Annotated in this window: 220 protein-coding genes, 2 tRNA genes and 1 riboswitch (2 of these 223 running past the window's edge); of the genes, 93 read left to right on the top strand and 129 right to left on the bottom strand. The window is 67.6% G+C overall.

The window, feature by feature from the left end; genetic code table 11:
* The 4 genes from AB0J62_RS03530 to AB0J62_RS03545 all read left to right on the top strand — a co-directional run.
* A protein-coding gene (locus AB0J62_RS03530) for a hypothetical protein (RefSeq protein ID WP_363863982.1) crosses the window boundary here: on the top strand, position 1 shows a 1-nt sliver of it. It extends 773 nt beyond the left edge of the window; a 1-nt sliver of its 774-nt coding sequence is all that appears in the window; its start codon lies off the left edge, out of view; its stop codon straddles the left edge of the window (only 1 of its three bases is visible, at position 1).
* Between the two features lie 19 nt (positions 2-20).
* A complete protein-coding gene (locus AB0J62_RS03535; RefSeq protein ID WP_363863984.1) occupies positions 21-854 on the top strand; it encodes an ROK family protein in 834 nt (277 codons plus the stop codon).
* Positions 851-1,513: a pentapeptide repeat-containing protein gene (locus tag AB0J62_RS03540; RefSeq protein ID WP_363863986.1), complete on the top strand. Its 663-nt coding sequence runs from the start codon at positions 851-853 to the stop codon at positions 1,511-1,513. Before AB0J62_RS03535 ends, AB0J62_RS03540 begins: the two co-directional genes overlap by 4 nt.
* 87 nt (positions 1,514-1,600) lie before the next feature.
* Positions 1,601-3,817: an NADP-dependent isocitrate dehydrogenase gene (locus AB0J62_RS03545; protein ID WP_363863988.1), complete on the top strand. Its 2,217-nt coding sequence runs from the start codon at positions 1,601-1,603 to the stop codon at positions 3,815-3,817.
* Positions 3,818-3,891: 74 nt separating this feature from the next.
* Here AB0J62_RS03545 and AB0J62_RS03550 read toward each other — a convergent pair whose 3' ends face one another.
* Positions 3,892-4,905 carry a metallophosphoesterase gene (locus AB0J62_RS03550; protein ID WP_363863990.1) on the bottom strand — a complete coding sequence of 338 codons (1,014 nt, stop codon included), beginning with the start codon at positions 4,903-4,905 and terminating at the stop codon, positions 3,892-3,894.
* Between the two features lie 156 nt (positions 4,906-5,061).
* Between AB0J62_RS03550 and proS the strand changes: the two genes are divergently transcribed.
* Entirely contained in the window at positions 5,062-6,474 is a 1,413-nt protein-coding gene (proS, locus tag AB0J62_RS03555; protein ID WP_363863992.1) for a proline--tRNA ligase, read from the top strand.
* A gap of 15 nt (positions 6,475-6,489) precedes the next feature.
* Here proS and AB0J62_RS03560 read toward each other — a convergent pair whose 3' ends face one another.
* The 8 genes from AB0J62_RS03560 to AB0J62_RS03595 all read right to left on the bottom strand — a co-directional run bounded on the left by AB0J62_RS03560 (position 6,490) and on the right by AB0J62_RS03595 (position 15,868).
* Positions 6,490-7,473 carry a LuxR C-terminal-related transcriptional regulator gene (locus AB0J62_RS03560; protein WP_363863994.1) on the bottom strand — a complete coding sequence of 328 codons (984 nt, stop codon included), beginning with the start codon at positions 7,471-7,473 and terminating at the stop codon, positions 6,490-6,492.
* 397 nt (positions 7,474-7,870) lie between these two features.
* Positions 7,871-9,313, bottom strand: coding sequence for a GuaB1 family IMP dehydrogenase-related protein (locus AB0J62_RS03565; protein ID WP_363863996.1), 1,443 nt, complete (start codon positions 9,311-9,313; stop codon positions 7,871-7,873).
* Between the two features lie 58 nt (positions 9,314-9,371).
* Positions 9,372-10,055: a hypothetical protein gene (locus AB0J62_RS03570; protein ID WP_363863998.1), complete on the bottom strand. Its 684-nt coding sequence runs from the start codon at positions 10,053-10,055 to the stop codon at positions 9,372-9,374.
* A complete protein-coding gene (locus tag AB0J62_RS03575) occupies positions 10,052-10,471 on the bottom strand; it encodes a hypothetical protein (protein WP_363864000.1) in 420 nt (139 codons plus the stop codon). Before AB0J62_RS03575 ends, AB0J62_RS03570 begins: the two co-directional genes overlap by 4 nt.
* Positions 10,472-10,503: 32 nt before the next feature.
* A complete protein-coding gene (locus AB0J62_RS03580; RefSeq protein WP_363864002.1) occupies positions 10,504-12,036 on the bottom strand; it encodes a radical SAM protein in 1,533 nt (510 codons plus the stop codon).
* 191 nt (positions 12,037-12,227) lie between these two features.
* Positions 12,228-14,453 carry a catalase/peroxidase HPI gene (gene katG, locus AB0J62_RS03585; RefSeq protein ID WP_363864004.1) on the bottom strand — a complete coding sequence of 742 codons (2,226 nt, stop codon included), beginning with the start codon at positions 14,451-14,453 and terminating at the stop codon, positions 12,228-12,230.
* Between the two features lie 38 nt (positions 14,454-14,491).
* Complete coding sequence (locus tag AB0J62_RS03590; RefSeq protein ID WP_134107921.1) at positions 14,492-14,917, bottom strand: Fur family transcriptional regulator; 426 nt, start codon at positions 14,915-14,917, stop codon at positions 14,492-14,494.
* A gap of 69 nt (positions 14,918-14,986) precedes the next feature.
* A complete protein-coding gene (locus AB0J62_RS03595; protein WP_363864007.1) occupies positions 14,987-15,868 on the bottom strand; it encodes an SDR family oxidoreductase in 882 nt (293 codons plus the stop codon).
* A gap of 83 nt (positions 15,869-15,951) precedes the next feature.
* On the opposite strand from AB0J62_RS03595, the gene AB0J62_RS03600 reads away from it, so the two are divergent.
* Positions 15,952-16,527 carry a helix-turn-helix domain-containing protein gene (locus tag AB0J62_RS03600; protein WP_363864009.1) on the top strand — a complete coding sequence of 192 codons (576 nt, stop codon included), beginning with the start codon at positions 15,952-15,954 and terminating at the stop codon, positions 16,525-16,527.
* 49 nt (positions 16,528-16,576) lie between these two features.
* On the opposite strand, the gene AB0J62_RS03605 is transcribed toward AB0J62_RS03600, so the two are convergent.
* The gene (locus AB0J62_RS03605; protein ID WP_363864011.1) at positions 16,577-17,263 is read right to left on the bottom strand and encodes a hypothetical protein; all 687 of its coding nucleotides are present in this window, start codon (positions 17,261-17,263) and stop codon (positions 16,577-16,579) included.
* A gap of 110 nt (positions 17,264-17,373) precedes the next feature.
* Here AB0J62_RS03605 and AB0J62_RS03610 point away from each other — a divergent pair, with 110 nt between their 5' ends.
* Positions 17,374-17,979, top strand: coding sequence for a TetR/AcrR family transcriptional regulator (locus tag AB0J62_RS03610; RefSeq protein WP_363864013.1), 606 nt, complete (start codon positions 17,374-17,376; stop codon positions 17,977-17,979).
* 236 nt (positions 17,980-18,215) lie between these two features.
* Here the strand turns inward: AB0J62_RS03610 and AB0J62_RS03615 are convergent.
* The 8 genes from AB0J62_RS03615 to AB0J62_RS03650 all read right to left on the bottom strand — a co-directional run bounded on the left by AB0J62_RS03615 (position 18,216) and on the right by AB0J62_RS03650 (position 23,931).
* A tRNA-Ala gene (locus tag AB0J62_RS03615) sits at positions 18,216-18,288 on the bottom strand.
* A 73-nt stretch (positions 18,289-18,361) separates the two neighbouring features.
* A complete protein-coding gene (locus tag AB0J62_RS03620; protein WP_363864015.1) occupies positions 18,362-19,138 on the bottom strand; it encodes a hypothetical protein in 777 nt (258 codons plus the stop codon).
* 97 nt (positions 19,139-19,235) lie between these two features.
* A complete protein-coding gene (locus AB0J62_RS03625; RefSeq protein ID WP_134107909.1) occupies positions 19,236-19,853 on the bottom strand; it encodes a GNAT family protein in 618 nt (205 codons plus the stop codon).
* On the bottom strand, positions 19,853-20,341 hold the full coding sequence (locus tag AB0J62_RS03630) for a MogA/MoaB family molybdenum cofactor biosynthesis protein (RefSeq protein ID WP_363864018.1): 489 nt from the start codon (positions 20,339-20,341) through the stop codon (positions 19,853-19,855). The genes AB0J62_RS03625 and AB0J62_RS03630 overlap by 1 nt, the downstream gene beginning before the upstream one ends.
* On the bottom strand, positions 20,338-20,820 hold the full coding sequence (gene moaC / locus AB0J62_RS03635) for a cyclic pyranopterin monophosphate synthase MoaC (protein ID WP_134107905.1): 483 nt from the start codon (positions 20,818-20,820) through the stop codon (positions 20,338-20,340). The genes AB0J62_RS03630 and moaC overlap by 4 nt, the downstream gene beginning before the upstream one ends.
* Positions 20,817-22,043 carry a gephyrin-like molybdotransferase Glp gene (gene glp / locus AB0J62_RS03640; protein ID WP_363864021.1) on the bottom strand — a complete coding sequence of 409 codons (1,227 nt, stop codon included), beginning with the start codon at positions 22,041-22,043 and terminating at the stop codon, positions 20,817-20,819. Before glp ends, moaC begins: the two co-directional genes overlap by 4 nt.
* A 10-nt stretch (positions 22,044-22,053) precedes the next feature.
* Complete coding sequence (locus AB0J62_RS03645; protein WP_363864023.1) at positions 22,054-22,524, bottom strand: GNAT family N-acetyltransferase; 471 nt, start codon at positions 22,522-22,524, stop codon at positions 22,054-22,056.
* Positions 22,525-22,542: 18 nt separating this feature from the next.
* Positions 22,543-23,931, bottom strand: coding sequence for a UTP--glucose-1-phosphate uridylyltransferase (locus tag AB0J62_RS03650; protein WP_363864025.1), 1,389 nt, complete (start codon positions 23,929-23,931; stop codon positions 22,543-22,545).
* Positions 23,932-23,996: 65 nt separating this feature from the next.
* Between AB0J62_RS03650 and AB0J62_RS03655 the strand changes: the two genes are divergently transcribed.
* Genes AB0J62_RS03655 through AB0J62_RS03665 form a run of 3 tightly spaced genes read left to right on the top strand, consistent with a single transcriptional unit; the run spans position 23,997 to position 26,516 of the window.
* Complete coding sequence (locus AB0J62_RS03655) at positions 23,997-24,557, top strand: 5-formyltetrahydrofolate cyclo-ligase (protein ID WP_363864027.1); 561 nt, start codon at positions 23,997-23,999, stop codon at positions 24,555-24,557.
* A complete protein-coding gene (locus AB0J62_RS03660; protein ID WP_363864029.1) occupies positions 24,550-25,458 on the top strand; it encodes a phosphotransferase in 909 nt (302 codons plus the stop codon). The genes AB0J62_RS03655 and AB0J62_RS03660 overlap by 8 nt, the downstream gene beginning before the upstream one ends.
* Positions 25,458-26,516, top strand: a complete 1,059-nt coding sequence (locus tag AB0J62_RS03665) for a serine hydrolase domain-containing protein (RefSeq protein WP_363864031.1) — start codon at positions 25,458-25,460, stop codon at positions 26,514-26,516. Before AB0J62_RS03660 ends, AB0J62_RS03665 begins: the two co-directional genes overlap by 1 nt.
* Positions 26,517-26,519: 3 nt before the next feature.
* Here AB0J62_RS03665 and AB0J62_RS03670 read toward each other — a convergent pair whose 3' ends face one another.
* Positions 26,520-29,060 carry a penicillin acylase family protein gene (locus AB0J62_RS03670; RefSeq protein WP_363864033.1) on the bottom strand — a complete coding sequence of 847 codons (2,541 nt, stop codon included), beginning with the start codon at positions 29,058-29,060 and terminating at the stop codon, positions 26,520-26,522.
* Positions 29,061-29,138: 78 nt separating this feature from the next.
* Between AB0J62_RS03670 and AB0J62_RS03675 the strand changes: the two genes are divergently transcribed.
* The 4 genes from AB0J62_RS03675 (at position 29,139) to mscL (ending at position 31,198) form a co-directional block, all read left to right on the top strand.
* Positions 29,139-29,600 carry a DUF1203 domain-containing protein gene (locus AB0J62_RS03675; RefSeq protein ID WP_363864035.1) on the top strand — a complete coding sequence of 154 codons (462 nt, stop codon included), beginning with the start codon at positions 29,139-29,141 and terminating at the stop codon, positions 29,598-29,600.
* 77 nt (positions 29,601-29,677) lie between these two features.
* Positions 29,678-30,016 carry an FmdB family zinc ribbon protein gene (locus AB0J62_RS03680; RefSeq protein WP_363864037.1) on the top strand — a complete coding sequence of 113 codons (339 nt, stop codon included), beginning with the start codon at positions 29,678-29,680 and terminating at the stop codon, positions 30,014-30,016.
* Positions 30,017-30,070: 54 nt separating this feature from the next.
* The gene (locus AB0J62_RS03685; protein WP_363864039.1) at positions 30,071-30,688 is read left to right on the top strand and encodes an SAF domain-containing protein; all 618 of its coding nucleotides are present in this window, start codon (positions 30,071-30,073) and stop codon (positions 30,686-30,688) included.
* Between the two features lie 105 nt (positions 30,689-30,793).
* Complete coding sequence (mscL, locus tag AB0J62_RS03690; protein ID WP_363864041.1) at positions 30,794-31,198, top strand: large conductance mechanosensitive channel protein MscL; 405 nt, start codon at positions 30,794-30,796, stop codon at positions 31,196-31,198.
* Between the two features lie 62 nt (positions 31,199-31,260).
* Here the strand turns inward: mscL and AB0J62_RS03695 are convergent, their stop codons facing one another.
* From AB0J62_RS03695 to AB0J62_RS03705, 3 genes are read right to left on the bottom strand one after another with little or no spacing between them, the layout of a single operon-like run.
* Positions 31,261-31,767 (bottom strand): GNAT family N-acetyltransferase, encoded by a 507-nt coding sequence (locus AB0J62_RS03695; protein WP_363864043.1) that lies wholly within the window; start codon positions 31,765-31,767, stop codon positions 31,261-31,263.
* 10 nt (positions 31,768-31,777) lie between these two features.
* Positions 31,778-32,404 carry an alpha/beta hydrolase gene (locus tag AB0J62_RS03700; RefSeq protein ID WP_363864045.1) on the bottom strand — a complete coding sequence of 209 codons (627 nt, stop codon included), beginning with the start codon at positions 32,402-32,404 and terminating at the stop codon, positions 31,778-31,780.
* Positions 32,401-32,541 carry a hypothetical protein gene (locus AB0J62_RS03705; RefSeq protein ID WP_166679625.1) on the bottom strand — a complete coding sequence of 47 codons (141 nt, stop codon included), beginning with the start codon at positions 32,539-32,541 and terminating at the stop codon, positions 32,401-32,403. Before AB0J62_RS03705 ends, AB0J62_RS03700 begins: the two co-directional genes overlap by 4 nt.
* Positions 32,542-32,770: 229 nt before the next feature.
* On the opposite strand from AB0J62_RS03705, the gene AB0J62_RS03710 reads away from it, so the two are divergent.
* A complete protein-coding gene (locus AB0J62_RS03710) occupies positions 32,771-33,376 on the top strand; it encodes a hypothetical protein (RefSeq protein ID WP_363864047.1) in 606 nt (201 codons plus the stop codon).
* Between the two features lie 208 nt (positions 33,377-33,584).
* Here the strand turns inward: AB0J62_RS03710 and AB0J62_RS03715 are convergent, their stop codons facing one another.
* Positions 33,585-33,770 (bottom strand): hypothetical protein, encoded by a 186-nt coding sequence (locus AB0J62_RS03715; protein ID WP_363865161.1) that lies wholly within the window; start codon positions 33,768-33,770, stop codon positions 33,585-33,587.
* Between AB0J62_RS03715 and AB0J62_RS03720 the strand changes: the two genes are divergently transcribed.
* From AB0J62_RS03720 to AB0J62_RS03775, 12 genes are all read left to right on the top strand, one after another.
* Positions 33,702-34,805, top strand: a complete 1,104-nt coding sequence (locus AB0J62_RS03720) for an alpha/beta hydrolase (RefSeq protein ID WP_363865139.1) — start codon at positions 33,702-33,704, stop codon at positions 34,803-34,805. The two genes, AB0J62_RS03715 and AB0J62_RS03720, sit on opposite strands and share 69 nt — an antisense overlap.
* Before the next feature lie 94 nt (positions 34,806-34,899).
* Positions 34,900-35,394, top strand: coding sequence for a SigE family RNA polymerase sigma factor (locus AB0J62_RS03725; protein ID WP_134107880.1), 495 nt, complete (start codon positions 34,900-34,902; stop codon positions 35,392-35,394).
* Complete coding sequence (locus AB0J62_RS03730; RefSeq protein WP_363864050.1) at positions 35,391-35,996, top strand: META domain-containing protein; 606 nt, start codon at positions 35,391-35,393, stop codon at positions 35,994-35,996. Before AB0J62_RS03725 ends, AB0J62_RS03730 begins: the two co-directional genes overlap by 4 nt.
* A 92-nt stretch (positions 35,997-36,088) precedes the next feature.
* Positions 36,089-37,378, top strand: a complete 1,290-nt coding sequence (locus AB0J62_RS03735) for a hypothetical protein (RefSeq protein ID WP_363864052.1) — start codon at positions 36,089-36,091, stop codon at positions 37,376-37,378.
* 24 nt (positions 37,379-37,402) lie between these two features.
* Positions 37,403-37,478, top strand: a tRNA-Arg gene (locus AB0J62_RS03740).
* A 237-nt stretch (positions 37,479-37,715) separates the two neighbouring features.
* On the top strand, positions 37,716-39,662 hold the full coding sequence (locus AB0J62_RS03745) for an AAA family ATPase (RefSeq protein WP_363864054.1): 1,947 nt from the start codon (positions 37,716-37,718) through the stop codon (positions 39,660-39,662).
* A complete protein-coding gene (locus AB0J62_RS03750; RefSeq protein WP_363864056.1) occupies positions 39,659-41,560 on the top strand; it encodes an ATP-dependent helicase in 1,902 nt (633 codons plus the stop codon). The genes AB0J62_RS03745 and AB0J62_RS03750 overlap by 4 nt, the downstream gene beginning before the upstream one ends.
* Positions 41,561-42,108: 548 nt before the next feature.
* Positions 42,109-43,578 carry a pentapeptide repeat-containing protein gene (locus AB0J62_RS03755; RefSeq protein WP_363864058.1) on the top strand — a complete coding sequence of 490 codons (1,470 nt, stop codon included), beginning with the start codon at positions 42,109-42,111 and terminating at the stop codon, positions 43,576-43,578.
* Positions 43,579-43,787: 209 nt separating this feature from the next.
* Positions 43,788-44,015: a hypothetical protein gene (locus AB0J62_RS03760; protein WP_363864060.1), complete on the top strand. Its 228-nt coding sequence runs from the start codon at positions 43,788-43,790 to the stop codon at positions 44,013-44,015.
* Positions 44,016-44,187: 172 nt separating this feature from the next.
* Complete coding sequence (locus AB0J62_RS03765; RefSeq protein WP_363864062.1) at positions 44,188-45,495, top strand: hypothetical protein; 1,308 nt, start codon at positions 44,188-44,190, stop codon at positions 45,493-45,495.
* Positions 45,492-46,064: an NUDIX hydrolase gene (locus AB0J62_RS03770; RefSeq protein WP_363864064.1), complete on the top strand. Its 573-nt coding sequence runs from the start codon at positions 45,492-45,494 to the stop codon at positions 46,062-46,064. The genes AB0J62_RS03765 and AB0J62_RS03770 overlap by 4 nt, the downstream gene beginning before the upstream one ends.
* 316 nt (positions 46,065-46,380) lie before the next feature.
* Positions 46,381-46,944 carry an SAF domain-containing protein gene (locus tag AB0J62_RS03775; RefSeq protein WP_363864066.1) on the top strand — a complete coding sequence of 188 codons (564 nt, stop codon included), beginning with the start codon at positions 46,381-46,383 and terminating at the stop codon, positions 46,942-46,944.
* Here AB0J62_RS03775 and AB0J62_RS03780 read toward each other — a convergent pair whose 3' ends face one another.
* Positions 46,945-47,865: a hypothetical protein gene (locus AB0J62_RS03780; RefSeq protein WP_363864068.1), complete on the bottom strand. Its 921-nt coding sequence runs from the start codon at positions 47,863-47,865 to the stop codon at positions 46,945-46,947.
* A gap of 459 nt (positions 47,866-48,324) precedes the next feature.
* Between AB0J62_RS03780 and AB0J62_RS03785 the strand changes: the two genes are divergently transcribed.
* From AB0J62_RS03785 to AB0J62_RS03820, 8 genes are all read left to right on the top strand, one after another.
* Positions 48,325-49,602, top strand: coding sequence for an ATP-binding protein (locus tag AB0J62_RS03785; RefSeq protein ID WP_363864070.1), 1,278 nt, complete (start codon positions 48,325-48,327; stop codon positions 49,600-49,602).
* 8 nt (positions 49,603-49,610) lie between these two features.
* Positions 49,611-50,171, top strand: a complete 561-nt coding sequence (locus tag AB0J62_RS03790; RefSeq protein ID WP_363864072.1) for a hypothetical protein — start codon at positions 49,611-49,613, stop codon at positions 50,169-50,171.
* A gap of 677 nt (positions 50,172-50,848) precedes the next feature.
* Entirely contained in the window at positions 50,849-51,175 is a 327-nt protein-coding gene (locus tag AB0J62_RS03795) for a hypothetical protein (RefSeq protein WP_363864074.1), read from the top strand.
* A gap of 33 nt (positions 51,176-51,208) precedes the next feature.
* Complete coding sequence (locus AB0J62_RS03800) at positions 51,209-51,928, top strand: hypothetical protein (RefSeq protein WP_363864076.1); 720 nt, start codon at positions 51,209-51,211, stop codon at positions 51,926-51,928.
* A gap of 321 nt (positions 51,929-52,249) precedes the next feature.
* Positions 52,250-53,980: a radical SAM protein gene (locus AB0J62_RS03805; protein ID WP_363864078.1), complete on the top strand. Its 1,731-nt coding sequence runs from the start codon at positions 52,250-52,252 to the stop codon at positions 53,978-53,980.
* A gap of 282 nt (positions 53,981-54,262) precedes the next feature.
* Positions 54,263-55,039, top strand: a complete 777-nt coding sequence (locus tag AB0J62_RS03810; RefSeq protein ID WP_363864080.1) for a hypothetical protein — start codon at positions 54,263-54,265, stop codon at positions 55,037-55,039.
* Complete coding sequence (locus tag AB0J62_RS03815) at positions 55,036-55,728, top strand: hypothetical protein (protein ID WP_363864082.1); 693 nt, start codon at positions 55,036-55,038, stop codon at positions 55,726-55,728. The genes AB0J62_RS03810 and AB0J62_RS03815 overlap by 4 nt, the downstream gene beginning before the upstream one ends.
* 204 nt (positions 55,729-55,932) lie before the next feature.
* On the top strand, positions 55,933-57,240 hold the full coding sequence (locus AB0J62_RS03820; protein WP_363864084.1) for an ATP-binding protein: 1,308 nt from the start codon (positions 55,933-55,935) through the stop codon (positions 57,238-57,240).
* A gap of 451 nt (positions 57,241-57,691) precedes the next feature.
* Here AB0J62_RS03820 and AB0J62_RS03825 read toward each other — a convergent pair whose 3' ends face one another.
* Both AB0J62_RS03825 and AB0J62_RS03830 read right to left on the bottom strand, forming a co-directional pair.
* A complete protein-coding gene (locus AB0J62_RS03825) occupies positions 57,692-58,069 on the bottom strand; it encodes a hypothetical protein (RefSeq protein ID WP_363864086.1) in 378 nt (125 codons plus the stop codon).
* A gap of 57 nt (positions 58,070-58,126) precedes the next feature.
* Entirely contained in the window at positions 58,127-59,164 is a 1,038-nt protein-coding gene (locus AB0J62_RS03830) for an ATP-dependent DNA ligase (protein WP_363864088.1), read from the bottom strand.
* 536 nt (positions 59,165-59,700) lie between these two features.
* Here AB0J62_RS03830 and AB0J62_RS03835 point away from each other — a divergent pair.
* A complete protein-coding gene (locus AB0J62_RS03835; protein ID WP_363864090.1) occupies positions 59,701-60,135 on the top strand; it encodes a hypothetical protein in 435 nt (144 codons plus the stop codon).
* Between the two features lie 64 nt (positions 60,136-60,199).
* Here the strand turns inward: AB0J62_RS03835 and AB0J62_RS03840 are convergent, their stop codons facing one another.
* The 12 genes from AB0J62_RS03840 to AB0J62_RS03895 form a co-directional block, all read right to left on the bottom strand.
* Positions 60,200-61,108, bottom strand: coding sequence for a bifunctional DNA primase/polymerase (locus AB0J62_RS03840; RefSeq protein ID WP_363864092.1), 909 nt, complete (start codon positions 61,106-61,108; stop codon positions 60,200-60,202).
* Positions 61,105-61,338 carry a hypothetical protein gene (locus AB0J62_RS03845; protein ID WP_363864094.1) on the bottom strand — a complete coding sequence of 78 codons (234 nt, stop codon included), beginning with the start codon at positions 61,336-61,338 and terminating at the stop codon, positions 61,105-61,107. The genes AB0J62_RS03840 and AB0J62_RS03845 overlap by 4 nt, the downstream gene beginning before the upstream one ends.
* Positions 61,339-61,520: 182 nt before the next feature.
* Positions 61,521-63,239 (bottom strand): DNA cytosine methyltransferase, encoded by a 1,719-nt coding sequence (locus AB0J62_RS03850; protein ID WP_363864096.1) that lies wholly within the window; start codon positions 63,237-63,239, stop codon positions 61,521-61,523.
* Positions 63,240-63,693: 454 nt separating this feature from the next.
* On the bottom strand, positions 63,694-68,358 hold the full coding sequence (gene mobF / locus AB0J62_RS03855; protein WP_363864098.1) for a MobF family relaxase: 4,665 nt from the start codon (positions 68,356-68,358) through the stop codon (positions 63,694-63,696).
* Positions 68,349-68,627, bottom strand: a complete 279-nt coding sequence (locus AB0J62_RS03860) for a hypothetical protein (protein ID WP_363864100.1) — start codon at positions 68,625-68,627, stop codon at positions 68,349-68,351. The genes mobF and AB0J62_RS03860 overlap by 10 nt, the downstream gene beginning before the upstream one ends.
* Positions 68,624-70,126 (bottom strand): DUF2637 domain-containing protein, encoded by a 1,503-nt coding sequence (locus AB0J62_RS03865; protein ID WP_363864102.1) that lies wholly within the window; start codon positions 70,124-70,126, stop codon positions 68,624-68,626. The genes AB0J62_RS03860 and AB0J62_RS03865 overlap by 4 nt, the downstream gene beginning before the upstream one ends.
* Positions 70,123-70,893, bottom strand: a complete 771-nt coding sequence (locus AB0J62_RS03870) for a hypothetical protein (protein WP_363864104.1) — start codon at positions 70,891-70,893, stop codon at positions 70,123-70,125. Before AB0J62_RS03870 ends, AB0J62_RS03865 begins: the two co-directional genes overlap by 4 nt.
* Positions 70,893-71,099 carry a hypothetical protein gene (locus AB0J62_RS03875; RefSeq protein ID WP_363864106.1) on the bottom strand — a complete coding sequence of 69 codons (207 nt, stop codon included), beginning with the start codon at positions 71,097-71,099 and terminating at the stop codon, positions 70,893-70,895. The genes AB0J62_RS03870 and AB0J62_RS03875 overlap by 1 nt, the downstream gene beginning before the upstream one ends.
* Positions 71,096-73,318, bottom strand: a complete 2,223-nt coding sequence (locus AB0J62_RS03880; protein WP_363864108.1) for a type IV secretory system conjugative DNA transfer family protein — start codon at positions 73,316-73,318, stop codon at positions 71,096-71,098. The genes AB0J62_RS03875 and AB0J62_RS03880 overlap by 4 nt, the downstream gene beginning before the upstream one ends.
* A 29-nt stretch (positions 73,319-73,347) precedes the next feature.
* Positions 73,348-73,863 (bottom strand): Pycsar system effector family protein, encoded by a 516-nt coding sequence (locus tag AB0J62_RS03885; protein ID WP_363864110.1) that lies wholly within the window; start codon positions 73,861-73,863, stop codon positions 73,348-73,350.
* A complete protein-coding gene (locus AB0J62_RS03890; RefSeq protein WP_363864112.1) occupies positions 73,860-74,249 on the bottom strand; it encodes a hypothetical protein in 390 nt (129 codons plus the stop codon). Before AB0J62_RS03890 ends, AB0J62_RS03885 begins: the two co-directional genes overlap by 4 nt.
* A gap of 122 nt (positions 74,250-74,371) precedes the next feature.
* Positions 74,372-74,605, bottom strand: a complete 234-nt coding sequence (locus AB0J62_RS03895; RefSeq protein WP_363864114.1) for a helix-turn-helix domain-containing protein — start codon at positions 74,603-74,605, stop codon at positions 74,372-74,374.
* Between the two features lie 112 nt (positions 74,606-74,717).
* Between AB0J62_RS03895 and AB0J62_RS03900 the strand changes: the two genes are divergently transcribed.
* From AB0J62_RS03900 to AB0J62_RS03935, 8 genes are all read left to right on the top strand, one after another.
* Complete coding sequence (locus AB0J62_RS03900; RefSeq protein ID WP_363864116.1) at positions 74,718-75,065, top strand: GntR family transcriptional regulator; 348 nt, start codon at positions 74,718-74,720, stop codon at positions 75,063-75,065.
* Positions 75,066-75,216: 151 nt separating this feature from the next.
* On the top strand, positions 75,217-76,305 hold the full coding sequence (locus AB0J62_RS03905) for a helix-turn-helix transcriptional regulator (RefSeq protein WP_363864118.1): 1,089 nt from the start codon (positions 75,217-75,219) through the stop codon (positions 76,303-76,305).
* Between the two features lie 17 nt (positions 76,306-76,322).
* On the top strand, positions 76,323-76,895 hold the full coding sequence (locus AB0J62_RS03910; protein ID WP_363864120.1) for an HD domain-containing protein: 573 nt from the start codon (positions 76,323-76,325) through the stop codon (positions 76,893-76,895).
* Positions 76,896-77,624: 729 nt separating this feature from the next.
* Positions 77,625-78,524, top strand: coding sequence for a hypothetical protein (locus AB0J62_RS03915; protein WP_363864122.1), 900 nt, complete (start codon positions 77,625-77,627; stop codon positions 78,522-78,524).
* Positions 78,525-78,563: 39 nt separating this feature from the next.
* Positions 78,564-79,412: a hypothetical protein gene (locus tag AB0J62_RS03920; protein WP_363864124.1), complete on the top strand. Its 849-nt coding sequence runs from the start codon at positions 78,564-78,566 to the stop codon at positions 79,410-79,412.
* Between the two features lie 294 nt (positions 79,413-79,706).
* Complete coding sequence (locus AB0J62_RS03925; RefSeq protein WP_363864126.1) at positions 79,707-80,282, top strand: hypothetical protein; 576 nt, start codon at positions 79,707-79,709, stop codon at positions 80,280-80,282.
* Positions 80,283-80,589: 307 nt separating this feature from the next.
* Positions 80,590-83,238, top strand: a complete 2,649-nt coding sequence (locus tag AB0J62_RS03930) for an adenylate/guanylate cyclase domain-containing protein (protein ID WP_363864127.1) — start codon at positions 80,590-80,592, stop codon at positions 83,236-83,238.
* Positions 83,239-84,376: 1,138 nt separating this feature from the next.
* On the top strand, positions 84,377-84,928 hold the full coding sequence (locus tag AB0J62_RS03935; RefSeq protein WP_363864128.1) for a DUF4231 domain-containing protein: 552 nt from the start codon (positions 84,377-84,379) through the stop codon (positions 84,926-84,928).
* A gap of 423 nt (positions 84,929-85,351) precedes the next feature.
* On the opposite strand, the gene AB0J62_RS03940 is transcribed toward AB0J62_RS03935, so the two are convergent.
* The 5 genes from AB0J62_RS03940 to AB0J62_RS03960 form a co-directional block, all read right to left on the bottom strand.
* On the bottom strand, positions 85,352-86,053 hold the full coding sequence (locus AB0J62_RS03940) for an NPCBM/NEW2 domain-containing protein (protein ID WP_363865141.1): 702 nt from the start codon (positions 86,051-86,053) through the stop codon (positions 85,352-85,354).
* A 1,190-nt stretch (positions 86,054-87,243) separates the two neighbouring features.
* Positions 87,244-88,923 carry a GntR family transcriptional regulator gene (locus tag AB0J62_RS03945; protein WP_363864130.1) on the bottom strand — a complete coding sequence of 560 codons (1,680 nt, stop codon included), beginning with the start codon at positions 88,921-88,923 and terminating at the stop codon, positions 87,244-87,246.
* Positions 88,924-89,299: 376 nt separating this feature from the next.
* A complete protein-coding gene (locus tag AB0J62_RS03950) occupies positions 89,300-90,610 on the bottom strand; it encodes a site-2 protease family protein (protein WP_363864133.1) in 1,311 nt (436 codons plus the stop codon).
* A 236-nt stretch (positions 90,611-90,846) separates the two neighbouring features.
* Positions 90,847-91,425: an MFS transporter gene (locus tag AB0J62_RS03955; protein ID WP_363865143.1), complete on the bottom strand. Its 579-nt coding sequence runs from the start codon at positions 91,423-91,425 to the stop codon at positions 90,847-90,849.
* A gap of 24 nt (positions 91,426-91,449) precedes the next feature.
* A complete protein-coding gene (locus AB0J62_RS03960; protein WP_363864135.1) occupies positions 91,450-92,091 on the bottom strand; it encodes an MFS transporter in 642 nt (213 codons plus the stop codon).
* Between the two features lie 139 nt (positions 92,092-92,230).
* Here AB0J62_RS03960 and AB0J62_RS03965 point away from each other — a divergent pair, with 139 nt between their 5' ends.
* On the top strand, positions 92,231-92,821 hold the full coding sequence (locus tag AB0J62_RS03965) for a TetR/AcrR family transcriptional regulator (protein WP_363864137.1): 591 nt from the start codon (positions 92,231-92,233) through the stop codon (positions 92,819-92,821).
* A 120-nt stretch (positions 92,822-92,941) separates the two neighbouring features.
* Here AB0J62_RS03965 and AB0J62_RS03970 read toward each other — a convergent pair whose 3' ends face one another.
* The gene (locus AB0J62_RS03970) at positions 92,942-95,308 is read right to left on the bottom strand and encodes an arylsulfatase (protein ID WP_363864139.1); all 2,367 of its coding nucleotides are present in this window, start codon (positions 95,306-95,308) and stop codon (positions 92,942-92,944) included.
* 419 nt (positions 95,309-95,727) lie between these two features.
* On the opposite strand from AB0J62_RS03970, the gene AB0J62_RS03975 reads away from it, so the two are divergent.
* Positions 95,728-96,201: a DUF6325 family protein gene (locus AB0J62_RS03975; RefSeq protein WP_363864141.1), complete on the top strand. Its 474-nt coding sequence runs from the start codon at positions 95,728-95,730 to the stop codon at positions 96,199-96,201.
* A 332-nt stretch (positions 96,202-96,533) separates the two neighbouring features.
* Here the strand turns inward: AB0J62_RS03975 and AB0J62_RS03980 are convergent, their stop codons facing one another.
* Positions 96,534-96,896, bottom strand: a complete 363-nt coding sequence (locus tag AB0J62_RS03980) for a plastocyanin/azurin family copper-binding protein (protein ID WP_363864143.1) — start codon at positions 96,894-96,896, stop codon at positions 96,534-96,536.
* 283 nt (positions 96,897-97,179) lie between these two features.
* Here AB0J62_RS03980 and AB0J62_RS03985 point away from each other — a divergent pair, with 283 nt between their 5' ends.
* Both AB0J62_RS03985 and AB0J62_RS03990 read left to right on the top strand, forming a co-directional pair.
* Positions 97,180-97,698 (top strand): hypothetical protein, encoded by a 519-nt coding sequence (locus tag AB0J62_RS03985; protein ID WP_363864145.1) that lies wholly within the window; start codon positions 97,180-97,182, stop codon positions 97,696-97,698.
* The gene (locus AB0J62_RS03990) at positions 97,691-98,356 is read left to right on the top strand and encodes a hypothetical protein (protein ID WP_363864147.1); all 666 of its coding nucleotides are present in this window, start codon (positions 97,691-97,693) and stop codon (positions 98,354-98,356) included. Before AB0J62_RS03985 ends, AB0J62_RS03990 begins: the two co-directional genes overlap by 8 nt.
* Before the next feature lie 37 nt (positions 98,357-98,393).
* On the opposite strand, the gene AB0J62_RS03995 is transcribed toward AB0J62_RS03990, so the two are convergent.
* From AB0J62_RS03995 to AB0J62_RS04010, 4 genes are all read right to left on the bottom strand, one after another.
* The gene (locus tag AB0J62_RS03995) at positions 98,394-99,059 is read right to left on the bottom strand and encodes a phosphatase PAP2 family protein (protein WP_363864149.1); all 666 of its coding nucleotides are present in this window, start codon (positions 99,057-99,059) and stop codon (positions 98,394-98,396) included.
* Positions 98,996-99,703, bottom strand: coding sequence for a phosphatase PAP2 family protein (locus AB0J62_RS04000; protein ID WP_363864151.1), 708 nt, complete (start codon positions 99,701-99,703; stop codon positions 98,996-98,998). The genes AB0J62_RS03995 and AB0J62_RS04000 overlap by 64 nt, the downstream gene beginning before the upstream one ends.
* Before the next feature lie 66 nt (positions 99,704-99,769).
* Positions 99,770-100,729 (bottom strand): hypothetical protein, encoded by a 960-nt coding sequence (locus AB0J62_RS04005; protein WP_363864153.1) that lies wholly within the window; start codon positions 100,727-100,729, stop codon positions 99,770-99,772.
* A gap of 46 nt (positions 100,730-100,775) precedes the next feature.
* Positions 100,776-101,729 (bottom strand): hypothetical protein, encoded by a 954-nt coding sequence (locus tag AB0J62_RS04010; RefSeq protein ID WP_363864155.1) that lies wholly within the window; start codon positions 101,727-101,729, stop codon positions 100,776-100,778.
* 245 nt (positions 101,730-101,974) lie between these two features.
* Here AB0J62_RS04010 and AB0J62_RS04015 point away from each other — a divergent pair, with 245 nt between their 5' ends.
* From AB0J62_RS04015 to AB0J62_RS04035, 5 genes are all read left to right on the top strand, one after another.
* On the top strand, positions 101,975-102,715 hold the full coding sequence (locus AB0J62_RS04015) for a helix-turn-helix domain-containing protein (protein ID WP_363864157.1): 741 nt from the start codon (positions 101,975-101,977) through the stop codon (positions 102,713-102,715).
* A 25-nt stretch (positions 102,716-102,740) separates the two neighbouring features.
* Positions 102,741-102,980, top strand: coding sequence for a hypothetical protein (locus AB0J62_RS04020; RefSeq protein WP_363864159.1), 240 nt, complete (start codon positions 102,741-102,743; stop codon positions 102,978-102,980).
* Complete coding sequence (locus tag AB0J62_RS04025; RefSeq protein WP_363864161.1) at positions 102,980-103,699, top strand: DUF2993 domain-containing protein; 720 nt, start codon at positions 102,980-102,982, stop codon at positions 103,697-103,699. Before AB0J62_RS04020 ends, AB0J62_RS04025 begins: the two co-directional genes overlap by 1 nt.
* Before the next feature lie 74 nt (positions 103,700-103,773).
* Positions 103,774-104,469, top strand: a complete 696-nt coding sequence (locus AB0J62_RS04030; RefSeq protein WP_363864163.1) for a PadR family transcriptional regulator — start codon at positions 103,774-103,776, stop codon at positions 104,467-104,469.
* Positions 104,466-105,071, top strand: a complete 606-nt coding sequence (locus AB0J62_RS04035) for a DUF1707 domain-containing protein (protein WP_363864165.1) — start codon at positions 104,466-104,468, stop codon at positions 105,069-105,071. Before AB0J62_RS04030 ends, AB0J62_RS04035 begins: the two co-directional genes overlap by 4 nt.
* On the opposite strand, the gene AB0J62_RS04040 is transcribed toward AB0J62_RS04035, so the two are convergent.
* On the bottom strand, positions 105,059-105,442 hold the full coding sequence (locus AB0J62_RS04040; RefSeq protein ID WP_363864167.1) for a VOC family protein: 384 nt from the start codon (positions 105,440-105,442) through the stop codon (positions 105,059-105,061). The two genes, AB0J62_RS04035 and AB0J62_RS04040, sit on opposite strands and share 13 nt — an antisense overlap.
* A gap of 74 nt (positions 105,443-105,516) precedes the next feature.
* On the opposite strand from AB0J62_RS04040, the gene AB0J62_RS04045 reads away from it, so the two are divergent.
* From AB0J62_RS04045 to AB0J62_RS04060, 4 genes are all read left to right on the top strand, one after another.
* Positions 105,517-106,083 carry a helix-turn-helix transcriptional regulator gene (locus AB0J62_RS04045; RefSeq protein WP_363864169.1) on the top strand — a complete coding sequence of 189 codons (567 nt, stop codon included), beginning with the start codon at positions 105,517-105,519 and terminating at the stop codon, positions 106,081-106,083.
* Between the two features lie 211 nt (positions 106,084-106,294).
* Positions 106,295-106,654 (top strand): hypothetical protein, encoded by a 360-nt coding sequence (locus AB0J62_RS04050; protein WP_363864171.1) that lies wholly within the window; start codon positions 106,295-106,297, stop codon positions 106,652-106,654.
* Between the two features lie 20 nt (positions 106,655-106,674).
* Entirely contained in the window at positions 106,675-107,304 is a 630-nt protein-coding gene (locus AB0J62_RS04055; RefSeq protein ID WP_363864173.1) for a dihydrofolate reductase family protein, read from the top strand.
* A complete protein-coding gene (locus AB0J62_RS04060; RefSeq protein ID WP_363864175.1) occupies positions 107,301-108,110 on the top strand; it encodes a PhzF family phenazine biosynthesis isomerase in 810 nt (269 codons plus the stop codon). The genes AB0J62_RS04055 and AB0J62_RS04060 overlap by 4 nt, the downstream gene beginning before the upstream one ends.
* On the opposite strand, the gene AB0J62_RS04065 is transcribed toward AB0J62_RS04060, so the two are convergent.
* Both AB0J62_RS04065 and AB0J62_RS04070 read right to left on the bottom strand, forming a co-directional pair.
* The gene (locus AB0J62_RS04065) at positions 108,094-109,143 is read right to left on the bottom strand and encodes a biotin/lipoate A/B protein ligase family protein (protein ID WP_363864177.1); all 1,050 of its coding nucleotides are present in this window, start codon (positions 109,141-109,143) and stop codon (positions 108,094-108,096) included. The two genes, AB0J62_RS04060 and AB0J62_RS04065, sit on opposite strands and share 17 nt — an antisense overlap.
* Before the next feature lie 7 nt (positions 109,144-109,150).
* Entirely contained in the window at positions 109,151-109,447 is a 297-nt protein-coding gene (locus tag AB0J62_RS04070) for a DUF1905 domain-containing protein (RefSeq protein WP_363864179.1), read from the bottom strand.
* A 44-nt stretch (positions 109,448-109,491) separates the two neighbouring features.
* Between AB0J62_RS04070 and AB0J62_RS04075 the strand changes: the two genes are divergently transcribed.
* Positions 109,492-110,124, top strand: coding sequence for a hemerythrin domain-containing protein (locus AB0J62_RS04075; protein ID WP_363864181.1), 633 nt, complete (start codon positions 109,492-109,494; stop codon positions 110,122-110,124).
* A 24-nt stretch (positions 110,125-110,148) separates the two neighbouring features.
* Here AB0J62_RS04075 and AB0J62_RS04080 read toward each other — a convergent pair whose 3' ends face one another.
* Together AB0J62_RS04080 and AB0J62_RS04085 are read right to left on the bottom strand one after the other, a co-directional pair.
* The gene (locus AB0J62_RS04080; protein WP_363864183.1) at positions 110,149-110,730 is read right to left on the bottom strand and encodes an adenylate kinase; all 582 of its coding nucleotides are present in this window, start codon (positions 110,728-110,730) and stop codon (positions 110,149-110,151) included.
* Positions 110,731-111,022: 292 nt separating this feature from the next.
* Positions 111,023-111,403, bottom strand: a complete 381-nt coding sequence (locus tag AB0J62_RS04085) for a YciI family protein (protein WP_363864185.1) — start codon at positions 111,401-111,403, stop codon at positions 111,023-111,025.
* A gap of 166 nt (positions 111,404-111,569) precedes the next feature.
* On the opposite strand from AB0J62_RS04085, the gene AB0J62_RS04090 reads away from it, so the two are divergent.
* On the top strand, positions 111,570-112,325 hold the full coding sequence (locus AB0J62_RS04090) for an NAD(P)H-binding protein (protein WP_363864187.1): 756 nt from the start codon (positions 111,570-111,572) through the stop codon (positions 112,323-112,325).
* Here AB0J62_RS04090 and AB0J62_RS04095 read toward each other — a convergent pair.
* Entirely contained in the window at positions 112,289-113,170 is an 882-nt protein-coding gene (locus AB0J62_RS04095) for a DUF3800 domain-containing protein (protein ID WP_363864189.1), read from the bottom strand. The genes AB0J62_RS04090 and AB0J62_RS04095 overlap by 37 nt on opposite strands.
* A gap of 171 nt (positions 113,171-113,341) precedes the next feature.
* Positions 113,342-114,157 carry an SAM-dependent methyltransferase gene (locus AB0J62_RS04100; RefSeq protein ID WP_363864191.1) on the bottom strand — a complete coding sequence of 272 codons (816 nt, stop codon included), beginning with the start codon at positions 114,155-114,157 and terminating at the stop codon, positions 113,342-113,344.
* 218 nt (positions 114,158-114,375) lie between these two features.
* Between AB0J62_RS04100 and AB0J62_RS04105 the strand changes: the two genes are divergently transcribed.
* Together AB0J62_RS04105 and AB0J62_RS04110 are read left to right on the top strand one after the other, a co-directional pair.
* The gene (locus AB0J62_RS04105) at positions 114,376-115,818 is read left to right on the top strand and encodes a polysaccharide lyase 6 family protein (RefSeq protein ID WP_363864193.1); all 1,443 of its coding nucleotides are present in this window, start codon (positions 114,376-114,378) and stop codon (positions 115,816-115,818) included.
* Positions 115,819-115,872: 54 nt separating this feature from the next.
* Positions 115,873-116,412, top strand: coding sequence for a dihydrofolate reductase family protein (locus tag AB0J62_RS04110; protein ID WP_363864196.1), 540 nt, complete (start codon positions 115,873-115,875; stop codon positions 116,410-116,412).
* Here AB0J62_RS04110 and AB0J62_RS04115 read toward each other — a convergent pair.
* On the bottom strand, positions 116,409-116,702 hold the full coding sequence (locus AB0J62_RS04115) for a hypothetical protein (RefSeq protein WP_363864198.1): 294 nt from the start codon (positions 116,700-116,702) through the stop codon (positions 116,409-116,411). The two genes, AB0J62_RS04110 and AB0J62_RS04115, sit on opposite strands and share 4 nt — an antisense overlap.
* A 60-nt stretch (positions 116,703-116,762) precedes the next feature.
* On the opposite strand from AB0J62_RS04115, the gene AB0J62_RS04120 reads away from it, so the two are divergent.
* A complete protein-coding gene (locus AB0J62_RS04120) occupies positions 116,763-117,320 on the top strand; it encodes a GNAT family N-acetyltransferase (RefSeq protein ID WP_363864200.1) in 558 nt (185 codons plus the stop codon).
* Here the strand turns inward: AB0J62_RS04120 and AB0J62_RS04125 are convergent.
* Together AB0J62_RS04125 and AB0J62_RS04130 are read right to left on the bottom strand one after the other, a co-directional pair.
* Complete coding sequence (locus AB0J62_RS04125; RefSeq protein ID WP_363864202.1) at positions 117,283-118,044, bottom strand: class I SAM-dependent methyltransferase; 762 nt, start codon at positions 118,042-118,044, stop codon at positions 117,283-117,285. The genes AB0J62_RS04120 and AB0J62_RS04125 overlap by 38 nt on opposite strands.
* The gene (locus AB0J62_RS04130) at positions 118,041-118,973 is read right to left on the bottom strand and encodes an SDR family oxidoreductase (protein ID WP_363864204.1); all 933 of its coding nucleotides are present in this window, start codon (positions 118,971-118,973) and stop codon (positions 118,041-118,043) included. The genes AB0J62_RS04125 and AB0J62_RS04130 overlap by 4 nt, the downstream gene beginning before the upstream one ends.
* Before the next feature lie 97 nt (positions 118,974-119,070).
* Here AB0J62_RS04130 and AB0J62_RS04135 point away from each other — a divergent pair, with 97 nt between their 5' ends.
* Positions 119,071-119,745 (top strand): TetR family transcriptional regulator, encoded by a 675-nt coding sequence (locus AB0J62_RS04135; RefSeq protein WP_363864206.1) that lies wholly within the window; start codon positions 119,071-119,073, stop codon positions 119,743-119,745.
* A 28-nt stretch (positions 119,746-119,773) separates the two neighbouring features.
* Here the strand turns inward: AB0J62_RS04135 and AB0J62_RS04140 are convergent, their stop codons facing one another.
* The 5 genes from AB0J62_RS04140 to AB0J62_RS04160 all read right to left on the bottom strand — a co-directional run bounded on the left by AB0J62_RS04140 (position 119,774) and on the right by AB0J62_RS04160 (position 127,124).
* A complete protein-coding gene (locus AB0J62_RS04140) occupies positions 119,774-120,625 on the bottom strand; it encodes an HAD family acid phosphatase (RefSeq protein WP_363864208.1) in 852 nt (283 codons plus the stop codon).
* Positions 120,626-120,729: 104 nt separating this feature from the next.
* Positions 120,730-121,206: a GNAT family N-acetyltransferase gene (locus AB0J62_RS04145; RefSeq protein WP_363864210.1), complete on the bottom strand. Its 477-nt coding sequence runs from the start codon at positions 121,204-121,206 to the stop codon at positions 120,730-120,732.
* A gap of 156 nt (positions 121,207-121,362) precedes the next feature.
* On the bottom strand, positions 121,363-124,977 hold the full coding sequence (metH, locus tag AB0J62_RS04150; RefSeq protein ID WP_363864212.1) for a methionine synthase: 3,615 nt from the start codon (positions 124,975-124,977) through the stop codon (positions 121,363-121,365).
* A 22-nt stretch (positions 124,978-124,999) separates the two neighbouring features.
* Positions 125,000-125,079, bottom strand: a riboswitch (S-adenosyl-L-homocysteine riboswitch).
* A 66-nt stretch (positions 125,080-125,145) separates the two neighbouring features.
* The gene (locus AB0J62_RS04155; protein WP_363864214.1) at positions 125,146-125,682 is read right to left on the bottom strand and encodes a TetR family transcriptional regulator; all 537 of its coding nucleotides are present in this window, start codon (positions 125,680-125,682) and stop codon (positions 125,146-125,148) included.
* Positions 125,679-127,124, bottom strand: a complete 1,446-nt coding sequence (locus AB0J62_RS04160) for an MFS transporter (RefSeq protein WP_363864216.1) — start codon at positions 127,122-127,124, stop codon at positions 125,679-125,681. Before AB0J62_RS04160 ends, AB0J62_RS04155 begins: the two co-directional genes overlap by 4 nt.
* Before the next feature lie 135 nt (positions 127,125-127,259).
* Here AB0J62_RS04160 and AB0J62_RS04165 point away from each other — a divergent pair, with 135 nt between their 5' ends.
* A complete protein-coding gene (locus tag AB0J62_RS04165) occupies positions 127,260-128,096 on the top strand; it encodes an NAD-dependent epimerase/dehydratase family protein (protein ID WP_363864218.1) in 837 nt (278 codons plus the stop codon).
* Positions 128,097-128,225: 129 nt separating this feature from the next.
* On the opposite strand, the gene AB0J62_RS04170 is transcribed toward AB0J62_RS04165, so the two are convergent.
* Positions 128,226-129,752: a trypsin-like peptidase domain-containing protein gene (locus tag AB0J62_RS04170; protein WP_363864220.1), complete on the bottom strand. Its 1,527-nt coding sequence runs from the start codon at positions 129,750-129,752 to the stop codon at positions 128,226-128,228.
* Positions 129,753-129,835: 83 nt separating this feature from the next.
* Complete coding sequence (locus tag AB0J62_RS04175) at positions 129,836-130,393, bottom strand: TetR family transcriptional regulator (RefSeq protein WP_363864222.1); 558 nt, start codon at positions 130,391-130,393, stop codon at positions 129,836-129,838.
* Positions 130,394-130,483: 90 nt separating this feature from the next.
* On the opposite strand from AB0J62_RS04175, the gene AB0J62_RS04180 reads away from it, so the two are divergent.
* Entirely contained in the window at positions 130,484-131,320 is an 837-nt protein-coding gene (locus tag AB0J62_RS04180; protein ID WP_363864224.1) for an oxidoreductase, read from the top strand.
* Here AB0J62_RS04180 and AB0J62_RS04185 read toward each other — a convergent pair.
* A complete protein-coding gene (locus AB0J62_RS04185) occupies positions 131,309-132,451 on the bottom strand; it encodes an epoxide hydrolase family protein (protein ID WP_363864226.1) in 1,143 nt (380 codons plus the stop codon). The genes AB0J62_RS04180 and AB0J62_RS04185 overlap by 12 nt on opposite strands.
* 63 nt (positions 132,452-132,514) lie before the next feature.
* Between AB0J62_RS04185 and AB0J62_RS04190 the strand changes: the two genes are divergently transcribed.
* Together AB0J62_RS04190 and AB0J62_RS04195 are read left to right on the top strand one after the other, a co-directional pair.
* Positions 132,515-133,492: a YafY family protein gene (locus AB0J62_RS04190; RefSeq protein ID WP_363864228.1), complete on the top strand. Its 978-nt coding sequence runs from the start codon at positions 132,515-132,517 to the stop codon at positions 133,490-133,492.
* A 16-nt stretch (positions 133,493-133,508) separates the two neighbouring features.
* A complete protein-coding gene (locus AB0J62_RS04195) occupies positions 133,509-134,327 on the top strand; it encodes an alpha/beta hydrolase (protein WP_363864230.1) in 819 nt (272 codons plus the stop codon).
* Positions 134,328-134,360: 33 nt separating this feature from the next.
* Here AB0J62_RS04195 and AB0J62_RS04200 read toward each other — a convergent pair whose 3' ends face one another.
* The 15 genes from AB0J62_RS04200 to AB0J62_RS04270 all read right to left on the bottom strand — a co-directional run bounded on the left by AB0J62_RS04200 (position 134,361) and on the right by AB0J62_RS04270 (position 152,050).
* Positions 134,361-136,028 carry an alkaline phosphatase family protein gene (locus AB0J62_RS04200; RefSeq protein WP_363864232.1) on the bottom strand — a complete coding sequence of 556 codons (1,668 nt, stop codon included), beginning with the start codon at positions 136,026-136,028 and terminating at the stop codon, positions 134,361-134,363.
* A gap of 20 nt (positions 136,029-136,048) precedes the next feature.
* Positions 136,049-137,269 carry an iron uptake transporter deferrochelatase/peroxidase subunit gene (efeB, locus tag AB0J62_RS04205; RefSeq protein WP_363864234.1) on the bottom strand — a complete coding sequence of 407 codons (1,221 nt, stop codon included), beginning with the start codon at positions 137,267-137,269 and terminating at the stop codon, positions 136,049-136,051.
* Positions 137,266-138,390: an EfeM/EfeO family lipoprotein gene (locus AB0J62_RS04210; RefSeq protein ID WP_363864236.1), complete on the bottom strand. Its 1,125-nt coding sequence runs from the start codon at positions 138,388-138,390 to the stop codon at positions 137,266-137,268. Before AB0J62_RS04210 ends, efeB begins: the two co-directional genes overlap by 4 nt.
* Positions 138,391-138,494: 104 nt before the next feature.
* Complete coding sequence (locus AB0J62_RS04215; protein ID WP_363864238.1) at positions 138,495-139,403, bottom strand: ribonuclease Z; 909 nt, start codon at positions 139,401-139,403, stop codon at positions 138,495-138,497.
* 14 nt (positions 139,404-139,417) lie between these two features.
* A complete protein-coding gene (locus AB0J62_RS04220) occupies positions 139,418-141,682 on the bottom strand; it encodes an aminotransferase class III-fold pyridoxal phosphate-dependent enzyme (protein ID WP_363864240.1) in 2,265 nt (754 codons plus the stop codon).
* 87 nt (positions 141,683-141,769) lie between these two features.
* On the bottom strand, positions 141,770-143,107 hold the full coding sequence (locus AB0J62_RS04225; protein WP_363864242.1) for a metallopeptidase TldD-related protein: 1,338 nt from the start codon (positions 143,105-143,107) through the stop codon (positions 141,770-141,772).
* Positions 143,104-144,555, bottom strand: a complete 1,452-nt coding sequence (locus AB0J62_RS04230; RefSeq protein WP_363864245.1) for a TldD/PmbA family protein — start codon at positions 144,553-144,555, stop codon at positions 143,104-143,106. Before AB0J62_RS04230 ends, AB0J62_RS04225 begins: the two co-directional genes overlap by 4 nt.
* A gap of 163 nt (positions 144,556-144,718) precedes the next feature.
* Positions 144,719-144,937, bottom strand: a complete 219-nt coding sequence (locus AB0J62_RS04235; protein WP_363864247.1) for a hypothetical protein — start codon at positions 144,935-144,937, stop codon at positions 144,719-144,721.
* Complete coding sequence (locus AB0J62_RS04240) at positions 144,934-145,734, bottom strand: hypothetical protein (protein WP_363864249.1); 801 nt, start codon at positions 145,732-145,734, stop codon at positions 144,934-144,936. The genes AB0J62_RS04235 and AB0J62_RS04240 overlap by 4 nt, the downstream gene beginning before the upstream one ends.
* A 164-nt stretch (positions 145,735-145,898) precedes the next feature.
* Positions 145,899-146,873 (bottom strand): pyridoxal-phosphate dependent enzyme, encoded by a 975-nt coding sequence (locus AB0J62_RS04245; protein WP_363864251.1) that lies wholly within the window; start codon positions 146,871-146,873, stop codon positions 145,899-145,901.
* Between the two features lie 9 nt (positions 146,874-146,882).
* A complete protein-coding gene (locus tag AB0J62_RS04250; protein ID WP_363864253.1) occupies positions 146,883-147,692 on the bottom strand; it encodes an ABC transporter ATP-binding protein in 810 nt (269 codons plus the stop codon).
* 10 nt (positions 147,693-147,702) lie between these two features.
* Positions 147,703-148,731, bottom strand: a complete 1,029-nt coding sequence (locus AB0J62_RS04255) for an iron ABC transporter permease (RefSeq protein ID WP_134107746.1) — start codon at positions 148,729-148,731, stop codon at positions 147,703-147,705.
* Positions 148,728-149,789 (bottom strand): iron ABC transporter permease, encoded by a 1,062-nt coding sequence (locus tag AB0J62_RS04260; RefSeq protein WP_363864256.1) that lies wholly within the window; start codon positions 149,787-149,789, stop codon positions 148,728-148,730. The genes AB0J62_RS04255 and AB0J62_RS04260 overlap by 4 nt, the downstream gene beginning before the upstream one ends.
* Before the next feature lies 1 nt (position 149,790).
* The gene (locus AB0J62_RS04265) at positions 149,791-150,813 is read right to left on the bottom strand and encodes a Fe(3+) dicitrate ABC transporter substrate-binding protein (protein WP_134107743.1); all 1,023 of its coding nucleotides are present in this window, start codon (positions 150,811-150,813) and stop codon (positions 149,791-149,793) included.
* Between the two features lie 43 nt (positions 150,814-150,856).
* On the bottom strand, positions 150,857-152,050 hold the full coding sequence (locus tag AB0J62_RS04270; RefSeq protein WP_363864258.1) for a C45 family peptidase: 1,194 nt from the start codon (positions 152,048-152,050) through the stop codon (positions 150,857-150,859).
* Between the two features lie 195 nt (positions 152,051-152,245).
* Here AB0J62_RS04270 and AB0J62_RS04275 point away from each other — a divergent pair, with 195 nt between their 5' ends.
* Positions 152,246-153,166, top strand: coding sequence for a MurR/RpiR family transcriptional regulator (locus AB0J62_RS04275; RefSeq protein ID WP_363864260.1), 921 nt, complete (start codon positions 152,246-152,248; stop codon positions 153,164-153,166).
* On the opposite strand, the gene AB0J62_RS04280 is transcribed toward AB0J62_RS04275, so the two are convergent.
* The 6 genes from AB0J62_RS04280 to AB0J62_RS04305 form a co-directional block, all read right to left on the bottom strand.
* Positions 153,163-153,732, bottom strand: a complete 570-nt coding sequence (locus AB0J62_RS04280; protein ID WP_363864262.1) for a Chromate resistance protein ChrB — start codon at positions 153,730-153,732, stop codon at positions 153,163-153,165. The genes AB0J62_RS04275 and AB0J62_RS04280 overlap by 4 nt on opposite strands.
* Positions 153,733-153,742: 10 nt before the next feature.
* A complete protein-coding gene (locus AB0J62_RS04285) occupies positions 153,743-155,773 on the bottom strand; it encodes an FAD-binding protein (RefSeq protein WP_363864264.1) in 2,031 nt (676 codons plus the stop codon).
* Positions 155,770-156,492 carry a VIT1/CCC1 transporter family protein gene (locus tag AB0J62_RS04290; RefSeq protein WP_363864266.1) on the bottom strand — a complete coding sequence of 241 codons (723 nt, stop codon included), beginning with the start codon at positions 156,490-156,492 and terminating at the stop codon, positions 155,770-155,772. The genes AB0J62_RS04285 and AB0J62_RS04290 overlap by 4 nt, the downstream gene beginning before the upstream one ends.
* Positions 156,493-156,588: 96 nt before the next feature.
* Positions 156,589-158,361, bottom strand: a complete 1,773-nt coding sequence (locus AB0J62_RS04295; protein ID WP_363864268.1) for an aldehyde dehydrogenase family protein — start codon at positions 158,359-158,361, stop codon at positions 156,589-156,591.
* A complete protein-coding gene (gene acnA, locus AB0J62_RS04300) occupies positions 158,358-160,814 on the bottom strand; it encodes an aconitate hydratase AcnA (protein ID WP_363864270.1) in 2,457 nt (818 codons plus the stop codon). The genes AB0J62_RS04295 and acnA overlap by 4 nt, the downstream gene beginning before the upstream one ends.
* Positions 160,811-161,854 carry an isocitrate/isopropylmalate dehydrogenase family protein gene (locus AB0J62_RS04305; protein ID WP_363864272.1) on the bottom strand — a complete coding sequence of 348 codons (1,044 nt, stop codon included), beginning with the start codon at positions 161,852-161,854 and terminating at the stop codon, positions 160,811-160,813. The genes acnA and AB0J62_RS04305 overlap by 4 nt, the downstream gene beginning before the upstream one ends.
* Positions 161,855-161,961: 107 nt before the next feature.
* Here AB0J62_RS04305 and AB0J62_RS04310 point away from each other — a divergent pair, with 107 nt between their 5' ends.
* Both AB0J62_RS04310 and AB0J62_RS04315 read left to right on the top strand, forming a co-directional pair.
* Positions 161,962-162,657 carry a GntR family transcriptional regulator gene (locus AB0J62_RS04310; RefSeq protein WP_363864274.1) on the top strand — a complete coding sequence of 232 codons (696 nt, stop codon included), beginning with the start codon at positions 161,962-161,964 and terminating at the stop codon, positions 162,655-162,657.
* Entirely contained in the window at positions 162,654-163,640 is a 987-nt protein-coding gene (locus AB0J62_RS04315) for a GDSL-type esterase/lipase family protein (RefSeq protein ID WP_363864276.1), read from the top strand. The genes AB0J62_RS04310 and AB0J62_RS04315 overlap by 4 nt, the downstream gene beginning before the upstream one ends.
* 1 nt (position 163,641) lies before the next feature.
* Here AB0J62_RS04315 and AB0J62_RS04320 read toward each other — a convergent pair whose 3' ends face one another.
* Together AB0J62_RS04320 and AB0J62_RS04325 are read right to left on the bottom strand one after the other, a co-directional pair.
* Positions 163,642-166,629 carry a glycine--tRNA ligase gene (locus tag AB0J62_RS04320; protein ID WP_363865145.1) on the bottom strand — a complete coding sequence of 996 codons (2,988 nt, stop codon included), beginning with the start codon at positions 166,627-166,629 and terminating at the stop codon, positions 163,642-163,644.
* A 220-nt stretch (positions 166,630-166,849) separates the two neighbouring features.
* Positions 166,850-167,383, bottom strand: coding sequence for a helix-turn-helix domain-containing protein (locus tag AB0J62_RS04325; RefSeq protein WP_363864278.1), 534 nt, complete (start codon positions 167,381-167,383; stop codon positions 166,850-166,852).
* Positions 167,384-167,476: 93 nt separating this feature from the next.
* On the opposite strand from AB0J62_RS04325, the gene AB0J62_RS04330 reads away from it, so the two are divergent.
* Together AB0J62_RS04330 and AB0J62_RS04335 are read left to right on the top strand one after the other, a co-directional pair.
* On the top strand, positions 167,477-168,373 hold the full coding sequence (locus tag AB0J62_RS04330) for a TIGR03564 family F420-dependent LLM class oxidoreductase (RefSeq protein ID WP_363864281.1): 897 nt from the start codon (positions 167,477-167,479) through the stop codon (positions 168,371-168,373).
* Positions 168,370-169,626, top strand: coding sequence for an RNA polymerase sigma factor (locus AB0J62_RS04335; RefSeq protein WP_363864283.1), 1,257 nt, complete (start codon positions 168,370-168,372; stop codon positions 169,624-169,626). Before AB0J62_RS04330 ends, AB0J62_RS04335 begins: the two co-directional genes overlap by 4 nt.
* A 16-nt stretch (positions 169,627-169,642) precedes the next feature.
* Here the strand turns inward: AB0J62_RS04335 and AB0J62_RS04340 are convergent, their stop codons facing one another.
* Both AB0J62_RS04340 and AB0J62_RS04345 read right to left on the bottom strand, forming a co-directional pair.
* Complete coding sequence (locus AB0J62_RS04340) at positions 169,643-169,963, bottom strand: DUF3618 domain-containing protein (protein ID WP_363864285.1); 321 nt, start codon at positions 169,961-169,963, stop codon at positions 169,643-169,645.
* Complete coding sequence (locus tag AB0J62_RS04345) at positions 169,960-170,424, bottom strand: phage holin family protein (RefSeq protein WP_363864287.1); 465 nt, start codon at positions 170,422-170,424, stop codon at positions 169,960-169,962. Before AB0J62_RS04345 ends, AB0J62_RS04340 begins: the two co-directional genes overlap by 4 nt.
* Before the next feature lie 188 nt (positions 170,425-170,612).
* Here AB0J62_RS04345 and AB0J62_RS04350 point away from each other — a divergent pair, with 188 nt between their 5' ends.
* Positions 170,613-171,395, top strand: a complete 783-nt coding sequence (locus AB0J62_RS04350) for an alpha/beta hydrolase (protein ID WP_363864289.1) — start codon at positions 170,613-170,615, stop codon at positions 171,393-171,395.
* Positions 171,396-171,452: 57 nt separating this feature from the next.
* Here AB0J62_RS04350 and AB0J62_RS04355 read toward each other — a convergent pair whose 3' ends face one another.
* The 5 genes from AB0J62_RS04355 to AB0J62_RS04375 all read right to left on the bottom strand — a co-directional run bounded on the left by AB0J62_RS04355 (position 171,453) and on the right by AB0J62_RS04375 (position 175,437).
* Positions 171,453-172,079 carry a superoxide dismutase gene (locus AB0J62_RS04355; RefSeq protein ID WP_363864292.1) on the bottom strand — a complete coding sequence of 209 codons (627 nt, stop codon included), beginning with the start codon at positions 172,077-172,079 and terminating at the stop codon, positions 171,453-171,455.
* 206 nt (positions 172,080-172,285) lie between these two features.
* Positions 172,286-173,095 (bottom strand): alpha/beta hydrolase, encoded by an 810-nt coding sequence (locus tag AB0J62_RS04360; protein ID WP_363864294.1) that lies wholly within the window; start codon positions 173,093-173,095, stop codon positions 172,286-172,288.
* 36 nt (positions 173,096-173,131) lie between these two features.
* Complete coding sequence (locus tag AB0J62_RS04365) at positions 173,132-173,509, bottom strand: YciI family protein (RefSeq protein ID WP_363864296.1); 378 nt, start codon at positions 173,507-173,509, stop codon at positions 173,132-173,134.
* Positions 173,510-173,593: 84 nt separating this feature from the next.
* On the bottom strand, positions 173,594-173,950 hold the full coding sequence (locus AB0J62_RS04370; RefSeq protein WP_363864298.1) for a YciI family protein: 357 nt from the start codon (positions 173,948-173,950) through the stop codon (positions 173,594-173,596).
* Positions 173,951-173,976: 26 nt separating this feature from the next.
* On the bottom strand, positions 173,977-175,437 hold the full coding sequence (locus AB0J62_RS04375; protein WP_363864300.1) for an LCP family protein: 1,461 nt from the start codon (positions 175,435-175,437) through the stop codon (positions 173,977-173,979).
* 166 nt (positions 175,438-175,603) lie between these two features.
* On the opposite strand from AB0J62_RS04375, the gene AB0J62_RS04380 reads away from it, so the two are divergent.
* The gene (locus AB0J62_RS04380) at positions 175,604-176,551 is read left to right on the top strand and encodes an NAD-dependent epimerase/dehydratase family protein (RefSeq protein WP_363864302.1); all 948 of its coding nucleotides are present in this window, start codon (positions 175,604-175,606) and stop codon (positions 176,549-176,551) included.
* Between the two features lie 3 nt (positions 176,552-176,554).
* Here AB0J62_RS04380 and AB0J62_RS04385 read toward each other — a convergent pair whose 3' ends face one another.
* Together AB0J62_RS04385 and AB0J62_RS04390 are read right to left on the bottom strand one after the other, a co-directional pair.
* On the bottom strand, positions 176,555-177,430 hold the full coding sequence (locus AB0J62_RS04385; RefSeq protein ID WP_363864304.1) for a hypothetical protein: 876 nt from the start codon (positions 177,428-177,430) through the stop codon (positions 176,555-176,557).
* A 28-nt stretch (positions 177,431-177,458) separates the two neighbouring features.
* Positions 177,459-178,352, bottom strand: coding sequence for a GntR family transcriptional regulator (locus AB0J62_RS04390; protein ID WP_363864306.1), 894 nt, complete (start codon positions 178,350-178,352; stop codon positions 177,459-177,461).
* 98 nt (positions 178,353-178,450) lie between these two features.
* Here AB0J62_RS04390 and AB0J62_RS04395 point away from each other — a divergent pair, with 98 nt between their 5' ends.
* The 5 genes from AB0J62_RS04395 to AB0J62_RS04415 all read left to right on the top strand — a co-directional run bounded on the left by AB0J62_RS04395 (position 178,451) and on the right by AB0J62_RS04415 (position 183,719).
* Positions 178,451-179,266, top strand: a complete 816-nt coding sequence (locus AB0J62_RS04395) for an ABC transporter ATP-binding protein (protein ID WP_363864308.1) — start codon at positions 178,451-178,453, stop codon at positions 179,264-179,266.
* Between the two features lie 10 nt (positions 179,267-179,276).
* Positions 179,277-180,251 (top strand): iron-siderophore ABC transporter substrate-binding protein, encoded by a 975-nt coding sequence (locus tag AB0J62_RS04400; protein WP_363864310.1) that lies wholly within the window; start codon positions 179,277-179,279, stop codon positions 180,249-180,251.
* 50 nt (positions 180,252-180,301) lie between these two features.
* A complete protein-coding gene (locus AB0J62_RS04405; RefSeq protein ID WP_363865147.1) occupies positions 180,302-182,332 on the top strand; it encodes an iron ABC transporter permease in 2,031 nt (676 codons plus the stop codon).
* 21 nt (positions 182,333-182,353) lie between these two features.
* Entirely contained in the window at positions 182,354-182,944 is a 591-nt protein-coding gene (locus AB0J62_RS04410; protein ID WP_134107696.1) for an HhH-GPD-type base excision DNA repair protein, read from the top strand.
* A 184-nt stretch (positions 182,945-183,128) separates the two neighbouring features.
* A complete protein-coding gene (locus AB0J62_RS04415) occupies positions 183,129-183,719 on the top strand; it encodes a TIGR03086 family metal-binding protein (RefSeq protein ID WP_363864313.1) in 591 nt (196 codons plus the stop codon).
* On the opposite strand, the gene AB0J62_RS04420 is transcribed toward AB0J62_RS04415, so the two are convergent.
* From AB0J62_RS04420 to AB0J62_RS04430, 3 genes are all read right to left on the bottom strand, one after another.
* Positions 183,669-184,901 carry an FAD-dependent monooxygenase gene (locus tag AB0J62_RS04420; RefSeq protein ID WP_363864315.1) on the bottom strand — a complete coding sequence of 411 codons (1,233 nt, stop codon included), beginning with the start codon at positions 184,899-184,901 and terminating at the stop codon, positions 183,669-183,671. The two genes, AB0J62_RS04415 and AB0J62_RS04420, sit on opposite strands and share 51 nt — an antisense overlap.
* An 85-nt stretch (positions 184,902-184,986) precedes the next feature.
* The gene (locus AB0J62_RS04425; RefSeq protein ID WP_363864317.1) at positions 184,987-187,008 is read right to left on the bottom strand and encodes an NADPH-dependent 2,4-dienoyl-CoA reductase; all 2,022 of its coding nucleotides are present in this window, start codon (positions 187,006-187,008) and stop codon (positions 184,987-184,989) included.
* Positions 187,005-187,547, bottom strand: coding sequence for a PadR family transcriptional regulator (locus tag AB0J62_RS04430; RefSeq protein ID WP_363864319.1), 543 nt, complete (start codon positions 187,545-187,547; stop codon positions 187,005-187,007). The genes AB0J62_RS04425 and AB0J62_RS04430 overlap by 4 nt, the downstream gene beginning before the upstream one ends.
* Positions 187,548-187,674: 127 nt before the next feature.
* On the opposite strand from AB0J62_RS04430, the gene AB0J62_RS04435 reads away from it, so the two are divergent.
* On the top strand, positions 187,675-188,151 hold the full coding sequence (locus AB0J62_RS04435; RefSeq protein ID WP_363864321.1) for a TrkA C-terminal domain-containing protein: 477 nt from the start codon (positions 187,675-187,677) through the stop codon (positions 188,149-188,151).
* A gap of 1 nt (position 188,152) precedes the next feature.
* Complete coding sequence (locus AB0J62_RS04440; protein ID WP_363864323.1) at positions 188,153-189,355, top strand: cation:proton antiporter; 1,203 nt, start codon at positions 188,153-188,155, stop codon at positions 189,353-189,355.
* On the opposite strand, the gene AB0J62_RS04445 is transcribed toward AB0J62_RS04440, so the two are convergent.
* Genes AB0J62_RS04445 through AB0J62_RS04455 form a run of 3 tightly spaced genes read right to left on the bottom strand, consistent with a single transcriptional unit; the run spans position 189,352 to position 191,884 of the window.
* Positions 189,352-189,852, bottom strand: coding sequence for a methylated-DNA--[protein]-cysteine S-methyltransferase (locus AB0J62_RS04445; RefSeq protein WP_363864325.1), 501 nt, complete (start codon positions 189,850-189,852; stop codon positions 189,352-189,354). The two genes, AB0J62_RS04440 and AB0J62_RS04445, sit on opposite strands and share 4 nt — an antisense overlap.
* On the bottom strand, positions 189,834-190,388 hold the full coding sequence (locus AB0J62_RS04450; protein WP_363864327.1) for a GNAT family N-acetyltransferase: 555 nt from the start codon (positions 190,386-190,388) through the stop codon (positions 189,834-189,836). Before AB0J62_RS04450 ends, AB0J62_RS04445 begins: the two co-directional genes overlap by 19 nt.
* A 2-nt stretch (positions 190,389-190,390) precedes the next feature.
* On the bottom strand, positions 190,391-191,884 hold the full coding sequence (locus AB0J62_RS04455; protein WP_363864329.1) for an AlkA N-terminal domain-containing protein: 1,494 nt from the start codon (positions 191,882-191,884) through the stop codon (positions 190,391-190,393).
* 118 nt (positions 191,885-192,002) lie between these two features.
* Here AB0J62_RS04455 and AB0J62_RS04460 point away from each other — a divergent pair, with 118 nt between their 5' ends.
* From AB0J62_RS04460 to AB0J62_RS04475, 4 genes are all read left to right on the top strand, one after another.
* Positions 192,003-192,743, top strand: a complete 741-nt coding sequence (locus tag AB0J62_RS04460) for an SDR family oxidoreductase (RefSeq protein ID WP_363864331.1) — start codon at positions 192,003-192,005, stop codon at positions 192,741-192,743.
* A 32-nt stretch (positions 192,744-192,775) separates the two neighbouring features.
* Complete coding sequence (locus AB0J62_RS04465; protein WP_363864333.1) at positions 192,776-193,552, top strand: LLM class flavin-dependent oxidoreductase; 777 nt, start codon at positions 192,776-192,778, stop codon at positions 193,550-193,552.
* A 74-nt stretch (positions 193,553-193,626) separates the two neighbouring features.
* Positions 193,627-194,631, top strand: a complete 1,005-nt coding sequence (locus AB0J62_RS04470; RefSeq protein ID WP_363864335.1) for a LacI family DNA-binding transcriptional regulator — start codon at positions 193,627-193,629, stop codon at positions 194,629-194,631.
* 41 nt (positions 194,632-194,672) lie between these two features.
* Positions 194,673-197,318, top strand: coding sequence for a glycogen debranching protein (locus tag AB0J62_RS04475; RefSeq protein ID WP_363864337.1), 2,646 nt, complete (start codon positions 194,673-194,675; stop codon positions 197,316-197,318).
* Positions 197,319-197,717: 399 nt separating this feature from the next.
* Here AB0J62_RS04475 and AB0J62_RS04480 read toward each other — a convergent pair whose 3' ends face one another.
* The 10 genes from AB0J62_RS04480 to AB0J62_RS04525 form a co-directional block, all read right to left on the bottom strand.
* Positions 197,718-198,479, bottom strand: a complete 762-nt coding sequence (locus tag AB0J62_RS04480) for a hypothetical protein (protein WP_363864339.1) — start codon at positions 198,477-198,479, stop codon at positions 197,718-197,720.
* The gene (locus tag AB0J62_RS04485; protein ID WP_363864341.1) at positions 198,479-199,372 is read right to left on the bottom strand and encodes an ABC transporter ATP-binding protein; all 894 of its coding nucleotides are present in this window, start codon (positions 199,370-199,372) and stop codon (positions 198,479-198,481) included. The genes AB0J62_RS04480 and AB0J62_RS04485 overlap by 1 nt, the downstream gene beginning before the upstream one ends.
* Positions 199,373-199,538: 166 nt before the next feature.
* Entirely contained in the window at positions 199,539-199,898 is a 360-nt protein-coding gene (locus AB0J62_RS04490) for a GntR family transcriptional regulator (RefSeq protein ID WP_363864343.1), read from the bottom strand.
* Positions 199,899-199,956: 58 nt separating this feature from the next.
* Positions 199,957-200,559, bottom strand: coding sequence for a GPP34 family phosphoprotein (locus AB0J62_RS04495; RefSeq protein ID WP_363864345.1), 603 nt, complete (start codon positions 200,557-200,559; stop codon positions 199,957-199,959).
* 345 nt (positions 200,560-200,904) lie between these two features.
* Positions 200,905-201,114 (bottom strand): hypothetical protein, encoded by a 210-nt coding sequence (locus tag AB0J62_RS04500; protein ID WP_363864347.1) that lies wholly within the window; start codon positions 201,112-201,114, stop codon positions 200,905-200,907.
* A gap of 13 nt (positions 201,115-201,127) precedes the next feature.
* The gene (locus tag AB0J62_RS04505; RefSeq protein ID WP_363864349.1) at positions 201,128-202,033 is read right to left on the bottom strand and encodes an SPFH domain-containing protein; all 906 of its coding nucleotides are present in this window, start codon (positions 202,031-202,033) and stop codon (positions 201,128-201,130) included.
* A 384-nt stretch (positions 202,034-202,417) separates the two neighbouring features.
* Entirely contained in the window at positions 202,418-203,116 is a 699-nt protein-coding gene (locus AB0J62_RS04510) for an aminotransferase class IV (protein WP_363864351.1), read from the bottom strand.
* Positions 203,117-203,128: 12 nt separating this feature from the next.
* Positions 203,129-204,481 carry an aminodeoxychorismate synthase component I gene (pabB, locus tag AB0J62_RS04515; protein WP_363864353.1) on the bottom strand — a complete coding sequence of 451 codons (1,353 nt, stop codon included), beginning with the start codon at positions 204,479-204,481 and terminating at the stop codon, positions 203,129-203,131.
* A gap of 44 nt (positions 204,482-204,525) precedes the next feature.
* Complete coding sequence (locus AB0J62_RS04520; protein WP_363864355.1) at positions 204,526-205,305, bottom strand: class I SAM-dependent methyltransferase; 780 nt, start codon at positions 205,303-205,305, stop codon at positions 204,526-204,528.
* 91 nt (positions 205,306-205,396) lie between these two features.
* On the bottom strand, positions 205,397-206,101 hold the full coding sequence (locus AB0J62_RS04525) for a metal-dependent transcriptional regulator (protein WP_238160532.1): 705 nt from the start codon (positions 206,099-206,101) through the stop codon (positions 205,397-205,399).
* Between the two features lie 61 nt (positions 206,102-206,162).
* Here AB0J62_RS04525 and AB0J62_RS04530 point away from each other — a divergent pair, with 61 nt between their 5' ends.
* From AB0J62_RS04530 to AB0J62_RS04545, 4 genes are all read left to right on the top strand, one after another.
* Positions 206,163-207,470: a deoxyribodipyrimidine photo-lyase gene (locus AB0J62_RS04530; RefSeq protein ID WP_363864357.1), complete on the top strand. Its 1,308-nt coding sequence runs from the start codon at positions 206,163-206,165 to the stop codon at positions 207,468-207,470.
* A 73-nt stretch (positions 207,471-207,543) separates the two neighbouring features.
* Positions 207,544-207,936 carry a GntR family transcriptional regulator gene (locus tag AB0J62_RS04535; protein ID WP_165549724.1) on the top strand — a complete coding sequence of 131 codons (393 nt, stop codon included), beginning with the start codon at positions 207,544-207,546 and terminating at the stop codon, positions 207,934-207,936.
* A complete protein-coding gene (locus AB0J62_RS04540; RefSeq protein WP_363864359.1) occupies positions 207,933-208,811 on the top strand; it encodes an ABC transporter ATP-binding protein in 879 nt (292 codons plus the stop codon). Before AB0J62_RS04535 ends, AB0J62_RS04540 begins: the two co-directional genes overlap by 4 nt.
* Positions 208,808-209,860 (top strand): ABC transporter permease subunit, encoded by a 1,053-nt coding sequence (locus AB0J62_RS04545; protein ID WP_363864361.1) that lies wholly within the window; start codon positions 208,808-208,810, stop codon positions 209,858-209,860. The genes AB0J62_RS04540 and AB0J62_RS04545 overlap by 4 nt, the downstream gene beginning before the upstream one ends.
* Here AB0J62_RS04545 and AB0J62_RS04550 read toward each other — a convergent pair.
* The 3 genes from AB0J62_RS04550 to AB0J62_RS04560 all read right to left on the bottom strand — a co-directional run bounded on the left by AB0J62_RS04550 (position 209,826) and on the right by AB0J62_RS04560 (position 212,262).
* Positions 209,826-211,088, bottom strand: coding sequence for an APC family permease (locus AB0J62_RS04550; RefSeq protein ID WP_363864363.1), 1,263 nt, complete (start codon positions 211,086-211,088; stop codon positions 209,826-209,828). The genes AB0J62_RS04545 and AB0J62_RS04550 overlap by 35 nt on opposite strands.
* Position 211,089: 1 nt before the next feature.
* On the bottom strand, positions 211,090-211,629 hold the full coding sequence (locus AB0J62_RS04555; RefSeq protein ID WP_363864365.1) for a hypothetical protein: 540 nt from the start codon (positions 211,627-211,629) through the stop codon (positions 211,090-211,092).
* Between the two features lie 75 nt (positions 211,630-211,704).
* Positions 211,705-212,262, bottom strand: a complete 558-nt coding sequence (locus tag AB0J62_RS04560; protein ID WP_363864367.1) for a hypothetical protein — start codon at positions 212,260-212,262, stop codon at positions 211,705-211,707.
* Between the two features lie 74 nt (positions 212,263-212,336).
* Between AB0J62_RS04560 and AB0J62_RS04565 the strand changes: the two genes are divergently transcribed.
* Positions 212,337-212,591: a hypothetical protein gene (locus tag AB0J62_RS04565; RefSeq protein ID WP_363864369.1), complete on the top strand. Its 255-nt coding sequence runs from the start codon at positions 212,337-212,339 to the stop codon at positions 212,589-212,591.
* Here the strand turns inward: AB0J62_RS04565 and AB0J62_RS04570 are convergent.
* The 5 genes from AB0J62_RS04570 to AB0J62_RS04590 all read right to left on the bottom strand — a co-directional run bounded on the left by AB0J62_RS04570 (position 212,588) and on the right by AB0J62_RS04590 (position 217,198).
* Positions 212,588-213,427, bottom strand: coding sequence for a class II fructose-bisphosphate aldolase (locus tag AB0J62_RS04570; protein ID WP_363864371.1), 840 nt, complete (start codon positions 213,425-213,427; stop codon positions 212,588-212,590). The two genes, AB0J62_RS04565 and AB0J62_RS04570, sit on opposite strands and share 4 nt — an antisense overlap.
* Before the next feature lie 11 nt (positions 213,428-213,438).
* On the bottom strand, positions 213,439-214,353 hold the full coding sequence (locus AB0J62_RS04575) for a hexose kinase (RefSeq protein WP_363864373.1): 915 nt from the start codon (positions 214,351-214,353) through the stop codon (positions 213,439-213,441).
* Positions 214,341-215,471 carry an N-acetylglucosamine-6-phosphate deacetylase gene (nagA, locus tag AB0J62_RS04580; protein WP_363864375.1) on the bottom strand — a complete coding sequence of 377 codons (1,131 nt, stop codon included), beginning with the start codon at positions 215,469-215,471 and terminating at the stop codon, positions 214,341-214,343. The genes AB0J62_RS04575 and nagA overlap by 13 nt, the downstream gene beginning before the upstream one ends.
* Positions 215,468-216,415, bottom strand: a complete 948-nt coding sequence (locus tag AB0J62_RS04585; protein ID WP_363864377.1) for an ROK family protein — start codon at positions 216,413-216,415, stop codon at positions 215,468-215,470. Before AB0J62_RS04585 ends, nagA begins: the two co-directional genes overlap by 4 nt.
* 171 nt (positions 216,416-216,586) lie before the next feature.
* A complete protein-coding gene (locus tag AB0J62_RS04590; protein ID WP_363864379.1) occupies positions 216,587-217,198 on the bottom strand; it encodes a TetR family transcriptional regulator in 612 nt (203 codons plus the stop codon).
* Positions 217,199-217,477: 279 nt separating this feature from the next.
* On the opposite strand from AB0J62_RS04590, the gene AB0J62_RS04595 reads away from it, so the two are divergent.
* Positions 217,478-218,200, top strand: coding sequence for a hypothetical protein (locus AB0J62_RS04595; protein ID WP_363864381.1), 723 nt, complete (start codon positions 217,478-217,480; stop codon positions 218,198-218,200).
* Between the two features lie 12 nt (positions 218,201-218,212).
* On the opposite strand, the gene AB0J62_RS04600 is transcribed toward AB0J62_RS04595, so the two are convergent.
* From AB0J62_RS04600 to AB0J62_RS04615, 4 genes are all read right to left on the bottom strand, one after another.
* On the bottom strand, positions 218,213-218,818 hold the full coding sequence (locus AB0J62_RS04600; RefSeq protein WP_363864383.1) for a CGNR zinc finger domain-containing protein: 606 nt from the start codon (positions 218,816-218,818) through the stop codon (positions 218,213-218,215).
* Positions 218,819-218,822: 4 nt separating this feature from the next.
* Positions 218,823-219,806: an SPFH domain-containing protein gene (locus tag AB0J62_RS04605; RefSeq protein WP_363864385.1), complete on the bottom strand. Its 984-nt coding sequence runs from the start codon at positions 219,804-219,806 to the stop codon at positions 218,823-218,825.
* Positions 219,806-220,096, bottom strand: coding sequence for a hypothetical protein (locus AB0J62_RS04610; protein WP_363864387.1), 291 nt, complete (start codon positions 220,094-220,096; stop codon positions 219,806-219,808). Before AB0J62_RS04610 ends, AB0J62_RS04605 begins: the two co-directional genes overlap by 1 nt.
* Before the next feature lie 300 nt (positions 220,097-220,396).
* Complete coding sequence (locus AB0J62_RS04615; protein WP_363864389.1) at positions 220,397-221,104, bottom strand: TetR/AcrR family transcriptional regulator; 708 nt, start codon at positions 221,102-221,104, stop codon at positions 220,397-220,399.
* 115 nt (positions 221,105-221,219) lie between these two features.
* On the opposite strand from AB0J62_RS04615, the gene AB0J62_RS04620 reads away from it, so the two are divergent.
* Positions 221,220-223,394 carry an MMPL family transporter gene (locus AB0J62_RS04620; RefSeq protein ID WP_363864391.1) on the top strand — a complete coding sequence of 725 codons (2,175 nt, stop codon included), beginning with the start codon at positions 221,220-221,222 and terminating at the stop codon, positions 223,392-223,394.
* Here AB0J62_RS04620 and pdxH read toward each other — a convergent pair.
* Together pdxH and AB0J62_RS04630 are read right to left on the bottom strand one after the other, a co-directional pair.
* Positions 223,343-223,984, bottom strand: a complete 642-nt coding sequence (gene pdxH / locus AB0J62_RS04625) for a pyridoxamine 5'-phosphate oxidase (protein ID WP_363864393.1) — start codon at positions 223,982-223,984, stop codon at positions 223,343-223,345. The genes AB0J62_RS04620 and pdxH overlap by 52 nt on opposite strands.
* A 9-nt stretch (positions 223,985-223,993) precedes the next feature.
* The gene (locus AB0J62_RS04630; protein ID WP_363864395.1) at positions 223,994-225,859 is read right to left on the bottom strand and encodes a hypothetical protein; all 1,866 of its coding nucleotides are present in this window, start codon (positions 225,857-225,859) and stop codon (positions 223,994-223,996) included.
* Between the two features lie 139 nt (positions 225,860-225,998).
* Between AB0J62_RS04630 and AB0J62_RS04635 the strand changes: the two genes are divergently transcribed.
* Positions 225,999-226,625, top strand: the 5' portion of a protein-coding gene (locus AB0J62_RS04635; protein ID WP_130440992.1) for a citrate synthase 2. 486 nt of this gene lie beyond the right edge of the window; only the first 627 of its 1,113 coding nucleotides appear in the window; its start codon is at positions 225,999-226,001; its stop codon lies beyond the right edge, outside the window.

Here is a 226,625-nt window from a genome sequence, read left to right on the forward strand (position 1 = left end):
ACCTTTGCGATGATGTCCGGATGGACGTAGCGGTGCTGGAGATCGGGGGAAGCCACGTCACGGCGGCCATGGTGACGCCGGCGACGTGGGACGTCACCGAGGTGGACCGGGCCAAGCTCGAGTCCCAGGAGGCCGCGGAAGTCGTGGTCGGGCAGCTCGCGGACGCGGCGCGGAAGTTGCCGCTGGCAAACGGTCTGGCGATCGCGCTGCCCGGTCCGTTCGACTTCGGTACGGGCGTGGCGTGGTACCGCGGGCAGGGCAAGTTCGACCAGCTGTACGGGTTCAACCTCGGCGCGGCGTTGAGCGCCGAGCTCGGGACCGACCGGCTCCTGTTCGTGAACGACGCGGAGGCGTTCACGGTCGGTGAGTGGACGGCGGGCGAGGTCCGCGGCGTCGAGCGTTGCCTCGGCGTCACGATCGGCACCGGCATCGGTACGGCGTTCCTCGCCGACGGCCGGGTGGTCCGCGAGGGCGAAACCGTCCCACCGGGCGGCGAGCTCTACAAGACGACGTACGCGGGGAAGCCGCTCGAGGACTCGATCTCCGCCCGCGCAATCCTCCGCGCGTACGCCGACCGCACCGGCCTCGAGGCCCCCGGCGTGAAGGAGATCGCCGACCTGGCCCGCGCCGGCGACCCGACCGCGCAGGAAGTCCTGGTCACTGCCTTCGCCCACCTTTCCGCGGCCCTGATCCCGTGGCTCGAGCGCTTCGGGGTGACCCACACCGTCCTGGGCGGCTCGATCTCAGGAGCCTTCGACCTCGTGCATTCGTCTCTTGCTTTCCCGGCCTCGGCCACACAGGACACCGAACATTCCGCGCTGATCGGCGCCGCGGCCCACTACCTCCGCTCATGAAGATCGCCGTACCCCGCCTCCGGCCCAACCTCGACGCGGCTGAGCCGACCGAGCTGGACGATGAGGAGCGGCTGCTCGACCTGGCGCTGGACGACGTCGACCTCAGCGACCAGGAGGCTGAGCATGTCGAGCTCAGCGGCTGCCGGCTGACGCGGTGCAAACTGGCCGGTTCCGACCTGGAGAAGCTGATCCTGGTCGACGCCGAGCTGGCCCAGTGCGATATCGCGAACGCCCGCTGGTCCGACGCCGCGCTGACCCGGGTCGCGATCTCGGCGTCCCGCATGATCGGGTTCGCCGGCCCCGGAGCCAGCCTCCAGCACGTCACGATCCGCGACAGCGTGCTCGACTTCGCGTCGTTCCGGTTCTCGAGGTTCCAGAAGGTCGAGCTGACCGACTGCCGGCTGCAGAACGCCGACTTCGTCTCCGCGGACCTGACCGGGGCGGTGTTCCGGAACTGCGACCTGTCCGGCGTGGAGTTCTCCCAGGTCAAGGCCGCCAAGGCGGTTTTCGTGGACTGCACTTGGGAGGGCGCGAAGGGCCTGGCCTCGCTGGCCGGTGCGACGGTCGCGGCGGCATCCCCGATCGACACGCTGGCGTTCACCAGCGCAGTGACCGCGGCGAGCGGTATCACACTTGCCCACCCCGACGAGCTCGACTGACTGATCTCCGCAGACGAGCCCTGCACGGGGCGTGAGCCTGCCCACGCCGGGGACGGTCCGGCCGGACGGCCCATTAGGGTGGGGCCTGTGACTGACTCGACGATCATCTACACCCACACCGACGAGGCTCCGGCGCTCGCCACGTACTCGTTCCTCCCTGTCGTCCAGGCGTACGCCGGCCAGGCCGGTGTCGGAGTGGAGACCCGGGACATCTCACTGGCAGGCCGGATCCTGGCCGTCTTCCCGGAGTACCTCAAGGACGACCAGCGGATCGCGGACGCGCTGACCGAGCTCGGCGAGCTGGCCAAGACGCCCGAGGCGAACATCATCAAACTGCCGAACGTCTCGGCCTCGATCCCGCAGCTGAAGGCCGCGATCGCCGAGCTGCAGTCCCAGGGCTACGCCCTGCCGGAGTACCCGGACGAGCCGAAGACCGACGAGGAGCGGGAGATCCAGGCCCGCTACGACAAGATCAAGGGCTCCGCGGTGAACCCGGTCCTGCGCGAGGGCAACTCGGACCGCCGTGCGCCCGCCTCGGTGAAGAACTACGCCAAGACCCACCCGCACCGGATGGGCGCCTGGTCGCCGGAGTCGAAGACCAACGTCGCGACGATGGACACCGACGACTTCCGCTCGACCGAGAAGTCCGCCGTCATCGAGGCCGACGACGTACTGCGGATCGAGCTGGTCGGCGACGACGGGACGACCACCGTGCTGCGCGAGTCGATCCCGGTCCTGGCCGGTGAGGTCGTCGACGCGTCGGTCCTGCACGTGGCCGCGTTGCGCGAGTTCCTGACCGCGCAGGTCGCCCAGGCGAAGGCCGACGACGTGCTGTTCTCGGTCCACCTGAAGGCCACGATGATGAAGGTCTCCGACCCGATCATCTTCGGTCACGTCGTCCGGGCCTTCTTCCCGAAGACGTTCGCGCAGTACGGCGACGTGCTGGCGAAGGCCGGCCTGACGCCGAACGACGGCCTCGGCGGCATCCTGCACGGCATCGCGACGCTGCCCGAGGGCGCCGAGATCAAGGCCTCCTTCGACGCCGAGCTCGCCGACGGCCCGAAGCTCGCGATGGTCGACTCGGACAAGGGCATCACCAACCTGCACGTCCCGTCGGACGTGATCGTCGACGCGTCGATGCCGGCCATGATCCGTACGTCGGGGCACATGTGGGGCCCGGACGGCGAGGAGCACGACACCCTCGCCGTGCTGCCGGACCACAGTTACTCCGGGATCTACCAGGCGGTCCTCGACGACTGCCGCGCGAACGGCGCATTCGACCCGGCCACGATGGGCTCGGTGCCGAACGTCGGCCTGATGGCGCAGAAGGCCGAGGAGTACGGCTCGCACGACAAGACGTTCGAGATCCAGACCACCGGGACCGTCCGGCTGGTGAACCAGGCCGGCGACGTCGTCCTCGAGCAGGCCGCCTCGGCCGGCGACATCTTCCGCGCCTGCCAGACCAAGGACGCGCCGATCCAGGACTGGGTCAAGCTGGCCGTCAACCGGGCGCGCGCGACCGGCGACCCGGCGGTGTTCTGGCTGGACGAGACCCGGGCCCACGACGCGCAGATCATCACCAAGGTGCAGAAGTACCTGTTCGACCACGACACCGAGGGCCTGGACCTCCGCATCCTGGCTCCGGTGGAGGCGATCAAGTTCTCGCTGGAGCGGATCCGCCGCGGCGAGAACACGATCTCGGTGACGGGCAACGTACTGCGTGACTACCTGACCGACCTGTTCCCGATCCTCGAGCTGGGGACGTCGGCGAAGATGCTGTCGATCGTGCCGCTGATGGCCGGCGGCGGCCTGTTCGAGACCGGTGCCGGCGGTTCGGCGCCGAAGCACGTACAGCAGCTGGTCAAGGAGAACTACCTGCGCTGGGACAGCCTCGGCGAGTTCTTCGCGCTGGCCGCGAGCTTCGAGCACCTGGCCCAGGCAACCGGCAACGCCCGCGCCCAGGTCCTGGCCGACACCCTCGACCGCGCGACGGCGACGTTCCTCAACGAGGACAAGTCCCCCACCCGCAGGGTCGGCGGCATCGACAACCGCGGCAGCCACTTCTACCTGTCCCTCTACTGGGCCCAGGAGCTGGCCAAGCAGACCGACGACGCCGCCCTGGCCAAGGCTTTCGCCCCGTTGGCCGAGTCTCTGTCCGCCAACGAGCAGACGATCGTCGGCGAACTCCTGGCAGTGCAGGGCAACCCGGTAGACCTCGGCGGCTACTACCAGCCCGACCCGGCGAAGGCGGCCGCAGTCATGCGCCCGTCGAAAACCTGGAACGACGCGCTCGCGTCACTCTGACCCGGCAGAACCGAAGCGCCCGGTGCCCCACGTGGGCACCGGGCGCTTCGGCGTTCAGGAGCTTTCAGGAGCTTTCACGAGGTGAACGGGACCCGCGTCCAGGTCAGTACGGCGGGGTTGCGCGAGTCGATCGTGACACGGAGGTAGTCGTTGTCCCCGGTCGATCCGTCCACGGTGATACGCGACAAGTTCTCCGCCGGGGTAGTGACGCCGTAGAACTTGGTCCACGGCGAGCTCGCGGCGAGCGGCTTGTCGCTGTTGTAGACGTGGCTGTCGCCGTTGAACAGGTAGACCGGGCCGCGGAAGTTCGCCGCCTCGCGGGCGATCTCCTGCACGATCGGCTGGAACGCGTAGTAGTCCGCGAAGGCCGGGTTCGTCACGGTCGGATCGAACATGTCGGCCTGGGTCAGCAGCACCACTGCCTTGTTGTGCTCGTCGCGAGCCTGGGCGAACGTGTCGTGGATGCTCTGCATCACGGCCGACGTCCGGTTCAGCACCTCGGCGGCCTGCTCGGGCGTCGGCGCGGTCTTGCCGGTCCACGGCGCCATACTGTTGTTGCTGCCAACGATGTGCAGCGCCGCGAACGCGACGCCGTCCCGGGTGAACCGGACGTCTTCCGGGATGCCCTGCGCCACCTGGGTCTCGACCTTCGCCGGGTGCTCTCCGAGCGTCCTGCCAGGCCGCGGAAAGAACACCTGCCGGACCTTCGCGAGCCGCTCCAACGGGTTGTAGCTGCCGTTGTTGGCCCGGTGGCAGTCGGTCCATTCGTTGTCGCCGACGGTGTAGACCAACGGGTCGGCGAACCGGTCGAACTGCGTCTTCACCTGCGCGAAGTACTCGTCGCTGCAGACCGACGAGCCGTCCTTGATGTCGCCGAGGTGGGTGACCAGCTTGACCGGCTTGTCCGCGTTGATCTGGTCGACCACCTTCGGGAACCTGGCGATCTGCGCCGGGCCGTAGGGAATGTCGCCGATCACGGCGAACGAGTAGGTCTGTGGTCCCCGGTCCGCGGCAGCGGACGGGATTCCGACCGCCAGCCCGACGAGAGCCAAACAGGCAGAGATCACAGGCGCACGACGTACTCTCACAGCGTTCCTCCAGGTACGAGCGGATACGGGCCAACTTTTGGATCCGGTGATGAACGCCGGTGCACAGCCGTATGAACATCAGTGCCTGAGAGCCCGCTGAACGCGCCGCAGGAAATGCGTGGCCGGACCATCGACCGCGTTCCTAGACTGACGGTTATGACAACGACCCGTTCCGTGCTTGCCTCGCAAGCAGCGGACTACCCCCGATGGTTCCAGGATGTGATTGCCAAAGCCGAGCTCGCCGACAACGGGCCGGTGCGGGGGACCATGGTCGTACGACCGTACGGGTACGGGATCTGGGAACTGTTGCAGGAGGCAATGAACCGTCGGATCAAGGCAACCGGCGCCGCGAACGCCTACTTCCCGCTCCTGATCCCCGAGAGCTACCTCCAACGCGAAGCCGAGCACGTCGAAGGCTTCAGCCCCGAGCTCGCCGTGGTGACGCATGCCGGCGGCAAGCAACTCGAGGAACCGGCAGTCATCCGCCCCACCTCGGAAACCGTCATCGGCGAGTACATGGCGAAGTGGATCCAGAGCTACCGCGACCTCCCGCTCCTGCTCAACCAATGGGCCAACGCGGTCCGCTGGGAGCTGCGCCCACGCCTGTTCCTCCGCACCACCGAGTTCCTGTGGCAGGAGGGCCACACCGCCCACGCCACCTTCGAGGACGCCCGCGCGTACGCCACCAAGATCCTGAACGACGTCTATCGCGACGTCATGGTCAACGTCCTCGCGATCCCGGTCACCGTCGGCCGCAAGACCCGCCGCGAACGCTTCGCCGGCGCCATCAACACCATGACGCTCGAGGCGATGACCGGCGACGGCAAAGCCCTGCAGATGTGCACGTCCCACGAACTCGGCCAGAACTTCGCCCGCGCCTTCGACATCGACTACCTGTCGAGCGACGGCCGACGCGAGCTCGCCTGGACCACCTCCTGGGGCAGCACCACCCGCATGGTCGGCGGCCTGATCATGGTGCACGGCGACGACGACGGCCTCCGCATCCCGCCGGCAGTCGCCCCGATCCAGGTCGTCGTACTCGCGGTAAGAGACGAAACGATCGAGGCTGCTCAACGCATCGCCAAGGACCTCGCAGCCGCCGGTGTGCGGGTCACGGTCGACGATCGCACCGACCAGCCGTTCGGCCGCCGCGCGGTCAACTGGGAGCTCAAGGGCGTCCCGATCCGCATCGAGCTCGGCCCGCGCGATCTGGCCGCAGACGTGGCAACCGTCGTACGCCGTCTCCGCGACTCGACCAAGACCGCCGTCATCCTCTCCGAGCTCAAGTCAACCGTCGTCCACGCGATCGACACCGACCAGGCGCACTTACTGGAGGAAGCAACGGCTCGCCACACCGCACGAACCACCGCGGTGTCGACTGTCGACGAGGCAGTGGAAGCAGCCGCGTCGGGTTGGGCCAGCCTGCCGTACGACGCAATCGGCGAAGAGGGCGAGGACCGCCTGGCCGAGTCCGGTGTCACGGTCCGTTGCCTCCAACGCCCGGACGGCACCCTGCCCCTGGACGACGCCGAACCCGGCCTGATCGCGTATGTCGCCCGCTCCTACTAGTTGTTGAAGGTCCCGTCAGCGCGCCAGGTACTTCCGCACATCGTCGGCCACCTGGGCGCGGCTCCGCAGACCGTATTTGCGGAGAATCGCGCTCAGGTGGGTCTTCACCGTGTTGAGGCTGATGCCGAGCTCAGCGGCCAGCTGGTCGTTGTCGAGACCGTCGGCGAGGAGAACGGCGACCGTCTGCTGCGCCTTGGTCAGACTGGTGAACCGACGCTCAGGCCCCTCGTCGGTCTCCATCAGCATCTCGATCAACTCGGACTGGATGTGCTCGGTCGCGTCGATGATCCGGTCGAGATACGTCCGTACGGCGGCAGTCAGGTCGGGCTCGTTCTCCGCCTCGGCCGCGATCTCGCGGATCGACGCGACCCGGTGCGTCAGGTACTCCATCACGTGGTCGGACGTCAGCAGGTTCGGCCCGACGTCACCCGCGGGCAGCCGGCGCAAGGCGTCCCGGTCCTCGCCTTCGCGGGTGAGCACGCGCTCCACGACGGCACACAACCACTCGAACGCTCGTACTGCGTTGTCGTCGTACGACTTGGGCTCGTAGCTCTGCATCGACAGCAGGCCGAACAGTTGGTCGGGGCCGTCCTTCGACGGACGGAAGATCGGCACGGTGACCGCATCCTCGGACCGCCGCGTCAGGTCCCCCACCGGTATGCCGGCATGCAGCGCGAACCCGTTGTCGTAGGCGAACCGGTACGTCTGCCGGTGCTTGACGACCCACGCGGTCTGCCCGTTCGGCCCGAAAATGTGGGTATCCGGGTTCACGTAATGACCCTTGTCGTAGCCGTACGGGTACCGCACCCGGCTGCTGCCCTGCAGGAATCCGACGAAGAACGCGTCGACGCGCGCGACCTTCCCGGCTACGACCCGGACGTAGTCGTACAGGCCGTAGTGGTCGGAGCGGAACAGCGCTTCGATCTTGTGGTAGGCCTCGCGCAGGATGATCGCGGTCTCCGCGTCAACCCGCAGCGGGGCGCCCTTGTCTGACTCCACAACGTCGGCTCCCCACCCAGCACGGCAGCATCGATCCCTTGACTATGCCGCTGTACCCGCGACTTGCCAAGCGATGCACGTGATCCGGTGGCCGGACGGTGTGACGGGACGGCGGTCGCGGGCGGTGAGTGTGAGCTCCCGAGTCGCCCTCCCAAGCCTCGGCCGAGCCCTCCTGCACCACCCGCGACCACGAGCGGAACACCGGTGACTGTTGAGCCCCCGCGTCGATCGATCCCACGCCCCCTGCGAGATCGGCGACCCCCCGACGGTTGTTCGGTGTCCCTTCCTCCCCCCGCTGACTACACGGTGCCACCGAACGCCGACGGTGACCATCGCCCGCCGCATGATCTTGTTGTGCCCTCAATCTCATCCCGGGGGTGAGATCGGATGTATACGATTACAGCTGCCAGCTCGTGTCGAGCGGCTTCCCCTCGGCGTATCCGGCAGCGGTCTGCAGTCCGACCACGGCGCGCTCGTGGAACTCGGCGAGGTTCGCGGCACCGACGTACGTGCAGGAACTGCGGACGCCGGAGACGATCGAGTCCAGCACGTCCTCGACGCTCGGGCTCTCCGGGTCCAGGTACATCCGGGCCGTCGAGATGCCCTCCTCGAAGATGCTCTTCCGGGCCCGCTGGAACGGCGTGTCGTCGGCCGTCCGGGACCGCACCGCCCGCGCGGACGCCATCCCGAAGCTCTCCTTGTAGATCCGGCCCTGGCTGTCGCGGTGCGGGTCGCCGGGCGACTCGTACGTGCCGGCGAACCACGAGCCGATCATCACGCTCGACGCCCCGGCCGCCAGGGCGAGCGCGACATCGCGCGGATACCGTACGCCGCCGTCCGCCCAGACGTGCTTGCCGAGCTCACGGGCCCGCGTCGCACATTCGAGTACGGCGGAGAACTGCGGACGACCGACGGCCGTCTGCATCCGCGTCGTACACATCGCACCCGGCCCGACGCCGACCTTCACGATGTCAGCACCGGCGTTGACGAGATCCGTGACGCCCTCGGCGGTGACCACGTTGCCGGCGACGATCGGCACCGTCGGACCGAGCGCCCGAACCCGCTCGACGACCTCGAGCATCCGCTCCTGATGCCCGTGTGCGGTGTCGATCACGAGTACGTCGACGCCGACGTCGAGCAACGCCTTCGCCTTCTGCTCGGCGTCCCCGTTGATCCCGATCGCGGCGGCGATCCGCAGCTTGCCGTTCGCATCCAGCGCCGGCTCGTACAGCGTGGCGCGCAGCGCGCGCTGCCGCGTCAGGATGCCGACGATCTGGTCGTTCGCATCCACCACCGGCGCAAGCCGGTGCCGCCCGTCGTGCAGCTGGTTGAACGCGGCCTCCGGATCGATGCCCTGCGGCAACGTCAGCAACTCCCGGGACATGATCCCTTCAAGCTGCGTGAACCGGTCCACGCCCACACAGTCCGCCTCGGTCACAACCCCGACCGGCCGCCCGTGATCGACGACCACGACCGCGCCGTGGTTCCGCTTCGGCAACAGGTTCAACGCCTCGCCGACGGTCCCGGTCGGCGGCAGCGTCAACGCCGTGTCATGCACCGGATCCCGGCTCTTCACCCAACCGACCACGTCAGCGACGACATCGACCGGAATGTCCTGCGGAATAACGGCCAACCCGCCACCCCGGGCCATGGTCTCCGCCATCCGCCGCCCCGACACAGCAGTCATATTCGCGGCGACCACCGGGATCGAAGCCCCGCTCCCGTCCCCCGTCGAAAGATCCACATCCAGCCGCGACGCGACCCCGGACCGATTCGGCACGAGAAACACATCACTGAAGGTGAGATCGCCCGCAGCCTCCCGCTCATGATGAAACCGCATGACAATCCCCTTCCGCCCAGCTTCCAAACCAAGCCAGCCTGCCACGGGGATCAATCCCTCACAAGGCAGACCACCGGCGGAAGAGATAGGACTCGAGGGCTGCGACAGCTGCATAGAAGGCGTGCGTACGCCGGGCAACCCGCGGATCCATCCACTTCCAGCCGGCGGCATGCCCGTAGGCCGCCACGGCGTCCGCGACCGTGAAGAGGACCAAGCCGGCGGACAGTCGACCGGGACGGGAACCGCTGGTCGACACGATGCCTCGACTGGCGATGTGGGACACCATCGCAACGGTTCGCTCGATCAGCACGAATTGATCGACGATCAACGACTGTTGCCGGCCTGCACGCCACTGTTCGAGGCCCTGCGCGTCAGCGGGGTGCGCGATCCCGAGCGCCAGAACGTACAGTGCCTCAGCTCCGCCCGCTCCGGCTCCGAACGCCACAGCCTGCTTGCCTCCTGGCGGTTGACGTACGGCGAACACGAGTGCGCTACACCCCAACTCAGTTACCGCTGAGATCGCTCCACGACGTACGGCCTCGATCAGCGCCGGACGTCGGGCCGTACCTGCGGCTGCTCTCTTCAGCAGCAACGCCAGTGCCCAACTCGCCGCCCCGGCCAGTGGCCAGCCGACAGAGACGTCAGACGAACGCGCCGCCGCAACAGGCACGCCTGCCAACGAGACGATCCCCAGCGTTCCGATCGCCCCGGATACCGACTCCGACGTCTTGGCTACCGTCACTCCTCTTCTGCCGGTGCGGAACGGAAACGCTCCTGCTCGGCGGGAACGACCTCGATCTCGGGAAGCTTGGACTCCTCAACCGCGATCACGGTCCTGACCCCGACCTGGACGGCCGGCTGCGTGCCCTTCGTGATCACACTCACGGCAGGTTTCGTGCCCTTGGTAATGATCCGGACCAGCGGCTTGGTCAACGGAAAGGCGAGCTGATCGTCGCCCAGCGCTTCGGGCTGCTCGAACCGCTCACTCGACCGGATGGCCTCGACCTGCTGGTCGTCGAGCTCGTAGCCGGCCTCGGCGAGCGCCTGCACCGGGTCGCTGTCCATCGCCTCCGCGAAGGACGGCTCGGTGAGCACTCGCTCCAGCAGGGCCGCGAACTGCTGCTCGCTCTCTGATACCGGGATGTACCTGTCCGGCATGGGTCCTCCTTACAGCTGTTCCACCGGCCCGATCAGGCAGGCAGGTGTCGTAGCGGCCGGCGCGCGACGTCCGCGCGTCGATTCCCGGTGTTCCGGTCCCGCGCGTGCGCGACGATGCGCAGATTGGGCAATGCGTGACTCGTGCGCCGGATCAGGTCTTCGGGGAAGTACAGACTGATCGGCTCGGGATGCCCGTACTCGATCATGAGGCGTTCGGGATTCCGGGCGCGGGACAGGTACACCAGCGCCCGCACCTCGCGGCTGACGTCCCAGATCTCCTCGGGCGACAGGTGCACCCCGCTCCGGAACAGGTACAGGTTGCGGAAGAATCCGAACTCGTCGTACATCACTTCGCTCACGTCCAGCCGGTCCCGCTGCTCCTGCCACAGCCTCGAGCCGGGGATCTGGCAGTACCACTGCAGCAGCAAGCGGACGCCGTACGACGCGTAGAGTTTCGCCGCGAAAGCGATGGTCCGGCGTACTTCGGTGACGGTTTCCCACGGCAGCCCGAGAATGAACGAGAAATCCGCGCGATCCGCGATTCCGTGCTCCACAAGCTTCTGCGCCGCACGCTCCAAAATATCGGTCGTCGTCCCTTTCCCGATCTTTTCGAGCCCCTCGTCGTACCCGCATTCTGCGCCGACCAGGAACTGCCCGGTGAATTCGGCGATCGATTCGACGTACCCCGGGAACAGCAGGTCGGTGGCCCGCGAGTCATAGACCAGGCTCGGAGTCATCCCGCGGCGCCGGATCGACTCCGCGATCTGGATCGCACGGCGTGGATTCATCGAGAACTCGTCGTCGATGATGTGCACGAACCCGGTCCGGGTACGGTCCGTGTACGCCGACAGCGCCTCGAGGCGGTCCACGAACACCTCGGGTTCGAGACCGCGATAGCTCCGGCGGTACGACGTGCTGCAGAACGAGCAGTCGAACGCGCAACCGCGGGACGACTCGATCGAAAGGCCCTGGAACAGGCCGGGCCGCAACTGACTGTAGTCCGGCAACGGTGCGGCGCCGAGCTCCTCCGGAGAAAGCTGCCGGGCGACAGGATTCCGCACCAGCTCACCCTTGTCCATCCAGCTCAGATTGGCGACGCCGGCCACGTCACCGCCGTGCTCGATCGCATCGGCCAGCTCGACGATCGCCCGCTCCCCCTCGCCGCGAACGACGTACTGCACCGGGAAGGTCCGCAGCAGATACCCGTCGAACATTGTCGGATGAATGCCACCGAGAACGATCGGCACCTCCGGCCGCACCGCCCGGACCTGCAGAATCACCGACAGCGCGGTCGGCCAGGACATCGAGGTCGCCCCGATGCCGACCAGGCCGGCCTCGGCCACCTGCGGCAGATAGTCGTCGATCCGGTCCGACCCGTCCGAGATCAGATCCACCAGCGCCGCGTCGTGCCCACTCTCTTTGAGCACCGCCTGCAGCAGGTACATCCCGTACGCCGGACATTCCCGGACCGCATCCATCGCGATCGGCTTCGCCTCACCGGCGAAATCATCCATGATCGGCGGCGAGATCAGCAGCACCTTCATCGCGCCCCCATTCCCCACCATGCGACGAAGAATCAATTAATTGATTAACAACGCCCCGACCCCCCTTCAAATCCAGCCTGCTCCGCCCCATCCGGAGTGTCAAGCACTCCGACGGTGCCGGTCGATCGCGGCCGTGACCCTGGCGTAAAACTGACGCCGTACAACAAGCGAAGCCGGCTCCCCGCAAGGCAGGGAGCCGGCTTCGGGGTGGTTCAGCGAAGGTCGAAGCGGTCCAGTTCCATGACCTTGTGCCAGGCGGCTACGAAGTCCGTGACGAACTTCTGCTTGGCGTCGTCGCTCGCGTAGACCTCCGCGACCGCGCGGAGTTCGGAGTTCGAGCCGAAGACCAGGTCGGCGCGGGTGCCGGTCCACTTGACCTTGCCGTCGACGGTGCCTTCGAACGTCTCCTGGCTGTCGTCGGCGGCGTGCCATTCGGTGCCGAGGTCGAGCAGGTTCACGAAGAAGTCGTTCGTGAGCGTGCCCGGGTTGTCGGTCAGTACGCCGTACTTCGAGCCGTCGTAGTTCGTGCCGAGGACCCGCAGGCCGCCGACCAGGACGGTCATCTCCGGCGCGCTCAGCGTGAGCAGGTTCGCCCGGTCGAGCAGCAGGTACTCCGCCGGGAGGCGGTTGCCCTTGCCGTAGTAGTTCCGGAACCCGTCCGCGACCGGCTCGAGCGCGGCGAACGAGTCGACATCCGTCTGCTCGGCCGAGGCGTCGGTCCGGCCCGGCGTGAACGGTACGACGACGTCGTATCCGGCGTTCTTCGCAGCGACCTCCACACCGACACCGCCGGCGAGGACGATCAGGTCGGCCAGCGAGACCGGCTTGCCGAAGGACTGCTGGATGCCCTCGAGCGTCCGCAGTACCTGGGCCAACTCGTCGGGGTTGTTGACCTCCCAGCCGGCCTGCGGCTGCAGGCGGATGCGCGCACCGTTGGCGCCACCACGCTTGTCACTGCCACGGAACGTCGACGCCGACGCCCACGCGGTCGAGACCAGCTGCGACACCGACAGGCCGGACGCAGCGATGGCCGCCTTCAGCGCGGTCACATCGGCGTCGTTGACCAGCTCGTGGTCGACGGCCGGCAGCGGGTCCTGCCAGATCAGCACCTCGCTCGGGACCTCCGGACCGAGGTACCGGACGACCGGACCCATGTCGCGGTGGGTCAGCTTGAACCAGGCCCGTGCGAACGCGTCCGCGAACTCGTCCGGGTTGTCCTTGAACCGGCGCGAGATCGGCTCGTAGATCGGGTCGAAGCGCAGCGCCAGGTCCGTCGTCAGCATGGTCGGCTTCTGCTTCTTGGCCGGGTCGAACGCGTTCGGGATGATCTCCTCGGCGTCCTTGGCCACCCACTGGTTCGCACCGGCAGGGCTCTTCGTCAGCTCCCACTCGTAGCCGAACAGGATATTGAAGAAGTCGTTGCCCCACTTGGCCGGCGTGGTGGTCCAGGTGACCTCCAGACCGCTGGTGATCGCGTCCGGGCCGTGGCCGCTCTTGTACGTGTTGCGCCAGCCGAGACCCTGGTGGTCCATCGGCGCACCCTCCGGCTCGGCGCCGACGTACTTCTCCGGGTCGGCCGCACCGTGCGTCTTGCCGAAGGTGTGGCCGCCGGCGATCAGCGCGACGGTCTCCTCGTCGTTCATCGCCATCCGGCCGAAGGTCTCGCGGATGTCGCGGGCCGAGGCGATCGGGTCCGGGTTGCCGTTCGGGCCTTCCGGGTTCACGTAGATGAGGCCCATCTGGACCGCACCGAGCGGCTTCTCCAGCTCCCGGTCGCCGGTGTAGCGCTCGTCGCCGAGCCACGTGGTCTCGGGGCCCCAGTAGACGTCGTCCTCCGGCTCCCACACGTCCACGCGGCCACCGGCGTACCCGAAGGTCTTGAAGCCCATCGTCTCGAGCGCGACGTTGCCGGTCAGGATCAGCAGGTCGGCCCAGGAGATCTTCTGGCCGTACTTCTTCTTCACCGGCCAGAGCAGGCGGCGCGCCTTGTCCAGGTTCGCGTTGTCCGGCCAGCTGTTCAGCGGGGCGAACCGCTGCTGCCCCGCACCGGCGCCGCCGCGGCCGTCGCTGATCCGGTAGGTGCCGGCGCTGTGCCAGGCCATCCGGATCATCAGCGGGCCGTAGTTCCCGAAGTCGGCCGGCCACCAGTCCTGCGAGGTGGTCAGCACCTCGGCGATATCGGCCTTCACCGCGGCCAGGTCGAGGCTCTGGAACGCGGCGGCGTAGTCGAACTCCTCGCCGAGCGGGTTCGCCACCGCGGGGTTCTTGGCCAGGATCTTCAGGTTCAGCTGGTTCGGCCACCAGGCGCGGTTCGCGTTCCCGGTGGTCGGGTGCACGCCCTGACCGTGGGCGACGGGGCAGCCTTGGCCCTTGCCTTCCTCGGCGCCGCGACTCTCCTCGGTGCCTTCACCGGGCAGTGGCTCATGGATCTCGGACATCAGATTCCTTCCAGGAATGGACGTTTTCGGACGGAAGATCAGGTACGGCGTGAGCAGTCGGCGCACAGCCCCCAATAGATGACCTCGGCCTCGTCGATGACGAACCCGTGGTCCTCGGACGCGGTCAGGCAGGGCGCATGCCCGACCGCACAGTCGACGTCGGCGATGGCACCGCAGGACCGGCAGACCGCGTGGTGATGGTTGTCACCCACGCGCGACTCGTACCGCGCCACCGACCCCAACGGCTGGATCCGCCGCACCAGGCCCGCCGCCGTCAACGTGTGCAGCGAGTCGTACACGGCCTGGTGCGACGCCTGCGGCAATTCGTTGCGCACGGCACCTATAATCGAGTCCGTGTCCGCATGCGGATGCTCGTACACCGCGGCCAGCACCGCCACCCGCGGCCGGGTCACCCGCAACGAGACCCCACGCAACAACCCCTGGAGCTCATCCACCGTCGGCACGTGCCAGAGTCTTCCCCGTTTTCTGGAACGAGTCAAGATTAGCTGCCGCGATTCTCAACCTGAGACAACTCAGGCCTGAAGATTCTCCAAGTCCGCCAGCAGATTCGGGTGCTCGGGCTTCCAGCCGAGCGCATCCCGGGTGTGGGCGCTCGACGAAGGCTGGTCGGTCGCGAAGATCGGGCCGAGCGGGCCGTACGTCTCCTCCGGCACCGCCTCGACCGGCAGGCCGAGCCGCCGGCCGATGACCGCAGCGATGTCGCGTACGGCGTCGCCCTCGTCGTCCACCGCATGCCACGCCGTCCCGGCGGGCGCATTCTCCAGCACCAACCGAAACAGCACGGCCGCATCCAGCGCATGCACCGCCGGCCACCGCTGCGTGCCATCTCCGGGATACCCGGACACCCCGGTGCGCCGAGCGATCTCGGTCAGCAAGCCGGCGAACCCACCAGTCCCCTGATTGTGAACAGTCCGAGGCATCCGTACGGCGGCACTCCGCACCCCACGCTCCGCCAGACCCAGCACGCCCATCACTGAGCGGCCGCGCCCACCCACCGGTCCGTCAAGAGGCAGCGGATCCGCCTCCGTGGACGGCCGCCCCGGCACCCACGGCGTACCCGACACCGTCACGAACGGACGACCGCTCCCCACCAACGCCTCACCCAACACCGCAAGCGCAGCCCCCTCCTCGGCGACCCCCGACGCCAGCGCCTCCGGGCTGCTGAAATCGTTGCTAAAGGCAAGGTGAATCACCCCGTCAGACTCACTAGCGCCGCTCCGGAGAACATCCAGATCGGCGAGACCGCCGCGGACGACCGCCGCACCAGCCTCCTGCAGCGCCGACGCACTCGCGTCGGACCGTGCGAGCGCCAGCACGGAATGCCCATTGCCGAGCAACTCCCGAACAACCGCCGAGCCGATCAGCCCGCTTCCACCAGTGATGAATACCTGCATCAGACGCTCCTCAGCGTGATGGGACCTTTGTCCCATCACAGTAGCACTGACGGGACAAAGGTCCCATCACCTACAATCGGTCCATGGCCCGATGGCAGCCCGGCGCACGCGAACGACTGATCCTCGCGGCAGTGGACCTCTTCGCCGACCAGGGCTACGACGCGACCACGGTCGCCCAGATCGCCGACAAGGCCGGCGTCACCAAGAGCACGTTCTTCCGGCACTTCCCCGACAAGCGCGAACTCCTCGTCGCCGGCCAGGAGACCCTCTGCCGCCTCCTGACCGAGGGGATCGCCGAGACCCCCGAGGACGCCGGCCCACTCGATGCGATCGCGGCGGGGCTCGAGCGCGCCTCGAGCGCGATGGGACCGATGAACCGCGAGCTCGGCCCCCGCCTCAAAGCAGCCATCGCCGCCAGCACCGAACTGCAGGAACGCGATGCCCTGAAGAGCGTCGGCCTCGCCAAGGCCATGACCGATGCGTTGCTCGCGCGCGGCGTACCGGACCCGCTCGCGCAACTCGCCGCCGAGCTGGGCGTGCTCGCTTTCAAGCGCGGGTACGCCGCCTGGATGGAGCTCGACCACGACGAGGACGGGCTGGCGCCGCACGTGCTGACCGCCCTCGCGGATCTCCGCGCGGCCAGCGCCTCACTCGGGTGAGCGGGCGCCTGAGACAGATCCTTGCCTCAGGCACCTACCCGCCTTGCTATCAGCCGGCCGGGACAGGAACCGGCGTGGGCCGGGCGACGACCGCAGTACGGCGCGAACTGCGGAGGACACTGATGCTCACGGCAAGGGTCCACAAGCTCCACAGTGCGCCCATGCTGGCCGTCGTACCCCAGCCCTGGGCGCTGTAGAAGTTCGCCGGGTCGTCTCCGAAGTACAGCGCCGGGACGAAGGCGAGGTTAATCGCCGCGAGCACGAACGCGGACCACCCGACCCACTTCGGCAGCAGCCGCAACCGGTAGACAACGATCCCGAGCGCGATCAGGAACAACCCCATCAACAGCCGCGAGATCAGGCCCTGCATCAGGTACTGCGCTCCCGCGAACGGGCCTTCCTTCGTCGTGTCGATGTCGTGGTCGGTGACGATCGCGGCGCCCGCCTCCATCGACTGCGGCACGAACACCATCGCGACCCAGAGCAGACCGGCCGACTGGATCACGCCCGCGATCCAGTCCGACGCGACGTCGACCTGATGGATCAACTGGCGCAGGCCGGTGAAGAACAGGATGTAGAAGACGCAGCCCACGATCCCGATCAGGCTGCGAGTCAGGATGTTCCAGTCCGGCGGGGCGCCGGAGTAGAGGAAGTACAGCGGCACCTGGACGACGATCAATGCGCTCGCGACGACCCCGAACAGCCCCGCATACCTGCGAATCACGACTTCGGACATGGCGGTTCCTCCCTAAGATGACGAGACGTCTCGTCTCATGACGAGACGCTAAGTCTCGCCGGAGATCACTGTCAAGACACTACGTCTCGTCTCGTGTAAGCTGCGGACGTATGGCGACACCCTCGACCCCCGCGCCCCGCTCGGCGCCCAACCCCGACCGCCGCAGCGAGCGCGCCCGCCAGGCGATCCTGGACGCAGCCCTCGAGCTGTGCGGCGAGCAGCTCTATGCCGGCCTCACCATGGAGGGCATCGCCAAACGCGCAGGCGTCGGCAAGCAGACGATCTACCGCTGGTGGCCCTCGAAGGCCGCCATCCTCCTGGAAGCGATCGAGGAACGCGGCCGCAGCACCCTGGACTTCCCCGACACCGGCAACCTTGAAGCCGACCTGCGCACCCAGATGACCCAGGTAGCCCAAGCCTTCGCCAGCCCCCTCTTCGCCGCCTACAGCAAGGGCCTGATAGCAGCCGCCCAAAGCGACCCCGACATCGCCAAGGCAGTAGTCGACTCCATCATCAAGCCCCGAGTAGACCTCTGCGTAGAACGCCTAACCAGGGCCCAATCAGCAGGCGAACTCCGCCAAGACATTGACTTGGCAGACCTAGTAGAACTCCTCTACGCCCCCCTCTACTACCGCCTACTCCTCCACACCCGCCCCGTAACCGAAGCCCAGGTAGACACCATCCTGAACCTGGCTCTAAACGGCGCCACCAAATAGCCAGCCCCAGCCGGTGAGCACCCGCCCAACCCAACCCCAAACAGGTGAGCGGCCGCCCAACCCAGCCCAAACAGGTGAGCTGATTGCCCAGGCCAACCACGGAGCCGAGCGAAGCGAAGGCGCAAGGGGTGCGGGTGGCGAAGCCGCCGCCCGCGGCAAGCGAAGCGCAGCCGCACAACACGACGAAGGCGAGCCGGCCGACGCTTTCCGTCGGCACGACTCGCCCATCGCCTTCGTGGAGCTGAGGGGATTCGAACCCCTGGCCTCTTCGTTGCGAACGAAGCGCGCTACCAACTGCGCCACAGCCCCGAGCTGGTCGCCTTTGTTTCCCTGGCGACCGCGAAACTCTAACACGTAGAGGCCCGGACTCTAAAACCGGATATCAGTCGCCGACGGCGCGTTTCACCTCGGGTTCTTCGGGTGTGGCAGGCTCGGCGACGACGGGCTTCTCGGCGGGGTCGGTCGTCCGTGCACTGGAGAAGACTTCGTCGTCGGTGAGGGAGATCGTGCGCACCGTCCGGTCGGGTGCTTTCTCTTTCAGGACGTACGTCGGCAGCGTCACCGGCACCGGGTCCCAGAGGCCTTCGGCAGCAGGCTTCTCGACGGGCTTGGCGGGCGTCGGTGCGTCGGGGAGCTTGACCTCGATGGTCATCTCTTCGTCGGGTGACGGCGCCGGCTTCCCGGCAGGCCCGCGGTCGTGCTGGGCCTGGATGCGCGCACGTCGCTGGGCAGCGATCCGCGCACGCGTCCGCGCCTGCCGCCGCAGCTGCACCCGGGTGAGTACGACGAACCCGAGGATCGCGGCGCCGGGGATGGAGACCGACCACCACGGCACCATCGCGAGGCCGGCCAGTGCGACGACCGACAGCAGGGAGAGGGTCAGGATCGACAGCACCCGCCGACGGCGCATCGCGGCCACCCGGCGGGCTCGGTTGGGGACGTACCGCTTGGGCGGCGACGGGTCGTCGGCGGCGGTGGTGCCGGCCGGGCGTACGACGTACCGCGGCCGCGACGGGTCGCGGGAAAGGACCCGCGCTTCGGCGGATGACGGCACGACTGGTTGCCGCCGCGCCTCGTCGCCTCGCTTCAGCCACATCGGGACGAGGTAGGCGGCCCACGCGGCGACGATCGCCACATAGATCAGCCCTGTCGTCCCCATGCGACGACGCTAAAGGGCGGCGGGGGCCAGATGAGGTACGTGAGTCGGTGTGTCGCAAGAAGACTCGTGTGACTGATGTGAATAGCACGCACGGTAATCATTGCAATCGCGCTACGAGACCGGGCCCGACCTCCTCGACGTTGAGCGCGAAGATGCGGTGGTCGCGCCAGTCGCCGTCGATGTGCAGGAACCGCGGCCGCTCGCCTTCGTACCGGAAGCCGAGCTTCTCGACCACGCGCAGACTTGCCTTGTTCTCCGGGCGGATCGCGACTTCGATCCGGTGCAGGCCGAGGGTGAACCAGCAGTGGTCGGCGGCCATGGCGACAGCGGTCGGCACGATCCCGCGACCGGCGTACTGCTCGTCGACCCAGTAGCCGAGGTTCGCCCAGCGCGCCGATCCGTACGTGATGCCGGACACTGTCAGCTGTCCGACCAGGGGCCACTTCGATCGCGCGCCGGCGCCGGCCGCACCGCCGTACGTGATGACGAACGGGAGCATGCGTCCGTACCGCGCCTGCCGGTTCCAGTCACGTGCCATGGCGCGGAACGTGCGCGCACCGTCCTCCGCACCGGGTGGCTGTGTCGCGTCCCACGGCCGCAACCAGCTGACGTTCCGCTGACGCGCAGCAGCCCACTCTCCCCCGTCGCCTGCCCGTAGCGGCCGCAGCCCGACCTGTCCGTGCTGCAGCTCGACAGGCCAGTGCACGATCGCCATCAGTCGGTGTCCGTCCGCACATGGTCCCCGCCGTGTACTTGCTCGACCGCATGTCGCAGCAGCGGCTCCAGTACGGCGAGACCGTCCTTCACCCCGCCACGCGATCCGGGCAGGTTGACGATGACCGTAGTACCCGCGACTCCGGCCAGTCCACGCGACAGTGCGGCTGTCGGTACGCCGTTGGCAACGCCGTACGCCCGGATCGCTTCAGCAATCCCAGGCACGACCTTGGACAGCACAGCGGCTGTCTGCTCAGGTGTCTCGTCGGTCGGCGAGATCCCGGTGCCACCGGTTGTCAGCACAACGTCGTACGACGCCTCGACAGCAGCACGCAATGCATCGCCGACCGGCGGGCCATCGGGAACGACAGACGGGCCGGACACCTCGAAGCCCCATTCGGCCAGCCGTGAGGCTATGAGCGGACCCGTGGTGTCGGTGTAGATCCCAGCGGCCGCGCGGTTGGACACGCTGACGACAAGAGCTCTCACGGCCGCTCCCAGTGCCCGGTCTTGCCGCCCTCTTTCAACTCCACCCGTACGTCGGACAGCACTGCCGCCGGATCCAAAGCCTTCACCATGTCGATGACAGCGAGCCCAGCGACTGCAACAGCAGTCAGCGCTTCCATCTCGACACCGGTGCGGTCGGTCGTCTTAACCTGCGCCCGGATCAGTACGGCGTCGTCCGCCACCTCGAGGTCGACCTTGGCGCCGGTGATCGCGATCGGATGGCACAGCGGCACCAGGTCCGGCGTCCGCTTCGCGCCCATGATCCCGGCAATCCGGGCGACACCGAGCGCATCACCCTTCGGTACGCCGTCACCGCGCAGCGCCGTCACGACCTCGGCCGACACCAGAACCTTGCCGCTGGCAACGGCCCGGCGGACGGAAGTGTCCTTCGCCGACACGTCGACCATCCGCGCGGCCCCGGTCTCGTCGACGTGCGTCAGCCCGGCAGGCGGCTCGGTCATCCGGTCTCCTCATCCAGCAGCATCAGCTCTACTTGGTCGCCGGCCCGGACCGAGGTGACGTCCTCGGGCACGATGATCAGTGCGTTCGCGCGGCTCAACCCGCCGAGCAGGTGCGAGCCGTGCCCGCCGACTGTACTGGCCATCCAGCCCTCGTCGCCGGAGGTGGCCGTGGCGCGGACGAACTGCCGCCGCCCGGGGGGTGAGCTGATCCCGTCCAGCGTCACTCCCGGGACCAGTGCGCGCCGGTACGGCATCTGCCCCATCATCTTGCGCAGTGCGGGCCGGACGAACACCTCGAACGACACGTACGCCGACACCGGGTTGCCCGGCAGCGTGAAGATCGGCACCTCGTCCTCACCGATCACACCGAACCCCTGCGGCTTCCCCGGCTGCATCGCGACCTGCGGGAAGTCGACAGTGCCGAGCTTGGACAGCTCCTCCTTCACAACGTCGTACGCACCCATGCTGACGCCACCTGTGGTGATGACCAGGTCAGCACGCACCAGCTGATCGGACAGGGTGTCCATGATCCGCTTGGGGTCGTCGTCGACGATGCCGACGCGGTACACCACCGCTCCGGCGTCCCGCGCGCACGCCGCCATCGTGTAGCTGTTCGAGTCGTAGATCTGCCCTTCGCCCAGCCGGCTACCCGGCTCGCGCAGCTCCGCGCCCGTGGAGATCACCACGACCCGCGGTCGCGGACGGGCCTTCACCCGAGCCCGGCCGACAGCAGCGAGTACGGCGATCTGACGCGGCCCAAGGATCGTGTCGCGGTCCAGCACCTGCACTCCGGCCGTCACGTCCTCGCCCGCGTGCCGCACCGAACCACCGACCGGCGGCTGCTGAGTGATGCGGACGTTGACCGTCCCACCGTCGGTCCATTCGACCGGTACGACGCTGTCAGCGCCCCTCGGCATCGGCGCGCCGGTCATGATCCGCACGCAGGTACCAGGGGTCACGACGATCGGCTGGCTCCGACCGGCGCGGAACTCTCCTACCACTGGCAGGGCGATCGGGTTCTCGTCGGAGGCGCCGGCCAGGTCACGGGCCTGGACGGCGTACCCGTCCATGGCCGAGTTGTCGAACCCGGGCAGGCTCACCCCCGAGACGATGTCCTCACACAGCACCAACCCGACCGCGTCCATCAGCGGCTGGTCGAACGCGGGCAGAGGCGTCACTCGCCCGAGCACAGCCTCCAGATGCTCATCCACACTCCGTCTCACGAGCCTGACCCTAATCCACACCCTCCGGGTGGTTGCCCCAGGTCATCCGGACGTCGGGCTCGCGTTCCTCGTTGGCACTACCATCGGTACGGCGTACCTCGACGAAGCCGTGGGCTTTGTAGAAGGACTGGGCGCGGGTGTTGGTCTGGAACGTCCAGAGCGCCAGACCGCCCGGCCGGAGGTCCTTGGCGAGGTCCACGAGGGTCGATCCGATGCCCTGGCCGGCCGCTTCGGGTACGACGTACAGCTGGTCGAGGTCGTCGCCGTCGAGGGTGAGCACCGCCACGATCCGGTCGTCGTCGAGCGCCACCCAGGTCTGCGCGTCCGGCAGCAGCACGTCGGCGAACCAGGTCGCCACCTCCGCGGCCGTGTGGATCGCCGGCGGCAGCTGCGAGCCGTCAGCGTGCCGCGAGCGCCACCACACCGCGGCGGCCTCGTCCGTGTCGGACGGCTCCAACGGCCTGATCAGCAGGTCGTCCATCGCACTCCCCCGGCGTGTTCAGCCGCTGAGTTCGGTCCCGTCCGGGATGACCCGGCGCTCGCCGGGCGGCGCCTCCACCTCTACGTCCCCGACCACCACGACCTCCTTGCCGAAGGCAACATCGCCGCGGACCTCCAGCCGGTCGGCGCGGACCAGCGACGGCGGCCCGGCGGGGAACCGGGTGTCGAAGTCGGCGAGGATCTTGAAGTACTCCGGGTCCAGGTCCACGTACGGCTCGTCGCCCTCGTGCGTCGTGGTCAGGTCGCCGGCCTCGTCCAGCTCGTACACGTCGGAGCGCAGTACGAGCAGGTCGTTCGTGGTCTTCACCGGCTTGAACCGGGTGCGGTCCACGATCACCGCCTGCGAGCCCTCGAAGGTCTCGATCGCGGTGCCCATCGCGGTCTCGAGCTGGATCACCTTCGGCGAGGACGGGTCGGCCGGGTCGACGGTCTTGCGGTTCACGATGATCGGCAGGCCGAGGATCCCGTCGTGCCCGTCCATCAGCTCGGCGAGCCGGTCCAGGTCGATCCACAGGTTGTTGGTGTTGAACGTCTTGTGCCGGGTGATGTCCTGGAAGTACTGCGTGTCCTCCTCGGCGACCTGGGCGCTGTCCCGCAGGATCAGCCGGCCGTCGGACTTGCGCACCGCGACGTGGCCGCCCTTGCGGTCGGAGCGGGTGCGGCGGCAGACCTCCATACCAAACGGTACGGTATGTTCCGCCATCCACGCGGCGATCCGGGGATCCGGCGTCGCGCCCAGGTTGTCGGCGTTCGAGATGAACGCGTGCCGGAAGCCGTGCTCGCGCAGCGCGTCGAGGGTGCCGGAGGCAACCAACGCGGTGAACAGGTCGCCGTGCCCGGGCGGGCACCAGGCCAGCTCCGGGTCCGGCTCCCACTCGGCCGGTGTCAGGTCGTCGGCCAGCAGCTTCGGCTCCATGTTCTGCATGAAGTCGAGCGGCAGCCCGTCGATCGCGAGGCCGTCGTACTCGCTCAGGATCTGCAGCGACTCGGTCTTGGTGCGGAACGAGTTCATCAGCACCAGCGGCAGCGGTACGTCGTACTTGCGCCGGGTGCTCAGGATCTGGCGGGCGATGATGTCGAGGAAGCTCAGCCCGTCCTTGACCTGGAGTGCGGACTTCGGGCCGGTGACGCCCATCGACGTGCCGAGGCCGCCGTTGAGCTTGATGACGACCGTCTCGGCGAGCGCGGCGCGCATGGCCTCCGGATCGGTGTCCAGGTGGTCGAGGTGCGGCAGCTCGCCGACCGGTTCGATGTCGGCCTCGTGGATCTTTCCCTGCTGCCCCGATTCGAGCAGCCGGTAGTAGTGCGTGAAGACGCGTATTGCAACGTCGGCAGCACCGGCTGCACGCATCTTCTCCTGCGCTTGTCTGAGACCGACCTCACTCATGCACCAACCCTAGGGGAAAGCCACCAATCCGAGTGTTGCCGGTGTCACCCTCATACGATCAGACCGTGTTTCAGTCGAAGGCCACGGCGCGGCAACATTTCCTCGGTACCCGGGAACAGCGCCCCCATGCGGAAGGGCTGCTGACCTGCGCGAAGCAGGTGCTGCCCGACGTCCACCGGGTCGCCCTGTACGTGTCGAGGGGCCCGGAGCCGCAGACCGGTGGGCTGATCGACTGGCTGCTCGCCAGCGACCGCGAGGTACTCCTGCCGATTCTCTACGCCGACAACGACCTCGGCTGGGGCATTGCGCCCGGTGCGGCCGACCTGGTGCCCGGTCGTCTCGGTCTGTCGGAGCCGCCGACCGATCTGGGCTCGGACGCCATCGCCACCGCCGATCTGATCATCTGCCCCGCCGTGGCCGTCGCCCGTGACGGCGTACGTCTGGGCCGCGGCGGCGGCTCGTACGACCGCGCACTCGCGCGCATCCGCCCTGGTACGCCGGTCTGGGCCGCCGTGTACGACGCCGAGATCGTGGAGGCCCTCCCGTCCGACACGCACGACCACCCGGTGGATGCAGCGCTTACACCAACTCGCTTGATCCCCTTGCGAAGATCAGGAGATGACTGAGACCGCGGTCGAAGCCGCAGCCACAGCCGCACGCTCCCTCAGCCTGACGGTCACCGACCCGCTGGTGCTCTACACCGCCTTCTCCACGGTCGTTCACCTACGGCCGTCGCCAGTGGTCGCACGGGTACCGATGAACCTCCCCGCCGGCATGAAAGAGCCAGAGCCCGCCGTACGCCGGCAGCAGCGCGAGTTGGACATCGTCGCCTGGCTGGCTGAGCAAGGCGCACCCGTGGTGCAGCCGACTGCCCTGGTGCCGCTCAGGCCGGTGGAGCAGGACGGCCTGTCCATGACCTTCTGGACTTACGTGGAAGTGGATCAGACCGTCGAGCCCGACTACTTCGGCGCCACCGCTGCCGTGCCGGAGCTGCATGCCCAACTGGCGAGCTATCCCGGTGAACTGGCCTGGATGACTCCGCTGCGGCTGATCGGCCCAGGTCTGGAGGTGGCCGAGGCTGTGCCCGGTCTGCTCGAGCAGGACGACGTCGACCGGGCACGGGCCGAGTGGAAGGTGCTGGAGCCCGTCCTTGCCAGCAGGGCAGGTTTCGAGGCGATGTTCCCGTCGGCGACCGTGCAGCCGATCCACGGCGACGCCCCGTCGTGGAACCGGATCACAACCGTCCATGGGCCGCTGTGGGCCGACTTCGAGGACGCGACGCTCGGACCGATCGAGTGGGATGTCGCCGGCTTCGGCCCCGATCTCTGCCGGGCGTACGACGAGTCTGCGCGGACACGCGGCCTCCCGACGCTCGACCCGAAGATCCAGCAGGTGATGGACCTGGCCCGCGCACTACAGGTCCTCGTCTGCGCCCCACTGATCCCGCAGCTGCCGGAGCTGGCCGACGGGATTCGGATGTTCGCAACGCAGTGGCGCGCGATGCAGTTCGCTGGTGGACTGGGCTGATGTTTCAGACGTACGTCGACAACGGCCTGGTTCCCGGACTCATCAGTCTCGTCAGCCGCGGCGACGAAACCCGGGTCGAGGTGCTCGGCAAGATGGCGTACGACGGGCCCGAGCTGCAGCGGGACAGTCTGTTCCGGGTCTCGTCGTTCACCAAGCCGATCATCGCCGCCGCGACCATGATCCTGGTCGACGAGCTCAGGCTGTCCATGGACGCACCGGTTGCCGATGTCCTGCCGGAGCTGGCGAATCCCGTCGTACTGCGGCAACCGGATGGACCTCTGGACGACACTGTGCCGGCTGAGCGGCCGATCACGGCCCGGGACCTGCTGACCTTCCGGCTCGGGCTGGGTGAGTCGGACAATCCGGCGCTGCGACAGCGCGAGGAGGAGCTGGACCTCCACACGTTCGGACCGCCTGTACCGCGGACTGCGTTGGAGCCGGACGAGTGGATGCGGCGTCTAGGCACGCTGCCGCTGCAGTACCAGCCGGGTGAGCAGTGGTTGTACTCGACCGGCTCGCACGTGCTCGGCGTACTGATCGCTCGAGTTGCCGGCCAGCCGCTGGAGGAGTTCCTGCGTGAGCGGATCTTCGAACCGCTCGGGATGCGCGACACCGGGTTCACGGCAGTAGATCCGGGGCGGCTGACAACGGCGTACGTCGGGGACGACGTACTGGATCCGGCCGCGGGGAGCCAATGGCTGACGCCGCCCTCGTTCCCGGATGCGAGTGGTGGGCTCATCTCGACCGTCGACGACTTCCACGCGTTCACACGGGCGCTGCTGTACGGCGGCCTGCTGTCTCCGGCCGCAGTCGCGGAGATGACTACGGATCAGCTCACGCCGGCGCAGCGAGAGGCAGCCAGCGGGTTCCTCGGTCCGGACACTGGCTGGGGGTACGGCATGTCCGTCGGCGGTGGACGCTACGGCTGGGCGGGCGGTCTGGGCTCGCTGTGGTCGACCACTCCTGCGGACGGGACGATCTCGATCCTGCTGACCCAGCGGGCGCTCTGGACCTGGCCGGAGGAACTGTTCGCCGAGGCCAGCGCGCCCGCTTGGTGACAGCTAGCGATCCGGTTTGGTGAAGGTCAGTGAGTGCTTGCGGGTCGCCTCGACGGCGCCCTTCGTGAAGGCCCACTGCAGCGTTTGGCCCTTGACCCACAGCTTGGTCTGATCGACGTAGTTGGACGAGAACGCGTGTCCGGACACTCCGGTCAGGTTCACCCAGCGGGACTGGTCGAAGTCCGACAGGTCGACGACCATCCGCATCGACGGCGTCGCGGTCACGTCGTACCCCTCGGCGGCGTCCCAGGCTGTCGCGTCGACGATCGACGTACCGCCGCCGAGCTCGTAGGGGCCGCGGTTGAAGATCTTCTCGACCAGCCCGATCCCGGACTTGCCGAGTGTCTGGTTGGTCAGCGTGAGCTTGTGCAGCTTGCCCCACTGCCAGTTGACGGGCTCGCGGGCCATCTTCTGGGTGATCTCGGTCCGCGCGTTGACCAGGGCCTCGCGCAGGATGTCGTCGCGGCTCTCCTTCTGCGGCGTGCCGATGTTGTCCCACCAGCCGCTGTTGGGCTGGCCGAGCAGCGTGTGGACCACCTCGAACCAGCGCGAGCCGCCGTCCGGCCAGGTGCCCTCCGGGAGCTGGTCGTGGAAGGTCAGCGCGAGCAGGTTGCGCCAGACCACGTTGAAGTACGCGGCCGCGGCGGAGTCCGGCGGCTGGGTGAAGTCCCAGTTCCGCAGGGTGTCCTGGCCCTGCTTGTCGAACGAGTCGTCGATGCTGATCCGGAGCAGGTACGGCACGAGCATCTCGGCGACCTTGCTCTTGGTGTCCAGCTGGATCGACGCCATCGCGTTCGCGTCCAGCTTGCTGGCGGCCTGGATCCGCTCGAGGATCTGCTGACTTCGGTAGCCGTAGTCCCAGGTGTTCGTCAGGTAGTAGGTGTACGTGTTCGGCACCACTGCCTGGTTGGCGGTGACGATGATCCCGCTCGGTGGATCGAACTCGGTCGGCAACGCATCGAAGGGTATATAGCCCTTCCAGTAGTACTTCGGGTCCCAGCCGGGCACGGGCCAGTCACCGCGACCTGTGGCCCGGATCGGGATCAGTCCGGGTGACTGGTAGCCGATGTGGCCGTCGGTGTCGGCGTACACCAGATTCTGCGAGGGGACCTGGAACTGCTGCGCTGCGGCGCGGAACTCGGTCCAGTTCTGCGCGGTGTTGATCGCGAACAGCGCATCGGCGGTCTTGCCCGGGTTGAGCGCGGTCCACTGCAGCGCAACGCCGTACGCCGTCGGGTACTTCGCCTGCGACGCCGCCTGCTCGCCGACCTTGCGCTCGTCCTCGCCGACGTCGGAGATGAGCGGGCCGTGCCGCGTCTCGCGGACGGTGATCTTCACCGGCTTGTCCTCGCCGGCCACCTTGAACGTCTCCTCACGCGTGGCCATCGCGCGCCACTTGTTGTTGTAGAGGACGTTGTTGCCGTCGATGCGCTCCAGGTACAGGTCCTGGACGTCCGGGTCGAGGTTGGTGAAGCCCCAGGAGATCGCGTTGTTGTGGCCGATCACCACACCCGGCAGACCGGAGAAGCTGAAGCCGGAGACGTCGAACGGGCAGGCCTTGCCGACGTTGTTGCAGTGCAGGCCGACCTGCGTCCAGATGCCCGGCATGGTCGCGCCCAGGTGCGGGTCGTTGGCCAGCAGCGGCTTGCCGGTAGTGGTGTGGTCACCGGAGACGACCCAGGAGTTCGAACCGACGCCGTCGCCCTGACCGAGCAGCTCAGGCAGGCCCTTGGCGACACTCTGCACAGAGTCGAGTGACTTGAGCAGGTCCTGGGTCAGCATGCCGCGGCGCAGCTCGGGGCTCACCGCCGCAGTGGTGAACTTGCCGTCCTTGCCGATCGAGCCGCTCGACATGATCGGCTGGTTCCGGTCGTACGGGTACGCCGGGTACAGGCTCTCGATGTTGCGGGCCGGGAACGCGGCCAGCAGCTTCGTCCGGGTGATCTCCTCGTCCAGGTTGCCGCCGAGGTCCCACGCCATCGCCTTGAGCCAGGCCAGCGAGTCCGCCGCGGTCCACGGCTCCGGGGTGTAGTTCTTCGGGCCACCGGGCTGCAGGGACAGTACGCCGTACTCCAGGCTCAGGCCGGAGCCGCTGTGCGTCGACAGGTACGAGTTGACGCCGCGGGCGTAGTCGTCGAGGTACTCCCGGGTGCTCGGGCTGAGCAGCGGCAGCTCCTGCTCGGCGACCCGCCGCCAGCCGAGGGTCCGGACGAACTTGTCGGTCTCGAGCGCGTCCTTGCCGAACAGCTCGCTCAGCCGGCCGGCGGTGACATGCCGGCGGAAGTCCATCTCGAAGAACCGGTCCTGCGCGGCCACATACCCCTGTGCGGCGAACAGGTCGGCCGGGGTGTCGGCGTAGATCTGCGGGATCCCGTTCGCGTCCCGGACCACGTTGACGTCGCCGTCGAGACCGTTCAGCTCGATCGATCCGTCGTACGTCGGGAACGAGTGGCGGACGACGAAGATCACGGTCCCGGCGATCACCACGAGGACCGTGGCGAGGGCGATTCCGCTGATGACGACGAGTCGAAGCAGGCGAGGCACGGACCAACCGTAGAGAATCCCCCCGCACACCCCAAATGGGGTCCCTCACAACTTTGCGTTGCTCTGCGTTCCCTCGACATGAACGCAGAGTTGAGGTATGAGGGCGTACCGGATTCCGAGCTGGACCGCATTCGCTGCAACGGCCACGACGATTTCGGAAACGCCGTCGTTTCGCGGACGTCGGAGGGCGGCGAGCCACTGCGCTGCTGCCTGACGCTCGCGGGCGCCGGCGAGCGGATCGCACTGGTCGCGCACCGGCCGATGGAAGCCGGCGGGCCGTACGCCGAGATCGGGCCGGTCTTCGTGCACGTGACGGGCTGCCCGGGGCCGGCCGAGGGCTTCCCGCTCGACTTCCGGGACCGGCGGGCGGTACTGCGGCCGTACGACGTCGCGGGTCAGATGCTGGACGGTGTCGTCGCAGAGCCTGGGACGAGTGAAACCGAGCTCAAACGACTGTTCGAGGACCCGGCCGTGGATACCGTCCAGGTGCGGAACGTGGTGGCCGGTTGCTGGAACTTCACGGTGCGCCGACAGGGCTGAGTTGGAATACTTCGGGCCGCTGGCGCATTATTAGCAGTCGGGTAGTAGGAGTGCCAGCGGCTTGAAGGGAACCGACCGTGCCGACGTACCAGTACCAGTGCACCGACTGTGGTGAAGCGCTCGAGGTGCGCCAAAGCTTCACGGACGATGCTTTGACCGTGTGCCCGAACTGCCAGGGCAACCTGCGCAAGGTCTTCAACGCCGTGGGCGTCGTGTTCAAGGGCTCCGGCTTCTACCGGACCGACAGCCGCTCGAACGGCAAGGGTTCGGTGCCGGCGAAGTCCGAGTCGTCGTCCTCGTCGGGCTCCAGCTCGTCGACCGCGTCGTCCTCGTCGTCGGAGTCTTCGAAGTCCTCGTCGACCTCGAAGGACTCGTCGTCGGGCAGCTCGTCGTCCTCGAGCACCAGCGCCGCCTGATCTTTTCTGTGGATAACCGGTAGGGATGCCGGAGAAGTTCGTATCTTCTCCGGCATGAAAATCCCTTCCCTGCTTCGTGATCTGCTCCGGGCCGCCCGCTGGCACCGTCGGCTGTTGGCCGGCGTCGCCGCCGCGGCCGCGGTGTATTTCGGCCTTCTCGCCCTCTCCCCTTCTCCACCGCCGACCGTCGCGGTGCTGGCCGCCGCGCGCGACCTGACCGGCGGAGCTGTGCCCACGCCCGACGATCTGCGTACCGTCGACCTGCCGCCCGGCGCGGTGCCTTCCGGGGCCCTCAGACCCGGCGCCGACCTGACCGCGCGACTGCTGAGCGGACCGGTCAGAGCCGGCGAGCCACTCACCGACGCCAGATTCCTCGCGCCACCAGCCGTGCCGCCCGCCTCGCTCGCGTATCCGTTCCGCGTCGACGACGCGGACATCAGCGCTCTCCTGCGTGTCGGCGATCACATCAATCTGTACGCCGCATCGAGCACGACCGCCGACACCGCGAGCCTGCTCGGCCGAAGTGTCCGAGTGGTCGCCCTGCCGGCGCCGCGTTCGGCAACGGCCGGCGCGCTGATCGTGGTCGCGACAACGCCGGAGATCGCGACCCGACTGGCCCAGGCGAGTACGAATTCACGCATCACCGTCGCTCTGACACCCGACACGAGCTGATTACCCAGCGAACATGTGGCCGCACGATGAGTTGCCTGATCGGCGCGGTCGCTCGCTCTCGGAAGCCCGCGGCCCTACGTTTCTCGGGTACAAATCACCCGCTTCGTGGAGGCAACCCACATGCTCAAGGGCTTCAAGGAATTCGTCATGCGCGGGAACGTCGTCGACCTCGCAGTCGCGGTCGTCATCGGCGGAGCGTTCGGCAAGATCGTCGGTGCGATCGTGGACGGTTTCATCAACCCGCTGGTTGCGGCGATCTTCGGCAAGACCGACATCAGCCACGTCTGGACCTTCAAGATCAACGGCGCGGAGTTCTCGATCGGTCTGATCCTGCAGGCAGCGCTGAACTTCCTGTTCGTCGCGGCGGCGGTCTACTTCTTCATCGTGATGCCGCTGAACAAGCTCGCCGAGCGCCGTGCGCGCGGCCAGGAGCCGGAGCCCGACCCGCTGACCACTGAGCAGGAGCTGCTGACCGAGATCCGCGACCTGCTCCGCACCCGCCAGCCGTAAAACCGCCAGCAGCAGGCCGGCGGGCAGTAAGCCGAGGCCATCAAGCAGGTGGGCGCAAAACCTCAGCCCCTGAGCTCGCCGACGTCCACCTGCTCACCGGCATAGCGCATCCAGCGGTACGGGACCGGCTGACCGTCGTTCCACTCCTCCATCAAGGCGGCGGGCACGTCGACGAAGCCGCTGCCGTGGTAGGCGCGGATCGCCGGCACGTTCTCCGGCCGGACCCTGATGAACACCTCCGAGTACCCGGCGTCCAGCGCCGGCCCGAGCAGCGCCCGGACGAGCTCGCCGCCGACCCCACGACCGCGGAGCTTCGGGTCCACGATGATCCGGGCGAGCTCGACCTCGTCCTCCTCGTCGTCCAGCCAGATCTCGCCGTAGCCCACCGGCTGATCACCGTCGAACAACAGATAGGAGTGGATGTCCTTCTCGACCGTCCGCCAGTTCGTCAGCAGATCCTCCGGGAACGGGTACTCCATCCGCCCGGACAGCAACGCCACTTCCTTCGCGTCCAAGGCCCAACTCGCGACCTGGACGCCGTGCTCGTCGGAAAACACCCGAAGTTCCACGCTCTCCCCCTCAGTTGACGAACTCCACGATCGTTCGCACCAGCTGATCCAGGTACTGCGGGCTGTTCCGGAAGGCGGGCGTCGGCGGTTCGGGACACCCGGCCAGCTCACGACTCCCCCGGATCGACTGCAGCAGCGAGTCGACCGTCTTCCGCTGATGCGACGGATTCTCCGGTACCGACGGAAGGACCGCCACCCGAATACGTGCCAGCGCCGCAAGCTCCTGGCCCGTCACACCACGCAGAATGCCGCCGGTCAGCAGGCGTTCCGCTGCGTCGGGCGGGCAGCCGCGGCTCACTAAACCGGCCCGGGCGCGTTCGTTCGCGGCGGCGTCGTCACCGGTCGCGGGCCAGGCCAGGAGGAGGCGATCGACCAGCTCAGGAAACTTCAGCGCCAGCAGCACGGCGACGGTACACCCATTGGAGGCGCCAACGATTCTGACCGGATCGGCATGTTTCGCCAACTGTTCACCGAGGGCCTCGACCTCGACGTCCCACCCGCTTGCACGCTGCGGCCGGTCAGGCGCGAGTACCTCCACGCCATACGACGTGAGTCCCGGGTGGATTCCCGTCGTACCCCAGAATGTCGCTGCGTCCATGGCTTCCCAGAGGCCGCCGTGGACCAGGAGCACGGTCATCCGTGGTGCGGGGGGACCTCGTTCAGGATGCGATCGTCGTCGTCGCTGCCGAAGTCGTTGTCACCCCAGGTCCGCGGGTCGTCGTCGCGGGTCTGTTCCGGCAGCAGCGGCTCGTCGTCTTCGTACGGGCTCGTCATGTCTCCAGGTTACCGAGTCGCCGGGGCGGTCCGGGAGTGAGTTCTCCGGGAAGTGAGCTGTCCCGGGAGTGATACGTGCGACCAGCGCGTGGACGTTACAGGTCTGCCTCGGTTGCCGAACGATCCGGCGGCGTGACCGGAACGACGCGCCGCCGTGATGTTCTGGCACGCACGACGTGACCCCCTTCCAGCATGATGGGTGACCTTGCCAACCCGGAAGGACCGAGTCGTGAGTGCATTACGGACACGGGGCCTGATCGGTGCGACGCTCGTCGTGGCTGTTCTCGGTATCACCGCCGCCTGCGGTAACGAGAACGCCACCTCTCCGCCCGCCGCCCAGCCCACCGACACGCCGACCACCCCCGGCACCCCCACGCCGTCACCCACCCCCAGCGGCACACCCAGCACCGACTGCCCGGACACCATCGCGGCCGTCCGCAGTGCCACCGACAAGGTGGTCTGGGGCCAAGGTGCCGCCACCTCCACCTTCAACCCGGTCAGCGTGACGATCTGCCAGTACGACGCCGCGGCATCCGGGCAGGACTACGCGACCGTGACGACGAAGCGCACCGGCAAGCAGGCGACCGACCTGTTCGCCCTGGTCAACGCGGCGAAACCCGTCGCGAAGAAGCCGGCCATCTGCACCAAGGAACTCGGCCCGACCTACGTGATGCGGTTCACCGACAACGACCGCGGCGTGCTGTCGATCACGGCCGAAGCCTTCGGCTGCCGCCGCCTGGTGCCAACCTCTTTGGAGGGCCAGGGCAAACCAGGCACGCTGCCGGCGCCGCGCCAGGTGACCGCAGAACTGGTCAAGTCGCTCGGCCTCCGCTGACCCCCGCGCCGGACGCGCACCCCGAAGCCGTCCGGAGCGGGGTTACCCGCGCCTGCCTTGCGGGTCCCTCCAGAGGTCGACCCGCGAGGCAGGTTGCGGCGGCCGGCGCGTTGCCGCACGCTGATGCATGCGAACGATCCGGCTGCTGTGTGCGCTGGTCCTCGCCTGCACTGCCTGCTCGGCTCCAGCGGCCAACAGGCCCTGCCTGTCAGGCTTTACGTGTACGACGTTGCACGTCCCGCTCGACCGCCAACGACCAAGCGGCCAGTCGCTTGATCTCGCAGTCATTGCGGCGGACAACGTCGACGCCCCACGCGGCGTTCTGCTGCTCCTCACCGGCGGCCCGGGACAGCCCGGCGTACCGCTCCTCCCCAGCCTCAAGCGGAACGTCCATCCTGACGTGCTGCGCGAGTACCGCCTCGTCATGCTCGACCAACGCGGCACAGGTCCGAGCGGCATCAATTGCCCTTCATTACAAGAGACTGTGGGCGGCTCGGACTTCCTGACACCGCCTCCGGCCGCCGTCGACGAATGCGCGCAACGGATCGGCACAGGTCTCGGGTACTACGGCACGCCCGACACCGTTGACGACATCGAGCAGCTGCGCCAATACCTCAAGGTAGACAGCCTGACGCTGGACGGTACGTCGTACGGGAGCTTCACCGCGGCGCAGTACGGCTTGAGGTATCCGGACCGTGTGCAGTCGCTCGTGCTGGATTCCGTCGTACCGCACAAGGGTTTCGACCCGATGGGTGTCGATCTGATGGCTGCAACCGGGCCGGTGCTCAAGGCCGCGTGCCGTCAAGATCCAACATGTACGACGGACCCGGTGGCGGACCTGGCCTGGTTGGTGCAGCACGGTGTCAGCGGGACGGACCTGATGGAGTCGTTGTCGGTCGCCAGCCTCAACTCGGTAAACCCAATGCTCAAAGGGATCCCGGCCACCCTGCACGCCGCACGCAGTGGCGACGACACCGGTCTGAAGGAGCTCTTCCAACAAACGACGAGCAAAGGTCTCGCGTACGGCACCCTCTCTGCCGGCCTGCACATGGCCACCCTCTGCTCGGACCTCCGCTTCCCATGGTCAGGCAAACCCAAGCGCGAGACCGCTCTCCACGACGCCTTGCGACGATTGGACCCGAAGCGGCTGTACCCGTACGACGTGGCGACCGCGCGCAGCCAGCTGATGATCCAGGGCTGCCTGCGCTGGCCGGCCGCCCGCGTGTCGACGTACCCGGCCGCACAGGAACTCCTCCCGCGCACGCTGATCCTGCACGGGAGCAACGACCTGTTCTGCCCACTGGACTGGTCCAGATGGGAGCAGGCGCACGCACGCGACGCCAACCTGGTCGTCATACCCGGCAGCGGCCACAGCGTGCAGCGCGATCCCCGGGGGCAGGAAGCCGTCCGGGGATTCCTGCTCGACTAGCGAGATCGAACTGTGCGCGAATGGTTGCAGCACGTCGGCGGCTCGATGCGTCTAATAGGTGTGAGGAGTTGTACGCCCAGCCAGGGAGCGGCGAGTGGAGTTCGAGGAGTACGTATCCGCCCGTGGGCAAGAACTGGTGCGGCTCGGGTTCACCGTCTCCGGCGACTATCAGCGGGCGGAGGATCTTGCGCAGATCGCGTTGATGCAGGCGTTCCGCTCGTGGCGGAAGGTGCGCAACGCGGACGATCCACACCACTATGTCCGGCGCATCCTGGTGAACGAGTTCCTGTCGATGACCCGGCGGCGTTCGTACAGCGAGGCGCCGACGGCCGAGATCGACCCGCAGGGCGCGGTGCCCGATCACGCCACGGACATCGCGAACTCCGACGACCTCTGGCGAGCGCTCGCCACCTTGTCCGCCCGGGAACGGGTCGTGCTCGTCCTGCGCTACTACCAGGACCTGGACGACCAGACGATCGCCGACGTGCTCGGCATCAAACCGTCCTCCGTGCGTGCGACCGCGAGCCGAGCGCTCGCCTCGCTACGGGACGCAAAGAAGACCAACCGTGTTGATGAGAGGTTGTCGTGAGCAACACCGATCTCGAGGATGACCTGCGGGGTACCTTCGAACGCGCCGCCGCCTCGGTGCCAGAGTCCATCGACCTGACCGAGCGCGCCACCATGGGCGCGCAGCGGGCGCAACGGCGTACGTGGATCATCTCCGGCGCGGCCGCCGTCGCGGTCGCGGCGATCGCCGCCTTCGGCTCCGGACTGGCCGGCTCGAACGACAGGCCCAGCCAGCCGCCGGTCGCGGGTGGGCAGGCGCCGGTCTCGGCGACCCCGACGCCGCAGCCGCCGACGGCTCAGACGGTGTCCGGCACGTGGCGACCGCTCCAGATGGCCGGATTCAAGGCGCTGAAGGCCGCGCGGCCGGACGATCCGGTGCTGGTCTTCCGCGCTGACGGGACGTGGACGGGTTCGGACGGTTGCAACGGACTGCAAGGTACATACAGCATCGGCCAGCGCGGCGCGTTCACCGCGACGTCTGGACCGCAGCACCTGATGGGCTGCGACAACGTGCCGCATACCGGCGTACTGAAGGCAGCGAAGCGGGTTGCCATCGACGCCGACACGCTGCAGTTCTTCGACGCCGACGGGCGTCAACTTGCGAGTTACGCTCGCGCACGGTAGTCGCAATTGCTCGCGGACGGTGATCGCCTCTTGACGGAACGGAGCCTCTGACCGGACCATCTAGTGGCCGGTCCACCGATCTTGGGAGCTTTGTGCGACTCTCTGTTACCGTCCCGCTGCTCACCCTCGGCTCAGTTTCACTCTTCGCAGTTGCCCTCACTGTGCCCTCGTCGGGTGCGGTCGCGGGTGCTGCGGCGTGTGCCCACGCACAACCGAGTGCGAGCTCGACCGACGCGAAGCGGCTGGCGCAACCGACATCCGCATCCGACGCCCGGCCGCTCGGCGAGTCGCTCGGCGACGGCATCTCTGCCGCCATCAGTTCGCTCGAGCCGCTCGATGCGACCGGCCGGCCCACGTCCGGCCTGCCGTACGGGCTGAGCCAGGGCGTCATCGGCGTGGTCGGCTCAGCCACAGCTGGCTACAAGGTCGTCGTCGACTCCGCGCGGCTGGACGCGAAGAAGTACCAGTCCGCGATGGACCGCAACCTGCCGGCGGCCGGCAAGCAGATGGTCCGGGTGGAACGCAGTTGTCGCTCGGCCCAGTCGATCGCCGACGCCTGGAACGCCGTCGGCGCCCGTGACTGGTCGCCAGACGCGGGCAGTACGACGTTCGCCGCGGACCTCGACCCGGTGACAGAGAACGTCGTGGTCGAGTACGACCAGGCGACCACCTCCCCCGCGTCCCAGGCCGGACTCCGCAAGCTGTCCGGCGTACAGGTCGTTGCCAGCTCGCTCGCACGGACGACCCGGTTGAGCGACACCCCGAAGGGCGGCCACTGGGGCGGTGCGCGAATCACGTCGGCGTTGAAGAACTGCACCGCCGGCTTCTCCGTCGTACGACGCTCCAATGGCCAACGTGGCACGGTCACTGCCGGCCACTGTGGTGCTGCAGGCACGGTGTGGAAGTCGGGCACCAACTACTACGGCACCACGACGCTGCGGACGAACTACCCGGACTACGACCAGTCGCTGGTCACCGGCAGCGCATACGGCGCGAAGATCTGGACCGACGGCCCCGGCGACACCGTCAACACCCGCACCGTCACAGGCGGCGGCGACCCCGGCGTCGGCACAGTGGTCTGCCAATCCGGCAGCTTCAGTACGTCGCTGTGCGGCCTCACGGTCCGTTCCAATTCGGCGAAGTACTGCGACTCCGACGGCTGCACGACGTACGTCATGCGCGCCACCCGCGGCGGCCTGGTCGCCATCATCGGCGGCGACTCCGGCGGCCCCGTCTACACCCGCCGCGGCACCAGCTCCGCCACCGTCCGCGGCATAGCCTTCGCCGGCGCCGGCTGCGCCGCTTCCCGCTGCACCACCCTCTACGCCGAACGCTACAAATCCATCACCGGCCACCTAGGCGTCACCGCCCTGACCGGCTGACCGCTAAGCTGTCCCCGCACGTGCGCCCCCGTAGCTCAGGGGATAGAGCGTCGGTTTCCTAAACCGTGCGTCGCAGGTTCGAATCCTGCCGGGGGCACCATGTAAATGCGCAGGTCAGGCGCATCTCGCGGGGTCAACAAGCAAAGGAAGTCGTTCGGCGTGGGGCTATGCATGGTGCGAAAGCAAGTTTAAGGGGGTTGTCTGGAGTGGCTCGAACTGACCACGCGAGCGTTGGTGCGAACGCACGGCCAGCATCGAGCGCTGAGAAACGCCGAGGCTGGCAGGAAGCCGGCTGCCGCCTTGGAGCGACCCGGCTTGAGGTGGAGCGAGACACTGAATGTTCCTTGAGCGCCTAACTCTGACGAACTTCCAGTGCTTCGGGCCCGAGCCGACCACGATCCGCTTCGACACTCAGCTGACTGCGATGCTTGGCGCGAACGCGGCTGGAAAGACTGCCGCCTGCGAAGCTCTCTCGCGACTGTTCAGCGTTGTAGGTGATCAGCGGCAGATACGCGTGGAGGACTTCCATGTCCCCGACGACGAGGATGAAGCGCCCTCGACGAGGGCTCTCAGCATCGAAGCAGTCTTCGCGTTCCCCGAACTCGCCGACGATGATGCCGACGCCTCAGGCAGCGTGCCGGAATTCTTCGCACAGATGACGGCCGACGACGATGGACAGCTCAAGCTTCGCATCGTCCTCGATGCGTCCTGGTCAGCCGAAGGTCCTGTGAACGGGACCATCGAAGACAGTCGCCGGGTCGTCCACACGTTCGAAGAGGAGTACGGCGAAAAGTGGCTTGAGCTTAGCGCCCCGGATCGCAATCGCATTCAGATGGTCTACGTGCCTGCGACCCGGGATGGAGCACGCCAAGTCAACGCCTTCCTCCGCGGGCGGGTTTGGCGCGCGAGCCAGTGGTCCGACCCGTTCCGAGAGCACGTCGGCGGTGCGGCTGACGAGCTTTCGAAGAAGTTCAAGAGCGAGGCGGTCGTTGAGACCGTGACCAAGGCGATCTCGACAAGGTGGCAAGAGCTCCATCACCTGACCTCCGAGCAGAACCCGATGTTCGAGCCCATCAACCGTGACGTGAGCGTCCTCGTCACGAACGCAGAGATGCTGTTCGAGCCTTCGCCGACCGGACGAACCCGGTCTGCCAGAGAGTTGAGTGACGGGCAGCAGTCCCTGCTCCACATCGCTCTGACTGCGGCCACCTTGGACCTTGAGGGCGCAATCGCTGCTGGCGAGCACGACGACAAGTTCGAACTCACCGCGACGGCATTGCCAACCCTCACCCTCCTTGCGCTCGAGGAGCCAGAGAACAACTTGGCGCCCTTCTTCCTTTCCCGTGTGGTTCAGCAACTGCTTGACGTGACCCAAGGCGGCCGCGCCCAGTCCCTCATCTCAAGCCATTCCGCCAGCGTTCTGTCCCGCATCTCACCCGAGCAGGTCCGGCACTTCCGACTCGACGAGGCAACGAAGACGACCCGAGTGCGCGAGATCGTCCTCCCGGACGAGGCATCCGAGGCAGGCAAGTACATCCGCGAGGCGATTCATGCCCATCCGGAGCTGTACTTCGCCCGTTTCGTGGTCCTCGGCGAAGGCGATTCCGAAGCACTCGTTCTGCCAAAACTCGCCGCAGCTAGGGGCCTGCACATCGACCAATCGTTCGTTGCCGTCGTACCACTAGGTGGGCGGCACACCAATCACTTCTGGCGCCTCCTCTCACAGCTCGGGATCCCGTACGCAACGCTTCTCGATCTCGACTGGGGCCGGAGCGGAGGAGGCGAAGGACGCATCCGTGACGCCTGCACCCGCCTGCTTCAGCTGGGACTGAATCCGTTCGACCGGTCCGATGAGATCGTCGGCTTCAATTCGATCGACGACATCGGCGCACTCGACCGCACCCAGTTGGTGGCTTGGATGAACCACCTCGAGAAGTGGGACATCTACTTCTCTGCTCCGCTCGACCTCGACATGCTCTTGCTGACGACGTTCAAGTCGGCGTACACCGACCACCTTGAGGTCGGAAAGAAGGGACCAAGTAGTTTGGGAGATCCGCGCGACGCGGCGCTCGGTGAGGCAGATGTGCGACCTGATGTGGAGTACTGGACGGACGAAGACAGGACCGACGACCTGCGCTGGTACCGCTACCTGTTCCTCAGCCAGTCCAAGCCCAGTACCCACCTGCGCGCCCTGTCCTATGTCTCCCAGGCTGACCTAGCGAAGGTTAAAGGTCGGCTCTCACGTCTTGTCGACCGGATCGCCAAGGCGGTCACCCCAACATGAGGACTGACCCCGCTGACTGGCGTCCGCGCGACATCGAGGAGCTGGAACCCGCGGCCTGGGATGCCTTGCGCGCCGGCACTCTTTCCCTCACTGCAGGACCAGGCGCTGGAAAGTCCGAGTTCTTGGCACAGCGCGCCAGCTATCTCCTCGAGACCGGCCTATGCCGTCCGCCCCAGCAGATCCTCGCAATCTCGTTCAAGCGGGATGCGGCAGCGAACCTTCGGCGAAGGGTACAGACACGGTTACCTGAGCACGCCGAACGGTTCACCTCGATGACGTTCGACTCGTTCACCAAGTCGGTTGTCGATCGTTTTGGGGATCTACTCCCGCCCGCCTGGGCGATTGCAGGCAGCTACCGGATCGGCTTTTCCAGCCAGATCGAGGTTCGCGACTTCCTTGCCAGCCTAGCGGCAACAGCGCCAGAGAAGTTCCGTAGCGACCTCTACGCCATCCCGGCGACCGGGTTCATCACGAACCTTGTCGGTTCCTATCGTCTGGAGCCCGAGCCGCAGGAACCCGTGACTGCGCGAGAATACGCGGTCCAGCAGTGGTGGGCCCAGAAGTTCCAAGCCCATGCACTCCCCTCGGTCGACTTCGTGATGCTGAACCGACTGGCCGAGCTTGTCATCCGTTCGAGTGCGCAACTGCAACGCGCGCTCATCGCCACCTACCCACATGTGTTCGTCGACGAGTTCCAGGACACCACTTATGCCCAATATTCCTTCCTGAGGTCCGTGTTTGCGCACGAGGGCACGACCGTCACGGTCGTCGGCGACCGCAAGCAACGGATCATGGGCTGGGCTGGCGCTCTGATCGACGCATTCACCCAGTTCGAACACGACTTCAACGCACAGTCGTTCGAGCTCACATGGAACTTCCGGTCCACCCAAGAGCTCGTCGACCTGCAACATCGTTTCGCGACACGGCTCGACCCAGACAGCCAACAGCAGGTCTCGCAGGTCGTCCGCCATGTCGGAGAGTCCCCAATTCAGGTCTGGTCGTTCTCCAACGCAAGGCTCGAGGCCGAGTCACTCGCAGCGTGGATCGCCGCCGACATCGAGCAATCCGGACGCCCGCCGGCGGAGTACGCCCTGATTGCGCGCCAACGAGTGGCCGACCTCGAACCGGAGTTCGCGCAGGCGCTCGCAGCGCAAGGACTCAAGCTGCGCAACGACGACGCCCAGGTCGGCGAACTCCGACTCCAGGACCTGCTCAAAGACGAGCTCGCGCGCCTGCTCATCGGTCTGGTGCGTCTCGGCGCCGCTCGCGGCGGCGAGGCGCAGACTTGGCGCGAGGTCATCGCCATCCTGACCAGGCTCGCTCCAACCGACCGGAACCGCGAAGTGGGGTCGAGCGTCGACGACGCACTCTCCGACTTTCTGGCACAACTGCGCAGCTGGTTCAGAGCTACGCCTTTGGGCGATCAAGCGACCACTGGTCCGGTCAGCGAGCTCACCGAGGTCCTCACCGACAAGCTCATCGCATTCGTGGAGTACGACAAGGTCGCGCAGAAGCGCATTCTCGCTGACCGGCCAGAAGACCTCGCGCTGACTCTCAACGCGTTCAAGACCCGGCTAGGTGACGTTCTCGGACGGGTCGACAAGTGGGACGAAGTAGCGACTGCGTTCACCGACGAAGAAGCAGTGCCGCTGCTGACCATCCACCGCAGCAAAGGCCTGGAGTACCACACGGTCTTCTTCGTCGGCCTCGACGACCAGCAATGGTGGGCACACGCCCGCGACACGATCGAATCCACAATGGCATTCTTCGTCGGTGTGTCCCGCGCGGCCGAGCGGCTCATCTTCACTCAGTGCGATGAGCGCGGCGCGACGGGCGGGATCGCCGACCTGTACGAGGTGTTGAACCAAGCAGGCATTCCGTTCGTGCGAATGGGCTGATGCGGGAAGGACCAGAAGATTCCACAACATCCGGCCATCTGCGCGATCTCCCGCCGCCAATATAGGGACGAGCGATGTGGCCATCCGAGCCCCGGCCACCGCTTTACAAGTGTGCGGATCGCCCGCAGAGAGGTGCATCACGCGGAAATCGTGTCGGTATCGCTGTCTCTGCTGTCACATCTCGCCCAAGCTGACTGAACTTCATTGACAGGACCATTGACAGGACGAACGCGCCGGCCGACAGGCTCCGCCCTACCCGGAATCGCCGATCCAACTGCCGGTTCGACGGTTCCCCCGCATCCTGCAAAAGGAGCCTGGCACGATCGATGAGGACATGCCGCGAGGCTCTCCCCCTTCCAATCTGAGCACCCCACAACCAGTCGAGTCCCATCAGGACGAAGGTTGTCGAAGGTTGGATGTCAACGGGCTGCGGATGATGACAGAGCGCGCGGTCGGGCTCAACCTCGCCTGGTGGTAGACACTCCGCCGTCAGCTCGGGCACTGTGTCTGGGGGCAGCTTTGCTGCCGGGTGGATGGGGGAACGAACCGTGACGAGTCTCGACCGCGACCGGGCACAGACGCCGGCAATGAGGCCATTGCGCTGGTACGCACTCGGAGCTGTGGTCTTGGCGGCGGTCGGCGCGATCGGGCTCTACGTCCTCCTGGCTGAGCTGGTTCACATCAAGCCGTGGCCCAAAGCCCCGACGGCAGCCCAGCAGCAACTGCTCATCGACATGGTGAAGATCGCTCTCGGGCTGACTGCGGGCGTCGGCGCCGCCGTCGCGCTCATCGTCGGCTACCGGCGCGCACGAGTCGACGAGTCCGCGAGCCACCGTGACGATCAGCGGCTGTTCAGCAGCAGATACCAGGACGCCGCCGATCTGATCGGCAGCGACAAGGCTGCCGTTCGGCTCGCCGGGATCTACGCTATGGCCCGCCTCGCCGACGACTGGGAAAGTCAGCGCCAGCAGTGCATCGACGTGCTTTGCGCGTATCTGCGGCTGCCCTATCCCTCCTCCGCGCCGCCAGAGGTCAAGCCGATCCGGACGAAGCTCGCTGGTTACCGATCGTCGCCTGGCATCGATCCTGACGGTCCGACCAGGGAACCAGGAGAACGCGAGGTTCGCCGCACCGTCCTCCGCCTCATCACCGCACACCTGCATCCCTCAGCTCCTGAGTCGAGGCGGTGGCATGGGTACGACCTCGACTTCACCGACGCCGTCTTTGACGGCGCCGACTTCCGCGGCGTCCACTTCTCCTCCGGCGCCCTCGTTCTCTTCCGGCGCGCGTTGTTCGCTAGCGGCTTCGTCGACTTCGGCGAGGCGACGTTCGCCGGCGGCGTCGACTTCACCGAAGCGTCGTTCGCCGGCGGCACTGTCGACTTCGGCAAAGCGACGTTTTCCGGCGGCGACGTCAGTTTCATCGGCGCGACATTCGCCAACAGCAGTGACGACCGCGCTGTGGTCTCATTCCGCCGCGCGAAGTTCGCTGGCGGCACCATCCACTTCGACGCCGCGGAGTTCGCCGGCAGCGTCGACTTCCACGAAGCGATGTTCTCGGGGAGCACCGTCAATTTCAGTACCGCGAGATTCTCCACCGGCACCGCCAGCTTCGGCGGCGCGAGGTTCTTTGGTGGCACCGTCAACTTCAGCTACGCCTTACTCTCCGGCGGAACCATCGATTTCGGCCACGCCAACCCCGCGTCCCCTACCGAGATCCACGGAGGCAACGTCAGCTTCGTCGGCGCAAGACTCGACGCCGGCACCGTCGATTTCGCCGACACGATCTTCTCCAGGGGAACCGTCGACCTCGGCGCAGTGGAGTTCCTCGGCGGCACAATGGACCTCTCCGACGTACGCATTGAGCCCGGATACCCGCTCGAGACCTTTCCCGACCCCACGGCAGGGCTGGAGCTGCCGAGCAGGCCGACACCGGACGCCTCCAGTGCCAGCGCCGCGTCCCCCGCAGTCAGCCCGCCAAGGAGAGCGTCCACATCGAGACGTGGACCTGCGGATTAAAAGGGGCAATGATGTCCTAGTAACCAGCCTCTCTAAGCGTCAGAAGTCCGCGTTCGAAGGGTTTCTAGCCCCGTGAGCTGACTCTGTTTAACGCGCCTTCGCACCACGAATGATCCCACGGTGCCAGGTGCGCGCGCGGTCATGTGGCCGAGCGCGTCCATCGCCCGCGGAGACCGACCAGATTCCTATCTTCGGAGTGGACCGGTGAGGTGGGGGCGACGTTTCCGGCCCTCATCAAGAAGGTGGTCCCCAAGACCGCCACGAACGTCGACAAGAGCTGGATCGGGATCGGCGTCGACAAGGTCTTCACCGACATCGCCCACTGCGACGTTCTCAACGACATCGGAGTTGCCGGCATCGCAGAGGATCGCTTCGGCGCGGCCAACACTGTGGAGGAGCGTCCCGACGACGGGACATCCGAACGCGGGGTGGCATGACGTGGCCGGACGAGCGTCCCGAAGCCCTGGCCGCCGACATTCTCTAAAAGTGAGCCGAACACGCTGCGTGGCACCGCCGGCCCTGCATGCGTGAGACAGAGTGATCAGGAACCTCAGGGCATGAAGCTGCGTCAAAGCTGGCCAGTGGAGTCAAGGAGGGTGGAAGTTTTCGATGCTGACCTACTACACAGCGATGGACAGCGTTCTGGTTGCTAGCTCGGACCAGATCGAGAAGCAAGAGAGAAGTGCGGTCAATACCGCGCTGGCGACAGGAGCCCTCATGGAGGGTTTGCTCTTCCATGACCGTATCCCGGTCCTCTCACAGACCCAGGCATTTGACAACGCAGCGCTCCTTAGCAGCCTGGTCAGCGAGGACCGCAATGCCCTGGCCCTGCTCAAGCTCTTTGAGCGAAGCCGCCTCCAGGTCCGCCTGCTGGCCGACCCAGCGGGCCGCGGGCAGGCAACGCTTCTGCGCGCCTTCGAGAGCAAGGTGCGCGACGACGCCTTCACGTTCTCCGCTTGGCCGGAATTGAACAGCAAGGACATGCGCGAGCGAGTACTTGCGCAGCTCGCGGGCGACAAGAACGTGACACCCGAGGCAGTCAGCGCACGCCTTGACGCGTTGCGCAACCTGGACAATGTCCTGCGCAGGAGCCAGGCGGTGGAGGAGATCGCAGGTCCGCCGAGCGGTGCCACGCTCGGGGTGCTCAGCCGGCAGCAGATCGATCTGCTGTCAACCCCGGACGAGGAGACAGCCGCCGCGCGTCGACGGTTGTACGCCGACATCAATGCTCAGCCGACCGGCCACGAGAACAAGCGAGCGGTCTGGTACGCCGCCATCGACCGTGGCCGGCGGGAACATCCCGAGTTGGACCTCTTCCACGACAAGGTCAAACTGGTTGTCGACCTGGCGTACAACGAGGTGATCTTTGCGTCGCTAGGCGTACCTGACATGATCCTCGCCACGGAGGCCTCCGCGGCGGTTGCCAGGGACGTATCCGATGATTCCCCGCAACTGGATTTCAGCGTCACCGAACGGCATGCGGTGGTGGTCAAGCCCTCGGATATCGACGGATGGCTCAACTGGCAGCAAGTTGGGCAAATGCTGTCTGACCTCGACATGATCGTCGGGGTCGACCAGAAGGTGCGGTTCTACCGCCGGGAGCGCGTGAACGCGCTGGTCAAAACCGAGCAGGACGGCAGTCTTTACCTGCAGATAGTGACCAGCGTCCCTCCGGACGTCGCCACCGCTCTGGCCTCCGCTGGAGCCGGCACCGCAGTCGGGACCGCTGCGGGTAGCTTGATCAGCGGCGTGGTCACGGCGGTTGTCGGAGCGGCGGCGAGCGCGCCAATCTCACGCCGTCTGCCTGGTTGGATACTGGCCCGCGACGCTGTCCTCCGCCGGCGGCGGATCGAAGGACGGCAAACTATTCTGACCTCCGGCAAGAGGTCGTGGCGCGACAGATTGAGGAACAGGTGACTTCTCCCCAGCGACCCATTGAGATGCTCGAGGAACGCGAGGTCTACCGCAACCGTTTCATCACCGTCTACGACGACGAGGTCCAGTTTGCTTCTGGCGCGCGGGGCGACTACCTGCGCATCGTCGAGGCGGAGGGCGCGCGAGGCGTCGTGGCCTTACCGCTCTTCGCGGATCTCGTCGGGCTCGTCAAGACATACCGCTACGCCCTCGGCGCCTTCGAGTGGAGCCTGCCGCGCGGGTTCGCACACTCCGTCGACACCTCCCTCACCGTTCTGACCGAGCTCAACGAGGAACTCGGCGCTGACCCGGTCGACCTGCAGCGTCTCGGTGAACTAAATCCGAACAGCGGCCTGCTGGCGTCGACGGTCGACGTCTTCGTCGCGCGGTACGCCGCCGCCGAAGCGACCCCGACCGACACGGACGAGATCGCGGAGGTCAGGTGGATCCCGGTGACGCAACTCTTCGACGAAATCCGAGATGGCCAGATATCCGACGCTTTCACTCTATCCGCACTCTGCCTGGCACAGGTCTCCGACGTACTCCCAACACCTCCATGCAAACACCCCTGAGTCTAGAGGCGCTCGCACGGCTTGGTTGGGCCTTGGCGTAAGCCGCGGCACCACCCGCGCGGCTCTGACTGTGTAGGAACCGCGTAGGTACAGATAGCGCGCACCCGAGACCCGTACGACCGCGATCGATCGAGCGGCCCCGGCCTACCCGAGGGGATGCCGCAGTCACAAGGATCCGACCGCAACGTCCACCGAGGGAGCCGGCCTCAGTCGCGGGCGTGTCAGCGTGCGGCCTGCGAGCCCCGGCGACTACGTTCCAATGGTGACCACCGCAGGATCCTCGCCAAGTCAACCGCCAAGACTTCGAGGTCTCCGAATGTCCTGGCTGGTCTGGGTCGCCGTCGTACTGGTCGCTGTCGCGGGTGGGCTCTACCTAAGCCTCACGAGCGGCACTACCCAGATCTATGTTGCGGACGTCGACCTGCCTGCGTATCACCAGTTGACTCAAGACGACCTCGAGCTGAGAGCGGTAGAGCGCCGTCGGCTCCCGCCCGACGCTGTTCCGGAATCCGCACGCGAAGGATTGCTCGGCCGCTACACGACACGTGCAGTGAAGCAGGGCCAGCCGCTCCGAACTGACTCGTGCGGACCGCAGCTGCGCACTGGCGCTATTGCGTCGGCGATCGTTGCCATGCCGTGGACTGCGGAAACAAGTCTCGGCGGACAGTTGGCCAGGGGGGATCAGGTCAAGGTCCTGTTCTCACCGAATGAAGAGTCCACTCCGGAGGCTCACCACATCGTCGACGCCCTGGTCGTCGACCTGATCAGCGGATCCTCAGTTGTGCTTTCCGTTCGGCCAGCCGAAATCGCACTTTTCGCTGCCCAGCGGGGCAGCAGCACCGTGTCCATCGTGCGTGTCGGCGCCTACCACGGGTCCTGACTACTGGCGCCGCTTCGAGTACCTACGATGCGGCTCAGCCCACTCGGGCTGCTTGTTCCAGAGAATGAAGAGCTTGATGTCCGAGAATGCTGCTCGCTCATCCATGACATCGGCCACTGAAGGCCAGGACAGAAGGAGTCGGTCGCGGTACAGATCGAAAGCCGCGCGCTGCTGCTCGGCTACCTCGATCGCACTCGACAACGAGGCCTTATACGCAACTGACGCAACCAGGCTGCCACCAACGACGACCGCCACGAACGTCCACGCAGAAGAATGGGCGAATAGCAGAGCGAGCGCGCAGACTACCGTCGACACCCCTGCTTGGAAGGCGACGACGAGTGGGAACTGGTATTGAATTACCGCCGCCTCATAATCCCGCTGGAAGGCTTCGGGGAGAAGCGGGTAGATCCGGGGCCAGAAATAGATCGTTTCGATCTGATACCGGCTGTTCGCGTAGCGCTCGCCGGCTAGCAGGATATTTCCGAGCCTGGTCGAAAGCACTTGGTCCCGATAATCTTCCATTGGATAGAGGTAGTACGCCGACGCCGGATCGCCATACTCCTCCGATTGGAGTCGATCCATCATGGTGCGATGCCTTGTCTGCCCGTTGAAATAGGCGAGCCGAGCGGAGTTAGGTTTGGCGATGAAGGGATACCCCTCGAACAGCCTGACAATGCCACGCCATTGGCTGGCGACTCCGGCTGCCAGGAAGTAGATCACTGCGAAATAGATAAAGATTCCGATCAGCTTGGTGAGCAGATCCACGTGTGCCCACGACGCTACAGAAAGGTTTGTCGGCCACCAAGCGATAACGAAGATGAGCGATGTGACGGTAGTGAAGACGAAGGTGGGAAGCAGAGCGTTGAAGAAAAATCGGCGGGAGAACAATCCAGCGAGTTGCTGCAGCGCCGTGGTGATCATTGAGATCCGCCGGGCCGAGGCACTGTCTTCAGACTCTCAGGACCGCCGTCGCAATCGGGCTGAGGGCAGCCCTTGTGCCAGGCGCCTCGCTTCATGCTGATCCGATTGCACTTCTTACAGAGCACCCAGACGCCGTCACTGTTGCCAGGTGGTCTCTCCCCGCCGGGTCCCATTGAATGATGGTCACGCTGATGCTCGGGCAACACAAGGTCCAGGTACCGACGGTTGCTGCGGCGATCATTGACAAGATTGCCCAGGCTGTCCACGGAGACAATCCGCCAGGCATCGGCCCCGGGAGTCGCTCGCAGCGCCGGTGCTGGCTGGCGCAGCCTATCTCGGCGGAGCGGAGAGCTGAACGTGCGCCACCCGGTCCCAGTTATCCACAGGGCGCCCGGCGTACGCAGGCAAAATGCAAATAGAGTTGGCCGAAGTGGCTTGAGTCGAGGCGCGGGGGCGTAGATGGCACATGGAAGTCCGTTCACACCTCGCCCTGGTGTGGCGCCGCGTGCGCCGCTGGGGCGAGAGGCTGAGCGGGCGTTAGCGCGCGCCTTCGCGAGCGACGTGGCTCACGCGCAGGTGGAGACGAACGGGTTGTTGTTCTCGGGGTCGCGCGGGATGGGCAAGTCCACCTTGCTTCTCCAGGTTGCTGAGGAGTTGCGCTCGCGGGGCTGGCGGGTGGCCGAGGTGAAGGTTGGTGCGGGCCAGCCGGTGAACGAAGCTCTCCAGAGTAGTCTCGACAGCGAACGCATGCGCGGCGGCGCTCGGGTGCTCGATCGGCTGCGGAGCCTGTCTCGATCGGTCCGGGGTGGGAGCTTGTCGGTTGGCGTGGGAGGACCAAGCGCATCGGTGAACATCGAGCGCCCAACTGGCGGGCCCCAGATCGCAAAGCTACTCACTGACGCCGGCGAGCAGGCGCGTCGATCGGGGCAACCTGCGATGGTCGTTATCGACAACCTCCAGCGCTGGTCTCCATCACAACTGGAGCAACTGTGCGACGGCCTCAACGAGTGTTCTCGGGCAGGGCACCCCGTCGGTGTTGTCACCGCGGGATCTGGTGCAGCCGAGGCGGCCCTCACCACGGCGGACCGGGGTCAGGTCTTCGACGTCGGCCGCATCGACGTCCTGACACCGCCCGAGGCAAACGCGGTGGTCCGCCACACTGCCAGCCTCGCCGGCGTCACGTTCAGCCAAGATGCCCTGAACACCGTCGTGCAGTTCTCGCAAGGGCACCCGCTGCGGCTGCAGCTCGCAGCCTTCGAAGCGTGGCGGGCGGCGCCCAACGGGACGCGCGAGATTACGAACCACTCGGCGCTGGCCGGAGTCGAACGTGCCCGTCACAAGCTCGACAGGCAGATTCACGGCCCAGCCTGGAACCGCCTCCAGTCAACCGAGCAGGCGATCGCGCAAACCTTGGCCGCCGGGCCCCCGATCCAGGACCGCGCCTCAGTCGAAGCGCGGCTGCCACCGTCATCGCGGTCAGCGAACGTCGATGCGGCGTTCTACAGCCTCATTCGCAAGGACGTGATCAAGGAGATCCGCAAGGGCGGCCTAGCCTTCACCGACCCGGGAACCTCCGAATGGATCCTGCGCTTCCGGCCACCCGCCGGATCGGCCAACCACGTACTTCAGGCCTCACCCTCACCCCGACAGATAGGCTCGACCAAGCCCGCCATCGCACCCCAGGCGAGCCGTCCCGGGCGAGGTCCGAGCCCGAACAGCCCGACCCACGAACGATAGGTGGACACATGACGGCGAACGTTCCCGCTCACCGCTCGCGTCTAATCCCAGGTCTTGACCTGGAACTCGACGACGTGATCGACGCCCCCGCGACGGTTCGCGACATCGCCACCGACACCCTCGATCCCGAGGTCGCTGTCGCGATCCACTGCACCGAGGGCCTGATCACCTACGTCGAAGAGCTCCACGGCCGGCGACTCGACGAATTCCTCAGCGGCGACGAGCGCGCGCGAGTCGCGCAGTTCATCGACTCCCTCGGCAACAACCCCGCTCGAGCCGACGAGTACTACGTCAGCTCGTCGCTGCTCGGCTACCCCCGCCGTGACCCAGGCGACGGCTGGAACCTCGAAGACACCCGGGAAGCCAACCGGCTGGCATCGAGGCATCAGAACGACCCCACTCTCCCCGACTACGCCCGCGAGAGCCTTCTGCTTCTCACCGCCCTTGTCGACTATCTCGACGCCCTCCATGGCAGCACCGGCTTCCGCGAGATCCTCACCCCCGCCGAACGCGATCGCGTAGCCGAGATCGTCAGCGCGATTCTCGATGGCCCAACCCACGTCCGCTGAAGTTCGCACCATCGGGCGCAGGTCTCGAACGGTCGAACGGCGGATTAAAAGGCTGCTCGATGGCGTCAACCTTGCCATCTTCAGGCGACAGGAGTGTCGCCGTCCGCCTCTGTGGGTGCCTCAGCCAGCAGCAGTTGATTCCAGTTCGCGTCACGAACCGTGTCACGCGCTCGGAGTTGCTCCAATCGACACGTCGCCCGTCACGCAGCCTAGGCAAGCGGCAGACGGCGGCTGATCACAAGCGGTTCATCCGCTGGTTCGTCCGCAATGTCCCACCGCTGCCCGCTCGCTCCCGCGAGCGGACGCCCCACTGGGGTGAGGGCGCGCGGCGAGGACCGGTCGGTCTCAGCGACGGAACGGCCGTCGCGCCCACGACCTTCTCCACCGGCAGATTTACCTAGCAAAACAGGACCTATCTGCGTGACGTGCGATGTTTCCCGAGGCAACTGACATTCCAATATGTATGCGGCGGACTGCGGGAGGACATCGGCGTCGGGGTCAACCACCAGGCGCCAACCCAAATCAAGCGATTGCTACTGAATCAGATTGCGAAGCGGCGAGAGGTGTACTTGTCGGCGTGGCTGTCCCACCATGGCCCTAGGGACTGGGGCTCAAATCAGGTCCGTCGGCACCTCATCGACTCGGGCCGACGGCAGTCAGAGAATGGGGAGGCTTACATGTTCGCAACTTTTGAGGGTCGAGTTGTAAGTGGTCGACTCGTAATCGGCGAGCTCGGTGAGCGGATCAGGGTACTCGAGGGAAAGAGCGTCGCTGTCACCTCAATGGCGACTAACGAGTCTGGACAGCTTGCCACAGGTGAACTGGTGGCTGGTGAGTTGAGAGACGGCGATCTAATTCCCAATGGGGAGCGGGGTCTGCGGGATCTCGAGGGTCAAGAGGTTCTTGTTGTCGTACGTCACGAACTGCTTCCTCGTCAGACTCAAGGCGATCCGTTTGACATGAAATACCAGCTCGGACAGAAGATGGGCGACGTCGACAAGTAGCGGACGGCGACTCAGAACTTGGTGGGTCCTCCGATGACCGCAGACGCCCCAATGGTCGACGTTCTAATGGCGGCCAGTCGCGACCTGAACGCCCATGTTGCCGAGAACCTTGGGGCTCGATTCGCACTCAGCCGCGAAGACGGCGGCGAGCGCCTTATTCTCGATCCGTCTGGGTCGCCGCGTCTCGCGGTCTATCGCGTCGCAATTTGGAAAGCAGGTGATGGAAGAACGCTCGTGGCTTTTTCACTCGAGAGCGAGATCCCCCACATGTCGTCTATCATCGCCTGGCTCGGAGAGCCTTCGGTCGACTCTGCCTATCCATACCTTGTGGTCAACCTGAACCTTAAAAGTAGCCTAGGTTCGCTAGGGGTTATTGTTGGACTGCGGGGCGGATCGGTAACTCAACTCGATGCTGTTGTGACAGAGCAGCGACACAAAATGCCTCAACCGCTGATGACCAAAGACTGGCCGCGAGGATTCCGCGGGATTCGCGAGATCCACCTTGCCACCGAGCAAACAATCGTCGCCTCACTGACGGCCGGCCAGGATGCCCTCGCCGCCTGGATCGCTGGTTCTGAGGCAATGGTGAGTGAACCGGCATCATCATCTGATTTGGAATATTCGCGTTCCTACAGAGAGCAGATGAAGAACCTTCATCGACAGGGCGGCGTCTTTGACTCCGTCTTCGGCCATGGGTGGGTTGCCGATATGTTCCGTGACAACGTGCTGTCAGGTGTACACCAGCATCCATAAGGTTTCGAGTAATTAGTGACGGAGGCACCGATGCGAGTTCTCCTATTCTTCCCACCGCAATGTCGACCGCTGCACCCGTATCTATCGCTGCCGCTGGTGAAGGGTGAACTCATACGCCGGGGACACGAATGTAGAGTCGTTGATCTCAATCTCCGCTTCTACACGCATATACTTCGACAGGAGACCTTGTCGAGTGTCGTGCCGGCATTGAGCGACAGGGTCCGCGAGTTGGACGCATGTGAGGCTCTGGACGCGGCAGAAGCAATAGAACTGTATCGGAAGGCGTGTGCCGTGATCCGCTCGCCATACATTCTCGAGCATGTGGCGGAGGCGATCGACGTCTTTCGCTCGGAGGATTTCTACGACTACGGCAGATTTCTCTGGGCGCGCAAGATCCTGGAAGATGCACTCGATCTTTACAGTTGTTCCTTCGGGGACACTGATCTGGGGCTATCCCAGCTGCGGACGCGCTACAGTACAGCCAAACCTTCGGATATTTGGGCAGCTACCGCAGATTCCGGAGAAAACCCATTCCGCGACCTTCTGCCTGAGTGGGTTGATGGGGAGATCCGGGACTTCGCACCAGATGTGGTGGGCCTTTCGTTTGCTTTCGATGAACAGTTGATCCCAGGAATGACCGTGGCGCGCCACGTGAAGGCACATTGGGATCTCCCGGTATATGCCGGCGGCAGCATGGTCACAAGACTGAAGGACGATCTGCCATCGCAGGAGCCGTTCGATTCACTCATTGACGACTACTTGCCGTACGAATCCGAAGCTCAATTCGGGGACATCATCGATCGCCTTGAAGGCAAAGCAACAGGCGATCAGGGAGCATTGCTCGAAGTATGTCCAGATTTCGACGACCTACCACTTGATGAGTACTTCCTTCCGACGCTAATTCTTCCTTATATCACCTCGCGTGGATGCAGCTTTGGCAAGTGCCTGTATTGCGTGCATTACAAGACCTACGAGAGATTCGTCTACGGCGACGCCGTGACGACTGTGCGGCACCTTCGGTCACTTGCTGATCGGTATCATTGTCAGCACTTTCATTTTGTGGATGAGGCATTGGAGCCACGTTTCGGGCGTGAGCTTGCCAAGGAGCTCGAGTCACATGGATGTGACTACCGATGGATGGTGTTTGGGCGCATCCACCGGGCCTGGACGCTTGAAGTTGTCCAGACGATTGCTCGTAGCGGTTGCAGGCGGCTGATATTTGGCTTGGACGCTGCGACGGACCGCCTTCAGCAGATCATGAAAAAGAATACCGATCTTAAGCATGCAGAGAATGTGCTCGCGTGGTGCGCACAGGAACGGATCGCCGCGCAGGTAAACTTCATAACGGGCTATCCGACGGAGACCAAGGAAGAAGCGCTCGAAGCGTTGCGATTTATCGAACGCAACCGCACCTCACTCCGAACCGTTGGTGTAAGCGTCGCGGTGTCGAACTTCGCGATGGTTCGCGGAGCGGGCCTGGACCAGATGTCTGCCAAGATTAGCAAGGATTCAGATAAGCCCTTCCAGATCTATTACGACTACCATCCTCACAGCGGCCTAAACATGAAGGAGGCCGCCACACTCGGTCAGTTCGTCCAAACATCCGCGGACCGCATTTTGGGATCTTCTAAACGCTTTCCACTGTTACGTGAGATGGCGTTTCTGTATAACGATCGCTTTGGAAGGGATCAGGTGGTTCCGAGAACTGATATAGCGCCGCCTACGGACTCCTCAATTCAGTGGTTTAGTCACGACCTGCGTGCACTAGGCGCGCTTATTGCGACATCAAGAGCAGGCCTCGAGGAACGCGCAGAGGAGTATCTTTCGGTCTGGTGGAGACTAGCTTGCGAAGCAGACGTTCGCTCAATCTCCAGGGGAGGAGATATACATGGTTACCAACTGAGCGGAATTTTCACCGACAATGCGTTCGAGCTGTGTATAGTGGATAGTTTTTCGATTGCGGGTGGAGACGCCGATCCGGCGTTTCCCGCACCCAACGGAGGCTCCGGTGACGAAGCACTAGCAGTCATTGCCGCGAGTGCCCCCATGTAGGCGGCCCGCCCGCGGAGCAGATGGAATCGAACCGACGACCTTCTCATTACGAGGAGGAACGTCACCGCCTCATCCAGCCTCTACCAGCGACTTTGGTTGCGGTAGCACTCGCACCACGCCTCGCTAGCCCCCTGATTTGACACCACTACGCACCACCACCTGCACCACGAGCCCGACCGGGACGCCGTCGTGTCATGAGTCTGCCCGGGCTGACCGTCGCCGGCGCCGCTCGTAAGCTGCGAATGCCTCCCCCTTCTCGGCCGGCTGCCGTAGTTTCGTGCCATGGACACTTACGGTCGCGCGTCGATCCGGTTCATCCTTAACGGTCACCACTACGACCTGTCCCGCGAGGACGTCGCGAACCGGCTGACCGGCGTTGCGCCTGACACGATCCGCAAGCATGCCGTGAGGGTCAACGGCACATGGTTCCCCGTTACCCAGGCATTCGAGGTCGCCACCGGCGTCCCTCGATCGGAATTCATGTCCAACACCGCTCGCAGGCACCTGTCCGCACTCGGTTACGAGGTCGCCGGCGACCTCGTACCGCGAACAGCGCCACCCATCGCCCGCGCCCCTTACACTCCTCCTGCCACGCGGACTGAGGCGCCGCCCCGCGAAGCGCCTGAGACGTCGGCCGAGTGGCACACGGAGGCCAACATCCAGGCATCCCTCGTGACGGCGCTCGCAACCGACGGATGGCGGATCCTGTCGGTGGCCAACACTGCCACTAAGGAACACGGCATCGACGTGATCGCGGCGCGCGACAACCAGACAATTGGGGTCGAGGTCAAGGGATTCCCCAGCCGCGGCTACGCGGACCCGAACCGTGCCAGCGAGGTTAAGCGCACCAGCCCAAGCACCCAGGCTGGCCACTGGTACTCCCAGGCCGTGCTGGCCGCAATGCGACTGCGGGGCAAGGAGCCGAGCTGGCGCAGCGTCATCGCGTTGCCGGACTTTCCGCGCTACCGCGACCTGCATGCCGAGACGGCCGGATCACTTGCTGCGGCGCAAATCGAGGTCTGGTGGGTCGACCAGACCGGTACGGTACATCGGTCGTGACCGTGACACGTTGGTACGCCCGGCCACAAGGCCAAGTTCTGAACCTCAGGAAACGCCCACGTCTGGCCAGCTGGAACAAGGCGACAGACCCCGACCAGCTGCGGCTCCGGGAGTACCTCAACGACACCGCCGAACTGCTGGCGCCCTCCATGGTGGTCACCGGCCCCTGGGCGCTTCTGCTCGAGGTCGGCCTACCCGCCGGGCGCGACCTGCTCGACGCTGCCGACCTCGATAACTATGCCTTCCCCCTGGCCGCTCGGCTGCGCAATGCCGAGCTGGTCTCGGTCTGGTGCGCCAAGCGGCACGTCGAGACATCGTGTGTTCTCGTCGCACCCGCGCACGAGACGCCCGGACCCGGCACGACCTATACGGTTCGCACCACAGCCTCGGCCCAAAGCAAGGCCTACAAAGAGCAGGTGCGAGCTGCGGTGAGGCACGCGGCGCAGATCCCAGACGGGGCCGTGCATCTGCAACTCTCCTTCGTCGTCGGCCCACACCGCAACTGGCTTACCCTCTGGAAGCCCACCATCGACGCCCTCGAGCCACTCCTTGGCCGCACCCGGCCAGACCGGGAATGGCACCCTAGAGACGGTCGGATCACGGACCTTGGCCTTCACGTCGCCGGCGACCCCTCGCTCGGCCACGACGTTGTGGTCAGCATCGCCGCGGAACCAGCCCGCTCCACCTGAAGAGCCGAACCCCAAAGCATGTCGTGCCATCGCGGCGTCCCAGCGTGCGACCGGCAGCACGGACGATGCCCGTCGACGACAGAGTGCATGAGGCGAACCCAGATCGCCGCAACAGCGCTCGCTCGGCGGCCGTCAGACAGCATGCCTGCAGGGTCCGCTGGAAGAGGAAACGGCGGGCCTGGCAGCCTCATCTAGAGTTCGGCTGTGGCATCTACAACGCTCTACGACTTGCCTGCCGACGACGTCGACTACGACGCTGTACGCCGTTTTGTCCTTGAGGCCGAGGCAGCCAATCTCTTGACCGAGTCCCTGACGTTTGAGATCAAGGAGAAGCGCCACGGTAACAACGTCGTGGAGGCGGTGGCGGCGCTGAGCAACACTGACGGTGGACTCGTCCTCGTCGGCGTTAGGGAGGATGCTCAAGGCGAAGACAGACTCGCCGGTGTCCCCCGTTCTGAGCATGACACTCTGGTCACGCAGATGCGGGATACCATCCCTGGGGCGCTGCCCGAAGTGATCGCAGTTGCAAAGCCGGACACCGACCGGCTAATCGTCGTACTTCGAGTCAACGCTGATCGCGTACTGCACCCGGTGCTCGTCAAGGGAAAGGCTCTATACCGGATCCCTGGCGCGTCAGTCGCCGCCGACCGCCAGCGGCTGCTCGACCTTGTCGCCCGAGACCACTCTGGTAACGCGGAGAACGTATCCGCAGACTATGCCTTGACGGCGCCGTCAGAGCTCCCCCTCTGGCCAGACGCGGACGGTGCTGTGGCTACAGTGCGTGTAGCAGGCGGACTGAGGTTGCCGCGCCGCATCCTGGACCGTCAATGGCTAACGTCATCCGCAAGAGCGGCGGCCCTCGATGCACTGCAGGAATCTTCGTTGCCGGACACCGTCTGGGGGATCGCGCCGGCTCTCCGGAGCATGAGCTTGCCCACGCAATGGCACATCACGGAAGCCCGCTCGAGAACTGTCAAACTCCAGGCACCGGAAGTAGATCAAGTACTCGGCAAACCAGCGACGGTCTTGACCGCCGGCGATACGCCGGTGCAGGCTTCGGCATTCATCCAGCTCGCCGGACGCAACTTGTCAGCTCTCGTCGGGCTGCGTTGGCTCCCCCGCGGCCCGGCAGTTCCCCAGATGGCGATTGAGAACTTGCGCTCCGCATTGCTCGCTGGCCTCTTGGCCGTGTCCTCGACATGTCAGGCGGTCGCGCACGCTCTGGACGCGGAAGAGCCAACCGAGCTCGCCCCGTGGGAGGCCTGGCTCCAACCGCGCCAGGAACTTCGGGTGTCAAGCGTACTCAGCACCGATCCTTTCCCGAAGGACGGTGACCAGCAATTGCACGGGGGCTACTTCGCACGATCACGAACGCTCGACAACTCGGTTGAGCATCTCGACGCCTTGGCTCGGAGTTGGGTCACGGTCCTCCTTCTAGACATGGGTGTAAGGGACTTCGAGCCGTGGCTCGATGCGCTTCCGCTACCGGAGTGGGCAGAACTCGAGGGCTAAGTTGGGGCGGCGGTCGCCGCCCAGCTTCATTGGTGCACCCGGAGTCATGCCACCGGGCTGTGGATAACTCCCGAGCCGGCCAGGTAATCCCTGCGAAACTGTTGAGGGTCGCCAGTCCCCGGCCCGGAGCCACCGGCGGGTGGAGCCGCCGCCCGCATGGCGTCGAGGCGGGAGGCCCCGTCGGCAGGCAGGCCCGGGACTGGCGACACTCAGTCGACGGCCGCGGGTGGAGGCGTTTTCCTCGGCCAGTCGTGCCTGGCGGTCCAGATCCATCGACTGCTGCCGGGAGTCTCCTGCCGGTACGCGAGCGGCCAGCCACAGAACTCGTAGGGTGTTCGCCCCATATTCTCCGCGGCGCGCCGGGTGTCTTCCCAGTCGGAGGCGTAGTAGACCATCCGGTCCCAGGGCCCACCGACCAGGGTGATGACGGACTCGCGCTGCGCCCCGGGCATCAGTCGCTGTTGTTCGCGTGGTTGGTCGCGACACCGTCGCGGCCGGGGGCTGGGCGGATGTCGTTCTGATCGATGAATGACACTCGGCCGTCGGCGCGCCGGACACGGCCGAGCCAGCGGCCCCCTTCATTGACCCAGGCGTCCAGCTGGCCGGCGCCCGGCGTCCAGGCATCGACTGTGATCGGTGGGTCGACGCGGCGAACATTCGCCGGGTCGCGCGGTCCGTGGACGGTGTACTGCAGCTCCAGGTCCGCGGCGAGCGCGTTGGCCTCGACCTCGGTCGCGCAGCGCCCGCGGTGACCGTTCACCGCGTTGTCCCACACCAGCCAGTCGTCGTCCCCGTTGTCCCCGGGCCGGACATTGAAGCGTCCCACCATGACCTCATCATGACATTAATCGAACTCATGTTCTAGTCGGGCTGCCTGCGGCAGCCTTCAGCCAACGGTCGGAAGATCTTCCGGGCGGAGATCGGCCCGTACCCGGACGAACCGCATGCCGTGACGGACCTGGCCGCCCTGCGTCGCGGCGTCGGCGCTGACCTCGGCGACGACGGTCGGCTGGACCTTCACGAGAGGCTTCTTGCTGTCTCGGCCGCCCCAGCGCTGCGAGCTGATCTCGTCGGGCCACGGGTGGCCGCGCTTGGCGGGTTTCAGAACCGCGGCGAGTTGGGCCGACTGTTCCGGCTTCAGTGGAACGGTGCGGCCGATCACGGTCAGCATGCCGTCGGCGTCGTACGCGCCGGCGATCACGACTTCCGGGCGGGTGATCGAGCCGAGTACGCCGCCCACGATGACTTCGCGGGTCTCGCGGTGCTTGACCTTGATCCAGGCGTCTCTGCGGCCGGGGGTGTAGCGAGTGGCGGCGCCTTTGATCACGAGGCCTTCGACACCCATCGCGTCGGGCAGGACCTCGAACCATTCTCGGGCCTCGTCCAGGTCGTCGGTGACGGGTGTCAGCTGCATCGGAGGTACCCAGGAGCCTGCGAGCTGCTCGAGTCGCTGCCTGCGGACCGTCCAGCGCTGGGTGCGCAGATCCACTCCCCCGCTCGCGAGCAGATCGAAGGCCGCATACGCGGCAGGCACCTCAGCGGCGCGGTTGCGCGCTTTCGCCGGGCTGGTCACGAGACGCTGCTGGAGGGCGTCGAAGCTCAGGCGACCATCCGCGCCGAGGACGACCAGCTCGCCATCCAGAACGATGCCGGCGGCCAGCTGCCGCGTAGCGGCGGTGACGATGTCAGGGAAGCGGTCGCTGATGTCGTTGCGGTTGCGGGTCCACAACCGCGCGCCGACACCGTCACGGACGATCGCGACGCGGTAGCCGTCCCATTTCACTTCGTAGCGTGAACCACCGGGTAGGGCATGCGTGCCGGGGATTTCATTCGCGGACTTCGCCAGGGCGACCTCGACGGGCCCGGCCAGATCGGCCGGGACATGCGGAGGCGGCGCCTCACGGCGTGGCTTGGCCGGTGTCACTGTCTCGTCTGTTCTCGCGCCGGCGGAAGGGCGGCCAGACCACGATGATCACTCGCCGTACCGTGAGCCGGGTGTCACGCTGTGGGCAGAACCGGTGGTGCTCCGGAACGTTCGCCCCGTCGCACTTCCCGCACCGCCACACGCCGCCCACGGCACCAGCATGCGCTTGGCTATCAGCTCATGTCGCCGTACGGCGATCGGTTCGGTGGCGAGAGGATGATTCCCTCGGCCTGCGCCTTGGACCGGATCGCGTCCTCGGAGCGGCCAAGCTTGACGCTCATCACTCCAACGGGCGTGTTTGCACCGGCCAGTTCACGCAACTGCCGGTGCTGGTGCTCAGTCCACTCTTCGCCGCTGTGACGGCTCGACTTCGCCTCAGCCACTGTGCGTCCCTTCTCCCGTCCGGAGTAGTTGCTTCTGGCATCCAGTACCCAGCCCGACACTCCGCCCCAGGCGATCACCCCGCTCTCCGGACGCCCGCGTCTCGACCTGACAAGGGTGGAAACTGTCGGCGGCTGGTGGGATCGTGTTGTGGTATGGAGCTGACTGCCCGGGATTTCGAGCGGATACCGCGGGGGAACTTGCACGTTCCGGTGCGCGAGTTCGCGCGGCTGTGGTGGACAGCAGAGAGGCGCGGTGATGCGGAGGAGGCTGCGGGACTTCCCGAGGACTCCTTCCTGACCGGTGTGCAGGTGACTTGCCGCTGGCTCGCGAATGCGATCGTCACGGTCCAGCGCCCGGGCGGGTCGGTGCGTCAGTGGGCCCATGCTCCGATCACTGATACGTCTGAGAACGCGTACGAAGAGTTGGTCGAGGTAGAGACTCAGGCCGCAGAGCGTGCAGTCGCCGTCAGCGCCCCCGGACAGCCGGGCTTCGAGGACGGCGCACTCGCGACGCTGGCGTGGGCCTGGCGTCGATCCGGTGTTCCCCCGATCGAGGTGGAACAGACTTCTGCCAAGCAAACTGGCTAGATGTGTCCGTGCCGGGATGGGCCTCAGGGAAGCGCTGAACGGCTTCCCTGAGAGCCCTTCGCCGTTAGGCGCTTCGTTGGCGTGGGTGGCGGGCGCCGGCGGTGAGTCCTGAGGTGATCGTGCGCTCGGCTTCGGCGTGCGGTAGACCGATACGGGCAGCTGCCGAGAGAAGTTCGTCGCGTGCCGTGTGCTGGTCGAGCAGTAACGCGCCGGCGAGTTGGCCGAGTGCGAAGGCGGCGCGGTTGAGGGTGTCGTTGCGGTGGCCTGGCGTGGCGGCCAGAACGTTCTCGAGTTCCCCGGCGAGCGCTGCGAGGGTGTAGGCGCTGGCGTTCCTCAGTGCACAGGTTTCGGTGGGTGCCTTGCTGGTTGGCGGTGGGGTGTCGAGGGCGTCGATGATCCAACCGGGCAAGGACTGCGGTGCGATGGTGACGGCTGCGAGGTAGCGGCCGTCGGAGGTGATCGATCCGGCGGCGACGACGTAGCCGCCGTGTCCGCGGGTGTCGATCTTCCATCCGATGCGGCCGGCGCTGTTGCCGAGTTGCTCGCCTTCGGGCTGGCGGTAGTAGAGGTGTTGTCCTCCCGACGGCGTGGCGACGGTGTACGTCGGGCGCACGGATTCATCGTCATGGTCGGCGGCCACGAGTGCGAGTACGTCGGCTCCGCTTGCCGCACCGCGCTCTCGCCACCGTGCGGGTACCTCGTCACTCGGGTCCTTGGGCTGGTCCAGGTCCACGACAAGTAGCCTTGACGGTCCGGCTGCGACGCCGATGTTGTACGGCGCTTTGCGCCACGTGCGGGCGATCGAGACGTGGTCGGTGGTGGCAGCGGCTTCCCAGTCAGCCACGGCCGGGGTCTTGCGTCCGGGCGCCAGCGGAAAGACCGAGAAGCCTTGGTCGGCGTGCCAGTGCGCGGCGCGGCTGAGCGCCTGGTGGCCGGCATCGGTAACTTGTCGCTGTGGCCGGGCAGTGCTCACGGTTCGACCTCTCTTCGGCGGGGGTGGACTCGTTCGCTGCGGATCTGTTGCGGTGCGCTCCGGTCGTCGTGTGCGGTGTTCTCGCGCAGTTCGAGGTAGACGCGGACGCCGAAGGAGCCGCGGTTGGGGTAGGCGCGGTCGCTGCCGGCGACCTCGAAGTGGCCGCGGAGATGGTCCACGAGGCGGGCGATTTCGTCGGGCTCTCCGGACATCCGGACCTTGATGGTCACCGGACCTCGACGGCGAGGTGGAAGTCGTTCGGCTGGTTGTAACCGGCCCCTGACGGATCGGCCGGGGTGGGTTGGTGTACCTGTGTCGCCATGGGTGTTCTCCTTACAAGGTTGAGTTTTGGCTGCTGGGAGGTGCCCGCCGGCGTGGCCTGCTCCTCGCGGCACCCCCGGGTTGTCCGGTGTCAGGCGTGGTCCTCGCGGTGGAGGACAGCGCGGAGACGGGATCCGATCCATTCGCCGACCGGTGGGCTGACGGCGTTGCCGTAGCCGTCGACCTGGTCGCGGGCCGATCCCCACACGATGTACGTGCCGCGGTGGTTGCCGAAGGTGACGTCGAAGCCGCAGCCACGGCCGATCTCATGGGCGGCCATCATGCGGAAGTAGCAGTCCTCGAGCCGCAGGTCGCGCAGGGTCTCGCGCCACTCGGCGGCCAGAAGCGCGGTGGTGTCGCGGGAGGTGAGGGTGCCGAACGGGTCAGTCGCCGGATGCGGCGCGGTCTCGGTGCCGGTCGAGCCGTTCTGCTTGTACCAGCCGGTGAACAGCAGTCCGGGAATCTGCTCGGCCGTGACGGTCGGCATGGCTTCTGCGTGAACCGTCGGCGTGGTGTTCTTCCGGAACGGCAGGACCCCGGTCGATACCAGGCCCATGGTCTCTGAGCCGCCCTGTGTCGGGAGCGGTTCGTCGACTCCTCGTCCGGTGCCTTGGTAGTTGTCGACGGCAAGCAGTACGGCTTTTTCGTGGGTAGCGGTGACCGTGTCCATGGGGAGGGTGATGTGCTGCCCGTCGCCGTTGTGGCGGTGAGCAACCATGACCTGGCCAGTGAAGGTGCCGGTGGACAGGATCGCGGTCTCCTGTTGGCTGGTCTGTGTGGACATCGGCTGCAATGGGTGGCGCTCGGAGCCGTGCGCGGACTTGGCCGGCATCAGCACCGCGGGGAACTCCGCGAACCGCTGACGGCACCGCTCCGCTCGCGCCATCGTGGCGGCGGCGAGAGGCTTTTCCCGGTCGCCGATGCGGGTGCCGAGGTTCGACAGGTCGAGCGCGTCCAGGCTCGGTGTGTAGTGCGGCACAACTGGCTTGCGGCACCGCTCGCAGCGGTACTCGTACTGCTTGCCGTAACGAACCGAGCCGGTGGCTGGGATGCCGGTTTTCCACGCCTGAAAGGACTTCTCGACGGTCTCGCAGTGCTTACACCACGCCAGCGGTCGGTGGTCCAGATCAGGCGCGGGGAGTGTCTTGTCCCAGAACACCCCGTACCAGCGGTCGCGGGACTGCCCGACCCCGAAGAACATCGAGTTCAGGAACAGGATCTTGTGGTTGTAGCCCTCGATGTCGAACTGCTTGAGCCACCACCGGTAGGTGGAGCCGTCACCGACCTTCTTCTTCCCGGGCACGAGCGGACCCCATGATTGGAGTTCGGTGGTGCACTCGACCAGGATCAGACGCGGGTGGTGCTTCTGGGCGTAGTGCAGAACGCAGTTGGCCGTCGCGCGGTCGCGCTCGGACCGTGTCACCCGCGCCTCGTAGTCCGGGTCGTCGAAGTTGAACAGGGTCAGGCCCTGCTCATAGGCCTTCTGCGTGTTGGCCTGCGAATGGTTCACACACGAAACGCCGGCGGCGAGGAGATCGCCGGGCGGCAGGTCCCGGGCATCGTGGTAATCGGCCGACTCCGGGTCGACGAGGTCGGCGATCCAGTGCTCGGTGCCAGGGTGGTTCGCCTCGTGCACCTCGACTTTGTACGGGTTGTGGTTCGCGGCGGTGATCACATCGAACCCAGCTCGCTCGATCCCCTGGCTCAGGCCACCGAAGCCGGAGAACAGGTCGACGGCGACGAGGGTGTCGTGCCGGAATCGCCGCCGTACCGGCGCTGGACGATGCGTAGCAACACGGGCCTTGCTCATCGCTTGGTCCCCTTACGGATCAGGCTGTTGCGCGGGTTCTGGACGGTGTAGACCTCAGGGCAGCAGTACGGCGAGCCGCACTTGTGTGACGTGGTGCACCAGGGCTGGCATGCAGTCTTGGACACGCCCTTGATTCGTTTGGTCCTCTTGGTCTTCATGGGATCTGTCGCCTCCAGCTGGTGGGCTTGTGTGACGGCAGCCCCGTCCTTTGGGGCCTGCCGGCAGCTGCCGTCTGCCAGGCCGCTAGAGGCTCCGAAGTCAAGGGGTTCTCGGTTGGTGGACAAGGAAATAAGCGAGCGCAGCGAGCGCCGCCGTCCTCCAGGCGAGAACCCCTTGAATTCGGAGGGGGCGGTCTGGCACCGCCCGCCAAACCCAGCCACAGAAGGCCTTTCGCCCGACCGAAGGTCGGGTTGCTCTCCCGCCCGCCAAGGGCGGGAGAGCCTGGACTGCGCTGTTAGTCGTCGTAGCTGCCGAGTTCCATGACTGGCTCGCTGTCCTCGGCTGTCTGTGCCTCCGTGGCGCCGCGGCTGATGTCGGCGTGCGGCGCGTAGTCGGCGGTGTGGTCGTCGTGATGCCACCGGGCGAGTTCTTCCTCGCGCGCGGCTTCGTCGTCGGACTGACGTTGTTCGGCTTCGCGGCGGTGCTGAATCTCGATCAGTGCCCGCTGCGCGCGGCGTACCGCCTCGGCGGTCTCATCCGCCGTTGGGACGCGTGGAACATCGGATTCCGCGACCTGTTCCTCGTCGGCGGCGACTTCGCGGATGTCGAGCGGGGCCAGGGCTTCGCGTGCGGCCTCCGACGCGACTTCATCGGGCTCCGCGGACGCGCGGATCTGCTCGCCGTCAACATGGTCGACGACGATCTCGGCGTCTGGGATCTCGTCCAGCGCCACGTTCTCGACGCTGCTCGGCAGCTGATCGTTGACGAGTTCAGCCTCTACGAACTCGTCGCCCGGTCGGGCGGTGGCGAAGTCCCGGGCACGGGCCTCGGCAACCTCGGTCAAGTCGTGCTCATCGACTACAGCCAGATCGCTGTGCGTTTCGTCGGCGTCGAGCCATTCCTCCGGTGTGGGTCCGTCGTCGGTGTTGTCGACGCCGCGGCTCTCCAACTCGAAGGCGGCGCGTTCGGCGGCGGCGCGGGTCTCGGCGGTGTGGGCGAGCCAAACGGCGCGCGCGTCGTCGGCGACCTGGAGTTCGGCGGCGCGGGCGTCGAGCGCCTCGGCCAGCGCTCTGGCCTGCTCGGCTTCGGTGCGCAGCTGCTCTCTGGCTGTCTCGTCGTCGCTGGCGTCGGCTTCGGCGATTCGGAGTGCAGCGGTGCGGCGCTCGCGCTCGGCGGCCTGCCGGGTGCCGGCGAGTTCCTCACCGACGTACGGCGGTGCCCATGCCTTCTCGCGCTCGTAGGCTCGGACCCGGACCCGCAGTTGGCCGTTCGACATCTCGGCCTCCGCGCGGTCGGCTTCCGGTTTGCCGAGCGCTCGCCACGCGGCGCGCCACGAGGCGTACTGCTCGACTTGGCCGGGTTTCGGCGGTTTGCCGAGTGCGTCATCGCTGGTCTCGTGGCCCATCACCTCGCGGTGCGCGGCCACGATGCCGGCGCGCACGGTCCAGGCGCTGCGCTCGTCCACGTCGGCGGCGGTTGGCGGTTCGCCGAACGCTTCGATTGCCCACTGGGGTCGCTCGTCGGCGACTTGCTCGCCGAGCTGCTTGCCGCGACGGTCGGCCTCGGTGGCGAGGCTGGACAGGTACGCCGACCACTTCGGGTCATCGACGTGTGGAAGCCGATCCGCGAAGCTGTCGCCGACCGGATCGAGGTTGCCGGTGACGTTCTTGATCCGGTCTTGGATGACATGGCTGATCTTGCGGGCGTCGTGCAGTGAACGCTGCTGGATCGCGTCCGTCAGGACCTGGCGCGGGTCGTGCCCGGCGAGCTCGACCCGGCGCAGGAGCGTCTGGAGCGTTCCGGCGCCGTCCTCGACCGCCAGCTTCGTGCGCTGATCGGGCGTGAGCACCCCGGCGTCGGTCAGTTCGTCCAGCCAACTGGCAGTCCGGCCAGCGGTAGCAAGTGCGATCCCGTCGGCCAGCAGTTCCGCGGGTGTGCGGAGCCGGTTGGCTTCGGCGGCGTCCTCGGCGGCAGTCTGCAACGCCGACAGCTGCGGGTCGTCCATGTCGAATGCGCCTCGCAGCACCGACAGGGCCGTCCGCTTCTCTGCGGTGCTGGTTTCGCCGTACTCAGCTTCCTTGGCCAGCGACTGGGTGACGACGTGCGCGGTGTTCGCGACCCGGCCCCGGGTCATCGCGACGTACAGCGCGTACACGGATGTGTTCTGGGTGGCGACCAGGTGGCTGGAGTCCACGGTCAGGCCTTGGGAGGAGTGGACGGTGGCGGCGTAGGCCAGCGACACCCAGTCCTGGACGTACTGCGCGGGCAACACCATGGTTTCGCCGGGCACGGGTTGACGGGTGCCGCGGATCAGCGGCGCGACCCGCAGGCTGCCGTCGTCCAGCACCTCGACCACTTTGAACTCGTCGCGGTTGAACGCGGCCCGCTTGTTGCCGTGGTAGCCGTTGAGGTGCCACGCGTTGAGCCGGGTCTGGATCAGGTCGCCGGCGCCGACCCGGTTGCCGGTCGAAGACAGCCAGGCGGTGCGCTCGTCGTCCACCTGGCCGTACCCGACCAGCCGGGCACGTAGCTGCGCGGACAGCTCGGCGGCCTGGGCGTTGGTGTCCACGATCAGCAGGGCGTGGCGCCCGTTGAGATGGTCGGCCAGCCACGCGTCGGCCGCGGACCGTTGCGCGGCTTCGAGGTGGCCGCCGTCGAGGATGCGGCCCTGCTTGTGGTACTCGCCCAGCACCGATTCGTCGCCCTCGCGCAGCCGCAGCGACGCGGGGCCTTCCCATCCGGCGGTGAAGCGGCGGGTCTCGCTGAGCTCGTGGTGCAGCGCGTTGGCGGTGACCAGCCGCATGCCGCCGCCGGCGCCGACCGCGGCGAGCTGACGGTGGTCACCGACCAACAGCAGCTTGGCGCCGGCGGCGTCACAGTACGTCTGGATCTGGGCCAGGTCAGTGGTGTTGGCCATCGCGGACTCGTCCACGACTACCAGGTCGCCGTCGCGCAGCGCCCACGCCTGGTCCTCGGTGGCGGCCGAGCCGTCGGCGAGCCCCTGCTGGGTCATCAGCCACCGGGTGATGTTCTTCGCGGTGACGCCGTCGGCGGCCAGCACTTCGGTCGCGACCTGGGACGCCGCCAGCCCGACCAACCGGCGCTGCTGTCCGCCCCACAGGCTCGGGTCTTCCCACGCTTTCGCGAGCGCGCCGACGACGCGGGACTTGCCGGTGCCGGCCGGGCCGACGAGCGTCTCGACCCTCGCCCCGGAGGTGAGAACGCCGCGCACCGCGGCCTCCTGATCGGCGCCAAGCTGGAGACCATCGGCAGGCAGCCGCTCCACGAACGCCTGAGCGCACGGCGGGCTCATCGCGGCAGCGCCACGGGCGTAACCGGACGCGGCGAGCTGCCGTTCGGCCTTGACGTGATCCGGGGTCACGTACCGGGTCGCGCCCGGTGCGGCGTATGCCGACGAGCCATCGCCGCGGCGGAGCTCGTCCGGCAGCGCCGCGAGCTCGTCGGGACTCTGGCCGGGCCGATCCGCGTCCACCTGCTGCGCGAGCTTGAGGCCGCGCTCGGTCAGCCGGTCCAGCAGCCGCTCGATCCTGGCCGGGCGCATGTTGCCGAGATTGTCGGGCAATGCGTCGCTGATCGCCCGGGTCAGGTCCGCAGCGCGCCAGGTCGCCTGCTTGGACTGCACCTCGGCCAAGGCCGTCTCAAGCACCTTGGCCGGGTTGATCCGGCCGGGCAGCCACTGACGCTGCTGCAACGCGAGCACATCGCGGGCGACCTTGCCGAGTCCCCCGCGGACCTCGGCGCGCAGCTGACGGTCCCACCGCTCCAGGCGCTGCTCGACGGTCTCACCGGTGTGCGACTTGGCCTTGCGGGTCGCCAGCGACGCCTGCTGCTGGATGTAGGCCAGCTCCAGGTTGTTCGGCTCGCGACCCTTCTTGGCCTCGAACGCAGCCACCATCGGCGCGGTCTTCTTCGTGATCGCCTTGCGGCGCGAGGAGAACAGGTCCATCACGGCCTGGTCGATTCCGACGATCTCGCGGGCCTTGCCATCGGGGCGGGTCTTGAACTGCACGCCGAGTGCCCTGATCAGGTGCTGTTCCATGACCCGCTCGCCGACGGCCGCAGCCGCGGGCTGAACCCGGTGCAGCGCCTTGGAGTCGACCGTGCGCCACTTGCCGTCCGGTCCCTGCACGCGGTTGAGGATCGCGTTGTGGATGTGCAGCTGTGGGTCGTGCTCGCGGCTGTCGTGCTGGAAGAAGGATGCGATCGTCCAGCCGTGCGCGTCGGCCCAGCGGCCGGACGCTCCCCCGAAGTGACCGACGCGAGTGTAGCCGGCTTTGTCCTGCAGGTAGTTCAGCGCAGCGCGGTTGCCTGCCCAGATCGCGTCCTCGACCGCCTGGCGGTGCTTGCCCCAGTGCACCGCTTCCCGCTCCGCGCGCTGCACCGCAGTGCGGTGCAGGTGCACCGCTGCCCGGTTGCCGGCGCGCTCGGCGTCGGCCAGTGCACCGCGCGCTCGCTCCGCTTCGGTGCGGGCCTGCACCTCCTGCGCCTCGAACGCGGTGTGCAGGACGGTCACCGACTTCTGCGGACTGAACGTGGCGTCGTGGAACGACACGTTCTTGCGCACCGCTTTGCCCGCCAGTGCACGCAGTTCGGCGCGGCGCTCCGGTGATGCACCGGGCTCCTTGGCCAGTGCATCGGCGTACACCTGCTCCTCGGACTTGTAGTTGCGGCCGGTGTGGCCGAGGGTCTCGGCCTCGTCCCACCGCGCCGGGTCCCGGAAGGCATCGCTGCGCGGGTCGATGAACCGCTCGTACAGCGCGGTCATGTCCTGCGCATCGACCTCGCCGGTCAGTCCGAGCGCTTCAGCGCCCTTGCCGAACCAGCGCCCGGGCGGCTCGCCGGCCGCGACTGCGCCGGTGTAGTAGTTCTCCCGGCCGGACGCGACCGCGCCGGTCAGGTAGTCGGCCCGGTGACCACTGCGGACACTCACTACAGCCATGCCGCACCCCCGAACTCAACCGGCGCGAGAGCGCCAGCCGCAGCAGGCGGCAAGCCGATACGACGACGCGAAGCGGAGTCGAGGCTCCATTTGATCGTGATGCCTAGGTGTGATCTGAGTTCTTCGTTCTTGCGCTTGGTCTCGCTGCTGCCTGCTGGCTGCTGCTGAATCGTCAGATCGCTCATCGGCTGGGTCGGCTTCATGGCGATCGCTGCGCGTCGATTGCTGAACTGATTGCTGGTCGCTGACTTCGTGCTGTGGATGCTCATCGGCTGCTGCTCGATTCGAGTTCGCGGCTGGAGTTTTCGTCGGCGGAGTTGTTGTCGGGTTCGTTTTCGCCGGTCTCGTTGACGAGTTGGCGTTGTCCACGGACCTGTGGAGCAGGTGAGGGCACAGTGGCGGTCTCAGCGGCGGTGTCTGTGGCGGCGGGCTCGGCCCATCCCGCCAGCTCCTGGAGGCGCTTGGCGCGGCCAAAGCCGACCGGCCGCCCGAAGGCTTCCTCGGTGGCGCGGCGGATCTCGCGCTGTCCGAGGGGCGCACCGCCGTGCTCTGCTGCGTGGCGCACCACTGCGTCGAGTAGCTCGGCGTCCGATGGTGAATCTGTCTTGCGCGGTGCGGTGTCGGCGGTCTCTGTGGGCTGGTCGGTGCGGTGCGGTGCGTGCACCGGTGCGGGTGCACCGTTCGGGGCGTCGTTGTGCGCCGGTGCAGTCGGTGCGGTCGGTGCGGTGCGGGCCGGGTGGTGCACCGGTGCACTAGTCGGTGCAGTTGTCGATGCGGTGCGGAGTGCACCGATCAGGTAGGCCAACAGCCACACAGGTGCGTTCGGCTGCTCGATGCGCTCGGTGCTGCCGGACACGTCAGTGGCGGTGGTCTCATGCGGTGTGCTTGGGCCGGTGAGTCTGAGCGCGGCCGAATCGACCAGCGCGAGCAATTCGCCCGGCGTGAGCCGTCCGCCGGCCGGAAGTAGACCTGCCAGTTCGCTGGCCGTCAGCAGCCCGTCGCGGATCGTCTGCAGTGCGGCCGTCCGGGCGGACCGGGCGGCGTCGAATGGCCACAGGCGGTGGCTCGGGCACAGCGTCGCCAGCCGGGACGCCATACGGACAACCTGCTGGACCAGTGCCCTGGCACCGGCCGGGTCGTCACCTCCGGTCCGCGACAGGTGCAGCCAGACGCGGGTCGTGATCACCGGCGAGGTGAGCCAGGTCAGCGCCGACAGCCGCGGTTTGGCGGGCTGCGCGAGCCGCAGGTGCAGCCGCAGCAGGTGTGCCAGCATCTCGACCAGTACGGCGTAGGCCAGCGGGGCGAGCGCATGCGCGAGCGCGTCGGCGATGCCGTGGGCGGTGTCGATGTTCAGCCAGACGGTGCCGCCGATGAACACGTATGTGGTGACGAGCGCGCCCGGGATGCGCCATCCGCGGGTGAGCGCGGCCAGCCGCAGGGCGGTGCAGGCCACGATCATGCCGTCGGCAACCAACGGCACCAGCGGGCTGTCGAACTTGGCCGACACGGCGCCGAACGAGCGGGCGCCGCCGACGCCGGCGACTCCGAGTGCCGCGAGGATCGCCACCGTGATCAGCACCCGCCGGGTCGTCAGCCGCCCGGCCTCGATCGCGGCAGCGACGGGACGGACCGCGCGCCGAGCTCCCCAGATCGAGCCGGTGAGGACTGCGGCGAGAAGCAGCAGTCCGGCGCCGCCGGCGGCGATCATCGGCCAGGTAACCGTGCCTGCGTCGAACACGCCGGGCAGGTTGAGAGACAGGGTGGTCATCGCTGGCCTCCAGCGGTGTTCGGTACGGCGGCCAAGCCGCGGTCGCCGCGGCGACCGCGCTTGATCTGCTCCGGAGTCGGGGCCGGGCCGTTGTCGTCGCGGGCCGTGGCCCACCAGGTCACGAACTGGTCGGCGTCGGCCGCCAGCGGAACGGTGATCGCGCGCTGCCCGGCGGGGTCCCGGTGGGCTAGCACGTCACACGCCGGGACGTACTCGCCGATACGGCGGGTCACGCCAGGCCGTTGCCGGTCGTGCCAGTCACCGACGAGCTTGTTCGACGCCTCCTCGCCCTCGTAGGCGGCAGTCCAGGCGTCCATCAGCCACAGCAGTTCCTCGACGATCTCGGGGTGCCACAGCCAGCACGGCGGAAGCGTCTCCTGCGCGGTCGCGTAGCGCAGATAGGTCGATTCCATCCACGGCAGCAGTTCGCTCAGCACGGTCTGCAGTGCGGCCTCGTCCTGCTCCGGCAAGCGGAGCCACGACCGCACCGGCTCCGCGTCGGGGCCGGCGTCGGCGCCTGTTCCCAGGCCGCGGGCGGTACTGGGCTTGGCCGCGAGCCGCGTCAGCAGATCCTCGAACGAGGCAACGGTGTTGCCGAGCGAGGCAACGGTGTCGTTCAGCCGTGCGACGGCGGTCTTGGAAGCGGTCTGCTTCAGACCCGCCTTCATCGCGGATACGTCCCTGGTCAGGGCCTCGACCGAGCGGGCGAGCCCGGCCACCGCGGCGAGCGCGGCGGTCCCGGGGTCCTTCTCGTCGTCGTACTGCATCAGTCATCTCCCTGGAACAGCTCGTTCATGTAGTCGTCCAGCCAGTCGCAGAACTCATCAGCATCGATCGCAACCAGCCCGGTCGGGCGGCCGCGCTCGTCATAGGCAGGCACGGCGCTCAGGCCGCGTCCCTCGACCTCGGCGCAGCCGTAGTAGGCGCGCAGTTCCGCGGCCGGTGATCCGTTGGTTGCCGTTGGCCACTTCATCGACGGACCTGCCGATCCACCGTGCGCCCAGTGCGAGCGGCGAGCCCGGCGCGAGCCTTGCGCATCGCGCCGGCCAGGCGCAGTCGGGCGACCACCTCACGAGCGGGGTCGTTGACCTCGAGCCACGTCAGCGCGGCATCGAGCCGGGCGACAGTGCGGCGGGCAACAGGCCCGGTGACGCGGCGCCGGGTCAGGCTTGCGCTGTCGAGTGTCGCGATGACCTGGTCACGTAGCCAGGCGGCATCGGTGAGCAGCCGGGCACCGGCCCAGTTCTCGAGTGCCGCCACCTGGCGGGCCGTCCACTGGACGCTGCGACGGTTGTGGAACCGCTCCATGCGCAGGTCGAGCCGGTTCCACGCCATCTTGACGCGCCCGATGGCGGGCGGCATGCCGCGGGTGATGATCAGCGCCTGCCCGGCGCGCAACTGCGCGACCTGCCCCGGAGTGAGGACCGGGACGCGGCGGTCGCTGATCGACACCCCGCCGGTGGTTCGGTCGCGGGTCGCGACCTGCTCCAGCCGCTCGCCGCACAGTGTCGACCAAAACTGCAGATCGTCGTCGTCGGACGTGCCGGCCAGGACGACCTTCGTGGTGACGTTGGTCAGAAGCGCGCCTGTGGCGGCCTCGCCGAACCGGTCCCGCAGCTGGGAGCGGGACTGCGCGGAGATGTGCAGCGTGATCCCCCGGGACCCGAAGTCACCTGTCCAGCGGTCCAGCGGGATCAGGCAGATCAGCGCGGCCTCGTCGAGCACCATCGTCAGCTGCGGGTCCAATCGGCGACCCGGCGTCCGGACGGCGAGCGTTTTGGCCTGGCGGGCGATGTGCGCTGTCAGGGCTGTGACCAGCGGCGCGGTCTTCTTGTCCTCTGCGCCGAGCAGGTAGACGGTGCCGTTTTCGGCCAGCAGTCGCTCCACATCGAACGGCACGCCACCCGGCGCCGCCGCAGCGGCAGCGGTCGGCACGGACAACCAGCTCAGCGCGGGCATGATCGTGGTGGAGATGCTGGAGCGGGTGCGCTCGTTGTTGGTGAAGAACTGCATCGCCTGCTGCTCGAACCCCGTCGCGTTCGCCACGCGCAGCTCCCACAGCGCGTCGGACTTGGCCTGGTCGTCGGGGTGCGCGATCCAGCGCTGAACGTCAGCCATCGTGTAGCCGCCGAGCGCGGCGGCGTGCATCAACGCGGTCAGCGCCTGCCGCGCGAGGTTGAGCCAGTGCTCGGCGTCGTCGGACTTCGCGCCGACCCCGTCGAGCAGGTCCGATGCGCGGTCCATCACCACGCCCGGATCGGTGCAGCCGGTCAGTGGGTCGAACGTGATCGTGGACCCGTCGCCGGTGAGACCGTCGGGGTCGAACACCCACACCGGTCCCCGCTTGGCGCGCTGGGTGCGGGTGATGTCGAGAATGTCGGTCTTGGTGGAGGTCGCGATCACCGCGCCCGGCGCGTCCAACAAGTGGTTCATCATCAGGCCGGTCTTGCCAGCGCGCGGCCCCGCGACGGTCAGCGTGTGATCCTCGGCCGAGGACCGGACCTTGACCCAGCCGACCGTGGCCACGGTCGCGCCGATCTGCGTGAGCGGCACGAACCGCCGCTTCCACGCCGGCACGTCAGCCAGCGACGGGCGCACGATCTTGGCCTTCTTGCGCAGCATCCGCGCCGACGACACCCGCCGCACATCCCACCCCGACGCCAGCCCGTCCGTGACCCGGCCGGCGCGGCCCAGGCGCCGCAGCAGGCCGCGCGAGCTGGACCGCGACCGCAACGTGAACCCCGCCGTGGTGAGCAGCACCACGGCCGCGGCCAGCAGCAGCTGCCACCACCGCTGCGACGCCTGCACAGTCGACGGCAGCGCCCGCAGCGCCAGCGCGGCGTAGCCCAGCCATAGCGCGAACGCGAGACCGCCGCCGACCGGGCGGTTCACCGCCACCACGCCCAGCGTGATCAGCAGCAAGACACCGCCGCCGATCACCCACCCGGCGACGCCGCCCGGCGTTCCGAGCCGCAGTCCGATCGCCCCGGCCAGCAGCACCCACAACGGGCCAGCGATCAGCGCGCCGTGCAGCAACCGCCAAAACAACAGCCCCGCCGTCACCAGCCCAACCGCGCCCGTCGCGGCGACCCAGTACCCCAACTCGGTCAGCGCCGGCGTCTTGCCCCACACGACCGCAGCCACACCCGCGGCCAGCACCACGCCCATGACGAGGGTGAACTGCGGAACCATCGCCCCCTCAGTCCGCGTCGGCCGCCGCATCATCGCGCACCACCGATCAACACACCGGCCACCGCGAACACCGCACCCACAACCACCGCGACAACCGACACCCGCAGCCACCGGTGCTTCGCCCACGCAATATCGGCCAGCCGCTTGGCCTGATGAGCCACCGCTACCAACGGGTCGGCCACCTTGTCCCGGATCATCTGCGGGTCGATATGGCGCTCGAGCAACTGCTCAACCGAGCGACGACGCACCGCGCCGAAGTACAAGAACTCCCCCGGCACCAACGCATCAGCCGGGCGGTACAGCCGCGGCACCACCACCAGCAACGCCGAACCCAACGCCACCGCCAACGCCACCAGCGCCAGACCGAACGCCACCCGCTCGACCAGCGGCGCGCCGTGCGACTGCGACACCAAGGTCAGCACGACCGCGGCGAGCGCGGTCTCGACGGTCGCGGCGAATCCGGCCTTCGTGTCCGCCTTGTCAATCGCCTGCGCAGCCGAGTCGTGCATCCTCCACGCGAGATCCATCGGCGTGTGATCGCTCATCGCGCACCACCCGCCGCGGGGTCGGGCTGCACGTTGGCCGCGTACGACATGTGCGCATGGAAGGCAGCCATTTCCTGGCAGGTGATCGCGGTGCTGTAGAACTCGATCGGCCCGAAGGCCTTGTGCACGGTGTAGCGGCCGTCGTCTTCGACCGGAACCTCTCCCAGGGCCTCGGCGACCTGGTCGACGACCCGGCATTTCGCCGGCCAGTCACCGTCGCCCGTGTAGACACGACCGGTCACGATCGGCAGCGACAGCTCCGGGTGATCCGCCACCCACGCCGCCAGCTCGAACAACCCACGGATCAGCTCCGCACGGTCGCACGGAACTTCCAACATCCCGAACCGCGGCACCCACTCCATGCCGGCCCGTACTGCGTCAGTCATGCTGTAGACCTCTCGAACTCGTTGCTGAGTGATGGGAGAACCGGCCCTGTTCTGGTTGGCGCCTGTGCGGGGCCGGTCTTGGTTTGTTCGCTGGACAGTCGGGTCTTGCTCGATGAGCGGTCTCAAGACGCCTCGACGCGAAACTCGCTGGCGGACACGACCCGACCGGTCGTCACCGCGGCCTCCGCCATCTGATCGAGGACCCTCGCCGGGATGATGAGGCGACGGCCGATGCGTACGGCCGGGAACGCGCCTGCCGCAATCGCTCGATAGAGAGTCATCTCGGCCATCCCTAGCTCCGTCGCAACCTCGGCGATCGTCAGCCACTGCCGCTTGAAGTCCGTTGCGTTCTGCATTGCTGCTCCTTTGAGAAGACTAGTCTGGACTAGTCTAGGCTAGTTAACTATTACCGACAACAGTTCGCCGCTAGACATGACTAGCTGACCTAGCGCGAACTACCGTTCAGCTATGAAGTTGGACAAGACCTCAACCAGCGCCCCCTATCTCCAAGTCGCGCAGGCGATTCGCGATTCGATCGTGTCCGGCGAGCTCAGACCGGGCGACAGGCTTCCGACGGGACCCAAACTCGCGAAGGAGCTAGGTGTGGCCACGATGACGGTGCGCCGAGCGATCGAACTTCTTCGTCGCGAAGGTCTACTTCGGAGCACCCAGGGAGTCGGAGTCTTCGTTGCCACTTCAGACATCAACGTTTCGGAACCACCAGATCTGGAGCAGCAAGTCAGAGAGCTGCGGGAACGCGTGATTCGGCTCGAACAGTTGGCAGCGGGAAAGGGCAGTTCGTCGGAACCTGAGTGATCCGCCGGGGCTGTTGTCGCTCTCGTTTCCACACGAACTAGTGAATACTGGTGGTGACCAGCGAGGAACTGACTGCTAGTGCGGGTTTCCCGACCCCGCGCGCGATGCGGAGGCGGCTGACGCGGTGGTGAGATCGCGAACCCTGACCGGCATGCAGGGTTTCCCGGACGGCCCGGAAATCGGGGTTGTTGCTGGGTTCCTGCTGAAGCTACTTCGAGGCTCGCTCGGGCTTACCCAGGTTGAGCTGGCCGAGGAGCTCGCCGTCGATGACAGCACAATTCAGGGCTGGGAAAGCGGACGCCGGCCGCTGTGCGCGCTGAGGGGCTCCGAGCTGCTCCGGCTCGGACGCGCCGTGGCTGCGCTCGGTGCACCGGTAAGCGCTGTCTCGATGTTGCCGCTTGCGGTCGAGGCTGACGAACTGCTTGCTACTTGCATCAACGCCGGCGGCGCGCCGATGTCCACTCGTGATAACCCACTCGGCCACGCCGTACACCGCCGAGACTTCGTCGCGTTCGCCACATGGCCCTTCACCGGAGTCGTGCCGTCCGCTGTCCGCGACCTTCCGCTGCCAAAGTCCCGCGGCCCGGCTGCGGACAAACCTCAGTTGACCGCTGTGCAGCGACAGTCGTTCTTCGACCAGATGTTGGTGTCTGCCGAGGCGGCAGACGAGCGAACACAGCTGATCCGTCGGCAAGCGACCTACATGCTGGGATTCGATACCCGGCCGTCGTCGGCCATCTGGCTGGCGGACCAGCACCGGCGCATCGCAGTCCGAGCGCTCGACATTCGCGACGTACCAGGAGGTATCGCGACACGATCCGCGAGCTTGGCTCTTGCTAGACAAGGAGACGTGGAACCAGTCCGACACTTCATCCAGGGCACCCTCTCGGAGAGCAACCAACTGTTGGGCGCGCTCACATACTGGGCGTACTGGTTAGGCGAGATTCCGGAGACGTACCCCAATGACGAGACGATGTTGACCTCAGGCTCGCCCCTTTGGTCGGGCCGTCGCCTGATTGAGCATCTGATGAGCCATCTCACAGATGCTAAGAACGCCGAGATGAATATTCACAGCCTCCTGGGCCTCGTCATGGCTCGACGCGACCTCTTGGAATCCAACTCGGCCCTCCGCGAGCGCATATTCGAGGTCGTCGACCGGGCCGACACCCCGGCCCTCAGCCGTCACGCTCGTACGGAACTGGCAAACTTACGATTCGCGGCTCAGTTGGCTGGCCGCTAGCGACGAAGGGCGATCACATGAGCGAGTCGTACGACGAGGAAGCGGCAGGCACCGCGGCGTTCGCCTACGAGATGGGCGTTCTCAAGCGGCTGCGGCGCTCGGGATGGTGGCACGCCGGCATCCGCGACCCCGAGTCGGTCGCCGAGCACAGCCTCCGGGTCGCGCAACTCGCCGCCCTGATCGCCGCAGAGGAAGGCGGCGACCCCGCTCGAGCGGCATATCTCGGACTGTGGCATGACTCCCAGGAGACGAGAATCGGGGATATACCTCATAGCGCGAAGCCATACGTGACTGCCCAGCCAAACGAAGCGATCACAGCCGACCAAGTCGCTGGGCTGCCGAACCGCGCGGCTCAGTCCGTCAGTGAAGCGGTAGCCGAGTACGAGGCCCAGGGCACAATCGAAGCGATCTGCGCGAAGGACGCCGACAAGCTGGAGTGCCTGATCCAAGCCGTCGAATACGGCGAAATCGGCGCGAAGAAGATCCAGGACTGGATCGACTCATCCCGCGCAGCGCTGAAGACGGAGTTCGCTATGCGCGTTGCCGACGCGGCCCTACGCACGTCGACGTTGGCTTGGCGGGAGTCGTAGAGAAACGCCTTAGCGCCACGGTCGTGGTTCGCGCAGTCGCAGTTGAGTGGCCGCACTGAGCCAGCCTCTCAAGTCTTGATCGGCTCAGTGCGCAGGCATGGGAGACACGATGGGGCGAAGCGATCCGCAGTCGGCGGACGTCGCTGCGCAAATGACTGTTCTCAGCGCATGTGGGCACCTGACCCTGGAGCCGACTGGTGGAGCGCGCGAACTGTTCGCTGCCTTAGGGCGGGTCGGCAGACCCGAGCGCCTCGAGGCCGCGGATCGCCGTTCGGTTCGCAAGTGGAGCCTAAGCGGCACCTTCGGTCGGGGGCGCTTCCCGTGGCACACGGACGGTGCAATCTCCTCAGCACCGCCGAGATGGCTGCTACTGCGGCCCCTGGAGCTTTCGGAGCCGACCTGGACCGAGCTACTCGATCCAGGTCCGGCATTGCTCCATACCCTCGCCCGAGCAGTTCTAGTCGCACGGGATCACGCGGGCCGCGCGCGATACCTCCCCGCCAGAGTGCCCACTGAGACTGGATACCGTCTCCGATGGGACCCACGGGCTTGCCCCCCACGAAGTCACGCAATCATGGACGAGGTGGACGCGACACCGCCGACCAACATCGTCGAGTGGCAGCTCGGGCGATGCCTGATTGTAGACAATCACCGTCTGTTACACCGCAGGCCGGCTGTCGGTTCGGCAATGACACGAGTACTGGAACGAACGTACATTTGGAGTCTGTGATGTGGGATTACGACGGCCTGATCGGTAAGGCCCGCGTATATTTTGAGCGCGCCGAGGCTGTTGGCAAGGCGGATGATGACGCCTTTGCGATCTGGCTCCTCCTCGGTCTTGAGTTCCTTCTTCGTGCGCCGTTGTCGAGAGTGCATCCGGCGCTGCTCGCGGATCCGAATGGCGACGCCATCCTGCATGCCGTGGGCTATCCAGGGGGCTCCGAAGGAAGAGACCCGAAGTCAATCCAAGTCACGACAGTGATCACGCGACTCCGGCGGATCGTTGAGGATTTCACCAGTGACCGCGAGAACGACGCAACACTCCTCGCTGCGTTGCGCAACCGTGAACTGCACAGCAGCGAGGCAGCGCTAGCGAGTATCGAGGTAGCTCTTTGGCTGCCGCGCTTTACGAGAGTCGCAGAGGTCATCTGCAGCCATCTTGGCCTGGACCCGACAGATGTCGTCGGCGAGCAGGTGATGAAGCATGGCAGAGCCCTCGTTGACGCAGAGGACAAAAAGCTCGCCAATGAGGTGCGGGTCCGGATCGCTCAGGCCACGGCGTTCGCCTCCGGGTTGACCGCAGAGGAGAAGGCTGACCGTCACACACGTTCCCCATTCGCACCCCCATGGAGCACAGCCAAGGTCGCTTGCCCGGGCTGCGCTTTTGATGTTGCACTCGAACTGGAGACAATCCGGCGAACCAACGAACGTCTGGAGGACGGCGATATCCTGACTGATGTAATTTCCGTCGCCCGCAAGCTGCGTTGTCCCGTTTGCGGCTTGAACCTAGACAGCACTGCGGAGATCAGCGCTGCAGGCCTGCCACAGCAACACACAAGCACGGAGTCTGAGAGTCTTGCGGATCGCTACCTCTCCGACTTTGAGCCTGACGACTACGGCAATGATTAGAAGACATGCCGGCCTCGGCGACGGCGATAGGGGGATTCCATGACCGCCGCTCCGCCGTCCACGCCGGAACCTTCCGGTTCACCTCTGCTCGAGAGCGCATACGACTTCGTTGAGCATTCCCTGGAGGAAGCGCAGTTTGCTTCAGACGCGGAGCCGCGCCGATGGAAATTTGCAATTATCGATATTGCGACCGCAGTCGAACTTTTCCTGAAGGAACGACTTCGACGAGAGCACCCCATCCTGATCTATACTAAGGTCGATGACGGCACGGGTCATACAGTTAGTCTTGAGACAGCACTAAAGCGCCTACAGGTCTGCAAAGTTTCATTCGCCGCCGATGATGTTGTGCGCCTTCGAAGGGCGCGCGACATCAGAAATTCAATCGTGCATTTCAGCAGTCAAGCGACCAGTCAACAGCTTAGAGCTGCCTATATTGACCTCTTTGAATTCGCACACGTTCTTCATGAGCGCGAGTTGGGCGAAGAGCTTCACAATAAGCTTGACGAATCGTACTGGGCCACCGAAGCACTACTCATCAGTGAGTTTAGGCGCGAATACCTCGCCTATCAGGGCGAAATCGCTCACCGCGACTGGCCGAGCGAATTGGTCAACGCGCAATATTTCACTCACGTCGTTATCGACGGTACGCCCTATCTGCGCATCCCGTACGGGGATGAGCGAGAAGGCTGGGCTGCGCCGCCCAGCGAGCCATGCCATGATTGCTATGCCCTCGCCGGCCAGCTGCATGGGCCCGATTGTGATACTGAGCGCTGCCCAAAATGTGGGGGGCAGGCGCTGATGGAGGAATGTGCCGCAGAATACGGGTGGGGGTCGTGGCCCGATGAAACAGCGGTAGGCCCCGCTAACGGGACGCCGTCGACTCCGTAGGGGTTGTGCTTCTTCGGCCACTCGAGCATGCGAGAGTCGCGCCCTCGGCGCGCAGTTGGCGTGGGAGCGCTAATTGTTACCGGCGGTGCAACGCCGACGCCCGGTCCCTTATGGAACCGGGCGGGCGATGAGGACGGGCGGAGTCGCTCGCGTCTGCGCCCAGCGACCGCGGTGGGTGAAGGACCGGCGGGATGGCAAGCTGAGACCGTGAGCCGAGAGGACCGCGAGCCGCCAAGCGTCCAGGACATCCTCGCCAGGGCAGCCATCCAGCTCAGCCCGTTCGGAGCAGAGGCGATGCTGACCGTCTACGAGGGATTCAGAGACCGTCGCGCGCAACGCGCTCGGGAGACCCTGAACGCCATCACCGAGCGGGTCACGCCGGAGCACCTGGCAGCGCGACTCGAGAGATCTGAGGAGCTTGATGCGGTCTTCGGACTCGCACTGTCCGCGGCCGCCAACTCAGCCTCCGCAGCGAAACGGCGAACGCTCGGTGCTGTGGTAGCCAGAGCAGTCTTGGACGATGCGATGATTGATGAGGCCGCACTCCGTACGACAGCGTTGTCGCAGATTGATGCGCCGCACGTGCGATGCCTGGAGGACATTCACCGGATACAGAAGGCCGTGGAGGATGCGGGCGAACGTCCCCGTGCGGCGGCCGGCGCCGAACGTGAGAACAATCAGCGCATCCTGGACGTTGCTCGCAGGTACCCGACGCCGGTCCTGCTTGCGCTCACAAATGTCGGCCTGCTGGACGCCACGCCGTCCTGGGATGGTCAGGCTGACCGTGTGCGCGGCCTGACTGTGTTTGGCGAGGCGGTGCTGAGCGACCTCCACCAGTACGCCACCGAACTCGGTCCGGACGCTACGTGACGCGTAGCTCACCTGGGAACACCGTGGGAACGAAGTGCCGCCGACCCAAGTCAATGGAGTCGAAATGGCACGAACTGGTGTCGGTTGGTTACGCCTGAAGCGGCGGATGTCGATGAGGCGCGTCGGTTTCCTAAACCGAGCATCAAACGCCTGAAATGCATACCGACCACAGGGGCCGCGTAGCCGCACCTCAGGTCCATCGGGGCGATCGAGCGGCCGGCGGTCGAGGCCAGCCGGCTGCGATCTCCGGCCCACTTGGGCCTCGAGAGATGTGTTGCGCTTACGAGCACAGCGTGATGATGGGGGTGTGGCCAAGCTTCCGTCTGGGACGGTCTCAATGTTGTTCTCCGACGTCGAGCAGTCGACGCGTCTGTTGATGCGGCTGGGCCGTGCGTATGAGCAGGCTCTTGACAGTTGCCAACTGGCCCAGCGGTCGGCGTGGGTGCGGTTCAGCGGTGTGGAGATGGGTACCGAGGGCGACAGCTTCTTCGTGGTGTTCTCGACTGCGGAGGACGCAGTTGGCGCGGCCGTGCAGGCACAGGTCGCTCTCGGTGAGCTTGCGTGGCGAAACGATGAGCAGGTTCGGGTCCGGATGGGCATCCACACCGGCACGCCGCGAATCCATGGTGGGAACTACGTGGGACTCGACGTCCACCGGGCTGCGCGGATCGCGGCGGCCGCGCATGGCGGTCAGGTCTTGGTCTCCGATGCGACCGCGAAGCTGGTCGCTGGGCGGCTGCCGCAGGGGGTATCGCTGCGAGACCTCGGCGCGCATCGATTGAAGGACCTCGCCGAACCGGAGCACCTGCACCAACTCGCGATCCCGGGTTTACCGGTCGACTTCCCACCACTGAAATCACTTGGCGCCAGCGCGAGCCTGCCAGTGACGACCACTCCATTGCTGGGGCGCCGCACCGCGGCGACCGATCTGGTGAGGCTATTGGTCGACCCTCAGGTTCGCCTGGTGACGCTCACTGGGCCGGGTGGGTCGGGAAAGACCCGGCTATCAATCGCGGCCGCACGTGAGGTTGCCGAGCACTTTCCGGACGGCGTGTGCTTTGCATCTTTGGCCGCCTTCACGAGCCCCAGGCGCATCTGGAGCAGCATCGGGGAGGTCCTCGGTTTACCCTCCGACCGGCGCGCCCCGCCGGGCTTCTTCGAAGCCGTGGCGCCGCTGTCGGCGGTGTTCGTACTCGACAACCTGGAGCAAATGGACGGTGCAGCAGCGGCCGTCGACCAACTGCTGCACGCAACCACAGACATCGTGGTGCTCGCGACCTCACGACGCGCCCTTAACTTGACTAGTGAACGCCAATACCCGGTGTTGCCGCTCGCGCTCCCGACTGAGGACACGCTGGCATCGGCGAAAGCATCAGCGGCGGTTCGGCTGTTCGTCGAGCGGGCCCGCGCCGTGCACCCTTCGTTCGTCCTGACCCCCTCGAACGCCGCTGACGTGTCGCAGATCTGTCGACACCTCGACGGCCTGCCACTGGCCATTGAGCTCGCTGCCGCCCGAACCAACGTGCTCGGGCCCCGGGCTCTACGGCTGCGACTTGAGCGGGCTCTCGACCTGCGCGGTTCCGTCGTGGACCGACCGGCCCGACACAGCTCGCTCCGGGCCACCATCGACTGGTCCTACCGCCTGCTCACCACTCAACAGCGTCTGCTGTTCCGACATCTCGGCGTGTTCGCTGGCGGCGCGAACCTCGGCGCTTTGGCGGCAGTCCATCCCGCCGACACCGGCAGCGACACTCAGTTGCTCGACCTGGCCGCCGACTTGGTCGACGCCAACCTGGTGACCATCACCGACGACGACGGCGAGCCGAGGTTCGCGATGCTGGAGACCATCCGGTCCTTCGCGATCGACGAGCTCGCCCAGGCCGGCGAACTCGCCGACGTGCGTCGCAGGCACGCCGAACACTTCCTGAAGGTTGCCGAGCGGCTGGACAGGCGCCGGGTTCTGACGACTCCCTCCAAGCAGGCAGGGCACCTGTTCGGTGCGGAACGGAACAACTTACGGGCGGCATTGGTGTGGGCCAGTGCCATGGCCGGTGAAGGAGAGACAGAGGCCGGGTCGCGTCAGAGTCTCGGGCTGGCCTTGCTGTCGAGCGTGGCGTGGATGTGGAAACACGAGGACCTCGCCGAAGTTCGCCAGTGGTTAGAGGCCTTCCTCAAGAATCCGCCCATAGAGGAGACCGCAGCAGTGGGCCGCTGCCTTGCCGACTACGCCGAGACCCTGGAGCTACTTGGGATGCCTGTCGATGGCCGAGAGGCAGCCCGTCGAAGCGTTGAGATCCTGCAGAGGCTCGGTGACTCAGAACTGCCCTACGCCTTGGCAATCCTGGGCAGTCTGGAGGTTGAGCTCGGGGACCGAATCGCCGGCCGACACGACTTGGAGGCTTCCGTGCTGCACGCGCGAGAATCGGCCGACAGATTCAATCTCGGAGCCATGCTGACGCACTTGGCCTTCCTGGACATGGAAGAGGAGAACTGGGGACAGGCCCTGGAGCTGCTTCGCGAGGCGGTCGATCTGTCCCGCGGTGACGGTGTGGACTACTGGGCAACACGTGCCAACAACTACATCGCGATCATCCTGGGCAGAACTGGCCGCGCTGCTGAGGCACTTGAGCTGATGTCCACCCAACTGCAGCACTCGCTGCGCCTGGAAAGCACTCTCAACCTCGCCATCCTCGCCAACGACTACAGCGGGGTACTCGCTGCGGCAGGACTCCCAAGTTGGACGCCGGTTCTGCTAGGGGCCGCTGACGCCGAACTTGAACGCAGAGGAATCGCGCGCAATCGCCAGGAACGAGCCGACATTACAGAAACCTGTGCAGCGGCGCGCACAGCTATGTCGCCCACGGAGTGGACCGACGCCTACCAGCGCGGCCACAACATGACGATCACGGAGGCGCTCGAGAAGGCCATCGCCGCAGCCACCAGCCCCGACGACTGACGCACCTTGTTCATCCAAGCCGGGTCCGCGTCGAGGACGAGGACAGGGCCGCCAGCTGGCCACATGTGGAGCTCAGCTGACGACCTTCTCATTACGAGTCCGTCACCACGAGCGCATGCATCCGAGCGACTCGCGATCCTGAGCCCTGAACGTGCTCACCGGTCGCGGGTCGTTGACGGCTGTTCGGGGCAGTCCGGGGGCACCTCGGGGGCACCACTCTTCGACGGATTATCGGCCCGAGTGGACGTTAACTGGTCGTTCCCCAGACGCTGTCGAGGACGCGCGTCCTACCACAGTGGTAGGACCGGAAAGGCGGTGATCATGAATCCCCGAACCCGGATCGACCCAGACCAGCCCTGCCCAGCCTGCGGAGCACCTGCGGAAATTGAGATGGTGCCCATCCGCTCTCACCAGTCCAGCGGACCGACGAGATGGACTGACGGTGACGCCCATTGCTCGGTGCACTGCGATCAGGGCTTGACTAAGGCCTACCAGCGCGATTGGTGAGGCAGACACCCACACCTGCCCCGTCCCCCTGATAGCTGCCAACCAAGGTCAGCGCCGCGCGGGTCAAGAGTCGGCTTGCCGATCCCGTAGAGACGCCGTGGGCGCTCTTGATGCGTGTCGTGGTGGCCGTACGATCGAGCGGCCAGGGGGACGGGGGAACCCACGGTCAGAGACCGTGACGGCAACTCGTGCCGGATGGGATGACATGGGCGAGAAGCGTCCTGTTGCTGGGCTCCGGCGAGGACGGCGCCCCAGCACCGCCCACAGCCGGAGCCGTGCGCCGAAGGCGCGCCCTTGATCCATAAGAGGTGGGTCCGGCAGGCTCTCCTCGATGTCAAGTCCTCGCGCATACGCGAGCGCACCTGCACAGCTCTGCGCATCGGAGCTCGTGGAGCAACTGTGGAACGCTTTTTGGAACGAACTAGCGAGTAACGGAGTTGCTGGAGTCGAGAAGAGCCGAACTCCGCATGCGTCCTGAGGCTCAAATCGACCCCTGTTGATGCGGTCCGGCGGCCTTCTAATCCGGCAGTCAGGGTCAGATGACCTGCTCCACCGTCTTGGCGAGCTCGTCGGATGCCGTCGCCCTACACTGCGCCTTGACATGTCCGCTTGAGGTTGGGTGACTATGCGTATGCGTGACGATGCGACGGACGCTCAAAGCGCCGCACACCCCGTCAATGTCGCCTCTGCCAGTGGAGCAGTCGCCGGTTCGCCGGTGCCCGAGGGACTGTCGCCAGAGCAGTACATCGCGTCGCGACTCCAGCAATACCAGACGTGGTATGATGGTAAGGCTGTCAAAACAAAGTCACGCTATCTCCGGATGCGGACCGCGTCGGTCGTGGCCGGTGCGGTGGTACCGGCGATAGTCAACATCGACTTTCCGTATTCCAAAGCCGTGACAACTGTCCTCAGTTTGATCGTCGTGGTGCTTGTCTCGCTTGAGAGTGTCTACCACTACAGAGAACAGTGGAAGAACTACCGATCGACCGAACAAGCGCTGGGACATGAGAAGGTCTACTACGAGACTAGATGCGGCGCCTACGAAGGCTTGAGCGATGACGAAGCATTCCGCCGCCTCGTAGAGCGCGTTGAAAGCGCCATCGCAGCAGAAAACGCCTCGACGCTGAACACGATGACGCTGGCTGGACAGGTTTCGAGCGATGACAAGGGCACCTTCGGGTGAATTTCTTGATCAGCGCGAGACACACACGGACGGTTGCATGGGAACGACTGTGTCGAACCGAGTCAATCACAGGCACAACCGGACGAACTGATCACGCCCGGATGCGCCTGGAGCGGTCCTTGTCGGTCTGGCGCGCCGGTTGCCTAAACCGAGCCTCGCGGGATAGAGGGCGGCCGGATCCTTGCCGTTCGCGATTCGCTGCAGGCCGCGCGGCGTGCCATGGTTTGTGCCATGAACTCGTGTCTAGCCGAGGGGGAGAACTCGCCTCAAGTGGTCGGATTCGCGACTCGCGCAGCCTGAAGTCGACCAGCGTGGCAAGTGACATGGCTCTCATAATCCCTGGCTCGACCTCTCCAGAGCCTCTGATGGCCGGCCTGGCGGCCGACGGCTCATTCGGCCTTGCCGCCAGCGCGTCAAGGGTCCTCAACTTGTCGGCAGCGCAGACGGAACTTTTGCAGAGCTTCCAGTAACCGCAGCGTCCCCGAAAACTCCGCCCGTCCGATCTTCAAGGATCGGGCTCTCGTCTATTGAACAGGCCGACAGGCGCAGTCGCAGGACGTTTGCCACTGGGATCGACAGCTTCTTCGACTGCCCGCGAAGCAGCGTGAGGTTCACCACTCTGCGATCGTCCGTTTCGACCTCGAAGTGATACTTCCGACTCTTCGAAATATCACTGATTCCAACGACAGCTGTGAACCTGTCGAAATATCCGCCAAGATTGTATTCGAGGAATTTATCGGACGAGTCCGTACAAACGAGGCCGAATGTGACGTTCCTAGAGTACGTAACTCCGCGAATATCTTGCGGCCCCTCCCTTACGGATGGGAAGCCATTCACAGACGCCACCTCGTCTGGCAGTGCCTGGCCATCGTTCAAGCTACGGGTGCTCAGGAAACGTGTCACCGCGCCAGCAAGACTGGCCGGCGCCGGAGTGGTTCCGTCCCCAGTGGGCGCGGGGTTCACATTACCAGAGGCCGAGGCTGTCGGAACTGAGGGATTTGAATTTCCTGCCGAATCGGATCCGCATCTTGAAATCGCAATGAGGAATGTGATCAAGGCGACGACCCCCGCAACAATCGTCCAGAATTGGGCATGGCTCTCCATGCTGGTACGCCCCGGGCTCATGCTCTCCCCCACGCTCAATCATCGGCTCCGCGAACGCCGCTCGCGGACCGCTTACCCACCCTGAACGCGATACTCCACCTGTTCCTGACAGGCTGCAAGAGGATACGGCCTTCGTATACGCCCACTACCGTCCGAATGGCACGCGATGCTGCTCGCCGACTCCTGAGCAACGCTGGCGCCGAGAGCTACTCCGGGCCCGCGCCATGACCATCCTGAGACAGCATGGTTCGAAGACGGCCACTTTCAACAGCGGGCGATCGGCCGAACGTCGTCCTCCGTTCAGCCGACACCGGGCGCGTGCAACTAGTTGCTTCCTCACCTCGCAGGATCCCGGCGCGACTCGTTCGGCGGGCACCTGCGTCAATCCCCAGGCCGAGGCTCAAATAAGCGTCCCAATGGATCAGCAGTCAGTAAAGCTGAGCTTCAACAAACACGACCTCGACGGCACAGGCAATCGGGCATCGCGCAGCGCAAATGCCTGAGGCGACGGTTAGTGATAGGGAGAGATCCTGCGCAGCACTATCAGCTATCGCCATTCCGCCTGGTTCAGGTGCAGACTGTGGTGAGATAGACAGCAAGGGCTTGGTGAGCTCGCAGGAGTATCTGCAACCCCACCACGGACGATTCGTCCACGTTCACCGTCGGGACACCGCTCGGAACGGAACGGCTTGAGCGCACTCTCACGGCGGCTGCACGTCTTCGCTATTTGGGTACCGAACACAGCGACGCTGACACCAGGCAAGACTCCAACGCCGATGCAGGACCCAACGCGAGAGCCCCCTTTCTACGTAGCGACGCTCCGTCCCAACGACCACGGCGTGGTGAGTCAGGAGGTCTCTATCTTGGTGGACCGGCCAGCTTCGGCGCAGACTGTCCGACTGCAGGTTTACTGGGATACCGAAGCGTCCAATCGGTCGAGCCCTACCGTCAGCCCTCGCTCCACGACTCCACCCATCTCGTCGCCGCCCCCGGCTACCATCAGTCCTCCGGCGACCATCCTTCCTCCGGCTCCCGTCGGCGCGCAGTGCGGGAACCAGGCGAACGCGGGCGTCGCCGCTGCATGCGTCGAACTCGAGGTTGAGGCCGCCGCGCTAACCGGGAGCCCCAGACTTCTGACGCTCAGAGAGACTCGTCACCAGGGCAGAATTGGCCCCTTTAGTCCGCCCAATGTGTGGTCCTACAGCCATAAGTCAGCCAACGACGCCATCGTTCGCCTGGCCGTTGATGGGCTCGCCGCCCGCAACCGTGGCGCGCACGCCGCGAGAGGCATTGACGAGGCCTGCCTCGACCAGCACCGAAACCGCCCGATGAGCAGTACTAAGCGCGACGCCGTAGCGCTCCGCGAGGGACTTCATCGTCGGCAGAGGATCGCCGGGAGCTACGAATCCGCTCGTGATCGCGCCTCGCAGGTCTGCGGCGATTCGGCGGTACGGCTCCAAGTCCGCCTCATCGGCGGACGGCAGACGCACAACCTGGGCGAGGTCGCCCCCGGGCCCATCATCGCGGCTCGCCGGCCGCGGTGGCATTCGGACAATGAGCGCTTCAGCTGCCCGTTGGGATCGCTCCGCCTGGTATGCGGTGTAGGACCTGAGCGTTGTGGAGCCTCCGCCGCCATGTCCGAGGCGCGCGGCAACGACATTGATGTCCAGACCTGCACCAATCAGCTCAGTTGCGTGATAGTGCCGCCAGTTCTTTAGCTCGGCTTGGACGCCAAGCCGCTTTGCCATCCGGCCAAACTTCTGAGTCGCGGTATCAGGTTTGAGCGGTGCAAGTCCGTCGGGGGCAGGCGAGAAGATGTACGCGTCCGGCCGCACTTTCAGACCAAGCGCAGCTGCCGCGGCCTTCTTCCGTTCGTAGCGTGCGCGAAGCATCAGTCCGGTCTCGTGATCAAGCACCGTTCGGCGCTGCTGGTGGGTCTTCGTGTCCTTCAGGCGCAAGGTGCCGTCGTCAGCCATGTAGAGAGCCTGGCGAACCACCAAGACTGCTGGCTGCGCCTCCAGGCCAGGATCTTCTGGAGGAGGCGGGTCTTCGAAGTGCTGCCACTGAAGTGCACAGTGTTCACTTCGCCGGTTGCCAGTAGTCGCCTTCGAGAAGATGAACTCGCCCCAGTCGTCGTCAATGGCGTACGCCCCGTTGATGAGTTGCGCAGCTTCGGCAGCAGTGGGCGGTCGCGGGTCAGGCTTCGGCATCGACGGCTTGTCTGCCTGCTCAACAGGGTTCTTCGCGATCCAGTTCCATTTGACCCCGCGGTCGAGCGCGCCACTGAGTATCCAGTGGATTGCCAGGATGGAGTTGTCAGCGAGCGGCACGCAAACGTGTGGCTTGCATGCCCGGCGACATGCCCGGCAGCTATCCGGGCTGGCAGGTACACAGGGTTCGCTGCGATGCTCGTCGCACACATGTCCCGGCTTGTCGGTTCGATGATCGATGAGCTTCCGACTCCGACTCCTCTTGCACTGCTTCGAGCATCTCCTCAGTTCGGCGTAGAGGCTGTCAAACGGCTCAGCATCTTGGAGTTTGGCGAGGGGTTCGGCGCCGAGAAAGGGCTCCACGTGCCGGTAATACTTGCGCTTGTATTCACGAAGCGTTGATGTAGCGACGTCGCTCACATCGAAGTGGCGCCTGACCAGCTGGGAGAGCGTCGCTCTGGTCTTTGGGTTGCGCTGCTCGTCAACCTGGTTGAGCAGTTTGGTCCGCACCTCCTCAGCCAGACGCGCCTGACGCGGACCGGCCGGCACGGTCTCGGTGAGGTACAGCCTCTTCCCCGTGATCTTGTCCGTCCCTGCGTACACCTTGACTCGAAGCGACCCGGAGGGCAGCCGCTCGATCTCACCCCGGTCCCGACTTCGCCGCCCGCTCGTCTTCCCCATGTCACAAGCCTAGGCCACGGCGTGGGGCTATTCATGGTGCGAACTCGCGTCAACTGGGGATGTTCAAGGCACTTCACGATTGCAGATCGCCAAGCACAGCAGGCGTGAGTAGGCCAGAGTTGGTAAGAGTGACGCATTCCTAAACCGTGCGTCGCAGGTTCGAATCCTGCCGGGGGCACCATGTGATGTCTCAGGACATCGCGGACAAGTGAACCCATGATTCGTGGGTTCACCTGCTTCTTTGGGGGCGGGTCCGGGTGGTTTCCCGGTGGGTTGGTAAGCGCGGCTGGGGTCGAGGACCAGGCTGCGGTGGCGGGATGACTTGACCGATTCATCGCGGCTCACAATGCGGGGCCACTCAGTCACGCTGATCCGGCTAACCGGCGGTGATCCGGATCGGGTTGACGAGGTCGGCGATGACGAGCAGCACGCCCATCACCACGATCACGCTGGCCGCGACGTAGGCGACGGGCAGCAGCTTGACGATGTCGACGTACCCCGGATCGGGCCGGTGGAGGCGCTTAGCCAGACCACGCCGGATACCCTCCCAGATCGCGCCGAGCATGTGCCCACCGTCCAGCGGCAGCAGCGGGATGAAGTTGAACAGAGCGAGGAAGAGGTTCAGCGAGGCGAGCAGCGAGACCAGGAACGCGACCCGCTCACCGCCGGTCAGCGACTGGTTCGACGCGATCTCACCGGCCACCCGGCTGGCGCCGACCACGCTCATCGGGCTGTCCTGGTCGCGGTCGCCGCCGGCTATCGCCTTCGCCACCCCGACCAGCTCCTGCGGGAAGTTGCCGATCGCCTCCACCGTAGCGACGGTCAGCTCGCCCATCGTGTCGACGACGTACCCCAGGCCTTGCCGCTCGGCCCTCATCTCCGGCGAGACTCCGAGGAAACCGACCGAGACGAACTTGTCCGCGCCGGCGCCATCCCGAACCCGGTCGACGATCGTGCTCGTGGTCAGCGTCTTCTCAGCACCGTTGCGCTCGACAACGATCGTGGCCGGCTTGTCGGTGTTCGCCCGGATCAGCGGGGTGAGCTGGTCCCAGCTGGAGACCCGGGTGCCGTTGAACGAGACGATCCTGTCGCCGACCTCGAACCCGGCCTGCTTGGCCGGCGAGACCTTGTCGGTATCGGTGCACTGGCGGTGCGCGGTCGTCTGGGAGGCCGGGATCACACAGTCGGTGACGGTGTCGACGGTGGTTTGCGCGACGTTGGCGCCGTACAGCATGAACAGGCCGCCGAACAGCACGAACGCGATCATGACGTTGACCAGCGGCCCGGACGCCCTCACGATCAGCTTCTTCCACCACGCCTTCTGGTAGTAGAGCCGGCCGTCGTCCTCCGGCGTGACCGTCTCGTACTCCGCTCTACGCACCAGCTCGACCGTCGACCGGATCGGGCCCGTGCTCGCCATCCGGAGCTTGGTCCGGTCCTCGCCCGTCGCAGGCGGGAAGACACCGACGAGCCGGACGAACCCACCCACGGGTATCGCCTTGATGCCGTACTCCGTCCCGCCGCGCTGAGTCGACCAGACGGTCCGCCCGAAGCCGACGAAGAACTGCGCCACCTTCATCCCGAAGGCCTTGGCGGACACCATGTGGCCCAGCTCGTGCAACGCCACCGAGATCAGGACCCCGAGCACGAACAGCACGATGCCCAGGACGCTGAGCAGCACAGCCATACTTCCGAATTCTCCCTCCGGCATCATTCCGAGAGCAGATCCTCGGCTATTGATGGATAGCCGGTCGGGTTACACCGAATCTCGCAGGCTCGTCCGCTGTCATCTGCACACCACGTTCAGGTACCGCGTGCTGTCCAGCGCTACGCGGCAGGCGTGACCGCTGGACAGCTTGTCCTGCGCCACTGATTCCTCCGGCGAGTCCCAGAGCCAGCGATCACGGCGCGCCACTACAGCTCTCAACGGATGCTGCTGACAACTTTCTCGCTCTTGAGTCGCGTCGCGCGATGCAAGAGCTGCGACACGCTCCAGATGCCAATGCCGATCAACGCGAACACGATGCCGAGGACAGCGACGCCGCTCCAGCCTGCGCTTTCGTACAGCACTCCAGACAGCGCCGATCCGATCGCGCCGCCGACGAAGACGCTTCCGATGAAGACAGTGTTGAGCCTCGAACGTGCTTCCGGCCTGAGCGCGTAGATCTCCTGCTGGCTGAGCACCAGACTGCCCTGAACCGCAAGGTCGAGCAGTACTCCCGCGAGTCCGAGAACGACCAGGTTGTGCACGCCAAGACCGGCCACGGCCATGGCGACCGCTGCCAGCACGAAGACAACTCCGGTCGCCGGCCTGCCGAGACCACGATCTCCGATGCGTCCGGCGATCGGTGCGGCGACAGCGCCGGCAGCGCCGATGAGCGCGAAAATCGCAATCTGGGTCTGCGACAGGTGGTGTTCCCTGATCAACTCGTACGTCACCGAGGTCCAGAACGCGGAGAACGTCCCGAACATGAGTGCCTGCAGTACGGCACGGCGCCGCAGCGCCGGCTCCTCCCGGACGAGGCGTCAAATGGACACCACGAGACTGCCGTAACTGCCTGCATGGTCAGGCTTGCGCCTGGGCAGTGTCGCGGCCAGCACCAGCGCCATGATCACCATCAGCACGGCGGAGAGGACATAGACCGAGCGCCATCCCCAGAGATCGGCGAGGAAGCTCGAGACACTTCGCGCAAGCATGATGCCGAGAAGCAATCCGCTCATCACCTGCCCGACGTACCGTCCACCCTGGCCGGCGGGGGCCAGATGGGCCGCCACCGGGATCACGATCTGCGCGACCACGGAAGTGAAGCCGAGGATCGCCGAGACCACCAGGAACAGCGGCAGGTTCGTGGCAAAAGCCGCGACCGCCGATGCGATGGCAGTCACGATGAGCACCCTTGATGCCAGGATTCGATTCTCGATCAGATCCCCTAGCGGCATCAGCACAAGGATCCCTGCCGCATAGCCGAGCTGAGTCACGGTCACGACGATCGAGGCGGTGCTGTCGGGCACCGCGAACGTCTGCGCGATCAGGTCCAGAAGGGGCTGCGAGTAGAAGATGTTCGCGATCGAAACACCGGAGGCCGCGGCCAGGATGAATGTCAGCGCGCGGAGTCTGCGCGTACTGAGGCCCGGAGGCACCGGAGTCGTTCGGCTCTGAGAGCTCATTGTGTTCCCTGCTCCTACCGTTCGAGGGGTCAGGCGTGCTGCAGGCACGCGGCTGAGAGCGGATACCGAGTGAGAATGGTCATTCTCACGACAGGGACTACTATAGAGAAGAACCATTCTCATCCCAAATGGAGGCCCGATGCCGACGGCGATCTCGACCGAGGAGTCCATGCGCGACCAGCTGCTCGATGCCGTGGAGCAGGTGTTCTACGCTCGCGGCATCCAGGCGGCGAACATGAGTGAACTCAGAGACGCCGCAGGCCTGCCGCTACGCCGCATCTACCAGCTCTTCCCGAGCAAGGACGAGCTGATCGTCGCGTTCTTGCGGCGACGGCACGACCGCCTGATGGCGATGCTCGAGGCTCAGGTAGCAGCTGCCGATTCTCCCGAGGACCGGGTTCTGGCGCTCTTCGCCCATCTCGACGCCTGGTTTCGCGAGCCGTCCTTCCGTGGGTGCCCGTGGACGAACGCCTACTGTGAGTTGGGTCCCACGAACCCCGCCGTCGCCGCCGAGGTCGATCACCACGAGCTCGAACACCGGGCTCTGGTCACTCGAGTCGTACTCGACGCCGGCTACAGCCCGGAAATCGCGGACGTCATCTACTTGTTGATCGCCGGTGCGGTGACGACCGCCGGAGTCCAGCACTCGCTGGATGCGGCTGAGCAAGCGCGGCACGGCGTGCGGATACTGCTCGCAAGCAGTCGGGCCGAAGTGGCGATGGCGACATAGGTCCCGGCGGCTGCGACATCAGTCCGGTTTGTCGTGCGACACCCGTCCGGGATGTGTTGAGCCACCACACCGCCGGCGGGCACCCTGTGATGTCGCAAGACAGGTGCCAGGCGGCACCGCTTACTGTCGGGCCATGGCGATTCGGAGGCGTTCTTCGGGGTCGATGTAGTGGTCGTGATTGTCGTCGCCGAGGTCGATCTGTACCCAGTTGATCTTGCCGGTGAACCGGCTGGTGACAGGGGTGTAGTCCTGTGTGACGGCGGTGCCCGATTCGTAGCCGATGTCGGTGGTCTCGTCGGCTGAGAAGATCATCGGCTGGGTTGCTTCGACCCGGCCGGTGCCGACGGCTCGACCGTCGTAGTACAGGGTGACGTCGCCACCCTTGGCGAGGCCGCCGCCGTCGTAGGCGAACTCCATGCGTACCTGGTGGTTGCCCGCTGGGATCGGCAAGTCTGCCTCGGTCGCGAACTCCTGGATGCCGAGCACGTTGTAGACGAATTTGGCCTTGCCCTGCTTGGCGTAGACGGTCCATCCTCCGAATCTGCCGCCCTGGGCGATGATCACGCCCTCGGCTCCGCTATCGGGGACGACCACGTCCGCGGTGACCGAGAACGACTTGTTCTTGATGCTGAGCACGCTGCTCTCCGAGAGCCTTCCCATTCCTGGGAAGAACTGTTGTGACTTCCCGTGGATCAACGTGGGTCGCCCTGCCATCGACGGCTCGAATCGTTCGGCACCGCGATCGTCGATGGGCAGCACGTTGTATTTCGTGGCCTCGATGAGCCAGAGCCGTTGCAGCTTGGCGAGCATCTCCGGTTTGTCCGCAGCCAGGTTGCGAGCCTGGCTGTAGTCGCTGGAACCGTCGTACAGCTCCCAGACGTCGTCGTCGAACGCCGGCAGTGCGCCTCCGGTCATGACCCACGGAGTGCGGTGCTTCGTGACGGCGCTCCAGCTCCGGTGGTAGATGCCCCGGTTGCCGAACATCTCGAAGTATTGGAGGTCGTGGGCTTCCGGCGCGTCCGAATGGTTGAAGGTGTACAGCATGCTCGTTCCCTCGATGGGGGACTGCTGGACGCCGTTGACCATGGTCGGCTCGGGCAGCCCGGCCGCCTCGAGGATCGTCGGGGCGACGTCGATGACGTGGGTGAACTGTGTCCGCAGCCCACCGCGTTCTTCGATCCCCTCCGGCCAGTGCACGATTGTGCCGTTGCGCGTGCCACCCCAGTGGGAGGCCACCTGTTTGGTCCACTGGAACGGCGCGTTCATCGCCCAGGCCCAGCCGACCGAGTAGTGGTTGTACGAGCTGGGCGAGCCCAATTCGGCCATCTTGCTGACCATGAACTCCGGCGTCTCGAGCGCGGCCATCCCGTTGAAGTTCGCCATCTCGTTGAAGGCCCCGTTGAGCGTGCCTTCGGCCGACGCACCGTTGTCACCGATCATGTAGTAGACAATCGTGTCGTCCAGGACCCCGAGGTCCTCGATCGCATCGATGAGCCGGCCGACATGGTGGTCGACGTGCTCGAGGAACCCGGCATACACCTCCATCTGCCGGGCCAGCGCCGGCTTGAGCTCGTCCGGCATGTCGTCCCAGGCAGGAATCTCGGCGTGCCGCGACGTCAGGTCGGCGTCGGCCGGGATGACGCCCAGCTCCTTTTGCCGCGCGAAGGTGCGCTCGCGCTGCACGTCCCAGCCCTCGTCGAACTGGCCGGCGTATCGGTCGGCCCACTCCTTCGGAACATGGTGTGGGGCGTGGGTCGCGCCCGGCGCGAAGTAGACGAAGAACGGCTTGTCCGGCATCAGCGCCTTCTGCTGCCGTACCCAGTTCACCGCCCGGTCGGCCAGATCCTCGGTGAGGTGGTAGCCCTGCTCAGGGGTCGCGGGCGGCTCGACCGGTGTGGTGCCCTCGTACAAGGCGGGATCCCACTGATTGTTCTCGCCACCGATGAAGCCGTAGAACGTCTCGAAACCTCCACCCACCGACGGCCACGCGTCGAACGGGCCCATCGGAGACGCCTGCCAGACCGGGACCTCGTGACACTTGCCGAACTGGGCCGTGGAGTACCCGTTCAACTTCAAGGTCATCGCCAACGGCGCTTTGGTGTTTGGACGCATCGAACTGTTCCCGGGGGCCGAGGTCGCGGTCTCGGTGATGCTGCCCATCCCGACTGAGTGATGATTCCGCCCGGACAGCAACGCGGCTCGGGTGGGCGCGCACAGCGCCGTGGTGTGAAACCGGTTGTAGCGCAGCCCACCGGCCGCCAATCGGTCCGCCGTCGGCGTACGGCACGGTCCCCCGAACGTGCTCGACGCACCGAACCCGATGTCGTCCAGCAGCACGATCAAAACGTTCGGGGCCCCGTCGGGTGGCAGCAGCGGCTCGATCGGAGGAAACCGCGTGTCCGGGTCCTTCGCGTCGTACGTCGTCAGACCCGGCGTCGGCCGGTCGGGGATCGGTAACATCGTGCGCGCATGCCGGTCAACAGCCATGAGGTCCTCCGAATCAGTCCCCGCCGGCTCGGCGACCCGCGAGCCCTCGCAAAGTACGGGTTCCAGAGTGCGAGAGACATCCCCCTCACCGGATGAATCGCCCCAGCCGTAGCCGTCCGCCGCTCACGTCGTACCGACTGATCCTCGAGCTCGGTCGGTGGCCGCCGCGCGGTTCACGACGCCAATCGTCCCGCAGGGGTGATGTGGTGACACGAGTTCTGCCGAATCGTCGGTGGAGTACCCCGGAATGCACGAACTCGGGCTCGTCCGACGAGCGGCGCTGCGCAGGACAGAAGCGGACGATCGTGCGGACAGTGATTAACCATCTGACTCTGGACGAGCGCGGAGAACACCGCTTGGAGGCGCACGCGAAACCTCCCGGATCGAAGCCATTCAACTCTGACCGCTGGAGGTAGAGCATGACTGTCAACGTCGATGAGCTGGGGCCGGTCGACTGGATCGTGGTCGAATTCCCTAGCACCAAGCTGACCGGAGAGATCGCACCGATCCTCGCCGATTACGTCGACCGGAGCCTGATCCGGATCCTCGACCTGCTGTTCCTCATGAAGGACACCGACGGCAACGTCGAGGCGTTCGAGTCGACCGATCTGGACGACAGTGAGATCGGGCAGCTACGGGCGTTCGAGACCGGGATCGCGATGCTGCTCAGTGAGCAGGACGTAGAGGACCTCGCCGAGACCATCGAGCCCGGCAGCTCGGCCGCGGTACTCGTCTGGGAGAACCTGTGGGCCGCGCCGTTCGGTGCGGCGGTGCGACACGCCGGCGGCCAACTGGCCGCAAGCGGACGGATCCCGATCCAAGCGGTGCTCGCCGCGATCGAGGCCGACGCCGCAGAGACCGAAGAGACCATCAAGTCCGAGGAAGGTATCTGAGATGCCACTCGCAGCTCGACGCAGGCGCAGGACCGTAGCAGCCGTGGGTGGTGCCGTGGTCGTCGCACATGGCATCAACCGCCGGCATGACCGGCGCGACGACCGCCGTGACGACCGGCGTGACGACCGGGGTGACCGGCGCGAAGACCGCCGCGACTGACACAACCGTCAAGAGATCTCATCCCCGGAGCACGAGCGTGGGCTCGTGGGAAACGTGCCGGGTGGACCTTTGTCCGTCGGGGACTCGACTAGTTGTGATGTCCAGGGAGGTTGGAACCGCTTCACGACCAGGACGCCGAGCCTGGTGGGCGTCTGCTGAGTTGGGCGACCGGCTACTTCACGACGATTGTGGCGATCATTTCTGGGTGGATGGAGCAGTGGTACTTCACTGTGCCGCCAGTCGTGAAGGTATGGGTGAACGTCTGGCCACCCTGCAGCGGCGGCGAACTGAACGAGTTGTCGTCGGCGACCACGGTGTGCGCTGTCGAGTCGTCGAACTTCCACGTCACCTTGCCGCCGACCGGGACGGTCGCACTCGCCGGCATGAATGAGAAGTTCTTGACCTCGACCATCGTGCCGCCACCGGCAGCCGGCGAACCGCCGCCACCCGCCGACGTCGTAGTTGACGCGGGAGCCGCTCCACCGCCGTCCGACCCGGAGCCGCATCCACTCACCAGCCCGAGCAAACCAATCACCACGGCAAGTACGACGACCCACCGCCCGCTTCGCCCGGCCCCACCGTAAGACTTCCCCGCCCGCCTCATGAACACCTCACTCAGCGAAACCCCAACCCCATCACCGACCGGGCCACCAACCAAAGCCCAGCCCTAGCTACGCCACGACACCACCCAACGGACGCTACGCCCACACCCGTTCCCTGCAAAGAGAATGCCAACAGCAGACTCCCCACATCTTGGGGCAGACACAAAGGCCAGGATGCTCGACCGCGGACCCCGGATCGCACGTACGCTGATGGGTATGTCCGTGTCGCCGCAGTCTGATCTGCCTTCAGTTGCTGACGTCGCCGGTGACGTTGCCGGTGTGGTCGAGCGGTTCACGCATGGGGCGACGCACGCGTTCGCATTCGGCGATGGCGGCGTTCCCGAAGCGGTTCTCGCGAGCTATGACCAGTACGACGATCTCGGCGGCGAGGACAAGCTCGGTAAGTACCGGGTCGTGGTCGCGCCCGAGGTGCTCGGCCGGCAATTGCCGGAGATGGTCGAGGCGATCCGCCGCGGGACATTCGGCCCGCCGGTACTGGTGGGCACAGATGTCGAGCCCGTGCTCGTGGTGATGTCGACACCGCAGTACCGCACCCTGCGCGGTGACGACGAGCCGCCTCCAGGCGTGATCGACGACCCGACCGTTCGCACCTACGACTCGGCACCGACACCGGGCAGCACCCCGTTCAGCGTGGAGGAGTGGGCCAAGGACGACCCGTTCACACAGCAGATTCTCGAGGAGATCCGCCAGGAACGCGGCACAACCGATGGCTGAGAACGAGCCGGAACGGCCGTTCCAGGTCCTGCTCAGCGAAGGCGCCGTCCAGGACCTAACACGAATGCGGGACGCGGCTGCCGCCGAGGCCCAGCAATACCCCGACGACAAGTCGCCTGCGCATAACGCGAACCGCACGCTCTACAAGAACGTCCTGCGTGAGCTGCAGGATCTCGAGACCGGATCGTCGAAGGGTCACCATGTGCTCGGCGCGCACCGACGTCTCGGTGACGGCCGGGACATCGTGGTATCCGAGATCGGCGACGGCACCGGGAAACCCAACCATCGACTGACGTTCCGGGAGATCCCCGGCCGGAACGCGGGCGGGACCGATGCCCGCGACGTGATCGCGATCGGCCCGCGGCACGCCGGCGAGAACAACGCCTACCAGCAGACGGCGATGCGCCTCGGGCGGTCGGCCGATCAGCAGCTCCCGCAGCTGGACCGGTTCGGTGAGGCACAGGTCGGCAGCGGCGGCAAGGCGCATCAGCGAAACCCCGTCCTGGACGCGAACCGCGCGATCGCGCACGCGTTCGACGGCCAAACACCGCTGTCCGGTTCGCGCCCGCTCAGCGGGACCGGCTTCGGTAGCCGGGCATCGTCGGGCGGCACAACCAGGCAAGCGAGTCGTCCGCTCAACCCGCAGCGTGGCGAGTAGAGCCCTGCTGTTTCCGCCCGGCTTCAGGCTTGCGGTGTTAGCGGCGGGACGTGCGGGTGCAGGTGCGGTACCAGCCGTAGGCTAGGAGGGCGCAGATGGCGCCGTTGAGGGCTCCTGCGCCGACGTCGGTCAGGTGGTGCATGCCGCGGTAGACCCGCGAGAACGCCACCAGAGACGGCATTGCGAGGCAGAGGATCACCGTCGTCCAGCGCAACCATTGGTTCTCGATGCCCAGCGCTAGGAGGGCGAACGCGAAGTACAGGCCGGTCGAGGCGCCGACGTGGCCGCTGGGGTAGCTCGCGGTTGGTGGTGACGGGTCGAGCCTGTCCACCTGCGGGCGGTCGCGGTCGACGACCTTGGCCGCGATGACGAAGATCAGCCCCTGCAGGGCGATCGCTACCGGTGCGACGAGCGCGAGGTGCAGCCTCCGGGTCCGCCACAACAGCAGGGACGACACGACGATGCACACCGCGATCACCCCCGCGGTGTTGCCGATCTGCGACCACACTGCGGTGATCGCGTTCCAGGTGCCACTCCGGTCGCCGGCAAGACCCCTGTTGACCGCCTCTTCGCCGTGGGAGATCCCATCGAGTGGTCCCTTCAGCGCCAGCCCGATGCCGATGATGAGTCCACCGAGCGCTACGCCGGGTGCGACGGTCCGGGTGAGGAGATGGACGCCGTCTTGCCGATGAACCCGATCCATGAGGAGAACATAATGCCTAGACCGAGGATGTACCCGGCAAGGATGTCCGACGGGAAGTGCGCGCCGATGAAGAGCCTGTCCAGACCGACGATCACAGGCACCACGATCGCGAGTACGACGGCGACGCGGCGCGCCGTAGCGGACAGCATCGGCCAGAGCAGGAAGACCAGGACGCCGGCTGCCAAGGTGATGTTCAGGGCGTGCCCGGAGGGAAACGAGTAGCCCTCGGCATGCGGCACCGGACCATCGACGACCGGCCGGGCGCGCTGCGTGATCGGTTTGGAAATGCCGCCGATTCCCCAGCCGACCATCATCGTCACGAACGCCCACAACGCCCGCCCCTTGAGCTTCTTGGACGTCCACACCCAGACCACTACCGTGGTCGCGACGAGGTACACGAAGATCGGCTGGCTGATCAACTGGATCACAGTCAGCGCGGGCAGCAGCCCATGCCGAACGCTGAACCCGGTGGCCGCGCGGCTGGCCGCGTCGTCGGCTCTGATCAACGGATCGAATTGCTGTCGCACCGCCAAACCCAGGATCACCACAGGCAGCGCAAACCCCAGCATCGCCAGGACACCACGCAACAACCGCCAACCCCGCGTCCGGACGACCGTCGTCGCACCTGCCCGCCGTGTCGCCATAGCCAACCTGTACCCATCGGGCACAGGCTCAAGGCGAGGAGCCATCAGTCGGCATGCTGTCGGCGGTCAGCCGGTCGGAGCGGTCCCCCAGGCGAGTTGGTCCACCATGGTGAGGCCTGTCGGGACCATCGTCTCCCGCCGGCCGTCTGCCGACATGACGAACAGATCCGTGCAGCAGCGGTCAGGATGGTTGCGGCTGCTCATGAACGCGATCCGGGTCCCGCTCGGTGAGTACGCCGGGACCGCGCTGAACAGCGGGTACGGCGTCTCCGTCAACTGGTCGGCGTGGTTGCCCGTCGACGAGACCGTCCAGACGTTGCCGCCCAGTCGACAGCAATTGGTGGAGATCGCGATACGACGACTGTCCGGCGACCAGTTGGGGTGGATCGCTTGCAGGACAGGAGGGCTGACGGCGCGGACATGGCTGCCGTCGGCGTTCATCACGTACACCTGGGAACTGATTCCGCCCGCGCCGAACCGAATGAACGCGATGCGACCATCGGAAGCGACCGCGGGCCAGAAGTCGGAGGAACCAGGCTCGGCGAACGCCGTCAGCGGCGTCAGTTGTGTTCCGTCGAGGCGGACCGAGTAGATCGCGCAACCTCGATCTTCCGGCGGGCACCGGACGAAGACCAGGCGTCGGCCGTCCGGGGTATAGCGCGGCGCGAAGTTCGAGAAGCCTGGCTCGTCCGAGAAGACCAGGTGTTGGTCCGTTCCGTCCGCAGCCATCGTGTAGAGACGCTGGATTCCCGAACTGTCACTGACGAACGCGATCCGTCGACCGTCCGGTGACCAGTTGGGGAACGCGGCGGAACTCCCCTCGGGGGTCTGCGTGATCTGGCGGAAGTGGGAGCCGTCCGGCGCGAGGGTGTAGATCTGCCCGGTGGCGAACGAGCTGATCGCCAGCAGGCCGTCGCGCGCGGTCGCCTGCGGGGCCGCGGCCGATGCCGACAGGGTGAGTCCGACGGTGAGCAGACCGGACGCCAGCACAGTAGCCAGCCGCCGCGAGCGCAGTACGTGAATCATTGGTCCTCCTTGCTTCGCCGGCAGGTGATCGCGGGCGTTGGACGGGCTACGGCTGGGGACCCCAGTCAGCCAGCACGAGATCGCCGGCATCGAGCAGTACGGCGACGTCGGAGCCGTCGGCGCTCATCGTGGCCAGTTGGCCGTTGAGATCGAAGACGATCTTGTGCCCGTCGGGCGAGTAGCGTCCGAAGTCCGACGATTGGCCGGCCGGGCGGTCGGTGATCTTCCTGACCGATTTGCCGTTGGGCCGGACGGTGTAGAGGTCACTGATCGGACGGTCGAAGTTGCTCGTGAACAGGATGCGGCTGCCGTCCGGCGAGTCGTCGGGCCAGAACGCCTCGAGATCGGGATCGGTCAGTTGTTTCAGGCCGCGGCCGTCCGGGCCGATCCGCCAGATGGTGGAGATGAAACCCTCCCGATTGCTGGCGAACAGGATCGTCCGACCGTCGGCGGACCAGTCCGCGAAGGCGTCGAACCAGTGACCGCCCGTCAGGATCCGAAGGCCGGTGCCGTCACTCTTGACCGTGGCGACCGTGCACTCGACGAATCCGAACGGCGACGTACACCGGGCGAACACGATGCGGCTCCCGTCCGGGGACCAGCGCGGGCCGAAGGCGTCGTGGCCGGGGTCGTTCAGAAGTTGCCGCTGCCCGGTGCCGTCGGCGCTCATCACCCTGAGCTGGAACGGACCTGTCTCGTTGCTGACGTACAGGATCCGGCGGCCGTCGGGCGAGTAGGCAGGATCGCCGGCCTGCTGGGGCGCGGTCAGGTGCGTCAGTTGCCGGGCATCCGTGCCGTCCGGCTTGATCGTGAAGACCTGTGAGTGGCCTTCGGTATCAGGATCAGGGAGGATGACGCCGACGGAGTACGCGATGCGGCCATTCGTCCTGCCCGGCCCCGCGGCGGCGCTGCCGGCCCCGACCGACCCGGCGACCAGCACAAGGATGGCGGTCGCAAGGCCCAGCCCTCTCCACCGTGCGACCGCAGCGGAATCATGCATGTCGAACCCCCTCGGGACGTGCGGCAACGACCGGCAACCACCCCTGCCCACCGAAGCTGCCGGCTACCTGCCGCCGTCAGCTCTGTCATCGACGCTCGCATCCCGCCGCCCGATCGGGCCAGTCGACCGTGTCACTCACTGACACGCCTGGGTCGATTCGCCCGACGCGGCGTACAGACAGGTCTAGGCCAGCGATGCGAAGGTGGGGTGGAGCCCATGGCGACCTACCCACGGAGGGGGCAGGTATGGACGATCACACCGTGACCGGCCGCGCGATGGCGATCCTCGAAGCCGTCGGCGCCGGGCTCGGACCGATGACTCTGTCGAAGTTGGTGGCCGAGACAGGCATCCCCAAGCCGAGCGTCCGTCGGATCGCGAACCGGCTTGTCGATCACCGCATCCTGCATCGGGAGTCCGGCGGCTACTCGCTCGGCCTGCATCTCGCCGAACTCGGGCAACTGGCTGCCAGGCAACTGGGGACGGCCGAGACAGCGTCACCGTTCATCCACGAACTCCATCAGCGCACCCGGCAGATCGCCTGGATCGGCACGGCCGGTGACGACGGCTTCGTCATGCTCGAGTCGTCGTTCGCGCTGAGACACTCACAGCTGATGGCGGCGGAGTGGCCGCCGCCAGCTCCGCCGGGTTTGTTCGGGGCTACCGCGGCCGGGCAACTCCTGCTCTCGACCCGGCCCCAGCTGGTCGACCTGTTCCTGCAGTCGGGGCCGACCCGGCTCACGCCGTACACGGTCACCAATCCGCAGCTGATCGTCCGCCGCCTGGAGCGAGTCGCGGAGACAGGACTGGCCATCGAGCGCGAGGAGACGCGCGTCGGCTGGTGGTGCGGTGCGGTGGTCATTCCTGGTCCCACCACCCCACACATCCTCGGCCTGACCGCCGAACTCCACGGGATGTCGCCGCACCGCGGACTACGCCAACTCCAACAGATCGCCGACGAGCTGACCTGCGAGCTGAAGTCGACGTAGCCCACGTCCGGGTCGGTGGAGCTCGATGATCGGTACTGTGAGGGCCGGCCGGATGGAAGGGAATCGCGTGCAGGTCGTTGTCGGTGCGGGTTGGATATTGAAGCTGGCCGGGTTGGTGGATCCGGCCGCGCGGGAGATGGTGGAGATGCAGTACCAGTGGCAGCGGCCGTTCGTGCTCGACTCCACCGCCGCAACTGTTGCCTTCGGCCTCAAACCGACGGCGACCGACGACGCACTCCGGGAAATGATCGGGAAGGGCAAGTAATGAGCTCCAACAGGCCAGGCCGCGGGTTCCGCCGCCTCATCGTCACGCTGGTCGTGCTGGCGGTGCTGGCGGTCGCAGTGGACCGGATCGCCGCGGTGGTCGCGCAGAACCAGCTCGCCTCGATGGCCACCAAGGAGGCCGCGAAGTACGACGTACGCTCGGCCGACACCTCGGTGAAGATCGGGGGTTTCGGGTTCTTCCCGCAGCTGTTCAAGGAGGACTTCTCCAAGGTCACGCTGACGATGGGGCAGCCGAAGCTGTCCAAGATCCCGGGTGAGAAGCTCACGGTCGACATGCACAGCGTGCATGTGCCGCGCTCCCTGCTGACAAAGCAGTCCGGTGCGGTGACCATCGACTCGACCGACCTGCGACTGCAGTTCTCGCCGCGCGAGTTGAGCAGGCTCGCCGTCGCGGCCACTGGGCTGGACGGGCTGAGCGTCGTCGCGGTCGACGGCAAGCTGCACGCGAAGCTGACGCTGGGCGGATCCAGCGCCGACGTACCGATCACTCCGCAGATCAGCAACGGCCGCCTGGCGCTGTCGGTCGACCAGCTACCGGACGGCATTCCGGCTGCCCTGCGGACCGCGCTGCAGAACCGTCTGGCCGACGGCATCGAGATCCCGAAACTCCCGTTCGGCGCCCAGGTCACCGGGGTCAACGTCCAGGACAACTCGGTCATCCTGACCGCTGCCGTACAGGACCTGAAGTTCAACTCCTGACTCCCTTGGGTTGCGATGGTTCGCGATATATCGTCGAACTATCGCAATCACTTTCGTAGGGACGGGTGGTCGAGATGACCGGATCGGCGTTCGCCGCGGGCTGGCCTTGGCAGCAGTTCGCGCGGCATTGTTCGAACTTCGACGACATTGTTGACGAGTTGCGCGCGGCGATGACCGGCGCACGGCGCGGGCACCAGAGGCACGAGCAGCGCTTCGGGCCGCAGTGGGGGATGTTCGGCGGCGGCCAGATGTTCGGTCCGCCGTGGGGTCCGCCGCCGCGGTGGCGCGGCCCGAAGGCCCGCAGGGGTGACGTTCGGGCGGCGATCCTCGCCGTACTGGCGGAGCAGCCGATGAACGGCTACCAGATCATCCAGGAGATCGCCGAGCGCAGCGGTGGCGTGTGGAAGCCGAGCCCCGGCTCGATCTACCCGACGCTGCAGCAGCTCGAGGACGAGGGCCTGGTGACGGCGGACGCCGCGGTCGGCCGGCGGACGTTCCAGCTCACGGACGAGGGGCGTGCGTACGTCGCCGCACACCAGGACGAGGTGTCCGCGCCGTGGGAGGCGATGAGCGCTCCCGCCGACGACGAGAACGGGTTCAAGCCGGTGCTCGGGCAGGTCGCGAGCGCGATGTGGCAGATCATGGCCAGCGGTACGCCGGAACAGCAGGCGAAGGCCCGCGAGGCGGTCGGTGACCTGCGCCGCAGGCTGTACGGCATCCTCGCCGAGGACGACGACAGCCCGGAGAACAACGAGCAGGACCGGGCATGACCTCGCCCGACCGGGGCCGACCCCGTCGGGGCGGTCCTGGCGCCCGCCGCGGGCGCGAACGGCAGGGCTGGAACGGATCGGGCTGGAACGGGCCAGGCTGGAACGGGCCGGGCGACTGGCAGCAGAACGGTTGGGGCGGCCGCGGTTGGGTCGGCGACTGGCGCGAGACCGGATTCGACGAGCCGCAGGATGCGCGGCGGCGCAACGACGGACCTGCGAAGCGGGTGCGGATCGGCGACGCCGAGCGGGACCAGGCTGTGTCGTTGCTCAGTGACCACTTCGTCGCGGGGCGGCTGACGCAGGCCGAGTTCGAGGAGCGCAGCGAGCAGGCGACACGATCGCGGTACAACGACGAGCTCGAGCCGCTGTTCGACGACCTACCGACCTCTCGGGAGCTGCAGCTCGCGCAACGCGGCCCGGCCGGCGTACGACGCAGGCCCGGCCCACCGCCGCCGTTCCTGATGCTGATGCCGTTCCTGATGATCGGCTTGGTAATCAGCTCGGTCGCCCTGACCGCGCCGTGGTTGCTGTGGGGCGTGTTCTGGATCGTCCTGATCAGCGGCATGTCCAAGCGCCGCTGGCACAACAACTACCGTCGCTGACGGGCCCGCGGGATCTCCTCCGCAAACTCGACGACGAAACCATCCGGGTCGGCAACGTGGACCGTCCGATGTCCCCACGGACGGTCCGCCGGCCCGCTCAACACTTGTACGCCGGCCGCGACCAACCGCTCGGCGTACGCATCCACGCCGTCAACCAGCACCACCACTTCCCCACCCGCACCCGGCGTCACGTCCCGCCCGGTCAACCACTCCGCCCGCCGCCGCTCGTACAACGCGAACCGCACTCCCCCGGCGTCGAACTCCGCGTACCCCGCATCGGTGAACTTGTACGCGAACCCCACCACATCCCGGTAGAACGCCACAGACCGCTCCAGCTCCGCGACGTACAAAATGACGTACCCGATGTCCATACGCGGACGCTACCCGCCCGTTGTCACTGCAGATGGTTGCATATAAGCTACCCCTGATGGATGCGGGAGAGTTGGTGAGAAAGGCTCGGCAAGACGCCGGGCTGTCGCGGCGTGCGCTCGCAGCCAGAGCCGGGGTTCCTACCTCGACGGTTTCGCGCATCGAGGTCGGCTCGACCGATCCGACGCTGACCATGCTGTCTCGACTGATCGCGGCCTCGGGCCGCCATTTGTCCGTCACGATGGACAGCGTCACGCCGGGCGGTGGGCTATCGATCGAGAGTCTCACCGAGGCGTTCTCGCCTGACACAGGAGTTCGCAGGGTCAATTGGGCTCGCCTGCGCGGATTTCTCGACCGCCTCGTCGCTGAGCCGCACCTCACAGCGGAGGCGATCGAGACTCCCCCGCACCGGACCGGAGACCCTGCCTTCGATGCACTCCTTGCCGGCATCGCGGAGAAGCTTGCCGACGACACCGGGATCCCACGACCTCGATGGACCCGCTCGGTTCCTGCGTCGCCCACTCCCTGGGAAGCTCCAGGTATGCCGTCGCGCGTCCGGCGAGCACGTGCGCAGGCGCCCGCCCAACTAGCCGCCCGCAACATCTGGCTGGCCGAGCACGATCTCTGGCGTGACGCGGCGTGAGTCGCCGTAGTACACCCCAGCCCGGACCCACGACGACATGACGGTCCTCTGGCCGAGGTGTGGGTTCTCTGACGCCCAGGCGGCAGTGGACGCGTACTACCAGGCTTATCCATTCGAGGAGCACGACCCACATCTCGTGGACTACGTACAGCAGATCGCAGACCAGGCTGAGCCGAGCTAATTGTCGGCGCCGGTCCGTAGGGTCGCGGGCATGTACGGCGGAGTGTTGATTCTGGAGAGCCTGAAGGTTGGGACAGAGTTGGATGGGCTCCAGTTGGCGGTGCGGAAGATCAGCCGGATTGCCGTGGGCAATGCGTCGGCCGATCAACCGGCGGTGTGGTCTCTGCTGGAGTTCGAGGTGGAGCGTGGGGAAGAGTTGGCCGAGGTGTTGTCGCGGGTGCTCGACGGTCCCGGTTGGTATGCCGACTTCCATGACGACCGGGAGATCTTCGTGGTGTTTCCGGGGCGCGTGTTCCGGTATGCGCGCGGAGACGACCGGGCGCGCGAGGAGGCGAAGGAATTCGGGCGTGGCCTGGCAATTCCGGAGGCTCAACTGGACTGGACGCGGTAGTCCTGGGAGAGGATTACGACATGGCGAAGGTGCGGGTGGAGAACTTCACGATCACCCTGGATGGGTACAGCACGGGGCTCGGGCAACGGATGGATGCGCCGTTCGGTGACCGGATGGAGGGGCTGCACGACTGGATGTTCGCGGCGTTCGAGGACCGTGATGCCGGGCGGGGTGGGATCGACGCGGAGCAGGTAAGCCGGTATGCCGAGGGGTCCGGTGCGACGATCATGGGGCGCAACATGTTCGGGCCGTTCCGCGGTCCGTGGGAGGACGAGTCGTGGACCGGGTGGTGGGGTCCCAACCCGCCGTACCACCACGATGTCTTCGTGCACACGCACCACCAGCGTCCCGACCTGTCGATGGAGGGCGGCACGACGTTCCATTTCACCGACGAGCCGGTGGAGAAGGTGCTGGACCGGGCACTCACCGCGGCGAACGGCAAGGACGTGGTGATCGGGGGCGGCGCGACAACCGTCCAGCAGTACCTGCGGGCCGGCCTCATCGATATCTTGCATGTCGTCGTCGTGCCGATGCTGGCGGGCGCCGGTGAGCGGCTGTTCGACAACGTGACCGATGCCCTGGGCAACTATAAGGTCGCGAGCACGATCAGCTCACCGCGGGCAACTCATGTGGAGATCGTTCGACGATGACGACAGTACTGCGCTACGCCGCGTTCACGTCTGATCCGGCCGGTGGGAATCCGGCCGGGGTGGTGCTCGACGCGAGGGGGTTGGACGACGAGGCGATGCAGGCGATCGCCGCGGAGGTTGGATACTCCGAGACCGCCTTCGTCGTCGATGGATCGGTGCGGTACTTCTCGCCCAAGGCCGAGGTGCCGTTCTGCGGGCATGCGACGGTGGCGACCGCTGTCGCGTTGGCGGAGCGGGACGGGCCGGGCGAGTTCGTGTTCTCGACCCAGGCCGGGCTGGTGCCGGTGACCGTGGATGACGGACTGCGCGCCACGCTCACCAGCGTCGAGCCGTCCGTCGAGCCGGCCGGGGACCTGACAGATGTCCTCGACATCCTGCGTTGGGAAGCGACGGAGCTCGACCCGGAGCTGCCGGCAAGGATCGCGTACGCCGGAGCGCGGCATCTCGTGCTGAGTGCGGCGACCCGGCAACGACTTGCCGACCTGGACTACGACTTCGATCGCCTGCTGGCGTACATGCTCGAGCGCGACCTGACCACGCTGCAGCTCGTGTGGCGCGAGTCGCCGACCACGTTCCACGTGCGGGACCCGTTCCCGGTCGGTGGGGTCGTCGAGGATCCGGCCACCGGTGCGGCGGCGGCGGCGTTCGGCGCCTACCTGCGCGAGCTCGGGCTCGGCCAGCCCACGATCACGCTGCACCAAGGCGACGACCTGGGCCGGCCGAGCCTCATCACGGTCGAGCTGAAACCGGATGACAATCGCGTGCGAGTCAGCGGCAACGCCGTACCGATCACGGCACCCGCGTGAGCCACTCCTCGGTGCCGAACTTCTCCGCAACCCGTTCCTGGGCGAGCTCGACCGTCGCGTCGTCGATCGTCCCGGCGTCCAGGCCGTAGCGGCTCCGGAACGTCCCGACCATCCGCGAGATCACCTCCGCACGGTCGAGACCGGTCTGGCTGCGCAGCGGGTCGACGCGTTTGTTCGCGCTCGGGGTCCCCTTGTCGGACAGCTTCTCGCGGCCGATCCGCAGTACCTCGAGCATCTTGTCGGCGTCCATGTCGTAGGCCATCGTCACGTGGTGCAGCACCGCGCCGCCCGCGAACCGCTTCTGCGCCGCGCCCGCGATCTTGCCGGCCGGCGAGGTGATGTCGTTGATCGGCTGGTACGTCGCCGCGATGCCGAGATCGTTGAGCGCGCCAATGACCCAGTCGTCGAGGAACGCGTACGACTCGATGAACGACAGGCCGGAGACGAGCGATTCCGGAACGTACAGCGAGTAGGTGATCGTGTTACCCGGCTCGACGAACATCGCGCCGCCGCCGCTGATCCGCCGTACGACAGTCACGTCGTGGCGGGCCGCGCCGTCCAGGTCGACCTCGTTGCGCAGCGACTGGAAGCTGCCGATGATCACCGCGTTCGATGCCCACTCCCAGACACGCAGCGTCGGCGGACGTTCACCTGACCCGACCTGCTCGGTGAGTACTTCGTCGAGCGCCATCTGCAACGCGGGATCGCGCGGTACGTCGTGCACGAACTCCCACTGGTGGTCGCGCCAACCGGTTGCCCCGGTCAACGCACGCCGTACGGCGACCGCGACTGCCTCCGGGGAGAACCCGATCATCTCGACGCCGTCGCCCAGCACACCACGCACCCGCGCGGCGATCTGCGCCGCGGGCAACGCGATCGGCAGGCCGGCCAAGGCGCCGTTGATCCGCTCGAGCGCATCGTCCGGTTCGAGGAAGAAGTCGCCGGAGATCTGAGCGGTCCGGACATGTTCGTCGACCACATCGAGATCTGCGACGACGAGCTTCCCACCAGGCACCTTGTACTCACCATGCATACTCAGCTCAACTGGTGGCCGGCGAGGCTTGTTCCCGCTCCAGGATGAGCCGGACCTCGTCACCGACCGCGGCGCCCGCCGCCTTCAGGGCCGCCTTGCTGACCCCGACGCAGAATCCGCCGCCCGCGACCAGCATCGTGCTCCCCGCGAAGTCCGCGCCGTTCAGGGTTCCGAGCACTCGTCGCTGCTTGCGGCCGCCTAGTTGCTCGACGCAATCAGCCGGTACGTCGACCACCGCGAGCCCGCCCGGTTTCGCCGGATCCCAGCGCCGGACCGCGGCGGTGAACTCAACTGTCGTGCTCATCCGAACCGCCCCCTTCAAGCGCACTTCAGCCTAGACTCCCGAGCATGGCGGAGATGAGCATGAACAAGGCGATCCATGCCGCCGTACGGCGGGATCTCGATCGTTTCCTTGACGCGTTGGGGCGGTTCCCGGACGGGGACCGCGAGCGGGCCGAGCAGTTGGCGACGGCCTGGCAGAACTTCGACGAGCAGCTCACCCGGCACCACGAGGGTGAACACGACACCGCGTGGCCGGCGCTGGAGAAGGTCGGCGTGAGCCGTGACGTGCTCGCGGAGTTGGATGCCGAGCACGACGCGATGGCGAACGCACTCGCCGCGGCGGGTACGGCGATGGGCAAGTTGCGGAAGTCAGCGAGCCATGCCGACGCGGTCGCCGCCGAAACCGCGATGCGCGAGCTCCAGCGGGTCACCGTCATACACCTCGAACACGAGGAGGCGGAGATCGAGCCCGTCTACCTGGCGAAGAAGGACAGCCCCGAGATCAAGGCGATGGGCCGCGAGTTCGCCAAGGTCGGCCCCGTCCAAGGCGGCACCTTCTTCGCCTGGGCCCTCGACGGCGCCGCCCCCGAGGAGTCCGAAGCCATCACCCACACCGTCCCCAAACCAGTCCTCACCGTAATAACAGGCCTCTTCGGCCGCACCTACCGCAAATCGGTAGCCCCGGTCTGGCGCTCCTGACCTCCGCGGCGACTCGCGGGAGGATTACGCGGCCTGCTTGAGTTGTGCGGCGACTTGCCAGACTCGGGAGCGGACTGTGTCGATGTCGGCGGAGGCGTCGACCTCGTGGTGGATGCCGCGGTTGGCGTAGAAGTGGATCAGCGGGGCGGTTTGCTCGTGGTAGATCTCGAAGCGGCGCCGGATGACTACTTCGGTGTCGTCGGAGCGGTGCTCGATCTCGGCGCGGCGGAGCAGCCGGTGGACCAACGAGTCGACCGCAACCTGGAGAACCAGCGCTGCGTCGAGAGAACGCCCTTGCTCGTCGAGGATGTCGTCCAGTACGCCGGCCTGGTGGAGGGTGCGTGGGTAGCCGTCCAGGACGAAGCCCGCATCGGCGTCCGCAGCCGCGAGCCGATCCCGGACCATTGCGTTGGTGACCTCGTCGGGCACGTACTCGCCCGCGTCGAGGTAGCGCTTGGCCGTCTGCCCGAGCTCGGTGCCGTCCGCGATGTTGCGCCGGAACAGATCACCGGTGGAGATGACGGGCACCCCGAGATGCTCGGCCAGGTGACCCGCGTGCGTCCCTTTGCCCGCCCCCGGCGGCCCCATCAGCAAGACAGTGGTCACGGCACCCTCCTGACCCTCGGTAAGTCCCAAAGAATATGGGACCTTCCGCGACGACGGTACGGCGTACGTCACTCCGGCTTTCGGGAATATGTCACACCGCGCATAACTGTCCGGAATCAGTACTTCTCGAGCAAATCCCACGGGGACGGGCAGGGCCGGATCGGCACCCGTGCGATCCGGCCGACTCGGCGGCACATGTGCCGGGTCGCTTTGAAAGTCGATCCGGCCGAGCGCCGCCGCGGCCGGGCAGTCGACCGTCGCCGAACTCAACCGGATCCAGGTGCCTTCCGGCTCAGAAGATCATCTCCGGCCGAAGCTCGATGATGTCGCCCGGCCCCGCGAATTTCGCCGCCAGCTCCTCGGCCCGCTCCCGCGTCGCGCAGTCCAGCACGAAGAATCCGGCCAGCTGCTCCTTCGACTCGGCGTACGGACCGTCGGTGCTCACCGGCCGTTTGCCCTCCCAACGGAACGTCCGCGTCGTCGACGGCGCGTCCAGCGCCAGCCCGCTGACCAGCTCACCGGACGCGGACAGTTCGGCGAGCATCGCGTCGAACTCCTTGCCCATCGCCTCCCGCTCGTCGGCCGGGATCGACCGGCCCACCTCGGTGAAGTCGATCGTCGGGTGACCCCACGGCTGCGGGTTGGAGTGGATCAGAACCACGTACTTCATCATGACCTCCAGTCTCAGCCGGTACGCCGTACTGCGCCCCGGCACCGATGACGTCGGAGGCCCGGTCGCGGCCTCGACATTTCTTCTCGATGTATTCCAGCTCACATCCGGTCACACTCGCCCGGCCGGGATCCGTCAGCCCGTTTAGACGCGAGGAGAGGAACACATCATGAGCACGATTCTGGTGACGGGCGGGACCGGGACCATCGGGCGCCACGCCGTGCCGCTGCTGCAGGCCGCCGGGTGCAAGGTCCGGGTTCTGAGCCGGCACGCCCACGACCGCGGCGACGGCGTCGAGTACCTGGCGGTCGATCTGCTGAAAGGCGACGGACTGGACCAGGCTGTGGGCGGCGTGGACGTCATCCTGCACCTCGCCGGTGGGCCGAAGGGCGATGACATCGGCACCCGCAACCTGGTCAAGGCGGCCGAGCGGGCCGGGGTCGGCCACCTGGTGCACATCTCGGTGACCGCGGTCGACCAGCTGCCGCTGACGTACTTCAAGTCGAAGCTCGGCGCCGAGCAGGCCGTCCTGCAGTCGTCCGTGCCGTCGTCCGTACTGCGGGTCGCCCAGCTGCACGACTTCGCCTGGAACACAGCCCGGATGATGGCGAAGCTGCCCATCCTGCCGATGCCGGGCGGCGTCCGATTCCAGCCGGTCGACGGCCGGGACGTGGCCCAGCGCCTCGTCGAGCTCGCACTCGGTGAGCCGCAGGGCCTCGTGCCAGACCTGGTGGGCCCGAAGGTTTACAGCCTGTCAGAACTCGCTCACGACTATCTGCGGGCCACCGGCAAGCACCGGGTGTCACTCCCGGTCCGGGTGCCCGGCAAGGCCGGCAAGGTGTATCGAGCCGGCAAGAACCTCACCCTGACCGGCGCTGACTTCGGGACTCACACCTGGGAAGACTTCGTCGCCGCGCAGGTGTAAGGCTCCAGCAGTTCATCCAGGTCCGGCGTACGCCGCCGTGCGATCCCGGCGAGGAAGTCCGCCACCTGCACCCGCGGATCGTGCTTGGAATCGACCTGTGTGAACGAGTGCAACGGTGGCGGCTCCGCCTGCCCCGCCTGCTCGGCCAGGAAGGCTCCCAGCCTCGCCACCCGGCCAGGGGTCAGCGCGCTCTGCTCGTCGTGCACCACGGCGACCGACCGATGGCCGGCGCTCCAGTACATGACCGTCTCGGCGAGCGCCGGCACCAGCGGCTCGAGTGGTGGCGGGATCTCCGGATCCTCGTCGATCAGCCGCTGCATCACCTTCTCGACCCGGGCCCGGGTGACCGCACGCAACGCAGGTACGTCGGCCGGCATCGTCGCGAAGAACCGGTCCACGGCGTCGTGGTCCATCAGCCGCACGCGCTTGGTCCGGGCCAGATCCACGAACGCCGCCAGGAACCCGGTCCGCAACCTCAGCGCAGCCACGGTCTCGGAATGATCCGTGCCGAGGCTCGTCCCGGCGCCGTACGACGGCTCCTCGGTGAACAGCTCGACGACCCGCGCCGCGACGTACGAGGTCTTGTCGATGACGTGGACGTGGGCATGCCCGCGGAGCGTGGTGAGTAGCCATTCGAGTGCGGGCCGCTGCTCGGGTCGCAGTAATTGGTTGGACTTGTACTCCGTGCGCTGGCGCAGGCGGGTTCGCAGTACTGCGATGATGCCTGCGGCCGCGGGTACGTCGAGATCGACGCTCCCGTGGGTGATGACGGGTGAGGCGGGGTCGAGCAGGTTGGTTCCGGAGAACCCCGACTCGTCGCACGCGATTTCGAACTGGGTACTCATACGCAAGCTCCAAGGCTGAAGGACTGCACGCTTCGGGGCCCGTCCGCGGGACGGGCGTGATCAGGTCGCGCGCCAGGCTTCATCGGGCGCGATGCGATCAGTGAGCGGCAGCAGCCTTGGCAGACATGCGACCCATCATGGTCCGGCCGACAGCCGGACACCAGTGAATTCCTACGACTTGCGGCCGAGTGCGACCAGGAGGAGCTGGCCGGCGCCGGTGGAGCTGAGCGTCTGCTCGTCGGGCGGCCACCACGCCGTCAGGTCGACCAGCCCGGGCTTGACCAGCTCGAGCCCGCCGAGGAGCTCCTCCGTCTCGGTCCTGGTGCGGAACCGGATCTGCGGGAAGACGTCCCGCAGCTTCTCCTCGATGGCGGTCGAGAACTCCGCCAGCCGGCCACCGTCGCGCGGGTTGAGCGGATTGGTGAGCGCCAGATAGGACCCGGACGGCACGGCGGCCACGTAATCCGCGATGACCCGGACAGCCTTCGGGCTCGGGACGTTGTGCAGCACCAGCCCGAGCAGGATCCCGACCGGTCGGGTGAGGTCGAGCCCCGCGGTCACATCCGGATGATTGAGTACGGCGGCCGGGTCGGTCAGGTCGACGCCGGCGAAGAAGCTGCGCTTGTCGTCGGCGAGCAGGGCCTGACCGTGCGAGATCGCGGTCAGGTCGTTGTCGACGTACACGACCTTCGCGGCAGCGTTGGCGCGCTGCGCGATCTCGTGCGTGTTGAGCGCGGTGGGCAGACCGGCGCCGAGGTCGAGGAACTGGTCGATCCCGCCCTCGGTCGTCATCCGGCCGATCGCCTCGGCCAGCCAGCGCCGGTTCTGTCTGGTCAGCTCAGGCAGTTCGGGCGCGATCTTCAGCAGCTCCTGGACGAAACGCCGGTCGACCTCGAAGTTGTTCTTGCCGCCGAGCAGCAGGTCGTAGACCCGCGCCTGGGACGCGCGGTCGAGGTCGATCAGGTCCAGCTGCCCATAGTCCGGCATGACCTGCTCCACCTCCGTTCCGTCATCCGAAAACCGGGATTGCCGGAAGGCTATCCAGCGAATGGGCCGAGCGCCGCACCGGGGCTCGATTGTGGAACCTCCGGGTCTGGCTGTCCCACCCCACGGGAGATCCGCGCGACTCCTGCGGTAAGCGCTTGCCAGCCTCGTCCGCGCCCTCCACACTGAGCGACTACCGCCCCAACCTCCCAGGAGGAACCATGCCCCCGACCCTGCACCGCCGCACGTTCTTGCTCGGCAGCCTCGGTCTCACCGCGGCAACCATCGCCAGACCCGCGAGCGCCACGACCACCCGAGCACGAGCCGTCCGGGCCCGGACGCTGGACGAGCTCCGCAAGGCCATCGCGGCCGCCAAGCCGGGTGCCGAGATCGTGCTGGCCAACGGCACGTACGCCGTACCCGGTGATGAGACCATCGCCGTCAGCGCGAAGCACGGGACCGCGACCGCGCCCATCACCGTCCGCGCGGAGTCGGTCGGCGGCGTGACGCTGACCGGGAACAACGGGTTTGTGCTCGCAGGTTCGTCGTACGTCGTGATCGAGGGATTCAGGCTCCGGCAGCAGACGACGTTCGAGGTGCCGACGACGTGCCAGCACATCCGGATCAGCCGGAACGACATCCAGCTCGGCGATATCGAGGGCTCGCACTGGGTGATGGTGCGCGCCGACGCGACCGTTGTCGAGCGCAACCACTTCCACGGGAAGTCGAAGCTCGGCGTGTTCCTCGGCGTCGAGGGCCCCGGCTCGGACGGCATGGCCCGCGGCGTGCAGATCGTCCGGAACTACTTCTCCGACCACACGTACGCCGGCGACAACGGCGGCGAGCCGATCCGGCTCGGACTCAGCGGCCGGTCGTTGAGCGATGCCGGCGCGTTCGTCGAGGAGAACCTGTTCGAGCGATGCAACGGCGACCCGGAGGCGATCTCGGTCAAGTCGACCGGCAACACCATCCGGCACAACACGATCCGGGACAGCCTCGGCGGGATCGTGCTCCGGCACGGCAACAGGTCCCGCGTCGATGCGAACTTCGTCCTTGCCGGAAGCAACGGAATCCGGATCTACGGCAACGACCACCTGATCGTGAACAACTACGTCGAACGGATCGCCGGCTCCGGGATCGTGCTCGGCAGCGGCAGCGTCCGCGACCACAAGCCCGAGGACTCCCCCGAGAGCCGGCGCGGCAACGACGCACCTGATCGAGTCACCATCGCGCTGAACACCGTTCAATCGTGCGGAACGGCGATCAGCGGCGAGTCGCAGCGTCCTTTACCCCCACTCGGCTGCTCGATCACCGACAACCTCCTCGTCGGCGACGCAGGCACGCAACTGGTCTCGATGCCGTATCTGGACGGGATCGCGTTCTCCGGCAACCTCTGCTGGGGTGCCGCGTCCGACGGCACCATCCCCGCGGGCGGATCGGCCCGGAAGGACCCGAAGCTCGCGGCGGGCAGCGACGGCGTACGTCGGCTCACGGCCGGCAGCCCGGCGATCAACGCGGCCAGCAAGTCGTACCCGACCGTCACCCGCGACCTCGACGACCACCCGCGCATCGGCACAGCTGACGTCGGCGCCGACGAGTACAGCAAGGCGACACCGCGCAACCGTCCACTGGAACCCGCAGACGTCGGCCCTGCGTCGCGATGAGTTTTCTCCTGCTCGTTCGTCTCAACACCTACCAACGAACGAGCAGGAGGACAGATGTCGAAGGTCTTGTACTCGGTGACGATGTCGGTGGACGGGTTCATCACCGGGCCGGACGGTGACATGCAGTGGATGCGGCCGTACCTCGGACCGAATCCGGAGGTCGACGAGCTGATCCCGCGGATCGGATCGATCCTCGTCGGCCGCCGGTCCCACGACGGGGACGATCCGTTCAAAGGTGAGTCCGGCGAGGGTCAGGCGTTCGGCGGCGGGTGGAGCGGGCCGCAGTACGTCGTCACGCACCGCCCGCCGGCGGATGCGGAGCCCGATGTCACGTACGTCGACGACTTCGCCAAGGCACTCGCCCAGGCCAAAGAGGCGGCCGGCGACAAGTACGTGAACGTGATCGGCGCCAACGTCGCCAAGCAGTGCATCGAGGCCGGCGAACTGGACGAGGTCCTGCTCCTGTTCGCCCCGACGATGCTCGGCGACGGCACGCGCCTGTTCGACTACCCGGGCGGCCACACAGTCCGGCTCGAACGTATGAGCGTCGCCGAGACCGCCATGGCCACCAGCATGTGGTTCAAGGTGGTCTAGAAGTCCGCAGCGGTCGGCTGCATCACCGCGCGGATCTCTACGGAGCGGCCCGCGGCTCGCGCGTCTGGTAGCAGGCGCGCGAGCTCGACCGCTCGTTCACGGCTCTCCACGTCGACGACGTAGTACCCGTCGATCCGCGTCGGCCGGCAGTCGGGGAGCCGGACGGACAACTGCGGATCGGCGAGCAGTTCGCCACAGACCAGTTCACCGGCGTCGTGGGCGACTCGCTCGAACTCGTCACGCTGCAGGCGCGGTTCACCGTCACCCTGCAGGATCAGTAGAAACTTCATCGGCGCGCTCCTCTCGGTAATAGGACGGAGCCGAGCGCGCGGTTTTGACATGATGGCCCGATGTTCGTGCGTACCGAACGGCTGACCTTGCGCCGCTTCACGCCGGCCGACGCCGAGCGATTCGCGGCGTACCGCTCGGATCCCGATGTCGCCCGCTTCCAGGGATGGGACGCGCCGGTGCCGCTCACCGAAGCTCAGGAGTCGGTCGAGCGGTTCGGCCAGGCCGATCCGGAAGCGCCGGGCTGGTTCCAGTACGCGGTCGACCTGGACGGCGTACTGATCGGGGACCTCGGTGTGAACCTGCACAAGAACCTGATGCAGGCCGATCTCGGGTTCACGTTCGCAACGGAGTACCAGGGGAAGGGGTACGCGTCCGAGGCCGTTCGCGGACTGCTCGAATATCTCTTCGTCGAGCGGAAGCTGCACCGGGTCTCCGCGGAGGCCGATGCGCGCAATACTGCATCGGCGCGGTTGCTCGAGCGGGTCGGGTTCACCCGCGAAGGTCTGCGGCTGTCCAACACCTGGATGAAGGGCGAGTGGACCGACGACCTGCTGTTCGGCTACCTCCGCGACGACTACCTCAACCGATCGCGGCCCACGCCCGTGCCGTCAACCTGATCGAGCCGTCCGCCTCGATCGGCAACCGCTCCCGCACGCCTTCACGCATCGCGTCCTGATCCGCCGGGTCCAGACTGCGCAGGTACACCGGTGCGACACCCGTCCCGCCGAGGAACGGCGTCCAGTAGTCGTCGAACGACGTGAACACGGTCGGTATGTCGATCGCGCGCGTCCGCACGTCGGCGAACCCCGCCTCGCGGAACAGGCCTTCCAGACCTTCCGCCGTACAGAAGGGGAATCGGACGCCCTCGTCGTGTTCGCGGTCCTGCGGGCGCAGCGCGAGCATCGTGTCGAAGAAGTAGCGCATGATCTGCATGCCTTCGGCGTAGTCCCACACGTAAACCGCGACGGTCGACCCGATCTCCCGCATCCGGCGCAGGGCCTCGACCCGCTCCGGGACGAAGTTGAGCACGAGGCCGGAGACCACCACGTCGAACGGGCCGTCGGGTAGCTCGGCCGCCGACCGTACGTCGAAGCTCGCGCGCTCGTCGTGGATCGACTGGCGGGCGTAGTCGATGAAGCCCTCCGACGGGTCGACCCCGAGCACGGCCGCTGGATCCGCCGTGCGCAGGATCGTGCTCGTCAGCGCGCCCGTGCCGCAGCCGACATCGAGCCAGCTCAACCCTGCCGGCTGCTCGATCCAGTCGATGAACTCCGTCGCGACGAGCCGGCTCCAGCGGCCGACGTACGACTCGTAGATTCCCCCGCTCGACCACTCAGTCATTTGGGCAGGATAGACGGGAGTGAAACGCCCGTCAGGCCCTCGGCAACCTTCCAGAGGCGAGCGCTGGTCTCGGCGTCGAGAGCGGCCTTCGGCTGCTTGGCCACGGCGGTGGGACCGACGAGCCCGAAGATGCCCGAAGGACCGTAGTAGCCGCCGGCCTCGGCGGCAGGGTCGGCGGCCGCGAACAGGAGCGGCTCGGCGCCCACCTCGACGTCCTGCTTCGGGAGCGGGTTGAAGCGCATGCCGACCCGGTTGAGAAGCGACGGCCGCTCCCGGCCGAGCGCGGCACCAGCGCTCTGCAGGTTGGTGCGGGTGTAGCCGGGGTGCGCGGCGACGCTGAGCAGGCCCCAACCGCGGTCGGCGGACAGCCTGGCCAGCTGGTTGCTCATCATCAGATCGGCGAGCTTCGACTGCGAGTACGCCGCGGTCCGCCGGTATCGCTGGTCCCACTGCAGATCGTCGAAGTGGATGCGGCCGAAGTTCGCGGCACCGCTGGCCATGGTCGCGATCCGAGGCGCGGGCGCCGCCAGGACCAGCGGCAGCAGTCGCACAGTGAGCGCGAACGGACCGAGGAAGTTCGATCCGAACTGCAGCTCGAAGCCGTCCTTGGTGGCGATCCGGGTCGGCGGAACCATCACGCCGGCGTTGTTCACCAGCACGTCGACATGCGCCTCGTCGGCAGTGAGCTTCTCGGCGAACTCCTGGACCGAGGCCAGGTCCGCGAGGTCGATCCGTCGCACCTCGAGCTGGGCGTCCGGGTGCGCGGCGAGGATCTCGGCCTTCGCCGCCTCGCCCTTGGCCGGAGTCCGGACCGCCATCACCACCCGCGCACCCGCGGCGGCGAGCCGCTTGGTGGCCTCCTTGCCGGTGCCGCTGTTGGCGCCGGTGACGACAACGAGCTTGCCGGTCTGATCGGGAACGTCGTACATGATCCACACTCCGTAAAAGACTGATGGTCTGTTATGGCACGACGTTATCAGACCGCTGGTCCGATAACAACAGACCGATGGTCTGTAGAATGTGAGCGTGAAGACATTCCAGCGGGCTCGGAGCGACGAGCAGCGGGCCGAGCGGCGGCGCGCGATCCTCGCGACAGCCGCCACGATGCTGACCGAGATGCCGGTCGCGGAGGTCAGCCTGAACGAGCTGAGCCGTCGCGTCGGCCTGGCGAAGTCGAACGTGCTGAACTACTTCGACTCTCGCGAGGCCGTCCTGCTCGAGCTGTCGAGCAGCGAGCTCGCGGCCTGGGTGAAGGATCTGGATGCCACGGTCGGCGACGCGCTCCCCGAGCTGTCGGTCGATGACCGGGCGGAGCAGTTGATCAGCGCCATCGTCGGCACGCTGGCGGAGCGGCCGGTGCTCTGCGACCTGTTCAGTGCGCAGGCGGGAGTCCTGGAGCGCAACATCACGACCGAGACAGCGCTGGCGTTCAAGCGCGCGGCCGCCGCGTCGTACGAGGACATGATCGCGGCGGTCGTCGGCGTACTGCCGGAGTTGGGCCAGGACGGGGCCGCCCGGTTCATCGCGACCGCAAGCCTGCTCGCGGGCGCGATCTGGTCCCACTCACATCCCGTCCCGGCCATCCTCGCCGCCTACGAGGCCGACCCGTCCCTCGAGGCCATCCGGCTGCAGTTCGAGCCGGCCCTCACCGATTCCCTCCGCACCTTGCTGTACGGCGCCCTCCCCCGCGCCACGGACTGAAGCCCGCCGCGGGGGGTCGGGCGCGTGGTCAGGGCAGGTAGTAGTTCGGGTTCGGGAGCTTGAAGGTACGGTCCGCGAAGCCGCCCTTGAGGTCGGAGAACTGGTCGCCGAAGTTCGCGACGATGTCGTAGCCGAGCGACTCGATGTGTGCGCGGGTCGCCGACTTGTAGTGGATCGTCGTACACGAGCCGTTCGGGTCGGCCGCGCACGCCTTCTTCAGGTAGTCCGGGTAGTCGGCGACGGCCGGCTTGGTGAACAGGCCGTCCTCACCGTTGCGCAGCGTCGTCGGCTCCGGGAAGCCGGCGTCGACGCCGATGCCGTCAGCGGTGAGGTTGCCCAGCGTGGCCTTCTCCTGCGCGGCGCCACGGCCGGTCAGGAAGAAGATCGCGTATCCCTCCCGCGCGGCCGTCTTCACCAGGTCGACCATGCCGGGGACCGCCGGGAAGCGCTGGTTCAGCACGTAGTCCGCATTGGTCGTCGGATTGAACGCCCAGTTGCTGAAGATCTCGTAGTTCCAGGTCGCCAGCGCGGTGTCGTCGACGTCCAGCAGGATCGCCTTGGTCTGGCGGGTGTGGTGCGGCGTCGAGATCCAGCGGGTGCCGGCCGCAGCCACCGAGCGGGCTTCCTTGGCGTAGTTGCTGTTGTCCGCGAACGTGCCGCTGCCGAGCGGGTCGCCGTAGTAGTTGCGCAACTGCTGCCGCAGTACGTCGATGTTCGTGACCTGCTTCTCGCTGCGCGGGGTCGACGTCTGGATGGCCGGCTGCGGGTTCGCGGCACCCGCCGAGTACGCGACCCCGCCGACGACCGATGTCATCGCGACAGCTGCGACGCTGCTCAGAACCATCCGGCGGGACGGCCGGCGCCAGGAACGGAATGCCATGGTGACCTCTTCGGAGTGCGGGAATGCTTGCGAAAGCAAACTAACCCCGGTCCGGCCGTGTTGACCGCGCAACAGCCCGAAGTACAGGGGAATCCTGCGTCTGTTCAGACGGACTTCACGTAACGGTGGCATGGCACCGGTATGGTTCCGCCTTCCACCGCGGCCGGGTAGTCGAAGGGGCCGCCGTCGACCCAGCCGCTGCGCTCGTAGAACCGGCGGGCCCGCGCGTTCCCGGTCGCCACAGCAAGCCAGGCTTCCCCGTGTCCGTTGGCTTTCACCTGCCTTTCAGCTTCGGTGAGTAGCGTCCCGGCTACACCCGATCCGCGGTGATCACGCGCCACGTACACCTGCTCGACCTCGTCCCCCACGACCATCACGAACCCCGCGACCTCGTCGCCGACCAACGCGACGGTGGTGTCCGCAACCCGTTGCGCAGCACGCGTTCCGAACGACTCCTCGGTCCGGACCGCGACCAGCTCGTCCGGCACATGCCCGAGATGCCCGTCCCGCCAGCCGTCGTACCAGATCGACGCCACAACCTCAGAGTCCCCAGCAACAGCAGGCCGCACGGTCACAGTCATGCGGCCAGCGTAAACACCAGCGAGGCCCCTGCCATACCAAGGAAGAACACGGCGAGGAAGAACTGCGCGGTGTAATCCGTGTCGCGCACGTGCATGTACAAGGCGCAGACGAAAAACAGGACGAGCCCAATCGCGGCGACCAGGCCAGCCAGGTCGCTACGCCGGGTCGTAGGCCAGGTTCGGGCGGAGCCAGCGTTCGACCTCTTCGACCGGGAGACCACGGCGTACGGCGTAGTCCTCGATCTGGTCGCGGCCGAGGCGGCCGACACTGAAGTAGCGGGAGGCCGGGTTCGCGAAGATCAGGCCGCTGACCGCCGCGGCCGGCGTCATCGCGAACGACTCCGTCAGCCCGAGACCGAGCTTGTCCGCCTCGAGCAGCTCGAACAGCTCCTTCTTCTCGGTGTGGTCCGGGCTCGCCGGGTACCCGAGTGCCGGCCGGATTCCGCGGAACCGCTCCGCGTGCAGATCCTCCAGCACCGGCTGTACGTCGGGCTCGAACCACGCCTTCCGCGCTTCCAGGTGGATCCACTCGGCGAACGCTTCGGCCAGCCGGTCGGCCAGCGCCTTCACCATGATCGCCCGGTAGTCGTCGTTCTTCTCCTCGTACGACTTCGCCAGCGCCTCGGCGCCGTGGATCGCGACGCCGAACCCGCCGAGGTGGTCACCGGCCGGCGCGACGTAGTCCGCCAGGCAGCGGTTGTGCCGCCCGGCAGGCTTCTCGGTCTGCTGCCGCAACATCGGGAACGACCGGTCGAGACCGTCGAGGATGATGTCGTCGCCCTCGCTGTGCGCCGGCCAGAACCCGTACACACCTTCGGCGCGGAAGGAGCCGTTGGCAATGATCTCGTCCAGCAGCGTGTTCGCGTCGTCGAACAGCTCGCGCGCGACGGGATTGTCCAGGATCGCCGGGTACTTGCCCTTCACTTCCCAGGCCAGGAAGAGGAACTGCCAGTCGATCATCGCGCGCAGCGTCTCCAGCGACGGCGTCTCCCGCCGCAGGCCGGTGAACGCCGGCACGGGCAGTTCGCCGTACTCGACGGGCTCCTTGTTCGCCCGGGCCTCGGCCAGGGTCAGCAGCGGGCTGCGCTGCTTGTTCGCGTGCTGCTCGCGGAGCCGCTCCTGCTCAAGACTGTTGCGCTTGGCAAGCTCCTCGGCCCGCTCCTCGTCGAGCAGATCCGACACCACACCGACCACCCGCGACGCGTCCAGCACATGCACCGTCGTCTTGTCGTACGCCGGGGCGATCCGGACCGCGGTGTGCTGCTTCGACGTGGTCGCGCCGCCGATCAGCAGCGGCAGCTTCAGCCCGCGCCGCTGCATCTCGTTGGCCACGGCAACCATCTCGTCGAGCGACGGCGTGATCAGCCCGGACAGCCCGACCGCGTCGGCGCCCTCGGCAACGGCCGTGTCCAGGATCTTTGCCGCCGGCACCATCACGCCGAGATCGATCACCTCGTAGTTGTTGCAGCCGAGCACCACACCGACGATGTTCTTGCCGATGTCGTGGACGTCGCCCTTGACGGTCGCCAGCACGACCTTGCCCTGGCCGCGGACCATCTCCGCGCGACCCTCGAGCCGGGCCTGCTCCTTCTCCGCCTCCATGAACGGCTCCAGGTAGGCGACCGAGCGCTTCATCACCCGCGCGCTCTTCACCACCTGTGGCAGGAACATCTTGCCGGCCCCGAACAGGTCGCCGACGATCTTCATGCCGTCCATCAGCGGACCCTCGATCACCTCGAGCGGACGCGGCAACTGCTTGCGCGCCTCCTCGGTGTCCGCCTCGATGTAGTCGACGATGCCGTGGACCAGCGCGTGCGACAGCCGCTCCTGCACCGTGCCCTCGCGCCAGGTCAGGTCGACCTCGCGCTGGGTGCCCTTGCCCTTCACGTTCTCGGCGAAGGCGACCAGGCGGTCGGTGGCGTCGTCACGCCGGTCGAAGATGACGTCCTCGACCAACTCGAGCAGGTCCTTCGGGATGTCTTCGTACACGGCCAGCTGGCCGGCGTTGACGATTCCCATGTCCAGGCCGGCCTTGCCCGCGTGGTACAGGAAGGCCGAGTGCATCGCTTCGCGGACGATGTCGTTGCCACGGAACGAGAACGACAGGTTCGAGATGCCGCCGCTGATGTGCACGCCCGGGCAGCGCGCCTTGATCAACGGCAGCGCGTCGATGAAGTTCTTCGCGTAGCTGTTGTGCTCGGACATACCGGTCGCGACGGCCAGCACGTTCGGGTCGAAGATGATGTCCTCGGCCGGGAAACCGATCCCGGTCAGCAGGTCGTACGCGCGACCGCAGATCGCGACCTTGCGCTCGACGGTGTCGGCCTGACCCTGCTCGTCGAAGGCCATCACGACCGCGCCGGCGCCGTAGTCCATGATCTTGCGGGCGTGGTCGAGGAACTGCTCCTCGCCCTCCTTCAGGCTGATCGAGTTGACCACGCCCTTGCCCTGCACGCATTTCAGCCCGGTCTCCAGCACCGACCACTTCGAGCTGTCGATCATGATCGGGATCCGGGCCACCTCGGGCTCGGTCGCGATCAGGTTCAGGAACGTGGTCATCGCCTGCTCGCTGTCGAGCAGGTCGGCGTCCATGTTCACGTCCAGCAGGTTCGCGCCGCCGCGCACCTGCTCCAGCGCCACGTCGACCGCGGCCTGGTGGTCGTCGCCCTCGATCAGCCGGCGGAACCGTGCCGACCCGGTGACGTTGGTCCGCTCGCCGATCATCACGAACCCGGTGTCGGCGCTGATCTTGAACGGCTCGAGCCCGGAGAACCTGGTGGTGTGATCAGTCGGTACGACGGGCCGCGGCGGCACGTCCCGCACCGCGGCCGCGATCTGCTTGATGTGGGCCGGCGTCGTACCGCAGCAGCCGCCGACGAGGTTCACCAGCCCGGACTGCGCGAACTCCTCGAGCATGCCCGCGGTCTCCTCGGGCTGCTCGTCGTACCCGCCGAAGGCGTTCGGGAGGCCGGCGTTGGGGTGCGAGGCGACGTAGGTGTCGGCGAACCGGGCGAGGTCCGCGACGTGGGGGCGCATCTCCGCGGCACCGAGCGAACAGTTCACGCCGACGACGAGCGGCTTGGCGTGCTCGACCGAGCTCCAGAACGCCTCGACGGTCTGACCCGACAGGGTGCGGCCGCTCAGGTCGACGATCGTCACCGAGATCCACAGCGGCAGGTCCGGCGCGACCTCGCGGGCGGCCGCGACGGCGGCCTTCGCGTTCAGCGTGTCGAAGATCGTCTCGATCAGCAGCAGGTCGACGCCGCCCTCGGCGAGTGCGGCGATCTGCTCGGCGTACGTCGCCTTGACCTGCTCGAAGGTCACCGCACGGTACGCCGGGTCCTCGACCCGCGGGCTCAGCGACAGCGTGACGTTGAGCGGGCCGATCGAACCGGCCACGAACCGGGGGCTCTCGGGGGTGGCGAACTCGTCCGCCGCCTGCCGGGCGAGCCGGGCGCCGGCCAGGTTCATCTCGCGCACGTACTGCTGCAGGCCGTAGTCGGCCTGCCCGATGCTCGACGCGGTGAAGGTGTTCGTGGTGGTGATGTCGGCGCCGGCCGCCAGGTACTGCCGGTGGACGTCGAGGATCACGTCCGGACGGGTCAGGTTGACCAGGTCCGGGTCGCCGGTGACGTCGTGGGTCGCGTCGTTGTAGCGCTCGGGCTGGAAGTCCGCGGGCTGGAGCTTGGCGTTCTGCAGCATCGTGCCCCAGGCACCGTCGAGCACGACGATCCGCTGATCCAGCAGCTCGCGCAACGCGGTTTCACTCATCTGCCGTCCCCTCCAGAAGCGATCTCCGGAGGCGCCCTTGCAGTGTCTGCACTCAGGTCGAGCGTGGCGGACCATCGGCCCGTTGCAGCGCCTCTCGGCCTGGACGGCCCATCGTAGCGGCGGCACAGCCCGCAACCAGCACCTCAGATCACATTCTAAGACGGTGTCTCAAGGCGTGATCAGGGCTTGAAGGCCGGGCGCGTAGAGCCCGACCACCCGGTCGAGCTCGGCGGCAGCGATCGGGCCGTCCAGGTCGATCGCCATCGCGGCGCCGAGACCGAGCAACTGGCCGGTGATCAGCGCGGCCCGCAGGTCGACGTCCGGACCGGTGAGGCGGGCGGCGAACGCGCGGGTGACCTGGTCGCGGAAGTGCTCGCGGATCTGGGCGCGCTCGTCGCCCTTGCCGGCCGCGAACACGACCCGGACGAGCAGGTCCTGGTCGTTCTGCCGGCGGTACTCCACGAGGGTTCGGACGGCGTGCTCGCCGAGCCGCTCGTTCGGCGCGGCCAGCAGGAGCTGGGCGGCCTCGGTGAAATCGGCGACCCGCTCGAACAGCGCTTCCTTGCCGCCGAAGTGCTTGACGATCAGGGCGGCGCTGACACCCGCGTCCGCGGCGACCCCGCGCAGCGTGACCGCGTTGTACGGCTCGCGCGCGAACGCCTTCCGCGCTGCGCGCAGGATCGCCGTCCGCCCCGGATCGGTCACGTCCGTGTCACCTCACCCGCCACCTCGCCCGCGACCTCACCCGTCACCTCGTGCGCCGGCTCGCGACGACGTACCGGGATCAGCAACACCAGCCCCGCCGCCGCCACGGCCGCCAGACCGGCGATCACGAACACGATCCGGTACGCCGAGAGCGCGGGCGCGACCCGGCCGGCACTCGCGATCGTGACGTTGGCCAGCACGGTCGCGACGATCGTGCTGCAGATCGCCTGCCCGACCGTGCGCATCAGCGTGTTGAGGCCGTTCGCGGCAGCCGTTTCGGTCACCGGCACAGCATGCATGATCAGCGCCGGAAGCGCCGAGTACGCAACGGCGGTGCCGGCAGAAACGACCGTCGCACCGATGACGATCCCCGGCACGTTACTGCTGGTGAACAGCCGGACCACGTACCCCGCGGCCATCAGCACCGACGCGATCCCCAGCGTGAACCGCGGGCCCCGCGCGTTCGAGATCCGGGCGGATACGGGCGACAACAACACCATCGCCACACCACCCGGCAGCAGACACAGGCCACTGACCACGATGGATTCACCCAGTCCGTAGCCGGTCCAGGTCGGCTCCTGAACGAGCTGCGCGGTCGACAGCGAGTTGGCGTAGAACGCGAACCCGATCAGCAGCGCGCCCAGGTTGGTGAAGAGCACGGCGGGACGCGCGGAGACGCGGAGGTCGACGAGCGGGCTCCTCGTGCGCAGCTCGTACCAGCCCCACACCGGGATCAGCAGCACGGTGACGGCGTACAGGATGACGAGGGTCGACGTACTCCAGGCAGTGGTCTTCGAGACTGCGAGGAGGAAGCAGACGAGGAACGCGCTGAGGCCGAGAGCGCCGACGATGTCGAAGCGACCGCTGGTCCGGACCGCGGACTCGGGGACGATCAGCAGCACCAGGACGATGTCGAGCAGGCCGAGGCCGAGGTTGATCCAGAACATCGTGTGCCAGTTCGCGTACTCGACCACCAGCGTCGCGGCCGGGATGCCGAACGCCGCGCCGATGCCGAGCGTCGAGCTCATGATCGCGATGGACGGGATCACTCGGCGCGGAGGCAGCTCGTCGCGGAGGATGCTGATGCCGAGCGGGACCACCGCGACCGCGGCGCCCTGGAACGCGCGGCCGACGATCAGCACGGTCAGGTTCGCACTGATTGCGCAGAGCAACGAACCGATGACCATCGAGGACAGCGCGATCAGCAGCACGCGGCGCTTGCCGTACATGTCGCCGGCGCGGCCGAGCAGCGGGGTGAACACGGCACCGGTCAGCAGCGTGACGGTGATCAGCCAGCTCACGTCCGACGCGGGGCTGTGGGTGATCCCCGGGAGCTCGGGCAGGAGCGGCACGACGATGGTCTGGCTGATAGAGACCAGCACACCGCAGAACGCGAGCGCGGCCAGAATCAGGCGTGGGTGAGCGGCAGGGCGGACGGTCACGCGGAGTCCTCACAAGGGTGAACAGTTGTTTACTCAGGAATAGTAAACGCCTGTTCACCCCGATCGGAAGTGGACCGGCGAACTGCCCGCCGATTGGACCAGTTCGCCGAGGGCGGCATTGCCTAGGTTGGTCGGATGAGGATCTTCATCGCCGGTGCGACCGGCGTCATCGGCCGTCGCCTGGTACCGCTACTGGTTGCCGACGGCCACGAGGTGACCGCGTTGTCGCGGCGATCACAGGTGGCCGGCGTGACGACGGTGCAGGGTGACGTGTACGACGCTGTCGCGCTCCGCGAGGTGGTTGCTGCCGCCCGGCCGGATGTGGTCATGCACCAACTGACCGACCTCACATCGCGCGATTTCGCCGCGAACGGCCGAATCCGGCGTGAGGGCACCCGCAACCTCGTCGACGCTGCGCTCGCCGCCGGCGTACGACGGGTGATCTCGCAGAGCATCGCGTGGGCGTACGAGCCGGGCGGGACGCCCGCCGACGAGTCCACACCGCTCGATCTGCACGCCGCCGACGAGAACCGCCGCGGGACGGTCGAGGCGGTTGCCGCCCTCGAGTCGATCACCGCCGAGGCTCCCGAGTGGGTCGTACTGCGCTACGGCATGCTCTACGGCCCCGACACCTGGTACACCAAGGGCGCCCTGATGGCCGATCTGGCGGTGTCCGGTCAACTCCCCGCCACCGCCGACGTCACCAGCTTCCTCCACGTCCAGGACGCGGCGTCAGCCGCCGCAGCCGCCCTGACCTGGCCTTCCGGCCCCGTCAACGTCGTAGACGATGAGCCAGCTCCCGCCACCACCTGGCTCCCTGCCTTCGCACGATCAGTAGGCGCCCCCGCCCCGGCCGACCCCGCGCCGGACATCCCGCAGACCTCCTGGGCCCGAGGCGCCACCAACCTCCGCGCCCACACCCTGGGCTGGTCCCCCGCCCATCCCACCTGGCGCACCGGCTTTTTCGCGTGACGCCCTCCCGCCCGGCCGGATTCTTGGCGGCGAACCCGGACACAAGAGATCGGGCCCGGACGCTCTGAGGGGGAGGAGAGCGTCGGGCCCGATCGGTCGGTCCGCCGGCAGCGGGGGGTAGCGCTGGAGTTAGCGGACCGGGCCTGTGATCAGTTCGATGGTGGCCTTGTGGGTCTGGCCGGACTGGTCGACCCAGCCGACCTCGACCTTGTCGCCGGGGTGCTGCTTGTTGAGCAGCTCCGACAGCGTGTCGGGCGAGTCGACGGTGTGACCGGCGAAGGAGGTGATCACGTCACCGGCCTCGAGGCCCGCCTCGTCCGCGTGACCGTCCGCGAGGACGTCGCCGACGACCGCGCCGCTGATGCCCTGGCTCGTCACGACCGAGACTCCGAGCATCGGCGAGGCGCCGATGTGTACGACGTCCGACGACTTGCCGTTCTCGATCTGCTGCGCGATGTCGAGCGCCTGGTTGATCGGGATCGCGTACCCCTGGGCCGTCGTCCCCGACCCGTCGCCGGAACCGCCCTGCCCGTTCCCGAAGCCGTTCCCCGAACCGTCGCCCGAACCGTCACCGGAACCATCGCCGAAGCCGTTGCCCGAGCCGTTCTGCGAACCGGGTCCGTTGCCCGACCCGTCACCGAAGCCGTTACCGCCGCCGAACGGGTCGCCGAAGCCGTTCCCGTTCCCGGATCCGTCGCCGAACCCGGTGCCGTCCCCGGCCGCCGCCAGCGTCGCCGTCGAGGTCGCGCCGGAGGTGACCGCCGTCTGACCCGGCCGGCCGTGGCCGCCGTTGTTCCCGTTGCCGCCGGCGACGTCCACGCCGACGACCTGGCCGTTCGCGTCCACCAGCGGGCCGCCGGAGTCGCCGGCCTGGATGTTCGCGTCGGTCTCGATCAGGTTCGTGAGATTCTCCGGGTCCTGCCCGTTCTCGTCGGTCGCGGTGATCGCCTGGTTCAGTCCGGTCACCTTCCCGGCCGCGTAGCTCGGCGTACCGCCGACGCCGCCCGCGTTGCCGACGCCGACCACCTGGTCGCCCAGCTTCACCTGGTCGGAGTTGCCGGTCTTCGCGGTCTGCAGCCCGGACGCGTCCTTCAGCTTCAGGACGGCGATGTCGTGCTGCTCGTCGTACCCGACGACGCTCGCGGCGTACGTCTTCCCGTTGCCGATGTCGGTCACGGAGATCGACGTCGCGCCCTCGACCACGTGGTGGTTCGTGAGTACCTCACCGTCACCGGTGAGCACGATCCCGGTGCCGGCGGCCCGCGCGTTCTGGAACCCGAGCACGGTGTTCACGTCGACCAGCCCCGGCGACACCTTCGCCGCCACGGACGAGGGGTCGAACGCCTTCTGCGACAGCTGCGAGCTGTTCGCGGCCGAGTGCTGGTCGATGCCCCAGGCAACCGATCCCGCGACCACCACGGCGGCCAGCCCGAGCGCCCCGGCTCCCAGCAACCGGCGGCCGCGCTTCTTCGGCGGCTTCGGCGGGAACGGGTACTGCGGGTTGTACTGCGGACCCTGCTGGTACGGCGATCCCGGCTGGTACTGCGCGTTCGGGTACGGCCCGTTCTGGGGGTACTGCGGGTACCCGCCATGCGCCGGCGGCCAACCGCCGTACTGCCCACCGTCGTACGGTCCAGGTCCAGCGCTTTCGTTCATCTTCCCGTGTCCTCCTCAGCCAGTTCCCTCTGCCTTCGAGTAGAGCTCGCCAGACTGAGAACTCCATCGGGCCAACCAATGAATCAGCTGAGAATCTTCTCCACGGCCGTCACCACGGCCCGCCGCCGCACCGTCGCGCTCGGTAGATCGGCGCCGTACTCCGGGTTCATCGACGACCAGCTCGTCGCGATGGCCTGGATCAGCGAGAGCAGCGTGACCGCGCTGAACTGCCGCGTGACCACCCGCCGCCGCATCCCCCGCTGCAGCTCGTCCAGCCGGCTGTGATTGACCGCGACGATCGCCTCCAAGGGCTGCCCCTCAGGCCTCTCGAGCCGGTACCAGGTCGAGAGCCGGAGCCGGTCCGGATGTGCCTCGAAGTAGTCGAACACCCGGCCCGCGTACGCCGGGAGGTCGTCGGCGTCGAACCCGACCTCGTCGAGGTACTGGTCCACGGAGGCGCTGAACGCCGCGTCGAACAGCTCGTCCTTGTTGCCGAAGTACGCGTAGAGCATGGCCTTGTTGCATCCGGCCACCTCGGCGATCCGGTCGACCCGCGCGCCGGCGATCCCGCGCGCGGCGAACTCCTCGATGGCGGCGGCCAGGATGCGCGCCTTGGTCCGATCGGCGTTGCGTTGCTGCATACGACCAGGCTAACCAACTGGTCAGTTGATTTCTACCAACTGGCTGGTTAGCGTGGAATTAAACAACCAACCAGTTAGTTAGGCCTAGACATGAGCAAAATTTGGATGATCACCGGCAGCTCCCGCGGACTCGGCCGCGCCCTCACCGAGGCTGTGCTGGCCGCCGGCGACCGGGTCGTCGCCACCGCACGCAAACCCGAGCAGCTCGACGACCTGGTCGCGAAGTACGGCGAGCAGATCCGCGCCGTCGCCCTCGATGTCACCGATGCCGCGGCCGCACGCGCCGCCGTACAGACCGCTCTGGACACGTTCGGCGGGCTGGACGTGGTCGCGAACAACGCCGGCTACGCGAACAGCGCCTCGATCGAGGAGACCCCCGACGACGACTTCCGGGCGCAGATCGAGACCAACCTGTTCGGTGTCGTCAATGTGACGAAGGCGGCGCTGCCGGTGTTCCGCGAGCAGAAGAGCGGGCACTTCCTGCAGTTCTCATCGGTCGGCGGGCGGGTCGGCGGGACCCCCGGCATGGGCGCGTACCAGACCGCGAAGTTCGCGGTCGAAGGCTTCTCCGAGGTGCTCAGCAACGAGGTCCGGCCGTTCGGCGTGAAGGTGACGATCGTCGAGCCGGGCGCGTTCCGCACCGACTGGGGCGGCTCGTCGATGCAGCTCGCCGAGGTGCACCCGGACTACGACTCCACCGTCGGCGAGATGAACCGCTACCGCCTGGAGACCGACGGCAAGCAGCCCGGCGACCCGGCGAAGGCTGCCGAGGCGATCCTGCACGTCGCGAACCTCGACAACCCGCCGCTCCGGCTCCTGCTCGGCAAGGACGCCCTCACCCACGCCGACCGCGCGTCCAGGTCCCGCGCCGACGAGGCCGCCGCCTGGGCCCACCTGACTACCTCGACCGACTATTCAGCGGAGTGACCGGAAGAACTCGCGGACGTCGTCGATCAGGATCTGCGGCTCTTCCAGCGCGGCGAAGTGACCGCCGTGGTCGACGTCGGTCCAGCGGGTGATGTTGTTGTCCCGTTCGGCGTACCGGCGGATCGGCACGTCGTGGGCGAACGCGAGCACGGCGGTCGGCACCCCGGAGTTCTCCAGCTTGGTCCCCCACGCCTCCTGCTGCGCGTAACCGACGTACGCGGCCGAGCCGGCGGTGCCGGTGAGCCAGTAGATCATCACGTTCGTGAGCAGCCGGTCCTTGCCGATGATTGCCTCCGGCAAGGTTTCGGCGGGCCACGTCCAGGCCATGAACTTGTCCATGATCCAGGCCAGCTGGCCGACCGGCGAGTCGACGAGTCCGTACGCCAGCGTCTGCGGCCGGGTGGACTGGATCGAGATGTAACCGAACTCCTTCTGCAGGAAAGCGCCGATCCGCGCGATCCGGTCCTGCTCGAGCGGCGTCAGCGTCTTCAGCTCCTCCTCCGGCAGCGGGAACGGCGGCAGCGACGGTCCGCCGTTCGTGTGTACGCCGACGACCCGGTCACGAGCCGCACGCGCGACCGCCGGCGAGACGGCGCCACCGATGTCGCCACCTTGTACGCCGTACCGCTCGTAGCCGAGCTCCTCCATCAGCAGCGCCCACACCTGGCCGACCCGCTCTCTGGACCACCCGGCGGTAGACACCGGCCCCGAGAACCCGAACCCGGGCAGCGAGGGGATCACCAGGTGGAACGCGTCCGAAGCCTGGCCGCCGTGGGCGACCGGGTCGGTCAGCGGCCCGATCAGGTCGAGGAACTCGACGATCGACCCCGGCCAGCCGTGCGTCAGGATCAGCGGCAGTGCGTCCGGCTCGGCCGACCGGACATGGAGGAAGTGGATCTGCTGACCCTCGATCTCGGTGGTGAACTGCGGATACGAGTTCAGCTCCTTCTCGGCCGCGCGCCAGTCGTACGAGGTTCGCCAGTAGTCGACCAGTGAGGACAGCCAGGAGACCGGTACGCCGGTGTCCCAGCCGTCACCAGGTAGCGGTGCGGGGAGCCGGGTGGTCGCCAGTTTGGCGGCGAGGTCGTCGAGAGTGCTCTGCGGGATGTCGATCGTGAAGGGCTTGATCATGTCTAGAACTCTGTCATCTACTTAGGACAGCTTCGGTCCTAACCGGCTGCAAGAATGAAAGACATGCTCGAAACCTCTGCCCGGCTCCTCAAACTCCTCTCGCTCCTGCAGCAGCCCAAGGAGTGGAGCGGTGCTGCTCTGGCGGACGAGCTCGGCGTCGGCGTCCGGACCGTACGGCGGGACGTCGACAAGCTCCGCAACCTCGGCTATCCGGTCGACGCCATACCGGGTGTCGCCGGGTATCGGCTCGGCTCCGGCGCAGCGCTCCCGCCACTGCTGCTGGACGACGAGGAGGCCGTTGCCGTCGCCATCGGACTGCGCGCCGCGGCGAGCGGCACCGTCGCCGGCACCGAGGAGTCGTCTGTCCGCGCCCTCACGAAGCTCGAGCAGGTGCTGCCCTCCAGACTGCGGCACCGGATCGAGCTCCTCCAGCAGGTGGCTGTCACGCCTGCGGGCGGCCCATCCGTCCAACCTGACGTGCTGCTCGCTGTCGCGGCTGCCTGTCGCGACCATCAGCGGCTGCGGTTCGACTACAGCAACCACGACGGTACGGCGACCACCCGGGCGACCGAGCCGCATCGGCTCGTGCACACCGGCCGGCGTTGGTACCTCGTCGCTTGGGATCTCGATCGGTCCGACTGGCGCACGTTCCGCCTTGACCGCCTCGAGCCGCGGATCCCGACCGGCCCGCGATTCACGCCACGCGAAGAGGTACCGGACATCGCGACCACGAACCGTGGCGTCGCGTACGGCGGATACCGTTACCAGGCCCGCATCCTCGTCCACGCACCCGCCGAGCAAGTGGCCGACCGCTTCGGGCCCAGCGTCGCGTCGGTGACCCCGATCAACGGCGCCCATACCAAACCGTTTGGTATGGAGGCGGCGACGACGCTCGTCGAGACCGGCGCGAACTCTCTCGACGAGATCGCCTTCTACCTCGGTCGGCTGGATCACCCGTTCGAGATCCAGTCACCCCCGGAATTGATCGAACGCGTCCGCGAGCTGGCGACGCGCCTGGCGGCGTCGCTCCCACCGTCCTGACCGGTACGGTTCAGGCATGCAGGATCGGTACGTCGAGACCGTGCTGGGCCGGATCCGCTTGCGCATCGACGGATCCGGGCCCGCGATGCTGTTCTGGCCGAGCCTGCTGATGGACGGCACGCTCTGGTCCGCCCAGGCCGCGCACTTCGCCGACCGCTTCCAGGTCATCCTCGTCGATCCGCCCGGCCACGGCGGCAGCCAAGCGCTGACCGGACCGTTCACGTTCGGCCACTGCGCGCAGGTGATCGCCCAGATCCTCGACGACCTCGGCGTCGGCAGAGCGCACCTGATCGGCAACAGCTGGGGCGGCATGATCGGCGGCACGTTCGCCGCCCTGTATCCGGACCGGACCGGCATCGCGGTCCTGATGAACGCCACCGCCTCACCCGCGGGCCGCAGGCAACGATTCGAGTACGGCGTCCTGACCCGCTCCGCGCAACTCCTACGAGGGATCCGCGGACCGCTCAAGGCGCCGGTGCGCGACGCGTTCCTCGGCCCGACCGCCAAACGCCAGAAGCCCGAAGTCGTTGCCACCGTCAACGAACTCGCCGCGAAGGTGAACATCACCTCTGGCCGGCACGCGGTCACCAGCGTGGTCCCGCGCCGCCCCGACCAGCGCGAGCTGTTCGGCACGATCCGCACGCCGGTCCTGGTCGTCGCCGGTGGCGAGGACCGGACGTTCCCGCCGGCGGAGTCCGAGGAGATGGCCGATGCGATCCCCGGCGCGCGCTTCGTCGTACTCGAGCAGTCGGCGCATCTGGCCGCGCTCGAGTCCCCGGAAGAGGTCAACGCCCTGATCGACGATTTTCTCGCCGACCAGGGCGCTGCCTACTGACACTGTTTACTGAGACTGCCTACTGACCGATGGTCAGTGGTTGCTGACGACGGCCCCGCTCTTCGGGTCCAGGATCAGCTTGTTCTTGCTCGGGTGCTGCCAGAAGTTGAACATGCCGTTCAGGCTGCCGGCGCGCTGGTCGAACGAGTGGTCGCCGATCCGGCCGGTGCGCCAGTTGTCCTCGATGAACTTCAGCACCGAGCTCTGGTCGGTCACCGTGTGGTCGACGTGGTTGGTCTTCGCGTACGGCGAGACCACGAGCAGCGGCAGGCGCGGACCGAAGCCGCAGCGGTCGGCGTACCCGCCGGAGACCGGGTCCTTGCCACAGGTCGCGGCCTGGTCGAGCGCCGCGTCCTTGGAGCCGTTCACCGTCGGCGACTTCTGGTGGTCGTACCAGCCGTCGGAGTCGTCGTAGGCCAGGACGATCGCGGTCGAGGACCAGTCCTTCGACTTCTGCAGCTGGTTGATCTCCTTGACGATGAACGCCTGCTCGTCCAGCGGGTCGGAGTATCCGGCGTGGCCGTCCTGGTACTCACCGGCCTTCAGGAAGCTGACCGCCGGCAGGTTGTTCGCCGCCAGCGCCGCGTCGAAGTCCGACGTGTCGTACTGGTGGTTGGCCTGGTCGGTGTGACCGATCGCCTTCACCGAGGTCGGCGGCAGGTGACTCGGGTTCGACGTCGACTTGTAGTACTCGAACGGGTTGTGGTGCGGGCTGTAGTCGTTCGCCGCGATGCCGCCGACGTTCGGGTGTGCCGCGCCGCAGACCGCCTTGCCGTTGGCGGTGCCGGTCGGCTTGAAGCCGCCCTGGAACCAGCCCCAGGTGACGTGCTTCTGGTTCAGCAGGTCGCCGATGTTCTGCCCGTGCATCACGGCCAGGTTGTTGGTCGACTTGCCGTTGTTGTTCGAGCAGTCGTCGTAGTACGGGTCGGGGTCGTTGGTGATCGTGCCGATCCCGTTCTTGTCCGGCGACTGGACGACGTACGTGTCGGTGGTCGGCTTGCCGGTCTTCGGGTCGACGGCCTGACCCCCGTGGGTCTGACCGGCGATCAGGTTCAGCGCGCCCGGGGTGGACGGGCCGTAGACCGTGTTGTACGAATTGTCGTTCAGCGCGTAGTGCTGCGCGTAGTTCCACATCGCCGTGACGGTGTTGCCGTCGTAGTAGTCCATCACCAAGCCCGGCTCACCGAACAGCACCGGCTGACCGGTGCACTTGTCGGTCTCGGTGTTCTCGACGAACTTGTCCATCTTGCCGCCGTCGACGGCCTTCTGCTCCGGACCGTAGCCGTGGTTCTGGTCGCAGGTCAGTGCCTGCGACGGCGCCAGCCGCTTCGGGTTGTACGCGTTCGGGTTGTTCGTCAGCAGCTTCTTCGACAGCCCGTTGACCTTGGGCGTGTTCCGGGCCGCCTTGAACGGCGTGCCGTCGGTGTTGGCCGCGTTCGGGTAGGTGCCGAAGTAGTGGTCGAACGAGATGTTCTCGCCGAAGATCACCACGACGTGCTGGATCGGCGTCGACGGACGAACCGCCGGGAACGAAAAGGCGGCGTCGCCCACCTGTGCGCTACCGCCCTGACTGCTCACACTCGCGTTGCCGCCGCCCCCACTGGCGACGCCCTGATTGGTGCCGCCGCCGCTACAGGCGACCAGCAACAGGCTCGTCGCGGCCACGCCGGCCGTAGCGAGCACACGGGTTCTTGCGCGCATGCCTTCTCCTCTTAGGTAAATCATGCGAGCAACGACCGCCCGAAGTGGTCGTTGCCGTCCCGAACACCGGGAAGAACAAAGAAGTAGCCGCCACCGATCGGCCGGATGTAGTCGACGAGTGGCTCGTCGATCAGCCGGGTCTGCACGGCCTCGAACTGCCGGGCGATGTCCTGCTGGTAGCAGCAGAACAGCAGCCCCATGTCCAGGTCACCGACCGCGTCGGTGCCCTTGTCGTAGTTGTAGCCGCGGCGCAGGAACTGACTGGCCGCAGTACTGGTGGTGCGTGGGTTGGCGAGCCGGATGTGGCTGGTCAACGGGATCGCGCCGCCGGTCGGATCGGCAGCGTAGTTCGGCAGGTCGGTCTCGTGGTTGCCGTCCAGCGGTGCGCCGGAGTCGCGGCGACGGCCGAACATGTTCTCCTGCTCTCCGAGCGACACCCGGTCCCAGAACTCGACCAGCATCCGGATCTGCCGCAACACCTGGTAGCTGCCGCCCTCGGTCCAGGCCGGCTCGCCGTTACCCTTGCCGACCCAGACGAGCTTGTCGTGATCGGCGACCGCCGGCTTCACGATGCCGTCCTTGAAGCCCATCAGGTTGCGCTGCGTCCCGGACGGCCGCGGCGGGTTCTGGAAACCGTCGACCCGCCAACGCAGCTGCATCGCTCCGCGCGTGTGCCGGGCGATGTCCCGCAGGGCGTGCAGCACGGTGTCGCTCTCCGTCGCGCACAGCTGCAGGCTCAGATCCCCGTGGCACTGGCTGTCGTCCAGGCTGTCGTTGGGGAATTCCTTCATCGGCTTCAGCTTCGCCGGCTTGCGATCCGCGAGGCCGTACCGCGCGTCGAACAGCGAGGCCCCGACGCCGACGGTGACCGTCAGATCATCGCCCGGCATCTCCGGACCGAGTACGCCGGAATCGGCCGGCGGACCGGTGATACCCAGCGGCGGAAGGGCACCGCCCGCGGTCAGCAGTCTCGCCCGCTCGGTCACCGTCCTGAACAGCTCTGTGAGCTCGCTCTTGTTCGCCGCGATCACATCGAACGACGCGAAAATCGCCTGCTTCTGCGGATCGTCGGTGATACCGGCCTGGTGTTCGCCGTGGAACGGCACCGCGGTGGTCGGGGTCGCGGCGGCCGTGGAACCTGCCAGGCCGGCCACTGCCGCGGTCCCGACACCGGTCACGGCCGCTGCGCCGGCGCCGGCCAGCGTGCCGCGCAGGAACGAGCGACGGTCGAAGCCGGTCATCCAGCCCTCCGAACATCACAGATCGCAGCGACGGAGGCGAGCTTCTCCAGCAGTTCGCCGACCGCGCCATTGAGCTGCTCGCGGGCTGTGCGGTCCAACTGCGCGACCGGAGTGTTCAGGTGCGCGGTCAGCAGGGCCCCGACTCGGGCTTCCCACTGCTGCACCTGCGGAAGATCGGGGTCGCGGGGCTTGAGAACCGGCTCGAGGATGGCCAGGACGTTCGCCGTACCGCTCAAGTTGGCCAGTGCGGTGTTCAGCGACGTACCACTGCCCTGGTCGTTCTCGCCGGTCAGCTCGAACTGAAGCGCGTTCTCCATGATCTCGTGGGCGCGGAGCCCGAGATCGTTCGGATCCACCTGTTCGTTGGGCAGATCCTTCTGCAGCCCGTGTACGTCGGTCGCCAGCTGGTCCGCGATCGGCTTCAGGGTCGCGGCGGACGCGTTGTGCCACAAACCCTTCTCCAACGGGTGGAAGCCGCCCGATCCGTCGATCTTGTCCGCGAAGTCGCCGAACGCGTCGTACGCCGCGCCGAGCGAGTTGTACGCCAGATGCGCCGGTAGCCAGTCGGTCCGGGCAGCGAGAAGGTTGCCTGCGTCAACGTCCGCACGCAGCTTGTCCGTCTTGACCACCAGGCCCGCGACGCCGGTGGCGACGGCGGCCTCGTACTGCTTGACCAGCGGCAGCATGTCGTTCTTGGTGACCGGGACCACGGCCGGGCCGGCCTTCCCGTCGCCCACGACGGTGACCGTAGGGCCGGTGATCGCGTCGGTGTCCTCGATCAGGCAGCGGATCGCGTACCGCCCGGCGCCGAGCTGCACGTCCATCGGTGCGGACGTCTCCGGGCCGAGGCCCTCGACTTCGCCGTACACCTTGTTGCTGCCGACCTCGACCAGGTCGACCTCGGCGGACGCGTCACCGGTGTTGTGCAGTGTGACGGTCTGCCGGCCGGTCCTCGCGTCGGTCCAGCCCTGGCCACACTGGCTGCGGGACACCGCGACCTCGGGTGGGCCACCGGCCGCGTCGGCGGCGGAGCCCTGCCAGGGCCGCCAGATCGCTAATGCGACGACCGCTCCTACGGCTATCAGCGAGACTGCCGCCGGCAGCGGACGGGGGGTGCGCACGAGATGTTGCTCCTGAGGCCTGGGCAGATCCATTCGTCGCCGATACTAATCACGAGGTTGCCCGGGAACGCCTTTGTTGGCCCTCTCGTCATCCACTGTTCGCCCTAGCGGCGCGACGGTACCGGGGTGCGAGACAGGTCGGAGGCAACGACGATCTCGCCGTCGAACTCGGCGGCAGCTTCGCTGAGAAAACGCTCAGGTTCCTGATAACGCTGGGAAAAGTGGGTGAGGACCAGTTTGCGAACGCCACACTCCGCCGCGACCCGGGCTGCCTGCCGGGCCGTCAAATGCCCGAAACGACGGGCTAAATCGGCTTCGGAAGAGAGGTAGGTGGACTCGATCACCAGCAGATCGGCGTCCTCGGCGAGACGCAGTACGTTCTCGCACAGGCGGGTGTCCATGATGAACGCGAACCGTTGCCCCGGCCGCGATTCGCTGACGTCCTCGATCCGCACCGTACGGCCGTCCACCTCGAGGGATCCGACCTGCTGGAGCCGACCGATGGCCGGACCAACGATGCCATGGGCAGCGAGTCTGTCGGGCAGCATCCGCCGGCCGTCGGGTTCGATCAACTGGTATCCGAAGGAGTCCACCGAGTGCTCCAGCCGGCGAGCCCACAACTGCCCGAACGATCCGACCGACAGCAGCCCGTCCTCCTCCACCGGCTCCTCGAGCAATTCGGCCCGCTCGTAGAACGACGCGGCGTACCGCAGACGGGTGAAGTACTTCTGGCCGGACGCCGGATAGTGCGCACGGACCGGATGCGGTACGTCGTCCAGCGACAACCGCTGCACGATTCCCGGCATGCCGAGGCAGTGATCGCCGTGGAAATGGGTGATGCACAACCGCGTGATCGCCCCGGCCGCGACCCCGGCGTACAGCATCTGCCGCTGGGTGCCCTCCCCCGGGTCGAAGAGGAATCCTTCGTCGTCCCAGCGCAGGAAGTAGCCGTTCTGCGTACGTTCCCGCGACGGCACCTGGCTGCCGGTCCCGAGCACGACGAGTTCACGCACCCGCCCAAGACTAGCTAACCGAGTGTTCGCTGGAACGAAGCCAGGAAACGATCGACCTCTGCGGAGGTCCAGATCAGCGGCGGGCGGATCTTCAGCACTCCCCCGCCGGGCCCGGTCGTCCCGACGAGTACGCCGTGATCTCGCAACCGCTCGGCGAAGCCTGCCGCATCGGGCAATTCGACCCCGACCATCAGCCCTTGACCGCGCACCGGCATCTCCGGCACCAGCGCCTCCAGCCCGGCACGCAACTCTGCGCCGACCGCACCGGAACGCGCGACCAGCCCGGTCTGCTCGATCACATCCAGCACGGTGAGCGCGGCGACACAGGACACCGGATTGCCGCCGAAGGTGCTGAAGTACTCGTCCACCTCGGTGAACGCCTGGGCGATCTCGCGCCGGGTGATCAGCGCCGCGACCGGATGACCGTTGCCCATCGGCTTGCCGAGCGTGACGAAGTCCGGTGTCAGCCCGAAGTCCTGGAATCGCCACAGGTTCCGTCCGCCGCGTCCGAAGCCGGCCTGCACCTCGTCCGCCAGGAACAGCCCGCCGGCGGCCCGCGCGGCGTCCTGCAAGCCGCGCATGAAGTCGTCTCGCGGTGTCAGGATCCCCGCGCTGCTGAACACGCTGTCCACCGCGAGCAAGGCCGGATCATGACCGGCCCGCTGCAGCTCGGCACGGGCCGAGCCGACACGCGCGATCGCAGCCGGTCCGTCGTCCCCGGGATCTCGCGGTGCCTGGAAGACCGCGACGTGGGACGGCCTGGCCGAGGCCGGGTAGGTGTTGGTGGAGAAGGCTGCGGTCGCCTCGCTGACCCCGTGGTACGCCAGGTCCGCGACGATCGCACCACCGCGTCCGGTCACCACCCTGGCCATGCGCCAGGCCAGATCGTTGGCCTCGCTGCCGGAGTTGGCGAACACACACGTGTCCAGTCCGTCCGGCATCGACGCGACCAGCCGCTCGGCGAGCTCGACCACGTGCGGGTGCAGGTACCGCGAGTTCAGATTCAGTACGGCGGCCTGCCGCGAGATCGCTTGTACGACGGCCGGGTGGGTGTGCCCGACGACAGGAACGTTGTTGTAGGCATCGAGATACCGGCGTCCGTCGGCGGTGTGGATCCACGGACCTTCGGCTCGGACCACCTGCAACGGCCGGCGGTAGAACAGTGGCGACAGCTCGCCGCCGAGGACCGCCTTCCGGCGTACCAGCAAGGTCGGGTCGGGGGCTGTGGTGACGCGCGATGTGCCGCAGAGGCGCTGGAAGCGGTTGGCCAGCTCGCTCTGTTCGAGCTCGCCGAGCTGGTCGAGGATGCGCCAGCTGCCGACGACGAGACTGGTCAGGTACTCCTCGTTGTCGGGATAGAGCGGCGCGCGCCATGCCGAGATCAGCACGCTGGCGGCGGAGCGGGCCAGGACAAGTTCGCCGATCAACTCAACCTCGGCGGCCTCGAGCGGCAGGACCCGCTGATAACCGTCCAGGAAGCGTCCGGCGTCGGCCCACAGATCTCCGGACTCTCGCAGCAACGAGGTGAGCCCGATCGCGAGATCGGCGACGCGCGCGGTGTGATGCATGTCGCCGAAGTCGATGACACCGGAGATGCCGCCGTCGGCCAGCAGCAGATTGCTCAACGTCACATCGCCGTGCAGGGCCGATGCCGGGAGCTTGCGGGTCGCCTCGTCCAGACCGGCGAAACGATCGAGCAGGCGCCGCATCGGGGCTCGCCGCCGTACGTCCGGCAAGTGGTCCGCGTACGGCCGCAGCTCGGCGACGTGGCGCGGATCCCAGTCGAGCCTGCGATGTGCCGACGGGTGTCCGAAGCCTTGGAGTGCGCGGGTCAACCGGCCGCTCATCACACCGAAGTCGGTCGCGAACCAGTTCGGCAGGGCCGTCAGGTCGGCGACCTCGCCGGGCAGGACCGTGATGACCCGGACCAGATGTGTGCGACCGTCGGCAGCCCGGACGCTGGTGACCGGCCCGCCGGTCGTGGTGGGGATCAGGCGCGGGATCGGCAACTCCGGATCGACGCGGGCGACGTGCTCCATCGCGGCGCACTCCATCGCGATCTGGCCCGCATCGTCCCCGGAGTTCGACACCTTGACCACCAGCCGCCGGCTGCCGGCCTCGGCGAGGAAGTTCCGGTCGCGTTCACTGCGCAGCTCGGTGACCACGGCATCGAGGCCGTACTCCGAGCGCAACAGCTGCGCCGCCGTCCGGACGTCGACCTGTGGCGGATCCTCGACCATACTCGCGGTCCGCCCTGCGCTGCGTGTCATCGGCGTCATCGGCGTCATCGGCTCCTCGACTGTCGATGGGTGGAACGGCAGCGCCCCGCGCCGGTTATGAGCACGCAAGCCCAGGGCGCTGCCGGCTCAGGTGAGGACGAGCGGTCCGGCGTCGATCAGCAACGACGGGACGACCACGCTGTCCATGAAGGTCTGGTCGCCGATCTCCCGGACGGCGCCGACCGCGAGTACTGCGTTCAGCACCTCGTCCATCCGGAAGGTGAAACGCAGCTGCGGATGCCACGCGGCCAGCTTGCCGTCCTCGGCCCAGTAGGTCGCGTCCCTGGTGGTCCCGGTGACCAGCGTCTGCTTCGGGTGCAGCACTCGCAGGTAGTCGAGCCGGTTGACCACCAGACCGCTGCCGCACTCGGCAAGCAACTCGTCCTCGCTCGCTTCACCGGCGTCCAGCAGCAGGTGCGACGGCACCGGGTCTCCCCCGAACCGCCAGCCGTCCGGCACCGCGTGACCGGTCGGGATACCACCGGTCAGCTCTGCCCGGCGGCGGTCGGACACCACACCGGTCAGCACCCCGCGGTCGATCAACGGCGTCCGCCGCCGAACGTTGCCTTCAGCATCGAACCCGCTCAGCAGCCCCGCGGTGTCGGTCGCGTCGTCGACGAGGGTCAGGTGCTCACTCACGACCTGCTGTCCCATCCGGCCGGCCAGCACCGACCGGCCGCTCGCGTAATGCTGGGCGCCGAGCGCCCAGTGCCCGAAGGTCGCGATCAGCGTATTCACCGCGGACGGCTTGAGCAGGACCCGGCAGGTGCCGCGGAAGGGCTCGCGCACCGGCAACGGGCGCAGCGCGTCCCGCAGCCGACCGGGAATGTCGCCGACCGGGATCAGATCGGCGTCCCGGTGCACCAGCTTGACGCTCGCGGATTGCCCGTCCTGCTTGGCGATCGCCTGGATCGATGCCTTGGTCAACGTTTCGGACCGGAACAGGCCCGCCGCGTCTGCGACGACCCGGTCCAGTACGTCGTAGCGGATCGCGCCGCCGAGGCGGGCGGACTCGTCGAGGCCGTCGCGGACCGTGGCGAACCATGCGTGCCGGACGGCGGGATCGCAGTCCAGGACGGACTTCGCGGGCTCCACCACAATCGGCTCGGCGTCGGGCGCCGCAACCGACGGCACCGCCGTCTGCTCGGGCTCACCGGACGGGGCCGGGAGGTCGGCGAGGGCTGCCGTCAACCGGTCCGCGAGGATCTGGACGGCGGCCGGCTCGAGGGTCTCCAGGGTGCCTCCGGCCGTCCGGGCTTCCCGGTTCACCTTGACCCGGACCCGGAGCCTGCGCTCGCTGTGCTGCGCGGTGATCTCGGACTCGGCGTACCGCAACAGTTCGGCGTTCTCGCCGAGCACGTCCAGCCGGGTCCCCGGCCCGAGGATGTCCAGCGCCTGCTCGATGTCTGTCCGCTCGATGCTCATCGTCCCACCTGCACGTTCTGGAAACGTCCCGGCACGGTGCCGTGACCGACATGAGCCACCTGCAGCGGCTCGCCCTTGTTGCACGACGGGACGCCGTGCACCTTCCACTCGTCCGGACCGCCGAGCGCGTCCAGACCGGCCCAGAACTGCGGTGTGACGCTCTGGTAGCTGCAGTTCTTCAGCAACCGGCCGACCTTGCCGTCGCGGATCTCCCAGCCGAGCTCGGTGGTGAACCGGAACGACATCCGCTGGTCGTCGATCGAGAAGCCGCGGTTGGTGTCGACCAGGATGCCGCGCTTGGTGCCGGCAATCATCTCCTCGAGCGAGGACTCGCCCGGCTCCAGGCAGATGTTGGTCATCCGGACCAGCGGCAGCCGCTGCCAGCCATCGGCCCGGGACGCGCCGGTCGGCTGGTCACCGAGCGCCGCCGCTGACTCGCGGCCGGACATGTAGCCGAGGAAGATGCCGTCCTTGACCAGTTGGGTCCGCTGCGCCGGCACGCCCTCGTCGTCGTACCCGAACGAACCCAGGCCGCCGGGGATGGTGGCATCGGCGTACGCCGAGACGATCGGCGAGCCCCAGCGGAAGTTGCCACGCCGCTCCGGCGTCGCGTAGGTCCCGCCGGCCAGGCTGGCCTCGGTGCCGAGGGCCCGGTCGGCCTCCATCGGGTGGCCGGCGCACTCGTGCAGGACCATGGCCAACTGGTTGCCGCCAGCAATGAGTGTGGTGACCTCGTCGGGGCACTGCGGCGCGGTCAGCAGGGCGACCGCCTCGGCCGCGACCCGGGCCGCGTTCTCCACCAGGCCGAGCGACTCGACGTGTTCCCAGCCCGCGGTGGCGAAGTCTCCGCGCTGCCCGCGGATCTGCCGTGGCACACCCTGCGGGAACGATCGGCGCTGCAGGTCGTCGCCGTTGCCGGCGTTCACCATCAGGCCGCCGCCGCTCTCGGTCAGCGTCTGCTCGATCAGCGCGCCCTCGGTGTTCGCGAACACCTTCTCGTCGCGGTACAGGTCGATCGACGCCTCGATCTGCTGGACCAGCGGACCGGCGGTCGACGCCTCCTTCACGGCGGCGGACAGCAGGTCGAGCTTGGTGGACAGCGGTACGTCGAACGGGTCGACCCGCAGCGGCGACGACCAGGTCGCCCGCGTCGTGACCGGATCGCCGAGGGCGACCTGACCGCCACCGCCGGCGGCGCGGGCCTGGCCGACCGCCTGCGCGATCACATTGTCGAGGCCGTCCGGGTCCAGCCGGTGGGTGGCGGCGAACCCCCACCGCCCGCCGATCAGCACGCGCAGTCCGAGGCCGAGCGAGTCGTCGTAGCCGACCTCACCCGGACCGTCGAGCTCGACCAGAACCTGCTCGTGAGTACGCCGGACCACCCGGATGTCGCCGTACTGAACGTCCGCGGGCAACAGGGCCAGCACGGTCTCGGCGGTGTCTCGCATCACTCGGACCTCCGATTGGGGACGGGGTGAAACCTCACCGTAGCAGATGCTACGAGATTTTGAATAGAGGTCGTGAGCGCTACAGAATCGTTCGGCGGACAGCAGTCGGCCCCGGTCCGCGAACTGCGCGTACCGGGGCCGAACGTCAACAGGGACAGGCGTTTCAGCGCTTCTTCGGCCGGACGTCGATGGCCAGGCTGATGCTGAACGCCACGATGATCAGGGCGCCACCCAGCAGGGTCAGTCCGGTGTCACCGAACAGCTTCGCCGTCATCGCGGCGAACAGGACGACCAGCGCGAGCACCACGGCGACCGCGATCTTCCAGTCGTCGCCGATGATGAAGTCGTACCAGAACTGCCCGAAGGCCTTGAGGAACTTCATTTCTTCACCTCCACCGCGAGGTCAGCGGCGCCGACCGGCGCCGGAGCGGCCGGCTTGCGCAGCGCGGCCACGAAGATCCGGCTGAGCAGCAGCCAGGCCGCCAGCAGGACCAGGATCATCAGGTCGTGGCCCGGCCAGTTCAGGCTCTCGCGGCCGTCACGGAAGATCCCGATTCCCTCGACCGCCCAGTAGGTCCCGAACGAGGCGAGCAGCAGGCCGACGCCGTACTTGAGCAGGTTCTCGTTGATCATCGACAGCGGCCGGCGCAAAGCGATCGCGATGCCGAGCACGATCACGACGGCCGCGGCCGCGCCGAGGCTGGCGGCCGGGATGTTGTTCGCGTTCAGGCCGAAGGTCAGCACGATGAAGACGACCTCCATCCCCTCCAGGAACACGCCCTTGAACGAGACCATGAAGGCGAACAGGTCCAGGCCGCCCTTGCTCTCGCCGGCCGCCTTCGCCGCCTCGACCTCCTCGCGGTAGATCGCGTCCTCGTCATGGACGGCCTTGCGTCCGGACGACCTGAGGATCGCCTTGCGCAGCCACTGCAGTCCGAAGATCAGCAGCAGACCGCCGATGGCCAGTTGCAGCGCAGACTCCGGGAGCCAGTTCGCCAGCGCGTAGCCGGCCGCGGCCGTCACCACCGCGAGCGCACCGAGCGCGGCGAACGTGCCGATCAGCGCCGACCTCCAGCTCCGCGTGTAGCCCATCGCCATGACGATCGTGGTGGCTTCCACCATCTCCACGAAACACGCGACGAACGTCGCGACGATCAACCCCCACGTTGCCGCGTCCATCTCTCACATCCTCAGGTTGATGAAACATATGTTGCAAGCAACGATAGTTACGCCGTTCTGAGTGTGTCAATGCGCACTGGGTTCCGGTGGACGCGGCCGGATCCGGGCATGCCGAAGCACCCGAGGTGATCAGGGAGTCACCTCGGGTACGTCGGCACGGAAGGTCAGGCCAGGGCCGCTACCAGCGTGCTCGCGGAGATGTTGCCGCCGCAGGACACCACGGCGACCCGCTTGCCTTCCAGTTCGGTACGACGTGCCCGCGCAGCCGCGAACGCCATCGCGGCCGAGCCTTCGATCAACTGGTGCTCGGTGTCGATCACCGTCCGCAGGGCCGAGCTGATCGCGTCCTCGCTGACCAGGACCCAGTCGTCGACCAGCTCACGGCACAGGTCGAAGGTGATGCTGCCCGGCTCGACGCTGCCCGCAGTACCGTCCGAGAGCGTCGGCTGGGCGTCGATCTGGATGATCTTCCCGGCCCGCACCGACGCTGCCATCGCGTCGTCGCGCACCGGCGAGGCGCCGTACACCATGATCCCCGGCAGGTGTTTCTTGAGCACCGATGCGACGCCGCTGATCAACCCGCCGCCGCCGACCGCCACCACGACTGCGTCGAGTGGTTCCCCACCCAGCTGCTCGAGGATCTCGACGGCGACCGTGCCCTGGCCGGCGATGATGTCCGGGTCGTTGTACGGCGGCACATAGGTCAGGTCGTGTTCGGCCGCATAGGCCCGCGCCTTCGGTTCGAGTACGCCGGAATCGTTGCCCTCGGCCCGGATCTCCAGACCGAGCCGGCGCAGCGCGGCGACCTTGCTCGGCGACGCGTTCTCCGGCAGGTACACGATCCCGTGCCCGCCCAGCATGGCAAGCGCGTTGCCGACCCCGAGGCCGTGGTTCCCGGTCGAGGCGGTCACCACCCCGGCCTGCCGCTGCTCGTCGGTCAGGGTGAGGATCTTCGCCATCGAACCGCGCGCCTTGAAGGAGCCGGTGCGCTGCAGGTGCTCGCTCTTCACCAGCAGGTCGGCGCCGAGCTCGTCGCTGAGCGCGCCGTACCGCACGAACGGCGTCGGCGGCAGGTGCTCACGCAGCCTCGGTGCGACCCGTTCCGAGCGCTCGGCGGCTTCCGCGGGGCTGAACGTCATGCAGTACTCCTATCCGGTTGCCACTGACAGCTGGGCCCGGAGCCCGGCGCGCAGGGGGATACACATCGGTTTACCACTCACCGGGTGCGGCACGACCTTGGACTCCACCCCGAACACATCCCGGATGATGTCGCAGGTGAACACGTCCTCCGGCGACCCCTGCGTGACGAGGGCGCCGGACTTCATCACGAACACGTGGTCGGCGTACTCCGCAGCCATGTTGAAGTCGTGCAGCACCATCGCGACGGTCTTGCCCTGCTCCTGGTTGAGCTGGTGCAACAGGTCCAGCACCTCGAGTTGGTAGGCGACGTCCAGGTACGTCGTCGGCTCGTCGAGCAGGATCAGGTCGGTGCCCTGGGCCAGGCACAGCGCGATCCAGACCCGCTGCCGCTGGCCGCCGGACAGCTGGTCGACGTGCTGGTGGCGCAACTCGGCGGTGCTGGTCACGGACATGGCCCATTCGACCGCTTCCTTGTCCGCCGGGCTCGGCACCTTCAGCGAGGTGCGGTGCGGGTGCCGGCCGAACCAGACCAGGTCCTCGACCGAGATCGATTCGGGCGTGACCAAGACCTGCGGCAGGATCGCGAGCAGCCGGGCCACTTCCTTGGTCGGGGTGTCCTGGATCGACTTCCCGTCCAGGATCACGCTGCCCTTGGCCGGCGGCAGCAGCCGGGCCAGCGCCCGCAACGCGGTGCTCTTGCCGGAGCCGTTCGGGCCGATCAGCACGCTGACCTTCCCGTCGGGGATGGTCAAGGTCAGATCGCGAGCGATCACCTTCTGGTCATAGGCGAGCTGAACGCCTTGTGCCTGCAGACGCATGGCGGGTCTCCTACTTTCCGGTCTTCACGAGCAGGTACAGGAAGTACGGGCCACCGACCACGGCCGTGACCAGGCCGGCCGGAATCTCCAGCGGCGGCGCCAGTCCACGCCCGATCATGTCGGCGAACAGCATCAGCAGTACACCGAACAACGCGGCGGCCGGGATCGACGCCAGGTGTTTGCCGCCGAACACGCGCCGAGCCATATGCGGAGCGATCAGCCCGACGAAGCCGATCGTGCCGGCCACCGCGACCGCGGCCGCGGCCAACGCGACCGCGAACAACAGCAACAGCCGACGGGTCTTCTCGACCGGTTCACCGAGGCCGGCGGCCAGGTCGTCGCCGAGACCGAGTACGTCGAGCTTGCGCGCCCACACCACGATCAGCGGCACCAGCACGAGCACCCAGGGCAGGATCTCCAGCACCGAACTCATCGACCGGCCGAACAAACTTCCGGTCAGCCAGATCAGCGCCGCACTGACATCAAGAGGTTTGCGGACCAGCAAGAACCGGATGCCCGCCTCGAACGCCGCACTGACCGCGATGCCGACCAGCGCGATCCGCACCGGAGTCGCACCACGCCGATAGGCCAGCAGGTACACCAGCGCCGCGGCCGCCAGTCCCCCGGTGAACGCCGCCGGCACGACGGCCACCACCGGGACGCCGGGGATCGCGAGCAGCAGCAACATGCCGCCGAAGCCCGCACCCTTGGTGACACCAATGATGTCCGGAGCCGCCAGCGGGTTGCGGATCACGCCTTGCATCACGGCGCCGGACACCGCGAGCGCAGTACCGATCAACCAGCACAGCAAGACCCGGGGCACCTGGAAGTCGAACACGATCGCGGCCGCCTGGTCAGACCTGTCGCCGACCAGGGCGTGCAGGACGTTGCCGAACGACACCTCGGTCGCCCCGATCTTCAGGCTGTAGATACTCAGCACGATCGCCAGGGCGCCGAGCGATGCCATCAGGGCGGCGGGATGCCGCTTGGCCAGCGACGTACGCCGGACGTGCTGCGCGACGATGGTCGTGCTGGTCATGAGGTCACCTTCTGTCGCCGGGCCAGGTAGACGAAGATCGGTGCGCCGAGCAGGGCCGTGACCACGCCGGCAGGAACTTCGAACGGCGGCTTCACGTAGCGGGAGACGATGTCGGAGTACAGCACCAGCACGCCACCGCCCAACGCACACAGCGGCAACAGCACGGTGTAGCTGGAACCGACCAGGCGGCGCATGATGTGCGGCACCACCAGGCCGATGAACGCGACCGGTCCGGCGACGGACACAGCCGCGCCGCACAGCACGATCACCAGCGCCGACCCCAGCGTCCGGGTCCGTTCGACGTTCTGGCCCAGCCCGCGAGCCATGTCGTCGCCCAGAGCCAGGAGGTTCAGCGGCCGAGCCATGGCGAACGCGCCGAGAAGCCCGAGCACGAGCCACGGGAGCATGTTGCGCACGTCCTGCCAGCCGGCGAAGTTCACGCCCCCGACCAGCCAGAACAGCACGCTGTCGGTGGAGTTCTCGTCGAAGATGATCAGCACCTGGGTCAGCGAGATCAACAGACTGCTCGCGGTCACACCCGCGAGCGCCATCCGCACCGGGCTGACCCGGCCGCGCCCCGAACCCGCCAGCAGCATCACCGATACGCCCGCCGCGGCCGCACCACCGAACGACAGCAGGATCGTCGGCGCACCCGACAGCGACGGCACCACGGTGATCGCCAGTACGACGACGAACACCGCGCCGGCGTTGACTCCCATGATCTCCGGCGCCGCCAGCGGGTTGGCCGCGACCGCCTGCATCAACGCGCCGGCCACCGCGAGGGCGGCGCCGACGCAGAGCGCCAGCACCACCCGCGGCATCCGGATCGATTGCAGGATCAGCTCGTCGGAATCGTTGGCGTTGAAGATCGCTCCCGGCAGGTGTGACAACGAGATGTGCTGACTGCCGATCGACAGACCCCACGCAACCCCGGCAACGAGCAGCACCAGGACGACCAGCGACACCCAGGTGACCCGCTGCTTGCTGGTGACGATCTTCGGACGCCGGTGGTCGACGTCATCGGTCGATTCGGGCACAGTGCCCACGGACAGGCTCATGTCACTTCCCGTAGAGCATCTTGACGGCTTCCTTGGCGACGACCTCGGAGGCGATCAGACCGCGCGAACGGGACCATTCGTTCGGGTCCACGTCGTAGCTCGCGTTGTTCTTCACCGCCGGGATCTCCTTCCACAGCGGACTCTTCTTCCACTGGTCGCGCAGCGTCGGCCCGTCGTTGGGAGCAATGAACATCACGTCGGGCTTCGTCGCGACCAGCGTCTCCAAGGTGAGCGAGACCGACGCATCGCTGGAGCTGTCCGGCAGCGGTGACTTGATACCGATCGCGGACAGCACGCCCGGGGTATAGGCCTTCGGCGGGAAGCCGGTGAAGCCCTTCTCCGAGGCGCGCACGAACAAGGCCTTGCGGTTCTCGTCCGCGGGCGCCGTCGCCTTCAGGTCGGCCATCGTCTTGGCGTGCTCGGCCAGCCGGGTCTTCATCTGGTCGCACTTGTTCAGCGCGATGGCGGTGGACATCTCACTGTCCAGCACCTGCTGGTAGTTGCCGTTCAGGCTGGCGTAGGCGATCGTCGGTGCGATCTTCGACAGTTGCGCGTAGATGGCCTTGTGCCGGCCGCTGTCGGCCACGATCAGGTCCGGCTTGAGCGCGGTGATCACCTGGATGTTCGGCGTCGCCCGCAGGCCGACCGACTTGTAGGGCCCGACCTTTTCGCGCAGCGCGGGGATGATCCGCTTCGGCTGGTCGTCGTCGGCAACCCCGACCGGTGACATCCCGACCGCGACGAGCGCGTCGACGAACGAGTATTCCAGCGCCACCACCCGGGTCGGAGTACCGGTGATCGTGGTGGTGCCCAGGTCGTGCTTCACCGTGCGGGTGGCCTTGCCGCACTGGTCCAGGTTCACGTCGGGGCTGACGCCTTCGGCGGCGGCTGCCCGGTCGGCGTTCGGTGCCGCGCCGGTGGCGGACGTGGAGGCGGAGCCGCCGCAGCCGGACAGGGCGACCGCGGCGGCGGTCAGGGTGACGGCGACGGCGAAGCGCCGCAACCTCGAGGTTCGGTGGGACATGGCATTCGCTCCTGATGTCGACAATGCCTTGCAGGGGTGGGATTCACCCGGCCGCGATGCGGGACAGGGCCGGGTCGTCGACGTCCGGGCGGTCGGACAGACCGGGGCCGTCGTAAAGGTTCCAGGGAGCCTGCTGGTAGCTGTTGGCGCAGGGCAGGCCGGGAGTCAGCCGGTAGGTGCCAGTGGTCAGATCGACCAGGCTGGACACGATCGTGGCGTAACGGTCGAGCTCGTGCCGGCGCGGGTCGACGTGCTGGCAGACGGCGTTGGGATGACTGAAGTGGTCGCTCATCGTGTTCTGCACGATGGTCTCGACGGCCTTCTCGGTGGTGCCGTCGACGCGGACCTGACGCAGGCCCTCCTCGACGCGCGGCACCCGGTAGAGCGAATCCACCGAGAACGGCCGGTAGGTCTCGTTGAGCTGGGCTGGGACGAACGCCTGGAAGTGGTTGCCGTGGACAAGCAGTCCGTCGGTCGGGTACATCCAGCCGTGCCGTCCGGGCGTGGTCTCGACGTCGATGGCGAAACCGTCGCGGTGGGTCAGCAGCAGGTTGCTCGACAGGCTCTGGCGGACTCCGAAGACGACCTGCAGGGCGTCGTACAGGTCCCAGCTCTCCAGCACCATCCGGCGGACGAACGTGCCGGGTACGGCGAGACCGCGGCCGAAGCCGACGCCGAGCCCGTTCGCGTTCAGGGACAGACCGGCCGAGTTCGCGCCGTGCCGGGCGAGCTGGCCGGCCTCGACGTGGCCGATCACCGTCGGCTTGCCCGGCCGGGAGATCCTCAGCAGCACGATCGTGTCGGCGACCCCGGCCCACAGGTCCCAGTTCTGGCCGGACCAGACGTGCCCGAGCGGATTGGCCGGCGGCAGGATCGCGAACGACGTACAGCCGTCGTCACGCTGGTCGCCGTCGCGCTGGTCGTCGGGGGCGAACGGGTTGCCGCGGGTCAGTTCGCCGCGGCTGTTCAGCGCGAGGATCTCGGCGAACGTACGGCCGGATCCTTCGGCGATCCCGCGGACCTCGTCCAGCAGTTCGGGAGCGTGCGGCTCGATCACCGGGACCCAGTGCGGCGCGCGCTCGAGAACCTCGGTCCAGGCCAGCCCGGTGGCGCGCGGGACGGACTCGGCGTAGAACGCCAGCGAGCGCTCGATCAGCGTCCGCGCGGCCTCGCCGTACTGGCGGCCGCAATCGCGGGCGTCGGCGCCGGAGATCTCGATGGTCGGAAGGTGTGCCACGGAAGTCGCTCCAGGGGTGGACGGAAAACTGGACACGCGCCGTTCGTTGTGTTCACTACGAATATTCGTCTGACGGTAGTGATTGCTACAATCCCTGTCAACGGGTCGGCGCATCGTTTACCTGGCGGTGACAAAGCGGGCCGGATGACATGATCTGCGTACTGACAGGAACGACTGGGAGCCGGAGGAGCCGACGTGACCGAAACCAAGGCGCCCACCCTGCCGGAGCGGGTGGCGAGCCGGATCGACTCGCTGACCGCGACCGAGCGGAAGATCGCCGAGTACCTGTCGGCCCATCCGCAGGAGGCCGCCTTCTCCTCCGCCGAGGAGCTCGGCCGGGCCACCGGCACCAGCGATGCGAGCGTGGTGCGCACTGCCAAGGCACTCGGCTTCGACGGGCTGCCGGGCCTGAAGCGATCGCTACAGGGTGAGCTCCAGGCGCTGCTCAGCCCGGCGAACCGGCTCAGCAACAGCCTCGCGACGTTCGACGACGGCGCCGAGGGCATCCTGACCGCGACCCTGCGCGACCACGTGGAGCGGCTCCAGCAGGCCGAACGGACCATCGACCCGGAGTCGTTCGCACACGCCGTCGAACTGATCGACTCCGCCCGCGAGACGATCATCTGCGGATTCGCCGGCCTCGACGGCATCTCGGCGTACACCGCGACCCACCTGACCCGCATCGGCCGCCGGGCGCGGGCCGCGTCGGACACCGGCTACCGGCTGGCCGACCGGCTGCTGACACTCGGTCCGGAGGACGTGGTGGTGGTGATCGCCCACAACCGGATCATCGTGGAGACCCGCGTCATCCTCGACCTCTGCGCCGAGGTCGGCGCCCGCGTCGTGCTCATCACCGACACGCTCGGCGAGGCGCTCCGCGACCAGGTCGACGCCGTTCTGTCGGCCCCGACGAGCCGTCCGGGGACGTTCACCAGCCAGGCGACCGTGCTGATCCTGCTCGAGGCCCTGGTGATCGCGGTGGCCGCGCAGGACCAGGAACGGTCGCTGAAGACGACCGACCGGATGAACCAGCTCCGGGAAGAACTGATGGGTTTCTCCCGTGCTGACGAAGTCGCGCTGAACCTGCCGGCCTCACGGCGCAAGCGGGACGGCTAGACCGTGCCCTCGGTGCGTTCGTAGACGTCGGCCTCGAACTCCTCCAGCAGGCGTTCACAGTCGGCCACCTTGGCCCTTGCCAACTCCTTGCCGTCGGCATCCATCCAGTCGCGGTCCTCCACCTTGGCGAGCCAGCGGCGGAGCTTCTCCAGGTCCTGGCGGATCTCCTCGGCCTCCTCGAAGGTGTAGTTCTCCCGGAACCGCTCGAACTCGATCTCCTTGACGAACTTGGTCTCGCACTCCTCGACGATCTCGGCGTATTCCTTGGCCGACTGGACCCGGAAGCCCTCGACGAACTGCTCGCGGGCGTCGTCGTCCAGATCGGTCAGGGTCAGGAACACGCTCGAGCCGCCCAGCTCGGTGACCCGCTCGCGGACCTTCTCCATCCCGGCCCGCAGTTCGCCGCGGTCCGGTAGCACGCAGACGGCCTGCTGCACGTAGAACCCGCCCAGGCGCTTGAGATCCCGCCACACCGCGACCCGGGCCCGGGACGACTCGCTGGGCACCTTGTAGATGAGCAGCAGCCAGCTCTCGGGGCTCTTGGCCTTGGTACGTCGGGTCGCCATGCCGGACAGGTTATCCGCTGACACAGGACCGCAGCCCGTCGACGAGGTACGGCATCACCTCCTGCCAGTCCGCGACCAGCCCGACGTCACAGTGCGCGAAGATCTCCGCGGCCGGATCGGTGTTGATCGCCACGACGGTCCCGGCGCGACCGGCGCCGGCCAGGTGGTTCAGGTTGCCGGACAGTCCGACTGCCAGGTACACCCGCGGGGCGACGCTGCGGCCGGTGATGCCGATCTGCCGTCCGTGCGGGAGCCAGCCCTGGTCCGTCACCTTGCGGGTGGCGGCGAACTCCGCATTGAGCAGGGCACGGACCGGCTCCAACTGGTCGTACTTGTCCGGCGGTACGCCGCGACCGATGCCGATGACGACCTCCGCGCGGTCGAGCGCGTCACCGTCGTCGCCGGTACGCCGTTCTGTCCTGGTGATCGCGGTATCGGGCTCGACGTGCAGAGTCTCCTGCTTGAGCGCCCGGTGCGCGCGCGGGGTGCGCAGCGGAAGCAGACCTGTTCTCAAGGTCGCGATCTGTGGGCTCCCGTGGCTGATGATCTCCGCAAGCGTGCCGCCACCGGACGGCTTCAGCCCACTCAACCGTCCATCCTTCGTCGACAAGCTGACGAGGTCGGACATCAGCCCTGCATCACAGGTCACAGCCAGCCGCCCAAGCACTTCCCGATCCCAAGGCAACGCGGCCCCCAACACAGCCCAGGTGTGTCTGTCTTCCAGCCACCCGGTCAGCGCACGAGCCACCGACCGCGATTCATCACCATCCAGCTCGACGATCAAGTCAGCACCCCACCGCGCAAGGTCCCGAGTGCCCTCCGCCGTCGTAACAGCGGTCACCGACCCACCAACCTCACCAGCAAGAGCCGCCGCAGCACCCAGCAACGCCCGAGTCCCCGCCACAGACCCAGCCCCAACCAACACCACCACCTCAGCCCGCAGCTCTCCGAGCCGCCCGCCGATAAGCCGGCCGGAGGCGCCGGACGGTGATGCGCCAGAGGAGCAGGAGGGTGGTGCGCCAGAGGCGCCCGCGGATGGTGCGACAGAGGCGTCCGCGGATGGTGCGCCGGAGGCGTCGGGCGAGATGGGTGGTGTCAGATCGCGGGCCGGGGGTGCCTGCTTGTCGGCGGCATATCCCGCGACCCGCTCGTCAGCGGTGGAGGCTGCGCCCGGCTCCTTCTCCGTTCCCGCTGGGTGCCGCCCGTCGGGTGGCAGGGTGGGGACGCGGTCGACCGAGGTCGTGGACTGGAAGCAGCCGCGGGTGATCAGTTCGGCGATTGCTCTGTCGGCTTGGATATTGGGCTGGCCGCGGAAGATTACTGGGTTTCGGGTGAGGGGGGCGGGGTGGACGTGGGCGACCTTGGTGGGGCTGGCGGGTAGGCCCCAGGACGCTTCGGGGAGGTCGAGGGTGGTGACCTGGCGGACGGTGTCGGAGGGAGGCCAGGTCTCGGCGGGGGCCTTGGCGGGGTCGCAGGAACGCTCGGCTACGGCTACTACCGCGGGGAGGTCGATGGTGACCGACTCCGTGCCGGTGTCGTACTGGACCGTGGTGCGCAGACGACCGTCAGTTGGCTCGAGAGATAGCACCGGACCGGTGAACGGCAGGCCGAGGAGCTCGGCGAGCATCGCGCCGACGGCTCCGGTGCTGCCGTCGACCGAGCTGTTGCCGACCAGGATCAGGTCCGGCGGATCGTCGAGCAGCCTGATCGTGGCCGCCAGCGCGCGAGCGGTCACCAGACAATCCGAGCCGGCCAGCGCGGGATCCGACAGCTGCACGGCATCGTCGACTCCCCACGCCAGCGCCTCCCGCAGTACGTCGACCGCGGCGGGAGGGCCCATCGTGATCGCCGTACTGCGACCGCCTGTCTCCCGCGCCAGCCGCACTGCCTGCGCCACGGCTCGGCGGCACCACGGGTTCATCTCTGCAACCGTGCCAGCCCGCTCGAGGCGGCCGTCAGCATCGAGACGGCCGCTATGGTCGCCCTTCGGCACCTGCTTCACCAGGGCCGTGACTACCAGGGAGCCACGTCCTCGGCTCATGACAATCCAGTTCCTACGGCTAGACCGATAGCGAACGTGACGGCGGCCGACAAACCACCGAGCAGCAGCTGACGGCCGCCGCCGTACCAGAACGGGCGGGCCGTGATCCTGCCGACGATGCCGCCGGTGACGACCAGGCCGAGCGCGCTGAGCAGCAGTGCGGGCAGCACCGAGACGGCCCCGAACAGCAACGGGAGCAGCGGAATCACCGCGCCGACCGCGAACGCCGCGAACGACGAGCCGGCCGCGACCCACGGCGACGGGAGATCGTTGGGGTCGACACCGAGCTCTTCGCGCACGTGGACGTCGAGCGCCACCGCCGGGTTGGACGTCAATTCGCGGGCGACCTCGGCCGCGAGCTCCGGACGCAGGCCCTTGGCCTCATACATCATCGCGAGCTCGCGCTCTTCTTCTTCCGGGTGGATCTCGAGCTCGCGCCGCTCGATCGCGATCTCGGCCTGCATCAACTCGGTCTGGGACGACACCGAGGTGAACTCGCCGGACGCCATCGAGCACGCACCGGCGACCAGACCGGCCAGCCCGGTCATGATCACGACCTTGCCGGTTGCGCCGCCGCCGACCACACCGGCGACCAGCGCGAAGTTCGAGACCAGGCCGTCCATCACGCCGAACGTCGCCGGCCGCAGCCAGCCACCGGTCACGTCGCGATGCGAGTGGTGGATCTCGGGTGTTTCGGTTTCCGCAACATCCGCGGTCATGGGGGGACATTCCTTCCGCAGGGTAGGTGAGGCTTGCCGCACTGAGGTTTGCGTAACCTCAGTTATTCTGAATCACCTGTTACATCAGTCTACTCGTTACTTATCGGCACCGGCAACGGCGCCTCGGTCCGCGGCCGACAGGTGCTGCACGGTCACGCCGGTGGCGGTCATCGTGCGGGTCACCGCCCGGCCGCCGTACACCCAGTAGATGACCAGCTCGTCCCTGCCACGGTTGATGAACTGGTGCGGTACGCCGGCCGGCACCCAGGTCGCATCACCCGCCTCCAGGTCGACCCGCTCGCCGTCGATCACCGCGGTCGCCTGACCGGCGAACACCAGCACCGACTCCTCGACGTTGTGCGAGTGCATCGGGATTTCGGTGCCGATGGCAAACGTTGTGGTGCCGGTGGTGATCCGGTTCGCGTCGCAGTTCCAGGCGCCGACGTACGGGACGGTACGGACGCCGCTGCCGCGGTCGAACACCTCGGTCTCGTCCGGCCGGATCACCAGCCGGGGCGCGGGCTCCGGCGACCAGACCGTCTTGACGTTCATGAACTCGCGCATCCCGTAGGCGCCGAGCTCGCGGCCGTACCCGGACTGCTTGATCCCACCGAACGGCAGGCGAGGATCCGACGCGACGATCGCGTTCACGAACACCGCGCCGGCCTCGATCCGCCGTACGAGGTCCGCCGAGCGCTCGGGTGACGTCCACAGCGAGGCGCCCAGGCCGAACTCGGTCCGGTTCGCCAGCTGGATCGCCTCGTCGGCGTCACGGGCCCGGACAACCGCCGCGACCGGACCGAACGTCTCCTCGTCGAACGCCGCCATCCCCGGCAGCACGTGATCGAGAACGGTCGGCAGGTAGAAGAACCCCGGGCCGGCAGGAGATCCCCCGCAGACCAGGGTGGCGCCGGCTTTCACGGTACGGCGTACCTGGTCGTGCAACGTGTCGCGTAGACCATCGCGAGCCAGCGGGCCGAGAGTGGTCTCGCGACGGAGCGGATCGCCGACGACGAGCTTCTCGAGCTCGACGGTGAAGAGGTCGACGAACTCGTCGGCGACGGATTCCTCGACGATCAACCGCTTCGCGTTGACGCAACTCTGGCCGGTGTTGAGGAAACGTGCCTTCACCGCGGCGCGCGCGGCTGCATCCAGGTCGGCGTCGGCGAGGACGATGAACGGGTCGGATCCGCCGAGCTCGAGGACCTGCTTCTTCAACGCCTGACCGGCCTGGGTCGCGATGATCCGGCCGACCTCGGTGGAACCGGTGAACGTCACCGCGGCGATCCTGTGGTCGGTGATCAGCGCGGCGACCTGCTCGGTCTCGACCAGCGCGACCCCGATCAGGCCGCTCGGCATCCCGGCATCGGCGAGGACGGACTCGATCGCGAGCGCGCTCTGCGGCACGGTGTTCGCGTGTTTGAGGATCGCGCCGTTGCCGGCCGCGAGCGCGGGGGCGGCGAAGCGGAAGAACTGCCAGAACGGGAAGTTCCACGGCATCACGGCCAGGACGACGCCGAGTGGTTCGACCTCGATCCGGCCCTGCGCCGTGACCTGTTCGGCGGCGAGGAAGCCTGCCGCGTTGGCGGCGTAGTACTCGCAGGTGATCGCGCACTTCTCGATCTCGGCCTCGGCCTCGGTGATCGGCTTGCCCATCTCGGTGCTGATCAGGTGCGCGAGGCCGTCCTGGCGCGCGCGGAGAGTGTCCGCGATCGACTGCAGGACTGCGGCGCGTTCCTCGGCGGACGTGCTCCGCCAGTTGCTCTGGGCAAGCAGTGCGGCGCTGAGCAGGCGGTCGACGCGGTCTTCGTCGTACGGCTCGAAGGTCGCGAGCTGCTCGCCGGTGGCGGGGTTGATCGAGGCGATCACAGGGTGTGCCCTTCGCTGAGGCGGTCAAGGACGTAAGGAAGTACGCCGCCGTGGCGGTAGTAGTCGTGCTCGCGCGGCGTGTCGAGGCGGACGCGAAGCCGGTAGGTGCGGCCGGCGGAACGCGCGGTGGCTGAATTGTCGTCGTGCAGGTCTATGTCGATCGGATCGTCGCCGGTTAGGTCGTCGCCCTCGCCGGGGAGGAACTCGAGCGGGAGGATGCCGAGGCCGACGAGGTTGGAGCGGTGGATCCGCTCGAAGGACTGGGCCAGGACGGCACGGACGCCGAGCAGGGCGGGGCCTTTGGCGGCCCAGTCGCGCGACGAGCCGGTTCCGTATTCCTTGCCTGCGACAACGACGATCGGTACGCCGGCCGCGCGGTAGGCCATCGCGGCTTCGTAGATCGAGGTGGTGGCGCCGTCGGGCCCCCGGGTCAGCGGCCCTTCGATGCCGACCAGTCGGTTGCGCAATCGAACGTTGCCGAAGGCACCACGCATCATCACCTCGTGGTTGCCTCGGCGGGAGGCGTAGGTGTTCAGCTCGGTCTCGCCGAGATCTTTCAGATAGCGTCCGGCGACGCTGTCAGGCGGGATCGCGCCTGCGGGTGAGAGGTGGTCGGTCGTCACGGAATCGCCCAGGCGGACCAGTGCGCGGGCTCCGTTGAGGTCGTCGGTTTGTTTGGTGAAGTAGTCCGGTCGCCGGAGGTACGTCGAGTTGCCCCAGGCAAACGTCTTGCCCTGCGGTGCGTCCAGGTTCTGCCAGCGGTCGTCGCCGGTGAACAGGTCGTCGTACGCGTGCTGGAAGAGGCCGGGGGCGAGCACCTCCCGCAGTACCGCGTCGATCTCGGCGGGTTCGGGCCAGATGTCGCGCAGGTAGACGTCATCGTTGAGCGGCTCGGTCAGCAGGTCGAGGTCGATCCGTCCGGCCAGCGCGTAGGCGATCACCAACGGCGGCGAGGCGAGGTAGTTGAGCTTCACTTCGGGCTGGATCCGGCCTTCGAAGTTCCGGTTCCCCGACAGCACAGCCGCCACGGTCAGGTCGTTTGCTCGCACCGTCTGCGCGACGTCGTCGATCAGCTCACCCGACGCTCCGATACACGTCATACAACCGAACCCGGTCAGGTGAAACCCGAGCTTCTCCAGGTACGGCGTCAACCCCGCCGCCTGCAGGTAATCCATCACCACCCGCGACCCCGGCGACAACGTCGTCTTCACCCACGACCGACTCACCAGCCCCCGCTCCACCGCCTTCTTAGCAAGCAACCCAGCCGCCACCATCACCGCCGGATTAGACGTGTTAGTACAAGAAGTAATAGCCGCCACAACCACAGCCCCATGCCCAACCTCACCCGACTCCGCGACGGTGCGCGGGCCTTTGGGGAGGTGGGTTTCGGCCGCTTGTTTGGTGGTGGTGAGGGGGATTCGTTGGTTGGGGCGGTGGGGGCCGGCTATGGAGGGGACGATGGTGGAGAGGTCGAGGGTGAGGTGTTCGTCGTAGACCAGGTTGGCGGTGGGGTCGTGCCATAGGCCTTGGGTGCGGGCGTAGGACTCGACCAGCGCGACCTTTGCGGCCGGGCGGTTGGTGAAGCGGAGGTAGTCGAGGGTTTGGTGGTCGATGGGGAAGTACGCCGCAGTGGAGCCGAACTCGGGGCACATGTTGGCGATCGTGGCGCGGTCCGGGACGGGGAGGTCGGCGAGGGCGGGACCGGTGAACTCCACGAACTTGCCGACGACGCCGTGGGAACGCAGGGTCTCGGTGATGGTGAGGACGAGGTCCGTGGCTGTGGTGCCGGGCGGCAGCGCACCGGTCAGCGACACACCGACGACCGGCGGCAGGACCATCGACACCGACTGGCCGAGCATCGCGGCCTCGGCCTCGATCCCGCCGATCCCCCAGCCGAGTACGCCGAGGCCGTTCACCATCGTGGTGTGCGAGTCGGTGCCGAGGCACAGATCCGGGAACACCCACCCGTCACGCTCCTCGACGACCCGCGCCAGGTGCTCCAGGTTGATCTGATGCATGATCCCGGCACCGGGCGGCACGACCTTCAGCTGCCGGAACGTCTGCTGTCCCCAGCGCAGGAACCGGTAGCGCTCGGCGTTCCGCTCGTACTCGCGGGCCACATTCAGTCGCAACGCGTCCGGCCGGCCGAACACATCCGCGATCACCGAGTGGTCCACGACGAGCTCCGCCGGCACCACCGGATCGACCAGCGCGGGATCTTTGCCCAATGCAACCATCGCGTCCCGCATCGCCGCCAGGTCGACCAGCACGGGTACGCCGTTCGTGTCGTGCAGGAACACCCGGGACGGATACACCTCGAGCTCGCCGGTTGCCCCCGGCTCCCAGTTCCGCAGTACGTCGCTCGCCGTACCGTGCCGGAGCGCGTTCTCCAGCAGGATCCGCAACGTCCGGGGCAGATGGTCCGGCGCGATGCCCGCGAGCTGCTGGATCATGTCAGAGCACCGATGACGGCCTCGGCGAACTCCGACGTACTCGCCGTCCCGCCGAGGTCCGCGGTCCGCGTGCCGTCGGCGACAGTTGCCCGAAGCCCCTGGTTGACCAGGCCGGCGGCCTCGCTCAGGCCCAGCCAGTCGAGCAACATCGCGCCGGAGGCGATCATCGCGGTCGGGTTCGCCAGACCGCGGCCGGCGATGTCCGGCGCCGAGCCGTGGGCGGCCTGGGCCATCGCCCGGTCGTAGGAGGCGTTGATCGACGGTGCGATGCCGAGCGAGCCGGCCAGTTCGCCGGTCAGGTCGGACAGGATGTCGCCGAACATGTTCTCGGTCACGAGTACGTCGAAGTCGGCGCCGCGCCGGACCAGATGCACGGTCATCGCGTCGATGTGGAAGTCGTCGACGTCCAGCTGCGGGTAGTCGGCCGCGACCTCCCGGCAGATCTCCAGGAAGAACCCGGTGGTGGTGCGCAGCACGTTCGCCTTGTGCACGATCGTCAGGTGCCGGCTCCGCCGGAGCGCCAGCTCGCAGGCCTGCCGCGCGATCCGCTCGATCGCCGGCCGGGTGAAGATCCCCATCGCGATCGCCACGTCCTTGGTCGGCATGAACTCGCCGGTGCCGCGGTAGGTACTGCGATCCGCGTAGAAGCCCTCGGTGTTCTCCCGGACCACGACCAGATCGAGCCCGGGCACCAGCGCCGGCGTCCCCTCGAACGCGCGAGCCGGCCGGATGTTCGCGAACAGGTCGAAGTGCTTGCGCAGGAATCCGCTCGGGTTCAGCCGGGCCCGATGCTCGGCGGGGTACGACGCACTGTCGTGAGGACCGAGCAACCATCCGTCGAGCTTGTCCAGCGTCTCGACCGTGACATCGGGCAGCGCATTGCCGTGAGTCTCGATCGCCGCAGCGCCGACCGGGAGCGGAACCCACTCGACCGGATCGGCACCCGCGGCGGCCAGCCCTGCGTCGAGGACGCGGACCGCGGCCGGGACGATCTCCGGCCCGATGCCGTCGCCGTCGAGAACTCCTAGTCGATACGTCATGTGTAGGAGTGTCAGTCGTTATAACGACTCACGTCAAGGCATCGCCCCGTGACGTCTCGCGCCTTGATATGCTGCGATCTGGCGTTATAACCGAAAGGAGTGCGCCGGTGACGAAGGCAGAGGCCGCCTACGATCTCGTCCGGGAGCAGGTGCTCCGGGGCGACCTCGTCCCGGGTGCGGTCATCCCGCAGGCCACCCTCGCCCGCGAGCTCGGCGTGAGTACGACGCCGTTGCGCGAAGCACTGCGCCGGCTGATGACCGAGGGCCTGGTCGAGCTGGACGCCCACCGCGACGCCCGCGTGACCCGGCTGACCCTCGAGGAGGCCCGCGACCTGATCGAGGTACGCCGCTCCCTCGACCCGCTCGCCGCCGGCCTGGCCGCCGAACGCCGTACCCGCGAGGACCTCGCGCTGATCCGGCAGACCGCCGACGAACTGCGGCCGCTGCGCACCGACCCCGGATCGGCCGAGCTGCTCACGCATCGGCGCTTCCACGTGGCGATCTACACCGCGTCGCACAACCAGCTGCTCATCCAGCACCTGGACGGACTGTGGGACAAGGCCGACCGTTATCGCCGGCTGGCCCTCGAGGACGGCCGCAGCGAGGCCGACCTGGACCGCACGCATTCGGAGCACCGCGCGCTGGTGGACGCGATCGCGGCCGGCGACTCCGCCACCGCGACGACGGTGATGCTCGCGCATGTCGAGGCCAGCCTCGGTGCCCGGGCGGTCGCCCGCCTGACGTCTGCCGCCGAACAACCCGCCGCCCGGTCGCTCCGGGGCATCCGAGGAGTCCGATCATGAGTGCGCTGTGGACCGGCTACCAGCACCGCGAGGTTGATGCCGACGGCTGGACGACGTTCTGGCGACTCGACCCTCGCGACCGCGATCTCCGCCTGTCCGACTGGACCGGCTATCCGGACCGCGCCGGTCATCGGCTGTGGGAACGCGCAGCGACACCCGCGGGGGTGCGCGCAGCCTGGCGCACCTCGGCGACATCGGTCGAGCTCGAGATCCGGGCCGCGCTCTCCATCTACATCCGGATCGCACCCGTCGACGTCCTGGTCGACGGCGAGCTGCACCAGCGGTGCGAGGTGCTGGAGGGTGAGCAGCGGCTGAGGATCGAGCTGCCGGGTCGTCCCGCCGAGGTCGAGATCTGGCTCCCCCAAGCGGGAAAGATCGCGCTCCGCGAGGTGTGTTTCGACGGCGACGCCGAGCCGCTCGCGCCGACCGGCCCGCGGTGGATCACCTACGGCAGCTCGATCACCCAAGCCGGCGGCGCGTACGGACCATCGGAGACCTGGCCGGCACTGGTCGCCCGGAAGAACGGCTGGGACTGCGTCTCGCTCGGTTTCGCCGGCGAGTGCCACCTCGACCCGGTCGCCGCCCGGACGATCCGCGACCTGCCGGCTCAGCTCATCTCGCTGTGTCTCGGCATCAACATCCACGGCGGAGCGACGTACAGCGGCCGGACGCTCCCCGGCCAGGTCGAGTCGTTCATCGCCACCATTCGCGAAGGCCACCCGCAGACGCCGCTCGTCGTGATCACGCCACTGCCCGCCCCGGACCGCGAAGGCGAGCCGAACGCCGTCGGCCTCACGCTCGACGACGTTCGCGCGTGTGTCGAGCTCGGCGCCCGCACCGATCCCGCCGTACGCGTGATCGACGGTAGGACGATCCTCAGCTCCGACGAAGCCCGGGCCCTGTATGCGGATGAGGTGCATCCAGGGCCCGATGGCTACCGCCTGATCGGCGAGCGCCTCGCCGGTCTGCTCACAATCGACTGAATCACTCAGCCGGGCTGAGGCTCGTGCCGAGTGCCTGCCAGTCGAGGACCGGCGCGGCCAGCTGGCTGATCGTGGCGAGCAGGCCCAGGCGCGCGGCCCGGATCTCCGGCTCCTTCGCCATCACGAGGATCTCGTCGAAGAAGACGTTGACCGGCTCGACCAGAACCGACGCGGCAGCAACGAAGTCGGCCAGGCCGGTCGGCGCCTGCCCGATCTTCTGCACCGCCTCGTGCAGCACGACCTCGGCCGGCTCGGTCAGCTTGCTCGAGTCGTACGACGCCTCGGTGCCCTCCGGCACGATCCGGCGTACCCGCTGGAGAACGGCGACCAGGTCGGCGAACTCGCTGTTGCCGACCAATCCCTGCAGAGCCTTCAGCGTTTCGTCGGCCGCGGCCGGAGAAGTTGCCAACGGCAACACTGCGGCCACCTGGAGGTGATCGTCACCCCGGTCGAGCAGCTGCTGCTCGTACCGCCGGACGGTGAACTCGGCCACCTCGTCCAGCGACTCCGCCGGTACGTCGATGCCCTGGGCACCGATCTCCGCGGCCGCTGCCTGCAGCCCGGTCTCGAGGGTGATCGCGCGCAGCTCCGGGTGCTCGCGCAGGATCGCGACCACACCGGCGGCCGCACGGCGCAACGCGAACGGGTCCGAGCTTCCGGTCGGCTTCGCACCGACACCGAACAGACCCGCCAGCAAGTCGAACCGGTCGGCCAGCGCGAGCAGCGCCCCCGGAGTCGTCGACGGCACCGGGTCACCGGCCGACCGCGGCAGCTCCATGTCGAACAACGCCTGGGCAACACCTTCGGTCTCACCAGCACGACGCGCGTATTCACGGGCCATCGTCCCGGCCAGGCTGGTCAGCTCGACGACCATCTGCGAGCCCAGATCGAACTTCGCCAGCTCCGCCGCCCGCTTCAGCGTGGTCAGGTCGTCGCCGTCGAGCCCCACCTTGTCGGCCAGCGCCAACGCGATCCGGCCGATGCGTCCCGCGCGGTCGGCCATCGAACCGAGCCGCTCCTCGAAGGCCAGCTTCTCCAGCTCGCCCTTCATCGACTCCAGCGGCGTCTCCAGGTCGGCCCGCCAGAAGAACGCGGCGTCCTCGTAGCGTGCCCGCAGTACGCCCTCGTTGCCTGCCCGCACGACGTCCTCGTCAACGGAACCGTTGGCAACGGCAACGAAATGCGGGAGCAGCTTGCCGTCGGCGTCGCGCACCGGCAGGTAGCGCTGGTGCTTGCGCATCACCGTCGTCAGGATCTCGCTCGGCAGCTCGAGGTAGTCCGCGGCGAAGCCACCGAGGATCGCCGTCGGCTCCTCGATCAGGTTGACGATCTGGTCGACCAGCGCGGACTCACCCTCGAAGTCGACGGTGCCGTTCACGCCCTTCGCCAGCTCGGTCGCGGCGGCGACGATCTGCGACCGGCGCTTGGCCGGATCGGCTTCGATGCCGTGGATCCGGAGCAGGTCGAGGTACCCCTCGGCGGAGGCGATCTCGACCTTCGGCGGCGCGGCGGTCCGGTGGACCCGCGTGGTCCGGCCGGCGGCGAGCGACGACACCGAGACCGGGACCACCTGGTCGCCGAGCAGCGCGACGAGCCACCGGATCGGGCGCGTGAACGACAGGTTCGCGTCGTTCCAGCGCATGTTCTTGTCGGAGCGCAGGCCCTTGACGATCTCGCTCAGCACGCCGCTCAGGACCTCGGCCGCACCGCGACCCGGGTCCGGCTTCGTCACCGCGACGTACTCGACACCGTCGACGTCCAGGTCGTGCAGCTCGCTCGGGTCGACCTTCTGACCGCGGGCGAACCCGGCGGCGGCCTTGGTGATGTTGCCGTCGGCGTCGTACGCGGCGGCCTTCTTCGGTCCGCGCACCACGCGCTCCGCGTCCGGCTCACTGGCCTGGACCTCGGCGACGAAGGCGACCACGCGACGCGGAGTCGCGTACGTCGTGATGGCGCCGTGGCCGAGCCTGGTCGCGCCGAGCTTCTCCTCCAGCGCGGAACGCACGGCCTCGGCGGTCTTGGTGACCTCCGACGGCGGCATCTCCTCGGTGCCGATCTCGAAGGTCAGCTGCCGGGTCCCGGTGATCGCCGGGAACTCGGCCGGCTCGGGCGCGGCCGGCGGCAGCTCGGCGAGACCCAGCGGGTACTTCAGCTCCTCACGACGCTCGGCCCACAGCCGCGAGACCTCGCGGGCCAGCGTGCGCATCCGGCCGAAGGCCTTCGCGCGTTCCGTCGTACTCACGGCGCCACGGGCGTCGAGGACGTTGAAGGTGTGCGAGCAGCGCAGGACCTGGATGTGGGCGGGCACCGGGAGCCGGTCGTCGATCATCCGGCGCGCCTCGTTCGCGTACTCCTCGAACAGCCGCTTCTGCGATTCCACGTCGGCGTCGTCGAGGTAGTAGCGGCTCATCTCGTACTCCGCCTGGCCGAACGCCTCGCCGTACGAGATGCCGGGCGCGTAGGCGATGTCCTTGAAGTGCGAGACGCCCTGCAGCGCCATCATGATCCGCTCGATGCCATAGGTGATCTCCACCGACACCGGGTCGAGCGTCATGCCGCCGGCCTGCTGGAAGTACGTGAACTGGGTGATCTCGAGGCCGTCGAGCCAGACCTCCCAGCCCAGTCCCCAGGAACCGGTCGCCGGGTTGGCCCAGTTGTCCTCGACGAACCGCACGTCGTGCGCGTGGATGTCGATCCCGAGCGCGGTCAGGCTCTCCAGGAACAGCTCCTGCGGGTTACCCGGGTCCGGCTTCAGCACCACCTGGAACTGTGTGTGGGTCTGCAGGCGGTTCGGGTTCTCGCCGTAGCGGCTGTCGTCGGGCCGGACACTCGGCTCGACGTAGGCAACCCGCCACGGCTCGGGACCGAGCACCCGCAGGATCGTCGCCGGGTTCAGCGTTCCGGCCCCGACCTCGGTGTTGAACGGCTGCACGATCATGCAGCCCCGATCGGTCCAGTACTTCGTCAGCGCCAGCAGCGCGTCCTGCATGGTGAGCACAGCAAACCTCAAGCCATCTTCCGGGGGTTCTCGCAGCGAAGTCTATAGGTCGTGCCTGGTGGTTCTACGCCGTAGCGAGCAGGTGCTCGGTGCGGTGCATCGGCGTGCGGGGGCGAAGGTCTCGATGCGGAGCATCGTGGCCTTTGCACCCGTGCGGCGAGGTGCCGTGCCGAGTGCCGCGCAGTAGGCGTGGAGCCACCAGGCACGACCTTTAGGCCTGCGCGGGTGCTATTCCCCGGATGACCAGGTCGAGCAGGTGGCCGGCCCGGCCGGCGTCCTGGCCGCTGGCCAGCGCGATGCCGTTGACCAGCGTCAGCAGGTCGGAGATGTCCACGTCGGCGGGCACCGAGCCGTCCTCCTGAGCCCGCTCGAGCAGAAGCCGGCCGGCCGAGCGGATCCGGACGTGACACTGCGAGCCGTGTTCGGCGCTCATCACCAGCGCCGGGCCGAGGCCGTGCACGGTGGCGATGTGGTCGACCATGCCGTGCAGCCAGATCGTCAACGCCCGCAGGGGTTCCGGGTGATCCCTGAGCTCCTCGGCCCGGGCGCAGACGCCGGCGATGCTGCTCTCGAAGACGGCCTCGAGGAGCGCGACGCGGCCGCCGAAGTGGCGGTGCAGGGTGGCCGAGCCGACCCCGGCGCGGCGGGCGATCTCCTCCAGCGAAGCCTCGGCACCCTGCTCGGCGACCACCTCGGCAGCGGCCGCGACCATCAGGTCGCGATTTCGCCGGGCATCGGCTCGCACGATCGGCTCCTTGCATAAGTGGGGTGGTCCCCCATATCGTAGCAGGGGTTAACCGGGGTGCCACCCCACTTATTCTCTCGTGAGGAGCAGCAGATGCGGATCGGACTGGCGTTCGGGGACGCCCGCAAACAACGCGATCTCGCCGGGATTGCCGAGCAGATCCGGACGGCCCGCGGCATCGACACCGCCTGGCTCACCCAGGGCCCGAACCTCGACGCCCTGCTCACCCTCGCCACCGCCGGCGCCGGCGCGACCTCTCTCGAGCTCGGCACCGCGGTGGTGCCGTTCCCCCAGCGGCATCCACTCGTGCTGGCGAGCCAGGCGCTCACCGTCCAGGCAGCGACCGGCAACCGGCTGACGCTGGGGATCGGGGCCGGTATCGCGCTGATGGTCGGTTCGATGTTCGGGCTGCCCACCGATCGACCGGCTCGCCGCCTCCGCGAGTACCTGGAGGTACTGCGGCCCCTGCTCCGCGGCGAAGCCGTCGACCATCACGGCGAGACGCTGACCGCGGTCGGCTCGGTCGACATCGACGGAGCCGTCGCGCCGACCGTGCTGGTCGCCGCCCTCGGTCCGGCCATGCTCAAGGTCACCGGCGAACTGGCCGACGGCACCATCACCTGGATGACCGGCCCCAGGACACTCGAGACTCACGTCGTACCGTCGATCACCAAGGCGGCGCAGGGCCGTCCGGCGCCGCGGATCGTGGCCGGGCTGCACATCTGCCTGACTTCCGACCTCGAGTCGACGCGAACGCAGTACGCCACCGACTTCGCGCTGTCCGGCCAGGTGCCGGAGTACCGGGCCGTGCTCGATCGCGAAGGCGTCGACGGGCCTGCCGAGATCCTGATCGCCGGCGACGAGACCGCGGTCCGCAAGGAGCTGGACCGGCTGCGTGACACCGGGATCACCGACCTGATGCTCGCACCGATCGGTACGCCGGCCGAACAAGCGCGGACGACCGAGTTCGTGTCTACTATCGGCGGGTGACGGTTACTGACGCGCACGGGGCGGTCGACGCGGTCTGGCGGATCGAGTCGGCGCGGATCATCGCGGGTGTCGCGCGGATCGTGCGGGATGTCGGGCTGGCGGAGGAGCTGGCGCAGGATGCGCTGGTGGCGGCGCTTGAGCAGTGGCCGCAGTCCGGCGTACCGAACAATCCGGGCGCCTGGCTGATGGCGATCGCCAAGCGCCGGGCGATCGACCTGATCCGCCGCAAGGAGACCTACCAGCGCAAGCTCGCCGAGATGGGGCACGAGCTCGAGATCGACGGCGACAGCGTCGAGGATGACGTGGAGGCGATCCTCGAGGACCACATCGAGGACGACCTGCTGCGGCTGGTCTTCACCGCGTGCCACCCGGTGCTGACCATGGATGCCCGCGTGACGCTGACCTTGAAGCTCCTCGGCGGATTGAAGACCGACGAGATCGCGCGCGCGTTCCTCGCGCCGGAGCCGACCATCGCGCAGCGGATCGTCCGGGCCAAGCGCAACCTGGCCAAGGCCGAGGTCCAGTTCGAGGTACCGTCCGGGCCGGACCTGCTGGATCGGCTGTCGTCGGTGCTCGAGGTCGCCTACCTCATCTACAACGAGGGGTACTCCGCGACCGCGGGGGACGACTGGATGCGTCCGGCGCTGTGCAACGAGGCGATGCGGCTCGGGCGCCTGCTCGCGGAGCTGATGCCGACCGAGCCCGAGGTACTCGGACTGCTGGCGCTGATGGAACTGCAGTCGTCCCGGGCCAACGCCCGCGTCGGACCCGACGGCGAGCCGGTGCTCCTGCTCGACCAGGACCGCCGCCGCTGGGACCGCCTGCTCATCCGCCGTGGCCTGGAAGGCATCGACCGCGCCTGGGCGCTGGAGAAGCCGCCCGGCCCGTACCTTCTGCAGGCCGCGATCGCCGCCTGCCACGCCCGGGCCGCCGACCCGAAGGACACCGACTGGGCCCGGATCGCCGGGCTGTACGCCGTACTCGCGCAGGTCACGCCGTCACCGGTGGTCGAGCTCAACCAGGCGGTCGCCATCTCGATGGCGTTCGGCCCGGAGCGTGGCTTGCAGGCCGTCGACGCGCTCGCCGACGACCCGTCGCTGAAGGACTACCACCTACTGCCGAGCGTGCGCGGCGACCTGCTGTTCAAACTCGGCCGCCTCTCCGAAGCCCGCGAGGAATTCGAGAAGGCAGCCGCGCTGACCCGCAACGAACGCGAACGAAAGCTCCTTCTGGAGCGGGCCGCAGCCTGCTAGCTGGGGCGAGCTGGGACTAGCTGTGCCGGCGGGCCATCCAGGCTCCGACTCCGAGGGCTACCGCGCCTCCGATGGCTGCGGTGGCCTTCGGGTGGCGCTTGCCGATGACCGGGAGCTGCTTCACCGCGCCGGGGAGCTGCTTCACCGCGCCAGGGACTTCCTTCACCTTCTGGCCGGCCTGACCGGCGGTCTCCTTGACCCGGTGCGGAACGTTCAGCCGGCGACTGAGCTCCTGCACCGTGTCCGCGAGATGCTGCCGGGTCTCCTCGAGGTCGACGCGCAGCGTTTCGCTGTCGGACATCGGCTCGCGGTGGGCTGCGTTCTTGGTGGTGCTCATGACGTGACCTTTCCTTCCGGCTGGTGTCCCTTGAGTGCTTCCAGGTCCTCGTGCATGCCGTCGACGGCACGATGCGGTACGGGCGGAGTGGCGCGCGTGACGTGCCGTTTGCCGAGCAATGCCGCGACGGCTGCTATCGCGAACAGCACCGCGGCGATCGTCAGCGCCGACAGCCAGGCAGGCCACGCGGTGGCCAGGCCGAGCACGGCCGCGGCAATCAGCACGCCGAGTCCGTAGACCGCGACCGTGCCGGCTCCGCCGAAGAGCCCGGCGCCGACTCCGGCCTCCTTGCCCTTCTCCTTCAGCTCGGCCTTCGCCAGCTGGAGCTCGTCGCGAACCAGCCGGCTCAGGTCGCTGGTCACCTGGCTCACCAGCGCACCGACGTTGTCGTTGTGGTTGTTCAGCTCGGCATGCTTCTTCAGCTCGGCATCGTGCCGGGCGAGTTGCGGACGTACCGTCATGGCCGCCTCCCGTATTCGGCTGACGACCCGGTACCCGATTCACCTCACGCTACGCAGCCGAGGCCCCGGCGGACTGTCATCCGTGAATGCACAGCGCGAGCAGACTGTGACCTACGTCACAGGTAGTCGAGGGACGATCCTCACGCTCGACGCAGGGGTGAGATCGTCACCCACCAGGAGGAACCATCATGAACACCGTCGTTTCGAAGGACGGCACCACCATCGCCTACGACCGGCGCGGGAACGGGCCGGCGCTCGTTCTCGTCGACGGCGCGCTCTGCTCCCGCGCACAGGGCCCGATGCCCGCGGTCGCCGACGCGCTCGCCGACCGGTTCACCGTCTACAACTACGACCGGCGCGGTCGGGGCGACTCCGGCGACACCGGCCCGTACGACGTGGACCGCGAGATCGAGGACCTCGCGGCCGTGATCGAGGCGGCCGGCGGATCGGCGTACGTCTACGGCTCGTCGTCCGGCGCGGCGCTCGCGCTCCGGGCCGCGGCGGCCGGGCTGCCGATCGAGAAGCTGGTCGCGTTCGAGCCGCCGTACGTCGTCGACGACAGCCGCACCCAGATCCCGCGCACGTGGGTCGCCGACCTGCAGGCGCTCGAGCCGGGCGACGCGATCAAGTACTTCTTCACCAAGGGGATCGGGCTGCCCGGGATCTTCGTCACGATGATGAAGCTGATGCCGGCCTGGAAGCCGATGAAGGCGATCGCGCACACCCTGCCGTACGACGCGCAGGTCCTCGGCGACAACTGCTTCGGCGAGCCGATGGACGCATCCCAGTGGGCGTCGATCCAGCAGCCGGTGCAGGTGGTGAACGGCGGCAAGAGCCCGGCGTGGATGAAGGCGTCCACCCGTGCGCTGGCCGACGCGATCCCCGGCGCCGGGCACACCGAAGTACCGGGTCAGAACCACGTGATCAAGGCCGCTGCGATCGCGCCGGTGATCGCCGGCTTCTGTGGCTGAACAACGCGAAGGGCGTCCGGCCTGAGCCGGACGCCCTTCGTCGTACTACGTGGCGGGTCAGGCGCCGGTGATCAGCGCGCCGGCGCCGGAGCGGGCCGCGTCGAAGCGGGCCTGGGCGTCGGCCCAGTTGACGACGTTCCACCAGGCCTTGACGTAGTCCGGCTTCACGTTCTTGTACTGCAGGTAGAACGCGTGCTCCCACATGTCCAGCATCGCGATCGGGGTCTGGCCGGCCGGCAGGTTGCCCTGCTGGTCGTACAGCTGGTGGATCAGCAGCCGGCTACCCAGCGCGTCCCAGCCGAGGATGGCCCAGCCGGAGCCCTGGATCGTGGTCGCGCTCGCGGTGAAGTTCGCCTGGAACGCGTCGAACGAGCCGAAGAACTCGTCGATCGCGGCGCCGAGCTCGCCGTCCGGCTTGTCGCCGCCGTCCGGGGACAGGTTCTTCCAGAAGATCGAGTGGTTGACGTGCCCACCGAGGTTGAAGGCAAGCGTCTTCTCGAGCCCGACGATCGATCCGAAGTCACCCTTCTCGCGGGCCTCGGCCAGCTTGTCCAGGGTGTCGTTCAGACCCTTCACGTAGGTCGCGTGGTGCTTGTCGTGGTGCAGCTCCATGATCTCGCCGGCGATACTCGGCGCGAGCGCGCTGTAGTCGTAGGGAAGATCGGGAAGCGTGTACGTGGTCAACTCTGCTCCTTCGTCGGGGCCCCCTGGGGCCGGTATCTCCGATGTCCTGTTGTCAGCGGCACCAGCTTGAAACTTGAACCACGGTTGAGGTCAAGGAACCACGCTGACGAACGCGGCACCCACCTCGACCCCGGTGCCCGATGCCACGTCACTCACACCGGACACCCCCAGCTTCACATACTCCGCCCAACGATCCGCGAGGGGTCTCACCGAGGCTGATGAAGGACCTTCAGCTCCGCGCGGAGGGCCTCGGCGAACACCTCCGGCCGGTCGGCGAAGCCGGTGTGTCCGCCGGGGAAACGGGTGGGTTCGATGCCCAGCTGAGCGGCCAGGGCCTCGGAGGTTCGCTCACAGAGCTGAGCGGTCGAGTCGGCGCCGATCCCGACGACGACGTTCGCCGTACGCAGCCTTTCGAGGTCCGGTGTCCAGGTGATCGTCTCGCGCATCTCGTGGGAGAACCAGAACTGCTCGGCCGCGACCTGCTGCGGGTCGCGTTCGCCGCTGAACATCATCTCGACGACCTCGTCCGGTACTCCGAGATTGGCCAGCTGGAAGAACTGCTGCCAAGCCCCGACCACGTAACCGGCCAGGTAGTCGGCCATCAGCTTCTCGGACTTCGCCAGCAGCTCGTCACCGTCCTCGACCAGTCGATCGAGCGGCGGCTCGTGGGCGATCACCGCGCGGACGACGTCCAGGTGCTCCTGGGCGAGCGCCAGCACGCTGACCGCTCCCCCGCTCGAGCCGAGTACGACGGCAGGCCCGGCGTCGACGTGCCGGATCAGCCGGGCCAGGTCGTCGGCCCGCTGCTCGGGTCGCGACGTACCGCCGGGAGCGAGCGTGCTTCGCTTGATCCCCCGCGGATCGGTCGTCAGCACGGTGTAGTCATCGGCCAGCAGGTCGGCCAGGGGCGCGAACGAGTCCGCGTCCATCGGCGCGCCGACCAGGACCACCAACGGTCCTGATCCGCGCACCTCGTAGTACAACTCCGCCTCGGGAACCTTCAGTGTGTTGTTCATGCCACCTCCACGAACGACGGTGGCACGAATGGACACTCAGTTCTGGAAGATGTCCGAGTCCGGGCCGAAATCGGCCTCGTCGACGACCCGGCGTACCTCGACCTCGGAGCCGAGCGCCTCCGCCAGCCGGGCGGCCCACTCGATCGCCTCGTCGCGGTTGCGGACCTCGACGACGATCACGCCGCCGACCAGTTCCTTGGTCTCGGCGAACGGGCCGTCGGTGACCGTACGCCGGCCGTCCTCGACCTTCACCCGGGCGCCGAGCGAGCTGCGGTGCACGCCCTCCGCGAACAGCAGCACACCGGCCTTCGACAGATCCTCGACCACGTTGCCGACCCCCTCCGCGACCTCCGGCGATGGCAACTTCCCGGCCTCGCTGTCGGCGTCGGTCTTGTTGATGATCATGTAGCGCATCGCTGCTGCTCCTCGTCGTGTCGATCGATCACTTACTCTCACGTCGATCGACCGACCGCCAGATCGACACGCGACGGTCGGGGATCAATCCGACGTTGCTTCGGCGATGGATCTGGGCGCCCGCACCGGCGAGAACCGCAGGTTGCCGGCGGGCATCATCCAGGTCATCACCTCGACCGCGAGGCGACCGGCCCGCACCGCCGGATCGGCCTCGGCGTACTGACGGGCAGTCGCGGCGTCCACGGACCAGACGGAGAAGCCGCGGAAACGCTCGTCGTCCTGATCGACCAGCGGTCCGCGAGCCAGCACCAGACCGCGATCCTGCAACTCGGCCCCGTGGGCGAGATGGCGGTCCTGGAGGTCGGCGGCCTCCTCATCCGTCATCGCCGGCGCGTCCGGCCGCAGCGTCAGCAGGATCACGGTGAAGCGGTCGAAGCGCATGCCGACAAGGTAGTCCGTCCGGGCGCTCAGTTGGGCTGGTCGCCGTTGGGGTTGTAGGCGCAGGCGTCGACGAGGTTCTGGGTGGGGCCGGGGGGTGGGGTCGTGGTGGTTGTGGTCGGCTTGCGGGTGGTGGGGCTGGGGGTGGTCGGCGTGGCCATCGGGGGCGGGGTGGATTCGAGGGCGTTCTCGACGGTGTCGCGGAGGGCCTGGTAATCCGGGTGCAGGTACTTGAGGCGCAGCTTCTCCGGGTCCAGCGTGACGTTGGAGACCGTGCCGGCCTTGACCCGGAGGGCCAACTGGACCATCGCCGGGAGCAGCTCCTGCGGGATGTCCGTCCGGAGCAGATGCTGACCGGCCTTGGCGATCGCCTTGTACTTCGTCACGAGGGTCTGCGGATCCGCCGCGTCGACGATGCTCTTGATCACGCACCGCTGCCGGACCTGCCGCTGGTCGTCGTCGGCGCCGTACCGCCCGCGGGCGAACCAGAGTGCGTGCCGTCCGTCGAGGTGCTGGTTCGGGCCGGGCTCGATCCATTCCTTCGGCGGGATGTGCGAGCTGCTGATGCCGCCCATCGCGACCCGCTCGTTGACGTTGACCTTGATCCCGCCGAGCGCGTCGACGATCTCCGGGAAGCTCTGCAGGTTCACCTGCAGGTAGTAGTCGAGCTTCAGGCCGATCGCCTCACCGACCGACTGCTTGACCACGTCGGCGCCCTCGTTGTCCGACGGGCCGAGGATGCCGGGATGTGCGTCGGGGATGTTCTGGTACATCGCGGTCAGCATCCACTCGAGCCGGCCGTCGAGGCTGAGCCCCTCCTTGCCGAAACCGTTCGGGTAGTACTTGTGCAGCGGCGAGTCCTTCGGGAACGGCATGAAGGTCAGGTTCCGCGGCAGCGAGATCAGCGCGGTGTTGCCGGTCCTGGTGTCGATACTCGCCACGATCACCGTGTCGGTCCGCACCCCCTCCCGGCTCGGCGCGTCGTCGCCGCCGAGCAGCAGCAGGTTGAGCCGCGGCTTGTCCTCCCACGGGTCCTTGACGTTGACCGTCGTCGGCCGGGTCGCGGACCTGGACTCGTCCTGCGCCTGGAACACGTCCTGCACGAGCGTCCGCTGCGCGAGCACACTCTGTACGCCGATCGCGGCCGGCGCCGCGATCGCGAAGCAGAGGATCCCGACGAACCCGGCCCCGAGCACCCGGCCACCCGTGCCGCCCGTTGCCGGACGCAACGACCGGTGCGACGCGACGATGACGACGATCCAGACGAACGCGACCGCGCCGATCAGCACCGACGTCATCAGCAACCGGCTCGGTACGACGGCGGCGGCGAGGACCTCCTCCCGCCGGGTCAGGCCGACGTACACGCCGAGGCCGACGAGTGCGAGGAACAGGGTGAGTACGAACGCGCCGATCCGCCGGCGGCCGCCGATGATCAACCCGAGTCCTGGAAGCAGTGCGCCCAACAGGGTCAGCCCCAGCAACTTCGGCACCGATCGTGGCCGTCTCGTCGCCGCGCGCGCACGTCTCCCCATTGGCTCCCCTGTCGCCCGTCCCACTTCCAGTGTGCGCCAAGTACCACACCCCGTACCTCTTCAGACGTGTTACAGCGTTAATCGGTTGTCAATCGGCCGGATCCGGCCGGTAGGTTGACCGATCGTGCAGATTCTGGTGCTGGGCGGAAACGGGTTTGTCGGACGCGCGATCGTCGAGGACGCGCTGGCGCACGGAGCGGAGGTCGCGTCGTTCAGCCGGGGCAAGAGCGGGTCGCCACTGCCCGCGCAGGTCACGGAGCTGGTCGGCGACCGGGAGACCGGGGACTACGACGCGCTGCGGACCGGTGAGTGGGACGCGGTGGTCGACCTGAGCGGCTTCCGGACCCGGGACGTCGACCAGGCGATGGACGTCCTCGGTGACCGGGTCGGGCGGTATGTGTTCGTCTCGAGCCACGCCGTGTACGTCCGCGACCTGCCGGCCGGGACCGATGAGACCGCGCCCCGGCGCGAGCCGATGCGGGATGCCGAAGTACTCACGAACGACACCTACGGTCCGTGCAAGGTCGCGTGTGAGGACGACGTCCTCGAGCGGTACGGCGATCGGGCAACGATCGTCCGTCCCGGCCGAGTGACCGGTCCGGGCGACTCGTCGGGTACGGCGTTGTACTGGATCCGCCGGGGTGCTCGTGGTGGACGGGTCGCGCTGCCGACCAAGCCCGAGGCGCCGCTGCAACTCATCGACAGCCGTGACGTGGCGCGCTTGGTAGTGCAGCTGATCACCGACGAGCGTGCCGGCGCGTTCAACGCGATCGGCCCCGACTCCACGATCGCCGAGCTCATCGAGGTCGCGGCCGACCTCTCGCACACCACGGTCGACATCGTGCCGATCCCGTTCGACGCGGTCCCGCCGCGCTTCCCGTTGATGGACCCGGAGGCGGAGTGGGGCGAGCGTCGCCGCAGCCCGGCGAAGGCCCGCGCGGCCGGCATGCCGGTCACCCCGCTGCGGACGACGGTGGCCGACGTCCTCCAGTGGGACCTCGACCGCGGCACGCCTGAGCTCAGCATCGGTCTGACGCCTGAGCAGGAAGCACAGCTCCTCGCGCAGCAGTAGCCGCTACTCCGGCAGCGCCAGCGTCCTGCCTGCGTCTCGCGCGGCGTTGATCGTGCGAGTCAGGGTGTCCTTCAGCGCGGTGGCCTCGTCGGTGAAGCCTTGGACGATCGACGTGTCGCCGACCGGCTCGGTGCGGGCGAGGAGTTCGATGTAGCGGTCGCCGTCCTCCAGCGCTGCCTCGGCGCGGAGCGCGGCGTCGGCGGAGCGGACCCGGTCGGCGTACCGGTCCAGGAGATCGACCTTGCGTTTGATCGCGTCGACGGAGAGCGCGAGGGCGCGACGCTGCGGCCCGAGTACGGCGTCCAGCTCGGCGGTCTCCATCCCGCGGGCGATGTCTTTCTGCCGCGCACGCAGTACTGTCTGCTCCCGCAGTACCTGCGCGATGTCCCAGAGCTGCTCCGGGAGGACCAGCTCGTTCTTCACGTCGTCGAGCAGCCCGCGGCGGGTAACTGTTGCCTCAAGCACCGTTTTCACCGCACGCTGCGCGCGCCCGAGCAGCCGCGCGGCGGGCTCGTCGAAGTCCTCCGGCAGCAGGTACTTCCCGTGCTGGAGCCGGACCGCCTTGTGCCCGCGGTCCTCGACCATCGACTTCACCACGATCCCGCCGGTGGCGAGTACGGCGATGCCGGCGAGCACGACCGCCGCCCAGGCCGCGACCGCGGTCGGCAGCGTCGCCGCCATCACGATCAAGGCGAGGATCCATCCGCCCACGCACACCGCGAGCCACACGAGCAACGTGCCGAAGGTGTTCGCTGGAGCCACCGACCACGAGGTCTGCCGTTTCGGGCGGGACGCATCGGCGGCGACGAACAACTCCGGCCGGTGCTCGTACAACCGCCGTACGCCCACAGGCACACCCGGCGCGAACACCGGCTCCATCGCCACCTCCGGGAGAAGTCGTCAGCACTTAGCGTAGCCGTGCGGAGAGCCCGTCAAGGAAGACGTCGAGGCCGAACTCGAACAACTTGTCCAGGTCGTACTCATAGTCGAACCCGTCCGCAAGCAGCTCGCGGAACGCCGGCAGATCGCCCATCGCGATCATCGTGCCCAACTTGTCGGCCTGCTCCGTGACCCACTCGTCGGCTGTTACGCCGGTGTCCTGCTCGGCTTGTGCCTCGGCCTCCATCACCAGCGCCACGCCGCGCACGTATGCGAACAGACTGATCATCGTCGACAGCGCCGCACTCTTCTCGAACCCACGCAAGGCCCGCAGCACCGCATCCGTGTGCGGAAGCAACCGCGGCACCAGCTGCGGCCGGCTCAGACTGATCGCACTCGCGAGCCACAGATGCCGGCGGTACGCCGCCCAGTGCACCCGCGCCACCATCGCGATCGCCTCGCGCCAATCGTCCGGCGGCGTCCCGAGCGGGAACTCCGCGATCGCCGCGTCGACCATCCGTACGACGAGCACGTCCTTGCCGCCCACGTACCGGTAGAGCGCCATCGTCGACACCCCGAGCTCGCTCGCGATCCGCCGCATCGACAACGCGGCCAGCCCTTCGGCGTCCGCGATCGCGATCCCCATCCGCACGACCTCGTCGCGATTCAGCTCCGGTTGCTGATCCGGCCGCAGAGTGCGCCGCGCAGCCCGCGGCGGCGGACCGACGACCGTCCCGACCCCAGGGCTGGGATGCACGAGTCGCTCGGCCTGCAACGTCTGCAGCGCCTTGGTCGCGGTCGCCATCGCCACCCCGAAGTCCCGCACCAACGCCCGCGTCGACGGCACCCGGTCCCCCGGCTTCAACTCGCCGGTCGTGATGCGCCGCCGCAACTCAGCTGCAATCGTTTCGTACTGCGTCATCCGAACCCTCCAAGGTAGTGCGCATACATCGTACGCGCACTATCTCGGAATGAGACCCCTCCTGACACGTCAGCTTAGGTAAGGCTATCCTCTGTCGCATGCGGGAGACGATCGGGCTGACCGGCGACGAGCTGAGCCTCGGATACCACGGCCGGCGCGTCGTCGACGGCGCTTCGCTGCACCTCGAGCCCGCCCGCGTCACCGCACTCGTGGGGCCCAACGGCAGCGGCAAGTCGACGCTGCTGCGCGCGCTCGCCCGGCTCCATCACCCCGACGCCGGCAGCATCACCTTTCCCGGCGGTGGCAACGCGCTCGACCTGTCGGCGAAGGAATTCGCCCGCAAGGTCACGCTGCTCTCGCAGTCCCGGCCGACCCCGAACGGCGTGAGCGTGCGCGACGTCGTCGGGTACGGACGTCATCCGCATCGCAGCCGCTGGCGCAACGACGACGCGGACGGCCCGCGCGCGATCGAGCACGCGATGACGGTCACCGGTGTCACCTCGATGGCCGAGCGTGCCGTCGACGAGCTGTCCGGCGGCGAGCTGCAACGCGTCTGGCTCGCAACCTGCCTCGCGCAGGACACCGGCGTACTCCTGCTCGACGAGCCGACCACGTTCCTCGACCTGCGGTACCAGATCGAGATCCTCGACCTGATGCGCGAGCTCGCCGACGAGCACGGGGTCGCGGTCGGCGTCGTACTGCACGACCTGAACCAGGCCGCTGCGGTAGCGGACCGGATCGCACTACTCGATCAGGGGCGAGTACGTGCGACCGGTACGCCGGACGAGGTACTGCGAGCGGACGCGCTCACCGAGACGTACGGCATCACCATCGAGGTCGGCACCGATCCGGCCACCGGTCTGGTCACTACTCGCCCCATCGGCAAGCACTTGTCCCGCGTCACGACTAATTAAAGGCACTCTGATGAGACGAACCGCCATCGCTCTGGTTGCTGCTGCCCTCCTGGGCCTGACCGCCTGCGGCACGAGTGAACCCGCCGCCTCCGACGACGCCAGTGACGCTGCCGCGCAGCCGGTCTCGCTGACCGACGCGCGGAACAAGAAGCTCGACCTGAAGGCACCCGCCAAGAAGGTCGTCGCGCTGGAGTGGAACGCCGCCGAGAACCTGGTCACGCTCGGCGTGATGCCGGTCGGCGTCGCGGACACCAAGGGCTACACGAACTGGGTCACCGCGGCGAAGCTCGACCCGTCGGTCAAGGACGTCGGCACCCGTGGTGAGGCGAGCGTCGACGCGATCGTTGCCCTCAACCCCGATCTGGTGATCACCACGACCGACGAGGCCGCGAACACGATCACGCAACTCGAGAAGGCCGCGCCGGTGCTGGTGATCCGCGGCGCGGACGCGAAGAACGCGATCCCGCAGATGAAGACGAACCTCGATCTCATCGGCCAGGCGGTCGGGAAGGCGGATCAGGCCAAGCAGCTGAACGCCGACTTCGACAAGGCGGTTGCCGACGGCAAGCAGAAGATCGCCGACGCCGGCAAGACCGGCACCGGGTTCACGATGGCGGACGGGTGGAAGCAGGGCAGCACGATCTCGATCCGGATGTACACGACCGGGTCGTTGCTGGGCGCGGTCGCCACCGAACTGGGTCTGAAGAACGGGTGGATCGGCGCCGGCGACAAGGACTACGGGCTCGCGCAGACCGACCTCGAGGGTCTGACCAAGCTGCCCGACGGCAACTTCCTCTACATCGCGAACAAGAACGACGGCGGCGACGTGTTCGGCGGCGACCTGGCCGGCAACGCGATCTGGAAGAACCTGCCGTTCGTGAAGTCCGGCAAGGTTCACCGGCTGCCCGACGGCATCTGGATGTTCGGCGGCCCGAAGTCCACCGAGCAGTTCATCGACGCCGCCGTACAGGCAGTCACATCTTGACCCAGCGGGAGGCCGTTCAGTCGGTTCCACTGGCTGTTCCGGTTCGTCGGTTGCAGGTCACCGGCGTGTTCGTCGCTGCCCTGGTGGCGATCGTGGTGCTCGCCGGTGTGCATCTGACCCAAGGCACGTCTTCGGTGGGAGCCGGGGATCTGCTGCGGCTGGTGTCCGGGCAGGGGAACGACAATGCCGCGAACGTGCTGGTCGCGTCGCGGTTGCCGCGGTTGCTTGCCGGCGTGCTGGTAGGTATCGCCCTGGGGGTTGCGGGAGCGGGGTTGCAGTCGTTGGCGCGCAACCCGCTTGCTTCACCCGACACGTTGGGGGTCAACGCGGGGGCGTACCTGGCAGTCGTGATCGTGGCCGCGTTCGGGGTGTCGTTGCCCGCGCTGCCCGCCGGTGGAGTCGCGTTCGTCGGCGGGCTGGCCGCCGCGGGGTTGGTGCTCGTGCTGTCGGCGGGCGGCTCCACCGGGCCGACCCGGCTGATCCTGGCCGGGTCGGCGGTCGCGATGGCGCTCGCCGGCGTGACCACGCTGCTTCTGCTGCTGTATCGCGAGGAGACGGTCGGCACGTTCGCCTGGGGCGCCGGCACGCTGGTCCAGACCGACCTGCGCGCGGTCACCCAGATGGCCCCGATCGTTGCCCTCGGCATCCTCGCCGCGTTCCTGCTCGCCGCCAAACTCGACATTCTTGCCCTCGGCGACGACACCGCATCCGTCCTCGGCGTGGACGTACGCCGGATCCGCGTGTTCACCACGCTCGTCACCGTCATGCTCTCCGCCGCGGCCGTCACCGTCGCGGGACCGGTCGGCTTCGTCGGTCTGGTTGCACCGGTCCTCGTCCGCCTCCTTGCTCCGCTAGTTCCCGGCCTGCTCAGGCATCGGGTCCTCCTCCCGCTCTCCGGTCTCGCCGGCGTCCTCGTCGTACTCGCCTCGGATGTCGTTCTGCGGGCCGCGTTCGGCGGGCAGGCCGGGGTGGAGATTCCGACCGGGATCATGACGATGGTGGTCGGCGCGATCGTCCTCATCTGGCTGGCCCGCCGCCACCGCGATTCCGGCCCGAGCCGCTCCGCCGGCGGGACGAGCAGCGGGCTGCGCAGTCGCCGTACGTTCTGGATCGTGACCGCGGCGCTCGTCGTACTGCTGGTCGCGGCCGGCGTCGGCGCGATGCTGACCGGGGACGCACTCCTTCGGACCGGCGACCTCGCGAACTGGATCAACGGCGCGTCGGGTCGCGCGATCACCTTCGTGCTGGACCAGCGCTTCCCGCGGGTCATCTCGGCGCTCCTGTGCGGGGCCGCGCTGGCGATCGCCGGTACGACGGTGCAGGCGGTGTGCCGCAACCCACTGGCCGAACCGGGCATTCTCGGGATCACCGGCGGCGCCGGCGTCGGCGCGATCGCCACGCTCATCCTGTTGCCATCAGCAAGCATCTGGTTGCTGTCCGGGGTCGCGGCGGTCGCGGCCGTGGTGACGTTCGGCTTGGTGTATCTGATCTCGTGGCGGGGTGGGCTGAGCTCGGATCGGTTGGTGCTGATCGGGGTCGGGGTCTCGTCGGTGGCGACGGCGATCATCACGCTGCTGATCGTTGCCACGGATCCGTGGAACCTGAGTTTGGCGATGACGTGGTTGTCGGGGAGTACGTACGGGCGGACCCTGCCGCAGGTGCTGCCGGTGGCGATCGCCCTGATAGTCCTGACTCCAGTTGTTGCGCATGCCCGCCGGGAGCTGGATCTGCTGGCGCTCGACGACGATGTGCCGCGGATCCTGGGAGTGCGGTTGGAGCGGACCCGGCTATTGATGCTGTTGGCGGCGGCTCTACTGACCGCGGCCGCTGTTTCGGCGATCGGTGTGGTCGGGTTTGTCGGGCTGGTCGCGCCGCACGCCGCACGCGCTCTGGTCGGCGGGCGGCACGCGCGGATCCTTCCGGTCGCGGCGCTGCTCGGCGCGATCCTGGTCAGCGTCGCGGACAGCCTCGGCCGTACCGTCCTCGCCCCCGCCCAGATCCCGGCCGGCCTGCTGACGGCCCTGATCGGAGCGCCGTACTTCGTCTATCTGCTCTGGAGGACCCGGGTTCCCTCGCGCTGACTTCGTGTCAAGATGGGCGGCATGCTGCGCGAACTGCACCTCACCGGCAACCCGGACGCCGACAAGCTGCTCAACGACGACCCGTTCGCCTTGCTGGTCGGGATGCTCCTGGACCAGCAGTACCCGATGGAGCACGCCTTCTCCGGGCCGTGGAAGATCGCGAACCGGATGGACGGGTTCGATCTGCACAAGATCGCCGCGTCGGACCTGGAGACGTTCGTCGAGCTCTGCGTGACCCCGCCGGCCATCCACCGGTACGGCGGGTCGATGGCGCGCCGGGTGCACGCACTGGCGCAGCACATCATCGACAAGTACGACGGCGAGACCGAGAACATCTGGCTGAGCGGCCGCCCGAAGCCGGACGGCGCCGAGGTGCTGAAGCGGCTGAAGGCGCTGCCGGGGTTCGGCGAGCAGAAGGCGAAGATCTTCCTCGCAATGCTCGGCAAGCAGCGCGGCGTACAGCCCAAGGGCTGGCGTGAGGCCGCCGGGCACTACGGTGACCGCGGCTCGCACCGCTCGATCGCCGATGTCACCGACGCCGCCTCGCTGGCCGAGGTCCGCAACTTCAAGAAGGCCGCGAAGGCCGCGGCCAAGGAAGTCGCCGGCGCCTAGGTCCTTCGCCGGACCGCTCGTCGCCGACGGCATCGCCGGCTTGCCGGACCCCGCGACACCCGAGCCCGACCTGTTGCAGATCGGGCTCTCTGCGTGCGGGTTGTCCCTTGTGAACCACGCGGTTTCCTGCAGGAGGCGACGTACCGTCTTATGCTCGGCTGGGGCAGCCACGGGAGGAGAGCGGATGGACATCCGGGATCTGGATCGTCGTGCCGGCGCAGTGCTCGGGGAAGTCGTGATGCAGGTGCGGACCGAGCAACTCTGGTTCCCCACGCCGTGCCCCGACTGGACCGTCCGCGGTCTTCTGCGTCATGTGGTCAGCCAGAACGAGGGTCTCGCCGCCGCTGCCCTGAACGGCTCCGCCTCCATCCACACCTGGAACGGCGGCCGCCTCGCCGACAACCCGGCCGGTGCCTACCGCCGGTCGAACGTGCGGGTCGCTGACGCGTTCGCCGACGGCGGTGCACTGGACCGGCTGGTGGAGGTGCGCGAGTTCGGCTCGTTCCCGCGCCGGATCGCGCTGACCTTCCACCAGCTCGACTGTGTCGTCCACGCCTGGGATCTCGCCCGCGCGATCGACGTCCCGTACAACCCGCCGCCGGACATGGTCGAGATGGCGCTCACGCTGGCCCGCCGCATCCCCGACACCGACGCCAACCGCGGCCCCGGCTACGCATTCGACCGGATCGTGAAGGTCTCCGGCACGGCCCCCGACCTCGACCAGCTACTGGGCCTGCTCGGTCGCAACCCGGAGTGGGTGTCCCCGCTCGACTGAGTACTCCGGGAGATCGATCGCGTCCGGCTTGGCTACGGTCATCTTCGCCAGCGCGCCGGACATCAGCTTCGACGTCATCGTCCGGAGGACGAAATCGCGGTACCGGATGCCGAACGACGACATCGGCATCGCCATCTTGATCCCGCCGGGCGGGAGCTCCATCCGCTGGTCGACGTACGCCTGCATCCGGGCCTGGTACGCCGGGAACGCGCGGGCGTGATCGCCGTCGGCAGCGACCAGCTCCCCCGCCAGTACGTACGCTCCGACGAGCGAGAGCGCCGTACCGTGGCCGGCCATCGGCGAACCGCAGTACCCGGCGTCGCCGACGAGCGTGATCCGGCCCCGAGACCATTCCGGTACGACGACACGGCTCGTGCTGTCCAGGTAGAAGTCCTCGGCCTCGTCGAGCTGCTCCAAGATCGATGCGGTGTGCCAGCCGAGGCCGGCGTACTGCTCACGCACCAGCCGCTTCTGCGCGGCGAGGTCGCGCCGGTCGTAGCTGATGACCGGCGACCGGAAGCTCAGCAACGCCTTCGCGTACTGCGGATCGTGATCCGGCCGCAGCCCGACCCAGCGACCGCGCGGAGCGGTGTACACCTTGAACCAGTGGTCCAGCGGCTCGGGCGTCTCGACAGTGAAGTACGACGTGTAGCCGCCGAGGTGATGCACGAACTCCGACTCCGCGCCGAACGCGAGCCGCCGCACCCGCGAGTGCACCCCGTCCGCACCGACGACCAGATCGAATCGCCGCCGGGTCCCGCTCGCGAAGGTCACCTCCACACCGGTCGCGTCCTGCTGCAGCTCGGTGATCGAGTCGCCGTACACGTACTCGACGTCGGCCGTAGCCTCGGTCAGGATCGCGGCCAGATCACCCCGCAGGATCTCGATCTCTGCGACCGGACCGGCGCCGTCCAGCAGTTCCGCGTGCATCACCGCGGAGCGCGTGCCGTCGGCCCGGACGTACTCGAGCCCGCGCTCGTGCATCTTCCGCTCGGCCACCGCCGGCATCACACCCATCCGCTCGGCGACCACCCGCGACACCCCACGGAGGTCGACGGTCTGTCCGCCCGGCCGCGGTCCCGGCGCGATCTCGACAGCCGTCGGCGCGAACCCGAACCGCCGCAACCAGAACGCCAACGCCGGCCCGGCAATCCCGCCACCAGAAATCAGAACAGTCTTCATCGGTCACCCCTTCAACTAGTGCGCGTACGCCGTAAACGGTGCACTAGCCCTAGGGGTGACCGCCAGCGCGCACTAGTGCACCGATTCAGAGGGTGAGCGCTAGTCGCGTCGCCTGGTCGATGGCGCGTTTGGCGTCCAACTCCGCCGCGACGTCGGCGCCGCCGATGAGGTGGACCGGGCGGCCCGTCGCCTGTAGCGCCTCCGCAAGGTCGCGGACCGGTTCCTGGCCGGCACAGACGACGACCGTGTCGACGGCGAGGACCTTCGGCTTCTCGTGCTTCGGCCCGAAGGTGATGTGCAGACCTTCGTCGTCGATGCGCTCGTAGTTGACGCCGCGCACCTGCTCGACCTGCTTGTTCTTCAGTGCGGCCCGATGCACCCAGCCTGTGGTCTTGCCGAGGCCCGCGCCGATCTTCCCGGGCTTGCGCTGCAGCAGGTACACCTTTCGCGGCGACGGCTCCGGATGCGGTACGCCAAGCGCGCCGGCGAGCTTGGTCGGATCGCCGACGCCCCACTCCGCCTTCCATGCCGCGAGATCCAGCGCCGGCGACTCCGGGGTGGTCAGGAACTCGCTGACATCCACGCCGATCCCGCCGGCCCCGATCACCGCGACCCGTTCACCAACAGGCTTTCCATCGCGGACGACTTCGGCGTACGAGAGAACCGTCGGACGGTCGATCCCGGGGATCGCCGGAATCCGCGGTACGACACCGGTCGCGAGCACGATCTCGTCGAAGCCGGCCAGGTCCTCGACCGTCGCGCGGCGGCTCAGGTGCAGCTTCACGCCGGTCAGGTCGAGCCGCCGCCGGTAGTACCGGATCGTCTCGGCGAACTCCTCCTTGCCCGGGATCCGCCGCGCGATCCCGAACTGCCCGCCGATCTCCGCATCGGCCTCGAACAGCTCGACCCGATGCCCACGCTCGGCCGCGGTCACTGCCGCGGCGAGCCCGGCCGGTCCCGCACCGACAACGGCGATGCTCTTGGTACGGCGCGTCGGCAGCAGCTGCAGCTCGGTCTCACGGGCCGCGAACGGATTGACCATGCAGCTGGCCTTCCTCTTCGCGAACACGTGGTCCAGACACGCCTGGTTGCAGGCGATGCAGACGTTGATCTCGTCGGCCCGGTCAGTCGTTGCCTTCAGCACCCACTCCGGGTCGGCCAGGAAAGGGCGGGCCATGCTGACCAGATCGGCGTCGCCGCGCGCCAGCACCTCCTCGGCGACCTGCGGCAGGTTGATCCGGTTCGAAGTGACGACCGGGATGCTCACGTGCGGCTTGAACGCCGCGGTGACCGACGTGAAGGCCGCGCGCGGAACCGACGTGACGATGGTCGGTACGCGCGCCTCGTGCCAGCCGATGCCGGTGTTGATGATCGACGCCCCGGCGGCCTCGATCTCCTTGCCCAGAGCAACCACATCGTCCCAGGTCTGACCGCCCTCGACCAGATCGGCCATCGACAGCCGGTAGATGATCAGGAAGTCGTCGCCGACCCGCTCCCGGGTCTGCCGGACGATCTCGACCGCGAGCCGGCGGCGGTTCTCCGGGCTGCCACCCCAGCGATCGGTCCGGTTGTTCGTGCGCTCGGACAGGAACTGGTTGATGAAGTACCCCTCGGAGCCCATGATCTCGACGCCGTCGTACCCGGCCTCGCGGGCGAGCGCCGCGCACTCGACGTACGCCTTGAGCTGCTTCAGCACTCCGCGGTCGGTGAGAGCGCGGGGTTTGAAGGGGTTGATCGGGGCTTTGAGGGCGGACGCGGAGACGCTGAACGGGTGGTACGAGTAGCGGCCGGCGTGCAGGATCTGCAGCGCGATGCGGCCGCCTGCGTCATGGACCGCATCGGTCAGCAGGCGATGTCGGCGAGCCTGTCGATGGCTGGTCAGCGTCGATCCGAACGGCGTCAGCCAGCCGGTGCGGTTCGGAGCGTAGCCACCTGTCACCATCAGCCCGACCCCACCACGCGCGCGCTCGGCGAAGTACGCCGCGAGCTTGGGCAGATCGCGCAGCCGATCCTCGAGACCGGTGTGCATCGAGCCCATGATCACCCGGTTCGGCAGCACCACATGCCCGAGGTCCAAGGGCTCCAGCACGTGCGGATACGAGCTCATGGGTGATCCTTCCGGAGGGCTTCGATCACTTCGTCGCACCAGGCTGTGAACGACTCTTCGGCACGGATGCCGCCACGCAGCACGAGGTACTGGTGGAGGTCGCGGCCGTGCAGCGTGGACGGCTTCGGGAAGTCGCGCTTCTGGATGCTGCGATACACCTCGAGCCGCGTCGCATGCTCGGCGCGGTGCCGCTCGATCTCCTTGAGGACGAGATCCACCGAGCCCAGTGAGGCGCCGCGGAGCTTCACGCCGAGCCCGTCCCGCAGTACGGCGGGATCCTCGGGTTCGGCGAGCCAGCGGGTGAGCTCGGCCCGCCCGGCCGCCGCGACCCGGTAGACCTTCTTGTCCGGCCGGCCATCCTGCGCGATCTCCGTGTGCGTCACCCAGCCGGCCTCGTCCATCCGGCGCAGCACCCGGTAGATCTGCTGGTGCGTGGCCGGCCAGAAGTAGCCGATCGACCGGTCGAACCGCCGGGCCAGCTCGTAGCCGGACCCGGCGCGCTCGGTCAACGAGACCAGGATCGCGTGCTCCAGCGCCATGACCGGAGCGTACCTATGCAACTCGTTGCACTGCACCTGATTGCAACCCGGATCACATCCAGGACCCGGACCGGCTGCTCAGGGTTTGAGAGAATGGTTGCAGACGCCATCTATTGATCGGAGCATCATGAATCACCCGACCAAGACGACGTTGCCAGGGATCGGCACGCGGCACGACCTGGTCACCGAGGGCGGGAGACACGTCTCGGTGGTGGTGCACAACGACGGCCGGCGGTTCCTCGGCTTCCACGACCCGGAGGACGACGACACCTGCCAGGCCACGGTCCCGCTCGGTCACGACGAGGCTGCCGCGCTGGCCCAACTGCTGATCCCCGAGCGGATCGACCCGGTCCGTGGCGAGCTCGAGATCGACCTGGTCACCGAGCACATCCCGGTCACGGCCAGGTCGCCGTACTCCGGCCGCACGCTCGGCGACACCCAGGCCCGCAGCCGAACCGGCGCATCGATCGTCGCCGTCCTGCGGCGCACCGGCGCGACGCCCTCCCCGACGCCGGACTTCCGGTTCGCGACCGGCGACACGCTGGTCGTGGTCGGCACCCGCGAGGGCGTGGACGCCGTGACCGATCTGATCGCGGGTGGGTGAGATGCACGAGAACATCACCGCCCTGCTGATCGAGCTGGGCGCGGTCATTCTTGCCCTGGGCATCCTCGGCCGGATCGCGGGCCGGCTCGGATTCTCTCCGATCCCCCTGTATCTGCTGGCCGGGCTCGCCTTCGGGCACGGCGGATTGTTGCCGCTGGCAGCGAGTGAGGAGTTCGTTGCCACCGGCGCCGAGATCGGCGTGATCCTGCTGCTGTTGCTGCTCGGCCTCGAGTACACGGCCTCGGATCTGGTCGGCACACTGAAGACGCAGTACGTGTCGGGTGCGGTGGACTTCCTGCTGAACGCGTTGCCGGGTGCTGCCGTGGCGTTGCTGCTCGGCTGGGGTCCGGTGGCCGCCGTCGCGTTGGCCGGTGTCACGTGGATCTCGTCGTCGGGCGTGATCGCGAAGGTGGTCGGGGACCTCGGCCGGCTGGGCAACCGCGAGACCCCCGTCGTGCTCGGCATTGTGGTGCTCGAGGACCTGTCGATGGCGGTCTACCTGCCGATTCTCACCGCTCTGCTCGCGGGCGTCGGGCTGGCAGGTGGAAGCATGACGCTGCTGATCTCGCTGGGGACGGTGAGCGTGGTGCTGTTCATCGCGCTGAGGTACGGCCGGGTGATCAGCCGGGCGGTGTCGTCCGACAACCCCGAGATGCTGCTGCTCGTCGTGCTCGGTCTGACGTTGCTCGTCGCGGGGATCGCGCAGCACCTGCAGGTGTCGGCTGCGGTCGGCGCGTTCCTGGTCGGGATCGCGTTGTCCGGCGAGGTCGCGCACGGTGCGCGGAACCTGCTCGCTCCGCTGCGCGATCTGTTCGCCGCGGTCTTCTTCGTGTTCTTCGGGTTGAGCACCGACCCGGCGAAGATCCCGCCGGTGCTGGCGATCGCCTTCGGCCTCGCCGTACTCACGGCACTCACCAAGATCGCCACCGGCTGGTACGCCGCCCGCCGGGCCGGCATCTCGACCGCAGGACGCTGGCGTGCAGGTGGGACGCTCGTGGCCCGCGGTGAGTTCTCGATCGTCATCGCCGGCTTGGCCGTCGGGGTCGAGCCGAAGCTGGGGCCGCTCGCGACGGCGTACGTGCTGATCCTGGTCGTCCTCGGTCCGATCGCCGCCCGCTACACCGAGCCGCTCGCCCGTCGTCTGTTCAAGTCCAAGCCGCGGGCGACCGCACCCGTTCCCGAGCGGGTCGAGACTCCCAGCTAGAAGAGTTTGTCGCCGCGTTCGTGGTCGAGCAGGGCTCGTTTGCGTTCGATGCCGCCGCCGTACCCGGTGAGACTGCCGGTCGAGCCGACCAGGCGGTGGCACGGGACGATGATGCTGATCGGGTTCTTCCCGTTCGCCAGGCCGACCGCGCGGGCCGACTGCGGTTTCAGCCCGAGCGCGGAGGCGAGACCGCCGTACGTGGTGGTCTCGCCGTACGGGATGTCCTGGAGGGCGGTCCAGATCTGGCGCTGGAAATCCGTGCCGACCAGGTGCAGCGGTACGTCGAACGTCGTGCGGCCGTGGTGGAAATACTCGTCCAGCTGCTCGGCGACAGCGCGCAAGGTCGAGTCGTCACGGTCGCCGAAGCCGGCTTCCTCGGGACGGTAGCGCTGCTGGTCCATGTACAGGCCGGTGAGCGCGCCCGCATCGGTCCCCACGAGGGTGAGAGGACCGAGCGGGCTGTCGATGACGGCGTACGTCACTGAGTCGATTCCCACTGGGCGCGGCTGATCCGGTAGAGCACGTGCCGCTGCAGGCGGTGGCCGTCCTGGATGCGCGGGTGGTCGAAGTCGCCGGCCTCGTCGTGCACCATCCCGATCCGCTGCATCACCCGCTGCGACGGCAGATTCGTGGTCGCGGTGAACGAGACGATCTCGTTCAGTCCGGCCGGCCCGAACCCGTACGCCAGCGCGGCCCGGGCCGCCTCGGTCGCATAACCGTTGCCCCAGGCACCTTTCGCCAGACGCCAGCCGATCTCGACGCCGGGCAGGAACGGCGCCTCGAAGGTCGGCACGTTCAGCCCGGTGAAGCCGATGAACTCGCCGGTGTCCTTCACCTCCAGCGCCCACAGGCCCCAGCCGCGGCCGTCGAGCTCCGGGATGTTCCGGTCGATGAGGGCGTCGCTCTGCTCTCGCGTCTGCGGCGCCGGGAAGTGCTCCATCACCGCCGGGTCGGCGTTCAGCGCAGCGAACGGCTCCCGATCGGAGTCACGCCACTGACGCAGCAACAGACGGTCGGTGGTCAGGTCGGTCATTCTCACTCCGGAATCTTGTTGATCGCGTGGTCACCGGTGGCCCACAAGTACTGGACGGCGTACGCACGCCAAGGCCGCCACGCACGCGCGTGGTCGGTCAGGAGTTTGGGGGCCTCGGGCAAGCCTAGGTCACGCGCGGCGTAGCGGACACCTAAATCACTGGCCACAAAAGCATCCGGGTCACCGAGCGCGCGCATCGCGATCGACTCGACCGTCCACGGCCCGATCCCCGGCAGCGCCGCGAGTTGCTCCCGTGCGCGATCCCAGTCCGCACCGGCACCGAGATCGATCTCCCCCTCGGCCAGCGTCCGGACCAGCGTCATCAACGTCGTACGCCGGGACTTCGGAAACGCCAGCGTCTCCGGGTCGAGCCCGGCCAGCGCCTGCATCGTCGGGAACAGGTGCGTCAGCCCGCCGGCCGCATCCTCGATCGGCTCACCATGCTGCAACACCAGCCGATGAGCGTGCGTCCGGGCAGCCGCGGTCGACACCTGCTGACCGAGCACCGCGCGTACGGCGAACTCCTCGCCGTCGACCGTGTGCGGAACCCGGCGGCCCGGCGCCTTCACGATCAGCGACGCGAGCACCGGGTCCTCGCTCAGCAGGTCGTCGACCGCGATCGGATCCGCGTCGAGGTCGAGCATCCGCCGGCAACGGCTGATAGCGATCGCCAGGTCGCGCTGATCGGTGAGCGAGAGCTGACAGGCGATGTGGTCGGGCATGGGCCGCAACGCGACCACGCCATGACCGTGCGGCAGTCGCAGTGTGCGCCGGTAGTGCCCGTCCCGCCACTCCTCGACGCCTGGTACGCCGGTCGCGATCAAGTGACCGATCAAGTTGTCCGGCGTCAGCGGAGCGCGGAACGGGAGGCGCAGCGAGATCGTGCCCGGCGCGGCAGTCGTCGTACCTCGGCGGACGCGGCGGCGCAGCTCGGTCGGGGAGAGCGCGAAGACCTCCTGCACGGTCTCGTTGAACGTCCGCACGCTCGAGAACCCGGCGGCGAACGCGACGTCGGCCATCTGCAGGTTGCTCGTCTCGATCAGCAGGCGCGCGGTCTGTGCACGCTGCGCCCGAGCCAGCGCGAGCGGCCCGGCGCCGAGCTCAGCCAGCAGTTGCCGCTGCACCTGCCGCACGCTGTACCCGAGCTGCCGGGCCAGGCCCGGCACGCCGTCGCGGTCGACGACGCCGTCCGCGATCAGGCGCATCGCACGGGCCACGAGGTCGGCGCGGTCGTTCCACTCCGGGGAGCCCGGGCTGGCATCGGGCCGACACCGCTTGCAGGCGCGGAATCCGGCCTGCTGCGCCGCGGCCGCGCTCGGGTAGAACCGCATGTTCTCGACCTTCGGCGGCACCACCGGGCAGCTCGGCCGGCAGTAGATCTTTGTGGTCAGAACGGCGGTGAAGAACCACCCGTCGAAACGCGCGTCCTTGGACTGGACGGCCCGGACACATCGCTCCCTGCACTCGTACACGTCCTCCAGCATCCCTGCCGCCACCGACAGTCGCTAGCGGTTTTGCGACATGGAGGTGGAACGGCTCGCGGGTTTGCGACGCAAGGATCCGGTGGCGGATTCTCGCCAGCTTCACGGTCGCGGCTCGCGTGGACTGGGCGGCATGAACGAACTGCTTGGCAAGAAGGCAATGGTGACAGGTGGCAGCCGCGGGATCGGCGCGGCCACCGCGATCGCGCTGGCGGCGAAGGGCGCCGACGTCGTGATCACCTACAACGCGTCGGCGGATGCGGCGGCAACGATAGTGAAGGAGATCGAGAGCCTGGGGCGGCGTGCCGTTGCCCTCGCCGTCGATGCCGCGGATGCGGTCGCGGTCGGCCACGGCGTACGCCGGGCTGCGGAATCCCTTGGCGGGCTGGACATTCTGGTGAACAACGCCGGGGTGGGAGCGATCGCGCCGATCGGTGATCTCACGCTCGCCGATGTCGATCGGGTGCTCGCGGTCAACGTACGGGGTGTGTACGCCGCGACGCAGGCCGCCGTACCGCTGCTGTCCGACGGTGGCCGGTTGATCCACCTCGGCAGCTGCGCCGCGGGCCGGGTCACGACTCCGGGGATGACGCTGTACGCGCTCAGCAAGTCCGCTGTGACCGGGCTCAGCAAGGCGCTGGCGCGCGAACTCGGGCCGCGCCGGATCACGTCGAACGTCATCCAGCCCGGCCCGATCAACACCGACCTGAATCCCGCCGACGGCCCTTTCGCCGCCGTCCAGCGCGCCAACCTGGCAATCGACCGCTTCGGCGACTCCACCGAGATCGCCGCCGCTGTCGCCTACCTGGCCGGGCCTGACGCCGCCTACATCACCGGCACCGAACTCACCATCGACGGCGGGCACACCGCCTGATTTTGTCGGAGGCCGTCTCTAGCCTCGGCTCCATGAAGTTCTCGGTCACTGTTGGGGCGGTGGGTGGCGGGCGGGATCCGCGCGGCCTGGCTGAGCTTGCCCGCGTGGTGGAGGACTCTGGCTGGGACGCGCTGTTCCTGGAGGACTACCTCGTCTACCAGGGCGACGCGTCCCAGCCGACGTACGACCCGTGGATCTGCCTGGCGGCGATGGCGGTGGTGACCGAGCGGATCCGTATCGGCACGACGGTGACGCCGTTGCCCCGGCGGCGGCCCTGGAAGGTGGCGGCGGAGGCTGTTGCGCTGGATCACCTCTCCGATGGGCGGATGGTGCTGGGGGTCGGGATCGGGGATCCGGGCGATCCGTTCATGCAGGAGAAGAGTCCGAAAGTGCTGGCGGAGATGCTGGACGAAGGGCTGGAGCTGATCGACCGGCTGTGGAGTGGGGAGCGGGTCAGCTTCGTGGGGAAGCATTACCGCTTGGAGGACGTGCGGTTGACGGCTCGGCCGGTGCAGGAGCCGCGGATTCCTGTCTGGGTGGGCGGGAACATGTTGGTGCCAGCTGTCAGGCGACGGATTCTCCGGTGGGGTGGGTCTTGTGCGTACAAGGGGAGCACGGATGCGCCGCAGCAGATCACCCCTGAGGATGTCCGCCGACTGCTGGACGACGGCGCGCGCGAGGTGAAGGTCAGTGGGGGTGAGCCGGCGGCGTTCGCGGCGGCGGGGGCCGCGTGGTGGGGGCGGTGGATCGCGCCGATGGCGGTCGAGGAGACGCTGGCGATCGTCCGGCAGGGGCCGCCGTCGCTCTGAACCGTTGACAGTGTGGAGGGGCCGGGGCAGACTGCGGATGTTTTTAACGTTCAAAACGCCCGTGGGAGGTCGCTGTGGCTACGCTCAAGCAGGTCGCCGCCCACGCCGAAGTGTCGGTGCAGACGGTGTCGAACGCCCTGAACGCCCCGCACCGGCTCCGCCCGGACACACTCGAACGCGTCAACAAATCGATCGAGCTGCTCAACTACCGGCCCAATCGTAACGCCCGCAGTCTGCGCACCAGCGCGGTCGAGCTGATCGGCTACTGCGTCCCGAACTGGCCGAACCAGACCCACCTGGTGATGGACCAGTTCCTGCACGCCCTCTGCGCGGCCGCCGAACGCACCGGCCGGCACATCCTGCTGTTCACGGCACCACCCGGCATCGACGGCATGCCGACGTACGACGATCTGCATGCCCGCCGGCTCGTCGACGGGTTCGTGCTGTCGCAGACCGAGACGCACGATCCGCGGCACGGCTGGCTGAAAGAGCAGGGCATCCCGTTCGTCAGCTTCGGCCGGGTGTGGAAGCAGACCACGCAGCCGGGTCCGTGGGTGGACGTCGACGGTGCGGCCGGTTCCGCGATGGCGGTCCGGCACCTGTACGAGACCGGCCGCCGGCGGATCGCGTTCCTGGGCTGGCCGAAGACGTCCGGTCTGGCCGAGGATCGCGCGGGCGGTTGGCGTGACGAATGCAAGGCACTCGGCCTGCCGATCAGCGGACTGTCCGTGCGCTGCCGCGAGGACAGCCTCGACGAAGGCGCCCGTGCCACCGCGGCGCTGCTCGACGCCGGCCGCGAGATCGACGGGATCGTTGCCCTGAGCGACGTTCTCGCGCTCGGCGCGCTCCGCGAACTCACCCGCCGCGGCCTCACCGCCGGCCATCAGGTCGGCGTCACCGGCTTCGACGACTCACCGCTCGCGGACGTCGTCTCCCCCGGCCTGACCAGTCTGCGGCAACCGATGGACCACATCGCCGCCGAACTGATCACGATCCTCACCGGCGCGCCCGACGGCACGCCGAGCGAACGCTTGCTGCAACCCGAACTGGTGATCAGGGGCAGCTCAGCCCCTGGCTGACCTCGGCGCGTCCCCGGGCGCCGTGAGAAGGAGGAACCGCCATGACTCCCTGTCCGACCAACCGCAGTAGCTCTCCACCCGGCCGCAGACCGGTACGCCGGACGGCCGGGATCGCCCTGCTCGCCGCCGCGACCGTCCTCGCGGGCACCGCCTCGGCGATCGCTGGGCCTTCCAGAACCAACTCGACCCCGACGGCTTCGGCCCGATCGTCGGAGCTGTCCGAGACCACCCGCCTCGCCGACCGGCGGTCGCTGGTCGTCGGCGATCGCGCGTACGCGATGGGCGACGAGACGGGCCTCTACCCCGCCTCCGGCTGGCACATCCGCGGCGAGATGGGCGGCTTCTGGACCCAGCCGATCAAGTTGCTCGACGGCATCTGGTTCGGCCTCGACGGCAACTGGCTCGGCAAGGACGTCGCCGCCGCGAAGTACACCAGCGGTCACGGCTACAGCCGGATCGACTACTCCGGTTCCGTCGACGTACGCCGTACCGACTTCGTCCCCGACGGGGTTCGTGCGACGCTGGTCGGCCTCACGCTCAGCTCGAGTACGGCGAAGACGGTCAAGCTCGACGTGGACGCACACTCCGAGCTGATGCAGTCGTACCCGTGGGACTGGACGACTCCGGGCGCAGCCGACGCCAACCTGCCGGACACCGGCGACTACACCGACGGCGCGCTCCGGTTCCGCGAGCAGGGCACTCCGTCGTACCCGAACGCGACGGCGCACGACTATGCCGCGTTCGTCGGATCGTCCCTGCGTCCGACGGATCACGCCCTTGGTCCGGACCACCGCGGGCCGCAGAGCCCCGCGGTGATCTGCCCGAAGGATGGGACGACGCCCGCACGCTGCGACGACTCGCTCGTCGGCAAGGGCACCGGCGGCCGGCTCACGTACGACGTGAAGTTGTCAGCGGGTCAGCAGAAGACGATCTGGTTCGCAGTGGCCGGATCGGACCAGGGCAGCCAGGCCGCGCAGCGCGAGTACGGCAAGGCCCTGAGCAATCCCGAGAAGTTGCTGCGGGCAAAGACCTCCACACGGCAGCAGATCGACGCGCAGTCCGCAGTGGACCTTCCTGGTGACCGGCTGCTGCAGCAGAGCGTCGAGTGGAGCAAGCAGAACCTCGCCGACTCGGTGCAGGAGGCACACAACCTGCAGATCCGGGACGTCAACGAGGGCAAGGACTACCCGGCACCGGCCGGGACCGTCCAGACCGCGCGGTGGTTCGGCGCCGGCTTCCCGGACTATCCGTGGCTGTTCGCGACCGACGGTGAGTACACCGCGTTCGCCGCGGTCGCAGCGGGTCAGTTCGACACCGTCAAGGACCATCTCAAAGCGCTACGCGACGTCAGCGACATCCTGAACAACCGCAGCGGCAAGGTCGCGCACGAGGTCACCCCGACCGGTTCGGTGTACTTCGGCTCGAACCAGAGCGCGGGCAACACCGACGAGACGGTGAAGTTCCCGAGCACGGTCGCGCTGCTGTGGCGGTGGACGGGTGACAACAAGTTCCGCGACGAGATGTACGACTTCAGCGTGCGGAACCTGCAGTACGTGTACCGCGAGCTGGACAAGGACGGCGACGGCTGGCCGGAGGGCCTGGGGAACGTCGAGCGCACCGGGATGGGCGTGGAGAAGCTGGACAACACCGTCTACCTGATCCGCGGTCTGACCGACCTCGCCGACCTGGCCGCGTCCAAGCACGACACGAAGGTGCAGCAGTGGGCCACCACCCGCGCGAACGACCTCGAGTCCCGCTTCGAGGCGCAGTGGTGGGTACCGCAGGCGAAGGGGTACGCCGACTCGATCGACGACCCGGCCAACCCGGCGAACGACAACACTCCGATCTTCCAGCGGCACTGGATCGGTGTGACACCGATGGAGGCGGTACTGGACCGACCCGGACAGCCGGCCTCGCCGCTCGCCTCGACCGACCACGCGAACATCGCACTCGACCAGCGCGAAACGGCTTGCTACACAGGCGAATTCGGCCTGTTCCACACCGGCACCGGTGCGACCTCGGACCCGGCCGGCAACCCCGGCGCAACGTGCGATCCGGTGGTGTCGCAGGTGAAGAGTGAGCGCAGCATCTTCGGTCTGAACACGTCGATCATGGCCGTTGCGGAAGGCAACTTCGGCCGGATGGGCGCGAAGCAGCAGCAGGCGTACACGACCGGCAACGCCCGGATCCAGCTCGACCCGTCGGTCTGGGAGACCCCCGGCGCGATGCCGGAGATCGCCCCGTCGCCGGACTCGCCGGCGAATATCGGCCGGCCGTTCTACGACCGTTCGATGGCGCTGCAGGCGTGGGGTGCGTACGGCATCCTCTGGCCGGTGATCCACCAGCAGCTCGGCGTCGACCCCGACCTCGGGCACGGCAGGATCGCCGTGGTGCCGCAGATCCCGGCCGGACAGCAGAAGGTGGCCGGTAGCAACATCCGCGTCGGTCGCGGCTCGGTCGATGTCGCCGCACGCCTTACAGGTAAGGCATTGTCGACCGATGTAACCGTGAAGGGCGTGGGCGCGGCGCTCACGGTCGGCGCCGTACTCCCGTCCGGGGCGAAGGTGAAGAGTGTGACGGTCGACGGCCGGTCGGCGCAGTACAAGCTCGTCACCACCACCCGCGGGACGGAGGTCCAGGTGCCGGCGAAGGGCTCTCACACCGAACTGAGAATCACACTCCGCTGAGAACTCCGCACGCAGAACCCCGAGGTCGTTCGCGACCTCGGGGTTCTGTCTTTCCACATCTTTCCTGCACCGCCGGGTTCAAGATGGCGGGCCCCTCCGAGTATGAGCCGGAGGGGCCCGCACCAGCTGAAGGAAAGTGACGTCTCCAGCTTCCCGATACGGGTCCGTGGAGGCCGGCAGACCCCGTCACCGGTCTACCTCGGTGGGGATCCCCACCGCGAGGGCCCTCGGTTTCCGATCGACCCACCGCTCCAGTCCGAAGCGGCGTGTCGATATTTCTACGCTCTCAGCGGAGGTCGCACAAGCCTTTCCTGGCAACAGTTTCGGTCGTCCACAGTGATCGCGCGGCAATCCACAGAAACTGTCCCGGTTATGCACACCCCCTGTGCATAACGTGTCTTAGCCCTTAGCGGGTTTGAGCGCCATCGGTTGCAGAATGCGATACCCGGCATACACGCCGAGCGCGCTGACCAGAAGGACGGACGGTACGGCGACGGCGAGTGGCGGCCGGTGATATCCGGCGTTGGTGAGGATGCCGGCGAGCCATTGCGCGACGAGCAGGAACTCGGCGGCCACCGCGGGGATCAACGCGAGCGGCAGCATCAGCAGACCGCGCCAGAAGCCGAGCCGGACGAAGGTGATGCCGAGCAACCAGCCCGTCACTTCGTGGGACAGGATCAGCAGGAAGAATTCGGCGAACACCAGACCGACCTGCGAGGTGCTGGTGAACAGGTGCGGGTTGGTCAACCTGTCCGGCCAGCCCTGCGATGCGTAGAGCGCGTGCTCCACCTGGTATGCCAGCACCCACACGATCGAGGTGGCCGCGGCAGCGCCCGTCAGGTAGATGCCTGAGGCAACCGCATACATCCGCCGGGTGACGCCGTGCGCAACGAGCAACACCAGGTACGCCGGGGTGAGCGTCACGCCGATCGCCAGCGAGAAGTACTTCGGCGACTGGGTTCCGTAGTCCCACATGCTGCTGCTGACACCGCTCGTGGCGAGCTGTATGACGAGCCCGATGACCAGGAACGCAACGATCATCACGATCCAGTAGCCGACGAGCATCTGCCGCATACCCACTGCCATCGACAGCAGCACGGTCTTCAACCGGCGCCAGTCGGTTGCCTCCCGCGGAAGCGCCGCCTCGGCTTTCGTGGTCATCAGCGGGCTCCTGTCAGGTGGACGAAGAGGTCCTGCAGGCCGACCGGACCGATCTCCAGGCCGGCCGCCGTCGCCTGCCCGAGCAGCGCCGGGTCGAGGTCGCCGAGGACCGTGGTGGACTTGGTGCCGCCCAGCCGTTCCTCCGCGAGCACGGTGAAGCCGGCGGTGAACTTGTCCACGGCTGCGGCCGGCCCGACGATCGAGGCGCCGCGACCGCGCAACGAGTCCACCGGCGACTGGGTGACGAGGCGGCCGTTGTCGAGGATGACGACCTCCTCGAGCATCGCGCTGACCTCGCTGACCAGGTGGGTGGACAGCACGAACGTGCGCGGTCCTTCGGTGTAGTCGGCAAGCAGCGCGTCGTAGAACAGGTTCCGCGACGGGACGTCCATGCCCAGGTAGCTCTCGTCGAAGATCGTCAGCGGAGCCCGGCTGGCCAGACCGAGGACGACGCCGAGCGCGGACTTCTTACCGCGGGAGAGCTTCTGGATCTTCTTGTTCAGCGGTACTTCGAAGCGGTCCAGCAGGTCGCTCGCGAGGTGGGCGTCCCAGTACGGGCGGAGCGCTGCGGCCAGTGCGATCGCTTGTTTGACCGACACTGCCTCGGGGCGATCGCCGGACTCGCGGATCAAGCACACGCGGCTGGTGACGACGGCGTTCTCGTACGGCTCCTGCGCCGTACCGAGGTCGCCGCCCTCGATCAGGACCCGACCCTCGTCGGGCCGGCGGAACCCGGCCAGGACCGCGGCGAGCGTGCTCTTACCGGACCCGTTCCGGCCGAGCAGCCCGTGGATCTTCCCGGGCGCCAGCCGCAGATCGAGCCGATCCAACGCCGGCACCCCGGCGAACCGCACCGAAAGGTTCTCGGTCCTCACAGTCAGGGCGGTGGTCATCAGGCGTCTCCATGGGTGGGGGCTGATGGTCGCTCGCCGTAGCGAGCAGGTGCTCGGTGCGGTGCCTCGGCGTGCTGGAGGGGAGGCCTCGATGTGGTTTCATCGTGGCCTTTCCTCCAGTGCGGCGAGGTGCCGTGCCGAGTGCCGCGCAGTAGGCGAGAGGCCATCAGTCCCCACCCCAAGTGCGGATGTGCTGGACGATGTCTTTGAGCGGGATGCCGATTGCTTTGGCTTCGCGGATCATCGGGTCGACGACGTCGGCGACGAACGAGTCGCGGCGGCCGGTGCGGAGCAGGTCGCGGGCGTTCGGGGAGACGAACATCCCGATGCCGCGCTTCTTGTACAGCACGCCCTCGTCGACCAGTTGCGCGAACCCCTTGGCCGCGGTGGCCGGGTTGATCCGGTAGAAGGCGGCGTACTGGTTGGTCGACATCACCTGCTCGTCCTCGGCCAGCGCACCGGTCACGATGTCGTTCTTGATCTGCTCCGCGATCTGCAGATAGATCGGACTCCGGTCGTCGAACACAACCCCACCCCCTTCCCTGGTTAGGTACTTGAGTAACGAACCGTAGACCCTCGCAGGGTCACCCGCCCGCGGAGTACTGCGTCTGCTGGAGCGCCTTCTTCAGAGCCGGTACGACGGGGCCGACGCGGACCGCGAGTTGCGCCAGGCGGTCCTTGTGGCGGATGCGCTGCTCCTTGGTGACGATCGTGCGCAGGTCCGCGGTCGACGCGAGTACGACCATCGACGCGTCTCGGAGATCGACCCGGGAGACGAGCCGCGAGGCGCGGAGGGTGTCGTGCGCGGCTTGCAGGAGCTGCCGGCGCATCAGCGGGTGGCGGATGGTGATGCGGTCCGCCGGGAAGATCCCCAGGATGCGATGCGGCTCGACCTTGATCAGCCGTGCATGATCCAGCTCGTCGCGCACCCGGCGTACTGTCGCCCCCGGCCGCCGCTCAATCCAATACCGCCACCGACGCGGCCGGATCGCCCGCACTTCCTCGAGCACCCCCGCCAGGACAGGGTCAGCCGGAGCCGGCGCGTTCGTCACCCGAGCCCGCCCACCGTCATCAACAAGATTCCCGCCCAGCACGAGGTCGACCAAAGCCGCCGCCCGCACGACCTTCCCAACCTTCCCCCGAGCCCCCAACCGCTGCCGCTCCGAATCACAAGACAGCAAGAACATCCGCGCCGCCAGGGAATCCGGAAGCTGCAAGTTGCCAAGAGCAACAACCTTCGGCCCCACCCGCGCGCCCGCCCCACCCCTGGCCCCGCTCCCGGCACCAGCCGGCCCGGCGAGCCCGCGGGCCGCTCGCGGCACGCCCACACTTCCCGCAGTGCGGGCACTCCCCAAACTCCTCACTGTCACCACACTCCCCCGGCACTCCCCGCACCGCGGACACTTCCCGCACTCCCCGCACCGCGGACACTCCCCGCACTTCCCGCACCGCGGACACTTCCCGCACCGCGGACACTTCTCGGGCCGGGGCGCGGGCCCGGGTGGTTGTCCGTGGCGAGCGTTGCATGCTTTCTACTCATCGTGTTCCTCCTTGGGAGGGCGGCCGGGGCGGCGGGGTTTGCTCAGGCCGCCGGGGAGGCGGCCGGCGTCGGCCAGGGCCCGGCGGAGTAGGTACTCGATCTGGGCGTTGGTGCTGCGCAGGTCGTCGGCCGCCCAGCGGGCCAGCGCGTCGTGCACCACGGGATCCAGCCGGAGCAGGATCTTCTTGCGTTCGACAGCCACGGCAGACGACCACTCACTGGTAGAGCGAGCCGGCGTTGACCACCGGCTGGGCGTCACGGTCGCCGCACAGCACCACCATCAGATTGCTGACCATCGTCGCCTTCCGCTCCTCGTCCAGCTCGACCACCTCATGCTCGGACAGCCGGTCCAGCGCCAGCTCGACCATGCCGACCGCACCTTCGACGATCCGCTGCCGGGCGGCGACGACCGCACCCGCCTGCTGGCGCCGCAGCATCGCCTGGGCGATCTCCGGCGCATACGCGAGGTGCGTGATCCGCGACTCGATCACATGCACCCCGGCCGCGTGAACCCGCGCACCGATCTCCGCCGACAACTTCTCGGTGATCTCGTCGGTGCTGTCCCGCAGCGACAGCACGCCGTCCTCGGTGTGCACGTCGTACGGGTAGCTGTTCGCGATGTGCCGGACCGCGGTCTCGGTCTGGATCGCGACGAACTCGACGAAGTCGTCCACCTCGAACATCGCCTGCGCGGTGTCCTCGACCTGCCAGACCACCACCGCGGCGATCTCGATCGGGTTGCCGTCGGCATCGTTGACCTTGGCAACGGCCGTCTCGTGGTTGCGGATCCGGGTCGAGACCTCACGCCGCGACGAGATCGGATTCACCCAGCGCAGACCGTTGGTGCGCACGGTCCCGGCGTACCGCCCGAGGATCTGCAGCACCCGGGCGCGGCCCGGCGAGACCGCGGTCAGCCCGGCGGCGACGATCAGGCCGATCACGAACACCGCGATGCCGAGCACGACCTGCGGGCCCCGGTCGTGGGTCGCGCCGATGATGAGCCCGGACACCCCGGCCACCAGCAATACGAAGGCCAGCAGCGCCATCGGCCATCCGTTCAGATCCCGGCCGGCTCGCTCGGTCACCTTCGGCGCCGGCATCTCCACCGCGACATCCACCATCACACACGCTCCCTTGCTTGAATAGCGCAAAGGTAGCAAAGTGATATCACATTTACAAGCGGCGCCTCAGCCGCACCATCGGCCCCGTCCACCGACCACCGTCCACCGTCCACCGTCCACCGACCACCGACCACCGACCACCGACCACCGAACCCTCTCAGGGGTTGACCCCCGAGACGGTCGGTTGCATACCCGGAATCTCCGGGGTCAAGCGACCGTCTCAGGGGTCAACCCCTCAAACGTTCGAGCCGCGGGGGCGGAGGCGGGGGCGGAGGCGGGGCGGGGGCGGGGGCGGGGCGAGGGCGGGGGCGGGGGCGGAGGCGGGGCGAGGGCGGGGGCGAGGGCGGGGGCGGGCCAGGGGCGGGGCGGGGTTACAGGCGGGGGTTAGGGGAGGCGGGATGCGAGGGACTCGAGGTGGGACTGCCAGAGCGCGGAGTGGGAGTTGGGCAGCGGGTCGATGGCCGAGGCGCCCCAGGCATGGATCGGACGGATGCCGTGCAGGGCGTTCACCAGCCAGGCCTCGGTCGCGTTCTGCAGGTCCTGCGGCGTGGCGGCCCGCTCGGAAACCTCGACGCCCTGATTGGCGGCGATCCGGCGCAGGAGCTGCGCGGTCACCGAAGCGAGCAGCGGACGGTCCGACTGCGGGAAGCAGAGCGTGTCGTCCTCCCACCACGCGACCGCCGAGTACGCCGCCTCGAGCACGGTCCCGTCGGCGTCGAGCAGCAGGATCTCGTCCGCACGATCCGGCGCCGCCTCCTTCAGCTTCCCGAGCAACTCCAGGTCCGGACCTTTGACCCGCGGCGCGGTCCGCGGATCAGGACCTTCGTGTACGGCGACGCGCACCCGACCGCCGATCGGCGGCGCCGGCCGCAGCTGTACGGCGAGCTCACCCGACGTCTGCAGCTCGAACCGCGGGAACCACCGCCCGAACCCGGGCAACCGCCCGGCCTGCTCGTCCCAGAACCGCTCCGCGGCGACCCCCGCCGCGGCGCACGACCGGACGAACCGCTCCCGGTGCAGCTCCAATCCCCGGACCTTGCCATTGGCAACCAGGAACGAATCCGCCACCAGCAGACCACTCATCTCCCCCACCCTTCACCCGCGATCCGCCCCGCCGACGGCTGCCCTTGCTTTCAGCACCATTTCTTCGTACTCCGCGACCGGGTCGGAATCCAGCACGATCGCGCCCCCTGCCCCGATCACAGTCTGGTCCGGCGTCAGCACGGCCGTCCGGATCACCACGCTCAGGTCCGCCCGCCCGTCCAAGGACAGGTAGCCGAGCGCGCCGGAGTACACCCCGCGCGCGCTCCACTCGAGCTCGTCGATGATCTCCATCGTGCGGATCTTCGGCGCACCCGTCATCGACCCCGGCGGGAAGCACGCCCGCACCGCGTCGACCGCGGTCAGGCCGTCCCGCAACCGGCCGCGGACCGTCGTCACCAGCTGGTGCATGGTCCGGTAGCTCTCGACCTGCATCAGCTGCGGCACGGTCACCGTCCCCGGCACGCTCACTCGGCCGAGGTCGTTGCGGATCAGGTCGACGATCATCAGGTTCTCGGCCCGGGTCTTGTCATCCTCGGCCAGCGCCTTCGCCGCGAGCTGGTCCTGCGCCGGGTCGAGATCACGCGGCGCGGTCCCCTTGATCGGCCGGCACTCGGCCCAGCCGTCCGCGTCGACGGTCAGGAACCGCTCCGGTGAGGAGCTCGCCACCGCGAGATCGCCGTACCGGAGGAAGGCGGCGTACGGCGCCGGGTTCGCGGACCGCTGCCAGCGGAAGAACTCGAACGGGTCCTGCACTGCCGGCAGCCGGACCCGGTTGGTCAGATTGACCTCGTACGTCTGCCCCGCCTCGAGCTCCTCCAGGCAGCGTGCGATGCCGGCCAGGTACGTCGCTCGGTCCTGCTCGAGATGCGCCTCGAGGTCGAGCGTGGCGATGGCCGGCGGCTCGAGGCTGCCCATCCACCAATCGGCGGCGGCCTCCTCAGCCCGGTCCAGCCAGTCCTCGCCGGCACCCGGTTCGCCGACCGCGACGAGGTAGGTCAGGTCGTGATCGTGGTCGATGACGACGAACCGGTTCGCCCAGATCCAGAGCGCGTCCGGCGTCGGCGATTCGTGCGCGGCCCGGCCACCGGTGAGCGCCTTCAGCTCGTATCCGAAGTACCCGACATAGCCGCCGCAGAAGAGGCCGGCCAGCTCGGGAGGGGCCTCTGCGGACTGCGCGGCGAGCAGCTCGTTGAGCTCCGCGAAGACGTCGCCGTCGGCAACATCCCGGACGATCACCTCCGCCCCGAGCGAAGTGCCCAGAACGGAGACGCGACGCGACGCACGGTCCGTGAGACTGCCGTCCAGCCAGAACGCGACCGGTTCGGCGGCCAGCAGCTCGCGGTAGACCGTCTCGCCGTCGAGCGCTCGATCGAGCGTCCGGACGGACCAGCGCAGCGCACTCACAAGCACACCGTACCGACCGCGGGGCCCGCAGCGGACCCCAGCGCTCAGGAGATGGTCAGTGCGACCTTCGTGCGCATCGCGGTGATGCGGCGGATCGGGATCGCGACCTCGAGGCCGTCCTTCGATTCGGCGCGATCCGCGAGCCAGGCGGCGGCGGTGTCGCGGCGGACATCCGGCGTACCCGGGAGGTACAGCGCGTTGATCAGCCGGATCGCGTCGTCGCGGCTGCGGATCATGTACACGTACCGCTCGCGCTGGCTCTCCATCACGTCGAAGCCGGCGTGTTTGAGCTGGTCCTTCAGCTCGGTGATCTCGCCACCGGCCGGGAACTGCGGCGTCGACCGCAGCCGCGTGGTCAGGCCGCTCAACGTACGGATGTCCCCACGCCGGAGCGGCCGTACGGCGGGCACGATCGCCGCCAGCACGCCGCCGCGCCGCAGTACCCGGGCCGCCTCCGCGAGTACGTCGGCAAGCGGCTGGAGGACCATCAGGCCCATCGAGCACGTGACGACGTCGAAGACCTCGTTCGCGAACGGGAGGTGGAGGGCGTCCGCCTGCACCTTGGGACCGGGCGCGCCGGCGAGCTGGGCGGGGTTGTTGTCGACACCGACCACCCAGCGCCCGTACAGCTCACGCGCCACCGGCCCGTTGCCGCAGGCGAGGTCGAGCACCCGGCGGGCCTCGCCCGAGACGGCACGGACCAGCCACCGGTACGGCGTGTGGTCGCCGGACACTGCCCGTGACAACAGCGCTTCGGTGCTGCCGGGTGCGGCGGTGTGGAATTCCCGCAGGTACTGCGGCCAATCAACAAAGTTCTCAGACATCGCGGGCTGAACCTACCGGCTGGCGACCCGGCGTACTTCGCCGGGTGCTCAGCGTTAACAGAGAGTTGACGATCAGGGAGCAGGTGCCGAGCTAGACGCGGCTGACGAAGATGTGGCCGGCGGTCTCGTCGCTGATCACGCCGCCGGCCTCGCGGCTGCCGACCAGCACGCCGTCGGTGTCCATCGTCGAGTCCACCTCGCGACCGGGCAGCGCGCCGGCCTTACGCAGGACGGCCATCGCGTCGTCGTCGGTCTGCACCGGCTCGGCGATGCGGCGGACCAGCACCCGCACACTCTCGCCGGTGGACTGGTCAAGAACCTGGTCGAGCGGCTCGACACCGATCCGGAAGTCCTCGATCCCGCTCGCGATACCGCTGGTCTGCAGCTCCTCCAGCCCCGGGATCGGGTTGCCGTACGGCGACTCGGTCGGGTTGTCGAGGATCTTCAGCAGCCGCAGCTCGACCGCGTCGCTCATCACGTGCTCCCAGCGGCAGGCCTCGGCGTGCACGTCCTCCCACTCGAGCCCGATCACATCGACCAGGAGACGCTCCGCGAGGCGGTGCTTGCGCATCACCCGGACCGCCTGCTTGCGGCCGACGTCGGTGAGCTCCAGATGGCGGTCGCCCTCCACCTTGATCAGACCGTCGCGCTCCATCCGCGCAACCGTCTGACTGACCGTCGGACCGGACTGGTGCAGGCGCTCGGCAATCCGTGCCCGGAGAGGGAGGATGCCCTCTTCTTCCAGCTCGTAGACGGTCCGCAGGTACATCTCGGTGGTATCGATCAGCTCGCTCACGACAACCATTCTCACCTATTGAGGCAACCCTTACCGAATCGCTGCTGGGTACTGGCGAATGATGAGCACGATGACAGCGGTGATGTGGTTCCGCCGGGACCTTCGACTGGCGGACAATCCGGCCCTGCTGGACGCGGTGGCTGCCGGTGACGGCCGCGTCCTGGGCGTGTTCGTGGTGGATCCGTTGCTCTGGGAGCGTTCGGGCGATCCGCGGCGGGATCACCTCGCGGCGTCGTTGCGCAGTCTCTCCGAATCGATGGGCGGACGGCTAGTCGTACGGCGGGGCGATCCGGCAACCGTCGTACCGGCGATCGCGGACGAGGTCGGCGCCGCGAGTGTGCATGTCAGCGCGGACTACGGGCCGTACGGACAGCGGCGTGACCAAGAAGTTGAAGCCTCATTGAAGTGTCCGCTGAGGCGGACGGGATCGCCGTACGCCGTGGCGCCGGGACGGGTGGTGAATCAGCAGGGGCGCTCGTACCAGGTGTTCACGCCGTACTTCAAAGCGTGGCTGGAGCACGGGTGGCGACAGCCGGTGCAGGCGCCGGCCGACGTGACGTGGGTGAAGGCTTCCGGCGAGGAGTTGCCGTCCGGAGACGGAGCCGGTGAGCAGGCTGCGCTCCAGCACTGGAAGGCGTACCTCGACCGCATCGCGGCGTACGACGACGAGCGGGACCGGCCCGATCTGGACAGCACTTCGCGGATGTCGGTGCCGTTGAAGTACGGCGAGATCCACCCGCGGACGATGCTCGCCGATCTGGCCCGCGAACGCGGCGCCGGTGCGGAGGCGTACCGCCGCGAGCTGGCCTGGCGCGAGTTCTGCGCGGACCTTCTCGCGCGCCACCCGCACGCCGCATGGAAGCCGCTGCGCCCGGAGTTCGACAAGATGCAGTACGACGAACCGGGCGAACTGTTCGACGCGTGGCGCGCGGGGCGGACCGGGTTCCCGATCGTGGACGCCGGGATGCGGCAGTTGGCCGAGACCGGCTTCATGCACAACCGGGTGCGGATGGTCGTCGCATCGTTCCTGGTCAAGGACCTGCACGTGCATTGGCGGTTCGGCGCTCGCTGGTTCATGAAGTCGCTGCGCGACGGTGATCTGGCGTCGAACTCGCTCAACTGGCAGTGGGTGGCCGGTTGCGGTGCGGATGCGGCGCCGTACTTCCGGATCTTCAACCCGGTAAGCCAGGGCCAGAAGTTCGACCCCGACGGCGAGTACGTCCGCCGCTGGATCCCCGAGTTGCGGCACCTCGACGGCAAGGCGGCGCACGAGCCCTGGCGGTACGGCGCCGACGCCTACCCGGGACCGATCGTCGACCACCGCGAGGCCCGCGCCGAGGCCCTCCGCCGGTACGCCGCGATTCGCTGACCACTCCCTGCCCTTGACGAGCGCTCTCGCCATACCCCTATAGTGCTAGTTACCTAGATGAATGGGGTTATGGATGATCGAGTTCCATCTGGACGGCCGGTCGGGGGTCTCGCCGTACCAGCAGATCGTTCAGCAGGTCCGGAACGCGTTGCGGCTCGGACTGCTGCGGGAGGGGGACCAGCTGCCGACCGTGAAGGACGTGGTGGCCGCGCTGGCGATCAACCCGAACACCGTGCTCAAGGCGTACCGCGAGCTCGAGCACGAGGGTCTGGTCCAGGCCCGGCCCGGGCGCGGCACGTTCGTCACCCGCACCCTCACCGACAACACGCTCGCCGCGCACGGTCCGCTCCGCCAGGACCTCCGCCGCTGGCTGGCCAAGGCGCGCAAAGCAGGCCTCGACGACGAGAGCATCGAGGCGTTGTTCCTGACAACCTTTCGGTCCGCCGCTCAGGAGGACATAGCGTGAACACAGTTCTGCGGGCCCAGGGGCTCGGCAAGAAGTATGGGCGGCGCTGGGCGCTGACCGATTGTGAGCTGGAGGTTCCGGCCGGGCATGTGGTGGGGCTGGTCGGGCCCAACGGCGCCGGTAAGAGCACGTTGCTGAACCTGGCCGTGGGGATGCTGACGCCCACTGCGGGGACCGTCGAGGTGCTGGGGGCGCCGGCCGGGGCGCAGCAGGCGAAGGTCGGGTACGTCGCGCAGGACACACCGACGTACGCGCGGTTGAGTATCGCGGACCACATGCGCCTCGGGCGAGGGCTCAATCCGGCGTGGGACGAATCCCTTGCACAGCAGCGGATCCAGCACCTGAAGCTCGATCCGAAGCAGCGGGCGGGCAAGCTCTCCGGTGGTCAGCGGGCGCAGCTCGCGCTCACGCTCGGTCTGGCGAAGCGACCCGAGCTGCTCGTGCTCGACGAACCCGTCGCGGCACTCGATCCGCTGGCCCGGCGCGAGTTCCTGCAGGACCTGATGGAGGCGGTCGCGGAGCAGGAGCTCAGCGTCGTACTGTCCTCGCATCTGGTCTCCGATGTCGAGCGTGCCTGTGACTACGTGATCGTGCTCGTCGATTCGCGGGTGCAGGTCAGCGGTGAGATCGACACCCTGCTCGCCACGCACTACCGGTTGACCGGTCCGCGCCGCGATCCGAAGGACCTGCCGCGGGACCAGTTCGTCGTGACCGCGAGCCACACCGACCGGCAGTCGACGTACCTGATCCGGACCGAGCAGCCGATCCACGATCCGGCCTGGACGGTCACCCGACTCACGCTCGAGGACCTGGTGCTGGCCTACATGGGCCGCGACGTCCAGCCGGAGCGCCCAGTTCTGGAGGTGCAGCGATGATCTGGCTGACCTGGCGACAGTTCCGCGTGCAGTTCCTGGTCGTCGCAACCGTGATCGTCGCGGCCGCGGTCTTCCTCGCCGTGACCGGACCGAACCTGCTCGACGACTATCACCGACTCACCACCACCTTCATCGACAGCCTCGCCTACGAGCGACTCAACCCGTTGCTGTACCGGATCGGTCAGGTGCTGCTGTACGCCGTACCGCCGGTGATCGGGGCGTTCTGGGGTGCGCCGCTGATCGCTCGCGAGCTGGAGACCGGCACGCATCGGCTGGTGTGGAGCCAGAGCATCTCCCGCTGGCGTTGGCTCGCCGTGAAGGTCGGCGTCACCGGACTGGCCGCGATGGCGATCACCGGGCTGCTCAGCTTCGCTGTGACGTGGTGGTCGGCACCGATCGACGACGCACTGAACACCGGCCAGGATTCAAACACCTACCTACCGCGAATGTTCCCGTCGACCTTCTCCGCCCGCGGGCTGGTCCCGGTCGGCTACGCGGCGTTCGCGTTCGCTCTCGGAGTCGCGATCGGGCTGGTGGTCCGCCGCACCCTGGTGGCACTCGCGATCACCCTGGCGGCGGTGATCTTGATCCAGATCCTCACCCCGTCGTTGATCCGGCCGCATCTGCTGGCACCGGTCGACAGGTACATCGTCGCGACCGCGGACAACATCCGCGGGTTCGGCATCACCGGCGACGGGGCGAATCAGCAGGTGAAAGAGATGGAAGTCGCCACCGGTACGGTCGCCGCCTGGAAGGTCTCCGACAAGACGGTGGACAAGTCCGGCAAGGAATTGAGCACACTGCCCGACTGGACCATGGCGTGTGCGCCCGGGCCGCCGCCTGCCGGCCCCAAGCAGCAGGTGAGGACCACGCCGGCCGAGGTGGCGTGTTTCCAGCGGCTTGCCGACGAGGGCTACCGGCAGCACGTGCGCTACTTCCCCAAGGAGACGTTCTGGGACCTGCAGTGGCGGGAGTTCGGCCTGTTCATGCTCCTGGCGTTGGGGCTGACCGGGTTCAGCTTCTGGCGGATTCGGCGCGACCTGTCCTGAACCGGCGTACGAGGAGGGCTGCCGCGAGGAGGACGGCAGCCACGACCGCGGAGGTCCACGGGAGCGTGACCGCGAGTACGACGCAACCGGTCAGGCCGATCACGTTGACGGCGCGCGGCCAGCGACGCTGGTCGGCCGGCTGGGTGAACGCAGAGGCGTTCGCGATCGCGTAGTACAGCAGGACGCCGAACGACGAGAAGCCGATCACGCCCCGCAGATCGGTGGTGAGCACGAGTACGCCGACGACCGCCGCGAGCGCGAGCTCGGCGTGGTGCGGCACCTGGTAACGGGGATGTACGGCGGCCAGCCAGCCCGGGAGGTCCCGGTTGCGGGCCATGGCGAGCGTGGTGCGGCCGATGCCGGCGATCAAGGCGAGCAGAGCGCCGAGGCTGGCGAGGGCGGCGCCGATCCGGACGATCGGTGTCGCCCAGGCCGCACCGACCCCGTCGACCGCGGACGCGAGGGGCGCCGTGGTCGACGCGGGGTCGCCGGTCCGCAGCAGCGCGACCGCGACGAGCAGGTAGATGCCGATAGCAACGGCTAGCGCGACGGTGATGGCTCGCGGGATCGTTCTGGCCGGCTCACGGACCTCCTCGCCCATGGTCGCGATCCGTGCGTAACCGGCGAACGCGAAGAACAGCAGACCGGCCGACTGCAGCACGCCGTACGCCGAGGTGGGGGCGGACGTGTGATGGTGGGGCTCGCCGGTGTAGAGCAGGACGAGGACCAGGGCGAGCACGACGAACGTGCAGGTGACGAGGATCCTGGTCAGGCGGGCCGTTCTGGTCACACCGCGATAGTTGACGGCGGCAAGGACCAGAACAGCCGCAAGGGCCAGCAGGCGTTGCAGCCATTCGTCGGGAACGACGTACGTCGCGAAGGTCAGCGCCATCGCGGCGCAGGACGCGGTCTTCCCGATCACGAAGCACCACCCTGCGGCGAAGCCCCACCACTCCCCCAAGCGTTCGCGGCCATAGATGTACGTGCCGCCGGACACCGGGTAGACCGCGGCCAACTGTGCCGAGGAGGCTGCGTTGCAGTAGGCGACAACTGCTGCGATCGCCAGGCCGAGGAGCAGCCATGAGCCGGCGGCGTGCGCGGCCGGCGACCAGACCGCGAACACACCGGCACCAACCATCGACCCGAGCCCGATCAGGACCGCGTCACCCAGCCCGAGCCGCCGCGCCAGCCGGGCCTCGCCCGTCTGCTCCGGCCTGGATGCGTTCATGTCAGCTGTCCGCCGCCAACGCCGCCGCGATCTTGTCCTCGGCATCGGCGACGACCTCCTTGGGGGCTTCGGGCAGGACATCGGCCCACAGCGGCAGCATCTCCCGCCTGGCCTCGAGCATTCCCAGCGGCCGCGGGTAGAACCACACATGAAAATGAGCCGAGCCGTCGCCCCAACGATAGACGTGCACCCGGGCGATGTCGCCGAGCGCGAGAACGGCCCGCTCGACCCGGGCGACCATCGGCCCGTAGCTGCGGGCCAAGGCATCCGGCAGGTCGGCGAACGAGTCGTGGTGGGCGCGGCTGGTCAGCCAGACCACGCCGGGGATGGTGACGCCGGTCGCCCGGCAGAGCGCCCAGTCGTCGTCGTACCAGAGCGGTTTGTCCGCAGCGTCCCGGGTGGTCGCGGTGTCGTCCAGGCCGGTGAGCCAGCTGCACAGTCCACAGGGATCCCCACCGGGCTCGCCGACGCGCAGCGGCTCGGGAATCACCCGGGGCTGCGGCTCACGACGGATCAGCGGTTCGGCGTACGGCAGTGTCATGGCGGTCTCCTCCAGGAGAAGCTGATGATGCCGTTAGTGAAACATGCTCGTTGCAGGAAATGCAACAGGCGTGTTTCATGCCTCCAGTACGCCGCGGAGTACCAGGTCGAGGGTCAGGCGCCGGGCCCGCGACCGGGACCAGTGGTGCCGGCCGCGCATGTGCACATAGGTGAAGGCGGCCGACACCATCAGCACCTCGGCCACGTCGCTGACCCGGCCGTGCGGGTGCAGGGTTCCGTCAGCTTCACCCTCACGGAGGAACCGCTCGAACGGATCCAGGAACGAGACCGGCCCGTTGCGGGCCTGTTCCTGATGGAACACCAGGTCCGACGACAACATCAGCGGGAGATGCCGGTCGATCACGTCGAACAGCGCCTCGATCGTGCGGATCAGGCCCTCACGGCCGGTCCCGGAACCGGCCAGCACCGGCCACATCGTGTCCCGGTAGTCGTCGGCCAGCGCGTCCAGCAAGGAGTCCAGCAGCGCCTCGACGGTCAGGCCCTGCCGCCAGAGCGTGACCCGGGACCGGCCGACCTTCTCCGCGACCCGCTCCAGCGTCACCCCGGCCCAGCCGTGCTCGGCCAGTACGGCGATGGCCGCCGTACGCAGCGTCTCGTCCACCGCCACGGTCATCCGCGACCCCTCACTCTTGTGCAACATGATCGTTGCATTGCACCATGACTGTAGCAACCACCTGAGGAGGCGGCGTGGACAGCAGGACCGAGATCCGGGTGCAGTTCACCGACCAGGAGCGGGCCGGGCTCACCGCGCTCGCGGCCGGGCTGCGCGGAGTGGCCGAGTCCGACCTGTCCGAGGAGGACGCGCTGGTCGCGGCGGTCGAGATGGCGCTCACCCGGCTGATCGACGATTTCGAGGTGCCCGACCCGGCGACCCGCGAGCAGGTCCAGGTCGCCCGCGACGATCTGCGCGCGCACTGGATCCGGGGTGCCGCCGGGATCTAGGCCGTCGCCTTCAGCACACCCAGCAGTCGTGCGACTTCAGCCGCCACGGCGTCGCGGGCCGGGCCGAGGTACTTCCGCGTATCGACCAGCTTGGGGTTCTCGGCGAGCACCTCGCGAACGACGCCGGTGAAGACGTTGTTCAGATGGGTGGCGATGTTGACCTTGGTCATGCCGGCCTCGACGGCCCGGGTGAGGTCCGGATCGGCGACTCCCGACGAGCCGTGCAGGACCAGGGGCACCGGCACGGCGTCGCGGAGTTGCGTGATGAGGTCGAAGTCGAGCGTCGCGGTGCGCTCCGTCATGGCGTGGCTCGAGCCGACCGCGACCGCCAGTGCGTCGACGCCGGTGGCCTCGGCGAAGGCGAGTGCCTCGTCGGGGCGGGTGCGGGCACCGGGTGCGTGGACGCCGTCCTTCCCGCCGACCTCGCCGATCTCGGCCTCGACGAAGACCCCGTGGTCATGGCAGTACGCAACCACGTCGGACGTCGCCGCCACGTTGTCGGCGTACTCGAGCTTGGAGGCGTCGTACATCACCGACGTGAACCCGAGCGCGACCGCCTCGGTGACCAGGTCCCGGTCCATCGCGTGATCCAGGTGTACGACGACCGGCACCGTCGCGGCCGCCGCGGCAGCCAGCGTGCCGAGCCCGATCGGCTTGAGCGCGCCGTGGTACTTCACCGCGTTCTCACTGATCTGCAGGATCACCGGCGCACCGACCTGCTCCGCACCTGCGATCAACGCGGTCGCGTGCTCCAGCTGGATCACGTTGAACGCACCGACACCACGACCGGCCTTGGCCGCAGCCAGCACAACCTCGGCCCCGGAAACCAACGGCATGAGAACTCCTTCTAGTGAACGACGACTTGCGGTTGCCAGCGGCGGTAGGCGGCCAGATCGATGTCTCCGGCAACGGGTGTCAGCACCGCGGCAGCCGATGCGGCGACGGCCGACTTGAGGACGACGGACCAGTCGGGCTCGGATGATTCCGCAACAGCTGCCGCGACGACCGCCGTACAGGCATCGCCCGCGCCGGTCGGATTTCCGCTGACGGTCTCGACCGGCAGCGCCCGCCAGACGCCTTTCTTGCTGGCGGCAACCATCCCGCGTGGGCCGTCGGTGATGACCGCAGCGGACGCACCGAGCGCGACCAGCTCCGACGCGCCCTCCTCGACCTCCACATCACCAACAGCAGCACGCAACTCGGACGCATTCGCCCGTACCACCGCGCCCGCACGAGCCGCGGCCGCCAACGCATCACCGCCGGTATCGATCACCGACAGTACGTCGTGATGCCGCGCCCGCACCGCGAGCTCCGCGTAGGCGTCGGACGGCAGTCCCGGCGGCAGGCTGCCCGAACACGCGAGCACACCCATCCGCCCCCACGGCATCCGGTCCAGGAACGCCCGCCACTCGTCGGCACTCACCGTCGGACCGGCCTCGTTGAAGATCGTCGCGTCCCCGTCGACACCGTTGACAATGGCAACGGTACGGCGGGTCTCCCCCGCGATCGGGGTGAGCAGCGCGGTCAGCCCGGCATCGAACAACTCCTCGGCGACGAGCTCGCCCGTCACACCACCGACGAACCCGAGCACCAGCACCTGATGCCCGAGCGTGGCCGCGACCCGCGCGACATTGACGCCCTTGCCGCCCGCTCGCCGGCGGATCCGATCGACGCGATGGCTCCCGCCGATCTGCAGTTCGTCGACCTCGTACGTCACGTCCAGCGCGAGGTTGAGCGTGACGGTCCCGATCAGTCCAGCCACGACCCGGCCCGCATCACTTTCTGCACGGCGTACTCGTCGTCGAGCAGCACCAGGTCCGCCCGCTTGCCGGTCTCGATCGAGCCGACGTCGTACCAGCCGAAGGTCTGCGCCGGCGTCGTCGACGCCATCCGCGACGCGTCCACCAGCGACACTCCGGACTTCACCGCGTTGCGGTAGGCAACGTCCATGGTCAAGGTGCTGCCGGCGATCGAATGCTTGCCGTGGGCAAGCGTCACGAGGCCGTCCTTGACGTCGACCTCGAGGTTGCCGAGCTTGTACCGCCCGTCCGGCATCCCGGTCGCCTCCGTCGCGTCGGTGATCAGCGCGATCCGGTTCACCCCGGCGGCCGCGAGCGCGACCCGGACCACCTGCGGATCGAGGTGCATACCGTCGTTGATCACCTCGAGCAGCAGCCGCTCGTCGTTCAGCGCGGCGCCGACCGGGCCGGGATCGCGGTGATGGAACGGCCGCATCCCGTTGAACAGGTGCGTCGCGACGGTCGCACCGGCATCCGCCCCGGCGACCATCTGCTCGTACGTCGCGTCCGTGTGCCCGAGCGCCGCGACCGCGCCGGCGTCGACGACCTGGCGGATCGCTTCCAGCCCGTTCTCGAGCTCCGGCGCGATCGTCACCATCTTGACCGCGTCGCTGAGCACCTTCGCCACGTCGTCCTTGAGCGGCGGCCGCAGCAGCGCCGGGTCGTGCGCACCACACCGCGCCGCGGACAGGAACGGTCCTTCGAGGTGCACGCCGGCGATCACGCCGTCGGTGATCAGCTCCGCCAGACAGGCGGTCTGGTCGACGAGTACGTCGAGCGGCGACGTCACGAGACTGGCGAGCGTGGTCGTCGTACCGTGCTTGCCGTGGAAGGCCGCGACCTTGCGCGCTTCCTCCGGATCGGTGGTCGAGTACGTCGACCCGCCGCCACCGTGCGTGTGGATGTCGACGAACCCCGGCACGACGGTGACGTTGCCCAGATCCTCGGGCCGCTTGCCGTCGGCGGGCATCCCCTCGGACCGGCGCCCGAACGCGTGGATGTCCTCGTCGACCACCTGGATCCAGGCGTTCTCGAGTACATCGTCCGGCGTGACCACCCGGCCCACGCGGTACGTCGTCATGCCGTCTCCTCCTCGTCGGCGTTAACGCTGTCCCACGCCATCTGCGCGGCGCCCAGCATGCCCGCCTCCTCGCCCAGCACCGCGGCCACGATCTCGGGCTCGCGCTGGAACGTCAGGCGCGCATGCACACCCTCGCGCAGCGGCTGCAGCAGCGTCTCGCCGGCCCCTACGAGGCCGCCGCCGATCGCGATGCGGGTCGGTGCGACCAGAGTCGTATAGAGGACCAGAGCGTCGATCAGAGCCGCCAGCGCGTCCTGCCAGACCTGTGCCGCGTCCGGGTCTCCGGCCGCGAGCAACTCCATCACCTCGCGGGCGCCGTCGACGGTTCGTCCCGTCCGCGCCGTGTACCGCCTGGCCAGCGCGGCGGCGGAGGCGACCGTCTCGAGGCAGCCCCACTGACCGCAGGCGCAGAGCTCGGCCGCGTCGCCGTAGATGAACTTCGAGTGGCCGAGCTCACCGGCGTACCCGTCACCGCTGACCAGGGATCCGTCCACGATCATCGCGGCGGCGATCCCGGTGCCGAGGGGCAGGAACATCGAGTTCGTCGTACCGGCCAGGGCGCCCTGGCGCAGCTCGGCGTACCCGCCGCCGCGGACGTCGTGGGCGAGAACGATCGGCACATCGTCGCTGATCGCCGCCTTCAGCTCGGCCAGTACCGGTGTCGCGACCCACTCCAGGTTCTCGGCGCCGACCGTCCCGTGCTCGGCGTCGATGACGCCGGGCACCACGACGCCGATCGCGCGCACCCGGTGCCCGTCGGCGGTCGCCTTCTGGCTGAGCTCGACGACGGTCTCCAGCAGTGCGTCGAGCACGGCACGGCCCCCAGCGTCCCGGGGAGTAGGCCTGGTCTCGCGGTGCAGCACGGCACCGTCGGCGGCGACCAGGCCGCACTTCATCCGGGTTCCACCGAGGTCGACGGCAACCACGACTTCACAGGGGTCCACGGAGCGCCATTATGCAGCGTTACCCGGCGGTCCGAACATCCATGAGCAAAACACGGGACAAAACTCACGTGGACCGGGGCGCGGTGTGAAGGGGTGTGCAGCGGGGTGAATCAGTGTCTCCCGGGAGCCGTGGGCAGGGAATCCACGGTTTCCGGGGGATCCACGATGCGGTCAGGCCCGCAGGCCGCGGTCGAAGGCCGCAACCAGGAACGCGACCAGGTTCTCGGCGAGCTTGCCGGGATCCTCGGTGTTCACAGGGTTCGCAGTGTTCGCAGCGCCGGCGGCACCCGGCGTCGGGGACAGAGCCTGTGACTGGTGCAACGCGAGCAGACCGAGCATGTTCATGTACCCGAAGGCGACGGCATCCGGCGACGCCTGCGGCAACGCCCGCTGCAGCGCGGCCAGGTACCGGCTCTCGATCGGATCCGACTCGGCGGCGTACAGCTCCCGGATCCGCCGGCTCGGATCGAACGCGATCCGGCCGATGAACCGGGCGACCACGGCACCGCGCTCGCCCCGGCGCAGTACGAGTTCCAGCCCGGGCTCGATGAAGGCCCGGATCAGCTCCTCCGGCGTCGGCGCCCCGCCGGCCTCCAACTGGTCCAGCCGGCGCCGCCGTTCGGTGTTGACCGGCGCCATCGCACGCGCCACGGCAGCCCGTAGCAACGCTTCCTTCGAACCGAAGTGATAGTTGACCGCCGCGATGTTCGCGGCCGCCGCGACCGTGATGGCCCGCAGCGAAGTGCCCTCGTAACCCCCTTCTCCGAATCGTTGCTCAGCCACGTTGAGCAATCTCTCCCGGGTCGTTTCGACCGGTGTCTCCACAGAGTTCTCCTTCCCCCCAGCCACTGCTCGCGCAGGCACCCCACCTGCTCACGCGCAGTAGCCTGCAGTCAGCATAGTTCAAACGGTCGTTTGAACTGGAGGGCTCAGCTCAGTTGTTCCGAGAAATCCTCAGATTTCTCTGAAACCCTTTCCTTCCCACGGTTCTCGGCACTCACACCTCCAGCACAGACCGTGTACGACCGGGTGAAACCTGTTATTGCGTTAGGGTCCGGAGCCATGACTTTCGTGCGGGTCGACCAACGATTCCGGGGGCCGGAGCGATCGGGCAACGGCGGATACGTCGCCGGCCTGGTCGGCACCACGTTGGCGGCGCAGCTCAACGGCGTACACGTCCCGCAGGTCCGGTTGCGGATGCCGCCGCCACTGCAGAAAGACCTCGCCCTGGCGGCCGACGCCGCCGGCGCTCAGCTGACCGACGGTGACGAGCTGGTCGCGGACGCAGTACCGGTCGACAGCGGTTTCCTCGCCGACGCGACGATCGATCCCGTCCCGGCGGACGAAGCCCGGGCCGCGGAGGCGGCGTACCGGGGGCTGCAGGACCACCCGTTCGCGAACTGCTTTGTCTGCGGCCCCTCGAACCAGGCCGGTCTTCAGCTCCGGCCAGGGCCGATCGGCGACGGGCGTACGGCGTGCACCTGGAAGCCCGCGGCGGATCTGGCGACCGGCGGACTGGTCGATGAGCTGTTCCTCTGGGCGGCGCTCGACTGCCCCGGCGGCTGGACGATCGACCTCGAAGGCCGGCCCTCGGTGCTCGGCCAGCTGACCGCATGCGTCGACGCGCGCCCGCAGGTCGGCGAGGAATGCGTCGCGCTCGGCCGCTACCTCGGCGAGGACGGCCGCAAGACGTTCACCGCGAGCACCTTGTACGACGCCGACGGCCGCGTACTCGCCCGCGCGAAGCACACCTGGATCACGGTGGACCCGGCGGCCTTCAACTAGAAAACACAGAAACTAGCGCGCTCGCGCCGCGTGGGCGCGGACCTTGGCGCGATTGCCGCAGGTCGCCATCGAGCACCAGCGCCGGCGCCCGCGCGGGTCGAGGAACAACCACCCGCAGGACGGGCAGGTGCGGACGTGCTCACGGGACGGGCCGGTGAGCAGGTCGCCGGCCAGTACCGCCAGGTTGTGGAGCGGGAGCGCGAGGTCCTCCCGCAGCTCCCAGGTCAGCCCGTCATCGGTCGACACGAGTCGCCGGCCGCCGTACGCCTTCTCGATCACGCGCGCGGCAGCCTCGAAGGTCGTCGCGGTGGCCTGGTCGGTCAGGACGTCGTACAGGTCGACGCGGAAGTCCAGCGTGGCCTGCAACCGCCGTGCCACCTCGCTCGAGCTGCGGCCGGCCTGCTCGATCAGCCGGAACACGGTGGCCGGCGACAACAGGCCGACGTACGAGTTCCAGATCAGGAAGGCTTCGTACGACGTCAGCCACTCGGTCCGGGCGGGGCCACGGGTGGTCCACTCGGACCGGGTGTTGACGAAGTCGAGCACCGGATGCGCGCCGACCGGCCTCGGCAGGACGACGCCCTGCACCAGCTCGAGGTGGGACGGCAGCGAACTCATCCGATCAGCCGCCTGGCTGCGTGGTCGGGGTCGTGGGGGTGGTCGTCGGGGTCGGCACCGGGATGCTGACGTTGCCGTTCTGCGGGATGACCATGAACTGGATCTTGCCCGACTCGATCGCGGTCTTCAGCAGGTAGCCGTTCGCACCGAGCATCGCGACCTGCTGCTTGACCGACTGCAGTTCGACGTTCACCTGCTGGTTCTTCTGCTCCTGGGTGGCCTTCGCCAGCTCGGCGCGCTGCTTGGCCTCGAGCCCGTCGATGATGCCCTTGTCCAGCGGCATCGGCTTCTGGATCGTGAACGACAGCTCGCCGCAGTCGTTGCTGCCGTTGTAGCCCGGGCCGCAGAAGTAGTCACCGCCGACCGCGGCCGGCAGCAGCCGGGTGAACTCCTTGGCCGCCGCGCTCTGGAACGCGGACTTCTTCGCCTCGTTGTTGTAGAGCTCGGCCCAGCCGTAGTTCGTCGCGACCGCGGCCAGCGCCCGGTCGATCTGCGGCCGGAAGTAGCTCTGCAGCATGTCGTTCCAGCCTTGCTCCTCGTACGCCTCGGTCTTGAGGCCGATGCGCTCGTGGAACGACTTGATCACGTCCTTGTCCCGGTTCAGCGTGAAGTACACCTGCACGCGGACGCCGAGCCGGACGTTGTCCTTGCTGACCACGGTGACCTCGTCGGCCGCGTCGGTGTCGGCGCCGTCACCGCCGATGATGTACGACCGCTGGTCGATCGGGTACGTGTAGAGCGTGTCGCCGGGGCCGATCAGCTTGTTCGTCGAGCCCGGCGGGACGATCGACTTGAACTTCTTGTCCTCGATCACGCCGCCGCCGTAGTGCAGACCGATCCGGTTCGCGTCGGTGTTCGCGAAGTTGAAGATGTTGAACAGCGCGATGATCACGATCACCGCGACGATCAGGCCACCGATCACCTTGGCCTTCACGCTGCCGCCGCCCTTGGGCTTGATCGCGGCGGCCGCGTTCCCCAGTTTGACCATCAGTCGTCGAGCTCCTTGCGTTCCACCAATCGCCGTACGTCGGCGAGGGTCAGGTCGGCGGTGACCGCGACGTCGCGCGGTACCGACGGATGCGAGCTGAGCGTACGCAGGCCCTGCTCGGCAGCCGCGACCGCCCGCTCGAGCGACCTGACCTCGTGCGTCAGTGCCCGGTGTTCGGCGTTGACCTCGGCCAGCGCCTGCTCTGCCTGGACGGCCCGGCGGTACGACGCCCACCCGAACCAGGCGGTTCCGATCAGTACCAGCAGCGGGATCAGGCCCAGTTCGATCATGTCCCGATTGTCGTTCATCCCAGGGCGAAAAACGGTTGAACCGTTGACCGCCGGACAGTAAGTTCGCAGTACACGCGAAGGGAGGTGGTCCAACGCATGAATTGCTATCGGACTCGTGAGGTGGCGGCGGGCTAACCGCCAACCACAGTTAAGTGGGCAAGTGGTGGGCCAATACAACGCCAGCCACCGGGCCTGCGGGCAGTCAGGTAGTCCGCCTGACCCTGAGTTCGGCCACCCGGTCGTGTCTCTGGAAGCGCCCGCAGGCTTTTTTATGCCCTCAGTCGGCGCCTCAGTCGGCCCTCAGTCGGCCGGCGGGCAGTCCAGGCCGAGCGCCTCGCCGATCTCGCGGAGTTGGGCCTCGAAGTACGCGCCGGCATCCGGCAGCACCCAGTGCAGCTGGCCGAAGACCTCCATGCAGATCAGCCCGTAGAGCCTGGTCCAGTAGGTCAGCGACAGGTAGATCGCGCCGGGCGGCATGCCCTGGAAGTGCTCGGACTCCTGCGTGAGCTGGGCGATCAGCTCCTTGCCGAGCAGCTCGTCGGGCGGGTACGGGAACGGCTTCCAGTGCCAGATCTGCGCGACCAGTTCCTTGAAGACCGCGCCGAACCGCATCGCCGCCTGGTGACCGGGCGTCTCGTCGTGGTCGTCCGCGTCGGGCGTCGGGACCGCCGTACCGAACAGCAGCGCGAACTCGGCCGGATGCGCGAGACCCCAGTTCCGCAGGCCGTTGGCTAGTAGGTACAACCGCTCGCCCAGATCCGGAACCTCCTCGGTCGTCTGCAACTGCATCAGCGCGGCCGTCAGCTCGTCGTACAGGTCCGCGATCAGCGCGCCGATCAGCGCCTCGTGGCTCGGAAAGTACCGGTACAGCGCGGGCGGGGTCAGGCCCAGCTCGCGCGCGACCGCCCGCAGGCCGACCGCGGCCGATCCGCCGCTGACCAGCAGCCGGCGCGCGGCCGCCTTGATCTCGGCCAGCGTCGCCGCTCTCCGGCGGTCCCGGCTCTCCATCTCGAAACTCTCCTTGACATCGCGGTAGGGCAGGACCTTAGAGTGAACACCGTTAACAGTTAACGCTGTTCACTCAAGCTGCTGCCGCTCAAATCTACTCGCTGGGGAGAGTTTCGTGTTCGAGACGCTCGGCCACTTCACGTACCGGCGCCGCCGTCTGGTGCTCGCCCTGACCGGTGTCTTCGTCGTCCTCGGACTGGCCTGGGGCACCGGCGTCTTCGGCTCGCTGGCGAACGGCGGCTTCGACGCGCCGGACACCGAGGCCGCGAACGCGGTCGCGACGATCGAGCAGAACGTTGGCCGCACCGGCACCGACGTCGTCGTGCTTTATCGCAGCCCGTCCGAGACCGTCGCCGACCCGGCCTTCAAGCAGTCCGTCGAAAGCCATCTCGCCGGGTTGCCGAGCGCCGACGTGACCGGCGTGTCGACGTACTGGAGCACCAAGTCGCCGGTGTTCGTGTCGAAAGACCAACACAGCACGTACGCCGTACTCACGCTGGCCGGCGGCACGCCGGAGGCGCGGCTGGACACGTTTCACCGGATCGCCTCGAAGGTCCGGGCTGCGCCTGCCGGGCTCGACACGAAGGTCGGCGGCGAGGTCGCGGTGTTCGACGAGGTGAACACGCAGACCGAGCACGACATCGTGAAGGCCGAGTCGATCTCGACGCCGATCGTGCTGGTGCTGCTGGTTGTCGTGTTCGGCGGTCTGGTCGCGGCCTCGCTTCCGCTGTTCGTTGGTGCGCTCGCGATCCTCGGCTCGTTCGTGCTGCTGCGCGGGTTGTCGGCGGTCACCGACGTGTCGATCTTCTCGATCAACATCGTCACGATGATCGGGCTCGGGCTGGCGATCGACTACGCGCTGTTCATCGTCACCCGGTTCCGCGAAGAACTTGCTCGGGGCAACGACGTCGAGAGCGCGCTGGCCACGACGATGGCGACGGCCGGGCGGACAGTCGCGTTCTCCGGTGTGACGGTCGGCGTGGCGGTCAGCAGCCTGGTCCTGTTCCCGGTGATGTTCCTGAAGTCGATGGCGTACGGCGGCGCTGCCGCCGTGGCGATCGCGATGGTCGCGGCACTGACCGCGCTGCCGGCGCTGCTCGGCGTACTCGGTCATCGCGTGAACAGCCTGCGGATCTTCAGGCCACGCAAGGCTTCCGCTTCGCAGGGCGCCTGGTATCGGCTGGCGCACAGCGTGATGCGGCGGCCGGTGCGATACGTGCTCGTGCTCGTCCCGGTACTGCTGATTCTGGGGATCCCGTTCCTGTCGGCGCAGCTGGGTGGGGTGGATCATCGGTCGTTGCCAACGGGCGCTACTTCGCGGACGGTGACCGAGACGCTCCAGCGGGACTTCCCGGGGGCGGGCGGGTCGGACATCTACGCGGCCGTGCGGTTCGATTCAGCACCGAGCGATCCGGCGGCGGCGCTGGCGCCGTACATCTCTCGGCTGCAGCAGGTGCGGGACGTGGAGAACGTGCGGATCGGTGGTTACGCCAACGGTGTCGCGTCCGTTGTCGTGCACACTCATTTCACCGGGCAGGAGTTGGCGGCGCGAGACGTCGTACACGGGGTGCGCGCGGTGCCGGCGCCGACGGGTACGCAGGTCCAGGTCGGTGGTGAGACGGCGGCGGTGATCGATCTGCTGGACGTGTTGAAGGAGCGCGCGCCGTATATGGCCGGGTTCATCGTCGTGGTGACGTTCGTGCTGCTGTTCGTTGCCTTCGGCTCGTTCGTGCTGCCCGCGAAGGCGTTGCTGATGAACGTGTTGTCGTTGTCGGCGGCCTTCGGGGCGATGGTGTGGATCTTCCAGGACGGGCATCTGTCCGGGTTCCTCGGATTCACGCCGGCCGGGTTCCTCGATGCGACCAACCCGGTGCTGCTGTTCGCCGTACTGTTCGGGCTGTCGATGGACTACGAGGTGTTCCTGCTCAGCCGGATCCGGGAGGAGTACGACCGAACCGGCGACAACACCGAGGCGGTCGCGCACGGCCTGCAGCGGACCGGCGGGATCATCACCAGCGCGGCGTTGCTGCTGATCATCGTGGTGGCGGCGTTCTCGACGTCGGGGATCGTGTTCGTCAAGATGATCGGCGTCGGGCTGGTGATCGCGATCGCCCTGGACGCGACGATCGTCCGGGCGCTGCTGGTGCCGGCGACGATGCGGTTGCTGGGGCGGGCGAACTGGTGGGCGCCGCGACCGCTGGTGCGGTGGTGGGAGCGCAACGGGTTCCGCGAAACCGATCAGGGCTGGAGCCGGACGAGCTCCCAGGAACCTGAGCTGGCACGACGGTAGGCCAGGCGGTCGTGCAGCCGGCCGACCCGGCCCTGCCAGAACTCGATCACTTCTGGAGCGACCAGGTAGCCGCCCCAGAAGTACGGCGTCGAGATCTCGGTGCCCTCGGGCCACTGGCGCTCGTACGACTCGTACTGCAGGTCGAGCTCCTCGCGGGACGCGACTGGCTGGCTCTGCTGCGACGCCCACGCGCCGAGCTGTGACTCTCGCGGCCGGCTGGCGAAGTACTCGTCGACCTCTTCGGTGGGGAGCTTGGTGACCGTGCCCTCGACGCGGACCTGGCGCTCCATCGCGTGCCACGGGAACACCAGCGCGCAGTGCGGGTTGTCGGACAGGTCGTCGGCTTTGCGCGACTGCTGGTTGGTGTAGAACACGAACCCGCGTTCGTCGACACGCTTGAGCAGAACCGTCCGCGCCGACGGCCGCCCGTCGCGGTCCGCCGTGGCCAGCACCATCGCGTTGGGCTCCGCCAGGCCGGCCTCCCGGGCCTGCTGCAGCCAGGTTTCGAACTGCTTGACCGGGTCAGAAGCCATCTGATCCTCGAGCAGCTCCCCCAGTCCGTACGTACGCCGCATCTCCGCAAGATCCACGCGTCGAGCCTACTTACGCTTCGGCCGGACCGTGCGATAGGCCCGCCACAGCTTGCTTCGACCTACTGCCCTGACCAGCGGATGGCGTTGCGGTGCAGGCGGCCGACTGACGGGCGGCTTCGGGTTCGCAGGGGCGGTTGGCAGGTGACGGTTGACCTCGGCGAGGTGCTGGTCGAAGGTGGCCCGCCACAGCGCCTGGCGGAGCGTGGCCTCGCCGGCGGCCGAACTGGCGCCGGCGACCGAGGCGGCCCAGAGGGTGTCGAGCTTCTCGAAGCCTTCGACGTCCTGGAGCAGCTGCTCGATCAGCTCGCGGTCGGCAGCGTCAGCCAGACAGCGGACCTTGGCGGGGCTCCGGCGGGTGCTGACCGTGGGGCTGGGTTTGAAGAACGGTACGTCGACCCACGCCGGCACCAGCCGCCGGAGCAGCTCGCGGTGCAGTGCGTTGTCAAGGCGTTGCGCGGGATCCAGTGCGAAGGCCGACCGAACGAACGAGGGGACCAGGAGCGGCGAGACGACGCCGGTGCGCTCCCCCGTCGTACCCCAGCGGCGGAGGCGTTCGACGACGTAGAAGTAGTCGAGCATCGTCGCGTTCTCGATGCCGCCGTGGACGGCGGTGCGCAGTACACGCTCGATCTGCTCGGCGACGGCGGCGCGGGCGGTGTCGCTCGGGCCCGCGGTGGCGACCAGGCGGGCCTGCAGATGGTTGCTGAAGGCACGCAACTTGTCCGGCAGCGGCAGGGCATCCAGCTGCAGTACGTCGCGTGGGTAGAAGTGGCCGTGTGCCACCTCGCCGCCGGCACCGCCGATCGCGAGGTGGGCAACGCCGGCAAGGGAGGTCGGAGGCGTGTGAAACAGGTAGCTGGACGGTCGTAGCCCTTCGGAGTACCTGTGCCAGCGGACTGCTCGGCTGACCATCTCCACCGGCTGCGGTCTGGCGGCAGTCGCTCTGGACGGGACCTTACGGCTTACTGCGTGTTCGACTGGTTGCTGGAGCATTTGCACCAATGACTCTGCGACTTCCAGCTCACCAGGGACCGCGTCGTAGCTGTTGAGCTTCAGCGCGACACCTGCAGCCAGAAACGCACCTGCGACCACACGGGAGTCGCGCCCACCGCTCAAGTCGACCGTCGGCCGTCCCGGCCACAGGCGAGCCACCGACCGCGCCACGTCCTGCAATGCGGCGGCTGTCTCGTCTGCTGTGTCCTGGTTGTCCGTCGACCACACGCTGGTTGTCTCGATCCGGCTGACGGTCCGCTGCTGACGGTAGCCGTCGGCAACGATATGCGTCGCACCAGGAACGGTCAGTACACCGTCGTACGGCGTACTGTCGTCCATGAACCAGCCGCAGGCAGCGGCGAAGCTCCAGCCTCTCGGAGCTGGTGAAGCGGGCATTCCGGCGAAGAGCAATGTCGCGGCGGGGCGATTGCTCCAGACCCATCCGTCCGGAAGCCGCAACTGGAACAGCCGTCCGACGCCGATCGAGTCGGTGAAGAGGTCCAGCCGCTCCGCACCCGGGTCCACAGCCGCCAGCGTGAACGGTGGGGGCAGGTCGAGGAAGCTCGCCGGAGTACGCCGTACTGCCTTCGCCAGGTGGGCAGGGGCGTAGTACGGCGCGATGTCACCGATCACCCGTTGGTAGCCGAGCGGGGCGTGCACGCTGGCGACGCGGACGTCTCCGCCGTCGTGCCAGGACGGCCAGAGACACGTGTCGTCGCGGCGGTCCCACATGTGCAGTCCGACCGCTTGGCCGTCGTACCCCTGGTGTTCGGCCTTGTGCTGCCAGAGATCGCCGTAGTACGCCTCCACGCGGGCACGACCGGCGGCCGCGCGTGCGGCGCTGTCGTGCGCGAAGGTGTAGGCGACCAGCGTTTCCATGCAGAGCCTGATGCGGGCTCCGCGGCAAAAGTTCCGCCCGGACCGAGCCCCGACCGGCTCGAACCGGTCACAAAGCTGTGTTGTCATCAGTTCCGAGAACTATGCTGCGGGAGCGCCGATACGAGGACGAGGGAGTGGCATGTCTGATCCGAGGACCGAGGTGCAGCACGGGCTGGAAGGCGTGGTCGCCTTCGACACGCAGATCGCCGAGCCGGACAAAGAAGGTTCGGCGCTCCGCTATCGCGGCGTGGACATCGAGGACCTGGTCGGCCGCGTCCCGTTCGAGAACGTGTGGGGCCTACTGGTCGACGGCGCCTTCACCCCGGGCCTGCCACCGGCCGAGCCGTTCCCGCTGCCGGTGCACACCGGCGACGTGCGCGTCGACGTACAGTCCGCGCTGGCGATGCTCGCACCCGCCTGGGGTCTGCGGCCGCTCTACGACATCGACGACGTGCAGGCGCGTGACGACCTGTCCCGGGCGGCGGTGATGGCGCTGTCGTACGTCGCACAGGCGGCCCGCGGCGTCGGCCACCCGATGGTGCCGCAACGCGAGGTGGACAAGGCGACGACGATCACCGAGCGGTTCATGATCCGCTGGCGCGGTGAGCCGGATCCGAAGCATGTGAAGGCGGTCGACGCGTACTGGACGTCCGCGGCCGAGCACGGCATGAACGCGTCGACGTTCACCGCACGGGTGATCGCATCGACCGGTGCGGACGTCGCTGCTGCATTGTCCGGTGCGGTCGGCGCGATGTCCGGCCCGCTG

Origin of the sequence: Kribbella sp. NPDC049584 (genome assembly GCF_040675555.1) — a bacterium.
GTDB lineage: Bacteria > Actinomycetota > Actinomycetes > Propionibacteriales > Kribbellaceae > Kribbella.

Bases quoted from the DNA above. Each gene is read 5' to 3' on its own strand.
- AB0J62_RS03665 (WP_363864031.1), top strand. From the start codon at position 25,458: ATGTTTCAGACGTACGTCGACAACGGCCTGGTTCCCGGACTCATCAGT.
- AB0J62_RS04430 (WP_363864319.1), bottom strand. From the start codon at position 187,547: ATGGCGCTGGAGCACGCGATCCTGGTCTCGTTGACCGAGCGCGCCGGG.
- AB0J62_RS04395 (WP_363864308.1), top strand. From the start codon at position 178,451: ATGCGGGAGACGATCGGGCTGACCGGCGACGAGCTGAGCCTCGGATAC.
- AB0J62_RS04015 (WP_363864157.1), top strand. From the start codon at position 101,975: ATGGACGATCACACCGTGACCGGCCGCGCGATGGCGATCCTCGAAGCC.
- AB0J62_RS04090 (WP_363864187.1), top strand. From the start codon at position 111,570: ATGAGCACGATTCTGGTGACGGGCGGGACCGGGACCATCGGGCGCCAC.
- AB0J62_RS03675 (WP_363864035.1), top strand. From the start codon at position 29,139: ATGAACGCAGAGTTGAGGTATGAGGGCGTACCGGATTCCGAGCTGGAC.
- AB0J62_RS04050 (WP_363864171.1), top strand. From the start codon at position 106,295: ATGTACGGCGGAGTGTTGATTCTGGAGAGCCTGAAGGTTGGGACAGAG.
- AB0J62_RS03865 (WP_363864102.1), bottom strand. From the start codon at position 70,126: ATGACCACCCTGTCTCTCAACCTGCCCGGCGTGTTCGACGCAGGCACG.
- proS (WP_363863992.1), top strand. From the start codon at position 5,062: ATGACAACGACCCGTTCCGTGCTTGCCTCGCAAGCAGCGGACTACCCC.
- AB0J62_RS04020 (WP_363864159.1), top strand. From the start codon at position 102,741: ATGATCGGTACTGTGAGGGCCGGCCGGATGGAAGGGAATCGCGTGCAG.
- AB0J62_RS04315 (WP_363864276.1), top strand. From the start codon at position 162,654: ATGAGTGCGCTGTGGACCGGCTACCAGCACCGCGAGGTTGATGCCGAC.
- AB0J62_RS04345 (WP_363864287.1), bottom strand. From the start codon at position 170,424: ATGACGGTACGTCCGCAACTCGCCCGGCACGATGCCGAGCTGAAGAAG.
- AB0J62_RS04305 (WP_363864272.1), bottom strand. From the start codon at position 161,854: ATGACGTATCGACTAGGAGTTCTCGACGGCGACGGCATCGGGCCGGAG.
- AB0J62_RS04175 (WP_363864222.1), bottom strand. From the start codon at position 130,393: ATGCAGCAACGCAACGCCGATCGGACCAAGGCGCGCATCCTGGCCGCC.
- AB0J62_RS04495 (WP_363864345.1), bottom strand. From the start codon at position 200,559: ATGTTCTTGCTGTCTTGTGATTCGGAGCGGCAGCGGTTGGGGGCTCGG.
- AB0J62_RS04530 (WP_363864357.1), top strand. From the start codon at position 206,163: ATGAGCACGATGACAGCGGTGATGTGGTTCCGCCGGGACCTTCGACTG.
- AB0J62_RS03910 (WP_363864120.1), top strand. From the start codon at position 76,323: ATGAGCGAGTCGTACGACGAGGAAGCGGCAGGCACCGCGGCGTTCGCC.
- AB0J62_RS03905 (WP_363864118.1), top strand. From the start codon at position 75,217: ATGCAGGGTTTCCCGGACGGCCCGGAAATCGGGGTTGTTGCTGGGTTC.
- AB0J62_RS03895 (WP_363864114.1), bottom strand. From the start codon at position 74,605: ATGCAGAACGCAACGGACTTCAAGCGGCAGTGGCTGACGATCGCCGAG.
- AB0J62_RS04330 (WP_363864281.1), top strand. From the start codon at position 167,477: ATGCGGATCGGACTGGCGTTCGGGGACGCCCGCAAACAACGCGATCTC.
- AB0J62_RS04040 (WP_363864167.1), bottom strand. From the start codon at position 105,442: ATGGACATCGGGTACGTCATTTTGTACGTCGCGGAGCTGGAGCGGTCT.
- AB0J62_RS04505 (WP_363864349.1), bottom strand. From the start codon at position 202,033: ATGGTGGATGTCGCGGTGGAGATGCCGGCGCCGAAGGTGACCGAGCGA.
- AB0J62_RS04085 (WP_363864185.1), bottom strand. From the start codon at position 111,403: ATGATGAAGTACGTGGTTCTGATCCACTCCAACCCGCAGCCGTGGGGT.
- AB0J62_RS03595 (WP_363864007.1), bottom strand. From the start codon at position 15,868: ATGCAGGTATTCATCACTGGTGGAAGCGGGCTGATCGGCTCGGCGGTT.
- AB0J62_RS04240 (WP_363864249.1), bottom strand. From the start codon at position 145,734: ATGGACGCGGCAACGTGGGGGTTGATCGTCGCGACGTTCGTCGCGTGT.
- AB0J62_RS04450 (WP_363864327.1), bottom strand. From the start codon at position 190,388: ATGACCGACCTGACCACCGACCGTCTGTTGCTGCGTCAGTGGCGTGAC.
- AB0J62_RS04000 (WP_363864151.1), bottom strand. From the start codon at position 99,703: ATGGCGACACGGCGGGCAGGTGCGACGACGGTCGTCCGGACGCGGGGT.
- AB0J62_RS03965 (WP_363864137.1), top strand. From the start codon at position 92,231: ATGCCGACGGCGATCTCGACCGAGGAGTCCATGCGCGACCAGCTGCTC.
- AB0J62_RS03565 (WP_363863996.1), bottom strand. From the start codon at position 9,313: ATGCGGTTTCATCATGAGCGGGAGGCTGCGGGCGATCTCACCTTCAGT.
- AB0J62_RS03850 (WP_363864096.1), bottom strand. From the start codon at position 63,239: ATGAGCAAGGCCCGTGTTGCTACGCATCGTCCAGCGCCGGTACGGCGG.
- AB0J62_RS04420 (WP_363864315.1), bottom strand. From the start codon at position 184,901: ATGAAGACTGTTCTGATTTCTGGTGGCGGGATTGCCGGGCCGGCGTTG.
- AB0J62_RS03835 (WP_363864090.1), top strand. From the start codon at position 59,701: ATGGAGCTGACTGCCCGGGATTTCGAGCGGATACCGCGGGGGAACTTG.
- AB0J62_RS04265 (WP_134107743.1), bottom strand. From the start codon at position 150,813: ATGTCCCACCGAACCTCGAGGTTGCGGCGCTTCGCCGTCGCCGTCACC.
- AB0J62_RS04350 (WP_363864289.1), top strand. From the start codon at position 170,613: ATGAACACCGTCGTTTCGAAGGACGGCACCACCATCGCCTACGACCGG.
- AB0J62_RS03715 (WP_363865161.1), bottom strand. From the start codon at position 33,770: ATGGACGTTCCGCTTGAGGCTGGGGAGGAGCGGTACGCCGGGCTGTCC.
- AB0J62_RS04235 (WP_363864247.1), bottom strand. From the start codon at position 144,937: ATGAAGTTCCTCAAGGCCTTCGGGCAGTTCTGGTACGACTTCATCATC.
- AB0J62_RS03935 (WP_363864128.1), top strand. From the start codon at position 84,377: ATGCGTGACGATGCGACGGACGCTCAAAGCGCCGCACACCCCGTCAAT.
- AB0J62_RS04255 (WP_134107746.1), bottom strand. From the start codon at position 148,731: ATGACCAGCACGACCATCGTCGCGCAGCACGTCCGGCGTACGTCGCTG.
- AB0J62_RS04280 (WP_363864262.1), bottom strand. From the start codon at position 153,732: ATGGCGACCCGACGTACCAAGGCCAAGAGCCCCGAGAGCTGGCTGCTG.
- AB0J62_RS04370 (WP_363864298.1), bottom strand. From the start codon at position 173,950: ATGCGCTTCGACCGCTTCACCGTGATCCTGCTGACGCTGCGGCCGGAC.
- AB0J62_RS04065 (WP_363864177.1), bottom strand. From the start codon at position 109,143: ATGCATGGTGAGTACAAGGTGCCTGGTGGGAAGCTCGTCGTCGCAGAT.
- AB0J62_RS04195 (WP_363864230.1), top strand. From the start codon at position 133,509: ATGCAGGATCGGTACGTCGAGACCGTGCTGGGCCGGATCCGCTTGCGC.
- AB0J62_RS04360 (WP_363864294.1), bottom strand. From the start codon at position 173,095: ATGAACAACACACTGAAGGTTCCCGAGGCGGAGTTGTACTACGAGGTG.
- AB0J62_RS03945 (WP_363864130.1), bottom strand. From the start codon at position 88,923: ATGGGGAAGACGAGCGGGCGGCGAAGTCGGGACCGGGGTGAGATCGAG.
- AB0J62_RS04180 (WP_363864224.1), top strand. From the start codon at position 130,484: ATGAGCAAAATTTGGATGATCACCGGCAGCTCCCGCGGACTCGGCCGC.
- AB0J62_RS04595 (WP_363864381.1), top strand. From the start codon at position 217,478: ATGACTTTCGTGCGGGTCGACCAACGATTCCGGGGGCCGGAGCGATCG.
- AB0J62_RS04480 (WP_363864339.1), bottom strand. From the start codon at position 198,479: ATGACCACGAAAGCCGAGGCGGCGCTTCCGCGGGAGGCAACCGACTGG.
- AB0J62_RS03610 (WP_363864013.1), top strand. From the start codon at position 17,374: ATGGCGACACCCTCGACCCCCGCGCCCCGCTCGGCGCCCAACCCCGAC.
- AB0J62_RS03925 (WP_363864126.1), top strand. From the start codon at position 79,707: ATGCTGACCGTCTACGAGGGATTCAGAGACCGTCGCGCGCAACGCGCT.
- AB0J62_RS04100 (WP_363864191.1), bottom strand. From the start codon at position 114,157: ATGCCGGACTATGGGCAGCTGGACCTGATCGACCTCGACCGCGCGTCC.
- AB0J62_RS04130 (WP_363864204.1), bottom strand. From the start codon at position 118,973: ATGTACGACGTTCCCGATCAGACCGGCAAGCTCGTTGTCGTCACCGGC.
- AB0J62_RS04185 (WP_363864226.1), bottom strand. From the start codon at position 132,451: ATGATCAAGCCCTTCACGATCGACATCCCGCAGAGCACTCTCGACGAC.
- AB0J62_RS03660 (WP_363864029.1), top strand. From the start codon at position 24,550: ATGACTGAGACCGCGGTCGAAGCCGCAGCCACAGCCGCACGCTCCCTC.
- AB0J62_RS04060 (WP_363864175.1), top strand. From the start codon at position 107,301: ATGACGACAGTACTGCGCTACGCCGCGTTCACGTCTGATCCGGCCGGT.
- AB0J62_RS03990 (WP_363864147.1), top strand. From the start codon at position 97,691: ATGGCTGAGAACGAGCCGGAACGGCCGTTCCAGGTCCTGCTCAGCGAA.
- acnA (WP_363864270.1), bottom strand. From the start codon at position 160,814: ATGATCCAGCAGCTCGCGGGCATCGCGCCGGACCATCTGCCCCGGACG.
- AB0J62_RS03940 (WP_363865141.1), bottom strand. From the start codon at position 86,053: ATGAGCCCGGGGCGTACCAGCATGGAGAGCCATGCCCAATTCTGGACG.
- AB0J62_RS04400 (WP_363864310.1), top strand. From the start codon at position 179,277: ATGAGACGAACCGCCATCGCTCTGGTTGCTGCTGCCCTCCTGGGCCTG.
- AB0J62_RS03620 (WP_363864015.1), bottom strand. From the start codon at position 19,138: ATGGGGACGACAGGGCTGATCTATGTGGCGATCGTCGCCGCGTGGGCC.
- AB0J62_RS03995 (WP_363864149.1), bottom strand. From the start codon at position 99,059: ATGGATCGGGTTCATCGGCAAGACGGCGTCCATCTCCTCACCCGGACC.
- AB0J62_RS03650 (WP_363864025.1), bottom strand. From the start codon at position 23,931: ATGAGTGAGGTCGGTCTCAGACAAGCGCAGGAGAAGATGCGTGCAGCC.
- AB0J62_RS03625 (WP_134107909.1), bottom strand. From the start codon at position 19,853: ATGGCGATCGTGCACTGGCCTGTCGAGCTGCAGCACGGACAGGTCGGG.
- AB0J62_RS04165 (WP_363864218.1), top strand. From the start codon at position 127,260: ATGAGGATCTTCATCGCCGGTGCGACCGGCGTCATCGGCCGTCGCCTG.
- AB0J62_RS03605 (WP_363864011.1), bottom strand. From the start codon at position 17,263: ATGTCCGAAGTCGTGATTCGCAGGTATGCGGGGCTGTTCGGGGTCGTC.
- AB0J62_RS04230 (WP_363864245.1), bottom strand. From the start codon at position 144,555: ATGCGAGACACCGCCGAGACCGTGCTGGCCCTGTTGCCCGCGGACGTT.
- AB0J62_RS04460 (WP_363864331.1), top strand. From the start codon at position 192,003: ATGAACGAACTGCTTGGCAAGAAGGCAATGGTGACAGGTGGCAGCCGC.
- AB0J62_RS04365 (WP_363864296.1), bottom strand. From the start codon at position 173,509: ATGCGCTACATGATCATCAACAAGACCGACGCCGACAGCGAGGCCGGG.
- AB0J62_RS04025 (WP_363864161.1), top strand. From the start codon at position 102,980: ATGAGCTCCAACAGGCCAGGCCGCGGGTTCCGCCGCCTCATCGTCACG.
- AB0J62_RS03685 (WP_363864039.1), top strand. From the start codon at position 30,071: ATGAAAATCCCTTCCCTGCTTCGTGATCTGCTCCGGGCCGCCCGCTGG.
- AB0J62_RS03750 (WP_363864056.1), top strand. From the start codon at position 39,659: ATGAGGACTGACCCCGCTGACTGGCGTCCGCGCGACATCGAGGAGCTG.
- AB0J62_RS03775 (WP_363864066.1), top strand. From the start codon at position 46,381: ATGTCCTGGCTGGTCTGGGTCGCCGTCGTACTGGTCGCTGTCGCGGGT.
- AB0J62_RS04115 (WP_363864198.1), bottom strand. From the start codon at position 116,702: ATGAAGTTTCTACTGATCCTGCAGGGTGACGGTGAACCGCGCCTGCAG.
- AB0J62_RS04465 (WP_363864333.1), top strand. From the start codon at position 192,776: ATGAAGTTCTCGGTCACTGTTGGGGCGGTGGGTGGCGGGCGGGATCCG.
- AB0J62_RS04140 (WP_363864208.1), bottom strand. From the start codon at position 120,625: ATGGCATTCCGTTCCTGGCGCCGGCCGTCCCGCCGGATGGTTCTGAGC.
- AB0J62_RS04145 (WP_363864210.1), bottom strand. From the start codon at position 121,206: ATGACTGTGACCGTGCGGCCTGCTGTTGCTGGGGACTCTGAGGTTGTG.
- AB0J62_RS03790 (WP_363864072.1), top strand. From the start codon at position 49,611: ATGACGGCGAACGTTCCCGCTCACCGCTCGCGTCTAATCCCAGGTCTT.
- AB0J62_RS04125 (WP_363864202.1), bottom strand. From the start codon at position 118,044: ATGACTGAGTGGTCGAGCGGGGGAATCTACGAGTCGTACGTCGGCCGC.
- AB0J62_RS04110 (WP_363864196.1), top strand. From the start codon at position 115,873: ATGTCGAAGGTCTTGTACTCGGTGACGATGTCGGTGGACGGGTTCATC.
- AB0J62_RS04200 (WP_363864232.1), bottom strand. From the start codon at position 136,028: ATGCGCGCAAGAACCCGTGTGCTCGCTACGGCCGGCGTGGCCGCGACG.
- AB0J62_RS04070 (WP_363864179.1), bottom strand. From the start codon at position 109,447: ATGAGCACGACAGTTGAGTTCACCGCCGCGGTCCGGCGCTGGGATCCG.
- AB0J62_RS04440 (WP_363864323.1), top strand. From the start codon at position 188,153: ATGCACGAGAACATCACCGCCCTGCTGATCGAGCTGGGCGCGGTCATT.
- AB0J62_RS04520 (WP_363864355.1), bottom strand. From the start codon at position 205,305: ATGTCTGAGAACTTTGTTGATTGGCCGCAGTACCTGCGGGAATTCCAC.
- AB0J62_RS04410 (WP_134107696.1), top strand. From the start codon at position 182,354: ATGCTGCGCGAACTGCACCTCACCGGCAACCCGGACGCCGACAAGCTG.
- AB0J62_RS03985 (WP_363864145.1), top strand. From the start codon at position 97,180: ATGTCCGTGTCGCCGCAGTCTGATCTGCCTTCAGTTGCTGACGTCGCC.
- katG (WP_363864004.1), bottom strand. From the start codon at position 14,453: ATGTCCGAGATCCATGAGCCACTGCCCGGTGAAGGCACCGAGGAGAGT.
- AB0J62_RS03765 (WP_363864062.1), top strand. From the start codon at position 44,188: ATGCTGACCTACTACACAGCGATGGACAGCGTTCTGGTTGCTAGCTCG.
- AB0J62_RS04415 (WP_363864313.1), top strand. From the start codon at position 183,129: ATGGACATCCGGGATCTGGATCGTCGTGCCGGCGCAGTGCTCGGGGAA.
- AB0J62_RS04340 (WP_363864285.1), bottom strand. From the start codon at position 169,963: ATGAGCACCACCAAGAACGCAGCCCACCGCGAGCCGATGTCCGACAGC.
- AB0J62_RS04245 (WP_363864251.1), bottom strand. From the start codon at position 146,873: ATGACGTTCAGCCCCGCGGAAGCCGCCGAGCGCTCGGAACGGGTCGCA.
- AB0J62_RS04610 (WP_363864387.1), bottom strand. From the start codon at position 220,096: ATGATCGAACTGGGCCTGATCCCGCTGCTGGTACTGATCGGAACCGCC.
- AB0J62_RS04320 (WP_363865145.1), bottom strand. From the start codon at position 166,629: ATGCAGGACGCGCTGCTGGCGCTGACGAAGTACTGGACCGATCGGGGC.
- AB0J62_RS03880 (WP_363864108.1), bottom strand. From the start codon at position 73,318: ATGGTTCCGCAGTTCACCCTCGTCATGGGCGTGGTGCTGGCCGCGGGT.
- AB0J62_RS03860 (WP_363864100.1), bottom strand. From the start codon at position 68,627: ATGAGCATCCACAGCACGAAGTCAGCGACCAGCAATCAGTTCAGCAAT.
- AB0J62_RS03785 (WP_363864070.1), top strand. From the start codon at position 48,325: ATGGCACATGGAAGTCCGTTCACACCTCGCCCTGGTGTGGCGCCGCGT.
- AB0J62_RS04510 (WP_363864351.1), bottom strand. From the start codon at position 203,116: ATGAGTGGTCTGCTGGTGGCGGATTCGTTCCTGGTTGCCAATGGCAAG.
- AB0J62_RS03580 (WP_363864002.1), bottom strand. From the start codon at position 12,036: ATGGTGGGGAATGGGGGCGCGATGAAGGTGCTGCTGATCTCGCCGCCG.
- AB0J62_RS04220 (WP_363864240.1), bottom strand. From the start codon at position 141,682: ATGACGCCGATGACACGCAGCGCAGGGCGGACCGCGAGTATGGTCGAG.
- AB0J62_RS04030 (WP_363864163.1), top strand. From the start codon at position 103,774: ATGACCGGATCGGCGTTCGCCGCGGGCTGGCCTTGGCAGCAGTTCGCG.
- nagA (WP_363864375.1), bottom strand. From the start codon at position 215,471: ATGACGACGTACCGCGTGGGCCGGGTGGTCACGCCGGACGATGTACTC.
- AB0J62_RS03875 (WP_363864106.1), bottom strand. From the start codon at position 71,099: ATGAAGTGGCCAACGGCAACCAACGGATCACCGGCCGCGGAACTGCGC.
- AB0J62_RS03870 (WP_363864104.1), bottom strand. From the start codon at position 70,893: ATGCAGTACGACGACGAGAAGGACCCCGGGACCGCCGCGCTCGCCGCG.
- AB0J62_RS04095 (WP_363864189.1), bottom strand. From the start codon at position 113,170: ATGAGTACCCAGTTCGAAATCGCGTGCGACGAGTCGGGGTTCTCCGGA.
- AB0J62_RS04010 (WP_363864155.1), bottom strand. From the start codon at position 101,729: ATGCATGATTCCGCTGCGGTCGCACGGTGGAGAGGGCTGGGCCTTGCG.
- AB0J62_RS03970 (WP_363864139.1), bottom strand. From the start codon at position 95,308: ATGGCTGTTGACCGGCATGCGCGCACGATGTTACCGATCCCCGACCGG.
- AB0J62_RS04260 (WP_363864256.1), bottom strand. From the start codon at position 149,789: ATGAGCCTGTCCGTGGGCACTGTGCCCGAATCGACCGATGACGTCGAC.
- AB0J62_RS03960 (WP_363864135.1), bottom strand. From the start codon at position 92,091: ATGAGCTCTCAGAGCCGAACGACTCCGGTGCCTCCGGGCCTCAGTACG.
- AB0J62_RS04285 (WP_363864264.1), bottom strand. From the start codon at position 155,773: ATGAGCCGAGGACGTGGCTCCCTGGTAGTCACGGCCCTGGTGAAGCAG.
- AB0J62_RS03890 (WP_363864112.1), bottom strand. From the start codon at position 74,249: ATGACTGACGCAGTACGGGCCGGCATGGAGTGGGTGCCGCGGTTCGGG.
- AB0J62_RS04390 (WP_363864306.1), bottom strand. From the start codon at position 178,352: ATGACGCAGTACGAAACGATTGCAGCTGAGTTGCGGCGGCGCATCACG.
- AB0J62_RS03745 (WP_363864054.1), top strand. From the start codon at position 37,716: ATGTTCCTTGAGCGCCTAACTCTGACGAACTTCCAGTGCTTCGGGCCC.
- AB0J62_RS04535 (WP_165549724.1), top strand. From the start codon at position 207,544: ATGATCGAGTTCCATCTGGACGGCCGGTCGGGGGTCTCGCCGTACCAG.
- AB0J62_RS04555 (WP_363864365.1), bottom strand. From the start codon at position 211,629: ATGACACTGCCGTACGCCGAACCGCTGATCCGTCGTGAGCCGCAGCCC.
- metH (WP_363864212.1), bottom strand. From the start codon at position 124,977: ATGAGTGAAACCGCGTTGCGCGAGCTGCTGGATCAGCGGATCGTCGTG.
- AB0J62_RS04605 (WP_363864385.1), bottom strand. From the start codon at position 219,806: ATGGTCAAACTGGGGAACGCGGCCGCCGCGATCAAGCCCAAGGGCGGC.
- AB0J62_RS03780 (WP_363864068.1), bottom strand. From the start codon at position 47,865: ATGATCACCACGGCGCTGCAGCAACTCGCTGGATTGTTCTCCCGCCGA.
- AB0J62_RS04600 (WP_363864383.1), bottom strand. From the start codon at position 218,818: ATGAGTTCGCTGCCGTCCCACCTCGAGCTGGTGCAGGGCGTCGTCCTG.
- AB0J62_RS03575 (WP_363864000.1), bottom strand. From the start codon at position 10,471: ATGCCGGACAGGTACATCCCGGTATCAGAGAGCGAGCAGCAGTTCGCG.
- AB0J62_RS04105 (WP_363864193.1), top strand. From the start codon at position 114,376: ATGCCCCCGACCCTGCACCGCCGCACGTTCTTGCTCGGCAGCCTCGGT.
- AB0J62_RS03950 (WP_363864133.1), bottom strand. From the start codon at position 90,610: ATGGCTGTGCTGCTCAGCGTCCTGGGCATCGTGCTGTTCGTGCTCGGG.
- AB0J62_RS04035 (WP_363864165.1), top strand. From the start codon at position 104,466: ATGACCTCGCCCGACCGGGGCCGACCCCGTCGGGGCGGTCCTGGCGCC.
- AB0J62_RS03975 (WP_363864141.1), top strand. From the start codon at position 95,728: ATGACTGTCAACGTCGATGAGCTGGGGCCGGTCGACTGGATCGTGGTC.
- AB0J62_RS03600 (WP_363864009.1), top strand. From the start codon at position 15,952: ATGGCCCGATGGCAGCCCGGCGCACGCGAACGACTGATCCTCGCGGCA.
- AB0J62_RS04075 (WP_363864181.1), top strand. From the start codon at position 109,492: ATGGCGGAGATGAGCATGAACAAGGCGATCCATGCCGCCGTACGGCGG.
- mobF (WP_363864098.1), bottom strand. From the start codon at position 68,358: ATGGCTGTAGTGAGTGTCCGCAGTGGTCACCGGGCCGACTACCTGACC.
- AB0J62_RS04225 (WP_363864242.1), bottom strand. From the start codon at position 143,107: ATGAGCATCGAGCGGACAGACATCGAGCAGGCGCTGGACATCCTCGGG.
- AB0J62_RS03915 (WP_363864122.1), top strand. From the start codon at position 77,625: ATGTGGGATTACGACGGCCTGATCGGTAAGGCCCGCGTATATTTTGAG.
- AB0J62_RS03540 (WP_363863986.1), top strand. From the start codon at position 851: ATGAAGATCGCCGTACCCCGCCTCCGGCCCAACCTCGACGCGGCTGAG.
- AB0J62_RS03885 (WP_363864110.1), bottom strand. From the start codon at position 73,863: ATGAGCGATCACACGCCGATGGATCTCGCGTGGAGGATGCACGACTCG.
- AB0J62_RS04385 (WP_363864304.1), bottom strand. From the start codon at position 177,430: ATGGAGCCGGTGTTCGCGCCGGGTGTGCCTGTGGGCGTACGGCGGTTG.
- AB0J62_RS03535 (WP_363863984.1), top strand. From the start codon at position 21: ATGGACGTAGCGGTGCTGGAGATCGGGGGAAGCCACGTCACGGCGGCC.
- AB0J62_RS03920 (WP_363864124.1), top strand. From the start codon at position 78,564: ATGACCGCCGCTCCGCCGTCCACGCCGGAACCTTCCGGTTCACCTCTG.
- AB0J62_RS03700 (WP_363864045.1), bottom strand. From the start codon at position 32,404: ATGACCGTGCTCCTGGTCCACGGCGGCCTCTGGGAAGCCATGGACGCA.
- AB0J62_RS04570 (WP_363864371.1), bottom strand. From the start codon at position 213,427: ATGCCGTTGGTTTCCGGGGCCGAGGTTGTGCTGGCTGCGGCCAAGGCC.
- AB0J62_RS03795 (WP_363864074.1), top strand. From the start codon at position 50,849: ATGTTCGCAACTTTTGAGGGTCGAGTTGTAAGTGGTCGACTCGTAATC.
- AB0J62_RS04120 (WP_363864200.1), top strand. From the start codon at position 116,763: ATGTTCGTGCGTACCGAACGGCTGACCTTGCGCCGCTTCACGCCGGCC.
- AB0J62_RS04615 (WP_363864389.1), bottom strand. From the start codon at position 221,104: ATGGAGAGCCGGGACCGCCGGAGAGCGGCGACGCTGGCCGAGATCAAG.
- AB0J62_RS04425 (WP_363864317.1), bottom strand. From the start codon at position 187,008: ATGAGCTCGTATCCGCACGTGCTGGAGCCCTTGGACCTCGGGCATGTG.
- AB0J62_RS03800 (WP_363864076.1), top strand. From the start codon at position 51,209: ATGACCGCAGACGCCCCAATGGTCGACGTTCTAATGGCGGCCAGTCGC.
- AB0J62_RS04475 (WP_363864337.1), top strand. From the start codon at position 194,673: ATGACTCCCTGTCCGACCAACCGCAGTAGCTCTCCACCCGGCCGCAGA.
- AB0J62_RS04545 (WP_363864361.1), top strand. From the start codon at position 208,808: ATGATCTGGCTGACCTGGCGACAGTTCCGCGTGCAGTTCCTGGTCGTC.
- AB0J62_RS04055 (WP_363864173.1), top strand. From the start codon at position 106,675: ATGGCGAAGGTGCGGGTGGAGAACTTCACGATCACCCTGGATGGGTAC.
- AB0J62_RS04190 (WP_363864228.1), top strand. From the start codon at position 132,515: ATGCTCGAAACCTCTGCCCGGCTCCTCAAACTCCTCTCGCTCCTGCAG.
- AB0J62_RS03645 (WP_363864023.1), bottom strand. From the start codon at position 22,524: ATGGACGACCTGCTGATCAGGCCGTTGGAGCCGTCCGACACGGACGAG.
- AB0J62_RS04560 (WP_363864367.1), bottom strand. From the start codon at position 212,262: ATGACCGTGGCGGTGGACGAGACGCTGCGTACGGCGGCCATCGCCGTA.
- moaC (WP_134107905.1), bottom strand. From the start codon at position 20,820: ATGACCGAGCCGCCTGCCGGGCTGACGCACGTCGACGAGACCGGGGCC.
- AB0J62_RS04485 (WP_363864341.1), bottom strand. From the start codon at position 199,372: ATGACCACCGCCCTGACTGTGAGGACCGAGAACCTTTCGGTGCGGTTC.
- AB0J62_RS04435 (WP_363864321.1), top strand. From the start codon at position 187,675: ATGAATCACCCGACCAAGACGACGTTGCCAGGGATCGGCACGCGGCAC.
- AB0J62_RS04550 (WP_363864363.1), bottom strand. From the start codon at position 211,088: ATGAACGCATCCAGGCCGGAGCAGACGGGCGAGGCCCGGCTGGCGCGG.
- AB0J62_RS04250 (WP_363864253.1), bottom strand. From the start codon at position 147,692: ATGCGTCTGCAGGCACAAGGCGTTCAGCTCGCCTATGACCAGAAGGTG.
- AB0J62_RS04005 (WP_363864153.1), bottom strand. From the start codon at position 100,729: ATGATTCACGTACTGCGCTCGCGGCGGCTGGCTACTGTGCTGGCGTCC.
- AB0J62_RS03900 (WP_363864116.1), top strand. From the start codon at position 74,718: ATGAAGTTGGACAAGACCTCAACCAGCGCCCCCTATCTCCAAGTCGCG.
- AB0J62_RS03705 (WP_166679625.1), bottom strand. From the start codon at position 32,541: ATGACGAGCCCGTACGAAGACGACGAGCCGCTGCTGCCGGAACAGACC.
- AB0J62_RS04170 (WP_363864220.1), bottom strand. From the start codon at position 129,752: ATGAACGAAAGCGCTGGACCTGGACCGTACGACGGTGGGCAGTACGGC.
- efeB (WP_363864234.1), bottom strand. From the start codon at position 137,269: ATGACCGGCTTCGACCGTCGCTCGTTCCTGCGCGGCACGCTGGCCGGC.
- AB0J62_RS03810 (WP_363864080.1), top strand. From the start codon at position 54,263: ATGGACACTTACGGTCGCGCGTCGATCCGGTTCATCCTTAACGGTCAC.
- AB0J62_RS04630 (WP_363864395.1), bottom strand. From the start codon at position 225,859: ATGGAAACGCTGGTCGCCTACACCTTCGCGCACGACAGCGCCGCACGC.
- AB0J62_RS04290 (WP_363864266.1), bottom strand. From the start codon at position 156,492: ATGACCGCGGATGTTGCGGAAACCGAAACACCCGAGATCCACCACTCG.
- AB0J62_RS03825 (WP_363864086.1), bottom strand. From the start codon at position 58,069: ATGGTGGGACGCTTCAATGTCCGGCCCGGGGACAACGGGGACGACGAC.